Origin of the sequence: Bradyrhizobium sp. CCBAU 45389, from assembly GCF_028128625.1 — a bacterium.
GTDB classification, from domain to species: Bacteria; Pseudomonadota; Alphaproteobacteria; order Rhizobiales; family Xanthobacteraceae; genus Bradyrhizobium; species Bradyrhizobium liaoningense_B.
Genome location: NZ_LBIY01000098.1, coordinates 228194 through 453802, shown reverse-complemented (window position 1 = coordinate 453802; position 225609 = coordinate 228194). Strand labels below are relative to the sequence as shown.

Sequence of the window (225609 nt, the reverse complement as noted above, 5' to 3'; positions counted from 1 at the left end):
CGGCTTCGTTCCCGCCTATATCCGTCCGCTGTTCTGCCGCGGCGTCGGGCCGTTCCGCTGGGCCGCGCTGTCGGGCGATCCCGAGGACATCTTCAGGACCGACGCCAAGGTCAAGGAGCTGATGCCCGACGACAAGCATCTGCACAACTGGCTCGACATGGCCAAGGAGCGCATCAAGTTCCAGGGCCTGCCGGCGCGGATCTGCTGGGTCGGCCTCGGCGATCGTCATCGCCTCGGCCTTGCGTTCAACGAGATGGTGGCGCGCGGCGAATTGAAGGCGCCGATCGTGATAGGCCGCGATCATCTCGACAGCGGCTCGGTGGCCAGCCCCAACCGCGAGACCGAGGCGATGAAGGACGGGTCGGATGCGGTGTCCGACTGGCCGCTGCTCAACGCGCTGCTCAATTGCGCCAGCGGCGCGACCTGGGTCTCGCTGCACCATGGCGGCGGTGTCGGCATCGGCTATTCGCAGCACGCCGGCATGGTGATCGTTGCCGACGGCACGCCGGAAGCGGCGAGGCGCATCGAACGCGTGCTCTGGAACGATCCTGCCAGCGGCGTCATGCGTCATGCCGACGCGGGTTACGACATCGCGATCGACTGCGCCCGTGACAAGGGGCTCGATCTGCCGAGCCTTTCGAAGTAGCCGCGCCTCAGGCCACGACCTTGGCCGCGCCCGCAAGGCGCTGGGTTTCCTGGGCCAGGTACTCGCCGATCACATGGCCCGGCATGGGCTTTGCGAAATAATAGCCCTGGATGAAGTCGCATCCCAGCCGCCGCAGGGTGTCGAGCTGGGCGCGCGTCTCGACGCCCTCGACGACGCAGGCGATCTCCATGTCGTCGCACAGGCCCGTGAGCGACTTGATGATCTTGTGACTCACCGGATTGTCGTTGATGTCGGCGACGAAGCTGCGGTCGATCTTGATCTTGTCGAGCGGCAGACGGTGCACGTGGCTCAGCGAGGAGTAGCCGGTGCCGAAATCGTCCAGCGAAATGCCGCAGCCCATCGCCTTCAATGCCGCGATCGACTGCTGCGCGCGCACGAAATCGAAGGTGACGGCGGTCTCGGTGATCTCGAAATCGATCCGGTGCGGCGGCAGCCCGCTCTTCTCGACGATCGAGATCAGCGGCAGGATGCCCTCGGCCGCGCAGACGTCGTGAGCGGAGAGGTTAAACGACAGGCGGATGTGGTCGGGCCAGGTCTTGGCCGTCGCAAGCGCGCGAACCAGCAGCGCCTGCGTCAGTGGCCGGATCAGGCCGATGCGCTCGGCGGCCGGGATGAAGTCGGCCGGCGACACGAGGCCGAGGCGGGAGCTGTGCCAGCGCGCCAGAACCTCGAAGCCGGTGGTGTGCTCGCTCATGGCGTCCACGATCGGCTGGAACACCAGGTCCATCTCGGTGCTGAAATCCGCGGTGCGCAGCAGGTTCTCGATCACGCCGCGGCTGCGGATCTCGGCCTCGAGCTCGCTCGAGAAGATCACGGTGCGGCCGCGCAGATGGCGCTTGGCGTGATAGAGCGAATAGTCGGCGCATTCATAGAGCGCTTCGGCCGTCGTTGCCGATTGCGGGAACAGCGCAAAGCCGATCGAGCAGGACAGCCCCGTATGGGCGGTGTCGAGCTGGTAGGGAAGCTTCACCTGGTCGCCGATGCGCTGGCCGAGTCGGAGCAGATCCGCATCATCGGGGTCGCCGCACACGACGAGACCGAACTCGTCGCCGCCGAGCCGGGCGAATTCGACCCGCTGCGGACCAAAACCCTCGCAGACCTCGCGGATGCGCCGGCCGGCTTCGATCAGCACGCGGTCGCCGACCGAGTGACCGTAATTGTCGTTGATCGGCTTGAAGCCGTCGAGATCGATGATGCCGACCGCGACGCGAACGTTCCTGCGCTCGGCATCCGTGAAGGCGCTCGACAGCTCGGCGAAGAAGCGGCGGCGGTTCGGCAGCTCGGTGAGGGAATCGAGATTGGCGAGGCGGAAATTCTCGTCCGACAGAGCTTGCGTCGCCGCCTGTTGTGCGAGCAGCGATTTGCGGCTGGCGACGAGATCGGCGAAGTCGCGATAGTAGATGAACAGCACCGTCACCATTGCGCCGGAGACGAGCAGGTTGTTGACCGCAATCGCCTTCAGCGTCGGCTCGCCGGTGGCCCAGAAGAACAGCACATAGGGGACGTCGACGACCAGCGTCACGATCAGCGCCGCGGAGCGCAGATGCATCAGCGAGAAGATGCAGCCGATCACGGTCACCGCCATGTAGAAGGCGACCTGGCTCTTGGCGAATGGATCGCCGTAGGGGAAGAGCGCGAAGGACCAGGCGGTGAAGCCGGCACCGATCGGCAGCGTCATCCAGTTGGTTGCGCGCAGATTGCGCAGGATGTCGGCATCGCTGCGCACGAGGTGACGCTGGCGCAGCCACCAGAAGGTGCGCAGCGCCGCCAGCACGGTGAGCACGCTCGGCACGATCATCGTCAGCCAGTCCGGCGCCACGTTCACGTAGGTGTAGGCGACGGCGATCGTGTTGCTCATGAGGATGAAGTAGAGCAGCGGGATCTGCTTGGAGAAGGCGTCGAACTGCGCGCGCGTCAGGTCCGGGTTGTCGGCCGGCACGCGAAACAGCCGCGTCGCGGCGACGAAACGAGACTTCAAATTGGCGACAGGCATTGCAATACGCGCCCCGGATCCCTTCAAAAAACGGGGGCGATCTTGCACGGCAGGGGTAAAGGGCGCGTTAGACGGGTTCCATACGGAAAAGCTGGCGCAGGTTGCACGCGGCTGCATCAATTCCAGCCGCGTGCATTGGTGAGGCCGCATTAACGATATGAGGCGGGGACGCGAGCCCTATCACTGCGAAGTAGCGCCGCAGCTACACTCTGCTAACCATGTGCGCCGGCACAACGTGTTGGCGCACCTCTCCCTCGTCGGGGAGAGGCTGGCACCATCTGACGGGCGCTATTTCTTCTCCAGCGCCGCGGTCTGCTTGGCGAGTTGCTTGTCGAACTCCTGCGACAGGCCGGTCGCATAGGTGGCGAGCTCGCCCGGCTTGACGAACGGGTTCGGTGCACCGTCCTTCATCTCCGCGCGCTTGGCCTGCATGCCATAGACCTCCGGATGCGGCCCGAGCAGCACGTCGATCTTCATCGCCTTCACCTTGGCGTAGGTTGCGCGATAGTCGTCGACGATGCCGGGATAGGTTGGTTGGCCGATCAGGCGGTTCAGCGCCACCGTGCCGCTGCAGAAGAACAGTACCTCGCGGTCCTCCTTGCCGTCCTTGACGGTCATCTCCCAGCTCGTACAGCCGGGCGAATGGCCGGGCGTGGCATGCGCGGTCAGCGTGGTGTCGCCGAGCGTAACCTTGTCGCCTTCCTTGACGGTGCGGTCGACCTTCACGGCGGGGAAGGCGAGGTCCTCGTTCTTCTCGTCGCCCGGATAGTAGCCGCCTTCGAGCAGCGGCTTGTCGCGCTCGCCGGCGATGAGCTGTGCGCCGGTCTCTTTCTTGATCTCGGCGAAGCCGCCGGTGTGGTCGAGATGCGCGTGCGAGTTGAGGATGATCTTGATGTCGGCGACCTTGAAGCCGAGCTTGGCGATGTTGTCCTTGATCATGCCGGTCGACTGCGGCATCGCCGTATCCATCAGGATCAGGCCCTGCGAGGTCTTGATGACGTAGACGGCAATGCCGTCGGTGCCGACATAGTAGATGTTGCCGATGAGCTGGAACGGCTCGAACGGCGCCGTCCATTTCTTCATGGCTATTGCCAGGAAATCCTTGATGGTCTGCGCTTGCGCGCCAGTCGAGAACAGGGCCAGTGCACACAGCGCGGCCGCGAGCCTTCTCATAGTTTGCCTCCCACAGTGTTCTTGTCGTTTTGGTCGGGCGGGGACGTCGTGGCCCGGGCGTGCGCAAGTTACGTCGTGGCTGGCGTCGAGGGCAACGCCTTGTGTCCGCAAAAATTCGTGGGCCTTGCGGGAATATCGGCGGGTTTGGTGAAAGCGGAGCGGGAGCCTATCGCCCGATCGTCACGCCGGCGGTCGAGCGCATGGCGTCCTTAAGGCTCCTCGCGTTCATGTCGTCGAGGACCTCTCGCGTCAGCACGGTGGTCTGGCCGGGCGTGTTGAGGATGGTCTCGCCACGCGAGGACGAGAGCCGGTCAGCTTTGTAACGCGCTGCGGCATCGGCGGCGGGTGCCGTTGCCGGCACGTGGCGCGGTCGCTTGGTGGACGCTGCAAAAGCTGCTTGCGAGAAGCAGAGAGCGGCGATGACGATCAATCGCAACGATGTCGTGCGCATGCGATCTCCCGTGTCCGGGGCTTCAGCCTAGCATATGGCGAGCAGTCTTCGCAGAGAAAAGGATCAGGCGAGAGCGGCCCGGCGTTCCCGCATGGGTTCACGGCCCCGGTCCGGAACTCGCGGCTCGGCGAGGCGGGTGAAGCTGCGATGGCCCGCCTGCGCGGGCGCCTCGACGATGACGCCCTCGCACACGATCTGGCCGCCGAGCATCCTGAATTCCAGCTTGTCGTAGCGCGGCATGGTCTCGCCGGGCGCGGGCGGCAGCAGCTCGATGCTCCCCTGGATGTTCAGCGTGGCATCGCCGGTGCCGTGAAGCCGCGGATTCCACATTCTGATGCCGGTCTCGGCCCAGCGCTGTCGGATCAGGGCGGCGCGATCGGCCGGTTCCGCGGGCTTGGCGCGAACCTTCGGTGTGCTGCGGACCTCGGGGGCGGGAGGCGCAAGGACCGTCTCCGGCGCAATGTCCGTGACGACGTCGGAGGTGTCGACCGAACAGTCCTCGGAGCTGATTGCAGCGACGACGGGCGCCGGATCGTCCGCGGGGACTGGCTCGATCTCGACCGCGACGCTGGAGGACAGCGCGCTGTCGATGCGGCTGTTATCGACATCCTCCGCTGTGACTTCGCTGTCGGCAATGGCGACACAAGACTCGTCTGCGACGGAGGGCTCAACCTCCGCAGGGATGACAGAGGCGTGATCCTCGTTGACGACGAGATCGGGGGCGTCAACCGGCGCTATTGCGACCTCAATAGACGAGATTGGCTCCTCCGCAACGACTGGCTCGATGCCGGCCGGAAGCTCGGGAGATGGATCGCTGCTGATCGTAATGGGCTCGGCGTCGACAGATGTGACCGCGGCACTGGGCGCAACATCGGCCGACTCTTCCGCCGGCGGATTGTTGTCGATGATGAGCTCAGGAATATCGGTCGGTTCGGGCGCGACGTCGACCGGCGAGATTGCAGCCTCCGCCACGACGACCGGCTCGGCTTCTGTCGGCGTCTCCCCGGATGAAGCCTCGGTGACGCTCACATCAGCCGGCGCAGTCGACGAGCTCTCCGCGTCGACAGTGATTTCGGTCTCATCCGCGGCGACCGCGATGGCTGCGTCGCTGGGCAATGGGTCGGCGACGATGCTGACGTTCGGAGCCGGCGCGGTTTCTGCGACGTCGACCGGCGAGATTGCAGCCTCCGCCACGACGACCGGCTCGGCTTCTGTCGGCGTCTCCACGGATGAGGCCTCGGTGACGCTCACATCAGCCGGCGCAGCCGACGGGCCCTCCGCATCGACAGTGATTTCGGTCTCATCCGCGGCGACCGCGATGCCTGCGTCGCCGGGCAGTGGATCGACGCTGGTGCTGATGCTCGGAGCCGGCGCCGTTTCTGCGGCATCGACGATGAGGGCCGGCGAGCTGTCCGCGGTGATCTGAGCGGCGTCGATGCTGGCCTCATGCGGCGAAGGCCGAAGCCGGGTCAACGCCCAATTCACCGCAGGAATGCGGCGCAGCAACGATATCAGTCTCGAAAGCACTGGGAGTTGTCCAAGAGGTACTCTGCGTGAGGCAATCGCTGATTCGTCAGCAATGTGAAAAACTGCCCCGGCCGTCACACCGATGTCAATGTAGGTGGGACCAATTGCAGAACATGCGCGCGTCGCCGGTGAGCCTCTCGATTCGAATCCGCGGCGTGACGAGGCTGCATTGCCGAGACAACCTGTGCGTGGAGGGGGCGTTCCAAACTCGGGCGTGGCGCGTCGCAGCAATGTGAGTTGCGCCGAATGTCGGGGTTCCCCGTGGTGCTCTCTCAAGGTAGCTTGGAACTCCCGGGCATCTGCTGTAGGGACGAGATGAGAAGAATAGTCGCCATCGGAGCGCTTCTGCTCTGGTCCACCACCGCGTTCGCGCAGGATCGCACCATCACCGTGGCCTCGACGACGTCGACGGAGCAATCGGGATTGTTCGGCCATCTGCTGCCGCTGTTCTCGAAGGCCGAGGGCATCAACGTAAAGGTCGTTGCCGTCGGCACCGGCCAGGCGCTCGACATCGGGCGGCGAGGTGACGCCGATGTGGTGTTCGTCCATGACAGGCCCGCCGAAGACAAGTTCATGTCGGAAGGGCAGGGCGTGAAGCGCTTCGACGTGATGTACAACGACTTCGTCATCATCGGCCCGAAGAGCGATCCGGCGCAGATCGCCGGCAGCAAGGACGTCACCGATGCGCTGCGCAAGATCGCGGCGGCAAAGGCGGCGTTCATCTCGCGCGGCGACAAGTCCGGCACGCACGCGGCTGAGCTGAGATTGTGGAAGGAGGCGGGCGTCGACCTCAGTGCCGGCAAGGACAGCTGGTACCGCGAGATCGGTCAGGGCATGGGTCCCGCGCTGAACATGGCCTCGTCCTCGAACGCCTATCTGCTGTCGGATCGTGGCACCTGGCTGTCGTTTGGGAATCGCGGCGAGCTCACTGTTCTCACTGAGGGCGACAAGCGGCTCTTCAACCAGTATGGCGTCATGCTGGTCAATCCGGCCAAGCATCCGAACGTGAAGGCGCAGGATGGGCAGGCCTTCATCGACTGGCTGGTGTCCCCGAAGGGACAGCAGGCGATTGCCGGCTACAAAGTCGGCGGCGAGCAGCTATTTTTCCCCAACGCGGCCAACTAGCAAAAAGGCGACGGTCGACACCGCCACGCTGAGCGCGAGCAGGATCAGCCCGAGCCCCAGCGCCAGCGGCAGATCGCCCTTGCTGGTCTCCAGCGCGATCGCGGTCGTCATGGTCCGCGTGAAGCCGCGGATATTGCCGCCGACGATGATGATGGCGCCGACCTCGGCGATAGCGCGCCCGAAGGCGGCAAGAAAGGCCGTCAGCAGCGAGGTCCGTCCCAGCGCGAGCAGGAGCGCCATGCTGCGGAAGGCGGATAGCCCGTCGATGCGCGCCAGATCGCCATACTCCGCCCAGAGCAGGCTCGCCGGCCGGTGCACCAGCGCCACCACGATCGGCGTCGCGAGCAGCGTCTGCGCGATCACCATGGCGGTGGGCGTGAACAGCAGCCCCGCCGCCCCGAGCGGGCCGGACCGCGACAGCAAGAGATAGAGCGCGAGCCCGACCACGACCGGCGGGAGGCCGAGCAACGCATTGGTCAGCACGATGATGACTTGCCGTCCGCGGAAACGGGTGATCGCGAGCAAGGCGCCAAACGGTGCGCCGATCAGCAGCGCGACGAGGCTGGCGGTCAGGCTGACGCGGACCGACAATGCGACGATGCCGAGCAGCTCGGCGTCGGCATCGCCGATCAGCGCGAAGGCGGCGACGATGGATCGCGCGAAATCGTTCATTCGCGCTTGAACTTCGATGTTCGGACGCATGCCTCCGGGGCGTCGACGTCAAGGCGGCAAAGGCGCGTCACGGACTGGTCCCTGCAAATGCCATTGTGTTCAAGCGGCGGCCGCCGCATTCGCTGAATTAGAACAACTCGCGCAGCACCTCAATCAGCCGGCCACATTGCTCCTCCGTTCCGACCGTGATGCGCAGGAAGTCCTCGATGCGCGGCTTCTTGAAATGCCGGACCAGCACGCCGCGCTGGCGGAGTGCGGCCGCGAGATCGGCACCGCTCCGGCTGCGATGACGCGCGAACACGAAGTTCGCAAGCGAGGGCAATACCTCGAAGCCGAGTTGCCCGAGATCGCGCGTCAGCACGTCGCGGCTCTTGATGATACGAGCGCGGGCTTCGAGAAACCATGCCTCGTCCTCGATCGCGGCGACGGCGCCGGCGATGGCGAGGCAGTCCACGGGATAGGAGTTGAAGCTGTCCTTGACCCGCTCCAGCGCCTCGATCAGCGGCCGCTGGCCGATGGCAAAGCCGACCCTGAGGCCTGCGAGCGCGCGCGATTTCGAGAAGGTCTGGATGACGAGCAGATTGTCGTGGCGCGCGACCAGCGGCACGGCGCTCTCGGCGCCGAAATCGACATAGGCCTCGTCCACTACCACCAGCCGGTCCGGATCTTCCGCGAGCAGTGCGGCGATCGCCGCGCGCGGAAGGGCGATGCCGGTGGGCGCGTTGGGATTGCAGAGCAGGATGGCGCTCGACGGCCGCCTGTAGTCGGCGGTCTCGATCCTCATCGCGGCATCGAGCGGCACTTCCTCATGCGCAATCCCATAGAGGCCGCAATAGACCGGGTAGAAGCTGTAGGTGACATCAGGAAACAGAAGCGGCATATCGTGCTTCAGGAGCGCCTGGAAGGTGTGGGCCAGAACCTCGTCGGAGCCGTTGCCGACGAAGACCTGCTCGGGTGCAACATCGCAATAGGTCGCGATCGCCTCGCGCAGGCGCGTGGCGTGCGGGTCGGGATAGAGGCGCAGCCGCTCCGCCGCCGACGCGATCGCCGCCAGCACGCGCGGCGAGGGCGGATAGGGATTCTCGTTGGTGTTGAGCTTGACGATGCCATCCTGCTTCGGCTGCTCGCCCGGCACGTAGGGCGAAAGCGTGTGGACGACAGGACTCCAGAAGCGGCTCATGATCTCCAATCCGGGTTGACCGGGCACAGTAGGGTAAGCGGGGCCTTGACGGAAGGGCGCTTGCCTTCGGCATCCTCGGCAGATCCGCGCGAACCTCATGGCCGGCGACGTTCCCCCAGGCGCGGCCTTCATGCTAGCCTCATCGTGCAAACGCAAGACCTGAAAATAACAAAGAAGGCCGGCGTAGCCCAAGGCTGCGCAGAAGAGCCGCAAAGAGAGGAACACATGCCGGGTGCTGCCCTTGTCACCGCTCCCTCCATTCCAACCGCGCCCGCGACGCCGGCCGTTCTCGACCGCTTGCGGGCCATCGTGGGTGACAAGGGCTTGATTCTGGACGAGCACGACAAACGACCGTTCGTGACCGACTGGCGCGGCGAGCTCGCAGGGCAGGCTGCAGCGGTCGTGCGACCAGCCAGCACCGCGGAAGTCTCCGCCGTCGTCAGGCTCTGCCACGACAACGGCATTGCCATCGTGCCGCAAGGCGGCAACACCGGCCTGATGGGCGGCGCCACACCGTGGCCGGCGCACCGCGGCATCCTGCTCTCGCTCGGCCGCATGAACCACGTGCTGAATGTCGATCCCGTCGGCTACACCATGACCGTGGAGGCCGGCTGCGTCCTCCAGACGCTTCAGGACACGGCCGCGCGCCATGACCGCTTCTTTCCGCTCAGCCTCGGTGCGCAGGGCTCGTGCATGATCGGGGGGAACCTTTCCACCAATGCCGGCGGCGTGCAGGTGCTGCGCTACGGCAATGCGCGCAATCTGGTGCTCGGTCTCGAGGTCGTCCTGGCCAACGGCGATGTCTGGGACGGGCTGCGTGCGCTGAAGAAGGACAACACCGGTTACGACCTCAAGCAACTTTTCATTGGCGCTGAAGGCACGCTCGGCATCATCACCAAGGCGGTGCTGAAGCTCTGGCCCGCGCCGAAGGACGTCTGCACCGCATGGCTCGCGATCCGCGATCCCAGGGCGGCGATCGAGCTCCTGTCGGAGGCGCATGCGGCCTCCGACGACAATGTCGGCTCCTGCGAGCTGATGAGCCGCGCATGCATCGACATGGTGCTGCGGCATATTCCCGGCGCCCAGGATCCTCTCAAGGCCGAGACCGATTGGTATCTCCTGCTGGAATGGTCGTCGGCCCGCCCGCGGCAGGACGGCGGTGCTGGCATGTCGGACAGGATGGAGCAGTTCCTGGCCGATCAGCTCGAGGCGGGCCGCCTGCTCGATGCGGTGATCGCGCAAACCGAAACGCAGTCGCGCAACATGTGGCGCATCCGTGAGAGCGTGGCCGAGGCTTCGCGCGCCGAGGGGCCCGGTTTGAGCTACGACGTGTCGGTCGCAATCTCCCGGATTCCCGAATTCATCGACAAGGGCCTGAAGTCCGCGCTCGACATCCTGCCGACGATCCGCCCTTATCCGCTCGGCCACATCGGAGACGGCAATGTGCACTTCTCCTTCATGGGTCCGAAGGGCATGGATCGCGAGACGCTCGGCCAGTATTCCCCGGCGATCACACGGGCCGTCAACGACCTCATCACGTCCATGGGCGGCTCGATCTCGGCTGAACACGGCATCGGCATCGAGAAGCTCGACGAGCTGCAGCACTATCGTTCCAGGACCGAGCTCGACATCATGCGCACGATCAAGCGGGCGCTCGACCCCGACAACATCATGAATCCGGGCAAGGTGCTGCGTCTCGGGTGAGATGGGGGCCGGCGCCATAGCCGGCTGTCGTCCGGCGAACCCGGGCCAAACAGGCCGCAAAGGTCCCAAATCATGCCTTTTCGCCGCGGACGAACGACTTTATTCCCCCCATGGATGCTTTAAGGAAGGGGCAGGATCAGGTCGCAGGCGCGCCTTGGCGGTGCTAGACCCTGATGCAGGAACAATGGGGCCGGGCCTGTAGCCGGCTGGCCCGCTAGGATGAAGGATATGAGGCAATGATCCAGAGCGTGGGCATCATCGGGGCAGGGACAATGGGGAACGGCATCGCGCAGATCTGCGCGGCGGCCGGGCTCTCGGTCGTAATGGTCGATATTTCCGACGCGGCGGTGAACCGTGGCCTGTCGACCGTTGGCGGCAGCCTCGAGCGTCTGGTCAAGAAGGAGAAGATGTCGGCGGCCGACCGCGAAGCGACGCTCAAGCGCATCACCGGCACGACCGATCGGGCGAAGCTGTCGGATTGCGACCTCGTCATCGAGGCCGCCACCGAGAACGAGGAGCTCAAGGTCAAGATCCTGAAGGACCTCTGCGCGACGCTGTCGCCGCGCACGCTGGTTGCGACCAACACCTCGTCGATCTCGATCACCAAGCTCGCCGCCGCGACCGACCGTCCCGATCGCTTCATCGGCATGCACTTCTTCAACCCGGTGCCGGTGATGGCGCTGCTGGAGCTCATCCGCGGTCTGCAGACCTCCGACGACACCCACGCCAAGGCGCTCGATTTCGCCCAGCGCGTCGGCAAGGTGGCGATCACCGCCAAGAACAGCCCGGGCTTCGCCGTCAATCGCATCCTCTGCCCGATGATCAACGAGGCGATCTTCGCGCTCCAGGAGGGGATCGCGACCGCCGAGGAAATCGACGCCGGCATGAAGCTCGGTTGCAACCACCCGATCGGGCCGCTGGCGCTCGCCGATCTCGTCGGGCTCGACACCATGCTGTCGGTGATGGAGGTCTTTTACAAGGGCTTCAACGATCCTAAATATCGGCCAGCGCCGCTGCTGAAAGAAATGGTCGATGCCGGCCATCTCGGCCGCAAGACGGGGCAGGGTTTCTACAGCTACGGTACTTAATCACGGAGCCGGGTGCTAAGGATCCGCAGTGCCGTAGGGTGGGCAAAGCGAAGCGTGCCCACCATTGTCGCGATTTGAGAGAGATGGTGGGCACGGCGCAAGTGCGCCTTTGCCCACCCTACGATTCTGATCAAGGTGCGGGCGCCGGGCTCGAAACGCCCGCCGCTCGCTCCCGCAATTTGCGCTGCGACAAAGACGCCGCGCGCGATTGACCCGACAATGTCGGACGGGCGACCTCGCGGGAACAACGGAACGGATAGCAAAGGACATGTCGGATCGACTGAAGGCCGAGCGGGAAGCTGCGGCCGCGCGGCGGAACTTGCTGACCCAGGATGCGATCGAGCGCACCGGGATCACAGAGGAGATGATCGGGGAACTCGTCACTCGCTTCTACGGACGCGTGCGCGAGGACGCGCTGCTGGGGCCGGTGTTCGCGATCGTTCAGAATTGGGACGAACATCTCGCCAAGCTCAGGGATTTTTGGTCGTCGGTCGTGCTGATGAGCGGCCGCTATCATGGCTCGCCGATGCGGGCGCATTTGCCGCTGAGCCTGGTCGGCGATCATTTCGACCGCTGGCTCGATCTGTTCGAACAGACCGCACGCGAAGTGTGCCCGCCTCCGGCAGCCGCGCTCTTCATCGACAAGGCGCGTCGCATCGCCGACAGTTTTGAGATGGCGTCGGCAACTGTCGCGGGCCGCATCGCTTCGCCGCGTCACGTGCTCAGGTCTTGAAATACAAAATGCCTGCCTGAGAAACGTGCAGCCCGCATCGCGTCGTGGCGTTGCACCAATTCCAACAGCATCGGTCTGATCTGCAAAATCATCATGCTGTTCGCGCAACGCGATGTAGAATTCGCGAAAACACGCTTGTTCGCGTTCACTCTCATTCAATCAACGCGAGCAAAGCCATATTGATGCACTGCGGCGCCAAGTCTTCGCCTTGTTTTCGGCAGAGTTCCAGCGCCTGCTAGCGGGCATGGCTCGCGCATTGTTCAACACCACATCTTCACCCTCCGAGGGTGTTGCGGAACCTGAAGTTGACGCGGGCACGGAGCAGACGCGGCGAACGCTGCTGCTCGGTGCGCTCGCCACCAGCGCATGCCTCGGCTGTTCCACCCAAGCGCGCGCCGGCGAGGATGCTCCCGGCTCCGACGAACGGCCGCAGAAGGGCGACCTGCTCGTCTTCTCCGAAGGCGATCAGGAAGGAAAGCCCGTCACCTTGGCCGACCTCGCGGCCGGCGGGCCGCCGGTGCATGCCTGGCCGAAAGATCCCAAGACATCGGTGGTACGCAGCGCGTCCCGGCTCAACGAGATCCTGATCATCCGCCTCGATCCCGCAGAGCTCGACGAGAAGACCCGCGAGCGCGCCGTCGAAGGCATCCTCGCTTATTCGGCGATCTGCTCGCATGCCGGCTGTCCCGTCACCGCCTGGGTGAAGAGCGATGTCGGCGACAAGGAGGTGTTCAAGTGCATGTGCCACAACTCCGAATACGATCCTCGCGCGGGCGCGCAGGTCGTGTTCGGGCCGGCGCCGCGGCGGCTCGCAGCGCTGCCGCTCGCGCTCGCTGACGGCTCGCTCAGCGTCGCCGGCAACTTCGTCGGAAAGGTAGGTGGCGCGCAGCCGGGATGATGGACGGAGCGGGGTATGCCCGCGTCACGAGAGGCCGCATCCGCCGAGGGGCGGACGACGGGACGAACAAGAATTCAAATCAAGAATTCAAACGGATGAAAAAGGGGAACGTCCATGACCAGGAAGCAATGGTACCTGTCCGGCTTCGTCGCCTTCACCTGTCTTGCCGCGACAGCCGCAACTGCCGGCCCGATCGAGAATTATTCTCCGGTCACCGCGCAGCGGCTGGAAAATCCGGAACCCGGCAACTGGATGCTCTACCGGCGCACTTATGACGGGCAGGGCTACAGCCCGCTCGACCAGATCAACGCCTCGAACGTGAAGAATCTCACGCCGGTCTGGACCTTTGCCACCGGCGTCGTCGAGGGCCACGAGGCGCCGCCGATCGTCAACAACGGCGTGATGTTCGTGGCGACCCCGATGGGGCAGGTGATCGCACTGAACGCGAAGACCGGCGATGAATACTGGCGCTACAAGCGGCAGCTTCCCGACGATCTGTTCCAATTGCATCCGACCAGCCGCGGCGTCGGCCTGTGGGAGGACAAGCTCTATCTCGCCACCACCGACGATCACGTCGTCGCGCTCGACGCCAAGACCGGCAAGGTGGTGTGGGACACCAAGGTGCAGGACTACAAGAAGGGCCAGTATATGACCCTGATGCCGCTGATCGTCGACGGCAAGGTCATCGTCGGCGGCTCCGGCGGCGAATTCGGCGTGCGCGGCTATGTCGCCGCCTTCGACGCCAAGGAGGGCAAGGAGCTGTGGCGGACCTACACTATTCCCGGCGAAGGCGAGCCCGGTCACGACACCTGGCAGGGCGACGACTGGAAGAACGGTGGCGGCTCGGCCTGGATGACCGGCAATTACGACAAGGACACCAAGACGATCTATTGGGGCGTCGGCAATGCCGCGCCCTGGCCCGGCGAGACTCATCCCGGCGACAATCTCTACACCTCGTCGGTGCTCGCGCTCGATCCGAACAACGGCAAGATCAAGACCTATCACCAGTATCACCAGAACGATTCCTGGGACTGGGACGAGGTCGAGGCGCCGATGCTGATCGACCTGCAACGCGATGGCCGCAACATCAAGAGCCTGGTCCACCCGGGACGCGACGCGATCTTCTGGGTGCTCGAGCGCACGCCGACCAAGATCAACTACGTGGCCGGCTGGCCGTTCGTCTCCACCGACGTCTGGAAAGGCATCGATGCAGAAACCGGCAAGCCGATCGTCGATCCCGCGCACAAGCCCGTCATCGGCAAGCGCGTCGAGTTCTGCCCATCGCTGTGGGGCGGCAAGGATTGGCCGTCGGCGGCCTATAGCGAAAGGACCAAGCTGGTCTACGTGCCCGCCAACGAGAACTTCTGCGGCGGCTTCACCGGCGAGAAGGTTGCGCTCAAGCCGGGTGAGCTCTGGCTCGGTACCAAGCCCGAAGACATCGGGCTGAAGACAAAGCCCGGCGCGGATCATTTTGGCGAGCTGCAGGCCTGGGATCCCGTCACCGGCAAGAAGGTGTGGCAGCACAACTTCCCGAAGTCGCAGCTATTCGGATCGGTCACGGCAACCGCGGGCGATCTCATCTTCGCCGGCGGCACCAACGACCGCAACTTCCGTGCCTTCAACGCCAAGACCGGCGAGCTGTTGTGGGAGCAGAAAACCAACTCCGGCATCATGGGCATGCCGGTGTCCTATGAGATCGACGGCACCCAGTACATCGCGATCCAGTCGGGATGGGGCGTGGACGCGCAGCGCATCCAGGATGCGCTGGTGACCAACAACATCGGCATCGAGGCCAACGTGCCGCAGGGCGGCGTGGTCTGGGTGTTCGCGCTGAAGAAATAGCTCCGCGGGCGGATCGACGAAGGCGGAGCAACAGGGGGGTGGCGAATGCGGCGGACGGCAACGTCCGCCGCATTTTGTGTGTTGCTGTCCTTCCTTCTCCCCCTCCTGTGGGAGAAGGTGGCATAGGCGGCCTTCGGCCGCCGTTCTTAAGAGAACGCCGAAGCGAAGCTTCGGCTATGGGCGCCGAATGAGGGGTTCTCTCCACGCGCAAGATCATTCGTGAGGATGGAGACCCCTCACCCAAGCAAGTGCGCATCTCCCAGCGTCGCTGCCCTCTCCCACAACAAGGGGAGAGGGCACATCAATGCGCCGCGCGAGATAACTACTTCCCCTGCCGGTCCACCTTGTCCTTCTCCTTCTGGTTCATCTCCCGAACCTTGGGATCCGGATTGTGCTGCCCAGTGGTCTGGGTCGTCGATGCCGGCGGGGCGTTGGCGTTGGGAAGCGAGTTCTGGTCCGGCGCGGTGGGGCGCGTGGCCGTGGTCGGGGGCGTGGTGTTGCTCTGGGCGAATGCGCCCGCGGCCGTCAAAAGAAAGGCGCCCGACAGCGAGACTGCGAGCGCCTTGGAGATGTTGATCATCGATCTGCTCCTGTCAGATCGATGGAAACGGCGCGAGGCCGCCTCTGTTCCGTTCCCTTACGCCTCCAATTGCTTGCCGATCGGCAGGCTCCGGATGCGCTTTCCGGTCGCCGCGAAGATGGCGTTGATCAGCGCCGGCGCGAACGGCGGCACGCCGGGCTCGCCGACGCCGCTCGGCGGCGTGTCCGGGCCGGGCGGCACGATGTAGACGTTGGTCACGACAGGAGAGTCGTCCATCCTGACGACCTGGAAGTCGTCGAAGTTCTTCTGCTGCACCTTGCCGTCCCTAAACGTGATCTCGCCGTATTTGGCGATGCTCAGGCCCATGATCGCCGCGCCCTCGATCTGCGAGGCGATGCGCTCGGGGTTGACATAGGTGCCGCAGTCGATCGCGGTGTCGACGCGCGGTACTGTCAGCTTGCCTTTCTCATCGACGGCCACCTCGACGATGGTTGCGATGTAGCTGACGAAGCTGCGGTGCACGGCGATGCCGAGACCGTGGCCCTTCGGCACCTGGCGTCCCCATTCGCCCTTCTCTGCGACCAGCTCGACCACCTTGCGCAGGCGCGCGGTGTCGATCGGGTAGCTGTCGAAGGGCTCGCCGTAGTTCCAGAGGTCCTTCACCGCCGGCTTGACGATGCGTGGACTTCCGACCAGCGCGAGCAGCGTCTCCTTCTGGTCGCGGCCCGTGGCCTGCGCGATCTCGCCGACCATCGACTGCACCGCGAAGGCGCGCGGGATATTCGAGACCGAGCGGAACCAGCCGATGCGGGTGTGCGCCGCGGCTTCCGGATTCTCGCAAGAGATGTTGGCGATCTCGAACGGCATGTCGACGAGGCCCATGCCGATTTCGAAAGGCGCCTGGTGCACCGTGCCGGCCGCAAAGGTCGAGGCGATGCTGGGGGCCACGCTACGGTGGCGCCAGGCGATCACCTTGCCGCTCTTGTCGAGACCGGCCTCGATGCGCTCGACCGAGACGGTGTGCAGGAAGCCGTTGTGGATGTCGTCCTCGCGCGTCCACTGCACCTTCACCGGCGCACCGAGCTCCTTCGACAGCAGCGCGGCCTCGAGCGCAAAGTCGCATTTCGACTTCCGGCCGAACCCGCCGCCAAGCAGCGTCACGTTGACGGTGACGTTCGCTTCCGGAATGCCGAGCGTCTTGGCGACGTCCTCGCGCGTGCCGCCCGGGCTCTGCACCGGCGCCCAGATCTCGGCCCTGTCGCCCTTGACGTCGGCCACCGCCACCGGCGGCTCCATGCTGACATGGGCCAGATGCGGGATGTAGTACTCGCCGACGATGACCTTGTCGGCGCCCTTCAGGGCGGCGTCCGCATCGCCTTCCTGGCGCAGGACCAGACCGGGCTTGCGCGAGGCCTCCTCGAGCTCCTTGCGGTAGGCGGCCGATTCGTACTTGCCGTTGGGACCGTCGTCCCAGGTCAGCTTCAGCGCGTCGCGGCCCTTGATCGCCGCGCCGGTGTTGCGCGCGATCACGGCGACGCCGCCGAGTGGCTGGAATTTCGAGGGCCACGGCCAGCCTTGAACCTTCATCACCTTCTCGACGCCGGGAATTTTCAGCGCCTCGTCCGGCTCGAATTTGACCAGCTTGCCGCCGGTCACCGGCGGCCGCGCGATCACGGCGTACTTCATGCCGGGCAAACGCACGTCGGCGCCGTATTGCGCCTTTCCGGTGGTGATGTCGTGGAGATCGACGATGCCGACCTGGCCCTTGCCGAGATAGCGGAAGTTCTTCGGGTCCTTCAGCTTGAGGCCTTCGATGGCAGGCACGGATTCCTTGGCGGCGTCGGCAGCGAGCTCGCCGAAGCCGAGCTTGCGTCCGCTGGCGCTGTGGACGACCTCGTGATTGACGGCCTTGACCTCGGTCGCCGGAACGCCCCAGCGCTTGGCCGCGGCCTGCTCCAGCATGGTGCGGGCGGAAGCGCCGATCTGGCGCATCGGGATCAGATAGTGCCGCGTGCTGCGCGAGCCGTCGGTGTCCTGGTTGCCGAACTTGACCTCGTCGCCATGGGCCTGCTGCACCTTCACCTTCGACCAGTCGGCCTCCATTTCCTCCGCCACGATCAGCGGCAGGCTGGTGCGCACGCCGGTGCCCATTTCGGAGCGATGCCCGACGATGGTGACGATGCCGTCAGGCGCGACCGAAACGAACACGCGCGGATCGACCACGACGCCGTGCGGCATCTTTTCGGCACCTGTCTCATAGGCGAGCGCCTGGCGTGACATCACGGGCGCGGCAAGCACGAAGCCGCCGGTGACGCCGAGCCCCTTCAGGATGCTGCGGCGCGAGACTTTTTCCACCCTGATGTTCTTTTCGAAGCCGCGAAGCTTGCGGGGATTGTCGATGTAATTCATGTCACACTCCCGTCGAGGCGAGATGGACCGCGTTCTCGATGCGCTGGTAGCAGCCGCAGCGGCAGATGTTGCCGGCCATCGACTCGCGGATCTGGTCGTGCGACGGCTTTGGATTGTCCATCAGAAGCGCCGCGGCCTGCATGATCTGGCCGGCCTGGCAGAAGCCGCATTGGGGAACATTGACCTGGCGCCAGGCCTTTTGAACCGGGTGATCGCCGGTCGGGTGCAGCCCCTCGATCGTCGTGACCTCGCGTCCGGCGACGTCGTTCACCGACGTGATGCAGGCGCGCACGGCTTGCTTGTCGACGATGACGGTGCAGGCGCCGCACAGGGCCTGGCCGCAGCCGAACTTGGTGCCGGTCAACCCGGCCTCGTCGCGCAAGAACCAGAGTAGCGGGAGATCCGGGTCGCCGTCCCAGCTCTGTTCCTGGCCATTGATCTTCACCTTGATCATGATCGTCCCTCGCTCTTCATAAGCATGCCAAATTCAAACCGCCGACGTGGGTCGGCGGTGGTTTGTGCGACGTAGCACGACATCCCTCCATCATCCCGCGCGGGCAAATCCCGGAGGGAGGCAGGAACGCCGATGACGATGTCTGGATTTGCTCGATACCTCCCGTTTTGTTCTTCGTTGTTTTGAACTTCGTGCGGCATCGTGACGGCGTGAGCGTAGCAGAGATCGCGCCGACCCGGCGTTCACAGCCGAGTGTTCTCACCGGGAAAAGATTGCATCGGTGGTTTGTCAAAAGCAGGGCGCGAAATCACGCCGCATGCATCGCGCGACGCCTTGCAGCGAAAAAGGCTTCGTCCGCCAGGAAGACTGCGCGGACGAAGCAGGATGCCTCAGTCGAGGGAGGGAGAAACGCAGGGACCGCGGACCTCTAGTCGGAAGCGCGCGGCACTGCGCAGTCATTCAGAGACCAGGACTGAGGGAGCCGATGGTTCTCGCCAGTCCATCGAAGGCGAGGAGGCGGCTTCGCCGCAATGGTCCGGGAGCCAGGCCCGTCCGGTTCGCTGGGAGTGGAGGAGGGGAATCAGCGATCGGACGGGCGTGGCGAGAGCGTGGGCCGCCGGCTCAGGCGGCCCGTTCAAACCACCTTTCAGGCGGCCTTGGCTTTGGCCACGTGGGTCGCGATCGCGTCCATCAGCGCCGGCGACAGGCAGTCATAGGGCTCGAGCCCGATTTCCTTCAGCCGCGAACGGATGCCGGCCATCTGCTCCGGCTTGACGCCGGATTCGATCACCGAGGAGACGAAGGCGGCGAATTGCGGCGCCTGCGAGCCCTGCTCCTGGAACAGTTCGGGATGGATGAAGTCGAGACCGTAGAACGGATGGTTCTTGTTCTCGATGCGGCCGTACATGTGCGTGCCGCAGGCCTTGCAGGCATAGCGCTGGATCACCGCCGAGGGGTCGACGATCTGGAGCTTGTCGCCGTTCTCGAGCACGGTGACATTCTGGCGCGGCACCACGGCGACGACGGAGAACGTCGCGCCTTGCGGCTTCCAGCACTTGGTGCAGCCGCAGGCGTGGTTGTGGGCGACGTCGCCCTTGATGCCGACCTTGACCTGGTGGTCGCTGCATTTGCAGGCGAGGGTGCCGCCGGCAAAGCTGCCGCTACCCTGCTTGAGGCCGTTGTCGATCGATGGATGGAGTGCAACAGTCATGGGTCGATCCTCCTGGGTGTGATGTCTGTAGGCTAGAACACGACGACTGAACGGATGGATTTGCCCTCGTGCATGAGGTCAAAGCCCTTGTTGATCTCTTCGAGCTTGAGCACGTGGGTGATCATCGGATCGATCTGGATCTTTCCGTTCATGTACCAGTCGACGATCTTCGGCACGTCGGTGCGGCCGCGCGCACCGCCGAAGGCCGTGCCGCGCCAATTGCGCCCGGTGACGAGCTGGAACGGGCGGGTGGCGATCTCCTTGCCGGCTTCGGCGACGCCGATGATGATGGAGGTGCCCCAGCCGCGATGGCAGGCTTCCAGCGCCTGGCGCATCACGGTGGTGTTGCCGGTGCAGTCGAAGGTGTAGTCGGCGCCGCCGTCGGTGAGGCCGACCAGGTGCTGGACGATGTCGCCGGTGACCTTCTTCGGGTTGACGAAGTGGGTCATGCCGAACCGGCGGCCCCAATCCTCCTTGGAGTCGTTGATGTCGACGCCGATGATCTTGTCGGCGCCGGCCATCTTGGCGCCCTGGATGACATTGAGGCCAATGCCGCCGAGGCCGAACACGACGACGTTCGAGCCCGGCTCGACCTTGGCGGTGTTGACGACGGCGCCGACACCGGTGGTGACGCCGCAGCCGATGTAGCAGCTCTTGTCGAACGGCGCGTCCTCGCGAATCTTGGCGACCGCGATCTCCGGCAGCACGGTGAAGTTCGAGAAGGTCGAGCAGCCCATGTAATGGTAGATCGGCTTGCCCTTGTAGGAGAAGCGGCTGGTGCCGTCGGGCATCACGCCCTTGCCCTGCGTCGCGCGAATCGCGGTGCAGAGATTGGTTTTCTGGCTCAGGCAGCTTTTGCACTGCCGGCATTCCGGCGTGTAGAGCGGAATGACGTGGTCACCCGGCTTCACCGAGGTCACGCCGGGGCCGATCTCGCGGATGATCCCGGCGCCTTCATGGCCCAGGATCGACGGGAAGATTCCCTCGCTGTCGAAGCCGTCGAGCGTGTAGGCGTCGGTATGGCAGATGCCCGTTGCCTTGATCTCGACCAGGACCTCGCCGGCCTTGGGCCCTTCCAGGTCGACTTCGACGATCTCGAGCGGCTTCTTTGCTTCGAAAGCGACGGCGGCACGTGTCTTCATTGGTAGCTCCTCAAATTCTCGTCAGACGCCAGGAAGTAGTCTCGGCAGTCCTCGTAGCGTTCATTTCTTGCCCATGCAGGCGTCTTCGGCCTTGGTGTAGGCCTCTGTCTTCGCTTCCTTGTTGGCCGGGCGCTGCCGGCCCCAGGCTTCGGTGGAGCGCGCGCGCAGATAGACGTAGAGATCGTCCATGTAGCAGGCGACGTTCGGGTTGTCGCCGAAGGCCGGCATGACGTTTTCCTGCGCGGTCGAGATGTTCTTGCGGCCGGAGGCGACCACGCCGAGGAAGTCGCCGTAGCTCATGGTCTTGACGGAGTCCTTCAGCGACGGTGCGTAGGTGGATCCCATGCCGTCGGGGCCATGGCAGACGTGGCAGTCGGAGTGATAGCGGCGGTAGCCGGAATAGGTGAACCAGTCCACGGTGCCGTCGGCCGAAATCTTGTAGGTCGGGTTTCCTTCCTTATCGAGCCATTTCCCGTCGTCTTCTTTCTTCACGGCGGCCGGGTCGCCCGGACCGTCCGCGATCGCAATTCCTCCCGACCCAACGAAGATCATCGCAGCAATGACAGAGCAGATTTTACGCAAGAGATTTTTCCTCGGAAGGCGTTCGGTGGAGACGAACCGGCGCGTGGAGCGATCCACGCGCCGGAGCGATGCTGAGAGGCCTAGTTGGCCGGCAGCGAGAACACGGTCAGCGTACCGCCGAGCGCCGTGTAGTTGCTGAGGGCCGCGTAGCCGCCGACTGCGCCGAGACCGGCGGTCGGATCGGTCAGGCCTGCGGCCAGACCAATGCCGGCCCAGCCACCGACGCCGGAGAGCACTGCGACATACTGCTTGCCGCCGTTCTCATAGGTCGTGACGTTGCCGATGATGCCGGAGGGAGTCTTGAACTTGTAGAGCTCCTTGCCGGACTTGGCGTCGACCGCCTTCAGGTAGCCTTCGAGCGTGCCGTAGAACACCACGCCGCCGGCGGTTGCGAGCGCACCCGACCAGACCGAGAACTGCTCCTTGTTCGACCAGACGATCTTGCCGGTCTTGCCGTCCCAGGCGATGAAATTGCCCATATGGCTTTCACCCTGCGGCGGATACATCGAGAGCGTCGCACCCACATAGGGCTGGCCCGCGGTGTAGCTCACCTTGAACGGCTCGTAGTCCATGCAGACGTGGTTGGTCGGAACGTAGAACAGCTGCGTGTCCGGCGAGTAGGCTGCCGGCTGCTCGTCCTTGGTGCCGAGCGCGGCCGGGCAGATGCCCTTCACGTTGTGGTCTTCACCGGCCTTGTCGGTCGAAGCTGCGTCGAGCACCTTCGGACGGCCATAGGTCGGCGAGTTCTTGTCCATGTCGACGCCGGAGGTCCAGTTCACCTTCGGATCGTACTTTTCGGCGACCAGCAGCTCGCCGTTCTCGCGGTCCATGGTGTAGGCGAGACCGTTGCGGTCGAAATGGGTCAGGAGCTTGCGCGCCTGGCCGTTGATCTGCTGATCCGAGAGGATCATTTCGTTGACGCCGTCATAGTCCCATTCGTCGTGGGGCGTCATCTGATAGACCCACTTGGCCATGCCGGTGTCCGCGTCGCGCGCGAAAATGGTCATCGACCATTTGTTGTCGCCCGGACGCTGCTTCGGATTCCAGGTCGAGGGGTTGCCCGAGCCGTAATAGACGAGGTTCAGAGCGGGATCGTAGGACATCCAGCCCCAGGTGCAGCCGCCGCCGATCTTCCACTGATCGCCTTGCCAGGTCTTCAGCGAGGAGTCGGCCCCGACCGGCTTGCCGAGCGCCGTCGTCTTGGCCGGATCGAACTTGATCTGGTCATCCGGACCTTCGGAGAAGGCGCGCCAGACCTGCTTGCCGGACTTGAGGTCGTAGGCGGTGACGTGGCACTGCACGCCGAACTCGCCGCCGGAGATGCCGACCAGGACCTTGTCCTTGACGACGAGCGCCGCCGAGGTGCCGGTCTCACCCTTCGCAGGGTTGCCGTTGGTCGAGCTCCAGGCCACCTGGCCTGTCTTGGCATCGAGCGCGACGAGATTGGTGTCGGCCTGATGCAGGATGATCTTGCCGTCGCCATAGGCCAGGCCGCGATTCACCGTGTCGCAGCACATCACCGGGATGACGTTCGGGTCCTGCTTGGGCTCGTATTTCCAGATGATCTTGTTCTCGTTTGAAAGGTCAATAGCGTAGACCTTGTTCGGGAACGGCGTGTGTACGTACATGACGTTGCCGATGATCAGCGGGCCGCCTTCATGGCCACGCAGCACGCCGGTCGAGAAGGTCCAGGCGACCTGGAGCTTGCCCACGTTTTGTGCGTTGATCTGGTTCAGCTTGGAATAGCGGGTATTGGCGTAGTCGCCCGCCGGCATCACCCAGTCTTTCGGGTTCTGCGACATCTTGATCAGCTCATCATTGGCTGATGCGCTGCCGACGGCGAGAACCGCCGCGGAGCCAAGATAGGTCGCCAGTAGCACCTTGCGCATAGTCATTTCCTCCGTTGGTCTCGTTTATTGTTTCCGAAGCATTGCTCAATCACCGGGCTTCTCGTCCGGCGTCTGCTCGTGCAGGGCGGTCACGGGGACCAGAAACGATGCTGTGCTGTTTCCTCCTCCTGATGAGAGCCACGGGTCCACGTGCAGGAGCGGCCCGTTCTTGTTGTTCCTGCCGCAATCCCTAGCCACTTCGCCAACGGGAAACTTGCCCAAGAGAGAAGGCGGTTTGCTTGACAGCGCACGGAGGCGAAGATTTTGATTTTGCAGTAGCGAATTCAGCGGCTTCGGTAAGCCTTTTGAGCCGCCTTCTACGCTCAGGTTCCCCTTGACGGCGGTGCAACTAAGGCGGAGGATTAAGCTTCAAGAGTGGCAATGGAACGATGGCGCTCGTTGCAAAAGACCGCTCAAATTCGAGGTAAACGTCACGCAATCACGGCTGAGGGCTCCGGCAGCGCTGGTCGCGATTCGCGTCGAATCTCCGGATCAAACCAGTGGCTGGATTAATGTCCGACACAATTCACACGCTTTCGACGACCGGAATGACGCCGAAGCGGCAGATCCAGAGCTGGATCGACGGGCTGACGAGCCTGTGCGGGTATTTCGACGTCGATCCGCTGGAGGCGTCCTCGCTCGAAGGTCGCATCGACTACACCACGGTCTCGCGCCTGAAGCTCTGCCAGATCGAGGTCAGCCAGCATCGCATCGCGCATACGCTGGCGCGAGCCAAGGCCAATGAACACCCGTACATCAAGATTCACTTCCAGACCTACGGCGTGTCCTATTTCGAGCAGGAAGGCCGCCACATCGAGATCAACCCGGGCGATATCATCGCCTATGACGTCTCCTGCCCGCATTCGATCATCAGCCCCGCCTTCACGCGTCACGACGTGGTGATCGTGCCGAAGGCGCTACTGCGCGATCGCGGCTTCCCATCGCAGCGGATGCCTGCGTGCAAATTGTCGGCGAAGACGGGGACGGGGCGGATCGCCCACGATTTCGTCCATGCGACCTTCGACGAGGCGGCAAAACTGTCGGCGAACAGCGCGGTCGGCGTCGCCGATTCCCTGATCGACCTGTTGCTGTTGCCGCTCCGCGAAGCCGATACGATGTTCGACCGGGTCGGGCCCGAAGCGATGTATGTGCGCGCCCAGTTCTTCATCCGCGAGCACTTGCGCGATCCCGATCTGTGCATCGACCAGATCTCCGCCGAGCTCGGCTGCTCCAAGCGCTATCTGCATATGCTGTTCTCCGAGCGCGGCACCACGGTGAGCGACTACATCTGGCAGGCGCGCTTGCAGAACTGCCGCCAGGAGCTCGAGGCGCACGCCGGCAAGACCATCACCGACGTCGCGTTCTCCTGGGGCTTCTCCAGCTCGTCGCATTTCAGCCGCGTGTTCCGGAAATATTTCGGCGTGGTGCCGTCCTCGATCCACAAGGCGCAGCAGGGCGCCGCGAGCTCGGGCGAGCATTAGGCTTACGCCGGAGAAAACTTCCGGCGCGGTGGCCGACGCTTACGCCGTCGTCGCGATATAGGGAATGCCGGCCACGAGAGCGACGAGCAGCGCCGCATTGCCCAGCATCCCGCTCCAATGCAGCCGGCGCAACCGACGCGGCGCCTCGGCATCGCCGGCGTCCCGCGCGCTGAGCTGGTCGTCCATCCGTTGCATGAACCAGGGGCGTCCCCAGATCGCCAGGGCTGCGATGATGCCGACGCCCATCGCGGCGAGCAGGCGGCCGTCGAGGAGGAGAACCACCGTTCCGACGATGGCAGCAACGCGCATCACCAGGAAATGGGCATTGAACATTCCGCGCAGCAACTGGGCGACGGGCTGGATATCGAGCTTCACCAGCAGGAAGGCGGGCGATGCCAGTGTGAAATAGCCCATCGGAAAGAGCAGGATGACCATAACGGCGACGGCGACTGCATCCGGTGTCATGCGATCGGCCCCTTTTTGACCGCCCTTGCGAGGCTTCCGGCGGCGTACAATCATAGCGGGAAAATGCGTTCCCGACACTAGGCTTTGGTCGGAGGGCGGGCCGGGAAGGGAGCAACCGGCGCGCCAGGCGGAGACGGTGCCAGATTCAGGCCGGCTCGAGGCCGAGCGACTGTGCGCTCTCGATCCAGATCGGCAGCTCGCGCTGGTACAGCGCATTGCTTTCCTTGAATCCGATCGCGGGTTCGAGCACGAAGGTCGCGAGAACCTCCTTCACCTTTGGATCGCTGTTGGCGGCGACGCAGAGCTCGGCGAGGCGGTCGACCACCGGCTGCGGCGTCGCCTTCGGCACGGCCCAGCCCGAGAAGCCGCTCACGGTGAAGAACTTCGACGTCGCGCCCTGTTCGGGCAGGGTCTTCACATTCGGGATCGCGTCCACCTTCTTCGAATGCACCGCGAACACGGTGCCGCGGTCGCTTTGCAGGACCGACTGCGCGGCCGTGTAGCTGCCCATGGCGGCGTCGAGCGTGCCCTCCAGCATGCCCGTCCACATCGGCGCCTCGCCGCGATAGTGCACCGGCTCGATGTTGAGGCCATACTGCTTGTTGATCTCGTTGATCGTCATGTGCGGGGCCGAGCCCGCGCTGTAGGTGCCGAAATTCACCTTGCCGCTCTTGCGCGCAAAGGCGACGAAATCTTCCAGCGTCTTGACGCCCGTCTTGGGGTTCGCGACCAGCAGCAGGCCGGCGCCGGGAATGACGCTGACGAGCGTCAGGTCCTTGTCCATGTCGTAGCCCGGATTCTTCATCACCACCCGGTTCATGATGTAGGTGGTCGAGATCGAGCACAGGATGGTGTGGCCGTCGGGCTCCGCGCGGGCGACTTCGGCCGTGCCGATCGCGCCGGAGGCACCGGGCTTGTTCTCGACAACGACCGTCTTGCCGACCTGCTTGGAGATGAACTCGCCGTAGGCGCGCGCGAGCAGGTCGGTCTGTCCGCCGGCGGGGTAGCTGCAGATCATGCGGATCTGTCGCGACGGCCAAGCGCTTTGCGCCGAGGCGCTGCGCGAGACGAAAGGCATCGCGAGTGCGGCGGTCCCGGCGGCGACGAAGTGGCGGCGATCGAGTTTGGCGGACATGATTCTCTCCCCGTTTTTTGCCGAGGGTACTGCATCAGGCTGGCGCCGGCATGGGCGGTGGGCGAGACAGATTGGCGCATTCGGCCGGGCGGCGCAGTGCCCATTCCGGCGTCACCCGGACGATCGCACCTTTCGCGCGACTCGTAGCCAGACGATCTCGGTCAGGGCCACCGCAATCAGGCCGAACGTGCCGCCGATCAGCACGTTGATGATGCGCTCCTCGGCGATGCCGCTGGCGCCGCCGGCAAAGGAGGCGGCGAGCGCGATGAAGAAGCAGCGCAGGCCGAAGCCGACGATATAGCGGGAGAACGAGATCAGCGTCAGGGTGGCCGCGAGCACCGCGAGCGCGTAACCGACCCGGCTCTGTGGCAGCAGGATTCCGGTAAGGAAGCCGAGCGGTACGCCGACCAGCGCGCCGGTCGCGCGCTGCTTCAGCTTGCCGGTGGAGGCGGCGAGATCGCCGACCACGACGCTTGCGGCCGACCACATCACCCATTGTCCCTGCGCGAGGTCGAGCATCTCGACCAGCGCGGCTGATGCGAACACCGCCATGGCGGTTGCGAGCGCGGGCAGAAACCATTCAGCGGCAGGCAATCCGAACGATGCTGAAGCGGCGTCGCCACGTGGCCGCCGGTCGTAGATCTGGATGGCGCAGACCAGCGCCAGCGCGATCGGAGAGGAGGCGATGATCACGCCTGCATGCCGCAGCGCTTCGGACGGACTGACGCCCTCCCGCACCTCGCAGGCGAGATAGACGGCGGGGATGAACACCCAATTGCCGAGCGTGCGGAAGTGCTCGCCATAGCGCGTCACCGCGACCGCCAGGAAGCCGGCCAGCGCCGTCAGCATCGCGAACAGCGGCTTGATCGGAGCGGCGAGAACGAGCGCGGAAAAGGTGACGAGGATGGCAAGATAGTGCCACGCGATCACCTTGGGCGGCAGGTGCAGCCTGAGCGCGGGAATGAGCAGCGAGACCGCGACCAGGGCGAGATTGAGCAGTGCCGTCTCGCGCGCGATGAAATAGGCCGCCACCATCGGGCCGACGACGATCAACGCGCGCATCAGCTCGGCGGTTTTGATTTCGCGGGAGAGGACGTCGCGCAGGTTGGTGGCGGCAGGACTCACGACTTCACCAAATGGCCGAATAAATGCTGCATTATACGAACTGAGACGCTGCTAGCCACATCCTCCGTCATTCCGGGATGCGTGCGCCGCACGCAGGCCCGGAATCCATCGTGCCGCATGCGCTGTGGAGGAATGGATTCCGGGCTCGCCCCCGGAATGACGGAGCTTCACCGCTGAATGATCTTCATCCAGACATCGCCGAGGATCGCCGGCTCGCGCGGCGGCAGATAGGTCAGGCCGGCCTGCTTGCCGAGCTCTGCGGTCTTTCCTTCCGCGGCGAGCTCCGTCAGCGCCTTGTTCACCGCTTCGATCAGTGCGGGGTCGCTGGCGAGCCCGACATAGCCGCGATTGGCGCCGATCGGATAGTAGTAGCCGGACGCGCTGATCGCCGTATCAGGATGGGCGGCGCGGTAGGCGTCGAGGCGGGCAAGGTCGATCAGCGTTGCGTCATGGTCGCCGCGGTTGAGCGCGCCGAGGAGGTCGTCGCGACCGGGGACGAGATGCGTGATGCTGTCGATCAGGCGTCCCTTGTCGAAGGTCATCAGGATGGCATCGCCGAGCGAACCGCTCTCGATCACAAGGCGGAGGCCGGCAAGATCGCCGATGTCGGCGATCTTGCGCCCCTGCGCCTTCGGCCCGAGCACCACTGTCATGGGCGAATAGACGTAAGGCCGGCTTGGCGCGAGCACGCCGAGTGCGACGCGACGGCGCCGGTCGTCGCGCGTGGCCCCAGCGAAGTCCGGCAGGCGCGCCGTCTTCATGCCGGGCTTGACGAGGGAATCCGTCGTCAGCGCGTAGCCGCCGACCAGGGCGCAGCGCCCGTCGGAGAGCAGTGCATTGGCCTCCAGCTGCGGGCTCGAATCCTCGTCCAGCTTGCTTTCGAACCACTGGATCTTAAGCGGCCGCCCCATCCGTTCCGCGACTGCCTGCGCCAGCAGCACGTCGAAGCCGGCGTCGGACTTGCCCTTGTGATGCACCGAAAGCGGCGGCCGGTCCTCGTCGAGACAGATGCTCAAGGGATCGGTCGCGTGCGCGGGCGCCGCCAGCGCCGCAAGCAACGCGGCAAGACCGAGCACCTGCCGGCCCCTCATGGCTTCCTCCGGCTCGAGACGAAGGCCCAGAGATCGCCGATCTCGTCGTCGCTGAGGATATCGCCCCAGGGCGGCATCTTGTTGTTCTTGCCGTTCTTCACGGTGGTGACGAAGCGCGTCTTGTCGTCGGGAAAGACGCGCAGATCCGGCGTGATGGTGCCGGAGTTCATCATGTTGGGGCCGTGGCAGTGCGAGCATTTCGAAGCATAGGTCGACTTGCCGTGGTCGATCTGCGCCTGCAGGGGATTGCCGGTTGCGTCATCCGCGGCGCGAACGGTCGCCGCAAGCGCGGCCGTCAGCACCGCGACGGTGGCGATCGTCGCCACCGTCTTCTGAGCTACGTCTTTCAGCATCATGCCGTGGTTACTGCTTGACCGCAAAAACCCACAGCGAGCCGCCGGGCGGCACCTTGGCAAGTCGCTCGTCGCCGGAGAACAGCGAGTAGACGCCGCCGTAGCCAGACGTGACGGCGACATATTGCACGCCGTCCTGCTGCCAGGTCACCGGTTGTCCCTCGATGCCCGAGCCGGTCTGGAACTGCCAGAGCTTCTTGCCGGTGTCGGCGTCGAAGGCCTCGAATTCGCCGGTCAGCGCGCCCGTGAACACGACGCCGCCCGCGGTCGACAGCACGCCCGAGAAGCGCGGGATGTCGGCGGGGGCTTCCCACTTGGCCTTGCCGGTCATGGGATCGATCGCCTTCAGATGACCGCGCGGTCCGTCACCCCATTCCCAGAGGTCAGTGAGGTCCATGCCGAGATACCATTCACCCTGCTTGAAGGTGACGGGCTCGGTCTTGTACCTGCCGCCGAAGGCGAGGGTGTTGGCGTAGGCGAGGCCGGTCTGCGGGTTGAACGACATCGGCTCCCAGTTCTTGCCGCCGAGGATCGACGGATAGACCGTCACCTTCTTGCCCTCGCGCGCGTCCTTGCTGACGTCGGTCTCGATCGGACGGCCCGTCTTCATGTCGATGCCGGTCGCCCAGTTGACCTTCACGTAAGGGTTGGCCGCGAGCAGCTTTCCATTGGTGCGGTCGAGCACGTAGAAGAAGCCGTTGCGGTTGGCATCCATCAGCACCTTGGTCGGCTTGCCCTCGACATTCATGTCGGCGAGCACCATCTCGGCCACCGAGTCATAGTCGAACGGATTGTTCGGCGAGAACTGGTAGTGCCACTTGATCTTGCCGGTCTTGGGATCCATCGCCAGCACGGAGCAGGTGTAGAGATTGTCGCCGGGACGCACCGCCGAATTGAACGGGCCGGGATTGCCGATGCCCCAGTAGACCGTGTTCAGCTCGGGATCGTAGGACCCGGTGATCCAGGTCGAGCCACCGCCGAGCTTCCAGGTGTCGCCCTTCCAGGTGTCACCGCCTGGCTCATCCGGCGAGGGGATCGAATGGGTGCGCCACAGATGCTTGCCCGTCGCCGGATCCCAGCCGTCGATGAAGCCGCGGGTGCCGAACTCGGCGCCGGAGATGCCGGTGATGACGACACCGTCGGCGACCAGCGGGGCCACCGTCATCGAATAGCCTTCCTTGATGTCGGCCGCCTTCTGCCGCCACAGCTCCTTGCCGTCCTTGGCGTCGAGCGCGATGACGTTGGCATCGAGCGTGGTGCGGAACACCTTGCCGTCATAGAGCGCCGCGCCGCGGTTGATGATGCCGCAGCAGACGATGCGCGGCGTCTCGGCGGGGTACTCGACCTTGGATTTCCAGATCTGCTTGCCGGTCTTGGCATCGACCGCCATGGTCGCGTTGTGCGAGGTCACGTAGATTACGCCCTGGTACACCAGCGGCTGCGATTCCTCGCTGCGATCGTCGTTGAAGGAGTAGTTCCAGACCGGGACGAGGTTCTTGACGGTGTCCTTGTTGATCTGGTTCAGGGTCGAGAAGCGCTGCAGATTGTAGCCCATCCCGTAATTGAGAACGTTCGATGTATCGGTCGCGCCCTTGACCAGCTGCTCGGTGGTCTGTGCGTACGCACAAGTCGATGCAAGCATGACGAGGCTCGCGGCCATCGCAAAGCGTTTCATCCGTTCCTCCCAATATGCGCGCCTTTTGACGCTGCGACGGCAACACTCCGCCCGAATGCAAAACGCGTCAATACGAAAGTCGAATGCGCGCTGCCGATATGTTGGATGCCAGACGACGGTCACCTGACAGAAACCTGACAGCCGGCTCTCACTTGTGCGCAGGCGCTGAAAAAATTCCGCGGCATGGCGCAGTACCGGACAAAAGCGCGGGGGGCGCGGCAATCTGGTTCCTCGGATTGTGCGGCGCGCAGGTTGCAATTTCGCTTGAACCGGGGCTCGCCTTGCGGACTTATGTTGCTTTCATCCCGTTCGAATCGGGGCTCTTGGTCTGGGAGGTCATGATGCTATCGCGTCGCTCTGTTGCACTTGCGCTCACGCTTGCAGTTCTGTCCGGTCCGGCCTGGTCGGCATCCGCCGTCAAGATGTTCGATACCGACAATGACGGCACGCTCGACCTCGCCGAGGTGAAGAAGGCCGCGAGCGCGCTGTTCGCAAAACTCGATCCCGATCATGACGGCACGCTGGACGCGCGCGAGTTGCGCGGACGGCTGACGGCGAAGGAGCTCGCCGCCGCCGATCCCGATCGCGACGGGACTCTCACGCTCGACGAATATCTGTCCGTGGTGGAGCAGCGCTTCAATGCGGCCAATCCCGACAAGGACGGAACGCTGGATGCAAAGGAGCTCAACTCGCGCGCCGGCCGCGCGCTGCTGCGCTTGCTGCGTTGACGCTTGACTGGGAGCGAAGGCGATTTGCACGAGAGCGAAATTCGCAAGCAATATGCGACAGTTCGCTGTATCTGCGGATCGATTCCAGCTTGCGCTGTGCTTGATGCAGCCCTAGGTTTTGCCCCGCGCGATGTCGCGCTCAATACCTTGGGAGACCCCGAATGGCTTGGAAAGCTCCGAAGATCGTGGAAGTGCCGGTCGGCATGGAAATCAACATGTACGCCTGCGCTGCGCGCAAGTAAGACTGACGGACCTGCCGCGGCTTCGGTGGCGAATGCCATCGGAGCCGTGGTAGTGTTCGCTGGATGCGAACTGGACCCCACATATTTTGGACGGCGGTTGCGTGCATGGCCGCACTCGCGCCGGCATGCGCAGGCGCCGAAGAGGGGTTTGATACCGAGCACATCTTCGGCTTCATGATCGGCACCGACGTCGGCAACGTCGGCGAGCGGGAATTCCAGACCCAGACGACGGGCAGCTTCGGCAAGGGCGGTGGCACCTATCGCGCTCTCGCGCAGGAGGTCGAGATCGAGGTCGTGCCGCTGCCGAACTTCCGCATCGAGCTCGGCGGCACCGCCAGCTGGCACGACATCACCGGCGTTCCTGACATCGACGACCGCCGCCAGTTCAACTTCCAGGGCGCCTCGCTTGATTTGCGTTATCGCCTGCTCGACCGCGAGCGCGCGCCGTTTGGGTTCACGGTCGCCGCCGAGTTCCATGGCGATCGCATTGATGAGACCTCTGGCGCGAAGGGGCGGATGTACGGCACCGAATTCACGCTCGCCTTCGACCGTGAGCTCGTTCCGAACTTCGTCATCGGCGCGCTTAATTTGATCTATCAGCCGGAATGGGCGCGCTTCGAGGTGGCGGGGACGTCCGAGAAGAGTTCGACGGTCGGAGCGGCGTTTGCCGCCCTGGCGCGGGTGCGCCCGAATGTGCTTCTCGGCGGCGAGATGCGCTACTTCCGGCAATATGAGGGCATCGGCCTCGGCGAGTTCGCAGGCCAGGCCCTGTTCGTCGGCCCTACGGCGTATTTCCAGCTCTCCGAGCGCTCCCGGCTGACCCTGAGCTGGAGCATGCAGGCCTGGGGTCGTCTGGCCGGCTCAGGCGGCAATCTCGACCTCGTCAATTTCGAGCGGCATCAGGCGCGACTGGTGTTCGGGGTGAATTTTTAGCGTGCTTGTTTCGTCTCTTCCCACGTGCGGGGAGGGGCGACGGAGGTAGTTCCCCATCCTCACGTCCGATTGAAACTTCCCGCCCCCTGACACGTAACCTATCGTGCTAGTCTCGAGTGCCCCCGCGAGAGGATCCCGGAATGAACCCGATCGACCTTGTGGTGACTGTGTGTGCGGTGCTCTCGCCTGCGACCTGCGAAGAGCAGCATCTGGTGTTCAACTATTCGGGGTCGCCCCGCCAATGCGTGATGGCCGCACCGCCCTACATCGCGCAATGGGTCGGCGAGCATCCGAAATGGCAGGCGGTGCGCTGGCGCTGCGAATATCCGCACCCGAACGACAAGGCTTAAGCCGGGCGGGCTACTTCGTACAGTCCTTCAGATCCTTGTCGGCGATCGAGAACACCGCATCGGCCCTGATCTCGATGTCGCGGACGATGCACTGCCGCGCATTGGGATAGCTGACCTTGGCGTCGTAGCGGCCGGGCTCGACGCCGGTGATGCGCAGCCGCTCGTCGTGGTCGACCTCCTTGTCCTTGTCGTTGAGGCACTGGTTCGGGCCCCAGTCGGTCTTGCCGGCCGGCGAAAGCTGGAAGCCGGAGATCGTCTCCGTCGTGAGATTCCAGAGCCGGATGCCCTTGCCCTTGGTCTGCGCGGCGGCTTCGCCGGCAAGCGTCAACAACGCGATCAAAGCAAGAACCCCACGCATCAGCCAGTCCTCCCAAAGGCGCCGTCATTCCCTGATCAGGCGCTCGCGGTTCTTTGCCTTGTCGAAATTTTTGGCGCGGTCAAGGCCGTTCGGTGCGATCAGCTTCGTCGAGACGAGATCGGCGCCGTCGAAATCGGCGTCGATGACGATGGCGCCGGTCAGATCGGCTCCGCCGAGCTGGGCGTTTTTCAGTGATGCGCCGCTCAGGTCGGCGCCCCTGAGGACCGCGAACTCGAGGTCGACGCGCGACAAATCGGCGTTGCGCGCGTTCAGCCGTTCCAGATTGGCGGATCTCAGCACCGCGCGCATCAGCCCCATCGACTGGTTGCGCATGTCGGCGCCAAGATGCGCGTCCGCGATCGAGGCGCCGACCAGGCTCGCGCCGGTGAGGTCGGCAGCGATGCGCGCTCCCGACAGGTTCGCGCCGTCGAGACGCGCGCGGGCCATTTGCGAGGCGAACAGATTGGCGCCCTTCAGGCTCGCGCCGGTAAGATCCGCATCCAGCAGCCACGCCTGATCGAGGATCGCACGGTCAAGCCTGGCGTCTCGGAGTATTGTCTTGTTGAGCCGTGCGGCGCGGAGAACCGCGTTGGACAGGTCCAGCCCCGAGAGATCGAGGCCCGACAGGCGTTTGCCGGTGAAATCGGCAGGCTGCTTTGGGCTCGCTTTGGCCAGCACGGCCTCGACCTCCGGCCTCGTCATTTCGGCCGAGACCATCGCGGGAGAGGTGAGGTCGACGTCACGCATCATGTCCTGCGCATCCGCCGTCGACACGACGAGTGCAAGACCAAGCGTTGCAAGCCCAAGCGTTGCGAAGGCGACCGTCCGCGTCATCATCAGCTCCGCCGCCGGCCTAGTCTAGCACGTCGGCCAGGCGACCGGCTATGAGACATCTCGCGCAGTGCGGTCGCCGTGAATTCGTTGGGCGAGGCCGGCCTTGATCGCCGCAATCTCGGCTTCGCCACGTGTGTCGCGCGGGATGCCGATAGGCACCTCGGCCACGATCCGCGCCGGCCGCGGCGACAGGAAGAACAGCCGGTCGCCCAGGCGCACCGCATCGTCCAGGCTGTGTGTCACCAGAAGCGTCATCACTGGCCGGCTCGCCACCAGCGTCGCGATCTCGTCACGCAGACGGCCGGCGAGGGCGTCGTCGAGCGAGGCGAGGGGCTCGTCGAGCACCAGGAGATCGGGCTCCACCGCGAAGGCGCGCGCGAGTGCGACGCGGCGGGCCAGCCCCAGCGACAATTCGCCGGGGAAATGGCTGCGATGGGCTTCCAGCTCCAAAATCCTGAACAGCTCGGAGAGCTTCGCCTCGGTGACATCAGGCGCGGCCAGCCGCACATTCTGCTCGACCGAGCGCCACGGCAGCAGCCGCGGCTCCTGGAACACCATGCCGATCCGCGCCTCAGGCGGCCGCGCGATGCGGCCTGCAAAGTCGTGGTCCAATCCAAGGATGATGCGCAGCATCGTGCTCTTGCCGCAACCGGACGGGCCGATCAGCACGCCGACCTCGCCGGATTGAAGCGCGAACTTGACCGGCGCCAGCACCTCGTGCGTTCCGCCCGCGGCACTCCTGAAGGTCTTGCCTGTGATATCGACCTCAAGCCGCACGGGGCCGCCACCTGTTTGCGCGGGCTTCGAACGGCTGCACCAGCAAGGTTTCGATGACGAGCACGACAGCGGCGAAGGTCAGCGAATAGGCCAGCAGCCGCGGCGTGTCGAACAACTGGAAGGCGACGCCGATCTCGAAGCCGACGCCGTTCGGCCGTCCCAGCAGCTCGGCGACCAGCACGATCTTCCACACCAGCGACAATCCGGAGCGGGCGGAGGCCGCGATATAGGGCGCGAGCTGCGGCAGCACGACATGGCGGAACGCGCGCCAGCGCGGCATCGCGAACACGCTCGCCATTTCGTCGAGCGAACGGTCGAGCGCGCGCGTGCCCTCGCGCAAGGTGACGATGGCGGTCGGCAGCTTGTTGATGGCGATCGCCGCGATCGCGGCGGCTTCAGTGAGGCCGGCCCAGATATAGGCGAGCACGATCACGACCAGCGCCGGCAAATTGAGCAGCAGGATCAGCCAGGGATCGCCGAGCCGGTCGGCGAGCTTCACCCGGCCCATCAGGTAGCCGATGGCGCTGCCGAGCGACATTGCCAGGGTGAAGGCGAGCGCGACGCGGGCCAGCGTCGCCCCGAGATGCAGGAACAGCGCGCCGGTTGACGCTTCTGCGATCATCACCTGAAGCACGGCTGGGGGGGAGGGCAGCTTCGCGCCGCCGACGAGGAGCGCGGCAATCCACCAGATCGCGAGGAACAGGGCGAACGAGAGCAGACGCAGCACCTCAGTCTCCGGGGACTGCGTGATAGAAGGTGCCGGGGTCGAGCTCGGCTGCGGGGCCGACGAGGTCGCGTCCGCCGGTCTCGGCCAGCACGCGGTAGAGCACGCGCGCATCCTTCTCCTCGTCGTCGATGCTCCGGCGCGGAATGCCGTCGCGGTAGCGCTCGCGATAGGTCTTGAGCATGGCCGGATCGGTCGTGCCCGTGAGCGGCGCGACCTTGTCCCAGGCGGCATCGGATGTGACCAGCAGCTGCTTGGCCTTGCGGGTCATCGCGATGAAGCGGGCCACTGCGTCCTTATGGCTCGCGGCCCAGCTCTCGTCGAAGACGTAGCCGACTGCGGCCACCGCGCCCTTGGCGCCGAGCTTCGGCAAGATGTCCTCGATGCCGGCGAGGCGCCTGAAACCCTTGGCCTCGAGCTGCGCACAGAAATTCCAGAAGTTGAGGCTCGCATCCATCTCGCCGTCGAGCGCCTTGGCTGCGATCAAAGGCGGGGCACCGTACACGATGGTCGCTTCCGACTTCAGGTCGATGCCGTCCTGCTTCATCCGCGCCTGGAGCAGCAGCCAGCTCTTGTCGATGGCGCCGCCGGCGACCGCGAGCTTGCGGCCCTTGAGGTCGGCGAGCGTCTGAAGCGGCGAGGCTGCCGGCACCATCACCGCGCCGAGCGCGCTGGAATAGGGATAGAAGGTGAGCTTGGCGCCCAGCGCGCGCTCGCGCGACACCCACAGCCAGTCCGACAGGATGATGTCGGCGCTGCCTGCACGCATTGCGATCTTGCCGGCTTCGGTGCTCGCGAGCTCGGTGACCTCCAGCGACAGGTCAGCCTCCTTGTCGAGGCCGCCAGCTCGGATCGCGGCCAGCTCCCAGGAGAATGTTCCGGTCTTCTGCACCGCAAGGCGAATGGTATCCGCAGCACGGGCCGGTGCTGCCAGCGTCAGCGCCAGGGTCATTGCGAGCGCCGATATTCGTCCCAAAACTCTCATCACCTTGTGAGCCGCTTCCTCTGACAGAGTGCTTTTCAGGACAATACGCATAGCATAGCTTTGGTCGCAACCAGCGGGAGGACGCGCATGAAACTGGCCGGGCAGCTACGACCGATTGTCGCCGCATTGGCGGTATTGGCGGCGACCGCATGCGTGGCGCGGGCCGGAGAGGCCAATGACTATCCGACCTCGGCGCGCGCGGAATATGTCTATGGCTGCATGAAGGCCAATGGCGAGAGCCGGCAGTCCATCGAGCAATGTTCCTGCTCGATCGACGTGGTCGCCTCGATCGTGCCCTTTGAGCGCTATGTAACCGCAGAGACCGCGCTCAGCATGTCGCAGGTGCGCGGCAATCTCGGCGTGCAGTTTCGCACCTCGGAGCAGGCGAACTCGGCGGTGAATGATCTGCGCCGGGCGCAGGCGGAAGCCGAGGTGAGGTGTTTTTGATTTAGCGCTGTCATTCCGGGGCGATGCGAAGCATCGAACCCGGAATTTCGAGATTCTCAGGTGCGCAATTGCGCACCATAGTTCGGTCCTGCGGACCGCCCCGGAATGACGGCTTCGCTGTTACGTCCCCGGCTTCTCCACGTCCCATTCATTCCGGAACACGTGCCCGTCCGTATCCTTCGCTTCCGCGCGAAAACGCTTGGCGCCGTTGGAGACGTAGATGAAGCGCAGATTGGGATCTTCCGAGATCGAGATACCGCCTTCCATCGACAGCACCGGGCTGTCGTCCTGGGTCAGCTTCAGCTGGTTGATGAAGAAGGCGGGAATATAGAGCTGCGTGACCTGGTCCATCTGCAGCCCGGAATTGTTGGGGTGGCCGATCATGATCTGCGCCTCGCGGACGTGGCTCGCGGGACCGTCCTCACGAGCGAATTGCCGGTAGCGCATCTGGCCGAGCCGGTTCCTGGCTTCCTCGACGTTCTTTCCCGCCGGTGCGGAGCAGCCGCCGGAGGCCTTCACATAGACTTTCGAGACGTAGAGCTGGCCGTCGCTGAGCTCGGCGACGGCGTGGACGTCGGTGTAATTGTTGACGCGCACGCGGGTCGAGATTTCCGTGACATTGGCATCCGGGCCGAGCTCGAACTTCGCCGCCATCGGCGCCGGGTTGCGGTCGATCACCAAGGTGATCGAGCGGATGCGGCGGCTGTCGGCCGGCGACAGCTTGCTGCGCAGGGTCACCGGCACGATGGCCGCATCCTCGGCGCGATACGGCATCTCGATGCCGATGACGTTGCTGCCATCGTTCATCGGACGGTTGCTGAAGATGTCCTGCACCAGGCCCGGCCAGGGATCATAGGCCTCTTCAGCCTGCGCCGGCATCGCCAAGGCAATGCAGAGCAAGGCGGCGATCAGGGGCAGGCGGCGTGTGCATCCCGTCATGGTCATGGTCTCGCGCGCGCGAAGCAGAGTTGACTCCTAGCGTAGCGCGCCCGCTACTCCCATTCAATTTCCGAAAATGCTGCAGTTGCGTTGCGAGCGTTGTAGTCATCGAACAATTGCCAATGCGGCTGCTCGTCAGCGGCCGCCTTGTCCGCGGCGGTGCGGATCGTCTCGCCTTTCTTGTTCAGCGTGCGGACGTCAGACAGCAGCGTTGAAAGGTAACGCCGTTCATCGACCAGCGCGGCAGGCCATTCGCTCACAGGGCCGTGACCGGGAACGACGCGCAGTGCCGGGATGGTCTCCAACTCCTTCAGCGTGGCGAGCCAGCCGCGAATGCTGCCGTCCATCACCGGAATGTGGCGGAGAAAGACGAGATCGCCTGCGAACAGGGTTTTGCTGGTCTCGTCGAACACGGTCAGATCATTGTCGCTGTGCCCGGCCGGCCATGCCCGCAAGGTCAGGCGGCGCGAGCCGAGATCGAGCGTCAGTGTGTCCGTCACGAGCAGGGTGGGCGGCACGATCTTCACGGGATCGATCAGCTCGCCGCCCATGATGCGTCTGAAATTGTCCAGATAAAACGGCCCGCGCGCCGCCAGCGCCTGCGGCAGCTTGCCGTGGCCGACGAAGCTGGTTCCGTCCGCCGCGAAGGCGGCATTGCCGAAGACATGGTCGGGATGACCATGGGTATTGATGACGTAGCGGATCGGCTTGGTGGTGCGTGCCTTCACCGCCGCCAGCAGCGCCTCGCCCTCGCGAAAACTGCCGCCGGTGTCGATCACGGCCACGGCGTCATCGCCCACGATGAAGCCGACATTGGCGATATCGCCCTCGTTCTCGCGGCTCATCAGGGCGATGGTCCCGGAGTGTACGAAGATTCCCGGCGCGACTTCGCTCACAGGCAATTCGGCCGCCCCGGCGCGTGCTAGCGTCGCTGCTCCGAGGGACAAGGCTGCGATCACGAGAGCAATGCGAGACACTTTTCCGCCTCAGTTCAAAGGGTTTTCCGCATTGCACTGCAACAAAGCAACGCCAGCACAAAGCTTGGCCAAACATGGCGCGTCATGCGTTGCATGGATAACATTCAAACAAAACGAGGAGGAAGCGCGATGACGGAGGCCGGACGACATCGTCGCTGGTTGATCTTGCTGTGGAGCCTGGCTGCAACCTGCGCCCTGGGCGACGTCGCCATGGCGCAAACGAGCGAGACCGGAGATCTTTCGTTCGAGTTGGTCGATCCGAAAGTGCTGCGCGTCTGCGCCGACCCGCGCAATCTGCCGTTCTCCAACGAGAAGCGCGAAGGCTTCGAGAACAAGCTCGCCGAATTCCTGGCGGACAAGCTGCAGAAGAAGCTCGACTATGTCTTCTTCCCGCAGGCCACGGGCTTCGTGCGGATGACGCTGGGCGCGCATCGTTGCGACGTCATCATGGGCTTCCCGCAAGGCGACGACCTCGTGCAGGGCACCAATCCCTATTACCGCACGAGCTATGCGCTGGTCGCGAAAGCGGGCAGCGGGCTCGATGAGGTCGATACGCTCGAGGATCCGCGCTTGAAGGGCAAGCATGTCGGCATCGTCGCCGGCACTCCGCCCGCGACCAACATGGCGCTTGCAGGCCTGATGGGCGATGCAAAGCCCTATCCGCTGATGATCGATACGCGCTTCGACAATTCGGCGCAGGCGATGATCGACGACCTCGCCGCCGGCAAGATCGATGCCGGCGTGCTGTGGGGGCCGATGGCCGGCTACTACGCCAAGAAGGCCGGCGCTTCGCTCCACGTCACGCCGCTGGTGAAGGAAACCACCGGGCCGAAGCTGGTCTATCGTATCGGCATGGGCGTGCGGCCCGCCGATCAGAACTGGAAGCGGCAACTCAACAAGCTGATCCAGGAGAACCAGGGCGAGATCAACAAGATCCTGCTCGATTTCGGCGTGCCGCTGCTGGACGAGAGCGATAGGCCGCTCGGTGCGGAGACTGCCAAGAAGACGCCATGAGATGGCCGGTTGCCGCTGCGCTGGTTGCCGCCATGCTGGCGGCGCCGGCATTGGCGCAGCAGCAGGAGCCGTTCGAGCCCGAGGGATATCGCACCGACAATTACCGTGCGCCGGTGCCGGCGACGCTTGTCGGCGCGCGGGTGCTGACCACGGCCGACGCCGAGGCGATCTGGCGCGAGAAGAGCGGCGCGTTCATCGACGTGATGCCGCGTCCGCCGAAGCCGAAGAACTTGCCCGAAGGCACGGTGTGGCGTGATGCCCCGCGCAGAAACATTCCGGGCAGCCTGTGGCTCCCCGATACTGGCTACGGCCATTTGCCGTCGGCGATGGACGATTATCTCCAGCTCGGCCTCGCGCGTGCCTCGCGCGGCGACAAGGCCGCGCTGCTGGTGATCTATTGCCTCGCCGATTGCTGGATGTCCTGGAACGCGGCCAAGCGCGCATTGGCGTACGGCTACTCCAATATTGCCTGGTATCCCGACGGCACCGACGGCTGGGAGCGCGCGAAGCTTCCGACCGAAGAGGCGCAGCCCGAGCCGCGGCCGGAGCAGTAGCAACCTGCACCGCAGAACACAGCTGTACTCCCTCGCCCCGTTCTTACGGGGAGAGGTGAAAAACCCACCGCTACTGCTTCTGCAGCTTCGTCAGCGTCCCGGTGCCGTTGGTGTCGGTGGCGGAGTACGTCACCCTGTCGCCGGCATGGACCGCATCCAGCATTGCGGCGTCCTTGGTCTTGTACTCCTGAAGCGCGCCGGCGCCGCCGGCGCTGGCGCCGACCGTGCCTTTCTGCATCTGCTGGATCGAAATCGTGCCGTTGAGCCGATCGATCCGCGTGACCATTCCGGTCATGTCGTCAGCGAGAGCGCTGGATGCGAGCATGCTGAGGGCCGCAGCGCCCGCTAGGATGAATTTTTTTGTTCCCATCGAGGTCTCCCGACGTCTGGCGTTGACTTCGACAAGCCATCATAAATCGATTTGGTTCCGGCAGATTGCGCGGCAAAAGGTTAACGTTCCCGAGGCAATCGCGGGAACTTTTCGTGAGCCGTCAGCTTGGCTGACGCTATTCCATTTCCTGCTGGATGACGCGTCCGAGCGCGAACAGGCGCTGGTCGATCGAGGTCGGAACCTCGCAGACGAAGCGCACCACCTTGTGGCGGTCCTCGAAGATGCGCGTCTTCCAGATCAGCTCGTTGCTGAGCGCCTCGATCTTGGCGTCGTCGCGCGGCGTTGCGCCCTGAAGGGCCTGGAGCTGGAGCGTTTCCTCGCGGATCTTGTCGGCGGCGTCGCGCTGCTTGCGGCTGACGCGTTCGAGCCCGATCATGACCTGTGAGCGCTGGGCGTTGAGCGTGTCGAACAGGCCGGCGAACAATAGCTTGGCGTTCGCGGTCTTGTCGGCGGCGGAACCTGCAAGAAACTCCTTTACCGACTTTTCCGCCTCATCCAGCGGCGTCTTGCGGGCCGCCAGTTTCGAGACCAGCGCGCTGACCTTGGCGTCGTCCTTCCATTTGGTCTCGGCGTCACCGAGCGTAGGACCGGCCCAGACGGCGGCAAGCGAGATCTCCGGCACCTTTGCCTGTGTGCACGGCCAGTCCGGATAGCGCGGATCGGCCGCGCGCGCGGCCGTGCTCGCAGCAGCGAGCGCCAGAACAGCCGTCGCCAGAACCCGAACCTTCATCCTTCGCCTCCCGCGGGGCCCCGTCGCGCCAGCCCGCGCGAGGGATCATAGGCCAAAATCGCGCCGATCATGAAGACGATTGTGCAGGCTGCGACCACTGCCAGCGAGATCCAGTTGACCTGGCCGTACAGCGCGAAGCGGATCAGCTCGACCGCATGGGTGAACGGATTGGCCTCGCAGAGATAATAGAGATAGGGGCTGCCTTCCTGCACCCGCCAGAGCGGATAGAGCGCGGAGGAGGCGAAGAACATCGGGAAGATCACGAAGTTCATGACGCCGGCGAAGTTCTCCAGCTGCTTGATGCCCGACGAGATCAGCATGCCGAGCGAGCCCAGCATCAATCCGGACAGGATCAGCGCCGGCAGCACGGTGAGATAGCCCGACGGCGGCGGCGTGATGTCCCAGAACCAGGCGATCAGCAGGAATGCATAGACCTGGAGCAGCGACACCGCGGTGCCCGCGAGCAGCTTGCAGAACAGAAGGAAGCCGCGCGGCAGCGGGCTCACCAGCAGCGTGCGCATGTTGCCCATCTCGCGGTCGTAGACCATCGACAGCGAAGACTGCATGCCGTTGAACAGCTGGATCATCGCCATCAGCCCGGGCGCGATATAGACCTCGTAGAGGATGTAGGTCTCGTAAGGTGGGATGATGGAGATGCCGAGCACCTGGCGGAAGCCGGCGGCGAAGATGAACAGCCACACCAGGGGCCGCACCAGCGCCGAGACGAAGCGCTCGCGCTGATGCAGGAAGCGCAGGCCCTCGCGCCAGACGATGCCGGTGAGGCAGGTCATGTACTCCTGTAACGAGAATCCGCGCGGCGCATCGCGCGTGGTGATGCTGCTCATGTGCCGCCTCCCGGCATCACTTGCGCGCCGGTCAGGCGCATGAAGGCGGTGTTGACGTCCTGCGCGCTGGCCTCCGCGATGACGCGGCTCATCGGCCCCTGCGCCAGCACCTTGCCCTGGTGCAGCACCACGAGATCGTCGCCGGCCATGATCTCGTCGAACAGGTGCGTTGCCCAGAGCACGCCGATGCCTTGCTCGGTCACGAGCTGGCGGACATGGCTGATGATGTCGGCACGCGCCTTGACGTCGAGGCCGACGGTCGGCTCGTCGAGCAGCAAGAGGCGCGGCCGGTGCAGCAGCGCCCGTGCGATCTCCAGCCGCCGCATCTGTCCGCCGGAGAGGTCGCGCACCTTGCTGCCGGCGCGGTCAGCGAGCCCGATACGGCCGAGCAATTCGGCGCTGCGCGCTGAGGCCTCGCGGCGGCTGATGCCGTGGAGCGCGGCGTGATAGAGCAGGTTCTGCGTCAGCGACAGGTCGAGATCGAGCGTGCGCGGCTGGAACACGACCCCGAGCAACCGCAGCGCCTCACCGGGACTCTTGCTGACGTCATGGCCGAAAATGCCGACGCGGCCGGACTGGATGCCGAACAGGCGCGTGATGAGCGAGAACAGCGTGCTCTTGCCGGCGCCGTTCAGCCCAAGCAGCGCGGTGAAGCTCGCGGGCTGCACGTTGAAGGACACGTCCATCAGCGCGCGCCGCGGGCCGTAGGAATGGCTGACGCCGTCGATCGACAGCGCCGGCACCGCGACCGGATCAGGCTTCGGCGTCTCGCGTGGTTCGGCGATCGGGGCAGGGCTGGTCATGGCGCGATCGTGATGCCCCAGGGCAGCTCGCCCACCTGGATGGTCTTGATCACCTTTTGCGCGGCAACGTCGATCACCGAGACGTCGTTCGACACGCCGTTGGTGGTGAGCAGGTATTTTTCGTCAGGCGTGAATGCCATGTGCCAGACGCGCTGTCCCACCAGCAGATATTTCGTCACCTTGCGCGTGGCGACATCGACCACCGCAATGCGGTTGGCGGGGCCGAGCGCGACGAAGGCGGTCTTGTCGTCCCTGGTCATGCCGATGCCGACCGGCTGGATCGCTTCTTTCCGCAACCCCGGGATCTCGAAAGTGACCTTGCCGATCACCTCGTGTTTCTTTGGATCGATCACCGAGACCGTGCCGCCGATTTCCGAGGACACCCAGACTTCCGAAGAATCGTGCTTGAATTCGGCAAAGCGCGGCCGCGCATCGACCAGCACGTTGGCGACGATCTGGCGCGAGCTCGTGTCGATGAAATGCGCCATGTTGGTGGTTTCGGACGTGTTGATGAGCGTCTTGCCGTCGGGGCTGATGGTCATGCCCTCGGGCTCGACGCCGACCTGGATGTCGCCGAGGCGCGCGCGCTTCTCAAGGTCGATCACCGTAACCGTATTGTCGTTCTCGTTCGCGACATAGAGGATTTTTCCCGCGGCATCCTGGGCGAACAGCTCGGGGTCCGGCCCGGAGGGCAGGCTGTCGACCACGGCCTGCGTCTTCGCATCGATCACCTGGATGGTGTCGTCGTCGCCGACCGCGACCATCACGAACTTGCCGTCACGCGTGAACTCGATACCGCGCGGGCGCTGGCCGACCTTGATGGTCTTGGTCACCGTCCAGCTGTCGGTGTCGATCACCGAGACCGTGTTGCTTTTCTCGTTCGAGACATAGGCGATGAACGCATGCGCGGGTGCCGCCGCCAGTGCCAGTCCGAAGAGAAGCCCCACACGCCACATGCGCAACATCTGCGTCCTCATTTCAGCTTGCATTTGCTCTCCGGGCGATCGTAGCCGAGCGTGTCGAGCTCGGAGACCTGGTGCAGGAATCCTTCCTGCGGCGACACCGACACCACCATGCGGCCGTCGACCAGCAGGATCGGCTGGCGCAGCTGCAGGTTCCAGTCGCGCAAGGTGAGCCGCGTGCCCTTGAAGGCGGCGACCGAGAAATCCGGGCCCTTGATGAAGTCGGTGACTTTCTTGACGTCGCCGGAATTGGTGCGCGAGGTGGCTTCCCCGATCATGCGCACCGCGGTCCAGGCTTGCATGTCGAGCGCGGTCATGCGCCGCGAATTCAGCTTGATGAAGCGGTTCTGCATCTGGATCGCGCCCCACTGGTCCTGCGAAGCGTCCCAGCTGCGCGGCACGAGGCCGGCCGAGCCCGCGACGGGCCGCGGATCCCAGGTGCGATAGGGCAGGTAGGCACCGAACACCTCGCTCTCGTCGGCCGCGACCAGCACGTCATAGGCGGGTGCCTGTTGCGTGAACACCGGTATCTGCCGCTGGATCTGCGTCACGCCCGAGTCGGTGCGCCGTGCACCGCCCTTGTCTTCAAATGTGCGCTCCTGCACGATCTTGGCGCCGAACCGCGCCGCGGTGCGCCGGAGCGCATCGGCGAACAGCTTGTCCTCGTCGTGCGAGCCGACCACCAGCAGCCAGCGCGACCACTTCTTCCACACCAGATATTGGCCGAGCGCATCCGCCAGCATCGCGCGTGTCGGCGCAGTGTGGATGACATTGGCGCGGCAATCGGTCTCGCGCAGCCGCTCGTCGATCGCGCCGGCGTTGAACAGCAGCGTGCCGCGGTCGCGCAGGGCGTCGGCAACCTTCAAGAGCGCATCGGCCGGCAGATCGGCGATGATGAAGCCGTTTTTCTCGGCGAGCGCGGTTGCGGCCTGCACCGCGTCTTCGCCTTCCTTGATGCGGCGCTCTTCCAGCGTGAACCGCTGGCCCGTGAATTTCCCAGTGGTGTTGTTGTCCTCGATGGCGAGGCGGGCGCCGGCGACGCCGTCATTCTCGGCCGGTTGCTCGACCAGCGACAGCGTCGATCTGGTGCCGGCGACACCGAGATAGCCGACGCCGATCGTGACAGGGTCGGCCGCGAGCACGCTCGTCGCGGCAAGACACCAGCCGATCAGGCCGACCAACCATCGGATCATATTTCCTCCAGGCGTTCTCCCCGGCTTGACCGCCGGTGGAGAATTGTTTCTGCTTCAACCATGACCGATTTGTCAGGGCATGCAACCCCGCATTTCGTCGTCGCGGCGAGAGGAGGCGGAATCACGATCATGCGAGCGCTGATATGTTTCATCGCTTTGCTGTTGACGGGCTCGGCCGCGTTCGCCGACCCGCCGAAGCTCGCCGTGTTCGATTTCGAGCTGATCGACACCAGCCTGCCCGGCGAGTTCTACGGGTCCAAGCCGGAAGAAGCGCGGCTCCAGCGCATCAGCGAGCAGCTACGCAAGGAATTGGCAGACTCAGGCAAGTTCCAGGTGCTCGACATCGCGCCGGTCCGGGACGCCGCCCGCCACGCCAATTTGCAGGCCTGCGGCGGCTGCGACCTCAAGCTCGCCGGACAGCTGGGCGCCGAGCTCGAGATCACCGGCATGGTGCAGAAGGTCTCGAACCTGATCATCAATCTCAACGTCTATCTGCGCGACGTGAAGACCGGCAACATGATCGCCGCCGCCAGCGCCGACATGCGCGGCAACACGGATGAATCCTGGACGCGCACGATGAGCTATCTGATCCGCAACCGCCTGCTGGCGCCGAATTATGGGAAGCCGGAGTAGGGGACTCTTACCCTCCCCTGGTGGGGAGGGTAAGAAAGATCACGCCGTCAATCTCGCCGCATGCCAGTGCAGATGATCGCTCATGAACGTCGAGATGAAATAATAGCTGTGGTCGTACCCCGCCTGGCGCCGCAGCGTCAGCGGGATGTTGGCCTTGCTGCAGGCTGCATCCAGCAGCTCCGGCTTGAGCTGCTCCTTCAGGAAATTGTCGGCATCGCCATAGTCGACCAGGAAGCCGGAAAATTTCGCGCCGTCCTCGATCAGCGCCACGGTGTCGTGGTTGCGCCAGGCATCCTTGTTGGGCCCGAGATAGCCGGTCAGGGCCTTGATGCCCCAGGGCACCTGCGAGGGCGCGACGATCGGCGCGAACGCACTCGCGGCGCGAAAACGGTGCGGGTTGCGCAGCGCCACCGTCAGCGCGCCGTGGCCGCCCATGGAATGGCCCATCACCGACTGCCGCTTGGCATCGACGGGAAAATTTCCCGCGACCAGCTTCGGCAGCTCGTCGGTGACATAGCTCCACATGCGGTAGTTGCGTGCGAACGGCTCCTGCGTGGCGTCGACGTAGAAGCCGGCGCCGAGACCAAAATCGTAGGCGTTGTTGGCATCGCCGGGCACGTCGGGCCCGCGCGGCGAGGTGTCGGGCGCGACGAAGATCAGGCCGAGCTCGGCGCAGGCCTTGCGGAATTCGCCCTTCTCGGTGACGTTGGCATGTGTGCAGGTGAGGCCGGAGAGGTACCAGACCACGGGCAGCTTGGCGCCGTCGGCATGCGGCGGAACATAGACCGAGAACACCATGTCGGTTCCGGTCGCCTGGCTGGCATGGCGATAAACGCCCTGCACGCCGCCGTAGGATTTGTTGGTCGAGACAGTCTGAATCGTCATGCCCTAAGCTCCAGTGGCATCTAACCACATCAACATTGCAACGCTTGTGTGACCGAATTTGCTGCGGCTGCCTGCGTCAGGCGACGCCGCTGTCGATCGCCAGTCGGACCAGCTCGACCGAGGTCTTCACTCCGAGCTTCTGTCGCATGATCGAGGAGGTGTTGGCCACCGTCTTGTAGGACGACTGCACCAGCCAAGCGATCTCCGACAGGCTCTTGCCGGCGCTGAGCAGCCGCAAAATTTCCATCTCGCGCGCGTTCAGCTTCGACAGCGGGCTTTGCGCCAGCGCAGGTCCGGCAAAGGCGATGCTGCGCGCGATCGCGGTAGGCAGATAGGTGCCTCCACCGCCGACGGCGCGGATCGCCTCGACGAGGTCGTCGGGGTCGCCGGTCTTGGAGACGTAGCCCTTGGCGCCGCATTCGATCGCGCGCGCGGCGAAAGCCGGGTCGTCGTTCATGCTGAACATGATGATGCGGGCCTCCGGCGCACGCTCGAGGATGCGGCGCGCGAGCTCGAAGCCGGAGACGGTCGGCAGGTTGATGTCGATGATGCAGAGGTCGGGGCGCTCGACGATGAAGACGCACTCGCCGTCCTCGGCGTCGGCGGCCTCCAGAATCTCGATCTCGCCCTCGTCGGCCAGCACGGCACGGCAGCCCGAGGCGACAATGGGATGATCGTCGACGATCAGAATGCGCATAGGCGTTTCCCCGTAACAGCGCCGGCCTGTTGTCGCGCCGCATGATTCGAACAGGAACGCCGCTGCGTCTCATGTCGCCTCATGCAACCCGGCCGGGATTGCTGTACGCTTTCGATTAGATATCGGGCGCTTCGCCCCTGTCAACGTCATCGGACAGGCGCGGGCCAACCTTCGCGAGGCACGGGCGACATCAATGTGGCAAAATCTATCATTGCGCGCGCGGATCAACCTGTTGCTGGCGCTGCTGCTGGCGTTGGGCCTCGCCGTCAATATCGGCCGCCAGGTCGCTGAGGCCGGCCCGCGCGTGCAGGCCGAGGACCAGAGCGTGATCCGCCTCGCGCGCGAATTCATCGAGATGATCGTTGCCGATCTCAACGAGGCGCCCGATCCGGATGCGCGGCTGAACCAGATCGCCCGCGATCTCAGCCGCCTGCGCCATGTCAGCATCGCGCTTCTCGATTCCGGTGGGAACCCGCTGACGCCGCCGCGGCCAGATGCCGACGACGACACGCGCGCCCCGCCGGCCTGGTTCGTCAGCCTGGTTCATCCCGAGCAGACCGCCGTGAGCGTGCCGGTGTCGATCCATGGCAAGCCGGGCTCGCTCCGGATCACCTCGCATCCCGATGACGAGATCGCAGAGATCTGGGACGGCATCGTGACCCAGCTCGAGGTCGGCTCGGTGATCGCGCTCGTGCTGTTTTTCCTGATGATGAGTGTGGTCGGCCGGGCGCTGGTACCGCTGCAGTCGCTGACGGAGGTGATGGGGAAGCTCGAGGGCGGGCACTACGAGGCGCGCGTCGCGCCGGGCGGCGCGCCGGAGCTCGCCGCAATCTGCACCAGGCTCAATCATCTAGCGGCGACGCTTGGCGAGGCGGTCGAGGACAAGCGGCGCCTCGCCGAGCGCGCGGTGTCGCTGCAGGATGTCGAGCGCAAGGAGATCGCGCGCGAGCTTCACGACGAATTCGGGCCGTATCTGTTCTCGCTGCGCGCCCATGCCAGCGCGCTGGCAAAGCTCGCGGACGGCAAGGCGCCGAGCGCAGAGGCGGTGCGCAAGCACGGCAGCGCCCTCCTGGAGCAGATCAACGCGCTCCAGCAATTCACCCGCCGCGTGCTGGAGCGCCTCCGGCCCGTCGGCCTTGCCGAGCTCGGCCTCGGCCAGGCGCTGGAATCGCTGTCCCGGCTGTGGCGGGAGTCCCATCCCGAGGTCACCATCGAAACCAAGATCTCGCCACAGCTGGGGGCGACCGGGGAAACCGCCGACCTCACCATCTACCGCGTGGTGCAGGAGGCGCTCACCAACGTGTTTCGCCATGCCGGCGCCACCGCGGTCAATGTCGTCATCGAGCCTGCGGACCAGCCGACGCGCGACGGCCGCCTCTGCGCCCGGGTGCGAGTCAGCGACAATGGCCGCGGCATGGAGCCGGGCCAGAAGCTCGGCTTCGGCCTCGTCGGCATGCGCGAGCGGATCCTGGCGCTGGGCGGCACGCTCAATGTCGTGTCCGGCGACGGCGGCCTGACCGTCGAGGCGCTGGTGCCGACGGCGGCGGCCTGATGGTGCGACACGATCGGGAAAAATTCCCGATTTGGTCGGGAAAACGGGTGCGGATATTGCCCGACCTTTTGTGGCTGGCGCGTGAGTTCCTGCCGATTACACTCGTCTGCACCAAACGGCGAAAAGTCAGAACAGCCGGTGGTCACGGGTGGGTTGGGAAGGCAGGAATGGGCAAGCGTCTTAGGGGTAAGCGTCGTTTGTTGATGGCCTCGGTGTCGATGGGGCTGGTGTCGGGGCTGGTTTTTGCCAGCCCTGCCGGGGCCGCGCAGGAGGAGGAAACCAACGTCCAGAACCTGCCGCCGGTCGAGGTGACCGCGCCGCCCTCGGCGACAAGGCGCACAACGCCGACGCGGCCGGTGGCGCGAGCAGGGGCTTCGTCGTCGAACCGCCCCAAGACACGCATCTACGTCTACCCGACCTCGCCCGGTACTGGCCGAGGCCTCGACGTCGACAAGGTTCCTTCGGCGATCAACGCGGTCGACGCCAACCAGATCAGGCGGACCGGCTCGCTCAACGTCACCGATGCCCTGCAGCAGTACGTACCCGGCGTCAGCATCAATGAAGTGACCGGCAATCCCTTCCAGCCCGATATTCAGTTTCGCGGCTACGTCGCTTCACCTCTGGCGGGGACGCCTCAAGGTCTGGCCGTCTATCAGAACGGCGTACGCATCAACGAAGCCTTCTCCGATATCGTCAATTGGGATCTGATTCCGACGGCCGCGATCCGATCAGCCGTTGTGGTGACCAACAATCCGGCGTACGGCCTCAATGCGCTCGGCGGCGCCATCGACCTGCAGATGAAGAACGGTTTCAACTATCAGGGTGCCGAGATCGACATCATGGGCGGCTCGTTCGGCCGCATTCAGGGCTCTGCGCAATGGGGCAAGCAGGTCGACAGAAACTGGTCCGTCTATGGTGCGCTCGAAGGCATTCACGACAACGGCTTCCGCAATTTCTCATCATCGGACGTCCGGCGCTTCTACGGCGACGTCGGGTATCGCTTCGAAGGCAACGAGTTCCACATCAATGGCGGCATCGCCAACAATTCCTTGGCTGGACCCAGCACTGTTCCGGCCGAATTGCTCCAGCAATATTGGGGCGCGACCTATACAACGCCACAAACCATTTCCAACAAGGTCGGCTATCTCAACCTGACCGGCAAGGTGGAGGCGACGCCGACCTGGACCTTTGAGGGCACGGCGCATTTGCGAGGCTTCAAACAGAGTACCGTGGACGGAAACCCGACCGATGCGCAGCCTTGCGACGCTGATGCGACGCTCCTTTGCTTTGGCGAGGTCAATCCTTTGACTGGTATCCAAGCGCCGGCCAACGGCCTGAATGGCGTTCAGCTCGCCAATACCTTTGCGCCGGATGCCATCCTCGGCGAGATAGATCGCACCAGCACGAGATCGATCACGTTTGGCGTATCCGGGCAGGCGACCAATAGCGATCAGCTGTTCGGTCACGAGAACCGCCTCGTGATTGGCGCAAGCTATGATGTCAGCCGCACGCACTTCACCGGTAGCGCCGAATTGGGGACGATAGGCACGAACTATGTCGTCACCGGCAGCGGCATATTCCTGGGCCAGTCCGGCGACCCGACATCGATTGGCCCCGTATCGCTTCGCACCGTCAACCAATATCAGGGGCTCTATGCGCTCGACACGTTCAACGTGGACGATCGCTTCGCGATCACGGGAGGTGGGCGGTTCAATGCGGCCCACGTCTCCCTGATGGACCAACTCGGCACCGCGCTCAATGGCGATCATAACTATGATCGATTCAATCCCATCATCGGTGGCACCTACAAGATCACCTCTGAAGTGACCGCCTATGCGGGCTATTCCGAAGCCAACCGGGTGCCGACGCCACTCGAGCTCGGCTGCGCGGATCCGGCGAGGCCGTGCATCATCGGGCAGTTCCTGATCGCCGACCCGCCACTGCAGCAGGTCGTATCCAAGACGTTTGAAGCGGGCTTCCGCGGTACCAAGGAATTGAACATCGGCTCGCTTGGCTGGAAAATCGGTGCCTACCGTGCCACCAATTACGACGATATCCTAGCAACCCCAATTCCAGGCCTGACGGGCTTCGGCTTTTTCCAGAACGTCGGGCGGACACGCAGGCAGGGTATCGAAGCCGAGGTGAGCCTGAAGTCGAATGTGCTTCAGTTCCAGGCGAGCTACGCGTTCCTGGATGCACGCTTCCTCGACGCGCTGACGCTTGGCTCAGACAGCCCGTTCGCCGACGCCGACGGCAACATCCAGGTCCTGCCGGGTAATCACATTCCGCGCCTCCCTAGCCACCTTATCAAGGCCAGTATCGAATATGCAGTGACCGATGTCTGGAAGGTCGGAGGTGACGCGCTCTTTGTGTCGAGCCAGTATTTCGTCGGCGACGAGTCCAACCAGTTTCCGAAGCTGCCGTCCTACACCGTGTTTAATCTCCACACCTCCTACCAGGTCACCAAGAACCTCCAGCTTTACGGTCGCGTCAACAACATCTTTGACAACCGCTACTCCACCGTCGGCACCTTCTTCGACCGCGAAGCCTTGCCCAACTTCACCAATGGCGGCGCCGAGTTCACAGACCCGCGCTCGCTGAGTCCGGCCCGGCCGCGCGCGTTCTATGCGGGGATGCGGGTGACGTTTTAGGCGCGCCGAGATCCGGCTGCCTGCGCCCGGGCGGAGAGCGAGGCGGCTCAGGGCTTCGCACAGCCCTGCGCAGACAGCTTGCGTAAAATATCCCGCCTCCGGCATCATGGGCCCGGAGGCTCGCTTTGTCGTGTCATTGAAAAATCCGGACGCCGTCGCCGCGATCGTTGCGGCGCTCCGACACGTTTACGGTGACGAGGTCGCGCGCCTCATGCTCGTCGAGGGCATGAGCCTCGCCAACCTGATCGATGCGATGTTTTCCGCGCCCTTGACCCACCGCGAGGCGATCAGGGCCATCACCGACGGACTGGACGACTTCGTCATTTCGCCGGACCTCGGCCGCATGTGGCACCTCAGGTACATCTATGCCGACGAGCCCGGCTCTTTGCATGTCGTGGACATGGAGATCGCCACGCCCAGCGGTACGCTGGTGAGCAGGGACGTCTGGCTTCGCCTGTCGTCCTAGAGAGGCTGCTCACTTTCGCCGCGGCGATGCTTCCCGTAAGGGGACGTGAGCCCGGCCACGTTCTACTTCCGGCCGATTGACTAAATGTTCATGATTTGTTCTTATGCTGCACGTCCAGCCAAGGAGCGAGCCATGGACAACCGCATCAATGAAATCCGTAAGATCATCAGGGCATTACGTGTGAGCATGCGTGAGGCCGAGGCCATCATGCATGAGCAAATCAACCGGGACGAGGACTGCACTTTCGTGGCCGAGGAGGTCATGAAGATGCGTGCCGTGATGAGCGGGCTCGTCCAGGAGCGGACCGCTCTCGGGGACACCGATCCGATCGTCGTCGCCAGCCTCTTCGTTCCACGCCGGCGCCCGGCGCCGCCGCGCATTGGTGTCGAGAAGCGCCGCCTCGTTCCGCCAAGGGAGGTGGCGCGGGCATGAAGGGAGAGAGGCCGACCTACTTCTCCGACATGCGGGAGCCGCCGGAGTTCTTGAAGGCCCTCGAGCACGCGCGGCGCCTGTCCTGCCTCGAAGGCTGGTGCCGCATGCACATCGAGGCGATCCAGGTCGCGATCGATCAATACGCGGAAGCAGCTCTCGGCAATCGGGAGTTCTTCCTCAACAAGCCGCACAGCATCGGCGAGAGTCGCAGGAGCGGCGAGGTGCCGTGAGAATCGCGGATTCCGTTGGATTTTCGTTCTCTTGAAGATGAATTTGCCGCGCAATTGACAAGCCAGGAGCCGGAGCGGGTTTACCTCCGGCTCAGCCGTTCTCTCAAAAATTCGATGAAGCGTTGCGTCTTGGCTGGGAGCAATCTGGTCTCGGTGACGGCGTAGATGGTCATGGGCTGGCCCTGCCATTGCGGCATGATGCGGCGCAGCCGGCCGGCTGCAACTTCGTCGGCCACGATTTCCTGCGGCATGAACGCAATGCCCATGTCGAGCGTAGCGAGGCGGCGGAGCATGCCGATGCTGTTGAGATGAAAGCGGCCGTCGACATCGGCATCGACCGTTTGCGTTCCGCTCTGCAGCGTCCAGGTGCTCACTCTCGTCTGACAAAGGCATTGATGGCGCGCGAGGTCGGCCGGTTCGCGCGGCTCGCCGCTCAGTTCGAGATAGCGCGGCGAGGCGTAGAGATAGCCGTGCAGGCGCGCGAGCGGCCGCGCGATCATATGCGAGGCCTCGGATTCCCCGACGCGGATCGCCAGATCGTACGGCTCGGAAACGAGGTCGACACGTCGCGGCGTCAGGTCGAATTCGAAATCGATCCCGGGATACTGCTGCGCGAATTCGGTGATCAGCGGCGCGAGATAGGTGTTCGCGAAGTCCACCGGCAGTGAAACGCGCAGCAATCCGCTCGGCTGCGCCAGCATCTCGCCGAGCTGCTCGTGCGCGAGGCGCGCTTCGTCGACGATGCGCTTGCAGCGCTCGAAATAGAGCTGGCCGGCTTCGGTCAATTCGATCCGGCGCGTCGTCCGGTTCAGCAGGCGAAGCCCGATTTCCTTCTCCAAGAGGCTGATCCGTCGCGACAGGGTCGAGTTGGGCATGTCGAGGGTCGCGGCGGCGCCCCGAAAGCTTCTGGCCTTCGCGACCTCCACGAAGAGCGCCATGTCATTCAACAGCTCCATGGAATTATCCCATATATGGATCAATCTGTTCCATCATACGGCATTTATTCCATCAGGTGGAAGCTCCATCTTCCCTCTCAGCATCATCGAGAAGGAACTCGCCGTGAATTCGCTCTTCAGTCCCGTCCGCGTCGGCGGACTAGACCTTCCCAACCGCCTGGTCATGGCGCCCATGACGCGCTCTCGCGCCGACGCCGATGGCGTTCCCGGCAGCCTCGCGGCCGAATATTACGCGCAGCGCGCCGGTGTTGGCCTGATCGTCACCGAGGGCACCCAGCCGTCCGATGACGGGCAGGGCTACATGACGACGCCGGGCATCTACACGCCCGCGCGTGTCGTCGGTTGGCGCAAGGTGACCGACGCCGTGCACGCCAAGGGCGGACACATCTACATCCAGCTCATGCATGCCGGACGCATGTCGCATCCCGACAACACGCCGCACCACCGCCAGGGCGTGGCCCCGTCCGCGATCGTGCCCGGTACGCCGATGTTCACGCCGAAGGGCATGCAGGATATCCCGCAGCCACGAGCTCTCACGACCGACGAGGTGCGCCAGACCGTCGCCGACTTCCGCGATGCCGCGCGTCACGCCATGGCGGCGGGCGCTGATGGCGTCGAGATCCATGGCGCGAACGGGTATCTGGTCCAGCAGTTCATTGCGCCGAGCGCGAACACCCGCACCGACGCGTATGGCGGCTCGATCGAAAACCGTGCGCGTTTCGCCGTCGAGGTTGCGGCCGCCATCGCTGCGGAGATTGGCGCGGACAAGACGGCGATCCGCCTGTCGCCGGGCATCACGATGTGGGGCATCGACGAAGGCGCCGAGGGACCGGACCTCTATCGCCATCTGGTCGCCGAGCTCGACAAGCTCTCGCTCGCCTATCTTCACATCATGCATCAGGGCGACGATCACCTGCTCGCCGACCTCCGCCGACTGTGGCGCGGCAAGCTGATCGTGAACCGGCCGGGCCGTCCGCGCGATCGCATCGGTTCCGACGTCGCTGCGGGGCTGGCCGATCTGGAAGCGTACGGCCAGATGATCCTGGCGAATCCCGATTTTCTCGCGCGCCTGAAATCCGGTGCGCCGCTGAACGAGGCCGATCGGCGGACGTTCTTCGGCGGCGATGCCCGCGGGTACACCGACTATCCCGCATCGGATGTGGCTGCCGCCGTCTGAGGCCGGTTCCCACATTCATCGGCTCTGCGACGCGACAGCGGTGCAGAGCGCTCATATTCATCAATGCTTGCGGAAGGCACCTGAAGTGAAGCGCGTGGAATTGGACAAGAGCCTGAACGTGACCTTGCCGTCGCTCGAAAGCCTCCGGCTCACCGGTCTGAATGTCGCGGTGATCGGCGGCACCGGCGGGATCGGTCGGGCACTCAGCCAACAGCTTGCGGCCAGGGGAGCGAATGTCCTGGTCGTCGGTCAGACCTTCCGCGATCAGGAGGTGCCGCGCATCACGTTCATGAAGGCCGACCTCGGCTCGATGCGCGAGGCGAAGCGGATCGGCGCCGCGCTGCCCGCCGGAAACATCGACATTGTTGTCTTCACGACCGGCATCATGGCCGGCCCCAAACGCGAGGTGACATCGGAAGGCATCGAACGCGATCTTGCCGTCAGCTATCTGAGCCGCCTCGTCATCCTGAACGAGATCGCTCCGCGTCTCGGCAAGGATCGCGCCGGGACCGACATGAGGCCCCGGATCTTTGTCATGGGATTCCCGGGTACGGAGCAGAAAGCGAATGTCGACGATTTGAACTCGGAGCGGAGCTACAAACGCTTCGCGGCGCACTCGAACACCGTGGCCGGAAACGAGGTGCTTGCCCTCGATGCAGCCAGGCGCTTCCCCGGTATCGACGTGTTCGGTCTCAACCCGGGCTTCGTCAAGACCAACATCCGCGCCAATCTGCTCGGCCCGCGCGCGCTTTTCGCCGTCGTGGAATGGCTCGCCAGCTTCATGATGGTCGAACCGGACGTTTATGCCGAGCGCTTGATACCGCTCCTGGTGTCGCGCGATCTCGACGGCCGCAGCGGCGCGATGTTCGACAACAAGGCCAAGGCCATCCTGCCGAGCCCGTCGTCCACGGAGCCGTCCTATGCGGCCGCACTGATGGACGCTTCCGACAAACTGGTCAGTCGCGCGTTGGCGGGCCGGGCAGGTGAGGAAAAGAGGACATGATCATTCGGCGTCCAATTCCTGTCGCGTGATGGACCCGGCCCAGGCATGGCTCCGCCGTTGATCTAGATCAACGGCGTCGATCCCCTGATGATCACGTCTTACTGGGGGCGTGTGGCAACTCCCGCCGCCTATCGGTTCGCATGCGTCATGAGGAGGACATCATGCATCGCAGCAAGCATCGTTCGATCAAGTCCGCGACAGCTGCAGGCCTCGCCGCCAGCGCTCTGTTGGGACTGGCAGGCCTCACGCTCAGTCCGACGCCGGCCGAAGCGGTGGTCTATTGCCAGTACATCGATTATCCGCCGAGCTGCGTCGCCCGGGCCGGCGTCGTGCTCCGGCCGCGTCCCGTGGCCCGCGCTGCGGTGCGCGCCGGCACGGCGAGCGCAACCAATCTGAACGGCGGCGTCAATCGCGTCGGCGTGCGGCGGTAGAAAACCGCCCTCGAGCTAGCGAACCGGCGTCGCGGAATGCGCGCGCGTGTCGGCGTCACAGGCGTGCCATGTTTTCTTTACCGGTGGGAAACCATGTCAAAAGATCCGAAAACTTTAACGAAACTGCCGGGCTGTCTCCGCGTCATTTCGTCGGAGGGCCCATCTGATGACAGAGCGCCAGTTGAAAGAGCGGGAATTCCAGATCGCGCGTTACCGGCGTTTGGAGCGGGAAGTCACCGACCCGCTTGCCGCGTGCCTGCTTCACAGCATCATCGAGGAGCTTGAAGAGGAGCTGCGCAGGGACGTCCCGGATTGTCACGGGCCGCGTGATTAACGCTTCCTTAGCGCTGTTCATGCGGATTGTTGGTGTGGGACTACCAAGGGGAGACTGCTCCCATGCTGAAGGACGGCACCTACGCGGCTTGGTACAAGACGCCGATCGATCAGGGCACCGGGATTGTGCATGTCGCGGATGGCCAGATCTGGGGCCGCGACAGCCTGATGACCTATCACGGCTCCTGCAAGGTGGACGGAGATCGCTTCACCGCAACCGTGTCGACGAAGCGTCATACCGACGGACGTGCAACGGTCTTCGGTATCGAGGACGAGCTGACGCTGGACATCGAGGGCAGCTGCCCTGGCAAGATCGCGACCTACACGGCGACGGCACAACAAGTGCCGGGAATGGTTCTCCATGGTACGCTCATTCTGACGGAGCAGCAGCCGCCGGCGTCCGAGCAAACCGAGCGGGTGCCGGCGTTCGATCCCGGCAAGCTTCCAAAGCTGCCGAAGCGCCCGCGCTGACTGCAGCGTGCTCCATGTCTCCAAGACGAAGCTACGCCAGCAATCCGTCGAGATCGGAATAGATGACGTCGGCGGTGCGCTGATAGTGCTGCTGAAGCAGACGCACGGCCTGCTCGCTGTCCCTGGCGAGAACCGCCTGGAGGATATCGCTGTGCTCGGCACCGACCTTGCGCGCGGGATAGGCCTTTGCAATCGACATCATGCGATATCGATAGAGCCGGTCGGCGAGCTGCTCGCAGAAGCCGAGCAGGGGGCGTGAACCGCAAAGTCCGATCAGCGTCGCGTGGAAGGCGCGGTGCACCTTCTCCCAATCCGGATTGTCCTCGAATGTGTCGGGCTTGAGCGAGCGCGGCGTACGATCGAGCCGGTGATGTGCAACCAGCAGAGCCTCTTCCCAGGCCTGGGTGGCATTCTGCATGGACTCGCGTAGCGCCAAACCCTCGACCCAGCACCGCGTCTTGGTCAGCTCCTGGAGCTCTTCCTTGCTGACCTCCTTCACATAGAAGCCGCGCTGCTCCATGCCGACGACGAACTCTTCGGTGGTCAGGCGGTTGAGCGCCTCGCGCAGCGGGGTCTGTCCGACATTGTACTGCTCCATCAGGAAGCGCGACTGCAGCTTGCGTCCGGGCTCGAGCCGCGTTGTCAGGATGTCGGCCTTGAGGCGCGCGTAGATCGTGGTCGCCAGCGTTGCCGGCTGGTCCACCTTCTGGCTGGGCAGGTCAGTGCTCATGGGGCATCCATCAGAATCTCCAGCACTTATGTACATTAGCAGATCTAGGGCCAACTATTTATAAATTTTTGCTTTACGTGAGATTTTGTACATATTAATGAGGTGACGTTCGCCTTTCCTGACCAAGGAAACCCAATGTCCGACTTTCCGGTGACGGCCCTGCGCAGCGTCGAAATCACGACGCCGCAGCTTGCCGGCTCGGTCGAGTTCTACAGCAAGGTCTGGGGCCTCGACGTCGCGGCAGAAGCGGACGGCACGGTGTACCTTGCCGCGACGGGCAGCGACTTCCACGTCCTCGAACTCACGCCGGGCGAGGCGACATCGCTCCGCAAGATCAGCTTTCGCGCCCGCTCGCACGATGATCTGCACCGCCTGTTCGCGCGTGCGCGGCAAGCCGGCTGTGAGGTGATCAGTCCACCCGCACCGTCGCCTGCGCCGTCGGGCGGGACAAGTTTCGTGGTTCGCGAAGCGCAGGGATGCGTCATCGAGTTCGTTCATGGCGATCGCACCAGGCCGGCGCGCGTGATCGCCGATCGCCCCGAGCGGCTGGCGCACGTCAACATCAACAGCGCCGACATCGAAAAGCTCTCCGCATTCTATCAGGAGATCCTGGGATTCCGGCTGTCGGATCGGTCCAAGCTGATGGCGTTCCTGTGCTGCAACAGCGACCACCATGCGATCGTGCTTGCGGAGGCCCCTCGTAGCGGACTCAACCACGTGGCTTTCCTCATGCCTGATCTGGAGTCCGTCATGCGCGGCTCCGGCCGCATGGTGGACCATGGCTATCCGATCGGCTGGGGCGTTGGCCGTCACGGCCCGGGCGACAACGTATTCGCCTACTTCGTCGATCCGGCAGGTAGCGTGATCGAATACACCGCCGAGGTCCTGCAGATCGACGACAGCTACGTCGCGAAAGGTCCGAGCGATTGGGTCTGGCCTCCGGGACGAACCGATCAGTGGGGCATCGCCCCGCCGAAATCGGAGGCCTGTAAAGCGGCGCAGCTTGCCATTCCCTTCGCCGCGGCGCGCGCATGACGGATACGGCTGGTGCCACCGACTATGACGTGCTCGTCGTCGGCTTCGGGCCGACAGGCGCCGTTGCCGCAGGACAGCTCGGCCGTCTCGGTCATCGCACCCTGGTCATCGACCGGCTGACCGACGTGTATGACAAGCCGCGCGCGATCGCGCTCGATCATGAGATTTTCCGTCACTTCGACAATATGGGCCTCACTGAGGCGATCTCGCCCTATATCGAGCCTTTCACCGCATCGGAGCATTTTGGCGTCGACGGCCAGTTGATCCGCCGCATCGACATGGTCGCAAAACCCTATCCGCTCGGCTACACGCCGAGCATGGTGTTCAGCCAGCCCGCGGTCGAGGCCGGGCTGCGCCGCCACGCGACCGGCTTTTCCAACGTGCGGGCCGAGCTCGGCGTCGAGCTGCTCGATCTCGTGCAAACGCCCGATCGCGTCGAGGCGCGCCTGAAGAACAGCGATGGACGGCACCGTTCCGTGACGGCGCGCTACGTGCTCGGCTGCGATGGCGCATCGAGCACCGTGCGTCAGATCGCAGGTCTCGCGCTCGAGGATCTCATCTTCGATGAACCCTGGCTGGTGGTCGACGTGCGTGTGAACGAGAACGCGCTCGGCCGCCTGCCGCAATGTTCCGCGCAGTTCTGCAATCCGGCGCGTCCCGTGAGCTTCCTGATCGGGCCGAAGAACCATCGCCGCTGGGAGATCATGCTGCTGCCGGGCGAAGACGCGCGGCAGATGGAGCGGCCCGACAATGTCTGGAAGCTGCTCGCGCCCTGGCTCACGCCACATGACGGGGAATTGTGGCGGGCGGCCTCCTATCGCTTCCACGCCCTCGTTGCCGCCGATTGGCGCAACGGCAGGATCCTGATCGCCGGCGATGCCGCGCATCAGCAGCCTCCCTTCATCGGCCAGGGCATGTGCCAGGGCCTTCGCGATGCCACGAACCTCGTCTGGAAGCTGGATCGGGTGCTCAAGGGCGTCTCCTCCGACAGCCTGCTCGACAGCTACACAATTGAACGCAAGCAGCACGTCATCGAGCTGACCGGCAAGATCAAGGCGATCGGCCAGTCGATCTGCGAGCGCGATCCGGCGGCCGCCCGCCGGCGCGATGCGCAGATCCTGGCCGATGGCGGCGGCAAGCCGCTGCTCCTGACGCGGCAGGAAATCATTCCGCCGCTCCGCGCAGGATGTCTGTCACACCACGAGATGCCGGCGCGCGGCACGCTGTTTCCGCAACCGCGCATCGCGAGCGGCCGTACGACCCGCTTGCTGGACGAAGTGACCGGTGTCGGCTGGCGCGTGTTGATCGACGGCCGCAGCAATGATGCCGCTTCGATGCTCTCGCTCTGCACCGCGCGCCCGGACCTATCGCCAGCGGTAGTCGCGCCTGCCGGCGCAGGGCTGCCGAATGCGCTCGAAGAGACCGAGGGCGTACTCGCGAATTGGTTCGACCGTCACGCCGTCATCGCCGCGATCGTTCGGCCCGACCATTATGTCTTCGGAACCGCGCGCAATGCCACCGAGCTCGGCGAGCTCTTGGCCGAGATCGATTTGCGTCGTCGCGACATTCCGGCCGAGCAAGGCAAGATTCCCGATCTGAAAATGGAGAGAACCCCGTGAAACTAGCCACCGTAGCGATCGACGGCCGCACCACCTGGGGCATTGTCGAAGGCGAGACCTTCTTTGATGTCGGCGCTACGCTCAAAGCGCGCTATGCCGATCTCAAGGCTGCCATCGGCGCCGGCTTCGCCGGCGTTGCGGATGCAAAGTCCTCCGCCGCCGCCGTTCCGACCTCAAAAGTCATTTGGCTGCCGGTCATCCCGAACCCCGACAAGATCCTCTGCGTGGGCCTGAATTACGAGACCCACCGCAAGGAGACCGGCCGCGCCGAGGTCGAACATCCCACCATCTTCTCGCGCTATGCCAACAGCCAGACCGGACATCTGCAGCCGATCGTGCGGCCGCGCGTCTCGACCCACCTCGATTTCGAAGGCGAGCTCGCGGTCATCATCGGCAAGGCGGGCCGCTACATCTCCCGCGCGGACGCCATGAACCACGTCGTGGGCTATTCCTGCTACAATGACGGCAGCATCCGCGATTTCCAGCGTCATACGCATCAATTTACGCCGGGCAAGAATTTTCCGGATACCGGCGCATTCGGGCCCTGGATGATGACGCCGGACGAGCTCGGTCCGCTCAGTGAGCTCAAGCTCCAGACCCGCCTCAATGGACAGGTCATGCAGGAAGCGCTGATCAAGCAGATGATCTTCGATATCCCGCGCCAGATCGAATACTGCTCGACCTTCACCCGGCTCGAGCCCGGCGACGTCATCGTCAGCGGAACGCCGGGGGGCGTTGGTTCACGGCGCGAGCCGCCGCTCTGGATGAAGCCCGGCGATGTCGTCGAGATCGAGGTCGAACGCCTCGGCGTGCTCAGGAATGTCGTTGCAGACGAAGCCTGATCGAGCGGCCGCAGCCGGCGACGGCTGCGGCCTGCGAGCGACCAATAAAGGCCCGCAAAGCGGCATCTCCAGGGAGAAACACCATGTCCGGACTATCGCGTCGCCTGCTGCTCGCCGGCTTTGCGCTTTGCTGCTCTCTTCCGGCCTTCGCGCAGTCGTGGCCGCAGAGGCCGGTGACCGTCGTCGTGCCGCAGCCGGCGGGCAACAGCCCGGACGTGATGTGTCGCCTCATCACCGAAAAGCTCTCGCGGGCCTTCGGGCAGCAGTTCGTCGTCGAGAATCGTCCGGGTGCCGCAAACCTCGTCGGCACGCAGGCGGTCGCCAGGGCGGCTCCAGACGGCTACACGTTCCTGTTCGCCACATCGGCCGCGCTCGTCACCAATCCCTATACGTTCAAGAAGCTTCCCTACGATCCCGTGAAGGACTTCGTGCCCGTCGCGATGGTGGCCAAAAGCAACCACGTCCTTCTCGTCAATCCCGAGGTGAAGGCCAATACGCTGCCGGAATTGATCAAGCTCGAAAAATCGGCACCGGGTTCGCTAAGCCTCGCCGTCGACGGTGCGCGCAACCTCTCGGGCCTGATCGCTCAAGCCATCAACAAGAACGCCGGAACCAGCTTTGTCCTCATCCCCTACAACACGACCACGAATGCGGTGCAGGACGCCATCTCAGGCCGTATCCAGGTGACGATCCAGGCGGCATCCATCGCCGAGGCCTTCGTCAAGGCAGGGACGCTTCGACCGGTCGCCGCTGCCGGAGCCAGGCGGATCGAGTCCCTGCCGGACGTTCCCGCGATCGCGGAGACGCTGCAGAGCGTCGATCTCCAGGGCTGGTTCATGTTCATGGCGCCGGTCGGCACGCCCGCCGACATCGTCGAAAAACTGAGTGCCGAGATTGCACGCGCCCTGGAATCGTCCGAGGTGCGCGAGCGCGCGCCCACCCTCGGCTTCGATGTCCGTATTGGCGATGCGGTGACGCCTGCGGGTGCAAAGCGCTTCCTCGACGACCAGCTCGCCTCGTCCGGCAAGATTATCCAGGGGCTCGGCATCGAGCCTGAATAGAGCGCTGCGGTGCGGGGCGCTCTTCTGCATTTTTGCATCGTCAACTTCTGCCTCCACTGCTTCTCAAATTGCCCGCGACCGGTCATTGTGCGGCTGCAACAACTCCTCGGGAGCAGCATCACATGTCGGACAAGGTCTCGCGTCGCCAGTTTGCCGCGCTGGCGGGATTGTCCGCGGCAGCAATCGCAAATCCTCTGGACGGCGCCGACGCCAAACCCGCAGCAGCGGCGCCGCGTAGCGACACCGGCTTTCCGACGGGCTTCGTCTGGGGCACGGCGACCTCGTCCTACCAGGTCGAGGGCGCGGTCAACGAGGGCGGGCGAGGGGCCTCGATCTGGGACAAGTTCGTGCGCATTCCCGGCAAGATCGAGGACGGCTCGACCGGCGACCGCGCCAACGAGCACTACCATCGCTACAAGGAGGACATCGCGCTCATCAAGGAGCTCGGCTGCAAGGCCTATCGCTTCTCGATCGCCTGGCCGCGGGTGTTTCCGGATGGCGACGGCAAGCCGAACGCCAATGGGCTCGACTTCTACAATCGGCTCATCGACGAGCTGCTCAGGAACGGCATCGAGCCGTGGGCGACGCTCTATCATTGGGACCTGCCGCAATCGCTGCAGGACCGCTTCGGCGGCTGGCGCTCGACCGAGACCTGCAAGATCTTCGGCGACTATGCGGCCTATGTCGCCGAGCACCTGACGGACCGGGTCAAGAACGTGTTCACGCTGAACGAGAGCGGCCGCTTCGTGCAGTTCGGCTACGGCCTCGGCATCGACGCGCCCGGCGTGACGCTGCCGCAACGAGAGGTCAACCAGGTCAGGCACAACAGCGCGCTCGCACATGGGATCGCGGTGCAGGCGGTGCGGGCCCATGGCCGTCACGGCACGAGGGTCGGACCTGCCGAGAATATCGACGTCTGCGTTCCCGCGATCGATACGCCCGAGCATGTCCGCGCCGCCGAGATCGCGCTGCGCGAGATGAATGCCGGCTATCTCAACGTCATCATGACGGGTCAGTATACCGACGCCTTCCTGAAATATGCCGGCGCCGACGCGCCGAAATACACCGACGCCGAGCTGAAGATCATCTCCTCGCCGGTCGACTTCCTCGGCCTCAACATCTACGCGCCGCAGAACTATGTGGTGCCGTCGCAGGAGGGCGCGGGCTTCATGCCGCTGCCGATCCCGAAATCGTTCCCGCACATGAGCTCGGACTGGCTGCGCATCGCGCCCGAGACGATGTACTGGGTGCCGAAGCTCGCGGCGAAGATCTGGAAGACGGACGCGATCTACATCACCGAGAACGGCACATCCGGCGACGATGTGATCTCGCCCGACGGCAGGATCTACGACACCGACCGCATCATGTACCTGCGCAACTATCTCGCCCAGCTCCAGCGCGCCACCGCCGAAGGCGTGCCGGTGCGCGGCTATTTCCTCTGGAGCCTGATGGACAATTTTGAATGGGTGTTCGGCCTCAGCAAGCGCTTCGGCCTCTACCACGTCAACTTCGACACCCAGGTCCGCACCGCAAAGCTCAGCGCGAGTTTCTATCGCAACGTGATCGCGAAGAACGCGGCGGGGGTGTGATGTCTTCGCCTCTTCCCGCGTGCGGGGAGAGGCCGGATTTTACGCGGAGCGGAAAATCCGGGTGAGGGGGAGCCTCCGCGAGTCCGTCTGTTACCGTTTTTGCCGAGGCAGCCCCTCACCCCAACCCTCTCAGCGCGAGCAAAGCTCGTCGCGGGCCCCGTAAGAACGGGGAGAGGGAGTGCAGCAGCGTACATTGACTCATCTCTCCCCCTGATTCAAAACCGTCCTCAACACTCATAACAAGAGGACAACGCCCATGACCGACGCGCTGATCATCGATGCCTGCCGCACCCCGCGAGGCGTCGGCAAGGCCGGCAAGGGAGCACTGTCGGGCATTCATCCGCAGCAGCTCGGTGCAACCGTGCTGCGTGCGCTCGCCGACCGCACCGGCATCAATACCGCCGATGTCGACGACATCGTCTGGGGCTGCAGCGCGCAGGTCGCAACGCAAAGCGGCGATCTCGGCCGCATGTCGGCGCTCGATGCCGGCTATGACGTGCGCGCCAGCGCGGTGACGCTGGATCGCTTCTGTGGCTCCGGCATCACCAGCGTCAACATGGCGGCCTCCTCGATCATGGCGGGCGCCGAAGATCTCGTCATCGCCGGCGGCTGCGAGATGATGTCGATGGAGGGGCGGCGCGGCGGCGGTCCGATGATGATGGACAGCGGCAATCTGCGCCTGCGGGCAAAGCATCCGCAGTCGCATCAGGGCGTCTGCGCCGATGCGATCGCGACTCTCGAAGGCATCACGCGGCAGGACGTCGACGCGCTCGGGCTCGAAAGCCAGAGGCGCGCCGCGCATGCGATGGCGAACGGTCACTTCAAGAAGAGTCTCGTGCCGGTGCACCGCGAGGATGGCAGCCTCGCTCTGGACCACGAAGAATATCCGCGGCCGCAGACCACGATGGAGGGCCTCAGCAGCCTGAAGCCAGCGTTCCCCGCCGTAGCCGATTACGCGCTCGACGACAAGGGCACGACCTATCGCGGCCTGATCCTGCAGAAATATCCGGATCTGAAAATCGACTTCGTGCATCACGCCGGCAACTCGTCCGGCGTCGTCGACGGCGCCGCCGCGATCCTGCTGGCGTCGCCCGCCTATGCCAGGGCGCATGGCCTTAAAGCGCGCGCCCGCGTGGTGGCGATGGCGAATATGGGGGATTCGCCGACCCTGATGCTGAACGCGCCGGTGCCGGCGACGCGCAAGGTGCTGGCGAAGGCAGGCCTCTCCATCGACGACATCGATCTGTTCGAGATCAACGAGGCCTTTGCGGTGGTGGCGGAAAAATATATCCGCGACCTCAAGCTCGACCGCGCCAAGGTCAACGTCAATGGCGGCTCGATTGCGCTCGGCCATCCCATCGGCGCGACCGGCTCGATCCTGATCGGCACCGTGCTCGACGAACTCGAGCGGCGCGATTTGAAGCGCGGTCTCGTCACCATGTGCGCCGCCGGCGGCATGGCGCCCGCCATTATCATCGAGCGCGTCTAGCTGTCTTCTCTTCATCTCTCCCCGTGAAAACGGGGAGAGAGAGCGGTTGCAGTGCGATCCAACCCTTATTTTCTAGGGTGAAACGCACCCCTCCTCGCATAAAGAGGCCGGTCGTCGCTTGTCGAAAGCCGCGAATCAGCTTTAGCAAGGCTGCGTGCGGGCCTTTGAAACAAGGTAAAATCCGCTGCCCGAGGCTTCTTTCGCTCCGGAAGTAGCTAAAAAGCAGGGTTTTTTGCCACAGGGGGCCAAAAAAGCCCGTAAAATCGCGACAAAACTGTGCAGAAGGCTATAGGCCTTCGCCGCTTGGTCTAATATGCAACCGGCAACGAATCAGAGGAGACACGATGCCAGCCCAAATGTCCAAATCGCAGTTGATCGAAAAGATTGCGACCGCCACCGAGCTTTCCAAGCGCGACGTCAAGAGCGTCATGGAGACGCTGACCGACGTCGGCCACAAGGAGCTCAAGAAGAACGGCCTGTTCCTGGTGCCGGGCTTCGCCAAGTTCGTGGTCATCAAGAAGCCCGCGACCAAGGCGCGCAAGGGCACCAACCCGTTCACGGGTGAAGAGATGATGTTCAAGGCCAAGCCGGCCCGGAAGATCGTCCGCGCCCGCCCGGTCAAGGCCGCCAAGGACGCCGTGGCCTGATAAACGCAAAGGCCCCCTCGCAACGAGGGGGCCTTTTATTTGGGGCAGCCGCGGGGGCTTGAGACGGAGGGGCTCAACCCTTGCGGCGCTTCACCCGGACCGGGATCGGCTGAAGCCGCGGCCCGGGGCCTGCGAGCGCATCGCGAACCCGGTCGATGGCGCGATCGAGCAGCTGGCGCAGCCGCTGCGTCTTGCGCGATCTCTTGGCCTTCTCCAGCAGTTTCTTCATCGCATCACTCCGCCGCTTCGACCTTCGCACCGGCTTGGGCTTCCGCCGGCTCGAGCGCTGCGGCGATGGCCTCGTCGACGCGCTCAAGCCAGATGAATTCGAGGTTGTCCCGCGCGCTCTTCGGGATGTCGTCATAGTCCCGCTTGTTGCGCGCCGGCAGCATCACCCGCTTCAGCCCGGCAGCGGCCGCAGCCACCACCTTCTCCTTGATGCCGCCGACCGGCAGCACCAGGCCGCGCAGCGAGATCTCGCCGGTCATCGCGGTGTCGCTGCGCACCGTACGGTTGGTGAGCAGGGACGTCAGCGCCGTGAACATCGCCACACCCGCGCTCGGTCCGTCCTTCGGGGTTGCACCCGCGGGGACGTGAACGTGGATGTCGCTCTTCTCGAACACCGACTGATCGATGCCGAGCTGCGGCGCCTTGCTCTTCACCAGCGTCAGCGCCGCCTGCACGCTCTCGCGCATGACCTCGCCGAGCTGGCCGGTCAGGATCATGCCGCCGCGGCCGGGCACGCGCGAGGCCTCGATGAACAGGATGTCGCCGCCGACCGGTGTCCAGGCAAGGCCTGTGGCCACGCCCGGAATGCTGGTGCGCTGCGCGATCTCGCCCTCGAAGCGCGGCTGGCCGAGCACGGTGCCGATGTCCTTCGTCGTCACCACGACCTTCGCAGCGGTGCCTTCGGCGACCTGCACCGCGGCATGCCGGAACACTTTTCCGATCTCGCGCTCGAGGTTGCGCACGCCGGCTTCGCGGGTGTAGCCCTTGACGATCAGCTTCAAGGCCTCCGGCTCGATCTCGGCTTGCTCGGCCGAGAGGCCATTGGCCTCCAGCTGCCGTCGCACCAGATAGCGCCGCGCGATCTCCAGCTTCTCGTCCTCGGTGTAACCGGCGAGGCTGATCAGCTCCATGCGGTCCAGCAGCGGACCCGGAATCTGGTCCAGCATGTTGGCGGTCGCGATGAAGACGACGCGCGACAGATCGAAGGGCACGCCCAGGTAATTGTCCCGGAACGTCCCGTTCTGCTCGGGGTCGAGCACCTCCAGCATGGCAGCGGAGGGATCGCCCTGCACGCCACGGCCCATCTTGTCGATCTCGTCCAGCATCATGACGCAGTTGCGGCTGCCCGCCTTCTTGATGCCCTGGATGATGTTGCCGGGCAGCGCGCCGATATAGGTGCGCCGGTGACCGCGGATCTCGGCTTCGTCATGCACGCCGCCGAGACTGACGCGCACGAAGGGGCGATCCATCGCGCGTGCGATGGACTGGCCGAGCGAGGTCTTGCCGACGCCGGGCGGGCCGACGAAGCACAGGATCGGCGCCTTGCCCTGCGGGGCGAGCTTGCGCACCGCCAGATATTCGATGATCCGGCTCTTGATCTTCTCCAGGCCGAAATGATCGGCGTCCAGGATGCGCCGCGCCTCCTTGATGTCGATCGGCTTCTCCGCGGGCAGCGCCCAGGGCAGCTCGATCAGCCAGTCGAGATAGGTGCGGACCATGCCGGCTTCGCCGGCGGCCTCGGGCATGCGCTCGTAGCGGCGCAGCTCCTTCTTGGCGTGCGCCTCCGCTTCCGGCGGCATGTTGGCCTTGGCGATGGCGGCGGTCAGCTCGGTGACCTCGGCCGCCTTGCCGTCGCCTTCGCCGAGCTGACGCTGGATGGTTGCCATCTGCTCGCGCAGGATCGCCTCGCGCTGCCGCTCGTCGAACGTGGCGCGGGTTTTCTGGCCGATCTCGTTGCTGATGCGCAGCACCTCCAGCCGCTCGGCCAGGTGCTTCGACACCTTCTCGACGCGCAAGGCGAGGTCGATGGTCTCCAGCACCTCCTGCTTGTCCTGCGGCTTGATGTCCATGAACGACGTCGCCAGGTCCGCCAGCGCGCCGGGCGCGGTGGTGCCCTGGAACATCCCAACCAGCTCGGGCGGCGCTTGCGGCAGCAGCTCGATCGCCTCGATCGCCTGGCGCTGCAGGTTCAGCGCCCGCGCCTCGATCTCGGGCGAGCTCGTGGTCGGCTCGGGGATCTGCTGGATCCGCGCGGCCGGGAACGGCGCCCCCGGCAGGAAGTCGAGGATGCGCGCGCGCTGCACGCCTTGGCAGACGATGTGATGTGTGCCGTCGGGCGCGGTGATGTAGCGCACGATGTTGGCGATGGTGGCGACCCGGTAGAGATCGTCCGGCCCGGGCTCCTCGATCTCGGGGCTGCGCTGCAGGACGATGCCGACCGGCCGCTGCTCGCGCAGCGCCTGCTGCGCGGCGGCGATGGACTTCGCCCGGCCGATCGCGATCGGCGCGATGGCGCCGGGGAACAGCACCATCTCGCGCACGGGAATGATGATCAGCGCGTCCTCGGGGATCTTCACGTCCGAGCCGTTTTGGGAATTGGTCTGTGCGTTATTCATCTGTTCGGTGGCCATGATCGACCTCAGGATTTGGCGAGGCGCAGTGCGACGCAGCCGTCCATCACGAAGCGGCTGATGGCGTAGCGGCCGAGGGGCAATGCAATGCGGCGCTCAAAACGCCCCTGCGGCAGCTCGAGGCGGTGGATGCGGGCGTTGCGAAGCTCAGGCGGCAGCGTGCGCTGGCCGGAGATCACGAGCACGCCGTCATGGATGACCGTCTCGACATTGTCCGGATTGACGCCGGGAAGCGCGATCAGGATCAAAAGCTCATGCTCGGTCTCGAGCACGTCGATCGGCGGCTCCCAGCAGGCTTCCTGGCGGCCGAACTGGTGCCGCAGCCGTTCGGCGCGGGTCAGCGAGTCCAGGGCTTCGGACAGCATCCAGTCGAGGGGATTTTTGGGTTGCATGATGCGGACTCGGGGCTGGGAAAGCCTGCATATGGGGCTGGTTCCCGGGAAATCCAGTGCAGTGGCGCTGACGTGCCATGCGCCATCGTGCGATCCAACAAGCGAACGCCGCGGCTCGGCCGCGGCGTTCTGTCGTGCGGCGCAGCGCGGCATCAGGCAGCGGCGCGATACTCGTCTTCCGCTTCGAGGTTGATGACGGAGGTGGCAAGCTCCGTCAGCGAGCGATCGGTCGCCTCTTCCTCGTCCAGCGTCTCCTGGAGCAGCCTTGCTGCGTCCCGCATGCCGAGCTCCTCGGCCCAGGTGCGCAGCGTGCCGTAGCGGGAGATCTCGTAATGCTCGACCGATTGCGCCGCTGCGAGCAGGCCGGCGTCGAGGGCGGGGGCTCCCTTGAACTCCTTCATGATCTCGGCGCCCTCGTCCGCGATGCCGTTGATGGCCTCGCAGGGCTTGCCGCGTGCGGGCTTGCCCAGCATCTTGAAGATCTGGTCGAGACGCTTGACCTGACCCTGGGTCTCGCGCAGATGCTTGTTGAAGGCAGCGGTGAGGTCCTTCGACTGCGCGGCCTTGGCCATCTTGGGCAGGGTCTTGATGATCTTGTTCTCGGCGAAATAGATGTCCTTCAGCGTTGCCAGGAACAGGTCGCTGAGCATCTTCGGCGCCTGACGCGGCCGGCGCGCCGCGGTCTTCTTGCTCGTGCGTTTCTTCGCTCGTTTGGCCATTGGTCCTCCTCTCGAGATGACACGGGAAGGGATGCCCTTCCTCGATCCTCAGGCGATCAAGAGTCGGGATCGGCAAATGTTCCTCGCGAAGGCGGCCGCGAGCCGCTATGGCTTCCTGCCTGAGCTACGCCAGAGACGCTTTCCAATGCTCGACTTCGCCCTGTCCGCCTTCGTGACGCTGCTGCTGGTGGTCGATCCGGTCGGCCTTGCGCCGGCGTTCCTGGCCGCGACCTCCGGCATGCCCGACAAGGTCAAGCGGACGATCGCGCTGCGCGCGCCGCTGATCGCGGCCTCGATCCTGGTCGTGATCGCGCTGGTCGGAAACTGGCTGCTGCGCCAGCTCGGGATCGGCATCCCCGCCTTCCAGATCGCCGGCGGGCTGCTGCTGTTCGGCGTCTCCTACCAGATGATCTTCGGCGATCGTCCGCATCGCGAGGCCCGCGAGGCCGACAAGGCGACCTCGGAGCACGCGTCCGACGTCGCGGTGTTTCCCCTGGCCATCCCCATGATGGCCGGCCCCGGCGCGATCGCGACCACGCTGCTCCTGTCGGGCGACGCCGGCTACGGTGCGAGGCTTGTGATCATCATCGCGATCGTGCTCGCGGTTTGCCTGCTCTGCATGCTCTGCTTTCTCTCCGCGGGCCTGATCGCCCGCACCCTCGGGCGCACCGGAAACGCGGTGCTCTCGCGTGTGCTCGGCATGCTGCTCGCGGCCTATTCGGTGCAGTTCGTGATCAACGGCGTCGCGGCTGTCCGGGCGAGCCTGGCGTAGGCCCTGCGACAATCTGTTAATTCGTTGATTTTACGGTCTATTTCGAGAAAGAGCGCGCGCGCCGTCCGGATGGTGGGCGGACCGGTCGCTTTCGCTTGCACTGCCATGTTGCTTTGACGTACTTCCCCCTTCACCAGCGCCAGGAAATCGGGATGTCGATGACAGCGGACGAGCTCGCCAAGAGACAGGCCATCATCGACGCCTGTCGCCGCATGAACGCGCTCGGCATCAACCAGGGTACCTCAGGCAATATCAGTGTCCGGCATGCGGACGGGCTTCTGGTCACGCCGACCAGCGTGCCCTATGACGCCATGACGCCGGACCAGATCGTGTTCATGGCGATGGACGGCTCGCACGCGCGCCAGCAAAAGCCGTCCAGCGAGTGGCGTTTCCATCGCGACATCCTGAAGTCGCGGCCCGACGTCAACGCCGTCGTCCACGCCCATCCGACCTATTGCACCATCCTGGCGATCATGGGCATGGCGATCCCGCCCGTGCACTACATGATTGCTGCTGCCGGCGGCGACAGCATCCGCTGCGCGCCCTATGCCACCTTCGGAACGGAGGAACTGTCCGAACATGCGGTGCGGGCGCTGGAGGGACGGCTCGCCTGCCTGCTCGACCATCACGGCATGATCGCGATCGGCAAGACGCTGGACAAGGCGATGTGGCTCGCCGTCGAGGTCGAGACGCTGGCGCGGCAATATCACGGCTGTCTTCAGATCGGACAACCGCCGCTGCTTTCCAGTGACGAGATCGAACGGGTCCGCCAGCGCATGGCCGGCTACGGCCTGTCGGAAGGGTAGGGCGGGCAAAAGGTGTTCGTACGGATCAGGCATCTCGTCGATCGCAAGGGAACCAACCGCACCATGGTTCGGCTGCGCGCGCTGCTGCGCAGCAACGAGTTCTACCTGATCCCGCTGGCGCTCGTGATCGGTACGCTCGCCGGCGCCGTCGTGACGCTGATGGCCGAGATCGCGCAGATCGCCCATGTGGTGATCTACGGCATTCCCGTCGACGTTCGCCTCTCGGCCAATGCGCGCGTGAGCCCTTGGGCCGCGCTGCTCGCACCTGCGCTCGGCGGGTTGGCGCTCGGCATCATGGAATGGTCGCGGCGGCGGATGAAGATCTCCAACGCGGTCGACCCTATCGAGGCCAACGCGCTGCGCGGCGGCAATCTCTCGATGCGCGACAGCGTGGTGGTGTCGAGCCAGACGCTGATCTCCAACGGCTGCGGTGCGTCGGTCGGCCTCGAGGCCGGCTATACCCAGATCGGCTCCGGCATCGCCTCGCTGCTCGGCAAGTTCTTCAATCTGCGCCGCAACGATCTGCGCCTGATGGTCGGCTGCGGTGCGGCCGCCGCGATTGCAGCCGCGTTCGGTGCGCCGATCACCGGCGCCTTCTACGCCTGCGAACTGATCGTCGGCGTCTATTCGGTCGGCAGCGCCGCGCCGATCCTGGCGGCCTCGCTCGCCGGCGCGCTGACCGCGCAATGGCTCGGCGGCGCGCCGTATTCATTGGAGATACCCAAGGTCAGCGCCGTCGGCGTCGAGCAATATCTGGCGCTGATCGGGCTCGCCCTCATCACCAGCGGCGTCGGCATTGCCGTGATGCGTTCCTCGCCGATGTTCGAGCGTCTGTTCGCCTGGCTGCCGGTCTGGCTGCGTCCGGTGTTCGGCGGCCTCATCGTCGGCGGCTTTGCGATTGTCACGCCGCAGGTGCTGGCGGCCGGCCACGGCGCCATGGTGCTCGATCTGTTTCACGACATGACGATCGGCCTGATCGCGCTGATTATCGCCCTGAAGGTGACCGCGTGCCTGATCTCGCTGGCCTCGGGCTTCCGCGGCGGCCTGTTCTTCGCCTCGCTGTTCGTCGGCAGCCTGATCGGAAAATTCTTCGCCGAGCTGCTGGAACTGATCAGTCCGAACTTCGTGATCGATCCGCTGGTGGCGATGCTGACGGGCATGGCGACGCTCGGCGTCGCCATCGTCGGTGGGCCCCTGACGATGTCGTTCCTCGTGCTCGAGATGACCCGCAATGTCGACGTCACCGCCGTGGTGCTGGCCGGCTGCATCGTCACCTCGATCTGCGTGCGCTTCATGTTCGGCCACTCCTTCTCGACCTGGCGCCTGCATCTGCGCGGCGAGACCATCCGCAGCGCCAACGACGTCGGCTGGCTGCGCAACCTCACCGTCGAGCGGCTGATGCGCTCCGACGTCGGCAAGGTGCCGTCGACGACGACGATCGCGGCTGTGCGCCGCGAATTCGCGCTGGGGTCGCGGCCCGGTATCGTCATCGTCAACAACGCGGACGAATATGTCGGCCTCGTCCTGCTGCCCGACCTGTACTCCAGCGATCTCGACACCATCGCCGACGACATCCAGGTGATCGAGCTCGCCCGCCTGATCGACATCGTGCTGATTCCGGAAATGAACGTGAAATCCGCGATGGCGGTGTTCGACGAAGCGGAAGCGGAGATGCTGGCGGTGGTCGATTCCACCGACAGCCGCAAGGTGGTCGGCTTCCTCACCGAGACCTTCGCCCGCCGCCGCTATGTCGAGGAGATCGACAAGGCGACGCGCGGCGTGCTGGGGGCGTTGTCGTAAAGCGTTGAGGCGGGACGGCGGGCTGCGTGCGCCGCCGTCCGCGCCTTCTATCGACCTGGTTGGGACGGGGACGCGACGAGGCAGGCCACGATCCGGCGGACCAGCGGCAGCACCACGAGCAGCGTCGGGAAGGCGACGAGCCATGACAGCCCCCAGGCGCCGGGCCAGGTGGCCAGGAACGCCGGCGTTGCGCCGAGGCTCCGCAGCGTCGAAATGACCGACACCACGGCTGTCATGAGGATGGACAGCACGAATGGCATCACGATCGGCGCACAGCGCGCCGGCAGTTTGCGAATCGCAATCATCTGATTTCTCTTGAAGAATAGGACGCGTCAGTCACGTTGAACCCCAAAATTGGCATCGATCCCGACGGCGTCGGTTGATGCGTTGGTTCACGTGAACGCTTACGGCGACCGAAAAACGGCGCGGCTGTTCATTATCCGCTCAGGTTGAGTGGCGCAAGCTGGATCGGATCGTTCGGTTTACAATCGTTCAAAGCGTGGCAGATCGCCGCGATCATGAAACCAATTCAGCGGTTTGGGCGTTACGGACGGTTTGCATGGATGTGTTTGGGCGAAAACAGAGGAAGGTCAAAATGAGCAGACTCGTGATTTCCGCAGCCGGCCGCAACACCGTCCTGGCCGCGTGCGCTGGCCTGGCGCTGCTCGCAACCTCGGTATCGCCCTCGGCTGCGGCAGCCCCTCGGCCGGCACAGGCGGCGTCCGCAAACGCAGGTCAGGCCTCCTCCGACGTCACTGATTTCAGCGCAGCCCGTCGTCGCCACTACTACCGGCGTGGACCGAACGCCGCAGGTCTCGCCTTCATGGGCGCAGCGGCGGGCATCATCGGCGGAGTGATCGCCGAGCAGCGGCGCCGCGACTATTATGAGAACCGCTATTATTACGGCCCGCGTCCTTACTACGGCGGCCAGGGCTACTACGGCGGCAGTCCCTATTATTACGATCCGGGCTACTGATACCGGTCGTATCGAGCGGCCGTAGTTCGTCGGTCAGATCCACTTCCGGATTTTGCAGAAGGGCGGTGCTTTGCGCCGCCTTTTTTGTTGCTTCCTTGCTCTTGTAGTTCCATCCGGGCTACGGGACCGAATTGTGTCGCCCGGCTGTCAATCCCGGTCGGCGAAAATATTCCGCTTTATCGAAATTCGGATTTGTCGTATGTGTGGCCCATCCCGGCTCATCCTTGAGGGGCGATCATGAGGTCGTCATTGTCGCGAGCCGGGCTTGCGGTGGACGCGGCAGCGTCGGGCGCGAGAGCTCGAGGGCAGGGCGGATTGCTCTCCGTGAGCCCCAAGGCTTCGTGCGGACGAACGGCACTGTCAGGTTCGTCTCGTCGTCAAGTTTCCGGCTCCGTCGACAGGGCTGGGAAAACTGCGGCGAAATGGCGGACCGTGCGTACGGCAAAACCGTGTGGTCCTGGCCGTCGTTGCTACGGTCAAGCCTTAGCGGAGGCGGTGATCGCGTCAACCGGCGCGGCGCCGGCGAATTTCGCTGGGGTGAGGGAGGCCAGAACGAACTCGGCTCCCGGGAGAGCACGGCATAAGCCGTCTGACCATCGCGCAGGGAAGGCCGTGTGTTGGGCTTGACCTGTATGCTGCTGTGCGGTTCTTTTGCGCTACATTTTTGCGCAGCGGACCGCGGGTGTCAGCCGGCACCCGGCCTTCCCTGCGCCCTCTTGGACAAGAGGGTGGAAAGATGAAGCAAAGCTCGGGCGAAATCAGCCGCGAGGATGCGGAGGCGTGTCTCTTGTTCGAGAGTTCAACGCGCCATGAACCGTCACCCTGAGGTGCGCGCTCTGCTGCGCGTAGCGCTGCAGAGCAAGCCTCGAAGGGCGACGGCCCGGCTGCATCTCGGCCGTGCATCCTTCGAGGCTCCCGATGGGGCGCTCCGCGCCCCATCACTCGCACCTCAGGATGACGGTCCAGCAATGACGATGTCGAAGCCGTTGTGCTCTACGCTTCGCGTATCACCGTCCCGCCGGTGCCGACATCGCGCCATTGGAATAGCGCGACCAGTCGGGCGCGGTCGGCTGCGACGGCCAGAGTGCGGCATTGGAGTCGCGTACCGATTGAGTGATGGGAGCGGGTTGCGCTTTGCGAGCGTGGTGGCGGTCGCTTGCGGCGGCGGTCTGGACGGTGACGGCGGCAATCAGCATGGCGCCGAGAAAAGCGAAGGACTTTTGCATCGTTGTTTCTCCCGTGACGACGCTCCGGCTGTGAGAGATGTTGTCGTCGTCGCGGCTGACATGGCGATGTGGTTTGCCGAATATCAGCGGCGCCGCCATCACGTTGGAGCGAGCAAATTTTTTGGTCCCGGCTAAATATTCGGCAACCGGTCCACGGCGCCGATGGACTTGCCCGCCGCAATCCGGTTCAATGGGGTGAATTGGCTTTCCAGGCGACAACGATGTCGAAATATCTGCTGGTCCTTCTCCTGATCGCCGCGCCGGCGGCCGCGCAGGTCAAACCTACGCCGAAGAGTTCGGCGGCGCATCCGGATCCCTGCGCGCCGATCGGGCGGACCGCGGACGGCAAGCTGGTCTATTCCATGAAATGCGAGAACCTGCCGGCACCGCCTCCGCCACCGCCTCAGGCGGAACTGAAGGAGGCGCCGCCCGCGGCAGCCGCCGAGCCGGAGCCGGAGGTGCGGCGGAGCGGCATTTTCGGCTGGTCCTACGACCGCAGGTGATGCGGCTTCGCCCTTGCGCGAAGCCCGATGGAGTGCTTTTTGCTGAAAGTTCCCCGCGGGGCGCATCGCCCCCGATCCAGAGAGATGAGATGAGCAAACTCGTTATCCGCGCAGGCGACTACACCTTCGATGCCCGCTTCGAGGAGCAGGCAGCACCCAAGACCGTTGCCGCGTTCCGCAAGGCCATGCCGTTCGAAAGCCACATCATCCATGTGCGCTGGAGCGGCGAGGCGGTCTGGATGCCGCTCGGCGACCTCGATTTCGGCGTCGGCTACGAGAACCACACCAGCTATCCCGCGCCGGGCCAGATCATCCTCTATCCCGGCGGCATCAGCGAGACCGAGATCCTGATGGCCTATGGCGGCGTGAGCTTCGCCAGCAAGATGGGCCAGCTCGCCGGCAACCACTTCATCACCGTGACCTCGGGGCTGGAGAACCTGGCGACGCTGGGCAAGAGCGTGCTGTGGAAGGGCGCGCTGCCGATCCGCTTCGAGGAAGTCTGAGTGACTGACGCCCGCTACCCGCGCGATCTCCGCGGTTACGGCCGCAACCCGCCGCATCCGCAATGGCCTGATAACGCGCGGGTCGCGGTGCAGTTCGTCGTCAATTTCGAGGAAGGCGGCGAGAACAACATCCTGCACGGCGACCGCGCCTCGGAAGCGTTCCTGTCCGACGTGCTCGGCGCACAGCCCTGGCCGGGCCAGCGCCACGCCAACATCGAATCCATGTTCGAATATGGCTCGCGCGCCGGCTTCTGGCGGCTGTGGCGGATGTTCAATGAACGGAAGTGGCCGACCACCGTGTTCGGCGTCGCCACTGCGCTCAAGCGCAATCCGGAAATCGTAGCTGCCATGAAGGAGGCGGGCTGGGACATCGCCAGCCACAGCCTGAAATGGATCGAGCACAAGGACATGACCGAGGCGCAGGAGCGCGCCGAGATCGCCGAGTCCATTCGCGTCCATACCGAGGCGACCGGCGCACGGCCGCTCGGCTGGTACACCGGGCGCTCCTCGATCAACACCAATCGGCTGCTGATGGAGGAGGGCGGCTTCCTCTATCTCTGCGACTCCTATGCCGACGATCTGCCCTATTGGGTCAAGGGTGCGAAGGGCAAGCAGCTCATCATTCCCTATACGCTAGATGCCAACGACATGCGGTTCATCAACCCGCAGGGCTTTGCCGAAGGCGAGCAGTTCTACACCTACCTGAAGGACGCCTTCGACGTGCTCTATGCGGAAGGGCAGACCGCGCCGAAGATGATGTCGGTCGGCCTGCATTGCCGTCTCGCCGGTCGGCCCGGCCGTGCTGCGGGGCTGATCCGCTTCCTGGATTACATCGGCAAGCACGAGCGCGTCTGGGTGCCGACCCGGCTGCAGATCGCGCAGCATTGGCACGACAAGCATGCGCATCTCGCGGCCGATGCGTTCGAGATCGGATGAAGGTGTGATGTCGCAGATTTCGCTCGCCGATCTCAATGCTGCAAGCAAGGCAGATTTCGTCGCCGCCCTCGCCAACGTCGTCGAATACTCGCCGTGGATCGCCGAGAAAATCGCGGCGCAGCGACCGTTCACCGGCATCAATCAATTGCACGCCGCGCTGATGGCGGCGATCCAGGCTGCCGAGCCCGACGTGCAGCTCGCGCTGATCCGCGCGCATCCGGATCTCGCCAACAAGACCCAGCGCGCGGCGGGCCTCACGGCGGAATCGACCGACGAGCAGAACAGCGCCGGCCTCGACCGGCTGTCGGATGCCGAATACGCCGCGTTCGAGCGCGTCAACAACGCGTACCGCGAGAAGTTCGGCTTCCCCTATATCGTCTGCGTGCGGCGTCACACCAAGGATTCCGTGCTGCGCGATTTCGAGACGCGGCTCCTCAACATCGCCAAGACCGAGACGCGTCGCGCGATCGAGGAGATTGGCCGTATCTCGGCGCTGCGGCTCGATCAGCTCGTCGTCGCCGACGACAGGCTGAAGGTGCACGGGCGCCTCTCCACGCATGTGCTGGACAACCACGCCGGCAAGCCCGCGCCCGGCATCCCGGTGGAGCTCGTCGAGCTCTCCGCGCTAGGCGAAAACCGCATCATCGCGCGGACCGTCACGAACGCAGATGGCCGTACCGATCAGCCGCTGATCGGCGGCCGCCCACTGCCGATCGGTCGCTACGAGCTTCGCTTCAGCGTCGCCAAATATTACGCCGAGCGCAACGTGCCGCTGTCGGACCCGCCGTTCCTCGACGAGATCCCGCTGCGCTTCGCCGTCAGCGAGCCGGAAAATCACTACCACGTGCCGCTGCTGGTGACGCCCTGGAGCTACGCGACCTATCGCGGCAGCTAGCTGCCGAACTTCTCGTGTAGCGCCGGAAACAACCGGTCCGGCTTGAAGGGCGGCGCGGTGAAGCGGATGCCGGTGGCGTCCGCGATCGCATTGCCGAGTGCCGCAGCGACCGGATTGTACGGACTCTCGCTCATCGACTTGGCGCCAAGCGGGCCGATCGTATCCGACGTCTCCGCGAACAACACCTCTGTGCGCGGAACGTCGGCGAAGGAGGGCAGGTGGTAGTCGCGGAACTTCGGATTGGTGACGCGGCCGCCTTCGTCGATCACCATCTCCTCGTAGAGCGCAGCACCGAGCGCTTGCGCCACGCCGCCCTCGACCTGGCCGCGGCACTGCATGGGATTGGCGACGATTCCGGCATCCGCGGCCTGCACGCTCCTGAGAATCCTGAGCTCGCCGGTCCCCTTGTTCACCGCGACGCGAAAGCCCTGCACGTTGAAGCCGACCGAGCGCGGCGTGCCGCCCGAATTGCCGCTGCCTGTGAGCGGCTGGCCGCGTTCGCGCGCAAGCTTGGCCAATTCAACAAAGGACATCCGGCGCACGCCGCTGACGACTGTCTCGCCCTCGAGCGTGCAACCACCGACATCGCAAAGCCAGGCGGCCGCGGCCGCAGCCTTTAGTTCGGTCGCAAGCTGCGTGGCGGCGGCCTGCGTCGCCTTGCCGGCGACGAAGGTGCCGGCGCTGCCATAGGCGCCGGTGTCGTGGCCGCCATGGGCGGTGTCGGACTGGCGCAGGAAAATCCTGTCGACGGTGGTCGCCAGAATGGTCGCCGCGATCTGGCGGTGGACGGTGCTGGTGCCGTTGCCGAACTCGGCGGTGCCGACGGTGAGGTCGAAGCCGCCGTCGTCGTTGAGCGCGATCGTCGCATCCGCGATGTGGCCGGCGGGCGGCACGGTGTCGATCATGGTCAGCGCGACGCCGTCGCCGATCAGCCATTCCGGCGAGAGCTCCGGCTGCGGGCCATCCGCCTGCATCGCGCGCTCGACGAGGTCGATGCATTGGTCGAGCCCATAGGAGCCATAGAGCACGTCGTGAAATTCGGACGGCGGCGGCGACAGCATGGGATCGCCCAACCGGACGATGTTGCGCCGGCGCATCTCGTAGGGGCTGATGCCGAGCTGCTTCGCCAGCTCGTCGATCGCGGCCTCGATCGCGATCAGCGTCTGCGGCAGGCCATAGCCGCGAAATGCGCCCGCCGGCACCGTGTTGGTGTAGACGGCGTAGCCGTCCACCCGCTTGTTCGGGCAATTGTAGACTGCGATGGATTCGGACAGCGAGTGGAACATGACCGGACCGGCGTGATTGCCGTAAGCGCCGGTGTTGGAGAGCACGTCGAGCTGGAGCGCGGTGAGCTTGCCATCGGCATCGGCGCCGGCCTTGATGTGGACCCGCATCGGATGTCGCGTCGAGGTCGCGATGAACTGCTCCTCGCGGGTGAGCTCCAGCTTCACCGCCCGCCCGGTCCTGAGCGCGGCGAGCGCAAGGATGTCCTCGACGAACATCTCCTGCTTGCCTCCAAACCCGCCGCCGACGCGTTCGCAGAACACGCGGACCTTGTCCATCGGAAGCTCGAAGATGTCGGACAGCGCGCGCCGGGTCAGGAACGGCACCTGTGTCGAGGTACGGACATTGAGAATGCCGGCGTCGTCGAGCCAGGCGAGACCGCCATGGGTCTCCAGCGCGGCATGCTGCACGCGATGGCTGTGGAAGGTGGCCTCAAAGGTGACGGCGGATGTCGCGAGCGCCGCCGCGACATCGCCGTACTCGCCGTGTGTCTCGGCCGCCAGATTGCGCTGGGCGTCGGCGATGCGGTCCGCCGTGGTGCGGTCGGGATGAATGATCGGCGCACCCGGCGCCATCGCCTGCTCCGGATCGATCAGCGCCGGCAGGATCTCGTACTCGACCTTGAGCCGGCGGCAAGCTTCCTCGGCCGCGCCCTCGCTCTCGGCCACGACCGCGGCGACTCTCTGTCCGATGAAGCGCACGACGTCGTCGAGGACGCGGGTGTCCTCGGGGTCCATCCAGTCCTTCTCGTGTCGCGCGGTCGAGATCAGGACGGACGGTGCGTCCTCATGCGTCAGCACCGCGTGCACACCGGGAACGCTCAGGGCCGCAGACTTGTCGATCGCGACGATTCTCGCGTGCGCGTGAGGCGAGCGCAGCAGCTTGATATGCAGCAGGCCATCGATCTGCGTGTCGAACGTGTAGCGCGCTTTGCCGCGCACGACATCCGGACCTGCGGGAGCCGGCAGGCTGCGGCCGAAGGCGGCGCCGGCCTCGACACTCTCCTCGACATTGGACTTGCCGAGCAGTGCGTCCTCGATCGCGCGATAGCCGGTGCAGCGGCAGATATTGCCCTTCAGCGCCGCGCCGAGGTCGGTGCGCTGGGCCTGGTTCAGCGAGGCACAGGTCAGGATCATGCCGGCGGTGCAGAAGCCGCACTGGAAGCCTTGCGCATCGAGGAAAGCCTGCTGCATCGGATGCGCGCCATGGTCGCCGCCGAGACCCTCGATCGTGGTGACGGTGCGCCCCTCGGCGCGGAACGCCGGGATCAGGCAGCTATGCACCGGCTCGCCGTCGAGCAGCACGGTGCAGGCGCCGCAATCGCCGGCGTCGCAGCCCTTTTTCACGCCGAAATGGCCGAGCTCGCGCAGGAACGTGCGCAGGCACTGACCGGCGCGCGGCTCCTGCGCGAACCTCGTTCCATTGACCTCGAAGCTCATGATGTTGCCCCCAGGAGCTCGCCGCGGATCTCCTCGGCGAGCCGCAACGTCATGTGCTTGCGCCAGAGCGGCTTGCCGTGGATGTCGGTGTGGTAGAGGTCATCGGTGATCTGCTGCATGATCGAATCGCGCAGCGCGTTCGCATCGGGCGGCGTGGGGAACGACAATCGGATCGGTCGCACCGTCGATGCGGTGACCGTTAGCGCCAGCGTGCCATCGCCATCGAGGCTGCCGATGAGGAGCACCGCCGAGCGGCCGACCGGCGCCAGCGAGATCTGGCGAAACGCCGTGCGGCGCCTCAAGGCCGCGATCGGGATGTCGATCTGCCTGAGCAGGTCGCCCGGCGTCAGGCGATTGCGCTGGTTGCCGGTGACGAAATCGATGACCGGAATCTTCTGCTCGCCGCCGCCGGCCTTCCAGATGGTGCAGACGCCGTCGAGCGCGGAGGTGAGGGAAATCATCGGTCCAGCCGGCAACGACATGCAGAGATTGCCGCCGACGGTCGCCGTCTTCCAGATCTTGAACGATGCAAGGAAGGCGCGGCAGCACTGGTTGATCAGCGGCGCAGCGAGCCAGTCGGGCGGACAGGTGAGCCCATCGATCTGCGCGACGGTGCAGGTGGCGGCGATGGAGAGGTGGCTATCCGTGATCGTCAGCGCAGGCCATTTCAGATCGGTGAGATCAATGAGCCGCGTGAGGTGCGCTTGCGGCTCCGAGAACAGCCAGGTGCCGCCTGCGAGCCAAGCATCACCTGGCGTCCAAACGGGCAGCTGCGCGCGCGTTTGCGGATGGGCGACCGCTGTGATGGTATTCAAATCCATGGCTGCGCCAAGAGCTTCCGCCGGTGAATCGTGCGATAGAGTCTTGCAAGACCGGAGCCAAGTCGCAACAAGCAAAGTCATGGCATGAACGTGTTCGGACTGGCGTCCGGCTTGCAGGACTGGCGTCCGCAGATGTGGGGAGAAGCAGGCTCATGAGCGATGCAAAGCCAATCTGGATCAGGGATCCGCTGGCCATCCTCGCCGACGGCGCCGAGCGCGGGATCGTGGTCAGGGATGGCCGGATCGTCGAGCTCGTGCCGGCCGGCGGCACGCCTGCAACCGCTGACGTCGCGGTGTTCGATGCGGGCGAGCACGTCGTCCTGCCCGGCCTCATCAACACGCATCATCACTTCTACCAGACGCTGACGCGCGCGCTGCCTGCGGCAATGGACCGCGAGCTGTTTCCCTGGCTCCAGGCGCTCTATCCGGTGTGGGCGACGCTGACGCCGGAGCGGCTGGAACTCGGCGTCACCGTGGCGATGTCCGAGCTGCTGCTGTCGGGCTGCACCACCACGACCGATCATCACTATGTCTTCCCGGCGGGGCTCGAGGAGTCCGTCGATATCGAGGTCGGCGTCGCAAAGCGGCTCGGCATGCGCGTGCTGCTCACGCGCGGCTCGATGAACCTGTCGCAGCGTGACGGTGGGCTGCCGCCCGACAGCGTCGTGCAGGACGAGGACACGATCCTCGCCGACAGCGCGCGCGTGGTAAGCAAGTATCACCAGCGCGGCGCGGATGCGATGGTGCAGATCGCGCTGGCGCCGTGCTCGCCGTTCTCGGTGACGACGTCGTTGATGCGCGCCACCGCCGATCTCGCCGACGAGCTCGACGTGCGCCTGCACACCCATCTCGCCGAGACCGAGGACGAGAACAGATTCTGTCAAGAGATGTATGGCTGCCGTCCGCTCGACTATCTCGAGCAATGCGGCTGGCTCAATGCGCGGACCTGGCTCGCCCACGGAATCTTCTTCAATCCGGACGAGATGAGGCGGCTCGGCAAGGCCGGGACGACCGTCAGCCACTGTGCCTGCAGCAACCAGCTGCTGGCGTCCGGCTGCTGCCCGGTGTGCGAGATGGAGGAGGCCGGCGTCGGCATCGGTATCGGGGTCGACGGCTCGGCCTCGAACGACGGATCGAACCTGATGCAGGAGGTGCGTGCGGCCTTCCTGCTGCAGCGGGCGCGCTACGGGGTGACGAAAGTCAGCCACAAGGATGCGCTGCGCTGGGCGACCAGGGGCTCGGCAGCCTGCGTCGGCCGTCCCGAGCTCGGCGAGATCGCGGTCGGCAAGGCGGCGGACCTGGCGCTGTTCAAGCTCGACGAGCTGCGCTTCTCCGGCCATGGCGATCCCCTGGCCGCGCTGGTGCTGTGCGGGGCGCATCGGGCCGACCGGGTCATGGTGGCGGGGCAATGGGCGGTGATCGACGGCGCGATCCCGGGCCTGGATGTCGCTGACCTCATCCGCCGCCACAGTTCGGCGGCGCGGGCCATGCAGGCGGGATAATCGGACCGAAAATTGAAAGAGGGGGCGACCACAAGTGCCGGGTGCTTCTGGCCACCCCCTCCGAACCTCCTCCGGGAGGAGCAGGTGATTTAGGCAATGCAAGAAGCGTGCTACTTGCCCGGCAGCTTGTCGTCGATGCCCTTCACATAGAAATTCATGCCGAGGATCTGGCCGTCAGCGAGATTGGCGCCGCCCTTGCACTCGACCTCCTTGCCGTCCTGCCCAATGACCGGGCACTTGAACGGATGCAGCTTGCCTGCGGTGATCGCGGCCTGGGCATCCTCGGCCATCTTCTTCACGTCGTCGGGCATGTTCGTATAGGGCGCCATCGCGAACATGTGGCTGTCGAGGCCGCCCCAAGTGTCCTCGGACTTCCAGGTTCCGGCGAGCTCGGCCTTGACGCGCTCGATGTAGTAGGGGCCCCAGGTGTCGAGGATCGAGGTCAGCTGGGTCTTGGGCCCGAACTTGATCATCTCGGAATCCTGGCCGAAGGCGAGCTTGCCGCGCTCGCTGGCGATCTGCATGGCGGCCGGCGAATCCGTGTGCTGCATGATCACGTCGGCGCCCTGGTCGATCAGCGCCTTGGCGGCGTCGGCTTCCTTGCCCGGGTCGAACCAAGTGTTGGCCCAGATGATCTTGACCTTGATGTTCGGGTTGATGGTCTGCGCCGCCAGGATCGTCGCGTTGATGCCGGAGACGACCTCCGGAATCGGGAACGAGCCGATATAGCCGAGCACCCCGGACTTCGACATCTTGGCCGCGATCAGGCCCTGGATGTAGCGGCCCTGGTACCACTTGGCCGAATAGGTCGACATGTTCTTGTCGCGCTTGTAGCCGGTGGCGTGCTCGAAATGCACGTTCGGATACTTCTTGGCGACCTTCAGCGTCGGGTCCATGTAGCCGAACGACGTCGTGAAGATCAGCTTGTTGCCGGCGCGGACGAGCTGCTCGATGGCGCGCTCGGCGTCGGGGCCTTCGGGCACGTTCTCGAGATAGGTGGTCTCGATCTTGTCGCCCAATTCCTTCACCAGCGCCTGGCGGCCGACGTCATGCTGGTAGGTCCAGCCGAGGTCTCCGATCGGGCCCAGGTAAATGAAGCCGACCTTCAGCTTGTCGGCGGCGGAGGCTGCGCTGATGCTCCCGGCAAGCAAAAGGCCGGAAGCCAGCGCAAGAAGTGATTTCCTCATCATCAATCTCCAAACATCAGGGGAAAGCCACGATCCGCAACGTGCGCGCCCCATCGCACACGCCGCGGAAATGAAACTCAGCGGTCAGGCACGAACACGGTGCCGAGCGCGGCCGGCGCGGTCGAGCCGCCGGTGCGCGCGCGGGAGAGCAGGACCAGCACGATGACGGTCGCGAGGTAAGGCAGCGCCGACATGAATTGCGAGGGAATGCCGACGCCCCAGCCCTGCGCGTGCAGTTGCAGGATCGTCACCGCACCGAACAGATAGGCGCCGACCACGAGCCGGCCCGGCCGCCAGGACGCGAACACCACCAGCGCCAGCGCGATCCAGCCGCGGCCGGCAGTCATGCCGGGAATGAAGAACGGCGTATAGGCGAGCGGCAGATAAGCGCCGGCAAGGCCAGCGCAGGCGCCGCCGAACATCACGGCGAAGGTGCGGATGCGCAGCACGGGATAGCCGAGCGCATGCGCGGAGACGTGATTGTCGCCGCAGGCGCGCAGGATCAATCCCGCTCGCGTGCGGTACAGAAACCACCAGACGCCGATGATCAGCGCGACGGAGAAATAGACGAAGCCGTCCTCGCCGAACAGCACGCGGCCGATCAGCGGAATATCGGTGAGGCCGGGGATATAGAGATGCACGGCCGGCGTTATGCGCTCGCCGACGAAGCCGGCGCCGATCAAACCCGACAGCCCGATGCCGAGAATGGTCAGCGCGAGCCCCGTCGCGACCTGGTTGACCGCGAGCCCGAGCGCCATCAGTGCGAAGACCAGCGACATCAGCGTGCCCGCGACGATGCCGAACAGTGCGCCGATGAAGATCGATCCGGTCAGCCAGGCGCCGGCAAAACCACAGGCTGCGCCGACGATCATCATGCCTTCGACGCCGAGATTGAGCACGCCGGAGCGCTCGGTCACGAGCTCGCCGGTCGCGGCGATCAAGAGCGGCGTCGACGCGGCGAGCACCGCGAGGATGATGGCTTCAACCAGCTCCACGGGTCACCTGTCGGTTCGGGAACGCCAGCTTGAAGCGGTAGAGAATGAGGGAGTCGCAGGCGAGCACGTAGAACAGCAGAATGCCCTGAAACACCTTGGTCACATCCAACGGGATCTTCATCGCGATCTGCGCCTGCTCGCCGCCGATAAAGGTCAGTGCGAGAAAAAGGCCTGCAATTAATATTCCAAGCGGGTTCAGCCGGCCGAGAAACGCGACGATGATCGCGGTGAAGCCGTAGCCCGGCGAGATGCCGGGCTGGAGATGCCCGACGGGACCGGCGACCTCGATGATGCCGGCAAGGCCCGCCAGCGCGCCGGAAACCGCGAAGGTCAGGATGATCAGCTGGTTGGCATTGAAGCCGCCGAACCGTGCTGCGCGTGGGGCGGCGCCGACCACGCGGATCTCGAAACCCTTGATGGTGCGCCCGAGCAGGATCGCGGCCGCCGCGACGACGAGCAGCGCGATGATCGAGCCGAGATGCAGCCGCCCGCCTTCGATCAGCAGCGGAACGGTTGCGACCGGATCGAACTCCGCGGTGGTCGGGAAATTGAAGCCGTGCGGATCGCGCCAGGGGCCGCGCACGAGATAGTCGAGAAAGAGATCGGCGACATAGACCAGCATCAGGCTGGTCAGGATCTCGCTGGCGCCAAACTTCACCTTGCAGATCGCCGGGATCAGCGCGTACAGCGCGCCGGCGGCGGCCGCGAGCACGAGCATGGCCGGCAGCACCCAGGCGCCGGCATCGGTGCCCTGCGTCTTCACCGCGATCCAGCTTCCGGCGACCGCGCCGATCAGGAATTGCCCCTCGGCGCCGATGTTCCAGGCATTGGCGAGATAACAGAGTGACAGGCCGATCGCGATCATCACCAGCGGCGTCGCCTTCACAGCGATCTCCTGCAGCGAATAGCCGTCGGTGAGAGGCGCGACGAAATAGGCATGCAGCGCGAGCAGCGGATTCTTGCCGAGGATCGCGAACAGGATGGTCATGGTGACGATCGTCAGGCCGATCGCGATCAGCGGCGAGACCAGCGCGATCGTGCCAGAGCGCTCGGCGCGCTTCTCAAGCACCAACTGCATGCGCGGCCTCCTTCGGCTCCAGGCTGCTACCGCCCATGAGAAGGCCGAGCTTTTCGCGGGTCGCTTCACTCGTTGCGAGCGGGGCCGAGAGCCGGCCGTGGAACATCACAGCGATGCGGTCGGCGATCTCGGCGAGCTCGTCGAGATCCTGGCTGGTCACCAGCACGGCGGCGCCCGCGGTGGCGAGATCGAGCAGCGCCTGGCGGATCACCGCGGCAGCGCCGGCATCGACGCCCCACGTCGGCTGGCTCACCACCAGCACCGCCGGATTGCGCAGGATCTCGCGTCCCACGATGAATTTTTGCAGATTGCCGCCGGACAGGCTCGCGGCCTCGGGATCGCGCTTGGCCTTGCGTACATCAAAGGTTTCGGTCGCGCGGTCGACGGTCTTCAGCGTCGCCGCGGTGTCGATGAAGCCGTGATGGACCATGCCGCTCGCTGCGTGCCCGGTGAGCAGAGCGTTCTCCGAGAGCTTCATGCGCGGCGCGGTACCGTGGCCGAGCCGCTCCTCAGGCACGAAAGCCGCGCCCAGCTTGCGCCGCTGCGTGATCGAGAGATGGCCGGCAGCGATGCCTTCGATCACCACGGTGCCGGGATCCTTGGACAGCCGCTCGCCGGAGAGCGCGGCAAAGAGCTCGTCCTGGCCGTTGCCGGCGACGCCGGCGATGCCGAGGATCTCGCCGCCCTTCAGCTCGAACGAGATGTGCTCGAGCCGCACGCCGTGCGCTTCGCCCGGCGCAAGCGAGAGATCGTTGACGACGAGGCGCGGCACCGTGGTCTTCCGGCCGGCGGGGGCCCTCACTTCCTTGATCTCGCCGCCGACCATCATGCGGGCGAGCGAAGCTGCGGTCTCCAGCCTGGGATTGCAGGTCTCGACCTTCTTGCCGCCACGCAGGATCGTCGCAGTGTCGCAGAGGCGCTTCACCTCTTCCAGCTTGTGGCTGATATAGAGGATGGCGCGGCCTTCGGCCTTGAGGCGCTCCAGCACGATGAAGAGCTGGTCGGCCTCCTGCGGCGTCAGCACCGCGGTGGGCTCGTCCAGGATCAGGAATTTCGGGTCCTGCATCAGGGCGCGGACGATCTCGATGCGCTGGCGCTCGCCGACCGACAATTGCCAGACCTCGCGCCTGGGATCGAGCGGCAGACCGTAAGTCTTCGACACCTGCTCCAGCCGCGCCGACATGTCCTTGAAGGATTCTCGTCCATCGAGGCCGAGCGCGACGTTCTCGGCGACGGTGAGATTGTCGAACAGTGAGAAGTGCTGGAACACCATGCCGATGCCGCGGCTGCGCGCTTCGGACGGGCCTGACAGCACGATTCGCTCGCCCTGCCAGCGGATCTCGCCGGCGCTGGGCTGGATCAGCCCGTAGATCGCCTTGACCAGCGTCGACTTGCCGGCGCCGTTCTCGCCGAGCAGGGCGTGGATCTCCTTGGGCCAGATGTCGATGTCGATGGAATCGTTGGCGAGGAAATCGCCATAGCGCTTGGTGAGCCCGATCGTCGTCAGCAACGGGGACTCGCCGGAATGCAGGCCGTTAGGCGTCGGATCTAACATTCGCTGATGCGCTTGCATGGGGTGAAGTGCCTCAATAGTGGGCTAGTTTGAACCGCCGCGTAAGGTGTGAAAAAGCGTCATCCCTTGCTCAACGCTTCGGCAGGCGCGTGGTGTCGGCGAGTCGTGGCTCTCGCCAGGCGCGGATGGCGCTCGCGCGCTCCAGGGTCGTCCTTGCGGGTACCGCTCGGGCGCGGCGCCTGTTGTAAATTTGTGACGGTTCAAACCAAATCGGAACCCACTGTGCAGCCTCGACCTGAAGCTGAGCAAAATCGCGCCAAGACGCGTATGCAATGTCGGATCGCGGCATCATGCGCCCTCGGCAATCCTGGCTGCCTCGTTCGTTCGACGCGAAATGCGAACAAAATCAAACGGGAATGTCTGGCAATGGCCAGCCTCTCATCGCCGCGTGACAAGGCGCACGCCCCGCAAATGCACTCAAAATCTCGAAGGGAGACGTCGCCTGCTGCCAAAACAAGCGGCATGCCTTGAAAAAAGTTGAGGCTTCTCACTCCGGGAGATCGGCGCAAGTGTCGCACCCAAGGGACGTTCATTTTTACGTGTCCAAACTTGGGGGTATTCAGGATGTCGTTTCGTTTCAAGGCAGTTGCAGCCGCTGCGCTGTCACTTGCTACGCTTGCCACAAGTGGCCTGGCTCAGGCGGCGGACTTGCCGGTCAAGGCCGCCAAGAAGGCGCCTGACCTCCCGTTCTTCCTGGTGATCGACAACCGCGTGTCGTTCTCCTACATGCCCAAGGGCACCGATCCCGGCATGTGGAGCGTCCGTCCCGACGGCAGCATCAACGGCACCACCGCCAAGCAGGTCTACTCCTTCACCCACTTCGACCTCTGGGCCTACGGCACCAACTTCTTCACCATCTCGATGTTCAAGTCGGGGAAGAACGACCCTGCCAATCCCTGCACCGCGCCGGGCGTGACCATCACCGGCGGCGCCGCCGACTGCGCCGGCGCAACCGAGATCTACGGCCTGTTCCGTTCGACCTTCGGCTGGAACGAACTGTTCAACACCAAGGCCTTCACCATGGGGCCGCTGCATAACATCTCGTTCGAAGTCGGTATGGACGCCAACACCGAGAACAACTTCCTCGCGCCGGCCAAGCGCGACGTCGTTGCCGGTCTCCAGTTCGCCTTCGACCTTCCCTACAAGGGCTATTTCAACGTCGCGCCCTTGATGTACTACGAGTTCCTGAACCACAACGCCTTCACCCAGTGCGGCCTGTTCGGACCGGGGGTGGCGGGCGTGACCTGTAACTCGGACGGCAATGTCAGCTATCGTCCGACCTGGGCCGTCGAAATCAACTACTACATGGATCTCGGCTTCCTGCCGCCGAGCATGCAGTACTTCTCGATCAGCGGCCGCGCCGGCTGGTATGGCCCGAAGGGCGACTCCAACGGCCTGCCTGCGCTCTCGGGCGTCGGCCGTTTCTCCACCGCTTCGAAGACGGAGCTGAACAGCGAGCCGATCCGCCTGACCTTCGATGCCTCGAAGGCGGTCTGGGGTGACAAGTACTCGCACTTCGTCGATCTCTGGGTCGCCTACCGCTACTGGCAGAACAAGTTCGGCCTCGACCACAACGCCATGCCCGGCGTCTGCACCGTCGCCGCGACCGGCCAGAGCACCAACAGCTGCACCGAGTCGACGGTCTATGGTGGCGTCACTGTGAAGTTCTGATCGGTTGACGATCTCCAGGTTCGGATGGCGCCGCGCAGGTATGCGCGGCGTCATTCCGTTTTCGTAGGGTGGGTTAGCCGAAGGTGTAACCCACCAACTTCGTTTGGCGGCGCGGAAGCGCGTGGTGGGTTACGCCAGCGGATGCGCTTCGCGCATCCGCCAACTAACCCACCCTACGGATCGGAGTTTGGGGCGGCCTATTTCGTCCACACGCCGGCGTGCAGCGATTCGGCTTCGTCTTCGAGCAGCGGCCCGACGACCTCCGTCGGTCGCTGGCCGCTGGCAAACACCTCACGGCAGGGCAGGTCCAGCGTCGGGTTCTCCGGATGGTTGCCGGTGACGCCGCGCAGGCGCTCCTCACTGAGGCCATAGACGACGCGGCCGATGCCGGCCCAATAAATTGCGCCGGCGCACATCGCGCACGGCTCGGCCGAGGAATAGAGCGTGGCCCTCGCCAGCACCTCGCGGCTGAACGTGCGGCAGGCCTGGGTGGCCGCGAGGCGCTCGGCATGGGCGGTGCCGTCGCGGTCCGGCATGTAGCCGTTCTCGCTCTCGATCAGCACTTTGCCGTCCGCATCGACGACGATGCAGCCGAAGGGGTGGTTGCCATGGGTGAGCGAGCGCCGGGCAATTGCGAAGGACAAACGCAAGAACTGCTTGTCGCGTTCGGTTGCCTCGCTCATCGCTCCTCCGCGGTCAGTGCCCCGCCATGTGCCGGCCGACCACGGTGAGATCGGCTTCGCTGGTCCGTGCTTCATACACGAATTCGCCGTGGAACATCACCACCAGACGGTCCGACAGTTCGAGCAATTCGTCGAGGTCCTCGCTGACGAGCAGCACCGCGGCGCCGCGATTGCGGGCCGCCATGATCTCGGCGTGGATCTGCGCCACCGCCGCGAAGTCGAGGCCGAAGCAGGGATTGGCCGCGATCAGCACCTCGACGTCGCCCGCAAGCTCGCGGGCGAGCACGGCGCGCTGCACGTTGCCGCCTGACAGCGACGAGATCGGCGTGTCCGGCGTGCGGGTTTTGATCTTGTATTGCCCGATCTTCTTCCTGGCGTCGTCGCGGAAGGCGCCGCGATTGAGCCACCAGCCGCCGCTTGCGAGGGGCGTGCGGTCGAATTCGCGGAAGGCGATGTTGTCGGCGACGCTCATGCCGCCGACGCAGGCGTTCTTCAGCGGCTCCTCGGGCAGCAGCGACATCCTGTGGCGCCGCATCTCCTCGCGGCTGGCGTGATAGGGATCGCCGGCGACGCGGATATCGCCGCTCTCGGCCTCGCGCTGGCCGGCCAAGACTTCGACGAGCTGGCGCTGGCCGTTGCCGGAGACGCCGGCGATGCCGACGATCTCGCCGGCGCGCACCGTCAGGGAAACGTCGTGCACGGCAACGGCGCCGGCGTCGTCGAGGGCGCGGAGCTTCTGCAGTTCGAGCCTCGGCTGACCGGCTTCGCCGGTGCGCGGCGGCTGCACGGTCAGCTCCTCGGCGCCGATCATGGTGCGGGCCATCGCGTCGGGCGTCAGCTCGGTGACCTTGCCGGCTCCGGCGAGCTTGCCGCGGCGCAGGATCGTGACCTCGTCGGCGAAGGCCATGACTTCGCGAAACTTGTGCGTGATCATCAGGATGGTCAGCTCGCCCCTGACGACCATGTCGCGGAGCATGCCGAGCACCTCGTCCGCTTCCGCCGGCGTCAGCACCGAGGTCGGCTCGTCCAGGATCAGGAAGCGACGCTTCAGATAGAGCTGCTTGAGGATCTCGCACTTTTGGCGCTCGCCGGCGGAGATGTCGGAGACCTTTGCGCCGAGCGGCACCTTGAAAGGCATCCGGGCAAGGAACGTCTCCAGCTCCTTCATCTCCTTTGGCCAGTTCACCACGGCCGGCACGTCGTCGCGCGCCAGCACGAGGTTTTCGGCAACCGTCATGGCCGGCACCAGCGTAAAGTGCTGGTACACCATGCCGAGGCCGAGCGCGTGAGCGTCCTTCGGGTTGGCGATGGCCTGCTCGCGACCTCCGACGAGGATGTCGCCTTCGGTCGCGTGATAATAGCCCATGATGCATTTGACGAGGGTCGACTTGCCGGCGCCGTTCTCGCCGAGCAGCGCATGGAACGAGCCCGGCCGTACCTTCAGCTCGACATTGTCGAGCGCCAGGAAGTCGCCGAAGCGCATGGTCATGGCGATGGCATCGACGCCGAAGGCGCCCGCCGGCGGAGGCGTTTCGCCGATGATCACGAAATGGCTCCGATGAAGGCGTCGGAGGTCGAGACCGCGCCGAACACGCCGCCCTGCATCTTGATCATCTTCAGCGCGTGGTCGTGGTTGCTCTTGTCGGTGGCGCCGCAGCAATCATGTAGCAGCACGCATTCGAAGCCGCGGTCGTTGGCCTCGCGCATGGTGGTGTGGACGCAGACGTCGGTGGTGATGCCGGTCAGCACGATGTTCTCGATGCCACGTACGCGCAGGATCAGTTCCAGGTCGGTGGCGCAGAACGAACCCTTGCCGGGCTTGTCGATGATCGGCTCGCCCGGCAGCGGCGCCAGTTCCTCGATGATGTCCCAACCGGGCTCGCCGCGTACCAGGATGCGGCCGCAGGGGCCGGGATCGCCGATGCCGGCGCCGATTTGGCGCGAGCGCCAGCGCTTGTTGGCGGGCAGGTCGGAGAGATCGGGGCGGTGGCCCTCGCGGGTATGGATGATGTGAAAGCCTTGGGCACGCATCGCGGCGAGCAGCCTCTTGATCGGCTCGATCGGCGCCCGCGTCAGGGAGAGGTCGTAGCCCATCTTGTCGACATAGCCGCCGACGCCGCAGAAATCGGTCTGCATGTCGATGATGATCAGCGCCGTATTCTCGGGGCGGAGATCACCATTGTAGGGCCAGGCATAGGGCTCGGACTTGATGTAGCGCTCGGGCATGGACGACCTCGTGCGTGTTACCGTGTGATCGAGAGTTCGGCGGGCGCGCCGGTCAGCGTTCGCTTCGGCGAGCAGGTGATGATCATGATCGCCAGCGTCAGGATGTAGGGCGCAGCGTTGAAGAGGTGATAGCCGGAGGTGACGCCGACCGATTGCAGCGCAGGCCCCAGCGCCGCGGCGCCGCCGAAGGCGAGCGAGGCCCACAGGCAGAGCAGGGGATCCCAGCGCGCGAAGATCACGAGCGCCACGGCGGTGATGCCCTGGCCCGAGGAAAGGCCCTCGTTCCAGCTGCCGGGATAGAACAGCGACAGGAACGAGCCGCCGATGCCGGCGAGGAAGCCGCCGACCATGGTGGCGCGCAGGCGGATCAGCAGCACGGAATGGCCCATCGCGCGCGCGGCGTCCGAGCTCTCGCCGGCGGTGCGGATGAGAAGGCCCCAGCGCGTGGTGCGGAAGGCCCAATAAAGGATCGGCGCCAGCGCGACTCCGATCAGGAACAGCACGTTGATGCGCAGCGCGGCGCGCACCTGAGGGATGTCGCTCCACCAGCCGAAATCGATCGCGGGCAGTCGCGGCGCGGTGGGTTCGATCAATGGCTTGCCGAGATAGAAGGCAAGGCCGGTGCCGAACAGCATCAAGGCGATACCGACGGCAACGTCGTTGACGCGCGGCAGCGAGCAGATGCCGGCATGCAGCGCGCCCAGCAGCGCACCGGTGATGCCGGCGGCAAGCACGCCGAGCCACGGGGAGCCGGTGACATAAGAGATGCCATAGGCGCTCATCGCGCCCATCACCAGCGTGCCTTCGAGGCCGAGATTGATGCGGCCTGCGCGCTCGGTAATGCATTCGCCCAGGCTTACGAACAGGAACGGGGTGGAGACGCGAATGGCGCCGCCGAGCACGGCGAGCGGGACGGTCCAGAGGCCGATCGATCCGTCTGCCATCTCAGGATTTTCCCTTCAGGAATCCGATGCGGCCGTAGAGCGCATCGCTGGCGAGCACGAAGACGAAGATGATGCCCTGAAGCACCAGCACGGACGCATCGGGTAGTCCCAGTCGGCGCTGCAGCAGGCCGCCGCTGGCGCTGATGCCGCCGAGCAGGATCGCGACGGGAATGATGGCGAGCGGATTTTGCCGCGCGAGAAAGGCGACGAGGATGCCGGTGAAGCCGTAGCCGGCCGCGAGATTGGCGTTGGTGCGGCCCTGCACGGCGGCGACCTCGACCATGCCGGCAAGACCCGCTGCGCCGCCGGCGAGGAAGCAGACGGTCAGGATCAGCTTGCTGACGCCGAGGCCGACGATCTTCGCAGCACGGATGTTGCCGCCGGCCACCCGCGCGGCGAAGCCGAACACGGTGTGATAGATCAGAATGTAAGAGGCGATCGCGGCGATCAGGCCGAAGACGAGGCCCCAATGCACGTCGGTGCCCGGAATGGAGCCGATCATGTTGGCGGCGCCGATCTCACGCGTCGAAGGCTTGTTGAGGCTGGCGGGGTCGCGCATCAACCCTTCGACGAGATGATTGAGGATCGCCAGCGCGATGTAGACCAGCAGCAGGCTCGAGATGGTCTCGTTGACGCCGCGATACTGCCGCAGGGCGCCTGACAGCATGATCCACAGGCCGCCGCCGATCACGCCGGCGCAGACCATGGCGACCTGCACGACGAACGGCGGCAGGCCCTGAAGCGCCAGCGCGGCGCTGGTCGCCGACAGTGCGCCGATCAGCAGCGCGCCTTCGCCGCCGATGATGACCATGCCGAGCTGCGCCGGCAGCGCCGTGCAGAGTGCGGTAAGGATCAGGGGCGCTGCGCGCGTCAGCGTGTTCTGCCAGGAGAACCAGGTGCCGAACGCGCCGTAATACATGTAGAAATAGAGATCGAGCGGGTTTTTGCCGAACATCGCGACGAAGATGCCGAATACCGCGAGCGCGCCGACGAGCGCCGCGCCCGGGATCAGGACATATTCGATCGTGCCGCCGTAACGCTGGAGGAAGCCGGAATCGGCGGCCGGGGCAACTGTCCCGGCCGCTTCCGTGGAATCCGCCGTTTCCGCGGTCACGAAGTGGCTCCGATCACGCCCTCGACCAGATAGTCCATCTTCTCCAGTTCAGGATCCTTCTGGCCTCGGTCGGTACCGGCGGGGATCACCGTCTTGCCCTTGTTGTCGACGAGGCCGCCCTTGAAGATGGCGTAGCCTTCTGCCGACAGGAATTTTGCCTTGGCCTCGTCGGCCGCCTTGCGCGCTTCGGCCGAGACCGCTTCGCCATAGGGCGAGACCTTCACGATCTCTTCCTTCAGGCCGCCGCGGTAGAAATTCGGGATGCCTTCGCCGGCGGCGATCATCTTGACGAACTTCGGATAGAGCGCTTCCCAGTTCCACTCGGCGCCGGTGAGATAGGCCTTGGGTGCCAGCGCCGACTGGTTGGTGTGATAGCCGCAGACGAAGGCTCCGCGCCGCGCGGCGTTCTCGACCATGGTCTTGGGGCCATCGACGTGACAGGTGAGCACGTCCACGCCCTGATCGATCAGGCTGTTGGTGGCTTCGGCCTCCTTGACCGGCATCGACCAGTCGCCGGTGAAGATCACCTGCGTGGTGGCCTTTGGATTGACGGACTTGGCGCCGAGCGTGAAGGCGTTGATGTTGCGCAGCACCTGCGGGATCGGCTTGGCCGCAACGAAGCCGAGCTTGCTGCTCTTCGACGTCAGGCCGGCAACGATGCCCGAGATGTACTGGGCTTCGTCGATGTAGCCGAAATAGCTGCCGGCGTTCTTGGGATCCTTGTCGCTCCAGAGGCCGCCGCAGTGCTCGAAGCGCAGCTTCGGGTACTTGTTGGCCATCTTGATCATGTGCGGATTGTAGTAGCCGAACGAGGTCGGGAAGAGCAGGGTGGCGCCGTCGAGATTGATCATGGACTCGATCGTCTTCTCGACCGCGTCGGTCTCCGGCACCTTCTCCTCCTCGACCACCTTGAGGCCTGGAATCTTCTTCAGCGCCGCCGCGCCCTGCGCGTGGGCCTGGTTGTAGCCATAGTCGTCGCGCGAGCCGACATAGATGAAGCCGATGGTGGTCTCGGCCGCGAAGGCCGGGCGGAGGCCCGCTGCCGCGCCGAGGGTGAGGGCCGCGCCGCCCTGCAACAAATGACGTCGTGAAATCCTGCCAGAATCCATTGCTCGCTCCCCTTGGCGGATGCCCCGCCTTGATCTCGCGGCTGCGCCAGCCTGGCGGAGCCGGGATCAAGTGTCGCAAGCTTCGTGCCAGAGATTATGAAGAGTGCAACATCAACTAAGTATCTGTAATATAATGGATATAATAATTATCGAGAACTTGGCGAGGAAAGTGGCAGATTAATTTATGGGCAATATTCCGTCATTGTATGCAGTGGAGTTAAGCAGTCTTAACCGGCTCCAGATGTGCATGACCAGCTTCGGACGGTCGGCCGACAAGGCGCATTCATGCTAACCACGCGCTGACTGGACGGTGCCGGAGGATTTTCGCTGGCACCGAACTTGTATCGATTGTCGTCAGGACCGCCGGGTCCTCAGAAGATGGAAAGCTCGCCGAGATGGGCGCTGGTACCGTTCACGAAGCATCACTCGGCAAGGAGATCGTTCGCCGCATCAACGAGCTCGGCGCGATCTCGGAAGAGCCCGAAAAACTCACCCGCATCTTCCTCAGCAAGGAGCTGCGCAAGGCCGCGGACCTCATCTTGAGCTGGATGCGCGAGGCCGGCATGAGCGCGCATCTCGATGCGATCGGCAATGTCTGCGGCCGGTATGAAGGCGAGCGGCCGGGGGCACCCTGCCTGATGCTCGGCTCGCATTACGACACCGTGCGCGATGCCGGCAAATGGGACGGGCCGCTGGGCGTGATCACCGCGATCTCCTGCGTCGCCGATCTCAACCGCCGCGGCAAGCGCCTGCCGTTTGCGATCGAGGTCATCGGCTTCGCCGACGAGGAGGGAGTGCGCTTCGCCTCGACCCTGCTCGGCAGCCGTGCGGTGGCGGGCACCTTCGACGAGAGCGTGTTGAACACGCGTGACCGTGACGGCGTGTCGATGCGCGATGCGCTCGTGAAATTTGGCCTTGATCCCGATCACATCGGTGCGGCCGCGCGGGCCCGGCGCGAGCTGCTCGCCTATCTCGAACTGCACATCGAGCAGGGCCCGGTGCTGGAGGCTCAGAACTTGCCCGTCGGCGTGGTCACCGCGATTGCAGGCGCGACGCGGCTTGCCGCGCGGCTGACCGGCATGGCCGGTCACGCCGGCACCGTGCCGATGGCGCTCCGGCGCGACGCACTCACTGGCGCGGCCGAATGCATCGGCGCGATCGAGCAGTTCTGCCGAACCGACGAGGCCGGCCTCGTCGGCACCGTTGGCTACATCCAGGCGAGGCCCGGCGCGACCAACGTCATTCCGGGCGAAGTGTCGTTCACCATCGACATGCGCGCGCCGACCGACATGCACCGCAAGCGCGCGGTTGCCGACGTCGTTCGTCAGATCGAGGCGATCGCAAAGCGCAGGCAATTGACGCTCCAGCTCGATGTCACCCATGAGAATCGCACCGCGCCCTGCGCACCCGGGCTGAAGCAGCAGATCGCGCAGGCGATCGCTGCGGAAGGTCTCTCCGTGTTCGAGCTGCCGAGCGGGGCCGGGCACGACGGCATGGCCATGATCGATATCGCCGACGTCGGCATGATCTTCGTCCGCTGCCGCGGCGGTATCAGCCATCACCCGGACGAGCATGTCGAGCTTGCCGATGCCGACGCCGGCGCGCGGGTGCTGCTCAGGGTAATCGAGAATTTCAGGCCGCGGGAGGACCGCGCCGGCGCGAACTGACTGCCGGGGGGCGGACGTCATCGGGGTGAGACACGAATCGGTCATGCTTGGAATGGTGACCGGCCATCGCCGGGATCATGAGACACCAGGGGCATATGAGCGGCGACATTTCCTTGCCATCACACCACGGAAATCGGTTTTACCAGGGCATGGCCGCGACCTTCGTCGCCAACGCCCTTCAGGCGGTCAATTTTCTCGGTGATCGATTTCTGAGGAAGTCGCATCACTCGTTGTCGGCCATCGAGGACCTCTACCGGCACTCGATGGACAGCGCCTTTTCGGTGACCGAGGCCTTCCTCGTCACCGGCGCACCGCACGCATCTGCCTATTACCCCCGCGACTTCGCCTGGTTCTACCCCGATGTCCTCGACCCCGAGACCATCATGGATGCACAGGACGCGGTTCGACGGGCTCGTTTGCTCGAGAAGAGCGTTCGCCTGTTGCTGGAGGCGGTTCGCGCCGACGTCGTCACGACGACCATCGTGCCGGCGGGACGCGGCCGGTATCTCGGCGTGAATTATTTCTCGCGGCCCTCGGACACGCTGCTCGGTATTATCGCCGGCCTCCGACAGATGCTCTCTGCCGAGGAGAGGACGTCGTCCTATCTGGCGATGTCGCAATGCGCGCATGCCGGCCGTTTGTTGCTGAGCGAGTATGGCGGGGACCTCAAGCGTGCGATCGTGAAGCTCGCGAGCGAGCTGGAGTCATTCGACGCTGACGGCACCAGATATTTGCTGTGCGACGCCAGCGGGCCTCGCTCCGCAGCAACGGATACCCGTGCCGAGCGCCGGCGTTTCGTCACCAATGCCTGTGTCTACACGACCTTCGTGTGGGGCGTGCAGCTTGGGATCGTCGACGAGAACGAGCTGAAACGGCTGCTCGGGCGCAACCTCGCGCAGTACAAGAGAGATCTGCTTCGCCTGTTCGGGAAGGACGGCTATATCAGGCATTCCCTGGATGGTCCCGCGTGCTCGCCGGCGTCCTCGGTGGCGCTGGATTTCGTCAGCGTGCATCGCGGCTTCTGGGATATGAGCGAGACGAGCGAACGCGCGTTGTTCGCGGCTACGACGGATCTGATCATCGCCGAACCACGGTTTCGCATCCCCAGCACGTTCCACTTCCTGGTGTCGGCGGATAATCCGCGCAACAAGATGATCCACAAGATCGCAGCGCCAGCCTATCAGGGGCGTTCGTCCTGGCCGACGTTCAACGTCGAGTTTGCGGATCGCATGCTGGACTTTGATGAGGCCTCAGGCAGCGATACCTACCGGGCCTGCGCGCAAGGGATATTGAAGGACATTCGCACCGCGACCGAGGTCCACGGCGGCTATCAGGAGCTGATCTCGGAGCAGGGGCTGAAATATCGCACCTGGGCCTACAAGGGCGCGGTGGCCCACTCCTGGTTTCCGCGCTTCCTGTCGGTCTGGAGGAGGGCGTACGGAACGCCGCTCCTCCAGTGGAATGACTGATCCGCGGGTTATCCCGCCGTCACGTCCACGAGTTCGCCGCCTTCGAGCACCTTGGCCGCCTTGGCGCGGTCGAGATCGCCTTCCCATGCGGCGACCACGACGGTCGCGACGCAGTTGCCGACGAGGTTGCCGAGCGCGCGGGCCATGCCGATGAACCAGTCGACCGAGAGAACCAGCACGAGGCCGATTGCAGGGATGCTCGGCACCGCGTTCAAGGTCGCGGCCAGGATCACGATGGCCGAGCCGGGCACGCCGTGCGCGCCCTTCGATGTGATGAGCGAGACACCGAGCACCAGCAGGAGATCCCCGAACGATAGCGGCGTGTTGGTGGCCTGCGCGATGAAGACGACGGCAAGGGTCAGGTAGATCGAGAAGGCGTCGAGATTGAAGGAATAGCCGGTCGGGATGACGAGGCCGACCACGGAATCCTTCACGCCCATACGCTCCAGCTTCTTCATGATCTGGGGCAGCACGGCGTCCGAGGACGCCGTTGCGAGCACGATCGTCAGTTCCTCGCGCAGGTAGGCGAGGAATTTGAGGATGTTGATGCCCGCGAGCGCCATGACGCCGCCGAGCACGCCCAGCACGAAGATGCCGACCGAGACGTAGAACAGCATCACCAGCGATACGAGCTGCTTCAAGGAGCCGACGCCGTATTTGCCGACGGTGTAGGCGACCGCGCCGAGCACGCCAAGCGGCGCGACTCGGACGATCAGCCCCATGACACGGAACAGCACCGTGGAAGCCGCATCGATGATGGAGGTGACGAGCACACCCTTCTCGCCGCCGACGAGCGCGAGGCCGACGCCGAACAGCACCGCGAAGAACAGCACCTGGAGCACGTCGTTGCGCGACAGCGCATCGAAGGAGGTGGTCGGGATCACGTTCATCAGGAAGGCGCCGATGCCGCCGCCGGACAGCTTGTGGGCGTTGTCGGCATAGGTGTTGAGCGCCTTGGCATCGAGCGTCGACGGATCGATGTTCATGCCGTGGCCGGGGCCGAAGAGATAGGCGAGCAGCAGGCCGACCACGAGCGCCACGGTCGTCATGACCTCGAAATAGACCAGCGCCTTGACGCCGACGCGGCCGACCTTCTTGAGGTCGCCGGCACCGGCAATGCCGTGGACGACGACGCAGAACACGATCGGCGCCACGATCATCGAGATCAGCTTCAGGAAGGCGTCGCTGAGGATCTTGAGCGCGATCGCGAAGTCCGGGACGGCCATTCCCAGGATGACGCCAAGCACCAGCGCAGCCAGGACCTGGACGAACAGCGAGGTGTAAAGCGGCTTGGGCTCGACGGCGGGTGCCGCGGCAATTGTCGACATGAGAACTCCCCTTTGGGCGCGTCTTGGACGTCAAAAAGGGAGCAACAACCGTGCCAGAATGTCGCGGTTACTCCTTGGAAACCGGGAATTTGCCCTTCAGGCGGCCTAAACCGGCGCGCCAGCGGGCCGTAAGGAAGCCGGTTTGCGAGTCTGCCCGGTAGGCTCAGTCGAATGCCGACGCAGGATCAGCGGCAGCAGTCCGCCGACCCGCAACGTCTCGCATTCCAGATTGGTTTCGACCGCGGCGACCGCCGTGAAGCGGTCGATCTCGGTGCCCTCCCGCAGGATCCGAACGTCGATCGCGGCGCGCGGCGCGAGAGCTTCGGCGGAGGCGTCGATCTCGATCCTGTCGTCCGCTTTGAGCCCGAGCGATTGCGGCCGACGATCCGCGGGCAGGCGCAGCGGCAGGATGCCCATGCCGATCAGATTGGAACGATGAATGCGCTCGAAGCTGAGCGCCAGTACCGCGCGCGCGCCGAGCAGGGCGACGCCCTTCGCTGCCCAATCGCGCGAGGAGCCCATGCCGTAGCGTTCACCGGCCACGATGACGACCGGACGTCCCTCCTGTGCATAGCGGTCGGCCGCGAGACGTAGCGGCAGGCGTTCGCCGGAGCTTGCGAGAATCGTCTGTCCCGGCGGCAGGCCGGGATCAAGCAGGTTGCGCACACTCTTGTTGGTGAAGAGCCCGCGCAGCATCACCTCCCAGTTGCCGCGGCGCGAGGCGAAGACGTTGAGGTCTTGCGGATCCTCGCCACGCGCGACGAGATAACGGGCCGCCTCGCTGTTCGCTCCGATCGCGCCCGCCGGGGAGATGTGGTCTGTCGTGATGTCGTCGCCGAGCACAAGCAGCGGCGTTGCCGCATAATGTCCGAGGCGCGTGCCCTGGCCGAAATCAGCGAAGGGTGGGCGGCGAATGTAGGTGGAGGCCTCATCCCAAGGGAACAGCGCCGTGCCGGGGGCCTCGAAGGCGGCCCAGTCGGCGCTCGCTTCGGCCGCATCATAGGCGCGGCTGCAATCGCTTGTTTCGCGGGCGCGGGCAAGTGCAGCATCGATCTCAGGGCCGGTCGGCCAGAGATCGGCAAGGCGCACGTCCGCGCCGGCATCATCACGCGCGATCGGGTCTTGCATGATGTTGCGGTTGACGTCGCCGGCGAGCGCAAAGGCGATGACGAGCGGGGGCGATGCGAGAAAGGCGAGCTCGATCTGCGAATGCACCCGGCCCGGAAAGTTGCGGTTTCCCGACAGCGCGGCCACTGGCCTTACTTGCTTCGCGGCGACCGGGCCTGCCATGGCCGGCGCCAGCGGTCCCGAATTGCCGATGCAGGTCGTGCAGCCATAGCCGACGATGCCAAAGCCCAACGCTTCGAGATCGTCGAGCAGACCGGCGCGCTTCAGATAGCGCTCAGCCGTCGGCGAGCCCGGCGCGAGCGAGGTCTTGACCCAGCAAGGCGGCTTGAGCCCGTGCTGGCGCGCTTTGCGGGCAAGGAGGCCGGCGGCAATCAAGAGGCGTGTGTCGGACGTGTTGGTGCAGCTCGTGATCGCGGCGATCGCGACCGCGCCGTCGGGCGGTGGGCTCGCGCGATCCGTGTCTGCGGTTGCAGCGGGGCGCTCCAGGCCGAGTGTCTCGGCCGTCCTGCCGGCCGCAATGCGATCCTGCGGGCGGCGCGGGCCGGCGAGACTCACCTCGACCTCATCGAGGTCGATGGTGATCGTCTCGGTGTAGCGGGGCTCGGCGGCCGGGTCGAACCAGAGCTGTTGGCGGCGCGCATAGGCTTCGACCAGGGCGAGCTGCTCGCGCGACCGGCCGGTCTGCCCGAGATAGTCGAGCGTCCGGGCGTCGATGGGGAAGTAGCCGGAATTGCCGCCGAACTCCGGCGTCATATTGGCGACGACGGCACGGTCGCCGGCCGAGAGCGCGGAGACTCCGGGGCCGAAGAACTCGACGAAGCGGTCCGCGAGATCGATCCGGCGCAAGCGTTCGGTGACGGTCAGTGCGAGATCGGTTGCCAGCACGCCCTCGCGCAAGCGTCCCGTCAGTCGGACGCCGACCACGTCGGGGACCCGCATCGTCACGGGCATGCCGAACATCACGCTTTCGGCCTCGAGCCCGCCGACGCCCCAGGCGAGCACACCGATGCCGTTGATCATGGGCGTGTGGCTGTCGGTGCCGATCAGCGTGTCGGGCACGGCCCAGAGCTGGCTGTCGCGGGGCATGATCGTCACGACGCTCGCGAGGCGCTCGAGGTTCAGCGTGTGCATGATGCCGGTGCCCGGCGGATGCACGCGCACGCCGTCGAGCGCCTGGCTCGCCCATTTCATGAAGCGATAGCGCTCGCCGTTGCGCTTGAGCTCGTGCGCCATGTTCATTGCCATCGCATCCGGGCGGGCGAACACGTCGACGCCGAGCGAGTGATCGGTCGAGACGTCGACGGGAAGGACCGGATTGAGGCGGTTGGGATCGCCGCCTGCTTCCGCGAGCGAAGCGCGCAGGCCCGCGATATCGACCAGTGCCGGGCCGCAGGTGGTGTCGTGCATGAGAACGCGTGAGGGCTGGAACGCGATCTCGCGGTCGCTGCGCCCGTCGGCGAGCCAGCCGAGAATGGCAGCGACCGATGCATCCTGTTCTTGGCCGCCGTTACGCAACACGTTCTCGAGCAGGATCCGCAGGATCATGGGCAGGCGAAGCAGGTTCTCGCCTGCCACGGCCGTGATATCGGCGATGCGGTAGGTCTGCGATCCACTGAGAAGCATTGCGAAGGCGGTCATCGTTCCATCCTGGCTGCGAGATCAGGCGTGCTGTTCGGCCGGTTGCCTTTGGGTCTCGTCCGCGTTCTCCATCCGCGCGAACCAGGTCATCAGGAACGACACGAACAGCAAGCCGCTGAGGAACAGGAGCCCGCCATAGGTGCTGCCGGTCCAGTCCTTGATGGCGCCGATGGCGTAGGGGCCGACGAAACCGCCGAGATTGCCGATCGAATTGATCGCCGCGATAGACACCGCCGCCGTCGAGCGCGTCAGGAACAGGCCGGGCAACGACCAAAATGGTGACTTGAAGGCGTAGATGCCGGCGAGCGACAGCGAGATTAGCGTCATGGCGATCGCGGGCTGAACCACGAGCCCCGTGAGCGCGAGCGCGGCTGCGCCCCAGAGCAGCGGGATCGCCGAATGCTTCTGCCGCTCGCCGGTGCGATCGGAGTTGCGCGACCACAGCACCATGACCACGGTCGCAAAGGCGTAGGGCAGCATGGCAATGAGCCCGACCTCGAAATTCGTCAGCGTGGACGACAGGCTCTTGATGATCTGCGGCATCCACAATCCGATGCCGAGATTGCCGACCTGGTAGATGAAGTAAATCACCGACAGGAACAGCACTTTCGGGTTGGTGATGGCGGCGATGATTCCGAGATGTTGCACATTGCGCCGGCCGGCCTGGTCCTTGCGCAGCTCGTCAACAAGCCAGTCGCGCTCCTGCGGCGTCAGCCACTTCGCCTGCTCGGGACGATCGGTCATGATGAAATAGTTGAGGATGCCGGCGATGATGGCGGGACCGCCTTCGAGCAGCAGCATCCAGCGCCAGCCGCTGAGGCCCAGGCCTCCGACATGGTCCATGATCCAGGTGCTGAGGGGCGCGCCGATCAGGTAGGAGACTGGAATGGCGGCGGTGAACAGGGCCACCGTCGTGGCCTGCTCCTTGGCGCGGAACCAGTAGGTCAGATAGATGATGATGCCGGGGAAGAAGCCTGCTTCAGCGACGCCGAGCAGGAAGCGCAGGATGTAGAGCTGCATCGGGCTCTGCACGAAAGCGGTTGCGGTGGCGACGATGCCCCAGCTGATCAGGATGCGGGATATCCAGATGCGCGCGCCGTATTTGTTGAGCGCGACGTTGCTTGGCACCTCGAACAGGAAATAGCCGATGAAGAAGATGCCGGCGGCAAAGCCGAAGGCTTCGCTCGTCAGTGCAAGCTCCTTGTTCATCTGGAGCGCTGCATAGCCGATATTGGCGCGGTCGAGATAGGAGATGACGTAGAGCCCAAAGCAATAGGGCACGATGCGCCAAAGCACTTTGCGCATGGTGGATTGCTCGATGGTCGCTGTGGTGGCGGTCATTGGCGCGTTCCCTGGCTGCGTTTCTGGGGCTTGTCGGGCAACGCCAACCTTCCCCGCAGGCGGGCGCCTTGCAGGGCACTAATGCATTTTATAATATAAAATGCAATAGCGTCTGGATCAGACCTTCCGGATCAGACCTTGGGGACCTTGATCAGGCCGGCGCCCTCGATGTGGACGCGGAGGAAATCGGACGCCTCCTGTCGCAGCCCTTTTTCCAGCAAAGTCAGGATGTTGATGTGCTCGCGGCACTGGATCGGAAGACGGCTGCGGTCCACCGTGATGCGGTACTCCACCAGCCGGCGCAGCCGGTTCACCCGCTTGACCGCGTCGAGGAAGAACGGATTGCGCGCGCAGCCGACCAGCATCTCGTGGAACTCGGCGTTGGCGGCGAAGATCTCCGAGCGCGATGCACGCTTATAGGCGCCATCGAGCAGCCATTGCTGCTGCTCCCGTGCGGCCGCGAAGGCCCCGCGATCGATCTCGAAGCTCGGCAGCAGCAATGCCTGTGGCTCGAGCGCGACGCGCAGTTGATAGCCTTGCTGGTAGCTCTCGCGTGAGGTGAGGAGAGGGCCGAATGCCCAGCCATTGCCGGGCAGGCGTTCGATCCAGCCTTCATCGGCGATTTTCGTGAGAATCTTCAGCAGGCGGGTGCGCGAGAGGCCGTAGCGGCGCATCAGCTCGTTCTCGCTGACCTTGTCCGGAAGCTTTCCCGCAAGGCGATCCTCTGCGATCGCGAAATACCATTCGTCCTCGCGCTCAGGCTCGGTATCCTCCACATCGGGCAGATCGGGAAGCTCGCCGGCACCCTTGACCAGGAAGAAGCCGCGGTTGGGCTCGGATCGCACGACCTTCATGTCTTCGAGGATCTGGAGCGCCGCGTTGATCGGCGCGCGCGACACCCGCAGCGCGTCCGCGAGCGTCTGGCTCGGCAGATGCTGTTCGGCCTGCAAGCCGTTGGTGCGGATGTAATCGAGAATCCGCGCGGTCATCTGGGTCGCGAGATTGGGGCGGGGCATTGGCGACTCGGGCTGGTCCTGATTGACGAGATGTCGCCTAACCGCTGGCGAGGCACAAGCGGCCGCGGAGGTCCTCCTTGCGCCTTCGGAATAATTGTGTTTTAAAAAATAAAAAGCAATACGGGGAGGGCCATGACGCCTGGACATTCTGTTGTACGCGACGCCTCGTCTGTCGGCCCCGATGGGGCGACCCTGTCGCGGCGCGTGTTCACCCAACTCATTGCCGTCGGCGCCGTGACCTCTGCATTGACCGCTGCACATGCGCAAACACTGGGAGCCCACAAGGAGGACACCATGCTCGAAGGCTCTCGCTCATTCGTCTATGTCGGCGCGCGCACCACGAAGGAGCGCAATGCCCGCGGCGACGGGCTCAACGTCTATGCGATGGACAATGCGACCGGAGCCTGGCGCCACGTCCAATTGCTCGGTGATCTCGTCAATCCTTCGTTCCTCGCCTTCGACAGGACACGTCGGTTTCTCTACACGGTCCATGGCGATCTCAGCGACATCACCGCGATGGCAATCGACCCTGTGAGCGGCAAGCTCAGCGTGATCAACCGCCAGAGTACGGAGGGGAAGAACCCCGTCCATCTCGCAGTTGACCCGGGCAACCGGTTCGTCGTGGTCGCCAATCACATTACCTCCACCCTCGCGCTATTGCCGCGCGGGGACGACGGCTCGCTCGGTGCCGTCATCGATCTCGTCAAGCTGGAGGGCAAGATCGGGCCCCACCGGGTCGAGCAGCCCTTCGCCAAGCCGCATCAGGTCGAGTTCGATCCATCGGGCGCATTCATCGTCGTGCCGGATAAGGGGCTGGATCTGGTTTTCACCTATCGGATCGACGCCGGCAACGGAAAGCTCGTGCAGGCGACCAAACCGGTGCAGGCGCGCGAGGGCGCCGGACCGCGCCACGTCTCGTTTCATCCGGGCGGGCGCCTCGCTTATGTCATCAACGAATTGGACTCGACCGTTACGGCTTACCACTTCGACCCGGCGACCGGCGCGCTTGCCCCGTTCCAGATCGTCTCTGCGGTTCCGGATGCCTTCACGGGCAATAGCCGCGCCGCCGAGATCGCCGTGTCAGCGGACGGACGCTTCGTCTATGCCTCGAATCGCGGCGACGACAGCATCGCGACCTTTGCCGTCGATGCCGCGAGCGGACGATTGAGGCCCGTTGACTGGACCGCGAGTGGCGGCAAGACGCCGCGCTTCTTCGCGCTGGATGCTTCAGGCAGATTCCTGTTTGCTTCGAATGAAGACAGCGACACGGCCGTTCTCTTCAGCCGCAACTCCGACACCGGCCGCCTCGTTCGGACGGATCAGACCGTGAAAGTCGGAAGCCCCGTTTGTATCGTCTTCAGGCCGGCTGCCTAGGACGCGCGCGGTCCGTTGGGACCGGAGTCATTCCGCCGCCTTCGCCGTCTTGCCGAACATCCGCGTCGGGGCGAGGAAGCCGCAGGAGGTGCCGTCGGTCACCTTGACCTGGTCTTCCCATGGCAGGCGGAAGGTGCCGGCGACCATGTCCTGCATGAAGGTGTAGGGGCAGTCCATCGCGCCGCCCTTCACCGCGACATAGCCGCGGTGCCAGAGCTGGTAGATGTTGTTCTCGACGCCCCAGTTGATGCGGGCCTCGCGCACGAGGTCCGGCCGGACCTCGGCGGTGATGATCTCGTCGGCGCGGCCGGTGGTGCCGTGCGCCAGCACGGTGCCGTCGAAATTGACGATCATGCCTTCGCCCATGGAATCGAACGAGCCGTCCGAGCCGCACATGCACACATTCGCTGTGACCATCAGGTTCTGGAACGAATTGGCCTGGTTGGTGAAGCGCCAGGCGTCTCTGATCGGTGCGGTGTAGCCGGCGGTGCGGATCATGATCTCGGCGCCCTTGTAGGCGCATTCCCGCGCCATCTCCGGGAACATGCCGTCATGGCAGATGATGAGCGCGATTCTGGCGCCCTTCGGCCCTTCGATCACCGGGATGCCGATATCGCCGGGCTCCCATGGCTCGACCGGAATCCAGGGATGAAGTTTGCGGTAGTAGAGCTTGATCTCGCCGTGGTCGTCGATGACCAGGCCCGAGTTGTAGGGATTGCCGTGCGGGTTGAACTCCATGATGGAGAAGCAGCCCCAGATCTTGTTGTCGACACAGGCCTTCTTGAAGGCCGCGACCTCCGGTCCGTCGAGCCGGCACATGATCTCGGGATTGGTGTCCATCGAGAGACCGTGCAGCGAGTATTCGGGGAAAACCACCAGATCCATGGTGGAGAGATTGCGGCGCGCCTTGCCGACCATCCAGACGATACGCTCGGTCTGTTTGGCCAGATCGGCCTTGGTCACGACGTTCGGCAGCTGCAATTGAACCAGTCCGATGACCACGCCGTTGGGAGATTTGTTCAACCCGCCAAGCCCGTTCATGATCAGCTCCCTTGCCGTCCGCGCGGCGCCGTTGCGCGCAGTTCTCGGCTGAGCAAATCCGATTTTGGCGGCGCGCAAAAGTCCATTTTTCAGGCGGCGGGCGATCGATGTGCTCGCGTGGGGCGCCGGCCCCCACGCGCAGGCCGACGCCCATTGTTGCGGCGCGGCCTGCCTCAACTCTCGGCTTGACCCTCCAATTTGCCTGATGTCAGACTTATGACATGAGTACAGCAAAGCGACATATTGCCAGCCTTCGCGACGAATATGCCGAGATGACGCGGCAGCGTATCGTCGCCGCCTTTGTCGAGACGCTGGAGGACGAGGCGGCCGACGACGTTTCCATGGCCGCGGTGGCCAAGCGCGCGAAGGTGGCCGAGCGAACCATCTATCGCCACTTCAAGACCCGCGCGGAGCTGTTCGCGGCGGCCGGCGAGTGGATCGAGGACAACGTCTTCAGCTATATTCCCTTCACCTCGCCCGACGAACTGCCGGATATTTTTCGCAAGCTGTGCAAGCGGTTCGACCGTCATCCGCATCTGGCGCGTGCCATTGCGATGACGCGGGCGGGCCGGAGGGTGCGCGCCGGCTTCCGGCGGCACCTGATCGACCACCATCGCAAGGCGATGGCGCCGCTGGTGCGGCATCTTCCCGCCAAGGAAGTCCGCCAGGCCGAGGCACTCGCGTCTTATCTCAACAACGTGCTGGCCTGGAATGCGATGCGCGAAGACTTCGGCATGTCCAGCGCCGAGATCGCCGACGCGATCGAATGGGCGCTCACGACGCTTTTGAAGGATGTCCGTCAGCGCGATGCAGCTGCGGCGCGCGCCGGCAAGGCCGTAAAATCGCCGCGCAAGCGCACCGCGGCGCGCGAAAGCACCGGCGTAGAGTGAGGCAGGCCATGAATGCGATACCCGACGATCTCCTGATCAACGCGCCCGACGAGGTTCGCATCCGCCAGGATCTGGTGCTGACGGCGCTCGGCCGCCGCCCGGCCGATCGCGCCTTGCGGGTCGGCAAATTGCTCGATGTGCACAGCCGCACCTGGACCGAGGATCAGGAGATCGTTTTCAAGGGTCGGCGTATCGCTTGGGTCGGGCCTGCGGGCGGCTACCCCGGCGAGGTGCGCGAGCGCGTGCATCGGCCGGATCTTGCGGCCGTGCCCGGCTTCGGCGAGGTGCATAAGCATATCGAGAGCTCGCATCTGACGCCGGAATGGGAGGCGGCGCTGGTGCTGCCGCACGGCAATACCTGGACCTGCGAGGCGAGCCACGAATTCTCCAACGTCAACGGCGCGCGCAATCTCGAATTCTGGTTCGAGGCACGCCGCCGCGGCTCGCCGCTCAAGATATTTCCGCAGCCGGGTTCGGCCGTGCCGCCGACAGCCTATGAGTGGGGCGGCGGCTGGTATGGCCACGACGAGCAGGCGCGCTTCATGGGCGAGAGCCTGATGGTCACCGGGCTCGACGAAGTCATGGACTGGCCGGCGGTGTGGAATCCCGACAATCCCTCCTACAAGCGGCTCTGGGGCATGATCGAGGCGACGTTTGCGGCGCGCGGCGTCGTTGAAGGTCATGCCTCCGGCTTGCGCGATCTGCCCTCCATCAACGCCTTTGCTGCGGCCGGGCTTGCCTCCGACCACGAAGTGCAGACTCCGGAGGAAACCTGGGACAAGCTCACCCGCGGCCTGTTCGTCGAGCTGCGCGTCTACGCTATGGACGAGATCGTCAAATGGCTGCTCGCGAAGGGCCTTCAGGACTGGTCGCAGATCGCGTTCACCACGGACGACCGCAGCGCCAGCCACACGCTCGAGCTCGGCGCCAGCGATCACAATGCGCGGGTCGCGATCGAGGCCGGCCTTGCGCCCGAGATCGCAATCCAATGCCTCACCATCAATCCGGCGCGGCACATGCGTCTTACGCCGTTCGTCGGCAGCCTGGCGCCGGGGCGTTTCGGCGACGTCGTGTTGCTCTCGGATGTGTCCAAGCTCACGATCGCCGAGGTGTGGGCCGATGGCGCGCAGGTTTCCGACGGCAAGCGCTATCTCGGCAGGGTGCCTGAAATCCAGTGGCCGGAGTGGGCCACGAAGACCGTCAACATCAAGCGCACGATCAAGCCTCAGGATTTCGAACTGCGGGCCGAGCCCGGCCGCAGCACGATGAAAGCAGCCGTGATCCGTCCGTTCCATTGGCATCCCGAGTTCTACACGCTCGAGCTGCCGGTGCGCGACGGCGCCGTGCAGCGCGACGAGAGCGAGGCGATCACCAAATTTGCCATCGTCGATCGCTTCTCCGGCGACGGGCGCGTGGCCAAGATGTTTTGGCGCGGCTGCGGACCGCGTACCCCGGAGACGGCAGTTGCCTGTTCGGTGGCGCACGACAAGCACAATATCTGGGTGGTCGGCTCGTCCGACGCGGCGATGGCAAAGGCAGTCAACGCGCTGATCGAGCTTCAGGGCGGATGGGCGCTCGTGCGCGAAGGTGAGCTCGTTGCCACCGTACGCTTCGAGGTCGGTGGACTGATGAGCTGTCGTTCCGCGCAAGCGCTCGATGCCGACATGCAGGCACTCTATGCGGAAGGCAGCAAGGTCGACTGGATGTACGAGCCGACGTTCCGTCCGCGCTGGTATCCAGGATTCCCGGAGCGGCTCATGTTTGCGACGCTGACCTGTGCGCCCTGGAGCTGGGTGCTGGTGGCGCCGTGCGAGCAGGCGCCGCTCGGCTTCATCAACGTGCAGACCGGCGAAGCGCATCCGGTGGTCTGGTAGGGGGAGACTGCGATGAACGAGATGACGAAGCCGCAAGCCGCTCCCGCCGAGCCGGCACCGCGTGCAGCCTCGGGGCTGCTCGATCGCACCTTTGGCCTCACCGAACGAGGCACGAGCATTGGCCGCGAGGTGATGGCCGGAGCAACGACGTTCGCAGCCATGGCCTATATCATCGCCGTCAACCCGGCGATCATGTCCAACGCCGGGATGGATCGCGCCGATCTCGTCAGCGCCACAGCGCTCGCCGCGATCTTCGGCTCTGTCATGATGGGGCTGTGGGCCAACCTGCCGCTCGCGGTTGCGCCCGCGATGGGATCGAACGTCATCTTCACCTATGTCATCGTCAAGCAGATGGGCATGCCCTGGCAGGGCGCGCTCGCGATGGTCGCTTTCACCGGCGTTCTGTTCCTGATCCTCAGCCTGTCGAAGCTGCGCGAGAAAGTCGCCAAGGACGTGCCGGAAGCGCTGAAGATCGGCATCCAGGCGGCGGTCGGCACGCTGATCGTCTTCATTGCACTACGGGGCGCTGGCTTCGTCGTCCAGAACCCGTCGACCTACATTGCCATGGGATCCTTGCGCAGCCCGCCGGTGCTGCTGACGCTGTTCGGCCTCCTGCTCACGCCGGTACTGGTGGCGCGCCGGGTGCCGGCAGCGCTGATCCTTTCGATCGCAGTGCTGACCCTGATCGGCTTCTTCGTTCCGGGTGCCAACGGCAAGATGGTGACGTCGGTGCCATCAGCCATCATGGCGTGGCCGCGCTGGCCGACCAGCACTTTCATGGCGCTCGACATCGGCTATCTCTTCAGCCACTTCGTCGTGGCGCTGCCGCTGCTGTTCTATTTCCTGTGCGCCGAATTCTTTTCGACACTGGGCACGCTGATCGGCGTGACGGGGGCCGCCAATCTGCGCAAGCCCGACGGCTCGATCCCGAACGCCACCGCCGCATTTGCGACCGATGCGACGGCTTCGGTGGTGGGACCGCTGCTCGGGACGTCCGTTGTCACGGCCTATATCGAATCCATCACCGGCGTGCAGGCCGGCGGCCGCACCGGCCTGACCTCGCTGACGGTCGCGGGGTTCTTTTTCCTCGCGCTGTTCTTCTGGCCGATCTTCGTCATCATCCCGCCGCAAGCGACCGCGCCCGCGCTGGTGCTCGTGGGCGTGCTGATGATGCAGGGGCTCGCCCGCATCGACATGACCGATCTCGTCAATGCGGTTCCGATCGTGCTGACGCTACTCGTCACCGTGCTGACCAACAACCTTATCAACGGAATGGCCTTGGGCACGCTGAGCTACATCGCCCTGGAAGTGGCCGTCGGCCGGCGGGCGCAGATTACGGCGATGGTGTGGGGACTTGGAGTCGTGTTCGTTGCTTACGCGATAGTGATCGCACAGATCTTTTGACGTGTGCGTCAGGCCGCGAGGTCCAGCAGCCTGCAAGATCCGCGCACTAGCGCCTTGCGCCCGGCTGGTGTCATTGCAGGCACGCCGTCCTTGACCACGACAAGGCCGAGCTCGACCAGTCTTCCGACGACATAGGCCTTCGCGAGGCGACCGTTCGACACCGGGTTGCGAAGCGCCTTCAGTGCTTCCCACTGGTCGGATGAAAGATCGAAGTCGAAATCGTTGCTCATGTTGCCTCGGGCGATAGTCCGGTTCGCGTGCCCCTGTTAGCGGCGCCGCATGAAGACCGTGCGACGACAATGAGTCGGGAATTCGGTCAGCTGTTTAGAACGCCTCTTCACAAATTGCGGCACTTCGTTGCGGCCACAGGAGTTAAGATCGTTTGCGCACGAATATCGTCCAGACGATCACTAATTGATGATCCGCATTTGATGTTGCGCTGCGAATTGTCGCGGTGCACGGGAAGCATCGCTGTCCCATTCTGCGTCGCGATATGCACAGAAATCATGAGGCGAGGGGTTCAGGACTCTGTTACGTTGATTCTCCGGGAATGGCTTCACACGGCAGGAGTGGAGTGCATGAACAGGCTGGTGGAAATTCGCAGTCAGGAATCCCTGTGCCGGGAGCGCGCTGCGCTGGACTCGGAGCGTCGGATGTTTTGGCTTGCGCAGGCCCAGGAGTGGGAGCAGCGCGCGCTCGACGAAATTGCGCATCACTTTCGCGAGTGCAACCTCGTTCCGGCCGAGTTGACCGCCGCCTGACGCCAGAGAGGGCGTGGCCGCCTACTGATAGGTCGCCACGATGTCGGACACCGCGCGCTCGAGCTGTTGTGCGGTGGCGCATTGGCGCACGACGCTGCAAAAGGTCGCGTAGCGCGGCATCTCGGAATCGCCAAAGCCCCAGGCGAGCCGCCCCTCGGGATTGAGCCAGACCAGCCGCTTTGAGCGCTCGGAGATGCGGCGCAGGATGTCGGCGCGCGGGTCGAGGTTGTTGCTGCGGGCATCGCCGAGCACGATCACCGTGGTCTGCGGTGTCAGCGTGCTCATGAAGTCCTTCTCGAAATCGACCAGCGAAGAGCCGTAGTCGGACGAGCCGAAGCCGACCTTGGACATGATCTCGGCCATCGCCTCTTCCGGTGACTTCGATTCCAGAATTTCGCTGACCTCGATGAGATGCGAGGAGAAGGCGAAGGAGCGGACGTCGTCGACGACCTCGTGCAGGGAGTGGATCAGCAGCAGGAAGAAATCGGACACCTGTGCAACCGAGCCCGAGACATCGCAGAGCGCCACGATCTTCGGCCGGTCGCGGTGCTTGCGCTTCCACGCCGTGAGGAAGGGCACGCCGCCCCAGGCCGCGTTGCGGCGCAGCGTGCGGCGGACGTCGAGATGGCCGCGGCGCTGGCGTTTGCGCGGCTTGGAATAGCGCTCGCGCAGCCGGCGCGCGATCTGGCGGATCAGCGCGCGCATTTCGGCGACCTGGCGCCGCTCGATACGGGCAAGCGGCGCGTTGCGCAGGATCTCGTTGCGGAGGTTTTCGGCCTCCTCGCGGGCATAGAGCGCAAGCCCCTGCGAGACCGTGTCGCGCACCGCCTCGCGCAAGGCGTCCAGCGCGGCGCGAAGGCGCTCGGCCAGTGACGGGTTGTTTGCGGTCAGCTGGTCGAGATCGTCGCGCAGCCGCTGGAGGCCCATGGCGTCGAGGATGCGGCTGGAGAAGATGCCGCGCTGGGTCGAGTAGCGGATGTCGGACAGGGAGGCGGCGCCGGCCGCGCTGGCAATCGCGGCTGCGATGGCATTACGATCCTGCGACAGCAGCATCTGCGCCAGCGGCCCGAGTTCCTGCTGCGGCGAACCGCTACCGGCATCACTGGGTACGCCGGAAGAGGGCGCTTGATCTGCGTCCTGTGCGGTGTCCTGGTCGGCGCCCTCGGGCTGCTCCTGTCGCGGTTCCGGCTGGCTGAAGAACAGATCGAAGCAGTCGCCGAGCGCGAGCTTCTCGTCCTGCGACTTGGCAAGCGTCAGCAGCAGCGCGTCGCGCAGGATGGTCCGGTCGGAAAAGCCGACCTGCGACACCGCGCGCATCGCATCGATGCTTTCGGCAGGCGAGACGTGTACGCCGACGCCGCGGGCCGCCCGAAAGAAACGATGGAGGTTCTCGCGCATCGGCGTCAACCGAAGACGTTGGACCGGGCCGCCTTGGCAATGAAGGTCGTCACCTGCGGCGCTGCCGCCTCGATGTCGGCTTCGTATTTGAGGAGCACATTAAGGGTGTCCTTGACGGTATCGGTGTCGAGCTCGGTCGCCTGCAGCAGCACCAGCACGCGAGCCCAGTCGATGGTCTCGCTGACGGAGGGCAGCTTCTTCAGATCGAGCGAGCGGATTTCGTGGATGAAGCCGACCATCTGCCGGCGCAGCGTCTGCGAGATGCCGGGCACGCGGCTTTCGACGATGCGCTCCTCCAGCCGTTGCTCGGGGAAGCCGATATGCAGATGCAGGCAGCGCCGCTTCAGGGCATCGCCCAGGTCGCGCTCGCTGTTGGAGGTGAGGATCACCGTCGGCGGGGTGATCGCCGAGACGGTGCCGAGCTCGGGGATCGTGACCTGGAAGTCGGACAGGATTTCCAGCAGCAGCGACTCGAATTCAGCGTCCGACTTGTCGATCTCGTCGATCAGCAGGACGCAGCCGCCCGGCTGCTCCAGCGCCTGGAGCAGCGGCCGCGGTTCGACGAACTCCTTGGAGAAGAACACGTCGCCGAAATCATGCAACTGGTCGAGCGCGGCGTGCAGCGTCTGCGCGCCGCCGAGCACTTCGCCGAGCTTGTCCTTGAGGATCTGCGTGTAGAGAAGCTGCTTGGCGTACTTCCATTCATAGAGCGCCTTGGCTTCGTCGAGACCTTCATAGCATTGCAGACGGATCATCTTCATGCCGCGCCAGGCCGCGATCGCCTTGGCGAGTTCGGTCTTGCCGACGCCCGCCGGGCCCTCGACCAGGATCGGCTTCTCGATCTGTTGCGACAAATAGACGGCGGTCGCGATCTGCCGGCTCGCGATATAGCCCTGCGCGGCGAGGCCGCTCTCCACTGCCTCGATCGATGTCGAGGCCTTCTGTTCTGCCACGAAATGGCGCTCCCAAGGATCCTGCTTTGAGGCTTGTTCTGCCTGCGTTCCCGGCAAAGAACAAGCCTCGTTTGGGAGACATCAGATCCGCGTGAACGGCGTTTTTTCCGTTCAGCGCAAATAGTTGAGCGGTTCTTCGGTCGCGCTCAGTGGCGCAGCAGCTCCGGCTTGCGGATGGTCTGCCGGACCTCGGCGCCGCAATCGGCGCATTCGTAGACGAAGTCGATCTTGGCAAGGCTCCAGTGCGGCTCGACCTCGCGCACATACATTGGCAGGAACCCCATGCACGTCGGGCAATTTACAGGCGCGATTTCGATATCCTGATGATGCTGTACATAAGCTGGCATCTCGGCTCTCCTTCGCAGGCGACCACCAATCCCCGCGCAAAGGCTACTGCCGGTTGCCCCGGAGCCGTCATCAACTCTTTCGAACAGAGGCGGAACGGCGGGCGTTTGTCGTTTGCTGTGACATTCTTGTTACGCATCTGTACTGTAACGGGCGGACCAAATGCCTATTTCTCCGGCCGATCCGCTTTTCACGGACCTCACTGCAACGATAAGGGAGCAACGCCCATGACGCACGCCATTCGTTTTCACAAGACAGGCGGACCGGAAGTCCTGGTCTGGGAAGAGGTCAGTGTCGGCAAGCCCGGACCAGGCGAGGCGCGCATTCGCCACACGGCCGTCGGCCTCAACTTCGTCGACATCTACAACCGTTCAGGTCTCTATCCCGCGCAATTGCCGAGCGGGCTCGGCAGCGAGGCCGCCGGCGTTGTCGAGGAGGTCGGTCCAGGTGTCACCGATCTGAAGCCGGGCGATCGCGTCGCTTATGGCGCTTCGCCGCTCGGTGCCTATTCCGAGGCGCGGCTGATTCCCGCCGACCGTCTCTTGAAGCTGCCCGATGGCGTCGATGACAAGACCGCGGCGGCGATGATGCTGAAGGGACTGACGACGCAGTACTTGATCCGGCAGACCTACCGGGTGAAGGCCGGTGACACCATCCTGCTCCATGCCGCGGCCGGCGGTGTCGGCCTGATCCTCAGCCAGTGGGCCAAGCATCTCGGCGCGACCGTGATCGGCACGGTCAGCAACGACGAGAAGGCGAAGCTCGCCAGGGCGCATGGCTGCGACCATGTGATCATCTACACCCGCGAGGATTTCGTGAAGCGGGTCGACGAGATCACCGGCGGCAAGAAGGTGCCGGTGGTGTACGATTCCGTCGGCAAGGACACCTTCCTGAAATCGCTGGATTGCCTCGCGCCGCTCGGCGTTGCCGCGCTGTTCGGTCAGTCCTCCGGGGCGGTCGAGCCACTCAATCTCGGCCTGCTCGCGCAGAAGGGCTCGCTCTACGTCACCCGGCCGACGCTGTTCACCTACGCTGCCAAGCGCGAGAACCTGGTGGCGATGGCGGGCGAGTTGTTCGACGTCGTCAAGTCCGGTGCGGTGAAGATCGAGGTTCACCAAACCTATCCGCTGAAGGACGCAGCCAAGGCGCATGCCGATCTCGCCGCGCGCAAGACGACGGGATCGACCGTTCTGCTGGTGTAACATTCGTCCGGACGCAGATGCAGGCGGCCGCGGCCTGCATCACGTCCGTTCGTGCTTGCGCAGGTCACGGACGTGATCGAGGCGGATCGCCTGGAGATCGACGTCCTCGGGCTCGATCCGTGGGAGGGCTGCCTCGGCCAGGATGGCCTCGGTGACGTCTTCGACCGAGCTGTCCACGATCTCGTGGATGAACGAGACGTTCCGATACTCACCCGAGGCGAGGCGGGAGATGACCTCGCGCCTGGTGATCTCGGGATCGACGACCGCCTCGCGGCCGCGCCGCCCGTAGTCGATCATCACGACGAAATACTGCATGAAATGATCCTGCCGCGCCCATGGTCGGGGGCGCGGCAGAGTATTTCTGAAAAACGGAACTAAGTCAAGCTTGATTTCCAAAAATCGGAAATCCTCGGGCGCCTACTTACCCTTCTTGCGGGGACGCGCCGACTTGGCACGCAGCCGCTCGAGTTGCCCCTTGGGCATGGACAGGCAGATCTCACCGACCCAGTCGAGCTTGACGCCGACGATCGGCTTGGCGTTGAAGCTGGTGAGATTGACGACGGAGGGGGATTTGCCCCGCTCGATGGTCTTCAGATAGCGTTCGCCGGTCTTGAGCCGGACCACCGCCTCTTCACCGTAAAAGCTCGACAGCGGATGGCGCTGGTCCTTGTAGACCACGATCACGTCGCCGCTTTCGTATTTGGGCAGCATCGAATCGCCGACGATCTCGAAGGCGACGGTCTCTTCCATGATCGGGAAGGGCAGCGTGATGTCACCGAGACCTTCCGGCGGAACCTGCTCATAGTCAGGTTCGATCACAGCGCCGGCCCCGACGCGGCCCATGATCGGCGCGAGATTGAGCTCGAGATATTCCATGATCGGAATGATTTCCGACGCCTTCACCAGGCGCTCGCCGCCAAGGATCTCCGACACTGCGCCGGGTCGCACGCCCATGGCAGCTGCCAGGCCGCCCTTGCTCTTGCCCGTCTTCTCCAGGCCCCGCTCGATCATTGCAACGTCCAACATGGTGATTCCCTCGATTGCCCATCGTGCCCTCTCTTGTAATCCGAAATTCGGAATTGATGCAATTATGAATATCAGAATTTCAGCTTGACACTCGCTTCGGAATACCGGAATGTGTGTCCCGCCTCCGGATCGTGCGGTCGGAGGAGGCGCATCACAGGACAGCATCATGGAACCGGGCCATTGGCCGTCGGAGCACTCCGACGCGCTTCGCGACTATTTTCTCAAGGGAATGTCTTATGCGGAGATCGGAAGGCAGATTAACGCAAGATTTGGAACGGCTTACACGCGTAACGCGGTGGTCGGTCGCGCCAAGCGGCTCGGGCTTGTCGTACCGGAATGGATGACGAGCCCGTCGATCGCGCCGGTTTTGCCGGGCGAGGCCGGTCTGCTTTCGCCGCGCCGGTCGGCATTGCCGAACCTGAATCTGCCGCCGAAGTCGGCAATGAAGCCCGCTGCGCCGGTCAAGCTGCGCTGCGTCGGCGTCCAGCCGCGCCTGATCGAGCTGGTCGAACTCGAGGCGGCCGACTGCCGCTATCCCTACGGCGGCGACAAGGACGGGGAGGAAATCACCTTCTGCGGCCATCCGCGTCAGCCGGGCTCCAGCTATTGCGCACCGCATGCGCGCCTGACGCGCCGTTCCGGGCCTGCGTCCGCCCGCATTGCAGCTCCTGTCGTGCTGAGGCTGGTCTCCCCGGCCTGAAGCTTCGCCGTCCGTTCAATGGTCAGTCTCGCAAGGAGCATCCGAGTGGCACATGCCCGACGTAACAAATCCTACAAATTGGCGCAGATCTACGACCGGCGGTCGCGGGAGGTGCCGTTCAATGCCGAGGTCGCGGAGGTGGAGGTCGACAATCCGCTCGCGCTCGATTCCGGCGAGAAGATCCTGGCCATCCGGTCGGTTCGCAGCGATCCGCTCGGCCGGCTGCACGCGCACCACCAGATCGACGAGGCGCAATACCGCGGTGGGCGCGCCTTTCAAAACGATTGGGAGCGGGCTGAGCGAGGCCCTCAAGCGGTGGATACGACCCGTGAATATGTCGATGGGACCGGCACGCGCGAGCCTGTCACCGAGAGCCAGCGACAGGCGGTGCTGCGGTTGAACCGGGTCGAGCGCGAACTCGGCACCGACGGCGCCGCGCTGGTGCACGACGTGCTGGTGCTGGGTCTGACCATGGATCAGGTCGGGGAGCGTCGTGCCGTCCGTACGCAGCGCTGGAACGATTATTTCGCGCGGCGGTTTCGCGAATGCCTGGATCGCCTGGCGCTGGTCTACGGCTTTGCGACGGAGACGGGGCGTGCGGAGCGGCGCAGATGACTGCGGCGCGCCGGCGGTTCGACCGCTGACGCGCCGTTGCGCTCGTTAAGGATGGGGAACAATCTGGTAGGGCGTGGTGTAGGGCTCGACACGCAGTGAGGCGTTGGCCAGAAGCCCGATTTTGGCAGTCGGCGCCTGCTGCAATTCACCGTTCGGGCCGCGATGCACGTTGTATTGCCAGACGGTGAGGTCGCCCTTCTGTGCCAGCGCATGCGCAACGGCGCTCGCATCGGTGCCGCCGAGCGCCTGCAGCTCCTCGGTCGACAATCCGACGACGATTTCGTCCTTGATGGTGATGATCTTGAACAGGTTCATCCTGGTCTCCTGCGCCCATGCGCCTTGTATCGAGAGGGTGAGAAGCGCGACCGCGGCGCCCTTGATGAGATCGCAGCGAGAAAGCATGCCGTCGTCCTTGTGCTGAGGCGCGCCCGAATCGATCAGTTCATCAGCCATGGCGCCCGTGATCTGCGTGGCCGTTTCGCAAACGCTTGGTCGCTCGATCTTGAACAACGGTTCACGGGCGGAGACATCATCGGAAGCGATGAACCTTGAAGCGAAAAGGCGAGTCCAAGCCGAAGACTCGAGGGGATACTTGGATGAAATTCGCCGGAACTGTTTGCCTTCTCGTCTCTGTCGGCGCCGCGGACACTGCTGCGGCCGCAGATCCCTTCTACATCGGCACCTGGACACTCACGGCCGCCGTGGTCGCGCCGTGGGCCGATTCGCAGCGCAAGCCCGACGGCACCGAGCGGGAGCGGCTGATGGGCAAGGCAGTCGTCCTGAAGCCGAAAGAGATCTCGGGGCCGCGCCCCTTTGCCTGCGCCAGGCCGCAGTACAAGGTGGCCGATTATGGCCCCGACATGATCTTCCAGGGCGCATTCGACGAGATGCAACGTGTCGACAAGAAGGCCGATCCGAAGACGCTTGCCGCCTCGCTCGGCTTTGCCGGCGCGTCAATCAAGACCCTGGAAACCGGCTGTGAGATCGACGTTCATTTCGTCGATGATACAACCGCCGAGGTGGGACTCAACAATTACGTGTATACGCTGAAGAAGCGCTAGGCATCTCCATCAATGCCCATTCACACCTGAAACAAGGCGAAATGCAGTGCGGGTTGACAGCAATCGGTGCTGCGTGCGTGATTTAATGCAGCTTCTTGACGCAGGTGGGTGACGACGGCTCATATTCCTGTTATCCGGAATTGCGGTGGAGCGATGCAGGCGAAGCATCGCCAAGCCGGTGGTCGGGCTTGCCGGATGGGTTGTTCCTTGGCATAATTGCAACCTCTTCGGTTGAGCCCCGGATGTGTCGTTGAGGGTGCTAACCTGCCGGGCCCTCCGGCCGAGAGTTCGTGCTCGCCATGGCGTCCGGTTGTGGTGTTCGGCTCTCGCGTGGACCCCGATGTCAGGAAGGCCGATGCTTGTCATAGGTGCGAGATGAAGAACCTCAACTTCGCGGCTGAACTGCACCTCAAGCTCGGGGCGCCTGCGACCGGAACTGTCGAAAGCCTGCGCCTGCTCCGCGCTTTTCTGAAGCTCGCGCCTCGACAGCGTTTCGAGGTGATCAAGCTCGTTGAAGACCTCGCCACCGAAGAAGCCCTTCCCGAGCACCCCCTGTCCTGAGCCGGACCGCGCGTTTCGCGCCTTTTTCCCTCCCTTTCCGCCCAAGCCCGCCTCCCGCGGGGTTTTGCCCCGGCGTTCGCTGCTGGAAGGCGGTCGGGCAAGTGTGGTATTCAGTCAGGAAAAAGGGAGGAGTGCGACCATGATCGAACCGAAGCTCGAAGTTCCGGCCGAACTGCGCGACCTGGCCGAAAAGACAATTGACCAGGCAGAAAAAGCATTCGGAATGTTTTTCGAAGCCGCCACGAAATCCATGACGACCGTTCCGGGAGCCGGGACGGAGGTGTCGAAGCAGGCGCTCGCTTTCACCGAGCAGAACATGAAGTCGGCATTCGAGCATGCACGCAAGCTCGTGCATGCCACCGACCTTCAGGAAGCGATGCGGATCCAGTCCGATTTCCTGCGCAGCCAGTTCACCAGCGCGGGAGATCACATGCGCCAGATGACCGGCAGTCTCATGCAGTCGGGCAAGGGCAAATCGTGATTCCTGGCCTGTGTGCCAGCTGCCTACAAATTGATCTTGCGCGGCATGAAGATCCGCATTTCGATGCTGGCGCAGGTCCATGATGGGCCACCGAATGATGTCTCATTCGCCGTCCATCATCCTTTCTGCTGATCCCTGTCGGTCCTCCGGCAGGGATTTGCATTTGTGGCAGGTTTCGCGATCGGCCGCCTCTAAGGACGCAGTGATCCGATATAGGCCGCGATGTCGCCGGCTTCGCTCCGGCTCAAGGGAAAGTTCGGCATCTTCGGATGCGGGTCGAGCAGGAAGAAGGCGAGCTTCTCCGAACTGAAATCCGGCCGCCGCGCAATGGATGCAAAGGAGGGGACATCGGCGCTGGCTGCCGTCTGGCCATTGGCCACGACGTGGCAGCTTGCGCACCAGCGCTTGGCGAGGTCGGCACCGTGACCGGCATCGGCGGCCAGAGCAGAGGACGTGCCTGCGCCCGAGGTCACTACGAGCAGCAGGCAAATTCGTCTCAAATGCTGGTGCATGGGGCAACCTTGATGCGTTCGCCTGCGGCCATGCTCATCCACAGCACGATCCCGGAAATTGCGAGAGATCGATGCGGGCGATGATCGACCGCAGCAGCCTGCGGGTCGCACGATAGAGGTGCCGCACGAACGACGGCGTTCTCGTCGCGGGCAGGCCGAGGCCTTTCGTATCAAGACTTCCAGTATAGTGCGACACGTGCCTCTCCGGCGCTACATGGCCTTTCTAGCCTGTCGGCCCGGAGCTGCCTTGATCTGCCGCAAAGGTGCTTCCGGCTAATAGTCGCCGGGGTTCATGATCATCGGGCTTCCTGTATCGGCCGGGGCGAGCGCGCTGCTGGCGCTGTCGCGCAGGAATCGATCGAGCGTCGCCTGGATCTTCTCCTTGACCGCGTCGGGACCGCGGTCGCTCATTTCGTTATGCTGCGCACCGGTGTGGACGATGTCGATGCCGCGTGCCTTGGCCTCTTCCGCGGTCGGCAGCACGCCCGAGTCGGCGAGGAAATGCGGATCCTTCGAGCGGAACGACAGGATCTTCATGTTGTCGCTGAGGACGAAAGGCACCCGCAGATTATCGAGCGTGATGACTCTCGACACCAGCTCCGGGTGCTGATGGGCGACATACATCGAGACATCGCCGCCGTTGGAATGTCCAACGAGGGTGATGTGGTCGTAGTCCGCGTTCTCCTGCCGCCGCTTCAGCTCGCCCAGCGTGAAGAGGATATTCGCCTCGCAGCGGATGTAGACTTCACGTCGGCCGACATATTGCTGGCCGACATGGGTCATCAGCGGCGGGTCGCTCGGCAGGTCCTGCTGGATGCTGGCAACGAGATAGCCACGCGCCGCGAGCACGTTGGCGAGGAAGGAATACTCGGTGGCCTTGACGGTGTTGCCGTTGCTGATGATGGCAAGCGGCAGCTTCCAGAGACCGAGATTGGCCTTGGTCTCGTAATCACGTCGCACCGCGATCTCGACCGAGATCGGCCGCTGGCGCGAGGCGTCGAACAGGGTCAAAGTCTCGTGGCGGATCGCGAACCGGCTGACGATGAAATATTCGCCGATCCCGAGCACGCAAAAAAACGCCAGGATCGCAAGCACCCTCTTCATGATTCCGTCCCAATCACTTTCGGCTGAAAAATGGTCATTGGAAGCCCCCCGATCGAGCGATCGTGAGCAGGTTAAGGGATTAAATTTAGGCAAGTCTGTGTGCAAGACCGCAAAACGGCCGCATGCCGGGTCCGCTACGCGAAGGAAATGAGCTACAGGCAGCCGCCCCGGCCGTGCTCGGGGCAGAGCCGAAACGCGCTCGACAGCGTGAGGAGGAAGCGCGGGCTGCGGCGTTCATTGTCCGGCGCCCGGTAGCTCAAGGGGACGGCCACGCCGAGATCCGCCTGCAGGTCGTCCCACAGGAAGAAGCGCACGCCGGCTCCGGCCGACGTCAGCGACAGGCCATCGGTCAGCCTGTAACCGTCGTTCCAGACTGCGCCGGCGTCGCCGAAGGCGTAGAGCTGATAGCCGCTCCAGTAGCGGAAATTGAGCTTCTGGTCGAACCGCAGCTCGAGCGAGCCGGCAAGACCGTTATCGCCGCTGATCTCGGCTGCGCCATAGCCCCGGCCGAAGGCCGCGCCGCCCAGGTAGAATTGCTGCGAGGTGAATAGCGGCCGCGATGCCGTCTGGCTCGCTGCGGAGAGCTTGAGCGACCAGGCGTCGTTGAGCGCCTGGTAGCGCGTGAACCAGAGGTTCAGCACCGAGAAGTTCGACGAGGCGCCGTCGCGCGATAGCAAATCGTCGTCGAAATGTGAGGCGCCGAAGACGTCGAGGCCCTGGCGGTAGGTCAGCGTCGCGAAGTTGGTGCCGCCGAAGCGATCCTGGAGCCGGTAGTCGGCGGTCAGGCTCGCGGTCCTGATGTGGTCGTTGTACCAGGGGCCATACAGGTCGTGCTCCGACACGTTGCTGAAGGTCCCGGCCACAGTCAGCGTCAGCGCGGAGGATTGCGACATGAAGGGGACCGTGCTCGCCCGCACCTCGAAAGCCTCGGTCGTGGTGATGTCGCTGTCGAGGCGGCGGGCGTCGCCCGGCCGGACCGCGCTGTAGAGGACGGACGCACCGAGCCGCACGCCGTCGACGCCGACGGGCGCGTCATAGGACAGCCGGGCAAAGCCGAGCTCGCGCGGGTCGTTGGCAATGGTCGACAGGTTGACCGCCAGCGTATCGCCGGGCGTGAGGTAGGAGTTGAACGCGCCCGTCGCGTAGGTCTGCCACGGGCCGACCGAGGACGAGCCGAGATTGTCCAGACCGAACGACGTGAAGACGTGCCACGTCTTCAAGTAAACGATGAGGCGGAAACGGCCGGTCGTACCGCCGATCTCCTCCAGCGCGGTGTCGGCGATCCGGACGCCGGGCCTGCCGTTGATGAGGAAGAGCTGGCGTTCGAGCGTTGCCAGCCGCGACGGCTGCTCGGCCAGAACCGGCCCGAGCATCGGCCGCACGCCGAACTGCTCGGCGCCGTCGCCTTTCAGCTCGGCCTGCACGATGGCGCCTTCGATCACCTGGATCCGGACGCGGCCATCGGCAATGTCCTGCGGCGGCACGATGGCCCGGCTCAGATGGAAACCGTCGGCGCGGTAGAGGTCGCTGATCGCGCCGGCGATCGCGGCGAGATCCGCCTGTGAGACCTTCTTGCCGAGATAGGGTTGATAGAGCGCGGTGATACGATCGCGAGGGACGGCTTGAGCACCGGTGACGTTAATGCCGCGCAGCACGAATTGAGGCTTGGTGTCGCCGCCGGTGTTGGGCTGGCCGACGGTCGGAAGCTTGACCGGGGGATGGTTCAGCGTTTCCCGCTCGGTTTGGTTTTCAAAGTATTTCTCGGGCTGGCGCGGATCAAAGCCTGGCTGGTTCGCCTGTTGTGCGAATGTCTGCGGGATTCCCGCAAAAATCGGTACCAACAGCGCCAATGCGGTAACGAGATGCCGCTTCTCAACGCGCGCAACAAACTTGTCTCCGTAGTTTGACGGAGCGATGGCCGCGGCGCGGTAAGGGATCGTTAGCTGCATGATTTTTCATAGGTTTTTATGGTCAACGATTGGTTAATGCGCCCGCTTCACCATCGGGTTCCCGCTAATCCTCTCTTGAGTGATTTCGGATACGCCTCAGGTCCGGACGTAACGCGGACTGAGGATCGTCATGCGCGGCAGAATTGGAATGCGGTGTGCCTTCGTGGCGGCGCTGACCCTGGGAACGGTTTCCGGCGCGTTCGCGGCGGACGATGGCGTCTGGTCGGTGAGCAAGGCCAGCGGCGAGGTCTGGGTCGCGACCGATGGCGCCCAACAGGTCTCGCTGAACCAGGAAGAGACCCTCAAGCCCGGCAATACCATTCGCACCGGACGCAACGGCCGGGTGCTGCTCGTCCGCGGTGAGGAGACGATCCTGATCTCCCCCAATTCGGTGGTCGGCCTGCCGGCCGAGAAGAAGGACGGGCTTTCGACCACCATCATCCAGCAGGCGGGCTCGATCCTGCTCGAGGTCGAGAAGCGCAACGTCAAGCATTTCGAGGTCGAGACGCCCTATCTCGCAGCCGTGGTCAAGGGAACGCAGTTCAGCGTCACGGTGGGCGCGGGCAGCACCAAGGTCGGCGTGCTGCGCGGCCAGGTCGAGGTCTCCGATTTCAAGACCGGCCAGATCGCCCAGGTCATGCCGGGACAAGCGGCCGCCGCCTTCGAGCACGGCAAGCCTGGCCTCAGCCTGAGCGGCACCGGCACCTTCAGTCCGATCGAGCAGGGCAAACCACGTGCCTCGACGATCGAGCGTGTCCCCGTGCCGAAGTCCGGCCTGTCCGCGCCGCGCAATGCAGCAAACGGCCATGCTATCCATGCGCTTGGTCCGATCGATAGGGGCAACAAGGTCGCCGGTGCGCTGAAGCAAGCTCAGCAGGTGGGCGGAGCTCATGCGCCCAAGGCCGGCGTCGTGCGCATCTCGAGCTCGCTCGGCGAGGTCAAGCTGAATGTCCACAAGGTGACGAATGGCCTCGCTCACGGAGCCGTGGCAACGGGACGCGTGCGCAACGCGAATGCCAGCACAGGTATCGGCGCAGCTACGGTGTGGAGCGATAGCTCGACGACCACCACCACCACAGCCTCCAACAGCTCCACCGTGACGGCGGTCGCCGCGAGCAGCAGCGCATCAACGGCTAGCGCCGCATCGACGTCGTCGAGTGCGACGACGACCGTTGCGACCACCGCCGGGTCGAGCAGCAATGTGTCCACCGGAACTTCCGGGACGGGAAGCAGCGGGACGGGTGCGACCGGCAACGGAAGCGGCGGCACCGGTAACAATGGTAACAGCGGCAATAATGGCAACAACGGCCATCACTACGGTTGGTACTGGGGCAGAGGCCACCATTAGGACCATGCAGTTGGCATAGGGGGAGCACTCGGCGGCAAGCACCGCCGGTGCAGGGGAGCAAAGTGAAACGCTATCGGCCGCATATTCTTGTCGCGATCGCGCTTGCGGTCGTGCTGTCCACGGGATGGCATGCTTCGCTTCGCAATGCGCTCACCGATCTGAGGTTCGCCTGGCAGTCGCGTGCGGCAAGCGGCAATGTCGTCGTCGTCGCCATCGACGCGCCCTCGATCGAGCAGATCGGAGTGTGGCCCTGGCCGCGCCGGCTCCACGCCGAACTATTGCACAGGCTCGAAGCGGCCGGTGCGCAGGACGTCGCCTTCGACGTCGATTTCAGCACGCCGTCGGATCCGGTCTCCGACGAGGCCTTCGTCAAGGCACTTCGGGACGTCGGCGGCTCCACGATCCTGCCGTCCTTCAGGCAACCGACGCCGAATGGTGGTGCGATTCACGTCAATCGGCCGCTGAAGCCGTTCAGCAACCAGTCATGGCCAGCCCTCGTCAATGTCGGGGTCGAAGCCGATGGACTTGTTCGTCGTTATCCCTTCAGTGAGAAACTCGGCGATGCCACGATCCCGTCCATGGCCGTCGTGCTCGCCGGACAGGACGCCAGCCGGCGGCCGCCTTTCCTGATCGACTTCAGCATCCGGGCGGCGTCCATACAGCGCGTCTCCTATGTCGACGTGCTGCGCGGCGACACTTCGACTCTCGACAAGCTCAGGGACAAGAAGATCATCGTCGGCGCCACGGCGCTCGAACTCGGCGACCGGTTCAGCGTTCCGAATGGCGGCATCGTTTCGGGGCCCGTTCTTCAGGCATTGGCGGCAGAATCGATCCTGCAAAATCGGACGCTGCGCTGGACCTCTGACATCGGCATGATCCTGGGCCTCGGTGCAATCTGCCTGATGATGATGTATTCGTGGCGCCGCTCCGCACCGGGCGTTCGCGTCGCGATCCTCGTCGCGGCCGGCGCGGCGGTCGAACTGATCGCGGTTTTCATGCAGACAAGATGGCCCCTGGTCATCGACACGTCGCTGTTCCACATCGCGATCGTCGCCTACCTGACCGCGATTGCGCTCGACGAGATCGATTTCCGCAGCTTGTTGGGACGCATCGCCGAAAGCCGCTTTCATCGCATCGCGATGTCGCTCGGCGACGGTCTCGTCTGCACCGATGCGGACCACCGGATCACGGTCTGGAATCCCGGCGCGAGCGCGATCTTCGGCTACATGCCTGCCGAGATCATCGGTCGTCCCTTCGAAACACTCTGTGCCGCGCCGGCGGACGGCGCCGCGAGACCGTCCATGGGCGACGCCGCCCGCCAGGCGCTGCTGGTCCCCGGCGGGGCCGTCGTCGTCGAGTTCGAAGGCCGGCGCAAGAATGGTGAGACCTTCCCGGTCGAGGCGAGCTTCTCCGGCTGGCAGGGAGCGGACGGCTTCCAGTATGGCGCGATCCTGCGCGACATCTCGGTCCGCAAGCGCGAGGCCGAACGTGTCAGGTATCTGGCCGAGCATGACGCGCTGACGGGGCTTGCCAATCGTAACATGCTGCACGCTGGCCTCACCGGTCTGATCACCGCGGCGGAGCGGCGGTCTTCCGACGTCGCGTTGCTCGTGCTTGGGCTCGATGGCTTCCAGCAGATCAACGACATGCTCGGACATTCGGCCGGCGACCTCGTGCTGCGGGCCGTTGCCGAGCGTCTCCGCAACGAAGTCGATGGCAAGGCGATCGTCGCCCGTCTGAGCGGTGACGAATTCGCCATCGCGCTCGACTGTGCGGAAGCCGGCGAGCCGATTGCAGAATTCGCCGAGCGGATCGCGCGCGCGTTCGAAGCGCCGCTCGTCACGGGCACGCGTCAGCATCGCGTTCGGATCAGCATCGGCGTTGCCGTCTATCCCGACGGTGGACACACCGCGGACGACCTCCTGGGCAACGGCCATCTGGCGCTGAGCCGCGCGAAGGCGACGCGGCGCGGCAGCCACGTGATCTTCGAGGGCGCAATCAGGCAGGAACTGGAGAACCGGCTGACGCTGGAGAGCGAATTGGCACTTGCCGCGGATCGCGGCGAGTTCGAGCTGTTCTATCAGCCCCAGGTCCGGCTGGTTGACGGCAGCCTGCTCGGAGCCGAAGCGCTCATCCGTTGGCGGCATCCCGTACGCGGTTACGTTTCGCCCGGCGAGTTCATGCCGGTGGTCAATACCTCGGCGCTATCAGAGCGGATCGCGAACTGGGTCATGGAAACCGCCTGTCGGCAGGCGCGTACGTGGGAATTGTCGGGCAACAGCGTGCGTGTTGCCATCAACCTCTCGCCCTCTCAGCTCGAGGCCGGCGATCTCGCGCATTCGGTTGCGGAACTGCTCGAGGCGACGGGGCTCACGCCCTCGCTGCTCGAGCTCGAGGTCACCGAAGATATCCTGCTGCATGACGAAGGCCGCGTGCTCGACATGTTCAAGCGGATCCAGCAGCTCGGAGTCCGCGTGCTGTTCGACGATTTCGGCACCGGTTACGCGAGCCTGAGCTATCTGAAGAAGTTTCCGCTCGACGGGCTCAAGATCGACCGTTCATTCGTGCTCGATCTGCTTGCTGACTCCGACGATGCCGCGATCGTCGGCTCGACCATCGGCCTCAGCAAGCAGCTCGGGCTCACGGTCGTGGCCGAAGGCATCGAAAATCGGGCTACAGCCGATTTCCTCGTTAGCATGGGGTGCGAGGAAGGGCAGGGGTATTTCTTCGGCCGCCCGATGCCTGTTGAGGCATTCGAGAAGCAATTCCAGCGCGGGTACGAAGCCGTCAGCGCCGCCTGAACGGGCTCTTTTCGATTTTAACGCCGGCGCGCGACGGCAATGCCAAACAGGAAAGCGACGAACAGGCTGGCCAACGGTGCCTCGCGCGTGATGGCCGCAACCGTCGCGAGGGGCCGGCCGGGCTTTCGAGCTTCGTCGATTGTGGCGGTGAGGCGATCGACCGCGGCGTGCAGGCCGCCTGCGACCTCGCCGATCGTGCGGGATACGTCGGTCGCGGCATCGATAGCGCGCTCGGCCACGCCGGGCTGGGGATCGGGATGCGGTATCTCCGTGCTCAAGCTTGCGACCTCCAAAACCCGACGAAGCGATGGAGGCCGGCACCTTTGGCTATCCTCGCGAGCGCTCGTTTTGAACAGCGGGTCTGACGACCTTTGGCTATCCGCGACAGGCGCCGTAACTGACGGCGGGCACCGGCCTTGGAAGGGCAATTCGGCGCGCGGGGTTTTGTTCCGGCCGGGAGGCGGACGATCCCCCGTGAAACGACGGGTACGAATCTCTGTTAGGCTGACGGCAGCCTTGCTGATCACAGGAGATCGCCGTGACCGATCGGACCATGACGGATCGAGCCCGGCACATCGCCTTGCTCGGTGCTCCCATCGACATGGGAGCTTCGCAGCGTGGCACCCTGATGGGCCCCGCTGCGCTGCGCACCGCGGGCCTTGCGACAGTGCTCGAGAGCCTGGATCTTGAGGTCGTCGATTACGGCGATCTCTCCGTGGCGGAGGTCGGCGACCTCGCTGACAGGCCGCCTGAAAAAGCCAATCACTACCGCGAAATCCAGCGCTGGACGCGCGTGCTGAGCCGCAGAGGCTATGAGATCGCGAAAACCGGTGCGCTGCCGATCTTCCTCGGTGGCGATCACACGCTGTCGATGGGCTCCGTCAATGCCATGGCACGCCACTGGCAGGAGCGCGGACGCGAGCTTTTCGTGCTCTGGCTCGACGCGCATGCCGACTACAATACGCCGGAGACGACGATCACGGCGAACATGCACGGCATGTCGGCGGCGTTCCTGTGCGGTGAGCCGGGTCTCGACGGCCTGCTCGGCGATGACCCCCGTGCGTCAATCGACCCCGATAGACTTGACCTGTTCGGCGCGCGTTCGATCGACAAGCTCGAAAAGGAGCTGATGCGCTCGCGCCGGATCAGGGTTGTCGACATGCGCCAGATCGACGAATTCGGTGTCGCCGTGCTGATCCGGCGTGTCATCGAGCGCGTCAAGGCGTGCAACGGCGTGCTGCATGTCAGCTTCGACGTCGACTTCCTCGACCCCTGCGTGGCGCCGGGCGTCGGGACCACAGTGCCGGGCGGGGCGACCTATCGTGAGGCACATCTGATTATGGAGCTCCTGCACGATTCCGGCGTGGTTGGATCGGTCGACATCGTCGAGCTCAATCCTTTCCTCGACGAACGTGGCCGGACCGCGCGCACCGCGGTCGAACTGATCGGCAGCCTGTTCGGCCAGCAGATCACCGATCGACCGACTCCAAGCAACGCGATCGCTCCGGGGGAGTGAATCGGTGCTAGCGATGTTTGTGCGCTGCAAGGAAAGGAACTGCTCTCGCAGCCGGCCGATTTAGATCAGCCCTGATCGAAATCGCCTGCTTTTGAAACGGCTGCGAATTGCAAATGCCGCCGTCGGATTGTTTCATGCAGGCTCAGAGCCAGCCGAGGGGCCGCAATGAGCAGCACGACAGATATCGACGATGATTCCGTGGGAACCACACGCCGTCGCTTCCTGACTGCCGGCACCGCAGCGGTGGGAGGCGCGGTTCTCGGCACGGGCGCTTCCGCTGCCGTAGAGGCGGACAACCTTCCGCCCAACGTTCCTGAATGGATGAAGGTGCCGGGCGAGCCGACCGGAGGCCAGCCCTATGGCACGCCATCACCGTTCGAGAAGGGCGTCGTCAGGAACATCTCGAAAACTCTCAAGCAATACATCTCCGCGTCGAGCCGAACGCCCTTGCAGGAGCTCGACGGCATCATCACGCCGAACGGGCTGTTCTACGAGCGACATCATGGCGGTGTTCCGGCCATCGATCCCGCGCAGCACCGGCTGATGCTGCATGGGCTGGTCGAACGCCCCTTGGTCTTCACGATGGACGATCTCCGGCGCTTCCCGTCGGAGTCGCGTATCCACTTCCTCGAATGCTCCGGCAACCCCGGTTACGCCAAGCCCTATGGCAAGACGGCATCTGACCTCGTCGGTCTTGTGAGTTGTGCCGAATGGACCGGCGTGAGCCTGAAGTTGGTGCTTCAGGAAGCGGGGCTGAAGCCCGAAGCCAAATGGGTGGTCGCGGAAGGGGCCGACGCGGCCGCGCTGACGCGAAGCATTCCGATCGCGAAATGTCTCGAGGATGCGATGCTGGTCTACAGCCAGAACGGCGAGCGGCTCCGTCCGCAGCAAGGCTATCCACTGCGTCTGCTCCTGCCGGGTTTCGAAGGCAACATGAGCGTGAAATGGCTGCGCCGCCTGCACGTGACCGCGGAGCCGGTTTATTCGCGCGAGGAAACTTCGAAATATACCGACCTCCTGCCCGACGGCACGGCGCGAGAATTCTCCTTCTACATGGAAGCCAAGTCGATCATCACCCGTCCCTCCGGCGGTCAGCGTCTGAGCGCACCTGGCTTTCATGAGATCACGGGTATCGCCTGGAGCGGGCATGGCAAGATCGCGCGGGTCGAGGTGTCCGTCGACGATGGGAAGAGCTGGCAGGACGCCCGCTTGCAGGAGCCGGTGCTGACGCGCGCCCTGACGCGCTTCCGCCTGCCGTGGCGATGGGACAGCAAGCCCGCCGTGATTCAGAGCCGCGCCATTGATGAGACCGGCTACGTGCAGCCGACATTGGCCGAGTTGCTTGCCGTGCGCGGAGAAAACTATTTCTACCACAACAACGCGATCTGGCCTTGGCGCATCGCGGCCGATGGCGAGGTGACCAATGCGCTGGCGTGAGACCTATGGGATCGGCATCGCAATTGGCCTGTATGCCTTCTCGAATGGAGCGCTGGCGCAGAGCCCGTACGGCATCGGGCGACCGGCGACAGCCGCTGAGATTGCGGGCTGGAATATCGATATCGGACGCGACGGCAGCAATCTGCCGGAGGGAAACGGCTCGGTCAGCCATGGGCGCGAGGTGTTCGCCCAGCAATGCGCTTCGTGTCACGGGGAGAGAGGTGAGGGTGGTTTGGGCGACCGGCTCGCCGGCGGACAAGGCACGATCGGAACGCCCAAACCGATCCGCACCGTCGGCAGCTACTGGCCCTACGCGCCGACATTGTTCGACTACATCCGTCGCGCCATGCCGCAGAACGCGCCGCAGTCGCTGAGCGATGAGGACGTCTATGCGGTGTCCGCCTTTATCCTGAACCTGAACGGGCTGGTGGGAGCGGATGCGATTCTCGACGCGAAATCCTTGGCCGCCGTGAAAATGCCAAACCGCGACAGTTTCGTCGGCGATGCTCGCCCGGATGTGAAACGATGAACGGATCAAGTTCCGAGGGTTGGCGCGGAACTTGCTTAAGTCAAGCGGGGAACTCCGAGGGGCGCAATTGAATTAACCTGCGATAGGAAAATAGCGGATCCCTCAATGACGACTGATCGTTTCGCGAACTCCATCTCCACGGCGCTCCGTCATCCCGGCGTGATTGCGCTGATCGTGGCTGGCTTGACGATTGCCGCCATGCTGATCGTCGACCACGGACCGTGGAGTCGCGCCAAGACCCAGCCGGCCCATGTCGCGATGTATGCGACGACAGGGGAAGCTGCGCGCGCCGCAGGCGCTGCAGTGCTTCCGACCGAACCAAAGTCGCCGATCGAGCCCGCGCGGCCGGGGCCGAAGACATCCCCGACCGTCAATCCGGTGACGCCGTAATCCGCGTCAGCTCTTGCGACCGTAGTTGAGAAGGCCGCCGCTCGTTCTCGGCGGGTGCGCGCGCAATGCTTCCTCGTTCGGCTCAGTGCCCCAGCCGGGCCGGTCCGGGATAACCAGATGGCCATTCTGGATCTCGGGCTCGTGCGTGAAGAGCTCGCGGTCCCAGGACAGACGATCGATGTCGATCTCCATGATGCGCAGGTTCGGTACGGCGGCGCAGAAATGCGCGTTCATCATCGAGCAGAGATGGCCGTAGAAATTGTGCGGGGCGACGTTGACCTCGAACGCCTCGGCCGCGGCCGCAATCTTCATCGATTGCCAGACGCCGTTCCAAGGCGTGTCGATGATCGCGACGTCCATCGCCTGCTGATGGAAATAGGGCAGGAATTCCCGCAAGCCCAGCAGCGTCTCGCAGGACGAGATCGGATGCGGGCTTTGCCTGCGGATGTAGCCGAGCGCCTCCGGATTGAAACTGTCAATCTCGATCCAGAACATGTCGAGGTCCGCGATGGTGCGAAGTATCTTCAGGTAGCCCTCGGTCTTGGCGTTGAAGTTGCAGTCGAGCAGGATGTCGACGTCAGGGCCCGCGCCCTCGCGGATCGCTTCGAGATGCATGCGCAGGTCGCGCAGGATTTTCCTGTCGACATTGATCTCCGGCGCAAAGGGCGAGCCGAAGCCCGGCCGCCAGCCGGTCGGCTTGCCGTCGTCGTAGGAGAAAATGTTGGTCTTGAGCGCGGTGAACCTCTTCTCGCGCACCTCGTGCCCCATCGCCTTGACGCCGTCGAGGCTTTCGATCGGCGGCTTGTACCAGGAGGGATGATTGATCCGCCACGTCGCGCAATGCGACCAGTACACCCGGACACTGTCGCGGATCTTGCCGCCGAGCAGTTCGTAGCAGGGCACGCCGAGACATTTCGCTTTGGCGTCGAGCAGCGCGTTCTCGATCGCTCCGAGTGCCTGCGCCACCACGCCGCCGGCGGCGGGGCGGGTGGCTGCGAACAGCTCGGCGTAAATGCGCTCGTGCTGGAAGACGTTCTGCCCGATGACGCGGGCGGACAGGCGCTGGATCGCGGCGCCGACCCCGGGCGAGCCAAAGCCTTCGTCGAACTCGCTCCAGCCGACCACGCCGTCTTCGGTGGTGAGCTTGACGAAGTGGTAGTTTCTCCAGCCGGCATCACAGGCGAGGATTTCGAGGCTTGTTGCTTTTGATGATTTGGTCATGTTGCTCCCTGTTGCCCGGTCGGGACTTTGTTTTTGTCGTGGCGTGGTCGAAAGAGCCGCGCTCTGGTTGCAACTGTTAGGCCAAGAGCGGACCGGTGTGAAGCCCGCTGCAGCGCGCCGGGAGGCGCCTTGCGCCGACCTCGGCGAGGAGCCTGTAGACGACGGCGCTGTCGCAAGATTGTCAGCCGATCACTGAGGAGCCGAGCAGCGCGAGGACGGCCAGCGCCATCAGCGCGGTGCCGAGCCAGCCCAGCGCGATCAACCACGACCGCGCCCTGAAACGGCCCATGATCGTGCGGCTCGAGACGATGAGCATCATCATCGCCATGATCGGCACCGCGACGATGCCGTTGAGCACGGCGCTCCAGACCAGCATGTGCATGGAATCGATGCCAGTGAATCCCAGCCCGAAGCCGATCGCGGTCGCGGTCGCGATGATGGTGTAGAAGCCGACGGCCTCGTCGGGTTTCGCCTCGAGCGTAGCGTGCCAGCGGAAAATCTCTGCGACGCCGTAAGCAGCCGAGCCCGCCAGCACCGGGATCGCGAGCAGGCCCGTGCCGATGATGCCGAGCGCGAACAGGGCAAAGGTGAAATCGCCGGCGAGCGGCCGCAGCGCCTCGGCGGCGTCGGTCGCCGAATTGACGTTGGTGACGCCGTTGGCGTGCAGCACCGACGCCGTGGTGAGGATGATGAAGAAGGCGATGCCGTTGGAGAGCAGCATCCCTGCAATGGTATCGGCCCTGATGCGCGCGAGCTCCGGACTGCCGCCGTGCTTCAGTTCGCGAAGCGGCCTGTCGCGCGTGCCCTGGTTCATCTCCTCGACTTCCTGCGAGGCCTGCCAGAAGAACAGATAGGGGCTGATGGTGGTCCCGAGCACGGCCACCACCATCATGAAATAGCCGGCACTGACATTCGCCTCCGGCCATACCGCGGCGAGCAGCGCCGTGCTCCACGGGATCTTCACGGTGAAGGCGGTCGCGACATAGGCGAACAGCGCCAAAGTGAGAAACTTCAGCACCGGTGAATAGCGGCGATAGGGCACGAACACCTGGAGCAGGGTCGAGCCGGCCGCGAAGATCAGGGCGTGCTCGTGGTTGAGGCCGCCGATGACGAGGGAGAGCGCCTCGGCCATCGCGGCGATGTCGGCGGCGATGTTGAAGGTGTTCGCGGCGACGAGCATGAAGACGAGCGCCAGCACCGCCCAGCGCGGCGCGACCCGCATCACGTTGGCGGCCAGCCCCTGTCCGGTGACCCGGCCGATCTGCGCGCTGACGAGCTGAATGGCGATCATGAACGGCGTGGTCAGAAACACCGTCCAGAGCAGCCCATAGCCGAATTGCGCGCCGGCCTGCGAATAGGTGGCGATGCCAGAGGGATCGTCGTCGGCCGCCCCGGTGATGAGACCCGGCCCCAGCCTTTTCAGGAATGTCGACGTGGATTTCGGCGGGGCGAGGGCGCTGTCGCTCATGAAGGGTCTCGGGCCTTTCCGGCGTACCGTTTGCGAAAGGGGAAGTCCGGAAAAAACCCGGCGGGGGAACAATGGTTCCTGGGCAGGAAAAAGCAGCACCGGTGGTGTAATTCTGATTAATCGAAGTTCGGTTTGACCCGTCGGGCAAAACAGCTGTATAAGTAGATCATCGCAAGAGCAGTCGATGCGATGCGGCGCCGCCCGCTGCTCTTTGCCAATTCCTCCTCAGTGAAGTTCGTGTAACCGCTTGATTGCGCCCGCGCTCAGGACGATGGCGACAAATGCAGATAGCGCCCGTCGAACTGCGCCAGCTCCTGGAGCTTGTGCTCGTTGAGAATGTGTACGGTGCCGCGCTGGAGCTCCAGAACCCCGTTGATACGGAGATCGCGCAGGATGCGGTTGGTGTGAACACTGGTCACGCCCATAGCCTCGCCGAGCTGCTCCTGCGTCAGCGGTATGGCGAAGGTGTTGTCGATGACGCGGCCGACCAGGCGAAGCCGCTCGCGTAGCTCGATGATCAGATGCGCCAGGCGGTTGTAGGTCGAGCGCTGGCCGACATTGACGAGCCACTCCCGGGAGATGGCGGCGTCCACCAGCGTGTCGCGCCAGAACATCTCGCCGACGCCAGGCCGCTCCCTGATGAGCTCCTTCAGCGCCCTGTGACCGATGAAGGCGAGGGTGCAGTCGGACAGCGCGACGAGGTCGTGGTCCACAGTCGCATAGTGCAGGTTCTGGAGGTTCGGCAGGTCGCCGGGAATGTGGATCGACAGGATCTGGCGCCTGCCGTCTGGAATCGTCTTGGAGCGGACGCAGAAGCCGTCGACGATCAGGCAGCACTCGCTCGGCTCCTCGCCGTCGCGCAGCACGGTCTGGTTCTCGCGGAAATCGCGCAAGGAGACCGGCAGCGCTGCCAGGAAAAGCAGTTTCTTGTCATCGGCGCCCGTCGTTGTTTTCAGGCGCTCGAACAACGATGCCCAAATCCTGTCGCTTGTCACGTCAACCCATCCCCACGCGACAGAGCGCGTCGGGGGCAGAGAGCACGAACCCGGCCTTGATGTTGATAACAAAGGTTAAATTGGGCCGCCGCCACTTCGCAACACTGTGGACGATGCGTTTCCAAAATGGGTGATCATAACAAATGTTAAGTCATGGGCCGTGCCGCCGGTAACAACGCCGAATATTCGACAGGCTGCGCGCCCGGAAATAGGAACCAAACGGCGATGGAGCCGTTGCGCTGCCGTTTCATGGTCGTGGCCAAAGCGTGTCACGCCGCTTGCCGTCCTTCCGCAAGGCCAGAGACAGGGACCATCCATGTTTCGGGCGCGGATGTTGGACGTGAAAAGGGGACTCGCTTGGCAGCCGATCTGATTTTCAAAGTCGCCATCATCGCCTTGTTCGCGTTCTCGGCGGTGCTCGCCTCGATGCTGTGGCTGAGCGTGTGAAGCGAGCGCGGACCGCGCTAACGCTTGTATGATCGGTGCGCTTGGGAACGGCAGCTCCGTTGCCGCGTTTTCCCGCGGCAAGGAGGATCAGCGCATGGACAACCTGACGAAGCGCGCGCAGCCGGACCGCAGCAAGATCAACATGCACGAGGCCTTCGAGGTCAAGTACTGGACCCACGCGCTGGGCGTGTCGAAGGAGCAGCTGCAAAGGGCCGTCGACAAGGTCGGCAATTCCGCCGCCGCCGTGCGCAAGGAGCTGGCGGTGACCAGCGCGCGCGACGACGAGGCGCGGTCCTCTACTTGATGCTGACGAACATGCCCCAGGCGGCGGCCAGCGCCGCGCCGGTGAAGACGACCACCGGGTTGTCGCAGAACGTGCCGCCATAACGGCACACGTTCGCGCCGAACTGGCCGAGCTCGTGATGGCCCGCGGAGTAGAACAGACCCGACAGCACCAGCAATGCGGCGGCGACGTAGTACATCGACGGTCTCTCCGAAGCTCTTCGATCCTCGCCCTCGTGGGCGGCATGTCTCAGCTTGGCGCGAACAGATTTCATTCCGCCAAATCCGATTTGCCGGATTTGATTAAAGTTTGCGCCGTCGGGCAAAACAGCGGCAGGATACATACGCGACTGCCTGGAGATTATTTCGCTTCCTAGCGCTGCATCAATGAGAGCAGTCGTTGCCGGTCTTGCTGGCGCTGTCGCTGGTTCGCTCGCATGATTTCAAGCTCGGCCTCGGCGTCACTCGGATCTTGATGTTGCCGTTTCAGGTCAACGATCATCGCCTCCTGCTGGGCCAGCCGCCGCTCCCCTTCAATCACCTCACGTTCCAGCTGCCTCAGCTGGTCCAGGATGGCATCGTTGAACATCGTCAAGCGCCGCGGTCGCACAGTTAGAAACGGCCCCAGCACAACCCTAAATGCCGGGGCCGTCGGAGGTTGCCCGGCCAAATGCACCAGGCGGATCAAGCTTAAAATAGTCCCGGACTCTTTTTATGTTCACTTTTGAACAGAGGCCTTACCTATTTTTCCCGACTTGATTCATATAAGCTAATGCAGCCGAACAATCGGTCGCCTCCATTTGTCGCTGATCAAGCAGGCGATTGGAGTGAGATCCTTGACTGACAGTGAGCCGTCGCAGAGCAGATTTTTCATTCGGATGGGTGGCAAAGGTTGGATGGTTTACGATCGAGACCGTAGGGGACCGGCGTTGATCGGAACCGATATGGCCGCAAATCTAACGAAGGAACAAGCCGAGCGATTGCATAGAATACTGATATCGCCAGGCGCACGGAATCTTAAAATCTAGCCTGCTTGAATTTCGGAGAAAACGCCCAGCTTGGATCAAACATCTCCAGGGGGCGCGGATCAGCCATAGTCTGCTGGCCCATGGCCGACGACGAAACAGTCCTGAAACAATCCCGAAACCCGATTGTCCTGAACGCCTTTTCCGCTCGTCTCGACCAACCAAGCGAAAAGGAGATCATCATGATCCAGGTCGGTTCGAAGGAAGAAGTCGCGTTTCTGCTGATGCTGTTCGGCACCCACACCCAGCCGGTCAAGCGGCCGAAGCCGCAGTCGCGGCAAGGCTGAGGACGAACCCATGCCCGGCTTGGCCGAATGCCAGAGCCTCCTGCGTCTTCTGATCGCAAGGGGCGATCCGAAGGCGATCCCGCAAGCCAAGGGCGCCATCGACCAGTATCTGAACACGGCGCCGGTCAGCGCCCGCGGGCGCGGCCTGCGCGTGCTGCAGCGCGATGCGCTCGACCTGCATGTTGCTGCGGTCGGCGTGCAGCGCTCGTTTGCCGAAACGGTGGATGCCTACATCGAGCGGAAGCTTGCGGAGGAGTGAGGTGGGCGGTTGTCGGGGCCCGCGTCTTCGGGCGAGGCTTTTGTGGACTGCGCCGCCTTCAGCAGGCCGATCCTGCGGCCGAGCTGCCAGACCTCGACATCGCCCCGGCGCGTGAAGCGCCGCGCGAACAGAAGCGCGGACGCATCGGACCGCGCCTCGAAGGCTTCGGCGGACTGAAACACCCCGTTCTCCCCGACGAGATAGGCGCGGTATTGCTGCATCATGTCGGCGCCCTCAGGCCGGGCGAGCGAAGCCAGGCTTCGATCTGCATCGCAGTCTCGTCCTGCCGCGCCCTGCGCAGCAGTATCTCGCGCTCGCGCCCGGCCGGCAGCGCGCGTGCCTCGTCGCGAAGGCGTGCCGCTTCCTCGGCAAGCCGCTGGTCGAGTGTCCTGGTCTGCTTGTAACGCCGCCGCGTCAGCATGGCGCTGCTCCCTCGGTTGGAGTGGGCGGGAGCGCAATTGGCGTTCTCATCACCGGTCGTTGCCACGGGCCTTGCGGTGATGGTTAACCCTACGCTTCTGGCGCAGGGGGGACACAACATTTGATATGCTGCGAGGCACTTATTTCGCGCAAATATTGTGCTTTTTGAGCGACTTACTCACTTGGCGCGAGGCGCGCTTCCAAAGTTCACTTTTGAACCAAAGCGACTCCGGGTAGTTTGCAGGACATCACCGGCCGAGGCTCGTCCGTGGGCGCCGGTGGCTGAGAGACCGAGCGTGCTCCCGCCTGACAAGCAAGGGAGATGACGATGAAGGTCTATCGGCCGTTACCGGCGGATCATGAGCAGCTCGGACAGATGCGCCAGCTTGCGCGTGAATGGCTTGGCCTCTTGACGCAGCCGCCGCCCGACACGTTTCTCGGTCGTACGACCAGCGAGCCATTCCTGGCGGAGCCTGGCGATCCCCGGGAGGACGATCGCTGACCGTCAGCGCAATGGCGATGACCGGCAGAGGCCGGATTGCAGCAGACGGGCTTGCCTCGCATGGCTGCAGATGGCCTGGGCGGCTGAAGCATTGCGCATCAGCGCGAGTCGAAGCTGCCTTGCCTCCTTCAGCGCAGCAGGAGAGGATCCGGTGTTGTGCCTTGCACAAGAAGCGAACATTGCATGCTGCCGATAGTTCCTGATCGGAGCCCGCGGGCGCGATACGCGTTCGGAGTGGCGCCGTTAGTCCCCCTTGCTGCGGCATAGCTCTTCACGTGGAGAGCTTTGCGTCTCACGGCGATGCGGACTCTCGCGGAGCCTGCAAGCACGGGACACAATTTGACATTGTTCCCTTTTTGTTCTATTGGACGAGAACTCAACCTGTAAGCGAGCTGTGATCGGGCCACATCACGCCGCAAAGCTTCCGTGAGGCGACCGATGAGTAAGTCTTTTCTTGCCCTGGTCTTGCTGGAAACACCTGCGACGCCAGACATGGTTGCGCTTGCTGAAGCTCTTCGAGCGCGACATCCCGAGCTGCCGATGGAGGCGGACGGAGGCGGCGAGGGGAGCACGCGCCAGGGCTCGCCGCTGCTACGCTGTGGCAACGAATTCGTTGCGGTGATGTCGATGCCGGCGCCCATTCCAGACGATTCAAGTCTGTGGTCGCGTGCTGCCACGACATGGCCGGAGGGCAAGGCAGTTGCGGCACGGCACCGAGGCCATCTGATCGTCTCGGTGCTCGGCCAAAACCAGCAACCATTGTCCGCTGCGCGTCTGACGACGGCTGTCATCGGCGCGTTGATTGCGACCATGCCGCAATGTTGCGGCGTGGTCTGGAATGGCAAGGTCGCGCGTTCTGCCGATCTATGGCTGGACATGTCCATCCAATCGTTCGCGCCTTTCCCCGACTATCCGTCCGCGCTGTGGGTCGACATACTGCCGTTCCGATCAGCGGCCGGCATCGGCGCAGTGACGATGGGGCTGTCGGCATTTGCCGAGCGTGAAATTCAGTTCGAGACCGACAAGCTGACACTTGCAACCTTGATGTCCAAGGTGGATGGGCTTGCCGTCTATCTGGTTGAAAACGGGCGTGTGGTCAAAGACGGCGATACGTTCGGCCGCGACGAACGCGAGCGCTTCGCGGTCAGATACAAGAACTCCGATCAGTTCGGGGGCCTGCCCGTGTTCTTCTGCAGCGACGGTTCGGTGCAATAGGCGGGATGATAGAGGGCGTCGCGTTCAGATAGGTCGTCTGACGCGTCGGGTAGAACACCGGCAGTGGGCATCGTCATCACGATGCTCTAGAGTGCATTAGACCTGTTGTGTAAACGAGAGAAGACGGATGGTTCGTTCCCTTCCAGAGAAGCGCCAGAGCAAAGCAAAAGTCCGAAGGTTCTATGTCGTAGGTCTGGACTTCAGGTTTCAAACGGCGCCGGGATGGGAGATGGAGAATCTCGTTGCTCTCGCCGGCGAGCGCAAGGTACTCATTCCGCCACCGGGGCGGGGCTTCGTGGCCTTCCCTGAACCACCGCGACTTGTCATCGACAAATCTCTTGGCCGGGCTCCCACGGACTGGGAGCTCTTTCACGACTACCGGCTCGTGTCCGACCGGATGAAGAGCCTTCTTGAGGTGTTGGATTTGGAGGGAGTTCGTTTTGTCAGATGCGAAACATGGTATCGCGACGGTCGCCCGGCGCCAACGTATTGGCTCTGCGACATCGTCAGAGTTCTCGATGCCGTCGACGAAGCGAACTCCGTTCTCGAGATCGAGTATCCCACGCCCGATCGAAAGGTTTACAACCTGAATAGAAGAAGTTGCCTTCTCTTCAAGGAGGACGCTGTTGGAACGGCTCATATCTTCAGGCTGCTCTTCTATCCCATGACCGTCTGCGACCAGGTCTTCAAGGATGCATGCAAAGAAGCGGGCATGAGGGGCATCGGATTCACCGATGCGACGAAGTATTGAGCTGATGCGCAGCTGCTGCCGATCTTGAAATCCTGTCGCATGGAAGTCCGCCGATTGGGCGGGAAAAGCCTCGCTCTCTTTCCGCGAGCTCATCGCGCGGAATGCTGTCGGGGCTGCTCGTTGACACGTCGGGCAAAACACTGGCAGAGTGGTATGATCTAGAAAAAGGTAGGCTCGCGACGATGTCGCGGGCCTTTTTTGTTGCCTGTTCTTCGCAGCCGGCGGGCGTCTCTTGGCGGCTCATGCGAATACCTCGCTTCGGGCAATTGCGTGGCGCGAGCTGTCATGAATCTCGAAGGCCCTATTAGTCGCTAGCTGCCGCTTCGCTCGACAGCAAAGACAAGCGATCAAAACTCACAGTTCATTTTCCTTCACTTGCATGCGGGCACCCAACGTCTTGGGGCCGCGCCGATCGATGCCTTGGCGCAACGCAAGAGGCTAGCATGATCCAGATTCATCACATCTTGCCGCAGAGCCTTGCTGGCCACTTCGCACTCAAGGTCTTGGGTAATCGTTTCAACCTCAATGGCATCAAGAATTTGATGGCTTTGCCATCAGATCAGCAAGCAGCTCGAGAGCTAGGATCAAGCCCTCACACGGGAGGTCATCTCGCGAGCTATAACAAGATATTTTGCAAGTTTCTCGGTGTACTCCAGTCGCATCCATCCTTCGCCGCTGCTCAGGAAGGCGATACCGCTGCTGTTGATCAACTGGATGCCGAGATGAGCAGCTTTCTGGCCGCTGCCAAGCATGCGCTGGCGAGGGGGCATTTGCTTACCAATACACCTTCGGGAATGACGAGCGAGGACGCGAACAAGCGTATTGAAGATTGGTACGCAAACTGGAAAGCGTATGCTGAAGAGCATCGAGACAGCATTCAGCAATGCAGGACACCGTCGATCAACTTCATGCCGCTGGCGAATGGCAAGGCGCTTTGCACGGCCCCATCCTCCTTCCGGACGGCACTCGCAGTCTCGCGGACAAGATAGCGATACTAGCGCGATATCCCAAAGGCTCACCTATTTCACAGCACTTCACAGCTGTTGGACCTGTTCCCGATCCGCCTGGCCTCGTGCCGCCCTTTGTCGATACGCGGCTTCCCCCTTTTATTCCGCCTTCGCCTGGAGATTTGAATCGACCGGAAGGATTCACGCCGAACCCGCTACCGAACTATGGATCACCTGGCTTCCCAGCGGCCAATCCGCAAGGCTTTGGACAATTGCCGCCCACTACGGCCGCCCCGACGGACCCGCTGGTCCTCCGATCCGACCCGCACGCCGGAACGCCGCTTCCATTCTACGAGAATTCGTTGGCCGGCGGGACATCTCTGGCGGATGATGCTCTTCTTCCTTGGTTGGCAGGAGCGGCTGCGGTCGGTGCAGCGGCTCCCTTCATTCCCGCTTGGCTGCTTGGCATTGGAGGCATCTTAACGCTTACGCGCGCCGCCAGCGCACAGGTTAGCTCACACGGTCCGACGCTGGGCTCCGCCACTTCCGGCGGAGGAGTGTTCTCGACAGGAGCGCCTGCGCACAACACCAACGGTGGTGGGCCTAACGTCGACAACACGGGCAATCGCAGCGGCTCTTCGGCTTCATCGGCGTTCGCGCCGCAGCAGTTAGGCGGAGCTTCCTCGCTTGATTCGGACGCCACCGCCAGCACCTTTGCAGGTCGCTTCGGCGAGTGGGCTACCACGCCAGCCGGCACCATGCCTACGAAAGATCTGCCAGAAACTACGCCCACGCCTGCCGCAGGATCAGTCGCGCCAGACGATGTCCGGCGTCTCACCCGTGTGAATGAGGCGAACTCGGCCAGCGTGTTCACGTCCGGGAGTGCGCCGGTCCCCTATCTCCCGCCGACGGAATTCAACGATCGGTTTGGCAACTGGACCGCGTCGACCGTGGACGGCCGGCCAACGCAGACGAGCAGGCCGATAGGTGTATTCGCGGATGAGCCCAGCCATCTTATTCCGCCACCGATCTTCGGAGTGGATAGTCCAGGCAATCCGCACAATGAAGCTGAGGAGTGGTTCTCGCGCTGGATACGGCCGATGCTTGGGCGAGAGTGAAGAAAGTTCATTGAGCTCTTCGCATGCCGCTCAAGGCCGATCGTTTGACACGTCGGGCAAAACACTGGCAGAATGGCATCATCGAAGAATTCGGATCAAGCCTGCGGGATGCCGCGGGCTTGTTTGTTTCGATGGCGAGTGAGCCGTTCGTCCGCTTACGCCGCGGCCGGTCCAAGCCAGGTCGTCAACGCCTCCGCAAGTCCACGCCGGCTCTCGTCTCCGACCCAGGCCACGTGCCCATCGGGCCGCACCAGCACGGCTTTTGGCGCGACGACTTGCCCGATCGCCGGAAGCTCCCACGCGCCGTCGTAACCGGCGCGGACGAGACTGACGCGATCCGCCCAGGGCACCATGTCGGGGTCCGGCGCCTCGCCGAAGCTCAGCAGCAGCGCCCGCGCGCTGTGCATCAGTGTGAACAATCTCCGCGGCCGGCCATCGATCATCACATCGAGATCGGGCATGCGGTGTCCGAGCAGCGCATGGCCATCGCCGAGATCGTAGCGGATGTCGAGCCCGCTCATCATGGCGCCGAAACGCCTGCGCGGCTCGTCCATGCCGAGCAGTTCGGACACGGCCTCGCGCGCGGCGATGAGGCCGTCGTCGGCGCGGCGGAGCAGGGCGATCTGTGCCCGGGTGTTGCGCAGCACGCGCGCGGCGACGGGATGGCGTTCCGCATGGTAGGTGTCGAGCAGGTTTTGGGGCGAGATGCCCTTGACCACCTGCGCCAGCTTCCAGCCGAGATTGACTGCGTCCTGCAGGCCGGTGTTGAGGCCTTGCCCGCCGACGGAGTGATGGATATGCGCGGCATCGCCGGCGAGCAGCACGCGTCCCCTCCGATAGGAGGCGGCCTGCCGCGCCGCATCGGTGAAGCGGGAGATCCAGGCGGGATTTTGCACGCCGAAATCGGTGCCGTACACGGCAAGGAGCGCGTCGCTGAGATCGCGCAAGCCGGGCTCGCCGCTGCGCGCGAGCGTCGCTTCCGTCACGACGACCAGCACGCGCCCGCTCTCCGCCTTGCTGAGGCCGTGAAAGCCCAGCGCGTCGTGACGCAGGCCCCATGCGGGCTCTTGCGCCATCTCGACCTCGGCCATGAGGTTGCTCAGCGTTGGATCGGAGCCGGCGAAGTCGATGCCGGCCGTCTTGCGCACCAGGCTGCGGCCACCGTCGCAGCCGACCAGATAATTTGCGCGCAACGTGCCGCCGCCCGATAGCGCGATGTCGATGCCGGTCTCGTCCTGCGCGAAGCCCGTCACCTCGCGATTCCGATAGACCGGCACCGCGAGCTCCGCGACCCAATCGGCCAAGATGCGTTCGATGTGGCTCTGCCGCAGCGCGAGCCCGTAAGCGTGGCGGGTCGGGAGATCGCTGATGTCGAGCCTGGTCCATGCGAAGCCGGCGAGCTGGACGATCTGCCCTTCGCGCAGGAAGCGGTCCGCGACGCCGCGCTGATCGAGGATCTCGATGCTGCGCGCGTGCAGTCCGCCGGCGCGCGTGCCGACGATGTCCTGGCTCGCACGCCGCTCGACCACGGCGACGTCGACCTGCGCTAGCGCGAGTTCTGCGGCCAGCATCAACCCGGTCGGGCCGCCGCCGGCGACGACGACCGCATGGCCGGTGTCTGCCGCGTTCGGCCGGGAGCGGGATGTCGGAAGCAGTACAGGCATGTCGTGACCCCTCGACTTGGTGTTCGGGTCGAGGCTTCTACGCGATCAACGGGGGCTTGAAGCAAGCCCCTTGCGCACCACATATTGAGCTGGGCGGAGAGGATTCCGCTTCAGCACTCGCCGCGTTGACACGTCGGGCAAAACACCGGCATGATGGCATCATCGAAACGAGTTTGGTTCGGCCCGCGCGGAGTAATCTGCAGCGGGCATATTCTTGTCCGCTTCGTGCGACGGTAATCGCGCGCAACACAGGGTTTGACACGTCGGGCAAAACACCGGCAGAATGACATCATCGAGACGAGTTTGGTTCACCCGCGCGGAGACATCCGCCGCGGGTTTTTTCGTCTCGATGTCGAGATCGGACGGCGGCGGCGCATTGCGGCCACGCACTCGCTTGATACGCGCTTAGGGAGCGCCGATTGGCGCGCCGTCGTCCGAACCATTGCTGGCCGTGCACGCGCGAACGTGCCGGCTCGCGGCGCCGGGCTCGTTGCTCGCGCCGCTGCGGTCTCCGGGACCGGAGATAGGGTTCGCGCCCGAAACGATCGCGCCTCATTGCGCGATCTGCCGCGCATTTCTTTTCGTGGAGAGATGATGACCGCCTATCTGATATCGCTGGCCCTCGCAGGCCTCGTTGCAATCGCGCTGTGGGAGATGTTGTCGTGAGCGAGGAGATCGAATATGAGCCCGAGCGTGCACCGGTCCGTTTGCCCGCGCGGGGCAAGACGTCCAGGGCGCGCACCCTGACCGAAATTCGCTCGCTTGCACGCAGCCACACCAGAACGGCCGTCAGGGTGCTCGTCGGCGTCATGCGCAGCGAGGATGCAACACCGGCCGCCCGCGTCTCGGCCGCCAATGCGATCCTCGATCGCGGCTGGGGCAAGGCGGCCCAGCCGGTGGAGAACGGTGAAGACGGGGTGCTGGAATTGATTCACCGGATCGAGCGGATCATCGTGCACCCGGGGAGTTCGAACAGCGGTGACGCCGTCACGACGCTTGAAGCAGCGGAGATCCCGATCTGCAATCTTGCCTCGATTGATCGTTGACCCGTCGGGCAAAACACTGGCAGAATGGCATCATCGACAGAAGTTGGTGTTGCCCGCGCGGACGCAGTCCGGCGCGGGTTTTTCGTCTTGATGCCCCCGGCTAATTCCTGGCCGGCTTACCGGCCCGGCGCTTAGGCGCTGCACGTGGTCGCTGCAAGAACGGCGCCTTTCATCGAGGATGGTTGGCTCTGCCGCTTTTGCGCGCGAATTTCTTGACAGGAACGATACAAAACCTGGCCTTCGCCTTCCGGAGGTGGCGTCTTTGCTGGTTTCAATCAAGCTCCGCAACGATCCGACACCCCAGACACCGAAGACTGGTCGGCGATGTGGCGCAGGCGCACCGGCCTGCCGTAAGGCGAGCGAGCGCATCCATTGTCCATCCTGAAAATTCCGACGGCCAAGATCTTCGAGCCGTTGCTGCAACCCGCCCGCTACAAGGGCGTCTATGGGGGACGCGGCTCGGGCAAATCGCATTTCTTCGGCGAGCTTCTTGTCGAGACCTGCCAGGCCGAGCGTGGCACGCTCGCGGTCTGCATTCGCGAGGCGCAGCGGACGCTGGCGCAATCGTCGAAGCGTTTGATCGAAGGCAAGATTGCGAGCCTCGGGCTCGGTCACGGTTTCAAGCTGTTCAGCGACAAGATCGGGACGCCCGGAGACGGACTAATCATCTTTCGGGGGCTGCAGGACCACACGGCCGACTCGATTAAGCTCCTTGTTTGGGACAAGGTTCTCGGCCTCGGCACCACGGATGCCCTGGCGGGATTTGCGGCGATCACTGCCAATCTCGTGGTCTCCTTCTACTTTGCCAAGCGCGGGTTTGAGAATGTCGCAAGGATCATCAAGCGGTGAGGATGCCAGAGGACGAGATCAGGGCCATCGTTGCCGAAACGCTGGCTGAGCAGCACAGGCTCCAGCAGGACAGCATCGACGCGATCGTATTGAAGGCGGTGGCGTCGGTGATGGCCTCGTTTGGAATCGAAGATGATGACCGAAAGGAAGTCAGAGCGGACTTCCAGCATCTGCGGCGCTGGCGAAAGAGCGTGGAGCAGGCGCAGAGCTATACATTCAAGGCGGTGATCACGGTCATTGCGACCGGCCTTGTGGGCGCTGCCTGGCTCGGCGTCAAAGTCATGTTGGGCAAATGAACCGCGGTGGCGACCAAGTCGCCGTCGCTCGACCCGGAATTGTTTCCGTCAATGAACCATCCCATGTACAGAATTGGTGTCGTCGATGCGGACGACGAGGAGGTCGTCGAGACCCTCGACGATCTGCACCGCCTGACGTTCTTCGATGGCGCCGCAATGCCGCAATTCGAGTTGGGTACATGGTGGCTTGCTTATCACAATGATGATCCGGTGGCCTTCGCCGGCGTCGTGGCGTCGACGTATGCACGAAACAGCGGCTACTTCTGCCGGGTCGGAGTCCTGCCGCGGCATTGGGGACGCGGTCTTCAACTCAGGCTGATGCGGGCGATCGAGGCGAGGGGACGGCGCGTCGGGTGGGATAATATCGTGTCGGATACAACGGACAATCCAGTCTCCGCCAATAATTTCATCCAGGCTGGCTATCGGCTCTACGTGCCTGAGGTGCCCTGGGCCTGGTCGCATACGCTGTACTGGCGAAAACGCTTGCGCTGAGGGGCGGGGGTTTCCCGTGATGCGGAACGTGGCCTTCGGTGGGTAGAACGACTTGCAACGAAGCCCGGCGAAGCCTTGTATGCCCGATGTGTCGAGAGGCCCGGCAGCTTGACGGCTGCCGGGCCCTTTTTGCGTTTTCAGGTATGTAGCTGAAGCACTTGCGAAGTCGGCTGCGTCGGGCTTTAAGTTTGCCCTTGCAGGAAATTCGGCGACCACAAGCCGATGTAAGGGAGCGCCACCGATGTCCACCAAGCCTCAATTGCCGGAACGTTCGTCGCGGGTCACGGAAGGGCCAGCGGCGCTCGATGGTCTGCTGGTCGTCGATTTTACGCGCGTGGTTGCCGGCCCGGCCTGCACGCAGACGCTGGCCGATTTCGGTGCTCGCGTCATCAAGATCGAGAACCCGGATGGCGGTGACGACACACGCGCATATGAGCACGCCGAAATCGGCGGTGAGAGCGCTGCTTATCTCAGCCTCAACCGCAACAAGCGCGGCATCGCGCTGGACCTCGGCGTGTCCGAAGCCCGCGGGATCGCACTGGATCTGATCCGTAAGGCCGACGTGGTCGTCGAGAATTTTTCGAGCGGGGTCATGAAGAAATTCGGCCTCGACTATGACGCGGTCGCGCCGCTCAACCCTCGGCTGGTCTATTGCTCGATCTCGGCCTATGGGCGTTCCGGACCGTTCGCCTCGCGTCCCGGCTTCGATCCCATCACCCAGGCGGAAAGCGGCTTCATGTCGCTCAACGGATTTGCCGACGGTCCTCCCGTTCGCACCGGTCCGCCCATCGTGGATATTGCGACGGGGATGACGGCCTGTAACGCCATCCTTCTCGCCCTGCTGGCACGGGATCGGCTTGGTCGCGGCCAGCGTGTCGAAGTCGCCTTGTTCGACATTGCAATGGCGATGACTGGCTTTTACGGCATGGCCTATCTGATCAATGGCCAAAATCCCGGCCGGTTTGGGAATTCACCGAGTGGGTCTCCCACCGTCGGCGTCTATGAAGCTTCCGATGGGCCGCTCTATATGGCCTGCGCCAACGACCGGCTCTATCGCCGCCTGGTCGTCGAGGTGCTGAACCGGCCTGATCTCATCACCGATCCGCAATTCGCAACGCGCAAAGCGCGTTCCGAGAACAAGGAGCTTTTGCGAGCGGCAATCGCGGAAGTCTTTGCCAGCGACACCCTGGAGAACTGGATGGCGAAGATGAAGCTGGCCAATATCCCGGTCGGCTATCTCCGCACCGTCGAAGAGGGCTTTAACGCACCTGAGGCCCGCGACCGCCATCGTTTGAGCCGAATTCGGCATCCTACGGCGAATTGGGTCCCCAACATCGAGACCCCGATTAACATGAGTCTAACCGGTGCGATTGATCCCGTGGCTGCGCCTCTATTGGGCGAGCATACTTTGGACGTCCTGCGTGACACGCTTGGTTATGACCAGCGCCAGATCGCAGAATTCGTCCAAAGGGGAGTCTTCGGATCAGGTAAGCCCTCGGTTTGAGCCCCGAGCGGTTGACCTTGTGGGGCGGCTTCCAGATCGCTGCTTCACGATGCCGGTTCGCCATGTCGCCTCCTGCCCGACGGCCAGGTTCTGGGCGATTGGCTTGATTTGGCAATATTCCCGCCGCATAAATGTGGGAAAGCGAGGGATGCGGAATGGCGCCTGGTCAAGAGCCGAGTGTGGGCCAGCCTGAGGAGCCGGGATCCGGCGGACGCGCCTATGCGGCAATGATCGCGAAGGCTCGGGCGCTCTTGCCCCGACTGCGAGAGCGATCTGCCCGAACCGAAGAGCTGCGACACCTCCCGGCCGAGACCGAACGGGATCTGCACGGCGCCGGCCTGTTCCGGATGCTTCAGCCCAAGCGCTTTGGCGGTGCTGAGCTCGATTATGTCGCTCTGATTGACTGCGCCGATCTGCTGGGACAGGCCGACGCGTCGGTGGCCTGGAATCTCGCCAACCTGGCGAGCCATCACTGGATGCTCGGCATGTTCGAGCAAAGGGCACAGGATCTGGTCTGGGGCCGTGATCCGGATACCCTGATCGCCTCCTCGTTCATCTTTTCAGCCGGACGCGCCACGAGGGTCAAGGGCGGATACCAGTTGCACGGAAGCTGGCCATTTTCTTCCGGCGTCGCGTCGTGCGAATGGAATATGCTTGCAAGCGTGGTCTCCTCCGAAGATGAGGCAGATGGCATCGAGTATCGGATATTTCTGCTTCCGAAGGGCGACTATAGGGTCCTCGACACCTGGAATGTCGCCGGGCTGCGAGGCACGGGTTCTTGCGATGTGGAAGTCCGGGACGCCTTCGTGGCCGACGATATGACTGTCGCGGTTGGCGAACTTACCGGCGGCCGGCCACCGGGAAGCAAGGTCAATCTCAATCCGCTGTATACGTTACCTGTGTTCTCGCTGTTTCCTTACGTCTTGTCCGGCGTCGCGCTGGGGAATGCCCAGGCATGCCTGAACGACTATATCGAGGTCGCCCGTCATCGCATTTCCACCTACAACCGTGCCAAGCTGAGCGACTTTCAGAGCACGCAGATCAAGATCGCGGAGGCTTCCGCCAAGATCGACGCTGCGCGCCTGATCATGCGTTCGGCTTGCATCGATGCCATGGAGAACGCAAGGCGTGGTCATGTTCCCGATATGCCAATCAAAACTCGGTATCGACGTGACGGGGCCTTTTCAGTGAACTTGTGTACGGATGCGGTCTCCATGCTGTTTGCGGCGAGCGGAGCGCGCGGCTTGTTCACGACAGGGGTTTTGCAACGGCAATTCCGCGATGCACACGCGATCAACTCACATCTCGCCTTCAATTTTGATGCGGCTGGAACCAACTATGGACGCGTGGCGCTGGGCCTGCCGTCCGAGAATCTCACGCTGTGAGGCCGGCCGATGAATGATCTGCCGAAGCAGCCGGCCGCTCCCGACCCAGCCAACGAACTTGCGAGCGACAGCTCGCCGATCGATCCCCGTGATTTTCGAAATGCGCTCGGCACATACGGAACGGGCGTAACGATCATCACCGCCACGGCGGCGGACGGAAAACCTTATGGCATCACCTGCAATTCGTTCGCATCGGTCTCCCTGAATCCTCCTCTAGTCCTCTGGAGCCTTGGGGTCTACTCCTCTAGCCTGCCGGTGTTTCAGAACGCCAGCCACTTCGTCGTGCATGTCCTCGGCACGTCGCAGCAGGCGCTTGCGAACAAATTTGCGAGGGCGTCCGAGGACAAGTTCGCTGGTGTCGACTGGACGCCGGGTCTCGGTGATGCCCCGGTGCTCGCCGAAAGCGTCGCCAGTTTTCAATGCCGCTCCGTCAACCGCTATTATGGCGGCGATCACGTGATTTTTCTCGGAGCAGTCGAGGCTTATGCCTACAATGCCGGGGAAGCTCTGCTGTTCGCGCGGGGAACATATGGCCGGTTCTTGCCCGACGATGAACGCAAGAAGTCGTCATAACGCGCTTCTGGATGAATTCGATAGCTCATGCTCTGCCGCTGAAAGCTTGTAGATCTCCAGTGCGTCCGCATCCGCGCCGCGCGCGGCTTTGGCCAACCTGAAAAGTTGACCCGCAAGCGATGCCATCGGCACCGGGGTCGACGTCGTCTGCGCGACGGCGGCGACCGTATCGAGGTCCTTGAGCATCGTGGCGATGTGACCGAGTGGCGGCGAGTGAATGCCCTGGACCATCCGTGGCACGAAAAGCTGAAGCGGAATCGAATCCGCAAAGCCGCCGGCGAGCGCTTCGGGCAACCGGTTGGCATCAATCCCAGCGTTCACGGCAAGGCGAGTTGCTTCAGCGAGGACGGCCATCGCACATCCGACGATTACTTGATTGCACAGCTTTGTCGTCTGACCTGCGCCGGTAGGTCCCATATGGGTGAACCTACGTGCCATCGCGAGGACATAGGGGCGCACCCTCTCGATGTCGGCGGCCTCTCCGCCGGCCATGATCGCAAGCGTGCCTTCCTCGGCGCCCTTGGTGCCGCCGGACACTGGTGCATCGATCCAGCCTGCGCCGCTGGTATCCCTCAATCGACTCGCGAGGTCGCGCGCAGCGTCGGGATGGATCGACGAGAAGTCGACGACGAGCTTGTCTGCGCCGTCCGCGGCCGAAAGACCTTCAGCTCCGAATATCACCTCCTCAACCGCTGCGGCGTCCGTCACGCACATGAAGACGATGTCGGCGTCCCTCATAAGGTCGCGGGGGGTCATTGCGCGCCGTGCACCAGCTTCGACGAGCGGAGCGACCTTGCCCTCCGAACGGTTCCAGACGGTGACCTGATAGCCGGCCTTGAGCAGGCGGCGGGTCATGGGTGTTCCCATCAGTCCGAGGCCGACATAGCCAAGCCGCTCGGCGCGCTGCGGGTTTGTCTCGCTCGTATCAGCCATAGGTTGCCTCCTCCTGTCGCAGCGCAATGGCGCACGACCGCCGCCCTACCATACATTGCGCGCTCTCCGGCGAAACCGGCCGGCTTGCATGGCTTGCCTGATTGTTTGAACCATGAAACATTTGGGCCGGTCGGGTTGGGTGGCGCCGATCGGCGCCGGAGCAACGGAGTGGGCGCGATGCGAACGGTTTCGAGGTTGATGCTGGCAATGGGGGCGGTGGCGGTCGTGATTGCGGTCGCAGGTCCCTCACGGGCGCAGCAGACGATCCGCGTCGGTTGGACGATCCCGGCCGAGGAGTCCAAGTACTGGATGATGCGTCGCCCGGCTGAATTCCCCAATATCGGCAAGACCTACAACATTGAATGGACCCAGTTTCAGGGCACCGCGCCCATGACTCAGGCATTGGCGGCGGGCGCTTTGGATTGCGCAACCCAGGCGCCGCTGTCGCTCTCCAACGGCGTTGTTGGCGGCAATCTCAAGGCCTATATCGTCGCGCAACATGTCTTCGAGAAGCCCGGCGGCTTTTCGGTCTATTGGGCAGTGATGGATGACTCGCCGATCAAGACCATCGCCGACCTCAAGGGCAAGACCGTTGGCATTTCCGTGATCGGCGGCGGCACGCAGGGACCATTCAACCTGCTGCTGAAGCAGAATGGTGTCGATCCGGCCAAGGATATCAAGCTGGTCGAAGTGGGCTTCGCTGTCTCGGAAGACGCGTTGCGCCAGGGCCGCGTCGACGCGGTCAACATGAACCAGCCGTTTGCCGCGCGCGCGGAAGCAAAGGGTGGCACCCGCAAGCTGTTCTCGCTGTCGCAGGCCATGCCGAACATCGTGCACATTCTTGAAGCCTGCCGTGCCGATTTCGTCGACAAGAACCCGGAACTGGTCAAAGCCTATGTCCGTGACATCACGTCGGGCATGAAGAAGGCTCTGGCGAACCGCGAAGAGACCTTGAAGGTCGTGTCCGAGGTGCTGAAGGCTCCCGTTCCGGTGCTCGAGACCTACCTGCTCAAGGAGAACGACTTCGGCCGTGACCCCGGAGCTGCGCCGAACTTCCCCGCCATTCAGAAGATGCTCGACATCTACGCAGAGACGGGAATGCTACCGAAGCTCGACGTTGCGCAGTTCAAGCATCCGACGATCGTCGCTCCGCTGCAATAGGCGGTAGAACGAGATATCCGAACAGTCAGATCGCAGCATCCCGGTCAGCCGGGATGTTGCATGAAGAAGATGCACGCATGAAGAAGTTGCGATCACGGGTGACGACGGACGGGCTTGACCGGGCCCCGCACCGCGCTTTCATGCGGGCGATGGGCCTTGACGACGCCGCGATCGCCAAGCCTATGGTTGGCGTCGTCAGCATGAAGGGCGAGCAAACGCCCTGCAACATGACCCATGATTTCCAGGTGGCCGCGGCCAAGACGGGAATCGAGGAGGCCGGCGGGACGCCGCGCGAATTCTCGACCGTGTCGGTCTCCGATGGCATCAGCATGAATCACGAGGGAATGAAGTTTTCCCTGTTTTCGCGCGAGCTGATTGCCGACTCGATCGAAGCGGTCGTCCATGGCCTCGCCTACGATGCGCTGATCGGATACGGTGGATGCGACAAGACGCTGCCCGGCGTGATGATGGGCATGGTTCGTTGCAACGTGCCGTCCATTTTCATCTACGGCGGCAGTTCGCTGCCTGGGCGCGTGGACGGGCGGACGCTGACGGTGCTCGATTCCTATGAGGCCGTCGGCAGTTTCATGACGGGCGAGATCGACGGAGCCACGCTCGAACGGATTGAGCGCGCATGCCTTCCGACCATCGGCGCGTGCGCCGGCCAGTTCACGGCGAACACCATGGGGATGGTGTCGGAGGCAATGGGCCTGACCATTCCAAACGTTTCGATGGTGCCCGGTGTCTATGCTGAACGCGCGCAGATATCGCGCCGCGCCGGGCGACTGATCATGGAAATGCTGGAACGAGGCGGGCCGCTCCCGCGCGACATCGTGACGCGGAAATCCCTTGAGAATGGCGCGGCCATCGTGGCCGCGACAGGTGGGTCGACCAACGCCGCGCTGCATTTGCCCGCGATTGCGAACGAGGCAGGCATCGCATTCACGATCGACGATGTCGGTGAGGTCTTCGTCCGAACACCGCTGATCGGAAATCTGCGCCCAGGGGGGAAGTACACGGCGAAGGACGTCTATGACATCGGCGGCGCGGCCGTGGTCATTCGCGAGCTGATCCAGAGCGGCCACATTGATGGCAGTTGCATCACCATCACGGGCCGCACGCTCGCCGAAGAATACGGCACGGCTAACGCGCCCGATGGGGAGATCGTTTACGCGGCGCGCGCGCCGATCATGCCGGATGGCGGAGTGGCAGTACTGAAGGGCAATCTTTGTCCAGACGGAGCGGTCATCAAGGTCGCCGGTCTCAAGAGCCTTGTCTTTGAGGGTATCGCACGCGTTTTCGAAGACGAGGAGGGCTGTGTCGCGGCTGTGCGTGACCGCAGCTACAAGGCCGGCGAGGTCCTTGTTATCCGTAATGAGGGGCCGGTCGGCGGCCCCGGCATGCGCGAGATGCTCGGCGTCACCGCGCTGATCTACGGGCAGGGCATGGGCGAGAAGGTGGCCCTGATCACCGATGGCCGGTTCTCCGGTGCCACCCGCGGCATGTGCATCGGCTATGTCTCGCCAGAAGCGTTCGTGGGCGGTCCGCTGGCGCTCGTTCGCGACGGCGACAAGATCCGGATTGATGCGGCTGGCCGCCGCATGGATGTGTTGATCGACGAGCAGGAGCTCGCCGCGCGGCGACGCGACTGGAAGCCGCGACCGCCTCGGCATCGAGCCGGCGCACTGGCGAAATATGCGCGTTTGGTTGGCCAAGCGCCGGGCGGAGCGGTCACGCACGAGGGCCCGGCGGAATGGCCCTGGTTCGAGTGACGAGCCGCGGGGGTGCCGAAGGTAATCGTCCGTCTGGCAGACTTCTTGCTAAGCTCGTGCCGCAGGTGGACGACTTTCAGCAGTCGATTGCGTGATGTTCGCGGATGCGTGAAGTGAGAGTAGGATGAAGGTAGTGCCTTCGAGATCGAGCGAATGGGTGGGACCGGTGACGTCACAAAAGCCGGCTTCTGCGATCATAGAGATCGATCGCGTCTCGCAGGTTTTTCAGACCTCGGCGCGCAAGGACCATTTGGCACTTTCGGACATCTCGCTGACGATCGACGAAGGGGCCTTCGTCTCCATTCTCGGGCCGTCCGGCTGCGGCAAGTCGACACTGCTCTACATCGTCGGGGGCTTTGTCACCCCAACCAGCGGCGCGGCGAAGATTAAGGGGCAGGCGATCACGGGACCCGGCCCTGATCGCGGACCCGTTTTCCAGGAGTTCGCGCTGTTTCCCTGGAAGACGGTGTTGGGCAATGTGATGTACGGGCCGCGCCAGCAGGGTGTGCGGACGAGCGAGGCCGAGGCGCAGAGCCGATCGCTGATCGAGATGGTCGGCCTCAAGGGCTATGAGAATTTCTATCCCAAGGAGCTCTCGGGCGGCATGAAGCAGCGCGTGGCGCTCGCCCGGACGCTTGCCTACCATCCCGAAGTCCTGTTGATGGACGAACCGTTTGGAGCGCTCGACGCTCATACCAGGACGCGCTTGCAGAACGATCTCCTGAACATCTGGGAGCGTGATCGCAAGACGGTGTTGTTCGTCACCCACTCGGTCGACGAAGCTGTCTTTCTCTCGGACAAGGTGGTGATGATGTCGAGATCGCCCGGGCGCATCCGGCAAGTCATCGACATCGATCTGCCGCGGCCACGTCGCCGTAACGAATTGCTCCTCGATCCGCGTTACCAGAAATACGTCGTGGACATCGAACGCATGTTCGACGAAAGCGACGAGGGCGGGGCACCCTCATGATGTCGCCGGCTGCCGTGCTCAAGCGTGCCGCCCCGGTGCTTGCCTGCGTCGGGTTATTGGCCATATGGCAGGCCGCTGCGCTGGTGCTGAAGAACGACAGCTTTCCAACGGCGATCGAGGCGATCCGCGCGATCCCGGATATCCTTGGCGACAAGGAATCCCTCGTCAATATCCTGGCCTCGCTTCGTCGCATGGCGTTGGGGTTCGGTGTAGCCGTGCTTTTTTCGATTCCACTTGGCCTGTTGATGGGGCGCAGCCGGGCCGTCGCAGCCTTCTTCAATCCGCTTTTAATGGTGATCTATCCGGTCCCGAAGGCAGCGTTGATGCCCATCATCATGTTGTGGCTGGGCGTCGGCGATATCACAAAGACGCTGGTGATCTTCCTCGGCGTCAGCCTGCCCGTGATCTATCACAGCTTCGAGGGCGCCAAGGCGGTGGAAGAGAAGATGCTGTGGTCGGGCGCCGCGATGGGACTCTCACCCCTGCAACGCCTGGTCCGGATCGTGCTGCCTGCCGCGCTGCCGGAAATCCTGACCGGATGCCGCACGGGATTGGTGCTGGCGCTGATCACCATGATCACCAGCGAGATGATCGCCCGCCAGTCCGGCGCAGGCAACATCCTGTTCAATGCGCTCGACATGGGGCAATACGACACAGTCTTTGCGATGATCATCATCGTGGGAGCAATGGGCATCTGCCTCGATGCGATCTTCGAGCGGATTCGCGCCAGGCTGGTGCGCTGGTCCGAGCCTCAGTTCGACATGCCGCTGAGCTTCTCATGATGTCGCGCCTCGTCTCAGCAAACCTCCTCCTTGGCCTCGCGCCGATCGCGTTGGTGATCGCCGTTTGGCAGGGCCTCGTCTCGTTCGGCTTTGCACCCGCGACCTTGCTGCCGCCCCCGGGCTACGTCTTTGGCCGCCTCCTGCAGCAGTTCGTGACATGGACGTTTCAGCAGGAGGTCGCGGCGACCCTGATCCGGCTGTTTGCCGGCTTTGCGATCGCGGTCGTGCTCGGCGTCGGCTTCGGCATTGCGGCGGCCGCTAGTCCCACAATCAACGCTGTCGTTCGGCCGATCGTGCGCGTGCTGGCGCCGTTGCCCAAGGTCGCGCTCTATCCGGCGCTGTTGCTGCTGCTCGGGTTCGGTCACGGATCGAAGATCACGTTGGTCGCAGCAGACGCACTTTTTCCCATCTTGCTGTCTACCTATTACGGCGCATCGACGGTTGAGCAGAAGCTGATCTGGTCGGCTATGGCGGCGGGAACGCCGCGCTACGAGATCCTGTTCAAGGTGGTATTACCGGCGGCGATGCCCTCAATCCTGACCGGCTGCCGGATCGGCCTTGTCATTTCCTGCATCGTGGTGTTTCTGGCCGAGATGATCACGTCGACGGACGGGCTGGGCCATGCTCTCGTCACGGCAGCCCGGACGTTCCAGGCCGTCGACATGTTCGTGCCGTTGATCACGATCTCGCTGCTGGGGTTGATCCTGAACGCCCTGTTGGGCGCCGTGCGATCGTACCTCTTGCGGGGCTTCCCCGAAGCGTGATCTGACTGACCAAGAAACCACGATACCGGGAGTGAACCATGCTGGCCGATCGCATCGAGGCAAAGTGGATCGACGCATTCTGCGAGATTTTTGAGCGATGCGCCGTCAAGGCCGGGGATACCGCGGCGATCCTCTCGGAAACCCAATCGCGCGCGTTGAATGTTCATCTGGCAGAGCTCGCGCTGCTGCGCATGGGCGCACGACCGTTCCACGTGGTGATGCCGACGCCGCGCAACCGGAACATCGTTCCGGTTCGCTCGACCGGGGCGAGCGAGGCGATCCAAAAGCTTGGACCGGTCATCACCGCACTTCAACAGGCCGGCTTTGTGGTGGATTGCACCATCGAGGGCTTGATGCACGCGGTGGAAACGCCTGAAATCCTGAAAGCTGGCGCACGAATTCTGGTGATCTCCAATGAGCATCCCGAGGCGCTGGAACGGATGGTGCCGGATCCGGCATTGGAGAAGCGCGTCCGCGCCGCAGCCAAGATGCTACGAGGAACCAAGCGCATGCGGGTGACCTCGAAGGCTGGCACGGCGCTCGACGTCGATATGGTTGGTGCTTCAACCGTCGGCGTGTGGGGCTGGACCGATAAGCCCGGCACGCTGGCGCATTGGCCCGGCGGTATCGTCGTCAGCTTTCCCAAGAGCGGAACGATCAACGGCACGCTGGTGATGGCACCCGGTGACATCAATCTGACCTTCAAGCGTTACTTGGCCTCGCCGGTGAAGATGACGTTGAAGGACGATTATGTCGTCGAACTGGAAGGCGAGGGTACAGATGCCGCTATGATGCGCGCCTATCTCGCCGCCTGGGGCGACCGCGAGGCCTACGCCGTGTCGCATGTCGGCTTCGGCATGAATCCGGGCGCGCGTTACGAGGCGCTGTCCATGTACGATCAGCGCGACACCAATGGCACGGAGATCCGCGCCGTCTCCGGCAATTTCCTCTTCTCGACCGGAGCGAACGAGTTCGCCGGCCGCTACACGGCAGGGCATTTCGATCTACCGATGATGGGGACGACCATCGAGCTCGATGGCGTCGCGGTGGTCCGGGAGGGCGTCCTGCAGGATGTCTTCGGCTAGCCGCGGTCGATCACGGGCGGGCGAGCCAGGTCGAAGTGCCGAAGCAGGTCCACCATGGCCTGCAGCCGCTTGACGCGATAGGCATCGACGTCCATGTCTGAATAATCGAGAAAGCCGGCCCCCGTGCGGAGACCGATCCGGCCTTCGTGCATGTTCTTCGAAATCACCTCGGGCGCGCGATAGCGGTCGCTGCCGAGCGCGCCCTCGAGATAGCGGCTGGCGTAGTACAAAATGTCGCCGCCGCCCCAGTCGATGAATTCGAGCAGCCCGAGCACGGCGTAGCGGAAGCCGAAGCCGTAGCGGATCGCCTTGTCGATCTCCTCGGCGCTGGCGACGCCTTCCTCCACCATGCGTGCGGCCTCGTTCATTGCCAACGCCTGGATGCGCGGGACGATGAAGCCGGGCGTCGCCGCGCAGACCACTGGCACCTTGCCAATGCCTTCGAGCAGCGCCTTGACCTCGTCGACGATGGCGGGATCGGTGGCTTTGCCCGGCGAAACCTCGACCAGCGGAATCAGATAGGCCGGGTTGAGCCAGTGCACATTGAGAAAGCGACGAGGGTTCACGATCGCGTCGGAGAGGTCGTCGACGAGAATGGTTGATGTCGTCGATGCGATGATCGTGTCCGGCTTGACTTGCCTTGAGGCTGTCCCCAGCACCTCTCGCTTGAGTTCAACGACTTCTGGAACACCTTCGAAGACCATTCCGGCTTCGGTCAATGCTGCGCCGCTCTGGCTGGCCGGGACCACCGACACACGAGCGATGAGGGGATCGACATCTGCCTCGGTAAGCAGCCCCAAGCTTGATAGGCTGGAAAAAGTCTTCCTGACTTCCCCGAGCGCGTCCGCCTCCAGCTTGTCGAAATCCTGCGGTGAGCGAGCCTTGACGTCGACCATCGTGACCGTATGCCCGGCATAGGCGAACGCGACGGCTATGCCGCGCCCCATGCGGCCGGCCCCGAGACAGGTGATGTTGGCGCGACGGGTCATCGATCAGAATCCATTGCGAAGAAGTGTCTGCAATTCGGCCTTGCTGAGGTTGCCAAGGCCAAGCGTATCGAGCGTTCGGCCGCCTTGTGCGAAGTCCTCGCCGCAGATCGCGCCACCGATCGCCAGGAAAGCGTTGGCCAGCGGCGTGGCCACGCCCGCCAGGCCGGCGACGGAGACCAGCAGCGCTAGCCCAAGCCGCAGATCCTCACGCATGTAGCGATGCTCGGTCAGCACGATGCGTTCGCGCCAATCGCCGGAATCGGTCAGGCGGTCATGCGAGCCGCGGCCGTACATCCAGATCTCGCCTTCTTTCGCGTAGTGATGGGCGAGCGGGAAATGCGGCGCGTCGTAGCCGAGCGCCTCGCGTACCGCGATCCGCTCCGCGTCGAGTGCGTCGGTCACCCGGCGGATCGCGGCTTGTGTTCCTTCCTTGTGGATGTCCCATCGCTCGAAATGCTCGATCGGGCCGGCGTTCATCACGATCAGTGGTGGATGGATGATCGGGCCCGCATTCATCAGCGCGCCGGATAGCGCGTCGCCGCACGGCTCGATTGCACCAGGGAAGGCCCGTCCGATCACCTCGAGCGCATGCGGCGCCTGGTCCAGCGGGAACACCCCGACCGGCAGCCGCTTTGCGCGGATGGTGATCGCGACTTCGAACGGCCCATGCTTGCGGGTGAGCCAGGGCAGCGTGCCGGTCTCGGCAAAGCTCACCTGAGCGTGGTTGCCGACATCCCGTGCGGCCTGTGCGAAGATCATCGAGCCGAATGTCGCCGGCGGCAGGAATACGACCTGACCGTCCCGCAGATGCGGTGCGAGGAGCTGGGCAATGTCCAGCTGAGCGAAAGCCGGGGCAGGGCACAGGATCAGTTCGGCGCCGCTTGCCGCCTCGGCAATATCGGTCGTAACCAGCGCCAGCTTGACGTCGTGCCGGCCGTGATGATCCTTCACCACGATGCGCGAGCCAGCGTCACGATGTGCCGCCACCTGGTCTGCGTCGCGGCGCCAGAGCCGGACCTCGTGCCCAGACAGGGCAAAATCGCCTGCGGCCGCGAAAGAGCCGTTTCCCCCACCCAGGACCGCAATCTTCAAGATGCTTCTCCTTGCGCGCGCGAGCGCGCATCAAGCTGTTTCAGCAGGAAATGCTGGACCTTGCCCAGCGCCGTACGTGGCAGGTCGGTGACGAAGACGATGTCACGCGGCACCTTATAACGCGCGAGCTGCGTCTGAAGATGCACTCTCAGTTCGTCCGCTTCGAGCCGGCAGCCTGACCGCCGGATGACATAGGCGATCGGCACCTCGTCCCAGCGCGGGTCGGGCCGGCCGATCACGGCGCATTCGCTGACATCGGGGTGTTCGAGCAGCACACGTTCGACCTCGGCCGGATAGACGTTCTCGCCGCCGGATATGATCATGTTCTTCTTGCGGTCGCGGACCCAGAAATAGCCGTCGGTGTCGCACAGGCCGATATCGCCGGTGCGATACCAGCCGTCGTGCAGCGCATCGCGTGTGGCATCCGCATTGCCCCAATATTCGAAAAACACATTCGGGCCGCGCACCGCGATTTCCCCCGGCGTGCCGGCCGGCACTTCAGCGCCGGCTTGGTCGATCACCTTCGCCTCGCAGTACAGGCCGGCAAGTCCCGTCGATCCCGCACGCGAAAGGTCGCCGCCAAGCCGCGTGTAGACTGCGATGGGGCAGGTTTCCGTCGAGCCGTACACCTGAAGCACCGGGACGCCGCGCGCGACGAAGCGCTCGATCAGGTGGGGCGGCACGATGGTCGAACCGGTGGCGACGGCCTTGAGTGATGAGAGATCGGTCGCGGCCCATGCTGGATGCTCGCTCACAGCTTGGATGATCGCGGGTACCATGACCGTCAGGGTTGGACGTTCCTGTTCAATGGCAGCTAGTGCCGTGTCGGGCGTGAAGCGCGCATGTATCGTGACCGTCGCGCCGAGCTGAAGTGCCGGCGTGGTCTGGATGTTGAGACCGCCGACGTGGAAGAACGGCAGCACCGTCAGCACATGATCGTCGGAGGTCATGTTGTGCATGTGCTGGCTCATCACGCCGTTCCAGAACAACGCTTCCTGGCGCAGCACGGCGCCTTTCGGCCGGCCGGTCGTTCCCGACGTGTAGACGATCAGGAGCGGGCAGGAGAGGTCGGTGTGCGGGTTGCGGCCGTTGCCTTGGCCACGGGTCAGCAGGCTTTCGAATGTCGTGCCGCGAGGCGGCGTGAAATCGAAGCCGATGACGGCGGTGCCCGGCGCAGTCTGCGCAAGCTCCGGGAGAACTCCCTCGAAGGCCTGCTCGAGCACCAGCACCTTGGCGCCGGCATCGGTGAGAATGAAGAGCTGCTCGGCGACCGCCAGCCGCCAGTTCAATGGCACCAGCATAGCGCCGAGCCGCGCACAGGCATAAAGCAGAACCAGATAGTCCGGCCGGTTCAGGCTGAGGATCGCAACGCGATCGCCGCGACCGACGCCGAGCTCCTGCTTCAAGGCCGTGGCCGTTCGCTCGATGCGTGCGGCGAATGCCGCGTAGCTCAGCCGTTCGCCTTCGAAGGCAATCGCTGACTTGTCTGGCGCGAACGCCGCGTTGCGGTCGATCAGACTACAGAGGTCCACCGTCAGTCGTCCGTCTCGCCGGCTTCGTACAGCGCCTCGCGCCCGATCCGGTCGAGACAGAGCTCGGCCGTCCAGGGCAGCATCAAGGAGCCGCACCGGCTATCGCGGTAGATGCGCTCCAGCGGCAACGACCGGAGCATGGCCTGGCCGCCGCAGGTGCGGATCGCAAGCGCCGCGAGCTCATTGGCACCTTCCATCACCGAATATTGTGCGGCGTAGGCGCGCAGAACCTGCTCCTTGCTCGGACTGGCGCGGGCTTCGGTGACCGCCTGGAACCAGATCGACTTGATCTGCTCGAGCTTGATCTGCATCTGCGCGACCGCGATCTGCTTGGTCGGATACATCCGTCGCTTGACCGGCGGCATCCCGGGCACTTCGCCACGCAGATAGCGCACCGTGAAGTCATAGGCTGCCTGCGCGAGGCCCATATAGGTCGGCGACAGCGTCAGGAACATGTGCGGCCAGCGCATCGCAGCCTGAAAGTAGACCCCGCGCGGCATCAGCGCCGAATCCTCCGGGACGAACACATCCTTGAACAGCAGTGTCCGCGAGACCGTTCCACGCATGCCGAGCGGATCCCAATCGCCGACAACGGAGACGCCATCCGATTTCGCGGGGATCGCGAGGTAAAGGGTGTTGCGGCGCGAGGCCTTCTCGCCTTCCTCGATCTCGGTGCACAGCACGCCGTAATAGTCGGCGTGGCCGGAGAGCGACGCAAAGATCTTCTTGCCGTTGACGATCCAGCCACCCTCCACCGGCCTTGCTTCCGTGCCGAAGGCAACGCCGCCCGCAGCCGCCGCGCCGCCCTCGGAGAAGGGCTGTGAATAGATCGCGCCATCCTCGACGATGCGCTTGTAATGGACTGCGCGTCGCCGCTCGTGCTCGGCGCGGGTTTCGGTATCCATGTCGAGATCGTCGGCGAGTGGCCCCGACCACAGGGTCGAGCACACATGCATGTTCCAGGTCAGCGCCGTCGCGCCGCAATACCGGCCGATCTCGGCGGCCGCGAGTGCATAAGTCTGGTAGTTCGCGCCAAGCCCGCCATGCTTTTTGGGGACGGCGATGCCGAGCAGACCGGTCCGGTGCAGATCGCGATAATTCTCCGTCGGAAAGATCGCCTCGCGATCGTAGGTCGCCGCGCGGCCGGCGAACACGCTCTGGCCGATTTCACGGGCGCGCGTGATGATGCCGGCTTGCTCGTCACTCAGGCGGAATGCGACAGGGTCGAAGATCGGCGCATCCAGCGTGACCTTGTCGCTCGCGCCGATAGTCTTGCTGACTTGCATGGTCATTGCCTAGTCACCTTACGATTTGGTCGCGACGGAATGCAGGAATCGGCCGAGTGCCTCATCGAAAGCGTCGGGCCGCTCAAGGTTGGCTAGGTGGCCGACGCCGGCGAGTTCGATATATTCGGCAGAAGGGATGTAGGTCGCCGTCTTCGCCATCATTGGCGCTGGCGCATTGTTGTCCTTGGAGCCGGACAGCAGCAGCGTCGGCACGGAAATGTCCTTGAGCGTGCTGCGCTGATCAAAGCCGATCAGGGCCAGCATCATGGCGCGATAGCTTGCCTCCGGCACGCTCGCCATGCACTCGCGCGCAAGCTCAATTCCGCCGGGATCCGGATCATCGCCGATAAGCTCTTTCACAAGCGAGGGCGCCAGCGACCTCATCGTCTCGCCGCGGTCGAGCGGCCCGAGCCGTGCGGCGATGAACGATTTCTGCCAGTCGCCGTCGGCCTTGCCGAAAGCCGGGCTGGTCTGCGCCAGGACGACTGCACGCGCCAGTTTCGGCGCTTGCACCAGCCATTTCTGGACGATCATGCCGCCGATGGAATGGCCGACCAGAATAGGCTTGGTCGCACCAAGCTGCTCGATGAACTGCTGGAGCGCATCCGCCAGGGCAGCGATACTGACGCTGGCGAGCGGTTCGGACCCGCCATAACCCGGCATGTCCCATGCTATCGCGCGAAAGTGGCTGCCGAATGTGGCAAGCTGGTGCCGCCAGGCGCGCGCCGCGCCGCCGATGCCGTGCAGAAAGATCAGGGGTATCGCATCGGAAGCGCCCGCAGCTTCATAGGCGAAGCGTCCGTCCTTTGTTATCATTGGCGCAGGCTGCGACACGCGACATCCTTTTGCTTGGCCCCGTGATGCTAACAGGCCTGTGGGGGATGGAAAGAGATAATTTTATACTTAAAGCAATTCCCGGGCCGGTCTCTGATGCGCAGCTGGCGCGGTGCCGGTCGGCGCTTTCGTTGCAAAAATTTGAAGTTTAAAATATATCCGAACGAGCGATCAGAATATCCCGAGGAGTCAGCGCATGTCCGCATTGCCACAATCGCCACACGCGCTGGTGACCGGTGGCGGCCGCGGCATCGGCCGTGCGATCGCAGCCGCTCTCGTCGGGGCCGGCGCAACCGTCACGGTGCTCGGCCGGAACGCCGCAACTCTCGAAGAGGCGATCAAAGCGGGAGCCGCGCATTTTTCAGCCGTCGCTGACGTCTCGGACGAGGTGGCGCTGAACGCTGCCGTCGCGGAAGCGGCTGCGCGCCAGCCGATCGATATCCTGGTCGCCAACGCGGGCAGCGCCGAATCCGCACCGTTCGTGAAATCGGACAGCGCCCTTTTCTCGCGCATGATGGACGTCAACTTCATGGGCGTGGTCCATGCTATCCGCGCAGTGGTGCCGGAGATGAAGGATCGGCCCTATGGACGCATCGTGGCAGTTGCCTCGACGGCCGGACTCAAGGGGTATGCTTATGTCAGCGCGTACACTGCGGCCAAGCACGCCGTGGTCGGTCTCGTGCGATCGCTCGCCCTCGAAATGGCCGGCAGCAATGTGACGGTGAATGCCGTGTGTCCGGGGTTCACCGACACGGATCTCGTCGCCGGCAGCATCGAAAATATCATGAAGAAGACGGGCCGGAGTCGGGAGCAGGCGATTGCGGACCTCGCCAAGCACAATCCGCAAGGGCGGCTGATCACACCGCAGGAGGTGGCGGACGCCGTGCTCTGGTTGTGCGGCGAGGGCGCCGGTGCGATCACCGGGCAGGCGATCGCGGTTGCCGGTGGTGAGATCTAGCGTGACGTGGGTTCAGAACAGGACGGCCAAGGAGATCATATGAGCAGACCAGCCAATCCCGTGACCGTACCGCTCGCGGATTACTCGCCGCAGCACTTCCTGCTGGCCGTTGTCGACGGTGTTGCCACGGTGACACTCAACCGTCCCGAGCGGAAGAATCCGCTGACGTTCGAGAGCTATCGGGAACTGACGGATTTTTTCCGCGCCTGCGCCTTCGACGACGCGGTTAAGTCCATCATTGTGACTGGCGCCGGCGGCAATTTCTCGTCCGGCGGTGATGTGTTCGAGATCATCGGCCCGCTGGTGAAGATGGACACCAAAGGGCTGACGGCCTTCACGCGGATGACCGGTGATCTCGTCAAGGCGATGCGAGCCTGTCCGCAGCCGATCGTGGCTGCGGTCGAAGGCATCTGCGCCGGTGCCGGCGCGATCATCGCCATGGCCTCCGATATGAGGCTTGCGGCCAGCGGTGCCAAGGTCGCATTCCTGTTCAACAAGGTTGGCCTTGCCGGCTGCGACATGGGGGCCTGTGCCATCCTGCCGCGGATCATCGGGCAGTCCCGCGCCTCCGAGTTGCTCTATACGGGCCGGTTCATGACCGCGGAGGAGGGCGAGCGCTGGGGCTTCTTCAGCCGCATCGTCACGCCGGAGCAGGTGCTGCCGCAGGCGCAAATCCTGGCCAAGCAGGTCGCGGAAGGGCCGACCTTCGCCAACACCATGACCAAGCGGATGCTGGCGATGGAATGGGCGATGTCGGTGGAGGAGGCGATCGAGGCGGAAGCCGTTGCCCAAGCGCTGTGCATGACCACGGCGGACTTCGAGCGGGCTTTCGAGGCCTTCGCCAACAAGGTCAAGCCGGTCTTCAGGGGCGACTGAGCCGCCAGCTATTATCCGCAGCCAAGCCAGCGACGGGGACTTGCGTGAAATTATTTTAGGCTTAAAATAGTTTTCATGGCCGGGTGAATTGGCGAGGCTCCCATGAAAGTCGCGATCATCGGTGGCGGACCTGCGGGTCTCTACGCTGCGATCCTGCTGAAGAAGCAGCGGCCAAGCGCCGACATCACGGTGTATGAGCGCAATCGGCCCGACGACACCTTCGGTTTTGGCGTGGTGTTCTCGGATGCGACGCTCGACAATTTCGAGAAGCACGATCTTCCGAGCTATCGCCGCATCACCCAGGAGTTCGCCTATTGGGACGATATCGCCGTGCATTTCCGCGGCACCGTCCATCGGGTCGGCGGCAACGGCTTTTGCGGTTGCTCACGGCAGAAGCTGCTGCTGATCCTCCAGGAGCGCGCGCGCGAGCTTGGCGTCGTGCTGCTGTTCGAGGTGGACATCGACGATGAAGCCCGTTTCGCCGATGCCGATCTCGTCGTGCTCGCCGATGGCATCAACAGCCGCTTCCGCGAGAAATACGTCGAGCATTTCCAGCCGGAGGTCGATGTCCGCGCCAACAAGTTCGCCTGGATGGGCTCGACCAGGCCGCTTGATGCCTTCACCTTCATCTTCCAGGAGACCGAGTGGGGGCCGTTCATCGCCCACGCCTATCAGTACGAGGCTGGGCACTCGACCTGGATCTTTGAGACCGATCCGCAGACCTTCGAGCGGGCGGGGCTGACCGGGCTGAACGAGCAAGAGTCCGCCGCGCGGATGGCAGACATCTTCGGCTGGTTCCTCGACGGCCATAAGCTGCTCACGAACCGCTCGATGTGGCGCAATTTCCCGATGATCCGCAGCAAGCGCTGGGTCAAGGACAACATGGTCCTGCTCGGCGACGCCAAGGCGAGTGCGCATTTCTCGATCGGCTCGGGCACCAAGCTCGCAATGGAGGACGCGATTGCGCTCGCCGAGGCGATGCAGAACGCTCCCAGTATCAAGGCGGCGCTGGAAGTTTACGAGCATGGCCGCCGTGAGGAGGTCGAAAAGACGCAGCACGCCGCCGACGTCTCGCTGGTCTGGTTCGAGCACGTCGATCGCTTCTGGGATTTCGACCCCGTGCAGTTCGCCTTTGGCGTGATGACGCGCTCGAAGGCGATCACCTACGACAATCTCAAACTTCGTGCGCCCGATTTTGTAGCCGAGGTCGAAAAATCCTTCGCAAAGCAGGTTCGCAGCAGCGGCTTTGACGTCGATACCAGCAAGCCGACGGTGCCGCTGTTCCAGCCGTTCCGCTTGCGCGAGATGGAGATCGCCAATCGCGCCGTGATGTCGCCGATGTGCATGTATTCGGCGAAGGAGGGCGTGCCGACAGATTTCCACCTCGTGCATTACGGCTCGCGCGCGATCGGCGGCGCCGGGTTGATCTTCACCGAGATGACATGTGTCAGTCGCGATGCCCGGATCACGCCCGGCTGCGCCGGCTTGTGGAACGACGAGCAGGAGACGGCGTGGCGCCGGATCGTGGATTTTGTTCACGGTAATTCGGCTGCAAAGATCTGCCTGCAACTCGGGCATGCCGGCCGTAAAGGTGCGACCAGGCTGATGTGGGACGGAATGGACCGTCCGCTGGCGGAGGGCGGCTGGGACGTGGTCTCGGCATCGCCGCTACCTTATTTCCCGGATAGCCAGGTCCCGCGCGAGCTTGATCGCGCCGGCATGAACGCGGTGAGGGACTCTTTCGTTGCAGCGGCCGAGCGCGGCGAACGCTGCGGCTTCGACATGTTGGAGCTGCATAGCGCGCACGGATATCTGCTCGCGAGCTTCATCTCGCCGCTGACGAACTCCCGGACGGACGAGTACGGCGGCTCGCTCGAAAATCGCCTCCGTTTCCCGCTCGAGATCTTCGAGGCATTGCGCGCGGTGTGGCCGTCGCACAAGCCGATGTCGGTGCGCATTTCCGCGACCGACTGGGCTGATGGCGGCATCATTGGTGACGACGCGGTAGCCATCGCCCGCGCGTTCGCTGAGGCCGGTGTCGATCTCGTCGACGTCTCGACCGGGCAGACCGTGCGCGATGCGCAGCCGGTCTATGGGCGCATGTTCCAGACGCCGTTCTCGGACCAGGTCCGCAACGAGGCGCGCGTCGCCACCATGTGCGTCGGCAACATCACGACGGCAGATCAAGCCAACACCATCCTGGCGGCCGGCCGGGCGGATCTCGTCGCGCTCGGGCGCCCGCATCTGGTCGATCCTTTCTTCACCATGAAGGCGGCGGCCTGGTACGGCGCGGACGACGCCTTCTGCCCGCCGCAATACCTTCCCGGAAAGGATCAGATTTTCCGGAACAGCGTGCGTGACCGGCAGGATCTCGAGGAGCTTAGAATTAAGGCTAAGCCCAAGACCCGGGCCGAGCTGAAGGCGGAGGCGACAAAGCCGCTTGCGGCGGAGTGACCGCCCATGCGACGTTAACCCCATTGCCTGGCGTATTTCGAGTGGAGTAAGGGCGATGAAGGCGATTATCGTCGGTGGCGGTATCGGTGGGCTCACCACGGCATTGATGTTCCGCTCGCGCGGCATTGATTGCGAGGTCTTCGAACAGGCCGAGACCATCCGCGAGCTCGGTGTCGGCATCAACACGCTGCCGCATGCGATGCGCGAGCTCGCAGGCCTCGGTCTGCTGCAGAAGCTCGACGACGTCGCGATCCGCACCGACCAGCTCTACTATCTCAACCGCCACGGCCAGGAGGTGTGGCGCGAAGCCCGCGGCATCGACGCAGGCCACGACGTGCCGCAATTCTCGATCCATCGCGGTCGCCTTCAGGGCGTCATCCATCGTGCCGTCGAGGAGCGGCTCGGCGAGGACGCGATCCACACCGGATGTCGGCTCGGCGCCTTCACGCAGGACGAGGGTGGCGTCACCGCCTATTTCTTCGATCGCGCCGGCGCGCACATCCATACTGCGCGTGGCGATATCCTGATCGGCGCCGACGGCATCCATTCACGCGTCCGAGAGACATTGTTCCCGAACGAGGGGCCGCCGTGCTGGAACGGCCTGATGCTGTGGCGCGGTGCGCGCGATTGGCCGCTGTTCCTCACCGGCAAGTCGATGATCGTGGCCGGCGGCCTCAACGCCAAGGTGGTGATCTATCCGATCGCGGAGGGATCGAGCCCCGCAAGCCGATTGACCAATTGGGCGGTGCTGGTGAAGGTCGGCGAGGGCAATGCGCCGCCGCCGCGCAAGGAGGACTGGTCACGGCCGGGCCGGCGCGAGGAGCTGATGCCGCATGTGGCGCGCTTCTCGGTGCCCTATATCGACGTCAAGAGCCTGATCTCGGCCACGCCCGAATTCTACGAGTACCCGACCTGCGACCGCGATCCCTTGCCATACTGGTCGTCCGGACGCGTCACGCTGCTCGGCGACGCCGCACATCCCATGTACCCGGTCGGCTCCAACGGCGCCTCGCAGGCGATCCTCGATGCGCGCTGCCTCGCGGATGCGCTCGTGCGCGCCGAGCATCCGCGCCAAGCCCTGGTCGAATACGAGAAGAAGCGCCTGCCGATGACCGCGGATATCGTCCGCTCAAACCGCCGCGGCGGCCCCGAGGGCGTCATCGATGCCGTCGAGCAGCTCGCGCCCGACGGCTTCGACAATGTCGACAACGTGCTCAGCTATTCCCAGCGCGAGGCGATCGTGCGCGGCTACGCCACCAAGGCAGGCTTCGCCGCAGTGCCAGGACTTGCGGCAGTGCGCGCCTGACGCGTGCTGCTACCCGGCGCCGGGTGGCGGCGGCAGGAAGTGGATGTTGAACTCGGCGGCCATCGCGACCACGTCCTCCGGCTTCTGCTCCTTCATGTTGTGAAGGCCCCAGAACAGGTCGAACAGCTTGCGGCTGGGCGAGACCCAGAACAGCACCTTTGCGGTCTGCTCCGATTTGTTGAAGATGCCGTGCGGCACGCCCATGCCGAGACGGATCAGGTCGCCGGCGGTCGCCTGCGCCTCCGAATTGCCGAGCACGAAGTCGAGCTTGCCCTCCAGCATGTAGAGATACTCATCCTGGTCGGGATGAATGTGCGGCGGCACGAACGTGCCCGGCGGCAGCGTCGCGTGCCAGGAGAAGCTGTTCTCGGCGTAGCTCTTGGGCACATAGGTCTGGCCGAGGATGTTCCAGGAGATGCCCTGGATCCCTTCGTTGGCCCGCGTGATGCCGGTGATTTCGCTCTTCATTGCAGTCCTCCCGTAACGCGACGCGCGGCCTCAGTTGGCCGCCTTGCAATCTTTGGCATAGCGGTCGCCGTAATTCTCAAAGACCTTCTGGACGATCTCGGTCTGGAACTTGCCGTCCGGACGCTTGGCGACCTTGGTCAGGTAGAAATCCTGGATCGGATAGCCGTTGGCGTTGAACTTGAAAGCGCCGCGCAGTGAGGTGAAATCCGCCTTCTTCAGCGCGGCTCCGACGGCCTCCTTGTTCGAGAGGTCGCCCTTCACGTTCCTGATGGCGCTGTCGATCAGCATCGCGGCGTCATAGGCCTGGAAGGCGTAGGTGCCGGGCACGATGTTATAGGCGGCCTCATAGGCCGCGACGAACTTCTTGTTCTGGGGATTGTCGAGATTGGGTGCCCAGTTCGCGCCGCCGAACATACCCACCGCGGCGTCCTGCTGTGCTGGCAGCGTCGACTCGTCGACCGTGAACGCCGAGAGCACCGGAATGGTGTCGGCGAGGCCCGCCTGGCGGAACTGCTTGACGAGGTTGACGCCGAGGCCGCCCGGCATGAACGTGAACAGCGCATCGGGCTTCTGCGAGGAGATCTTGGACAGCTCCGGCTGGAAGTCCAGCGTGTTCAGCGGCATGTAGGATTCTTCGACGATCTCGCCCTTGTAGTCGAGCTTGAAGCCGGCGACCGAGTCCTTGCCGGCCTGATAGTTCGGTACCATCAGGTACATGCGCTTGTAGCCGCGATCCTGCGCGACCTTGCCGAGGATCTCGTGCACCTGGTCATTCTGATACGACGTCACATAGAAGTATGGGTTGCAGTCCTTGCCGGCAAAGGTCGACGGCCCGGCATTGGGGCTGATCAGGAAGGTCTTCGATTCCGTGACGGGCCGGTGGATGGCCTGGAGGATGTTGGAAAAGATCGGGCCGACCACGAAATCGACCTTGTCGCGCTCGAGCAGGCCCTTGACCTTGGTCACCGCCGCGTCCGGCTTGAGCTCGTCGTCGACCACCACGACCTCGACATCGCGGCCGCCCATCTTGCTGCCGAGGTCCTTCACCGCGAGTGCAAAGCCGTCGCGAACCTGCTGGCCAAGCGCGGCGGCGGGCCCCGACAGGGTCACGATCACACCGAGCTTGATCTTCTCCTGGGCGAGGGCGGGGCTCATTGCGGTGCCGAGCAGCAAGGCGGCTGCGGTCAAGGTCAATTGCATTTTCATTTCTTGTCCCTCGTGACATCAGGGCCTGCGCAGCAAGCCGCGTACTCCAATCCAAGCTTATGCCGATGATGGCTGCCGCGGCAAGCAAGGCTCAAGACGTCGCCATCCCGCGGCACAGCGAGCATGCAAGCGGCGCGCCAATTATTTGAAGCCTAAAGAAATCGACGTGCGGTCGATTGCTGCAGCTTTGGACTTGCGGCCGGCCTCAATTTATTTGAAGCTCAAAACGTTGGGGAATCCGTGCCGGCGCCAATGCCTGCCGTCAATGACTGCATCAGATGCTTGATTCCGAGACCAAGGCCGTCGAGACGCCGGAGGACCATGCCGAAGAGCTTCGGCTATGGCTGCGCTTGCTGACCTGCACCACCCTGATCGAGGGCGAGGTCCGCGGCCGGCTGCGGCAGCGCTTCGACGTCACGCTGCCTCGGTTCGACCTGATGGCGCAGCTCGACAAGGCGCCCGACGGCATGACGCTGTCCGACGTCTCCAAGCGCATGATGGTCTCCAACGGCAACGTCACCGGTCTCGTCGAACGTCTGGTGGAATCGGGCCATCTCGACCGCCGTACCTCGGAGACCGACCGCCGCGTCCAGGTGATCCGCCTGACAAAGCTCGGCCGCGCCGAGTTTCGCAGGATGGCCGCGGAACACGAGACCTGGATCGCCGATCTCTTCGCCGACCTGACGCCGAAGGACGTGCGCGAGCTGATGCGCCTCCTCGCCAAGACCAAGGCGTCGGCGCAGAAATCGGCCGCGCGCCGCCGGCCTTAAGGCCACCGTCGGCCGGTCTGCCAATCCACTTTGCCGCAGCAAAATGCACGGGATGCCCAAAATCCGCTATTGCGCCAAATTGTTTTAAGCCTAAAATGTTTCCCAGATAGTGCTGCCGGGTGCTTTCCATGCGCAAAGGAGCGTGCGATGGCCAACGCCGCCAAGGTTCAAGCGTCGGGCTCGTATGACGGCAACGCCGCGACGGCCCATGTCGATACATTCGCGCGGCAGCATCTGCCGCCGCGCGAGCTCTGGCCCGAATTCATCTTCACGCGGCCGGAGCTGCACTATCCACCGCGGTTGAACTGCGTCAGCTATTTTGTCGATCGCTGGGTGGAGCAGGGCCACGGCGATGCGCCTTGCGTCATCAGTCCCGCCGTGAGCTATACCTATCGCGAGCTGCAGGCGCTCGTGAACCGCATCGCCAATGTGCTGGTCGGCAAGCTCGGTCTCGTCACCGGCGGGCGCGTGCTGCTGCGTTCGGCCAACAATCCGATGATGGTCGCAACCTATCTCGCCGTGATCAAGGCCGGCGGAATTTGCGTGGCGACGATGCCGCTGCTGCGCGCCAAGGAGCTGTCCTATCCGATCCAGAAGGCGGAAATCACGCTGGCGCTCTGCGACGGAAAGCTCGCCGACGAGATGGAGAAGGCGAAGCAAGCTGCGCCTGGTCTCAAGCGGGTCGTCTATTGGGGCAACGGCGCGCCCGACTCGCTCGAGGCGCTGATCGCCGATGCCAGCCCCGAGTTCACGGCCGTCGATACCGCGTCCGACGACATCTGCCTGATCGCCTTCACGTCGGGCACGACCGGCGATCCCAAGGGTACCATGCACTTCCATCGCGACATGCTGGCCGTCTGCGATGGATACGCGCGCAACATCCTGCGCGCCGACCAGAACGATCGCTTCGTCGGCTCGGCGCCGCTCGCCTTCACCTTCGGCTTCGGCGGCGTGTTGTTTCCGATGCATATCGGCGCTTCCTTCGTGGTGCTGGAGAAGACGACGCCGGACGACATCCTGACGGCGATCGAGCAGTACAAGACAACGGTCTGCTTCACCGCGCCGACCGCGTACCGGGCGATGATCGGCAAGCTCGCGGGCCGCGACATTTCCTCGCTTCGTAAGTGCGTCTCGGCCGGTGAGACACTGCCAAAGCCGACATTCGACGCCTGGCTCAAGGCCACAGGCATCAAGCTGATGGACGGTATCGGCTCGACCGAGCTGCTGCACATCTTCATCAGCGCGACCGAGGACGAGATCCGCCCGGGCGCCACGGGCAAGCCGGTGCCGGGCTATGAGGCGAAGATCGTCGACGATGCAGGCAACGACGTGCCGCCTGGGACGATGGGGCGACTCGCGGTGCGCGGGCCGACCGGCTGCCGCTACCTCGCCGATGAGCGGCAGCGCAAATATGTCCAGAACGGCTGGAACATCACCGGCGACACCTATCTGATGGATAGCGACGGCTATTTCTGGTACCAGTCACGCTCCGACGACATGATCGTGTCGGCGGGCTATAATATCGCAGGCACCGACGTCGAGGCGGCGCTGCTGACGCACCCTTCTGTTGTCGAGTGCGGCGTGGTTGGTGCGCCGGACGAGGCACGTGGGATGATCGTGAAGGCCTATGTCATCGCCGCACCCGGCGTGACGCCGGACGCTCAGCTCGCAGCCGAATTGCAGGAGCATGTCAAACGCGAGATCGCGCCGTACAAATATCCGCGCGCCATCGAGTTCGTGACGCAACTCCCGAAGACCGAAACCGGTAAGTTGAAACGTTTTGCCCTGCGGCAACTCGCGCAGGCCGCGGCGACGTCCTCGGGCGTCGCGGCAGAATGAGAGAAGGATAGAGAATTGTCCGTGACGACGCCGAAAGGCCCGCAGCTTGCGGTGCTGCCGACCGCCGACGAGAATGGTGCACGTTTGGCGGCGCAGATCCTCCAGCCGTCCGGTTGGCCGGTGCCGAAAGGCTATGCCAACGGCATGGCTGCCGAAGGGCGGATCGTCGTCACCGGTGGCGTGATCGGCTGGGATGCCGACGAACGGCTCGCCGACGGATTCGTCGCGCAGGTCCACCAGACCCTGAGCAACATCGCCGCAATCCTGAACGAGGCCGGCGCACGCCCCGAACACCTCGTGCGCCTGACCTGGTATGTCGTCGATATGGACGAGTACCTGGCGAACCTGAAGGAACTCGGCAAGGTCTACCGCAGCGTCTTCGGTGCGCATTATCCGGCGATGGCGCTGGTCCAGGTCGTGCGGCTGGTCGAGAAGGCGGCTCGCGTCGAGATCGAGGCGACTGCCGTCATTCCCCGCTGAGACGCGCCAACTCCTCAGTTCGCCCTGGCAGCTTGTCTTGTCAGCTCGCTTTGGCGAGATCGTCGTCTTCAGGCGAGTTCAGATAGACGCCGGACATCGTGTCGACCCAGCACAGATGGTCGTGCACCTTCTTCACGCCTTCGACATTCTCCGCCGCGACGACCGCGGCCTGCCGCGCGCGTTCCTCGGTGATGACGCCGCTGAGATGGACGATGCCGTCGCGGACGATGACGTTGAGCCCGAACGGACACCAGTCGTTCTTTTCCATGGTGTCGATGATGCGGCTGCGAATGTGATCGTCGTCGGCCGTCGGGTCCGGCACTTCGCGGGCCAGCCCTGCGACTGCCTGCAGCAGATTGGCGCGGGACACGATCCCGACGACCATGTTGCCGCGCACCACCGGCAGGCGCTTCACGTTGTTCCGCTCCATGAGATCGACGATCTCGGCAAGTGCCGTATCTTCGGTGATGGTCACGGGCGAGGGGGTCATCACCTCGGAAACCTTTCGGCCGTGTTCCTGGACGAAGTCACTGGCCGATGTTCCCGGACCCAGGATGAACCGCAACCAGCGACCCCGCTTGCGCCCGGTGCCGATTTCGCTGCGGCGGATGAAATCGCCTTCCGAGACGACGCCGACCAGCCGGCCGGCCTCGTCGACCACCGTCAGGCCGCTGACATGCCGCTTCAGCATGATGTTCGCCGCCTCCACGATGCTGGTGTTGGGGGTGACCGAGATGACCGACCGGGTCATGATCTGATGGGCGCGCATGGAAAAACTCCGCTGGCATGTCGAATTTCACTGCGCAAAACCTAGCCCGACCGTCGGGCTGCGGTTTGACCCAGGTCAAGCGGACAAAGCCGTTTTGTCCTGATTGAGCAATCGTGATCCCTGCCGGGATTTGATGCAGCTCAACGCGCGGCGGAAGCGTCGCAATATCCTGCTGCAAGCGTAGAACGGAAGCCGCAGGAACAATCAGTTATGAGCGTCGTGAAGATCTTTCCACGGGCCGAAGCGCCGCTGCAAGCTCCTTCCGTCGAGCCGGTTGCCGAGATCTCTGTCGCGATTCCCGAAAGGGTCGCAGGGACGCCGGCTGCCTGCGATTGCCCGCCCGCGTCAGATTCGTATCCACTCGACCGCGCGTTTCATGCCATGCTGGCGCGGTTCACGGGCGGGATTTCGCCCGTCGCCTTGTCGCTCGCCTGGCTCGATTGGGCCGCGCATCTTGCGGCGGCGCCACAGCACCAGATCGAGCTTTCCCGCAACATTCTTCGCGATACCGGCCGCTTCCTGCAAGCTGCCGCGCACGCGGCGTCGCAAGAGCCGTGGTCCGTCATTCGGCCGCAGGGGCGGGATCGCCGCTTCAAAGATCGACAATGGGAAGCCGCGCCGTTCAATCTGCTCGCGCAGGGGTTCCTGCTCACGGAGCGCTGGTGGCACGATGCCACGACCGGCATACGCGGCGTGTCCCAGGCAAATGAAGCCATCGTCGAGTTCTCGATGCGCCAGATGCTCGACATGCTGGCGCCCTCGAACTTCGCGGCCACCAATCCGCAGGTTCTGGAAAAGGCGTTCCAGAGCGGCGGAGAGAATTTTGTGTTCGGCTGGCAAAACTGGTGCAGCGACCTGATGCGTCTGCTCTCCGTCTCGAAGCCGGCTGGCGACGATCAATTTGTCGTCGGCAAAACGGTGGCCGCCTCGCCCGGCAAGGTCGTCTACCGCAACGCCCTGATCGAGCTGATCCAGTACCATCCGACGACCGCGCAGGTGCGGCCGGAGCCGATCCTGATCGTGCCGGCCTGGATCATGAAGTACTACATCCTCGATCTGTCGCCACAGAATTCCCTGGTCAAATATCTGACCGGTCAAGGTTTCACCGTCTTCGCGATCTCCTGGCGCAATCCGGATGAGAACGACCGGGATGTGGCCTTCGACGACTATCGCAAGCTGGGCGTGATGGCCGCATTGGACATGATCAGTCAGATCGTGCCCGGCCGGAAGGTTCACGCGCTCGGCTACTGTCTGGGAGGCACTTTGCTGTCGATTGCCGCTGCGGCCATGGGACGCGGCGGCGATAGCCGTCTCGGCACCATCACGTTCCTCGCCGCGCAGACCGATTTCAGGGAGGCCGGCGAATTGACGCTCTTCATCAACGAGAGCCAGGTTGCCTTCCTCGAAGACATGATGTGGCAGCGCGGCTATCTCGACACGACACAGATGGCCGGAGCGTTCCAGCTGCTGCGCTCCAACGAGCTGATCTGGTCGCGGCTGTCGCGTGACTATCTGATGGGCGACGGCTCGCCGCCGAGCGACCTGATGGCGTGGAACGCCGACGCCACGCGGCTGCCCTATCGCATGCACTCGGAGTATCTGCGCAAGCTGTTCCTGCACAACGATCTGGCCGAAGGTCGCTATCGCGTCGAATGCAAGAGCGTCTCGCTGTCCGACATTCACACGCCGATGTTCGTGGTCGGCACGCTCGCCGACCATGTCGCGCCTTGGCGATCGGTCTACAAGATCCATTACCAGGTCGACGCCGACGTGACGTTCGTGTTGACCAGCGGCGGTCATAACGCCGGCATCGTCGCGCCTCCTGACGAGGCCTGGCACAGCTACCAGGTCAAGACCAAGGCCGCGGATGCGCCTTATGTCGGTCCGGAGGAGTGGGTGAAGCTGGCGCCGCATGTCGAGGGCTCGTGGTGGCCGGAATGGGCGCAATGGCTGGCGGCGCGCTCAGGCGCGCCTTGCGACCCACCGTCGATCGGGGGCGGAGACATTGACGGACTGCCCGACGCGCCGGGCGACTACGTTCACACCTAATCGTCAGGCGTGGAATTCGGCGCAAGATCTGACGAGCGGAACGGCTTGGCCTTGTCCAGTTTCCGGTACGCTTTCGAGGCACTCCGCAACAGCTTCTTTTCCCGTTTGCGGTCGAGGAAGCGAATGCCGGCCTCGGGGCCGGCGCCGTTCAACGAGGCGGCCAGCGCCTGACCGCGCGCATCGTCGTTCAATTGTCCCAGGGATTTTTGCGCCTTCTTCAGTTGCTTGAGGATCGACTTCTGCTTCGTCAAGGATTCGTCGGCGAACAGGTCCGCGAGCGACTCGACCGAATAGGTCATCCGCTTGTTGAGAAGCCGAAGCTTGTGACGCCTCTCGACGTCGAGCTTGCGCAGCTTCCGGGCCTTCCTGAGCAGCGTCTCTTCCCATTCGGTCAGGCGGGCCGTCGCGTGGTCGGCCAGCGGGCACCGGCGCAACCTGACCGCCTCCTTGCTGCGCCGGGTCGACCAGGGGCCGCTCTCGATCCAGGTCGAGGTCTGCTCGACCAGGCGCCGAAAGCGCGCGGACTGCAGGGCGCGCGCGAGCAAGCGGTGGCTCTCGGCGCGTTTCTCGTCCCAGTGCTGGAGCTCGGCAATCACGTCAAGCTCGCCACCGCTCTCGGCGATCACCCGGTCGATCGCTACGTCGAGGTCGCGCACCATGCCTAGCTGGCTATTCAGCCATTTCAGCTCGGCCCAGACGTTTGGCCGCAGGCCGTCGTCGACCATGGGCGAGAAGAAGCGGATGGCGGTGCGCAGATGCGTCAGCGCGATCCGGATCTGATGCAGTGCCTCCGGGTCGCCAAGGCATGTGCCGTCGTGCTGAGCTAGCACGGCATCGAGATGGCGGCGGGCGATGATGCGGAATGCGGTGTCGCAGGCCATGCCGGGGCTGAGGCGGCCGGGCAGGACATTTCGTCGCGTCGTCGGCTTGGCGGGCGCCGTCGAGCTCTTGGTGGGTCGCGACATCCTTGCCCGCGTCAATCAGATTGCCTTGCTTGCCTTGCGATCGCGTCCCGGCAGCTCTGGAGCGTCTGCTCCCGTGTGCCGGATGCATCGATGGTCGCCCACCCGATGTGACCGATATTATAGTGCTCTTGCTGCGCGGCAACCTCCTGCGTGGCATCGGAGGCATCGCCATGGCGGCCGCCGATGCGGGCCTGACGGGTCGCAAGGTCGGCGACGAGGAATAGTCCGCTCAACGGCACATTGCGTTCGCTGGCCAGAGCGGCCAGTTCGTCCCGTTCAGACTCGCGTGCAAAGACCGCATCGATGATGACGGAATGGCCTTGCGCCAGCGCCCGTCCGGCACGCTGCGCCAGCAGCTCGTAGACGCGCGCGGTGACCTCAGGCCGGTACGTGGACGGCGGCAGTCGGTCGGTGTGTCCCACCTGAAACAGCTGCTTGCGGATGACGTCGCTGCGCAGCACGACGGCTCCCGGCTGCGGCGCGACGTAGGGCGCCAGGGCGCGGGCAAGGACGGATTTGCCGGTGCCTGATAGTCCGCCGACTGCTATCAGGCGCGGGGCGGGGGGAGCGATCAGAGCCCGGGCGAGATCGAAATAACGACGTGCTTCGCCGAGAATTCCGCTCAGGTCGGCATCGGGCCGCGTCAGCCGCGCCAATGCCACCTGCGCACGAATTGCCGCGCGAATGGACATGAACAGGGGCAGGGCGGACAGCGCATCGAGAGTTTCGACGGGCGACGTGGTCAGATACTGGTTCAGCACGATGTTGGCTGCCGCGGCCTGGTCATGGCTTAGCAGGTCCATCAGGGCGAATGCGAGATCGTAGAGCACGTCGACGGTTGCCATCTGCGCATCGAACTCGATGGCATCGAACAGGACGGGCTGTTCGCCGATCAAGACGATGTTCGCAAGATGCAGGTCGCCATGGCAACGGCGCACGAAGCCCTGCCGGCCGCGCTCCTCGAGCAACGGCTGCAGGCGCAGGAACATCGCGTGCGAGGCCTCGCCGAGCTGCTCGATCTTCTCGGCTTCGAGATGGTTGCCCTTCCGCAGGCCATTGCTGTTTGCATCGATGAGGCCCGGGATGGAGGCAACCCATGCCTTGCCGTTGGCGCTGGGCGCCGCCGCATGCGAAGCCGCGATGGCGTCGGCGGTTGCCGAGGCGAGGCTCGCATCGAGCGGACCGGCCTTCGCCAGATGATCCAGCGTCCGGCTTTCATCGAAGCGGGACATGTCGACCGCATACTCGACCGGCCGGCCACTGCCGTCGACCTTCAGCGATCCGTCCGCCTCCTCGGTGATCGCCACGACGCGATGATAGATCTGCGGCGCCAGTGGCCGGTTGATCCTGATCTCCTCCTCGCAGGCCGCCTTGCGTTTCTCGAGCGTCGAATAGTCGAGGAATGGAAACCGGACGGCTCGCTTGATCTTCAGCGCCCGCGGTCCGTCGAGAAAGACCGAAGCGGCATGGGTATCGATCCGCGTCACGTCGGGATGGGTGCAGAGCGCCGCGAAGATCCGTTCCTGGGCAGCCGTTTCGTCTGTCATCGAAGCTGGTGTTCCAAGATGCGCTCAGGGCTTGAGCACGGCGGCGCCGAGAACTTGTCCATTCCGCAGCTTGTCCAGGACCTCATTGGCCTGATCGAGTGGGAACGCGGTCGTTTCGGTGCGCACGCCGGCTTGCGGGGCGATGCTCAGAAAATCGAGACCGTCCTGTCGGGTGAGATTGGCAACAGAGATCAATTGCCGTTCCTGCCAGAGTAGATCATATGGGAAGCTCGGAATGTCGCTCATATGGATGCCGGCGCAAACGACGCGGCCGCCTTTGCGAACGGCGCGCAAAGCGGCCGGCACGAGTTCGCCGGCAGGCGCGTAGATGATGGCGGCGTCGAGCGGCGCGTCCGGCACCTCGTCCGAAGCGCCGGCCCAGACGGCGCCGAGCCGGCGGGCGAGGTCCTGTGCGGCCACATCTCCGCGCCGCGTAAACGCATGGACCGATCGCCCCTGCCAGACGGCGACTTGCGCGACGATGTGGCCGGCGGCACCGAAGCCGTAGATGCCGAGCCGCTCGGCCTTGCCGGCCAGGACAAGCGAACGCCAGCCGATCAGGCCAGCACACAGCAGAGGGGCGAGAGCTACGTCGTCGCCGGCCTCGTCGAGCGGAAAGGCGTAGCGCGCGTCGGCGATCACGTGCGTTGCATAGCCGCCGTCCCTTGTATAGCCGGTGAAGAGCGGGCGGTCGCAGAGGTTTTCCATTCCCTCCCGGCAAAACTGGCAATTTCCGCAGGTGAAGGCGAGCCAGGGAATGCCGACCCGGTCGCCCAGCGCATGCGTTGTGACATTGGGGCCGATGAGATCGACGCGGCCGACGATTTCATGGCCGGGCACGATGGGATAGCGGATGTCGGGCAGTTCGGCATCGACGACATGAAGATCGGTCCGGCAGACGCCGCAAGCGCTGACCCTGACCCGGATCTGGCCTTCGCCCGGGATTGGATCGGGGCGCTCCTCCATCCGGAGCCGCGTTCGCGGGGCCGCCAACACCATCGCACGCATCAGTCTCTCCGGGGCAGACCGCTCCGATCGAACTATCCATAGAATGGCAGCGCGCGGCCAGTCCTTGACTTCCGTCAATGCCCGTCCTTGCCGGTCGGGCAGTTCCCGAGGCTTGACGAGGATCAAGCATCCTGACGAAAGCCGGCCTATTCTGGCAGCTAAGGAGAATTCCGATGCCCATCAAGGACGTCTTTCTGCCGCTTGTCGGCCAGCCGCGTGGACCGGCCCTTGCAGTGATCGAGAAATGCGTTTCTGTCGCCGCCGATCTCGGTGCCAGGATCACCGCGCTTGCGCTCGAGGAAGATCTCTTCGTGCGACCGAAAGTGCTGCTGCCCGACGATTTCGAGGCCGCCGAGGCGAGGGGGACGCCTGCAGCCGGCGATGTGCAACGTCTGCTGGACGCCTTCACCGGTGCGGCATCCCGCGCCAACGTTCGGGCCCAAAGCCGGTCGGGCAAGGTGCCGGCGGATCAGATCGCGCCGATCCTGGCCGAACATGCGCGTTTCAGCGATCTCATCCTGGTCCCCGTGAAGCCGCATGACAGCCGAACGGAGCATATCATCGAGACGCTCCTGTTCGAATCCGGGCGACCGCTGTTGCTGTGCCCGGAACAGCATGTGGAGGTACTGCGACCGGAATTCGAGAACGTCATGATTGCCTGGGATCACTCCGCGCGTGCGGCACGCGCAGTTGGCGACGCGATGCCTGTCCTTCAGGCTGCGGCCTCGGTCCGCGTGGTAACTGTGGCAGACGACAAGACGGACGAGATCGTGCAATCCGGAACCTCGCTCGTCGAGCATTTGAGGGAACACGGTGTCTACGCCTCGTTCGAAACGGCGAAGGGCGGCGGCAGCTCGGTCGGCAAGGTGCTCGGAAGCTGGGCGAATTCCAACGCCATCGATGCGATCGTGATGGGGGCCTACCATCATTCACGCCTGAACGAGATCGTTTGGGGCGGTGTGACAAAGACCGTCATTGGCCAGCCACCGTGCTGGGTTATGATCTCGCACTAGGCTCGCCGTCAGCTTTCCAGCCTGATCACCATCGGAACCGCCCCCGACCGGGCGCATTTGCTTTCATGTCAACCTATCGCCTGAAGAATCTGCTGTCGCCGCGTTCAGTCGCGCTTGTCGGTGCGAGCTCCCGCCCGGTCTCCGTGGGACGCGCCGTTCTGGAGAACATTCGCAAGTCTGAGTTCACGGGACAGTTCGGCCTGGTGAATCCGCGCCACGCGGAGATCGCCGGCGTTGCCTCGGTCAAGAGCCTGGACAGGCTGGAGTTCGTGCCCGAATTGGTGGTCATTACCGCGCCGGCGCGAGAGGTTCCCGGCATCATCGACCAGGCCGGGCGGCGCGGCTCGGCAGGCGCGTTGATCGTCTCGGCCGGATTGGGCCATGGGCCGGGATCGCTGCAGGAGGCCGCGATCGCCGCAGCCCGCAAATACGGCATGCGGCTGATCGGGCCGAACTGCCTCGGCATCATGATGCCCGGCGTGAGCCTCAATGCCAGCTTTGCCGCGCACATGCCGGGAGCGGGAAATCTCGCGCTGATTTCACAATCCGGCGCGATCGCCGCCGGCATGGTGGATTGGGCCGCGCAGCGCGGCGTCGGCTTCTCCGGCATCGTCTCGATCGGTGATCAGATCGACGTCGACATTGCCGACCTGCTCGACTATTTCGCATTGGATCACAAGACCCGCGCGATCCTGCTCTATATCGAGTCCATCAAGGACGCGCGCAAGTTCATGTCGGCGGCGCGTGCTGCGGCGCGCGTCAAGCCGGTCGTCGTGGTGAAGTCCGGCCGCATGGCGCAGGGGGCAAAGGCGGCCGCGACCCATACGGGCGCGCTCGCGGGCGCCGACGCCGTCTATGATGCGGCGTTCCGCCGTGCAGGTGTCCTGCGGGTTTCCGATCTGCGCGAGCTGTTCGACTGCGCCGAGACGCTCGGTCGCGTCGAATCGCCGAGCGGAAAGCGGCTGGCCATCCTCACCAATGGCGGCGGCATCGGCGTCCTCGCGATCGATCGTCTGGTCGAGCTTGGCGGCATCCCTGCGACCATCTCGGCCGATGGACGCAGAAAACTCGACGACGTGCTGCCGCCGACCTGGTCCGGTGCAAATCCCGTGGATATCGTCGGTGACGCCGATGCCTCGCGCTACGCCGCGGCGCTGGAGGTTCTGCTCGCCGATCCCGACAATGATGCCGTCCTCGTCCTCAATGTGCAAACCGCGATCGCTTCGGCCGCCGACATCGCCACGACCGTGACGGAGCTCGTCGGCAAATATCGCAAGCAGCACGGCCGATGGTCGAAGCCCGTGTTGGCCGCCTGGGTTGGAGCCGACCAGCAGATTGTTCGGGCGCTGTCCGACGCCGGTATGCCGAATTATCCGACCGAGGACGATGCCGTGCGCGGTTTCATGCATCTGGTCCGGCATCGTGAAGTGGTCGAGGAGCTGAGCCAGGTTCCCCCCGCGATGCCCGACACGTTCGTACCCGACGCCCGGGCTGCCAGGCAGATCGTCGCCGCAGCCATCGCCGACGGCCGCAAATGGCTCGAGCCTGTCGAGATCAAGCACCTGCTCGAAGCCTACGACATCGCGATGGTGCCGACCTATGCCGCCGGCGATGTCGAGCAGGCCGTGGTCTGCGCGAACGAGATTTTTGCACAAGGCGGGACCGTCGTGCTGAAGATCATGTCGCGCGACATCGTGCACAAATCCGATGTCGGCGGCGTCGTGCTCAATCTGACGACGGCGGAGGCGGTGCGCGCAGCCGCTACCGATATTCTTGCCCGGGCCAGGAAGCTGCGGCCCGAGGCCCGCATCGGCGGCGTCATCGTCCAGGCGATGGTCGTCAAGGCGAAGGCGCGCGAGCTGATCCTCGGTCTTGCCGACGATCCCACCTTCGGCACTGTCGTGGTGTTCGGCCGGGGCGGAACGGCGGTGGAGATCATCAATGACAAGGCTCTCGCGCTGCCGCCGCTCGATCTGCAGCTCGCCCGCGACTTGATCGATCGCACGCGGGTCTCGCGGCTGCTGCGCGCCTATCGGGACGTGCCTGCCGTCAAGCAGGACGCCGTCGCCATGGTGCTGGTCAAGCTGGCGCAGATGGCGGCCGATATTCCGGAGATTCGCGAGTTCGACATCAACCCGCTGCTTGCGGATGAGACCGGCGTGACGGCGGTCGACGCCCGTGTCGTGGTGGGGCCGTCGCAGCGGAAATTTGCAGGCTCTGGCCCCGCCAACTTCGCCGTTCGCGCCTATCCGTCGCAGTGGGAGCGTCGCCTCAAGCTCAAGGACGGCTGGCGGATCTTCGTGCGGCCGTTGCGTCCCGAGGACGAGCCGACCATCCACGAGTTCCTGCGTCACGTGACGCCTCATGACCTTCGCCTGCGCTTCTTCGCGCCGATGAAGGAGTTCACCCACGAATTCATCGCGCGGTTGACCCAGCTCGACTATGCGCGCGCGATGGCGTTCATTGCGTTCGACGAGGCGACCGGCGAGATGGTCGGCGTCGTCCGGCTCCATTCGGATTCGATCTACGAGAGCGGCGAATATGCGATCCTGCTGCGATCCGATCTCAAGGGCAGGGGGCTCGGATGGGCCCTGATGCAGCTGATCATCACCTACGCGAGGTCGGAAGGGCTGAAGGCGATCTCGGGCGATGTGCTTCAGGAGAACACCGTGATGCTCGAGATGTGCCGGCAACTCGGTTTCGAGGTCAAGCCGGATCCGACCGAGCCTGATATCTGCGACGTCCGGCTCAAGCTCTGAGCGCCTCTGCTAGGAGGGCGCTTCAGCCGAATTTGCAGCGGCGGATGTCTTGCCAGATGTCTTCGCAGTGGTTCGCAAAGACTTGACGATAATCGCGATCAGGGGCACCAGCACCGGCACAATCGTGCTCAGCGGATGATGCACAGCGCCCGACACCTGAGCCTGAAGCGCGCGTGCCTCGAGCTGAAGGGCCTCGATGGAGGCGCCATGGATCTCATTGGCGAGCTCGATGTCGCGGCCGGACGGAGCGCGGCCCGCAATGACGAAGAGGACCGCCGCAATGGCAAAATTGACGGCGCCGAGAATGGCGGCCGCGGCGATGGCGCTCCAGATCTGGACCAGCGCGAAATAGGCCGACAGCTCCAGCATCAGGAGCCCGAACGCCGCGATCAGCGCCGCAAAGGCGCGCAGGCCGAGGCCCGTCAGGAGGTGGCGCAGCCTGATGTCCGCGATGATCCTGTCGGTGCGCCATAAGAGGCGCAGATGTTTGACGACATTCTCGCTATTCACCTAGTGTCTCCTCAGCATGAAGCCGACGACCACGCCGAGCGCGAAGGCCGAGGCGAGCGATGTGATCGGGCGCTCCGTAATGAGGCCTTGAAGCTGCTCCTGCTCGTCGCTGACGGTCTCGCCGAGTTCGGCAAGCGCGGCCTTGATCTGATCGGCCAGAGCCTCGGCACGCTCCTTCGAACTGTCGAACATCTCCTCGCCGGCCGTGCTCAAGAGGCGCGTGACGTCCACCTTCAAAGTCCGCAGTTCTTCGCTCATCCTGTCGCTGTCGAACATGGATTTGATGTCTCCATTGAATGGAACGAACCTAGGGCCCGTCGGCACGACTGCGCTTGACCTGCGTCAAGACGTCGGCAGGTTCTGCTCTTGAGACAAGTCAAACCGGCCGCCACACGCTGGCCTAGAAGTGGCGGCTGAATGGGGATCAGTTGTCCCGATGAGGTGGAAGCGTGAACACCGAACCGCTGTTGCTGGCAACGCCCTCTGGCGATGGGCTGAAATTGCGCCCGGAAGGGCCGTGGACCGCGGCGAATGTGGCCACGCTCGAAACTCTGTCCCGGTCGGTCGGAGCCGAGGTCGATCGGTCGAGAGTTGTGACCCTGGACATGTCGGGCATCAGCGCGCTGGACACGCTCGGCGCTTGGGTCCTGGAAAAGCTGTCGCGCCGGGCCGCCTCATCGGGCAGGCCGGCGGAATTCGTCGGTGTCGCCGACCATTTCAGCGGCCTCATGGAGGAGGTGCGCCAGGTCAACCGCCATCCGTCGGCGCCGACCTCCGCGGCCAATCCGGTTCTGCTCAGGTTGAACGATCTCGGCAAGGCCACGGTCGGTGCACGCGAAGACGTCACGATCTTCCTTCAAATGCTCGGCGCCTTGTTCATGGCCGTCGCGGGGGTGCTGCGCCGGCCGCGTACGCTGCGGCTGACGTCGCTGGTCTACCAGCTCTACCGCATCGGGTGGCAGGCGATCCCCATTGTCGTTCTGATCACGTTCCTGATCGGCGCCATCATCGCCCAGCAGGGATTCTTTCATTTCCGCAGGTTCGGCGCGGAGTCCTACACCGTCGACATGGTCGGCATCCTGGTGCTGCGCGAGCTCGGCGTTCTGATCGTTGCCATCATGGTCGCGGGACGTTCGGGCAGCGCCTACACCGCCGAGCTCGGCTCGATGAAGATGCGCGAGGAGATCGATGCTCTCTCGACCATGGGGCTCGATCCCGTCGACGTTCTGATCCTGCCCCGCGTTGCGGCGCTGGTCATCGCGCTGCCGATCCTGGCCTTCATCGGATCGATTGCCGCGCTCTATGGCGGCGGCCTTGTCGCGCAGTTCTATGGCGACATGGGGCCGGCGATCTACATCGCACGGCTGCATGAGGCCATTTCCGTCACCCATTTCGAAGTGGGCATCCTGAAAGCGCCGTTCATGGCGCTGGTGATCGGGATCGTCGCCTGCAGCGAGGGCTTGCGCGTCAAGGGCAGCGCCGAGTCGCTCGGGCGGCAGACGACGACGTCGGTGGTGAAGTCGATCTTCCTGGTGATCGTGCTTGACGGCCTGTTCGCGATCTTCTTCGCCTCGATCGGAATGTGACGATGGGCGAACAACAGGAAGAGCTCGCGATCAGGGTTCGCGACCTCGTGGTCGGCTTCGGCCGCCAGACCGTGCTCGACGATCTGTCGCTCGACGTCCGCCGCGGCGAGATCCTCGGGCTGGTGGGTGCGTCCGGCGGCGGCAAGTCGGTGCTGATGCGGACCATCATCGGCTTGATCCCGCGCCGGAGCGGCACCATCGAGGTCATGGGGCAGCCGATCGGCGGCCGCACGCAAGGCGCGGCCACGGCCTGGGGCATCCTGTTCCAGCAGGGCGCGCTGTTCTCCTCGCTGACCGTCCGCCAGAACGTCCAGTTTCCGCTGCGCGAAAATCTCGTCCTGTCGCAGGAGCTGATGGACGAGATCGCGATCGCCAAGCTCGAGATGGTCGGATTGCGGGCGCAGGATGCCGACAAATATCCGTCGGAACTGTCGGGCGGCATGACCAAGCGCGTGGCGCTGGCGCGCGCGCTCGCGCTCGATCCGCCAATCCTGTTCCTGGATGAGCCAACATCCGGCCTCGATCCGATCGCCGCCGGCGATTTCGACGCGCTGATCAGGACCCTGCAAAGGACCCTCGGGCTGACCGTGTTCATGGTCACCCATGATCTTGCCAGCCTCACCACGGTCTGCGACCGCGTCGCCGCGCTCGCCGACGGCAAGATCGTCGCAATCGGGCCGATGCGCGAACTGCTGCAATCCGAGCATCCCTGGGTGCGCGCCTATTTCCACGGCAAGCGCTCGCAGATGCTGCAACACGAGATGAGATGAGACATGGAAACCCGCGCTCCCTACGTGCTGATCGGCAGCTTCGTGCTGGCCGCGATTGTCGCGGTGTTCGGCTTCGTCTATTGGCTCAACAACACCGGCGGCATCGGGCCGCGGACGAACTATCACGTGCAATTCCAGGGACCGGTGCCGGGCCTGCTGGTCGGTGCCGGCGTGCTGTTCAACGGCATCCGCGTCGGTGAGGTGACCCAGCTCGGGCTAGCGCCGGACAACCCGCGCTTCGTCAACGCGACGATCTCGGTAGCTTCAGCGACACCCGTGCGCGCCGACACCAGGGTCGGGCTCGATTTCCAGGGCTTGACCGGCGTGCCGGTGGTGACGCTCGAGGGCGGCATGATCGTCGCCAGGTCCGGCGAGCCGCTGACCTTGATCGCCGAGGCCGGTGCAGGTCAGAGCATGACGCAGGCCGCGCGCGACGCGCTGCGGCGGGTCGACACCGTGCTGGAGGATAATTCCGGTCCGCTGAAGGACACCATCGCCAATCTCAAGACATTCTCCGACGGGCTCGCGCGCAACACCGGCAAGATCGACGGCATCCTGGCAGGCCTCGAGAAGATGACCGGTGGCGGGACGCCCGCGCAGAAGATCACCTACGATCTGCGCGCGCCGCAGAACCTTGGCCCCGCCGGCAAGACTTTCTCCGCGTCGCTGGCCATTCCCGAGCCTACCGCGGTCGCGATGCTCCAGACCCAGCGCATGCTGTTCTCTCCCGTGGGTGACAACCCGGGCTTTGCCGATTTCCTGTGGGCCGACAGCATCCCGAAGCTGGTCCAGGCGCGGCTGATCGACAGCTTTGAAAATTACGACATTGCCCATGCGCCCTTGCGCACCACCGACCTTGGCCAAGCGGACTACCAGCTTCTGATCGATATCAGGCGCTTCCGGATCGCCACGGAGGGCGAGATAAGGGTCGAGATCGCCCTGTCGGCGCGGATCGTTGACAAGAACGGCAAGGCGGTCGCGTCCCGCATCATTGAGGCCAGCGAGAAGCTCGACAAGGTCGAGCCGGCGGCCGCCGTCGCGGCGTTCGACACGGCTTTCGCCCGCATCGCCAAGGAACTGATCGGCTGGACGGTGCAGGCGGTGTGAAGCTCGTTATTCCAGCGTCTTCAGGTAGGACAGCAGATCGTGGATCTGGTCCGGACTGAGCTCGAAGGCGGGCATGTCGGCGTGACCGGTGTAGATGCCTTCCGCCAGCGCCTCGCCAAGGGTCTCGATCGGATAGCGCCGGTGCAGGAAACGTAGCGGGGGCGCGATCTTGAGCGGGCTCTCCGAGACGCGGTCGATCGCGTGGCAGCGCGCGCAATTGGTCCGTGCAAAGGCCTTGCCGCGTTGTTCGGCGGTGGGGGCCGCCAGTGCAGGCGTGATCAGAAGCAGGCCAACCAGGCCCTGGCGGAGTGCGCGCTGAAACATGGAAGGCGGGGTCCCCTCGAACTCTCGGCACAGAATAAAGGGGGGGGAGGGAGGCCAAAATTGATCTGGGTCAACCGCGTTTGTGGCAGCGCAGTAAAATGCAGTCGCGCGTGGCGGACTCGGCCTGGGGCGGAGCTGGGCCGACGCTTGGAGCGGTGGATGAAGCCTTCCGTGGTCACGATTGAGCCGAACGGACATTTCTGCAGCGATTGTGCCGTACGTGGATCGGCCGTCTGTTCGTCGCTGGACGCGGCAGAGCTCAAGGAATTCGAGCATCTCGGACGCCGCGTCCATTTCTCCTCGGGCGAGACCGTGTTCTCCGAGGAGGACATCACGACCTCGTTCTACAACGTCCTTGAGGGCGTCATGCGGCTGTACAAGCTGCTGCCCGACGGCCGGCGACAGATCGTGGGTTTCGCGTTGCCCGGCGATTTCCTAGGGATGAATCTTTCCGGCCGTCACAATTTTTCGGCCGATGCAATCGGTGCGGTGACCGTCTGCCAGTTCGCAAAAGCGCCCTTTGGCCGTTTCATCGAGGATCGTCCGCAGCTGCTCAGGCGAATCAACGAGCTGGCTATTCGCGAGTTGAGCCAGGCACGCGACCATATGGTTCTGCTCGGCCGCCGCTCGGCGGACGAGAAGGTCGCGGCTTTCCTGCTCGGCTGGCGGGAACGGCTGCTGGCGCTCAAGGGGCCGTCCGACACCGTTCCGCTTCCGATGAGCCGCCAGGACATCGCCGACTATCTCGGCCTGACCATCGAAACCGTCAGCCGCACCTTCACCAAGCTCGAACGCCACGGTGCGATCGAGATCATTCACGGCGGAATCAGCCTGCTCGACCCGGCACGAGTCGAGGCTCTCGCCGCAGCCTGACGGGCTTTCCACAAGGCTCTCGTTTTTTTGATCCCGATCAATGACGCTCGGCACCCGCCGCAAATAATGCCCTCAAACAATCCGGGAGGAGCATGATGCCTGCTGACGCGTTGCTGATGACCATTGTCGTCGTGGCGATCTTCGTCACTTTTGCCGCAGCTCTGGCGTGGGCGGACCGGCAAACCAGCGCAGGCCGGATTGACCCTGATTCCAAGCGCTGAAGCTCCTGATCGTAGGTCCCATTTGATATATTAGCGGTCGATTCTAGCCCGGCCGGCTTTGGGACGTTCGGCAGCGCCTCAACGCAATTGCGACTTGCGGTGTCTGCAACTCTGCATCGACCCGACTGCACTGACGCATCCTTCGGATGCCGACGACCGGCCGGGTCGAGGCAATTTCGCCGCATTTGGCTAAAACCGCGGGCATGCTTTCCGGTTGAAAAGCCGGGCAACACTGACTACGCAGGAACTCCAGTGCCTCGCAGTCTTAGGAGCCCAGCGGCGTGCCTCAGGACAAGACCGGCGACCCCCGGCAATCAGCGGGCAACAAACTATCGGTCCTGCGCAAGCACCCGATCTTCGCGGATCTGGAGCCGGAGGCGCTCGATCAGCTTTGCCGCTACGCCAAGCACACCACCGTGAAGCGCGGCGCAACGATCGCCGCCAAGGGTGATCCCGGCAACAACCTGTTCGCGGTGATCACCGGAACGGTGAAGATATCGTCCTCATCGCCCGACGGGCGGAATGCGATTCTCAACCTGATCGGCCCCGGCGAGATCTTTGGCGAGATCGCGGTTCTCGACGGTGCGCCGCGATCGGCGGATGCGACCGCCAACACCAATTGCGAGCTCTACATCATCGACCGCCGCGACTTCCTGCCGTTCGTGAAGAGTCAGCCGGCGCTGGCGATGAAGTTCATCGAACTGCTCTGCGCGCGCCTGCGCTGGACCAGCCAGCAGGTCGAGCAGGTGATCCTGCAAAATCTGCCCGGGCGGCTGGCAAGCGCGCTGCTCGGCCTCACCGAGGAGCGCAAGCTCGACTCAGGCAGCGGCACGCTCGCCATCACCCAGCAGGAGATCAGCGAGATGGTGGGCATGACGCGCGAGAGCATCAACAAGCAATTGCGCGCCTGGGCTGGTCGCGGTTGGGTTCGTCTCGAGCATGGTGCCATCGTGGTGCTCGACATCGATGCGTTGCGCGAACTCGCCGAGAGCGGCCTCGACGGCGAGTGATGCGTCGCGTCTAGTTGTCGATGATGGCGACCGCGCGGGTCCAGCCCGCGGAGGCGCGTTCGATCTTCACCGGGAAGCATGAGACCGTGAATCCGGTCGAGGGCAGCTGATCGAGATTGTGCAGCTTCTCGAGATGGCAATAGCCGATGTGCCGTCCCGCCTTGTGACCTTCCCAGATCAGGCCCGCGTCTTTCGTTTCGGCATATTTCTTTGCGGTGTAGATGAACGGCGCGTCCCAGCTCCAGCCATCGGTGCCGGTCAGTCGCACGCCGCGCTCGAGCAGATACATGGTGGCCTCATAGCCCATGCCGCAACCCGAGTTGACGTAATCGGCCTGGCCGAATTTGGCGCCGGCGCTGGTGTTGACGACGACGATCTCGAGCGGCGATAGCGCGTGCCCGATGCGCTTGAGCTCCGCCTCGACGTCGCCGGCAGTCACGACATAGCCGTCAGGCAGATGCCGGAAGTCGAGCTTCACGCCGGGCTGAAAGCACCACTCCAGCGGCACCTCGTCGATGGTCCATGACCGCTCGCCGCGGTTCATGGTCGGGTGAAAGTGCCAGGGCGCGTCGAGATGCGTGCCGTTATGCGTCGACAGCGAGACCTGCTCCACGGCCCAGCCCTGGCCGTCCGGCAGGTCTTCCGCCTTGAGGCCGTCGAAGAACTGCAGCATGCGCGGCAGGCCCTGCTGGTGGTCGATGTACTGGATCGTCGGGTGATTGCCGGGCGGATCGGATGTCACGTCGTTTCGCAGTGGCACGGAAATATCGATCAGCTTCCGCGGCATGGGCATTTCCTCGAGGCAGTCCGGTGTTCGGGACATCTTGAGAGGGCGCCATTGGAGGCGTCAAGTCACGTGCCAGCGACGTCGAGCCAGCCCGCCATACTCACCATAGTGCGAATTGCGCCAGAAATCGATCGATGCAACTCTTGCATTGATCGATGCTGGATTTGGCTTGGACAGAGAATGCCGCCCGCCCTAGGGACGACATTGGCGCTTGACTTCACGCCTGAAGTGGAGCGACCCAAGACGGCCTGCAGCCTGCCCGACAACGACATAATCACCTCAGGAGGAAGCCTAGATGAAGACACTCACCGGTATCATCGCAGCCGCCGTGCTGGCGGTCTCAGCGCCCCTGGCCACCGCCCGCGATTTCCGCTCCGCCGACATCCATCCCGCCGACTATCCGACCGTCGAGGCGGTCAAGTTCATGGGCAAGCAGCTCGCGGCGGCGAGCGGCGGCAAGCTTGGCGTGAAGGTGTTTCCGAACGGCGCCCTGGGCTCGGAAAAGGACACCATCGAGCAGCTCAAGATCGGCGCGCTCGACATGATGCGGATCAACGCATCGCCGCTGAACAACTTCGTGCCCGAAACCATCGCCCTGTGCCTGCCCTTCGTCTTCCGCGACACGCAGCACATGCGCACCGTCCTTGACGGGCCGATCGGCGACGAGATCCTGGCGGCGATGGAGCCCGCGGGCCTGGTCGGCCTTGCCTATTACGACAGCGGCGCCCGGTCCATCTACACCGTCAAGGCCCCGGTCAAGTCGCTTGCCGACCTCAAGGGCCTGAAGATCCGCGTCCAGCAATCCGACCTCTGGGTCGGCATGATCCAGAGCCTCGGTGCCAACCCGACGCCGATGCCCTATGGCGAGGTCTACACCGCGCTCAAGACCGGCCTCGTGGACGCCGCCGAGAACAACTGGCCCTCCTACGAGTCCTCACGCCATTTCGAGGCGGCCAAGTTCTACAACGTCACCGAGCACTCGCTTGCGCCCGAAGTTCTCGTGATGTCCAAAAAGGTCTGGGACACGCTGAGCAAGGAGGACCAGGCGATGGTCCGCAAGGCGGCCAAGGAGTCGGTGCCAGTCATGCGCAAGCTCTGGGACGAGCGCGAGCAGGCCTCCCGCAAGACCGTCGAGGCGGCCGGCGTTCAGGTCGTCACGATCGCCAACAAGCAGGAGTTCGTCGACGCGATGAAGCCGGTGTACCAGAAGTTCGCCGGCGACGAGAAGCTGCAGGGCCTCGTCAAGCGTATCCAGGACACGAAGTAAGAGCACGGCGGATCGGGTCCGGCGTCGCCGCAAGGTGGCACCGGACCCTCGCGAGGGAGGCGCGCGATGACAGACCCACACGTCGCAGATCACGAGCAGGAGGAAGTCGGACGTCCGTCCACCGGCCTGTTGTCACGGATCAATGCCCCCATCGCGCGCCTGGGCATGTATCTGTCGGTGACCGGTCTGCTCGTCATCGTCACCATCGTGTTCTACCAGGTGTTCGGACGCTACGTGCTCAATTCCAGCCCGACCTGGACCGAGAACCTTGCGCTGGTCCTGATCCTCTACGTCACGCTGATCGGTGCCGCCGTCGGCGTGCGCGATGCCGGACACATCGGCATGGACAGTCTGCTGGTCATGCTTCCGGATCATGTGCGCGAGAAGATCGAGATCGTGATCCACGTCCTGGTGGCGATTTTCGGCGTCGCGATGGTTTACAACGGCTGGATCCTCGGCGCGTCGGTCGGGACCGTGCATATCCCCAATCTCGGCCTGCCTGAGGTGATCCGCTACGTGCCGCTGATCGCTTCCGGCGTCATGATCGTCTCCTTTTCAATCGAGCACATCATTGCTCTCCTGCGCGGCGAAGAGGTCGTCCCCTCATGGAACTGATCATCCTCGGCGCCACCTTCTTCGGCTTCCTGATCCTCGGCGTTCCCGTCGCCTTCGCGATCGGCCTCTCCGCGATCTGCACCATCCTCTACGAAGGCCTGCCGGTCGCCGTCATCTTCCAGCAGATGATGTCGGGGATGAACATCTTCTCCTTCCTGGCCATCCCGTTCTTCGTCTTCAGCGGCGAGCTGATGCTGCACGGCGGCGTCGCCGACAAGATCGTGAAGCTCGCCAAGAATCTCGTCGGGCACATCCGCGGCGGCCTCGGCATGTCGAACGTGGTCGCCTGCACCTTGTTCGGCGGCGTCTCCGGCTCGCCCGTGGCCGATGTGTCGGCGATGGGCGCGGTGATGATCCCGATGATGAAGAAGGAAGGGTTCGACACCGACTACGCCGTCAACGTCACCACCCATGCCTCGCTGGTCGGAGCCTTGATGCCGACCAGCCACAACATGATCATCTATGCGCTGGCCGCCGGCGGCAAGGTCTCGATCGGCGCGCTGATCGCCGCCGGCCTCCTGCCGGCGCTGGTGCTGATGGTGTGTATGCTGGTCGCTGCCTACGCGGTCGCGGTGAAGCGCGGTTATCCCGCAGGCAAGTTCCCGGGCTGGGCCGAAGTGTTCCGTTCGCTCGCCGCCGCGTTGCCCGGCCTGCTGATCGTCGGCATCATCCTTGCCGGCATCCTGTCCGGCGTCTTCACGGCCACCGAATCCGCAGCCGTTGCGGTCACCTACACGATCCTGCTGACCTTCTTCATCTACCGCACCATGACCTTGCGGAACTTCCTGCGGGCCGCGGCCAAGGCAGTGAAGACGACGGGCGTGGTGCTGCTGCTGATCGGCGTCTCCACCATGTTCCAGTACCTGATGGGTCTCTACGAGGTGGCCGACTTCGCCGGCGACCTCATGAGCAAGGTCTCGACGCAGCCCTGGATGATCTTCCTGCTCATCAACGTCATCCTGTTCGTGCTCGGCACGTTCATGGACATGGCGGCGACCATCCTGATCTGCACCCCGATCTTCCTGCCGATCGCGATGAAGGCGGGCATGGATCCCGTGCAGTTCGGCATGCTGATGCTGATCAACTGCGCGCTCGGGCTGAACACCCCGCCGGTCGGAACGACGCAGTTCGTCGGCTGCGCCATCGGCGGCATCTCGGTGGGCGCGGTGATGCGCACCATCCTGCCGTTCTATGCCGCGCTGATTGCAGCGCTGATGTTCGTCACCTACGTTCCCGCCTTCTCGCTGTGGCTGCCGCGCCTCTTGATGGGATACAAGGGATAGCTGCCGTGCGTGCGCCGGCACTTGGCCGGCGCGCTCGCCTTGCGTAGTTTGCGTCACAACAACAGGGAGAATCTGTCCGTGACCGACTATCGCAAGCTCTTCGATCTCACCGGCAAGACGGCCGTGGTGCTCGGCGCCGCCTCAGGGATCGGCAAATCGTCGGCCGAGGCGCTTGCCGGGCTCGGCGCCCGCGTCGTCTGCGCGGATCGTGCGCTTGATGCGGCGGAGGCGACCGCCGCCGGCATCCGCGACAAGGGAGGTTGGGCCGAAGCAGCTAGCTGTGACGCTGCAATTGCCGCGGACGTCAATGCGCTCGCCAAAATCGTGATGCAGAAATTTCCGCGGCTCGACATCGCCGTGACGACGCCCGGGCTCAACATCCGCAAGACCATCCTCGATTACACCGAGGAGGATCTCGACCGCGTCCTCAACCTCAACGTCAAGGGCACGGTCTGGTTCTTCCAGGCCTTCGGCCGCATCATGGTCGAACAAAAGGGCGGCAGCATCATCGCCTGCTCCTCGGTGCGCGCTGTCACCATCGAGCCCGGCCTTGGCATCTACGGATCGACCAAGGCGGCGATTGGCCTTCTGGTGAAGGGCTTTGCCTCCGAGGTCGGCCATGCCGGCGTGCGCGTCAATGCCATTGCTCCGAGCATCGCCGAGACCGCGCTGACCGGCCCGTTCAAGCAGCGCCCCGACATCTACAATCTCTATGCCGGCCACACCGTGTTCAACCGCTGGAGCAGCGCCGACGAGGTCGCGACCGCTGTCGCTTATCTCGCCTCGGACGCCGCGAGCTATGTCAGCGGCAGCACGCTTTTCGTCGACGGCGGCTGGACCGCGGTCGACGGGCCGCCGACCGGCCTCACCCAATTGCACAAATAGGACGGCTGTCTAGCTGGCGAAGCCCACGCGCTGGCGCAGTTCCTTCCGGTCTGCGCCAGTCAGCAACGCAATCAGCGCGGCGGCCTCGTTCGAATGTGCGGCTCGCGCGGTGACGCCCGCCGTGTACATCGTCACGAGCTCGCAGCCCGGCGGCAACGCCCCCGACAGCGCGATGCCGTCGGTGGCGATGATCTCGGTCGCCTGCGTGCAGCCGATCGGTCGCGTGGCGGTGGAGGCCGCAAGCTCCCGCATCGCAGCCGCGCCGTTTGGAAATATCTTGAGGCGCGAGGCGACCTCGTAGGCGATGCCGAGCTGATCCAGCACTTTTGCGAAATGTTGTCCCGCCGTGGACGCCTTGATATCGGGGACGTAGATAGCGTCCGCGGAACGCAGCACCTCGCGCAAATCGGCTTCGGTCTTCGCCGTCACCCTGGGATCACGGTTGCGGACCGCCAGCGCGGTCTCGACCCGTCCGACATCCGCGATCGAGGAGGGAACGACGAGTTTCTCCCCGGCAAGCTTCGCAAGCAGGGCCTGCGTCAGGATCACGAGATCGGCCGGCGCTCCCGCGCGCAGCTTGTCGGCTATGATGCCGACCGCGCCGAATTCGCCGTCAATGCCGAAGCCGGTCTGCGCCTTGAAGGCTTCAGTGAGGCCGCGCACCAGGCCCTGCGCCGCGCCGCCGCTCAAAATATTCACTGTCGTCACGATGCAAGCTCCATGGCTGCGATGATCCTGTGGCGCGTGATCGGCAGGTCGCGCACGCGCACGCCGAGGCAATCGAACACGGCGTTCGCGATTGCCGCCGTCACCGGGCCGTGCGCGGCTTCGCCGGCGCCGACCGGCTCGATCTCCGGCCGCTGGATGATCTCGACATCAACCGCCGGCACCTCGCTGAACGTCAGGATCGGATAGTCCGTCCACGAGGTCGAGGTGATACGCGACCGGTCGAAGCGAACGCGCTCTTTCAGCACCCAGCTCGTCGCCTGGATGGCGCCGCCCTCGATCTGGTTGATGACGCCGTCCGGGTTGATGGCCTCGCCGACATCGACGGCAAGCGTCAGCCGTTTGACGCGGATGTCGTCGGCGCCTTCGATCTCCGCAATCGCGGCGCAATAGGCGCCCGTGTTCTTGTAGCGGGCAAAGCCGACGCCGTGGCCGATGCCGGCCTGCTTCTGCGGTTTCCATTGCGCGCGTCGGGCTGCTGCGGAGACGACGTCGCGCGCCCGCTCGTCGCGGAGATGGCGCAGGCGGAATGCGATCGGGTCCTCGCCGCGCAGCGCGGCGATCTCGTCGAGCAGGGACTCGATGGCGAACACATTGCCTTGTCCGCCCAGCGTCCGCAGCGCCGAGGTGCGCACCGGCATCGTCAGCAGCCGATGGCTCGTGATCGTCCAGGCCGTGAAGTCGTAGAGCGGAACGGAGTTACGATCGCCGCCACCGCCATTGGCGGCAGGCGGATTGGTCGAGATCATGCGCGGGTAGGGGTTCGCGATCTCGGTTGCTGCGAGCAGCGCGGGCTGCGCCGCGCGCCCCGGCCTTGCGGCGTGGCCGTTGCTCCAGATCGCATGGCGCCAGCCGACGATCTCGTTGTCCGCATCGAGGTCGGCCTCGATCTCGATGGCCATGGCCGCGCCAAACGGCGCGTGGCTCATCTCGTCGTGGCGCGACCACTGGACCCGGACCGGTCGACCGCCGGCGGCTTTCGCCAGCAGCACGGCATCGAGTGCGACGTCGTCGGCCGCGTTGTGCCCGTAGCAGCCGGCGCCCTCCATGTGCTCGACGACGATGTTGTCGGCCGGCAGCTTGAGCACGATCGCGAGATCGGCGCGCAGCAGATAGACGCCCTGGCTGTGCGTCCAGACGTGGACACGATCGCCGTCCCATTGGGCCATCGCGCAGGAGGGCGCGATCGAGGCATGGGCGATGTAGGGGCGGGTGTATTGCCGGCGAAGAGTCTGGGCGGGCTCGCGCGGCGACGAGGCCGGCCTGGCGTCGATGATGGTTGTCTCGACCGGCTGGCCTTTCAGGAAGCCCGCGAGATCATCTTGATCGGGCAGCGGCTCGCCGGCCGACCAGGTCGCGCCCTTGCGCAGGGCCTTGAGTGCGACTTCCGCCGCTGCCTCCCCGTCAGCGACGACGCCGGCAAAGCCGCCGTCGCGGGCGATCGCGACGAGGCCGGGGACGGCGCGTGCGGCTGTTTCGTCGAGCGCAATCAGCCTGGCGCCCGAGATGTCCGGCCGCAGCACGCGTCCGTGCAGCAAGCCGGGCAATGCGTGGTCATGAATGAAACGCGGCTGAGCGAACACCTTGTCAGGCATGTCTACGCGCTGGATGGAATGTCCGGCGATGGCGCGCTTGGTCGCAAGCTTCGCTGTCACGCCTAGTGTGGCGTCGTGGTCGAGCGAAACATCGCCGGCCAGCTCCCAATAGCTGGTCCTGACATTGCCGGGACCCGAGATCGTGCCGTCATCGACACCGAGCAACGCCTCATCGACGCCCAGACGCTCCGATGCCGCCATCAGGAAACGCTGGCGCACTTCGGCACAGACCTGGCGCAGCGCGCGGCCGGATTGCTGGATCGACAGGCTGCCCGAGGTGACACCTTCGTTCGGGCTGGCTGCCGTCGAGGCGCGGATCATCTCGACCTTGGAGATATCGACGTCGAGCTCGTCCGCTGCGATCTGCGCCAGCGCCGTGACGATGCCCTGACCGATCTCGACCTTGCCCGGCGAGATCGCCACACGGCCGTCACCGGTGAATTTCACCCAGGACGACAGCCTTGGATTGGCTGCGAGACTCATCGGCAGTTTCGGGGCAGGAGAGGTCATGAGGCGGCCATCTCCGAGGCCGCGCGCAACACCGCGCGCACCATGCGATTCTGCGATCCGCACCGGCAGAGGTTGCGATCGAGCGCCTCTCTGACCTCAGCCTCCGTCGGCGACGGATTGTGTTTCAGCAGCGCCGCTGCGCTGATCAGGATTCCCGAGACGCAATAGCCGCACTGCATCGCCTGTTCGGCGATGAAGGCGCGTTGCAGCGGATGCGGCTGCTCCACCGTCCCGAGGCCCTCCAGCGTGACGACATCCTTGTCCGCGACCGACCACATCGGCATGTCGCATGAGGTCATCGCGCGGTCACCGACCATGACATGGCAGGCGCCGCACTCACCGGCTCCGCAGCCGAAATGCGCTCCGGTGATGCCGAGCCGGCCGCGCAGCACGTCGAGCAGCATCTGATCCGGATCGGCGTCCACGGCGATCGCTGCGCCGTTGAGCCGGAATTGAAGGGAGGGCATGAGCAGCGCGGCCTCAGGACTTGTCGAACTTCTTGACGACATCGGCCCATTTCTCGATGTCGCCGCGCAGGAATTTTTCGAATTCCTGCGGTGTCATGGACATGGGTACGGCACCCTGCTCGGTCCAGAGTTTTACGATGTCTGGCCTCTTCACCATTGCGTTGACGGCGGCGTTGAGCTTGTCGATGATGGGCTTGGGTGTGCCCGCGGGCGCCATCAGGCCGAGCCAGATTGTCGCCTCATAGCCGCGAACGCCAGCTTCGGTCGCGGTCGGCACGTTCGGCAGCACCGCGGAGCGCTGCTTGCCTGTGGTGGCGAGCGGACGAACCTGGTTCTCGGCGATGTTCGGCGCCATTGCCGGCACCGCGTCGATCATCATCTGCACTTGTCCGCCGATCACGCCGCTGCGGGCTTCGCCGCTGTTGCGGTAGGGGACATGGACGATGTCGATGCCGGCCATCGCTTTGAACAACTCGCCGGCCATGTGATACGGTGTGCCCTGACCGGAGGAGGCGTAGTTCAGCTTTCCGGGCTGCGATTTGGCGAGCGCGATGAACTCGGCAAGCGTCTTCACCGGGACTTGCGGGTTCACCACGATGACGAGATCGGAATAGTTGACCGGCGCGATCGGCGCGAGGTCGCGCATCAATTCATATTTGCGCTTGTCCGGTGTCAGCAGCGATTCATTCGCGGTCTGGGTGTTAGACATCATCAGCAGCGTGTACCCGTCGGCCGGCGACTTCGCAGCCTCCACCGTGCCGATGACGCCGCCCGCGCCGGTGCGGTTCTCGACGACGAAGGGCTGGCCAAAGCTCTCCTGGAAGGCGTTGCCGATCAGCCGGGCCGCCACATCGGCCGGCCCGCCCGCCCCGAAGGGGACGACGATCCGGACCGCCCGCGTGGGATAATCCTGTGCCGATGAGGGGGTTGCAGCGAATGCGCCGAGCAGGCCGGCGGCCAGCGCCAGCATGAAGCTTCGGGCTGTCATGCCCACCTCCCTGATGTCGTTCTTGTTGGCCGGCACTCTAGCGGCAGGCAATGCGGACTGTCGACGCCTCAGAAAGTCGATCGTGTCAGGGAATATCGGGCGGTTTTCGGTGTGGCTGCGGGCCATTTCGCGTTTGCGGCAGGAACCGGCTGCACACGCGGATTGAGCAAATCGCATGGGCATTGCCGGTAAAATGCGCTCGGCTGGCTGGTATTTTGGTGTTACGAACTGAGACATGAACCAGCACGCCAAGATCGAAATCCGTCATTCGACCTGCCCGCACGATTGTCCCTCGGCCTGTGCCCTCGATGTCGAGGTGGTCGAGGGTCGCAGCATCGGCCGCGTCCGCGGTTCGAAAAAACAGACCTACACGGCCGGCGTCGTCTGCGCCAAGGTCGCCCGCTACGCCGAGCGCATCCATCACCCTGAGCGGGTGACCTTCCCGATGCGCCGCATTGGGCCGAAGGGCTCCGGTCAGTTCGCGCGGATCTCGTGGGACGAGGCGCTGGACGAGATCGCGGAGCGCTTCAACCAGGCGGAGCGCGAGTTCGGCGCGGAATCGATCTGGCCCTATTACTATGCCGGGACGATGGGCCTCGTGATGCGCGACGGGCTCAACCGTCTGACGCATGTGAAAAAGTATTCGCGCTTCTATCAGACCATCTGCGCCAATGTCGGGCGCATCGGCTTTGCGATCGGCATCGGCAAGATCGCGGGCGTCGATCCGCGCGAGATGGCGCTGTCCGACCTCGTCGTGATCTGGGGCACCAATCCCGTCAACACCCAGGTCAACGTGATGACGCATGCCTCGCGTGCCCGCAAGGAGCGCGGCGCGAAGATCGCTGCGGTCGACATCTACGACAACGAGACCATGAAGCAGGCTGACATCAAGATCATCCTGCGGCCGGGCACTGACGGCGCGTTTGCCTGCGGCGTCATGCATGTCCTGTTCCGCGACGGCTATGCCGACCGCGCCTACATGGACAAGTACACGGATTGCCCCGCCGAGCTCGAGGCACACCTGAAGACCCGCACACCGGAATGGGCTTCGTCCATCTGCGGCGTGCCGGTGGTGGAGATCGAGGCCTTTGCCAAGGCAGTCGGCGAGACCAAGCGGACGTTCTTTCGCTATGGCTACGGTTTTACGCGCAGCCGCAACGGCGCCGTGCAGATGCATGCGGCGAATTGCATTCCGGCGGTGACCGGCGCCTGGCAGTATGAAGGCGGCGGCGCATTCTTCAACAATTACGCGCTGTGGCACTTCAACGAATCCATCATCGAAGCCCATGACGCGGTCGACCATAGCGTCCGCGCGCTCGACCAGTCCAAGATCGGCCGCATCCTCACCGGCGATGCCGAGGCCCAGCTCGGCAAGGGGCCGGTCAAGGCGATGCTGATCCAGAACACCAATCCGATGACGGTGGCGCCGGAGCAGGCGCTGGTCCGGCAGGGCTTTGCGCGCGAGGATCTGTTCGTGGCGGTGCACGAGCAGTTCATGACCGAGACGGCACTGATGGCCGATATCGTGCTGCCGGCGACCATGTTCATGGAGCACGACGATCTCTATTACGGCGGCGGGCACCAGCACATCTCGGTCGGGCCGAAGCTGATCGACCCGCCCGGCGAATGCCGCTCCAATCATGAGGTGTTGCAGGCGCTGGCGCCGCGGCTTGGCGCGAAACATCAGGGCTTCGAGATGACGCCGCGCGAACTGATCGACGCGACGCTGAAGCTGAGCAACCACGGCGATATCGGCGGCCTCGAAGCGGATCTCTGGCGCGACCTGCAGCCGGACTTCCGCACCTCGCATTTCCTCGACGGCTTTGCCCATGCCGACAAGAAATTCCACTTCAGGGCGGATTGGGCGCACCCGCCGTTCGGCGTGACGATGGGCGATTTCGACAAGATGCCGGGGTTGCCGGACCATTGGGCCGTGATTGAGCATGCCGACCAGGCCCATCCGTTCCGGCTCGCCACCAGTCCCTCGCGGAGCTTCCTCAACACCACCTTCAACGAGACGCCGTCCTCGCAGGCGCGCGAGGGCAAAGCGAGCGTGATGATCCATCCGCTGGATGCCGCGCCCCTCGATATCGCCGACGGTGACGCCGTGACGCTCGGCAACAGCCGCGGCGAGACCACGCTGGTCGCAACGCTGTTCGAGGGCGTGCGACGCGGCGTCTTGATCGCGGAGTCCGTTCACCCCAACAAGAACCACATCGGCGGCCGCGGCATCAACATGCTGACGGGCGCGGACACGATCGCGCCGATCGGTGGGGCCGCATTCCACGACAACAAGGTCTGGATCAGGAAAGCGGTCGCCTGAGTGCGCCCGGCGATCGCCACGCAATTTGTGTCGAGGCGCTAAAGCGGCGCCGCGCCGCAGTTTGCGCTTGCACCTCTCGCCCGAGCTGCCGCAAATGGCGGCAAACGGGAGCAAGGAAGCGAGCGTGCCATGACCGACACCACAGCCGTCATCACCGAAAAGCGCGGGCAGGCGTTCTGGATCACCATCAACCGGCCGGAGAAGCGCAACGCGCTGAACGGCGACGTGATCGCCGGCATCACCAAGGGCTATCGCGATGCGCATGAGGACAAGGACGTCCGCGTCATCGTGCTGACGGGTGCGGGCGACAAGGCGTTCTGCGCGGGCGCGGACCTGCAGAATTCCGGCGCGGCGTTCGCGATGGATCATTCCAAACCCAACGTCGACTATGCCGATCTGCTGCGCCTGTCGCAGAACGCGACCAAGCCGGCGATTGCGCGGGTGGGCGGCGTCTGCATGGCCGGCGGCATGGGCCTGCTCTGCATGACCGACATGGCGGTTGCCGCCGATCACGTCATCTTCGGCCTGCCCGAGGTGAAGGTCGGTGTGTTCCCGATGCAGGTGCTGAGCCTGCTGCAGAGGATCGCGCCGCTGCGGCTCGTCAACGAATGGGCGCTGACGGGCGAGCCGTTCGATGCGAAGGCTGCGCAAGCTGCAGGCCTCCTCAACTACGTCGTGCCCACCGCCGAGCTCGACACCAAGGTCGATTGGCTGATCGGCCGTATCGTCGACAAATCCCCCACCGCGATCCGCCGCGGCAAATACGCCATGCGCGCCATCGCCGCGATGTCGTTCGACGAGAGCATCGCCTACACCGAAAGCCAGATCGCGCTGCTGGCGATGACCGAGGATGCCAAGGAAGGGCTGAAGGCTTTCAGCGAGAAGCGCAAGCCGGTCTGGACGGGAAGGTAGAGGGGAAGTTCGTAGGGTGGGTTAGCCCCGCAGATGCGCACAGCGCATCTGCTCGGCGTAACCCACCACTGTCTGTGTCCGCCGAGGCAGAAGCGGTGGGTTACGCCCTGCCGGCCGCGCTTTGCGCGCCCGCAGCGCTAACCCACCCTACAACATCTTACCCCGCGTTGGCCTTCAGGCCCGCCGCCTGGATGCCCGCAACGGCGCAGGCCTCGTCATTGTCGGAGGTGTCGCCGGAGACGCCGACGGCACCGAGCAGGGTCGTGCCGTCCATGATCAGCACGCCGCCGGGGACCGGCACCAGCGCGCCCTTGGCGATGGTGTTCACGGCATCGATGAAATAGGCCTGCTCCTGCGCGCGCTGGTACAGGGCGCGTGAACCCATGCCCATCGCGAGGGCGCCATAGGCCTTGCCGTGGGCGATCTCGGCGCGCATCAGGCTGGTGCCGTCTTGCGCCGCGGCGATCTTGAGCACGCCGCGAGCGTCGAGGATGGTGACGACCAGCGGCTTCAGCTTCAGCTCGCCAGCCTTCGCGAAAGCGGCGTCGAGGATCTTGCGGGCGGTGTCGAGCGTGAGGTCAGCCATGGCTGGGTTCCTTTGCAGCGGTTGAAGTGGAATTGGTCTTGGCGCGATCGAGGCTCATGGCCAGCACGCGCGCGACGTGAAGCGCCTCGCGCTGCGTGCCGTCGTGGATCTGATGGCGGCAGGAGGTGCCGTCGGCGACGACCAGCGTAGCCTCGTCCGCGCGCCGCACGGCGGGCAGCAGCGACAGCTCGGCCATCTCGATCGAGGCATCGTAGGTGTCTGCGCCATAGCCGAAGGCGCCGGCCATGCCGCAGCAGCTCGACTCGATGGTCTCGACCTTGAGGCCGGGGACGAGGCGCAGCACCTGCTCGACCGGCTTGAAGGCGCCGAAGGATTTTTGATGGCAATGGCCGTGCACCATGGCCTTCTCAGCGACGTTGCCGAGCGGCAGTTGCAATCGTCCGGCTTCGGCCTCGCTTACCAGAAATTCCTCGAAGGTCAGCGCATGGGCGCCGACGGCGTTGGCGTCGTTGTCCTTGCGCAGCGAGGAAAGCTCGTCGCGCAGCGTCAGGAGGCAGCTCGGCTCGAGGCCGACGATCGGCACGCCGCGCGCGGCGAAGGGCGCGAAGGCGGAGACTAGCCGATCCAGCTCGGCCTTAGCTTCGTCGACGAGACCAGCCGACAGGAAGGTTCGGCCGCAGCACAGAGGCCGGCTGCCGCTCACAGGCTTCGGTAGGTGCACGCGATAGCCGCCGGCCGCGAGCACGCGTAGCGCTGCGTCGAGATTCTCGCGCTCATAGATGCGGTTGAAGGTATCAGTGAACAGCACGACCTCGCGGCCGCCCTCCGGCCCGACGCTTTCGGCCGGCGGCACGAACACGTCGCTGCGGAAGGCGGGCAGCGCCCGGCGCGCGCTGACGCCGGCAAAGCGCTCGAACAGTTTTCGCAACAACGGGCTGCTGTTGCGCAAATTCGCGAGCGGCGCGAAGCGCGCAGCCAGCCCAGCGTAGCGCGGGAGGTAGCCGACCAGGCGGTCGCGCAGGGTCAGGCCGTGAGTGGCTGCGCGCGCGGCCAGCACCTCGATCTTCATCTTGGCCATGTCGACGCCGGTCGGGCATTCGTGGCGGCAGGCCTTGCAGGAGACGCAGAGTTTCAGCGTCTCCATCATTTCGTCCGACGACAAAGCATCCGGGCCGAGCTGGCCGGAGATCGCGAGGCGCAAGGTGTTCGCACGGCCTCGCGTGACATCCTTCTCGTTGCGCGTCGCGCGATAGGACGGACACATCACGCCGCCCTCGAGCTTGCGGCAGGCGCCGTTGTTGTTGCACATCTCGACGGCGCCCTGGAACCCGCCGCCGGCGCCGGGATAAGCCGACCAGTCGAGCTTCGTCTTCAGCTCGCCAACGCGATAGTCCGGCTTGAAGCGGAACAGCGAGCGGTCGTCCATCTTCGGCGCGTCGACGATCTTGCCGGGATTGAGCGTGCCATCGGGATCGAAGCGCTGCTTGACCTCCCTGAAATCGGCGACCAGACGCTCGCCGAACATGGTCTTGTGGAATTCGGAGCGCACCAGGCCATCGCCATGCTCGCCGGAATGCGACCCCTTGTATTCGCGCACCAGCGCAAAGGCCTCCTCGGCGATGGCCCGCATCGCCTTGACGTCTTTCTCCAGCTTGAGATTCAGCACCGGGCGCACATGCAGGCAGCCCTCGGAGGCATGCGCGTACATCGTGCCGCTGGTGCCGTGCTTGGCAAACACCTCGTTCAGCCGCGCGGTGTAATCGGCCAGATGCGGCAGCGGCACGGCGCAGTCCTCGACGAAGGAGACCGGCTTGCCCTCCTGCTTCATCGACATCATGACGTTGAGGCCGGCGGCGCGGAAATCGGCGATGCCGCTCTGGAGCGCCGGCTCGGTTATCTCGACCACGCCGCCCCATTTGCGCGTGTCGTTATTCCAGCCAAAGCCGAGATCGCTCATCAGCTCGGTGAGCTGCCTGAGGCGCACGAGATTGTCGGCTTGATCTTCTTCGGCGAACTCGACCACCAGCACGGCGTCCGGATCGCCCTTGATCGCGGCGGAGATGATCGGCCGGAACATCGCGATGTCGCGGCCGAGCGCGATCATGGTGCGGTCGACCAGCTCGACCGCGATCGGCTTGAGCTTGACCAGGTGCTGGGCCGCGTCCATCGCCTCGTAGAAGCTGCCGAAATGGCAGACGCCGAGCGCTTTGTTGCGGATGACGGGCCAGAGCTTCAGCTCGACCTTGGTGGTGAAGGCGAGGGTGCCCTCGGAGCCGACCAGCAGATGCGCCATGTTGTTCGGCGCGTTGCGCGGTACCAGCGCATCGAGATTGTAGCCGCCGACGCGGCGCTGCACTTTTGGAAAGCGCGCGGCGATCTCGTCGGCCTCGCGGGTGCCGAGATCGAGCATGTCGCGGAACAGGGCGCGGGTGCTGTCGCTGGCCTCGACGTCGGAGAGGTCGCGCGACACCTCGCCAAACCGGCTCAGCGTGCCGTCGGCGAGCGATGCCTCCATCGAGAGCGTGTTGTCGCGCATGGTGCCGTAGCGAAGCGAGCGGCCGCCGCAGGAATTGTTGCCGGCCATGCCGCCGATGGTGGCGCGGGACGCCGTGGAGACGTCGACCGGAAACCACAGGCCGTGCTTTTTGAGCTGGCGGTTGAGATCGTCGAGCACGATGCCGGGCTCGACCACGCAGGTCCGGCCCTCGACGTCGAGCGACAGGATGCGGTTGAGATGCTTGGAGAGATCCACCACCAGCCCGTCATTGACGGTCTGGCCGCATTGCGAGGTGCCGCCGCCGCGCGGGGTGACCTTCAGCCCCTCGTCGCGGGCGATCGCCAAGGCCCGAAGCGCCTCGTCCATGGTCTTCGGGACCGCCACGCCAGCCGGCATGATCTGGTAAAACGAGGCGTCGGTGGCGTAGCGGCCGCGGCTGAAGGGGTCGAACAGGACGTCGCCGGTCAATTCCGACCGCAGGCGCCGTTCGAGCGTGGAGGCGTTTGTCATCCCTGATCCCGGACTGCCTCAGCGAGGCTCAGCCTTGCTGAGTTATTCATTATGGTTCCCGATGAATTATATTATGAATGCAAAATGAGCAAGCCAGCCGCCCTCAGGCCGAGGCCGGCGCGTCCTCTTGTGGCTCGGTCAGATGCTCGATCGCGGCCGTCCGCTTATTGCGCAGGTGCTGGAACAGGATGTCGCTGAGCTCGCTGCCGGCACGGCGGCGCAGCGCATCGAGGATGGCCTCATGCTCGCGCATCGCCTCCGCCCAGCGCTGCCGCTTGCGGGCGAAATTGGCGGAGTAACGGACGCGGCGAATGCGGCCGGCAAAATTGGCGTAGGCGGTCTTCAGCGTCTCGTTGCGTGCGGCTGTGACGATGCTCTCGTGAATGCGCTGGTTGGTCTGGAAATAGCCGTGCATGTCGCGGTGCAGGTAGTGGCCGTACATCTCGTATTGCAGCTGCTCGATCGCGGTGATTTCCGCATCTGTAATGGCCTCGCAGGCCAGGCGTCCGGCCAGGCTTTCCAGCCCCGCCATCACGTCGAAGAGCTCCTCAAGGTCGCGCTGGCTGAGCTGGCGCACGCGAGCGCCGCGGTTGGGCAGTAGCTCGATCAGGCCCTCGGCGGCGAGCACTTTCAGGGCCTCGCGCAGCGGCGTGCGGGAGATGCCGAGCATCTCGCAGAGCTGCCGCTCAGGAACGCGGGCTCCTTCCGGAATGTTGCCTTCGACCACGTAGTCGCGCAGCCGCAGCAGGATCTCACCATGAAGCGAGGCCTCCTGGCGGTCGCCGCCATTGCCGGCGGGCGGGGTGATCGGAACCCCGGTGTCGGGAATCGTGGATTTCATTTGCAGCACAGTAGTTTGCCCGTTGGATCGCGTCGACGTCCACAATCGAATACCAAATTTCGATTGAAAGGACAAAAAATGAATGCAAAATAGCCAGCAGAGCCGGCCAGGATCCGCCGACAGGGAGGTTTTCATGCATCAGGGACGCCATTTCCTTCAGATTCCGGGCCCGAGCCCGGTCCCCGAGCGCGTCCTGCGCGCCATGGACATGCCCGTGATCGACCACCGCAGCGCGGAGTTCGGCGAACTCGGCCGCACCGTGCTCGAAGGCAGCCAGAAGATTTTCCAGACCAAGGGTCCGGTGGTGATCTTCCCCTCGTCGGGGACGGGCGCCTGGGAGGCCGCGATCGTCAACACGCTGTCGCCGGGCGACAAGGTGCTGATGGTCGAGACCGGCCATTTCGCGACGCTGTGGCGGCAGATGGCCGGCCGCTTTGGCATCGAGGTCGACTTCGTGCCCGGCGACTGGCGCCGCGGCGCCGATCCGGCGGTGATCGAGGCGAAGCTCACCGAGGACAAGGCGCGCACGATCAAGGCCGTCATGGTCGTGCATAACGAGACCTCGACCGGCGCGACCAGCCGCATCGCCGAGATCCGCGCCGCGATCGACCGCGCGTCGCATCCCGCGCTGCTGATGGTCGACACCATCTCCTCGCTCGGCTCGGTCGACTATCGTCACGACGAGTGGAAGGTCGACGTCAGCGTCAGCTGCTCGCAGAAGGGTTTCATGCTGCCGCCCGGCCTCGGCTTCAACGCGATCTCGGAGAAGGCGCTGGCGGCGTCCAAGAGCAACAAGATGCCGCGCTCCTATTTCGACTGGGAGGAGATGCTCAAGCCCAATACGAAGGGCTTCTTCCCCTACACGCCGGCGACCAACCTGCTCTACGGCTTGCGCGAGGCGATCGCGATGCTGCTCGAGGAGGGACTTCCCAACGTGTTCGCAAGGCACCAGCGGCTTGCTGCGGCAACCCGCGCCGCCGTCAATCATTGGGGCCTCGAAGTGCTCTGCCAGGAGCCTTCAGAGTTCTCGCCGGTGCTGACGGCCGTGCTGATGCCGCCGGGGCATGATGCCGATCAGTTCCGGAAAGTCGTCCTCGACAATTACAACATGTCGCTCGGCTCGGGCCTGTCGAAGGTCGCCGGAAAAGTCTTCCGCATCGGCCATCTCGGCGAATGCAATGCGCTGACGCTGCTCGGCGCGCTCACCGGCGTCGAGATGGGCCTGTCGGTGGCCGGCGTGCCGCATCGCTCCGGCGGCGTCAACGTCGCGATGAAGCTGCTGGAGCAGCGTCCGCAAGGCAACGCCTCGCCGCATCTGAAAGTGGTCGGCACTTAAGTCGCGCGGGACAGGCGGGCAGCAATCATAACAACAGCGATACGGGAGGGGTGAGATGGGGGTTCGGTTCAAGGCCACGCATGTCGTGCTGGCGATGCTCTGCGCGATGTATTTCATCACCTATGTCGACCGGGTGAACATCGGCACGGCCGCGAGCGAGATCCAGAAGGAGCTGGGCCTGTCCAACACGCAGCTCGGCCTCGTGTTCTCCGCCTTCGCCTATCCTTATCTCTTGTTCCAGGTCATCGGAGGCTGGGTCGGCGATCATTTCGGGCCGCGCAAGACGCTGTTCTGGTGCGGCATGATCTGGGCGGTCGCCACCATCATGACCGGCTTCGTCAACGGTCTCGCTGCGCTCTTCGTCGCGCGGTTTGCGCTCGGTTTTGGCGAGGGCGCGACGTTCCCGACCGCAACGCGCGCGATGCAATACTGGACGCCCGCCAACCGCCGCGGTTTTGCGCAGGGCCTGACCCATTCCTTCGCCCGGCTCGGCAATGCCGTGACGCCGCCGGTGGTGGCGCTGTTGATCCTGTGGCTGACCTGGCGCGGCGCCTTCGTCGTGCTCGGCTTCGTCAGCCTGATCTGGGGCGTGATCTGGGTCTGGTACTTCCGCAACGAGCCGAAGGAGCACGCCTCCATCACCGAGGCCGAGCTCGCCGCACTGCCGCCGCGCCCGACCGGCGAGCGGCCGCGCGTGCCGTGGAGTGCGCTGCTCGGGCGGATGTGGCCGGTGACGCTGACCTATTTCTGCTACGGCTGGTGCCTGTGGCTGTACCTGAATTGGCTGCCACTGTTCTTCAAGAACAACTACAATCTCGACATCAAGAACTCGGCGCTGTTCGCCTCCGGCGTGTTCTTTGCCGGCGTGGTGGGCGACAGCGTCGGCGGCGTGCTCTCGGACAGGATCCTCGACCGCACCGGCAATGTCCGCCTGGCGCGGCTCAGCGTCACCGTTGCGGGATTTACGGGGGCGCTGCTCTCGCTGCTGCCGATCCTGTTCGTCCACGACATCACCGTGGTGGCGCTGTGCCTGTCGGCGGGCTTCTTCTGTGCCGAGCTGGTGATCGGCCCGATGTGGTCGATCCCGATGGACATTGCCCCGAAATATTCCGGTACCGCGTCGGGAATCATGAATACCGGCTCGGCCTTCGCCGCCATCGTCTCCCCGCTGGTCGCGGGCTTCGTGATCGACGCGACCGGCAACTGGTACCTGCCGTTCCTGATGTCGATGGGCCTTTTGCTGCTCGGCGGCTTTTCCGCCTTCCTAATGCACCCGGAGCGCCCGTTCGCGGAGGTCGAGGGCAGGGGAACGGCCGGAAAGATGGTGGCCGCGGAATAGGGGTGGCGGAGGCCCGCCGCTCAGGCATGGGAAACGTCTTTAGGAGAGGGGACAAGCCGGTCAAATGGTGCTATTCGGCGGCCATCAAAATCAAGGCTAGACCGGGAAGGACGCCTATGACCGTGCATACTGGAAGGCATTTCTTACAGATTCCAGGACCGACCAACGTGCCCGACCGCGTGCTGCGGGCGATGGACATGCCGACTCTGGACCATCGCGGTCCGGAGTTCGCCGAGCTCGGTTTCGCGGTCCTCGCCTCAATGCAGCGCGTATTCCGCACCAAGCAGCCCGTGATCATCTTCCCCTCGTCCGGCACCGGCGCCTGGGAAGCGGCGATGGTCAATGTGTTCTCGCCCGGCGACAAGGTTTTGATGTGCGAGACCGGCCAGTTCGCCGTGCTGTGGCGCGGCATCGCCGACAAGTTCAAGCTCGACGTCGACTTCATCCCGAGCGACTGGCGCCATGGCGCCGACCTCGCCGAGATCGAGACGCGCCTTGCCGCCGACAAGCAGCACAGCATCAAGGCGGTCTGCGTCGTCCACAACGAGACCTCGACCGGCTGCGTCACGCCGCCCGCGGAGGTGCGCAAGATCCTCGATCGCACGAAACATCCGGCGCTGCTGATGGTCGACACCATCTCCGGTCTCGGCTCGATGGAATATGAGCACGATGCCTGGGGCATCGACGTCTCGGTTGCGGGCTCCCAGAAGGGCCTGATGCTGCCGCCCGGCCTCGGCTTCAACGCCGTGTCGGAAAAGGCGCTTGCCGTTGCCAAGGCCAATCCGGGCATGCGCTCCTATTGGGACTGGCAGGAGGTCATCAGCTTCAACAAGCTCGGCACCTTCCCCTATACGCCGGCGACCAATCTGCTCTACGGCCTGCGTGAAGCCGTGAAGATGCTGGAAGAGGAGGGGCTGGAGAACGTCTGGTCCCGCCACAAGCGCCACAGCGCGGCGACGCGCGCGGCGGCCAAGGTCTGGGGCCTGGAGACGCAGTGCATCGATCCTGCCGCGCATTCGCCGGCGCTGACCGGCGTGCGCGTGCCTGATGGCTTTGATGCCGACGCCTTCCGCAAGGTGGTGCTGGAAAACTTCGACATGTCACTCGGCACCGGCCTGAACAAGGTCAAGGGCAAGGTGTTCCGCATCGGCCATATCGGCCATTTCAACGATCTGATGCTGATGGGTACGCTCGCCGGCGTCGAGATGGGCCTGGATCTTGCAAAGATCCCGCACCGGAGCGGTGGCGTGCTGGCGGCCATGGACGTCCTGAAGGGACGCGACGTGGTGCCGATGACCAAGGCTCAGGTGGCCTGAACTAACTTGGAAAGTGAGCGCGCGATGAACGCACCGACGACGACTAGCGAAGACCTGCTCTACTCCGTCACGGACGGCATCGCGCGGATCACCTTCAACCGCCCCCAGGCGCGCAACGCCATGACTTTCGCCATGTATGACCGCATGGCGGAGATCTGCCAGGAGATCAACGCCGACCGTTCGATCAAGGCGCTGATCCTGACCGGCGCGGGCGACAAGGCCTTCGCCTCCGGCACCGACATTTCCCAGTTCCGCGCGTTCAAGACCGCGCAGGACGCGCTCGATTACGAGGCGCGGATCGACCGCGTGCTCGGCACGCTGGAGCAGTGCCGCGTGCCCGTGATCGCGGCGATCGCCGGCGCCTGCACCGGCGGCGGCGCGGGCATCGCGGCCTGCTGCGATATCCGCATCGGCACCGAGACGACGCGGATGGGCTTTCCGATCGCGCGCACGCTCGGCAACTGCCTGTCGATGTCGAACATCAGCCGCGTCGTCGCGCTGGTCGGTCCTGCCCGTACCAAGGATATGATCTTCAAGGCGCGTCTGGTCGAGGCGCCGGAAGCCCTCGCGCTCGGCCTGCTCAACGAGATCGTGCCCGACGTCGAGTCGCTGCAGCGCCGCGCCGACGAGACCGCCAAGCTCGTCGCCAGCCACGCGCCGCTCACGTTAGAGGCCACCAAGGAAGCGGTGCGCCGCATCCGCCGCACGCTGTCGCGCGAGGAAGGCGAGGACCTGATCCTCAAGGCCTATATGAGCGAGGATTTCCGCGAGGGCATGGACGCCTTCCTCAACAAGCGCGCGCCTGTCTGGAAGGGCAAGTAGCGCTTCGGAGGCGTTCCGCTTGGTCATCCGAAAGTCATATGCGGCAGAATGTCCGCCGGCTTGAACTCACAACCTTTAGTCCGCACAATGCATCGATAAATTTCCCGGCATCACAAAGCCAATAATAAACAGGGGACGAAACTCGTGCGTATTCCAGTGAAAGCCGTCGGGGCAGCGACGGCCTTGTTGCTCAGCACGCCCGCCTTTGCCGGCTGGGAGCCGACCAAACCCGTCGAGATTGTGGTAGCCGCCGGTGCGGGCGGTGCTTCCGATCAGATGGCCCGGATGATGCAGGCCGCGATCCAGAAGAATAATCTGATGAAGCAGCCCATGGTGGTCTCGCTCAAGGGCGGCGCGTCGGGTGCGGAAGCGCTGATGTACATGAAGTCCAGCGAGGGCGATCCGAACAAGGTGCTGATCGCCTATTCGCTGATCTACATGCTGCCGCTGTCGGCGAAGATTCCGTTCAACTGGCGCGAATTGACCCCGGTCTCGGTGATCGCGCTCGACCAGTTCGTGCTGTGGGACAACAGCGCCGGCCCCAAGACGGTGAAGGAATTCATCGACGCAGCGAAGGCGGCGAGCTCGCCGTTCAAGATGGGCGGCACCGGCTCCAAGCGCGAGGACCACGTGCTCACCGTGTTCCTGGAGCAGAAGACCGGGGCGAAGTTCTCCTATCTGCCCTACAAGTCCGGCGGCGAGGCCGCGACCCAGCTCGTCGGCAACCACACCGAAGCCAACGTCAACAACCCCAGTGAAAATCTCGAGGTCTGGCGCGCCGGCCAGGTGCGTCCGCTCTGCGTGTTCGACAAGGAGCGCATCTCCTACACCAGCAAGGTGACGGACACCCAATCCTGGGCCGACATCCCGACCTGCAAGGAGCAGGGCGTCGACGTGCAGTATCTGATGCTGCGCGCGATGTTCCTGCCCGGCAAGGTCACAGCTGAGCAGCAGGCGTTCTATGTCGATCTGTTCCACAAGGTGACGCAGACCGCCGAGTACAAGGACTACATGGAGAAGCAGGCGCTGAAGCCGATCTTCCTCACCGGCAAGGACATGGTGCAATTCCTCGAGGAGGACGATGCCGTCAACAAGGCGCTGATGACGGAAGCCGGATTCGTCGCGAAGTAGCTTTCTCTTTTCCCCCTCTCCCCGTTCTTACGGGGAGAGGGTTGGGGTGAGGGGCTCTCTCCGCGAGTCCGACTCTCACCGTCCCTGCGGAGACTCCCCCTCACCCCAACCCTCTCCCCGCACGCGGGGAGAGGGGGAATTGAACGCACTCCGTCCCTAACAGAGCATGTCCCAAACCGAACTTGAAATCGTCGTCGACGATCCGACCGCCCCCGAAGACGACTCGCCCTCCGTCGTCTCCTCCGGCACGATCGAGATCGTCGTCTGTCTCCTTCTTCTCGCGCTCGCCGTCACGCTCGGCTACGACAATTGGCGCACCGGTGCGTCCTGGGATGCGACCGGGCCCGAGCCCGGCTATTTCCCGTTCTATCTCTCCGTCATCCTCGGGGGCGGCAGCCTCTACGGCCTGATCGTTGCGCTGCTGGCGCGGCGTGCGGTGTCCGTGACGTTTGTCACCCGCGCGCAGGCGCGCCGCGTGATGGCGGTGTTCGTGCCGACGCTGCTGTTCTGCCTCGTGACGCAGTTCCTCGGCCTCTATGTCGCGAGCTTCCTTTTGATCGCAGGTTTCATGCGCCTCGTCGGCAAGATCGCGCTGTGGAAGTCGCTGCTCACCGCTTTCGTGTTCACGGCGATCATGTTCGTCACCTTCGACGTCGCCTTCGACGTCATCATGCCGAAAGGGCCGCTCGAAGCGGCCCTCGGGCGCTAGGACGGATCGCGATGGAAGCTCTCGGTCTCCTGCTTCACGGCTTCGCCGTCCTGCTGACGTGGAAGACGCTCGTGCTGATGTTGGTCGGGCTTGTGCTCGGCATCTTCGTCGGCGTGCTGCCGGGGCTCGGCGGGCCCAACGGCGTCGCCATCCTGCTGCCGCTCACCTTCACGATGGACCCGACCTCGGCGATCGTGATGCTGTCCTGCATCTATTGGGGCGCATTGTTCGGCGGCGCGATCACCTCGATCCTGTTCAACATCCCGGGCGAAGCCTGGTCGGTCGCAACCACCTTCGACGGCTATCCGATGGCCCAGCAGGGCAGGGCGGCGGAGGCGCTGACCGCGGCGTTCACGTCCTCCTTCGTCGGCTCGCTTGTCGCGGTGCTCCTGATCACCTTCCTCGCGCCGATGATCTCGTCCTTTGCGCTGAAATTCGGCCCGCCCGAGTTCTTCGCGGTCTATCTCTTGACCTTCTGCTCCTTCGTCGGCCTCGGTCGCGAAGCGAAGCACAAGACGGTCATCTCGATGTCGCTGGGGCTGCTGCTCGCCGGCGTCGGCATGGACACGGTGTCGGGCAATCTGCGCATGACCTTCGGCTCGGCCGACCTGCTTCGCGGCATCAACTTCCTGGTCGCCGTCATCGGCCTGTTCGGCATCAGCGAGATCCTGCTGACGATGGAGGAGCGTCTCGCGCTACGCGGACATGCGGCAAGCATCTCGCTGCGCGTCGTGCTCGGGGTCTGGAAGGATCTGCCGAAATACTGGGTGACGCTGCTGCGCTCCTCCTTCATCGGCTGCTGGCTCGGCATCACCCCGGGCGGTGCGATCGCGGCCTCCTTCATGGGCTACAACCTGGCCAAGCGCTTCGCCAAGGATCCCGAGAGCTTCGGCAAGGGCCGCATCGAGGGTGTGTTCGCGCCTGAGACGGCGGCGCATGCCTCCGGCACCTCGGCACTGCTGCCGATGCTGGCGCTCGGCATTCCCGGCTCGGGCACTGCCGCGATCCTGCTTGGCGGCCTCATGGTATGGGGGCTCAATCCGGGCCCGCTGCTGTTCGTCGAGCACAAGGACTTCGTCTGGGGCCTGATCGCCTCGATGTATCTCGGCAATGTCGTCGGCCTCGTGCTGGTGTTGACGACGGTGCCGGTCTTCGCCTCGATCCTGCGCGTGCCGTTCGCGGCGGTGGCGCCGATGATCGTGGTGTCCTGCGCGATCGGCGCCTATGCGATCCAAAACGCGATGTTCGACATCTGGCTGATGCTGGGCTTCGGAATCGTCGGTTACGTCTTCAAGAAGATCGGCATTCCGCTGGCGCCGTTCACGCTGGCCCTCGTGCTCGGCAACCGCGCCGAGGATGCCTTCCGCCTGTCGATGATCGGCTCCGGCGGAAACCTCAAGGTGTTCTGGTCGAACGGCCTGGTCGGCTCCATCACGACGCTGGCGATCGTGCTGCTGTTTTGGCCGGTGATCGACGGCCTGATGGCTCGCGTCGGATGGATGCAGCGCACGAAAATTGCGGAGCGATAGGAGGCTAAAATTTTAGTTAAATGAAGCTAAAATTTAGTTAAATCAGTTATTTATGTTGCTGATGTCGCCGTAGTCCTACTGCCGCGCCAATGATTTGTTTCCAAATGTTGCCGCCGCGCGACAGCCTCGGTTCCGCTCAAAGGTTATGGTTCCAGCCAGATTTTGAGATTTGTCGGAGGGGGATGTTATGAAGCGATTTGTGATCGGGTTGGCGGCAATGTCGCTGTTCGCGACGGGGGCCATCGCGGCCGATCTGGCCGCAAGACCCTACGTAAAGGCTCCACCCGTGGTTGACCCAGGCTGGGGCTGGACGGGCTTCTATGCCGGCTTGAACGCTGGATATAGCTGGGGCAGGGCCAATACGACCATTGCGCCGATCGCGCTTCCGTTCCCGGCCGTGCAATTCGGTTCGTCCCATCAAAACGTGGACGGTTGGCTGGCCGGCGGTCAGATCGGCTACAACTGGCAAGTCGATCCCAAGTGGGTCGTCGGACTTGAGGGAGACATCCAGGCGACCGGTGAGCGCTCGTCGCGGACCGTGACGACGACGAGCACGCGCTACGGTTCGAACATCATCGGCCTCCCGATCGGCAACGACTTCAATTCCATTGCGTCGTTGACCGCAAATCTCTCCTACGACCTGCAGTGGTTTGCAACGTTCCGAGGGCGCGTCGGCGTCTTGTCGGATCCGCAAACCCTTTGGTATGCAACCGGCGGTCTCGCGGTCGGCGAGTTCAAATACTCGTCGGCCACCGCGCTTGGAATCCAGGTATTCGGACCAGGCCTCGGCGGCGTGACCCCCGTCGGCGCGTTCAATTTCCCGATCGGTGCTGGGGTCAGCAGCAGCGATACCCGGGTTGGCTGGACGGTGGGCGCCGGTGTTGAACGCAAGTTCACCCGGAACTGGTCGGCCAAGCTCGAATACCTCTACATGGATTTCGGCTCCAAGACCTACTTTGTCGGGACCGCCAATCAGGCCGACGTCAGCTTCCACGATCACGTGCTGCGTGCCGGCTTCAACTATGCGTTCAATCCGACGCCGGTCGTCGCGAAATACTGAGCGGCACAGAGCCGCCATGCATCAATGCCCGGCGTCTTGCCGGGCATTGTCGTTTGGACCCTAGACCACCTTGGCCTCTCGAAGTTCGGCGATCTCGTCCGCACTGAGGCCGAATTCCTTCAGCACCTCGTCGGTCTGCTCGCCGAATTCCGGCGGTCGCGCCACCATCCTGCTCGGCGTACGCGACAGCGTCACGGGCTGGCCGACCAGGCGGATATCGCGGCCCTCGTCGTTTGGCACGTCCTGAGCGATGCCGAGATGCTTGACCTGTGCGTCCTCGAACATCTGGTCGATGGCGTAGATCGGCCCGCAGGGCACGCCGGCCTCGTTGAACTCGCGGACCCAGGTCTCGGTCGACTTCGTCACGGTGCGCTTCTCGATCTCGGCGTTGAGTGCGTCGCGGTTTTTCGAGCGGGCAGGGGCGGTTGCATAATCGGGATGGCTGTAGAGCTCCGGCGCGCCGATCGCCTGCGCACAGCGCTCCCAGATCCGTCCGCCGGTCGTGGCGATGTTGATGTAGCCGTCCGAGGTCTTGAACACGCCGGTCGGGATGCTGGTCGGGTGGTTGTTGCCCGCCTGCTTGGCGACCTCCTTCTCCATCAGCCAGCGCGCGGCCTGGAAGTCGAGCATGAAGATCTGGGCCTGCAGCAGCGAGGTCTGCACCCACTGACCCTTGCCCGAGACCTCGCGCTCGAGCAGCGCGGTGAGGATGCCCATGGCGCAGAACAAGCCCGCGGTGAGGTCGGCGACGGGAATGCCGACCCGCATCGGGCCTTCGCCCGGCGCGCCGGTGATCGACATCAGCCCGCCCATGCCTTGCGCGATCTGATCGAAGCCCGGCCGCTTGTGATAGGGGCCGTCCTGGCCGAAGCCGGAGATGCTGCCATAGACGATGCGCGGATTGATCGCGGCGAGGCTCTCATAATCGATGCCGAGCTTCTTCTTCACGTCGGGACGGAAATTCTCGACCACGACGTCGGCCTTGGCGGCGAGGCGCTTGAACACGGCGAGCCCGCGCTCGTCCTTCAGGTTCAGCGTCATCGCCCGCTTGTTGCGATGCAAATTCTGGAAGTCGGAACCCCGGCGCGGCCCGCCCGGCTGCTCGCCGCCGGCATCCTCGGTCAGTGCGTCAATCTTGATGACGTTGGCGCCCCAGTCTGCGAGCTGACGCACGCAGGTGGGCCCGGAGCGGACGCGTGTGAGATCGAGCACGGTGAAGCGCGACAGGGCTTCCGAGGCATGCGGAAAAGGCATCTTGAAAGGCTCCGGGACAGATTGCGGAGCCACCATAGTGCCGAAACATCGGGCGGCAAGTCTGCCGCGACGCGGATGCCGCCTGTCGAAATGCAGGCCTGATCGCGCTGCGCAAGGGATCAGCGCGACAGCCGCTTCAACTCGGTGCGCGCCTGCTCGGCCAGCGGGTCATCGCCATGGCGCGCGATGAAGAGCTCGAACGTCTCCCGCGTTCCCGCCCGACGGGCGGCTTCGAATTCTTCCGCCACCGCGGCGGAAGGATCGCGGGCCATTGGCATGGAGGGGGCGTGTCCCCCCTTGGTGTTCCCCTTGCTGCTTTCGTCCGCATTGGCTTTCGAGGCCATGACAGGTTGTTCTCCGATGGGCAGACGGTCCGGCCCGGCGAGCATAGCCAAGGCTCCGATCAGACCGACCGAAAGTGGGCTCAGTTTCATAGTTTCCTTTACGGAACACGCCAGGCGCGGTACTGAATGCGTCGCCGCTCCGTATCATTACGGGAGTTGATGGCTAACACGGCGTTACGGACCGACTGATGGCCCGACGCCAAAATTAAACCAAACGTATAACTCTCTAGCTAGAATCATGCCCCTGCGCAGCGAATCGCGCGATGCATTGCTTCGGAGAGTTCATTGGCTACCTCGGTTTCAGTCAGTGCCACCAACAACGCCGAGATCGACGGCCTGCTGTCGGGCTATAAATGGACCGGCACGATCAGCTACAGCTTTCCGGATTCGCCTAGCGACTACTCCAATCCTTACTACGGCGGCAGCAGCGAACCGACCTCGTCGGGTTTCGCCTCGGCGCCCTCTCAGATGCAGGCGGCGATCAACTACGCGATCGGGCTGATCCTCGGCTACACCAACGCCACGATCCAGTACAACGGGACTGGAAGCGCCGACATCATGATCGCGCAGTCCTCGTCGGCCAATCCGACCTCCTACGCCTATTACCCCGGCAATTATTCAGCGGGGGGCGATATATGGTTCGGCAACCAGTACAACTACTCGCTGGCCAAGCTCGGCAACTACTATTTCACGACGGCGCTGCACGAGCTCGGCCACGCCCTCGGCCTGAAGCACAGCCAGGAGGCCGGTGGCCCCGCCAACGTCGCGGTGCCGAGCGCGCATGACGACAGCGAATACACCGTCATGAGCTATCGCAGCTATGTCGGTGCGTCGACGACCAGCGGCTACACCAATGAGTCCTATGGATATCCGCAGACCTACATGGCCAACGATATCCTCGCGCTGCAGACGATGTACGGCGCGAACTACACGACCCAGAGCGGCAGCACGGTCTACACCTGGAATCCGACGACGGGGCAGGAGTTCATCAACGGCGTCGGGCAGCTCGCGCCGGGCGGCGGCGCCGGCGGCTCGGCCAACCGCATCTATGAAACGGTCTGGGACGGCGGCGGCGTCGATACCTACGACCTGTCGAACTACACGACCAACCTGAGCATCAACCTCAATCCCGGCGCCTCGTCGCTGTTCTCTTCGACGCAGCTCGCCAATCTCGGCAACGGCCATTACGCCTCGGGCAACGTCTACAACGCCTACCTCTACAACAACGACGCGCGCTCCTACATCGACAACGCCATCGGCGGGTCCGGCAACGACACCATCGTCGGCAACGTCATCGCCAACACGCTGAACGGCAGCTCCGGCAACGACACGATTACCGGCGGCGGCGGCAACGACACCATCGTCGGCGGAGCCGGCACGGACACGGTGGTGTATTCGGGCGGCCAGACCAGCTACGCGATCACCTACAACGCGACCACCCAGACATTCACCCTGGTCGACCAGCGCAGCGGGTCGCCCGACGGTAGCGATACCGTCACCGGGGTCGAATATTTCCAGTTTGCCGGCATCACGGTCGCCAGCTCCACGCTGGTGACCACGGTGATCGAGTCGTTCGGATCGACCAGCTTGGTCCAGTCTGGCGGCAACTATTACCTGAACAGCATCTCCACCGGCACCGGGCCTGTGCTGAAATATTCGGGGAATGCCGTGAACACGGCCAATTACACGACGTGGTCGGTCATCGGCGCCGAGCAGGTGTCGGGTGGTGGCTACGACGTCGTCTGGAAGAATTCAGCGGATGGGCATTACTCCGTCTGGAGCACGGACAGCAGCGGCAATTTCGCGACGACGCTCGCCGCCGCCCCCGAAGTGCTGGGCACCGACGCGTCCCTGCAGGCGCTGGAGCCGACGCTCCATCAGGATCTCAACGGCGATGGCACGATTGGCGTTGTCAGCGGTGTGACGATCGAGGCGTTCGGATCGACCAGCTTGGTGCTGAGGGGTGGCAACTACTACCTGGACAGCATCGCGACCAGCACCGGGCCAGCGCTGAAATATGCAGGAAATGCCGTGAACACGGCTAATTACACCACCTGGTCGGTCATCGGCGCCGAGCAGGTGTCTGGCGGTGGCTACGACGTCGTCTGGAAGAATTCGGCGAATGGACATTACTCTGTGTGGAGCACGGACAGCACCGGCAACTTCGTGACGACGCTCGCCGCCGCTCCCGAAGTGCTGGGCACCGACGCGTCTCTGCAGGCGCTTGAGCCGACGCTCCAGCAGGATCTCAACGGCGACGGCACGATTGGCGTTCCCGTTGTCTCGGTTGCCAGCGGCGTCACGATCGAAGCGCTCGGATCAACCGGCCTGATCTTGTTTGGCGGCAATTACTACCTGACCGACATTTCGACCAGTGCCGGGCCGACGCTAAAGTATGCAGGCAATGTCGTGAACACGGCCAATTACACCACATGGTCGGTCATCGGCGCCGAGCAGGTGTCTGGCGGTGGCTACGACGTCGTCTGGAAGAATTCGGCGAACGGGCATTACTCCGTCTGGAGCACCGACAGCAGCGGCAATTTCGTGACGACGCTTGCCGCCGCCCCTGAAGTGCTAGGCACCGACGCGTCTCTGCAGGCGCTCGAGCCGACGCTCCACCAGGATCTCAACGGCGATGGCACGATTGGCGTCCCAGTCGCCAGCCCCGTCACGATCGAGGCGCTCGGATCGACCAGCCTGGTGCTGTCCGGTGGCAACTACTACCTGACCGACATTTCGACCGGCACCGGACCTACGCTGAAATATGCTGGCAATGTCGTGAACACGGCCAATTACACCACGTGGTCGGTCATCGGCGCCGAGCAGGTGTCTGGCGGTGGCTACGACGTCGTCTGGAAGAATTCGGCGAACGGGCATTACTCCGTCTGGAGCACCGACAGCAGCGGCAATTTCGTGACGACGCTTGCCGCCGCCCCTGAAGTGCTAGGCACCGACGCGTCTCTGCAGGCGCTCGAGCCGACGCTCCACCAGGATCTCAACGGCGATGGCACGACCGGTGTTCCCGTTGTCTCGGTCGCCAGCGGCGCCACGATCGAAGCGCTCGGATCAACCAGCCTGGTCTTGTTTGGCGGCAATTACTACCTGACCGACATTTCGACCAGCGCCGGGCCTACGTTGAAGTATGCAGGCAATGTCGTGAACACGGCCAATTACACCACGTGGTCGGTCATCGGCGCCGAGCAGGTGTCGGGCGGTGGCTACGACGTCGTCTGGAAGAATTCGGCGAATGGACATTACTCCGTCTGGAGCACGGACAGCAGCGGCAACTTCGTGACGACGCTTGCCGCGGCCCCTGAAGTGCTGGGGACGGATGCGTCGCTCAAGGCGCTGGAGCCGACACTCCATCAGGATCTCAATGGCGATGGCGCCGTTGGCGCTGCGCCGCTCGCGACAGCGACCCCCAATGACAGCTTCGCATTCAACTTCACCCAGGGCGGAGCTTCGTCGACCGTCACGTCCGAGCTCCCCGATCCTATGCCGGCGCCAGCCGAACCGCACACCACGTCAGAGCCGTCGGTTCAATTGGCGGGGAGTCACGACGCAGCTGCGATCGACGTTCTGATCGACGTACTTCACAGCCTGCACGGTTCTGGTTGGCTGCTGGGCTGACAGCGTGATCTCGTCGTGAGCTCCGGGCGCACTGCGCCCGGAGCATTTTTTGCACCCGGCTGCCACTATGGATTTCAGGACGTCCGCGAACTAGTCTGGGTGCGCAGCAAGGAGAGCGGGCGGGATGGAGATCCTCGATAGTCAAGACCAGGAGCTTTGCCGACGGGCGCCGCGGGATTCGCGACGGACAGGAGGGGGGAGCGCCGCCATTCTGGCGTTGCTCGCGACACTCGCGCTCGCCGCGCCGGCCCAGGCCCAGTCGCTTCGCCAGGGCGTCTCCGCGTTCCAGCGCCAGAACTATGCGGCGGCCTCCCGCATCTTCATTCCGCTGGCCGAGCGCGGCAACGCGGCGGCGCAGACCTATCTCGGCTTCCTGTTCGAGACCGGGCGCGGCGTGCCGCAGAATTATACGGAAGCTGCGATGTGGTACCGCCGCGCGGCGGAGCAGGGCGACAGCCGCGCCCAATATTCGCTCGGCCTGCTCTACGACCGCGGCTTCGGCGTGCCGCAGGACATCGTCGAGGCCTCCAAATGGCTCTATCTGTCGACGGCCGCAGCGCCTGCGCCGGCGCGCGAGGCGCGGGCCCGGATCCGCGATGCCGTCACCACCAAGATGACGCGTGGCGAGATCGCCGAGGCCCGCCTGCGGGCGCTGGAATGGGCGCCGAGCCGCGAGCACTGACGGCCGTCCCGCGCCGGGCTCGCCCCGGCCGTCCGCGCCCCGAAACGAAGTCCCCGGACAAAAAACTGCGAAAACAACCCCATGCACAGTAGACGGCGACCGCCGCTGCGGCGCCTCCCGTGTGCGCCGGAATGATGTTTCCTCCCGGGATTATCGTGCCCTAGCCGGGCCAGCCGCCAAGCCAGTTCGCGTACCAGGTCTCGCCCAGCCAACCGAGCCAGATCGCCGGCGCCAGGAACAATCCGAACGGCAGAAAGGCGGTTGCGCGCAGCGGCTTCTTTTGCAGCGCAGCATTGGCGGCATAGGCGGCGATCGCGAGCAGTGCCGCAAGCTCGATCACCGCGGCCACGGTCACAAGATCGAGCCAGGCGCCGCACACCGCGGCGAGCTTGACGTCGCCAAGCCCAAGCCCGTCGCGGCCGCGCCAGCGCCGGTAGAGCGCCATCAGCAGCAGCAGCGGCAGCGCCACGGCTGCGGCACGGGCGAGCGGCCAGAGCAGGGCCTCCAAGCCGATATCGGGCACGGACGCCCCGGCGCGGAGCAAGGCGAGCGCGAAAGCCGTGCCTGTCAGCTCGTTCGGAATGAGGTAATGGCGGGCATCGTATGCGGCGATCGCCAGCATCAGGGCAGCCAGGAACGCGCCGTACAGGCCTTCCGCCCCCGGAGCGGTGACGAGGCTCGCGAACGTCCCCAGCTGCAGGGCAATGCCGAGCGCGAGCGGAGGGACGGTGCCGTCGTTCATAGCCTGATGCGTCACGATTGTTGTTGTCTGGGCATGATCTTTACGGAAAACCGCTGCGCACTTTGCGCCAACGCGGCCCTTTGGGTCCGGATCATGCTCTAGCGCACCGCCCTGGGCGGGCTCACGGTGACTACGGGATTGCTGGTCCCGACGATACGGCCGTTCATCTTGCTGCGCATCTCCTCGGCGATGACGTGGGCATCGACGCCGTCCTTGATCACGGTCGGGCGGATGAACAGGATCAACTCGGTGCGGTTGCGCGCGGTGGTCTGATGCGAGAAGGCATCGCCCATGCCGGGAATGGAATCGAGGATCGGCAGGCCCTGGCGCTGCCTGTTCTCGGTCTCGCTGATCAGGCCGGCGAGCAGCACGGTCTGCCCGCTCGTCACTGCGATCGAGCTCTTGACCCGGCGCTGCGAGATCGTGGGCGTCAAGGAGTTGGCACTGCCGGCGGCCACGCTCGAGATCTCCTGCTCGATGTCGAGCACGACGTTGCCGTTGGCGTTGGCGCGCGGCAGCACGCGCAGGATGATGCCGGTGTTCTTGTAGTCGATGGTGTTGACCACGGTGTTGTTGGCGGTCAGCACGGTCGCGGTGCCCGTCGAGAACGGCACCTGGTCGCCGACCTGCAAGGTCGCGGCCTGGTTGTCCAGCACCACCAGCGACGGGTTCGACAGCACCTTGACGTTGGTGATGCCGTGCAATGCGTCGAGCACGACGCGCGGCGAGTTCTCGGCGCCGATCAGGAAGTTGAAGCCCGGCAGCGCGCGGCCGAGCAGGGCGCCGGCGGCGGCATTGACCGGGTTGCTCGCCGGCTCGGTGTTGCTGCCGATCGCGGCGCTGTTGCTGATGCCCGAAATGGTGTTGGAGATCGAGCCCTGCTTGCTGGCGAGGAAGAATTGCACGCCATAGTTCAGCTGGTCGTTGAGCGTCACCTCGGCGATCGTCGCCTCGATGGCGATCTGGCGCTGCGGCCGGTCGATTTGCCGGATGGTCTGCTCGACGATGCGCTGCGACTCCTGATTGGCGTAGACGAGCACGGCGTTGTTGGTGACGTCGGCGGTGATCCGCACGTTCTGGAGAATGCCGTTGAGGCCGGGCTTGGCCCCGCCGCCCGAGAGTCCGCCGAGACCATTGTCCTGCGCCGGCGTTGCGGCGGCGGCCGGAGCGGGACGG

218 protein-coding genes and 2 pseudogenes (2 of these 220 only partly in view) are annotated in these 225609 nt (G+C 64.3%); 115 read left to right on the top strand and 105 right to left on the bottom strand.

The features are described from left to right. Positions 1–646 carry the final stretch of a urocanate hydratase gene (gene hutU, locus XH79_RS38180; RefSeq protein ID WP_212337975.1) on the top strand. 1025 nt of this gene lie to the left of the window's left edge, so only the last 646 of its 1671 coding nucleotides appear in the window; the start codon falls outside the window, past its left edge; it ends in the stop codon at positions 644–646. Positions 647–653: 7 nt separating this feature from the next. Here the strand turns inward: hutU and XH79_RS38175 are convergent, their stop codons facing one another. The 4 genes from XH79_RS38175 to XH79_RS38160 all read right to left on the bottom strand — a co-directional run bounded on the left by XH79_RS38175 (position 654) and on the right by XH79_RS38160 (position 5889). Continuing rightward, the gene (locus XH79_RS38175) at positions 654–2660 is read right to left on the bottom strand and encodes a putative bifunctional diguanylate cyclase/phosphodiesterase (RefSeq protein ID WP_271585023.1); all 2007 of its coding nucleotides are present in this window, start codon (positions 2658–2660) and stop codon (positions 654–656) included. A 288-nt stretch (positions 2661–2948) separates the two neighbouring features. Then, the gene (gene blaBJP, locus XH79_RS38170) at positions 2949–3833 is read right to left on the bottom strand and encodes a BJP family subclass B3 metallo-beta-lactamase (protein WP_271585022.1); all 885 of its coding nucleotides are present in this window, start codon (positions 3831–3833) and stop codon (positions 2949–2951) included. Between the two features lie 166 nt (positions 3834–3999). Then, positions 4000–4284: a TonB-dependent receptor plug domain-containing protein gene (locus XH79_RS38165; protein ID WP_271585021.1), complete on the bottom strand. Its 285-nt coding sequence runs from the start codon at positions 4282–4284 to the stop codon at positions 4000–4002. A gap of 63 nt (positions 4285–4347) precedes the next feature. Continuing rightward, positions 4348–5889 carry a hypothetical protein gene (locus XH79_RS38160; RefSeq protein ID WP_271585020.1) on the bottom strand — a complete coding sequence of 514 codons (1542 nt, stop codon included), beginning with the start codon at positions 5887–5889 and terminating at the stop codon, positions 4348–4350. A gap of 237 nt (positions 5890–6126) precedes the next feature. Between XH79_RS38160 and XH79_RS38155 the strand changes: the two genes are divergently transcribed. Further along, the gene (locus XH79_RS38155; protein ID WP_271585019.1) at positions 6127–6936 is read left to right on the top strand and encodes an extracellular solute-binding protein; all 810 of its coding nucleotides are present in this window, start codon (positions 6127–6129) and stop codon (positions 6934–6936) included. On the opposite strand, the gene XH79_RS38150 is transcribed toward XH79_RS38155, so the two are convergent. Both XH79_RS38150 and hisC read right to left on the bottom strand, forming a co-directional pair. Further along, positions 6910–7608: an ABC transporter permease gene (locus XH79_RS38150; RefSeq protein WP_212337982.1), complete on the bottom strand. Its 699-nt coding sequence runs from the start codon at positions 7606–7608 to the stop codon at positions 6910–6912. The genes XH79_RS38155 and XH79_RS38150 overlap by 27 nt on opposite strands. 127 nt (positions 7609–7735) lie before the next feature. Then, the gene (gene hisC, locus XH79_RS38145) at positions 7736–8788 is read right to left on the bottom strand and encodes a histidinol-phosphate transaminase (protein ID WP_271585018.1); all 1053 of its coding nucleotides are present in this window, start codon (positions 8786–8788) and stop codon (positions 7736–7738) included. A gap of 225 nt (positions 8789–9013) precedes the next feature. Here hisC and XH79_RS38140 point away from each other — a divergent pair, with 225 nt between their 5' ends. The 5 genes from XH79_RS38140 (at position 9014) to XH79_RS38120 (ending at position 15053) form a co-directional block, all read left to right on the top strand. Further along, the gene (locus XH79_RS38140; RefSeq protein ID WP_271585017.1) at positions 9014–10492 is read left to right on the top strand and encodes an FAD-binding oxidoreductase; all 1479 of its coding nucleotides are present in this window, start codon (positions 9014–9016) and stop codon (positions 10490–10492) included. A 236-nt stretch (positions 10493–10728) separates the two neighbouring features. Continuing rightward, the gene (locus XH79_RS38135; RefSeq protein ID WP_271585016.1) at positions 10729–11580 is read left to right on the top strand and encodes a 3-hydroxybutyryl-CoA dehydrogenase; all 852 of its coding nucleotides are present in this window, start codon (positions 10729–10731) and stop codon (positions 11578–11580) included. A 268-nt stretch (positions 11581–11848) separates the two neighbouring features. Beyond that, positions 11849–12313, top strand: coding sequence for a group III truncated hemoglobin (locus XH79_RS38130; protein ID WP_212337990.1), 465 nt, complete (start codon positions 11849–11851; stop codon positions 12311–12313). A 244-nt stretch (positions 12314–12557) separates the two neighbouring features. Next, complete coding sequence (locus tag XH79_RS38125; RefSeq protein ID WP_271585015.1) at positions 12558–13211, top strand: QcrA and Rieske domain-containing protein; 654 nt, start codon at positions 12558–12560, stop codon at positions 13209–13211. A 114-nt stretch (positions 13212–13325) separates the two neighbouring features. After that, the gene (locus tag XH79_RS38120) at positions 13326–15053 is read left to right on the top strand and encodes a methanol/ethanol family PQQ-dependent dehydrogenase (RefSeq protein ID WP_212337994.1); all 1728 of its coding nucleotides are present in this window, start codon (positions 13326–13328) and stop codon (positions 15051–15053) included. A gap of 322 nt (positions 15054–15375) precedes the next feature. Here XH79_RS38120 and XH79_RS38115 read toward each other — a convergent pair whose 3' ends face one another. The 7 genes from XH79_RS38115 to xoxF5 form a co-directional block, all read right to left on the bottom strand. Then, positions 15376–15633: a hypothetical protein gene (locus XH79_RS38115; RefSeq protein ID WP_212337996.1), complete on the bottom strand. Its 258-nt coding sequence runs from the start codon at positions 15631–15633 to the stop codon at positions 15376–15378. A gap of 57 nt (positions 15634–15690) precedes the next feature. Then, on the bottom strand, positions 15691–18003 hold the full coding sequence (locus XH79_RS38110) for a xanthine dehydrogenase family protein molybdopterin-binding subunit (protein ID WP_271585014.1): 2313 nt from the start codon (positions 18001–18003) through the stop codon (positions 15691–15693). A 1-nt stretch (position 18004) separates the two neighbouring features. Next, entirely contained in the window at positions 18005–18457 is a 453-nt protein-coding gene (locus tag XH79_RS38105) for a (2Fe-2S)-binding protein (protein ID WP_211405832.1), read from the bottom strand. Between the two features lie 646 nt (positions 18458–19103). Next, on the bottom strand, positions 19104–19667 hold the full coding sequence (gene gfa, locus XH79_RS38100; RefSeq protein ID WP_212337999.1) for an S-(hydroxymethyl)glutathione synthase: 564 nt from the start codon (positions 19665–19667) through the stop codon (positions 19104–19106). A 32-nt stretch (positions 19668–19699) separates the two neighbouring features. Next, positions 19700–20809: an S-(hydroxymethyl)glutathione dehydrogenase/class III alcohol dehydrogenase gene (locus XH79_RS38095; RefSeq protein ID WP_212338000.1), complete on the bottom strand. Its 1110-nt coding sequence runs from the start codon at positions 20807–20809 to the stop codon at positions 19700–19702. A gap of 60 nt (positions 20810–20869) precedes the next feature. After that, positions 20870–21361 carry a c-type cytochrome, methanol metabolism-related gene (locus XH79_RS38090; protein WP_212338269.1) on the bottom strand — a complete coding sequence of 164 codons (492 nt, stop codon included), beginning with the start codon at positions 21359–21361 and terminating at the stop codon, positions 20870–20872. Positions 21362–21471: 110 nt separating this feature from the next. After that, positions 21472–23280 carry a lanthanide-dependent methanol dehydrogenase XoxF5 gene (xoxF5, locus tag XH79_RS38085; RefSeq protein ID WP_271585013.1) on the bottom strand — a complete coding sequence of 603 codons (1809 nt, stop codon included), beginning with the start codon at positions 23278–23280 and terminating at the stop codon, positions 21472–21474. A 512-nt stretch (positions 23281–23792) separates the two neighbouring features. On the opposite strand from xoxF5, the gene XH79_RS38080 reads away from it, so the two are divergent. Then, on the top strand, positions 23793–24761 hold the full coding sequence (locus XH79_RS38080) for a helix-turn-helix domain-containing protein (protein WP_212338004.1): 969 nt from the start codon (positions 23793–23795) through the stop codon (positions 24759–24761). 39 nt (positions 24762–24800) lie between these two features. Here XH79_RS38080 and XH79_RS38075 read toward each other — a convergent pair whose 3' ends face one another. The 6 genes from XH79_RS38075 to XH79_RS38050 form a co-directional block, all read right to left on the bottom strand. Beyond that, complete coding sequence (locus XH79_RS38075) at positions 24801–25226, bottom strand: hypothetical protein (protein WP_212338005.1); 426 nt, start codon at positions 25224–25226, stop codon at positions 24801–24803. 145 nt (positions 25227–25371) lie between these two features. After that, entirely contained in the window at positions 25372–26361 is a 990-nt protein-coding gene (locus tag XH79_RS38070) for a Bug family tripartite tricarboxylate transporter substrate binding protein (RefSeq protein ID WP_271585012.1), read from the bottom strand. Between the two features lie 111 nt (positions 26362–26472). Then, entirely contained in the window at positions 26473–27486 is a 1014-nt protein-coding gene (locus tag XH79_RS38065) for an FUSC family protein (protein ID WP_212338007.1), read from the bottom strand. A 167-nt stretch (positions 27487–27653) separates the two neighbouring features. Next, on the bottom strand, positions 27654–28577 hold the full coding sequence (locus XH79_RS38060) for a substrate-binding periplasmic protein (protein ID WP_271585011.1): 924 nt from the start codon (positions 28575–28577) through the stop codon (positions 27654–27656). Next, entirely contained in the window at positions 28574–28930 is a 357-nt protein-coding gene (locus tag XH79_RS38055; protein WP_271585186.1) for a c-type cytochrome, read from the bottom strand. Before XH79_RS38055 ends, XH79_RS38060 begins: the two co-directional genes overlap by 4 nt. A gap of 10 nt (positions 28931–28940) precedes the next feature. Further along, entirely contained in the window at positions 28941–30605 is a 1665-nt protein-coding gene (locus XH79_RS38050) for a methanol/ethanol family PQQ-dependent dehydrogenase (RefSeq protein WP_212338012.1), read from the bottom strand. A gap of 341 nt (positions 30606–30946) precedes the next feature. On the opposite strand from XH79_RS38050, the gene XH79_RS38045 reads away from it, so the two are divergent. The 4 genes and pseudogenes from XH79_RS38045 to XH79_RS38030 all read left to right on the top strand — a co-directional run bounded on the left by XH79_RS38045 (position 30947) and on the right by XH79_RS38030 (position 32858). Further along, positions 30947–31333: an EF-hand domain-containing protein gene (locus XH79_RS38045; protein ID WP_183242356.1), complete on the top strand. Its 387-nt coding sequence runs from the start codon at positions 30947–30949 to the stop codon at positions 31331–31333. A 161-nt stretch (positions 31334–31494) separates the two neighbouring features. Then, positions 31495–31575, top strand: a complete 81-nt coding sequence (gene pqqA / locus XH79_RS38040) for a pyrroloquinoline quinone precursor peptide PqqA (protein ID WP_012029362.1) — start codon at positions 31495–31497, stop codon at positions 31573–31575. Positions 31576–31600: 25 nt separating this feature from the next. Continuing rightward, positions 31601–32508: pseudogene (locus tag XH79_RS38035) on the top strand (hypothetical protein). Between the two features lie 140 nt (positions 32509–32648). After that, positions 32649–32858: a hypothetical protein gene (locus XH79_RS38030; protein WP_018642677.1), complete on the top strand. Its 210-nt coding sequence runs from the start codon at positions 32649–32651 to the stop codon at positions 32856–32858. A gap of 10 nt (positions 32859–32868) precedes the next feature. Here XH79_RS38030 and XH79_RS38025 read toward each other — a convergent pair whose 3' ends face one another. From XH79_RS38025 to XH79_RS38005, 5 genes are read right to left on the bottom strand one after another with little or no spacing between them, the layout of a single operon-like run. Further along, positions 32869–33216, bottom strand: a complete 348-nt coding sequence (locus XH79_RS38025) for a hypothetical protein (protein WP_183242202.1) — start codon at positions 33214–33216, stop codon at positions 32869–32871. A gap of 24 nt (positions 33217–33240) precedes the next feature. Continuing rightward, positions 33241–34050 (bottom strand): pentapeptide repeat-containing protein, encoded by an 810-nt coding sequence (locus XH79_RS38020; RefSeq protein WP_271585185.1) that lies wholly within the window; start codon positions 34048–34050, stop codon positions 33241–33243. 48 nt (positions 34051–34098) lie between these two features. Continuing rightward, complete coding sequence (locus XH79_RS38015) at positions 34099–34827, bottom strand: ABC transporter ATP-binding protein (protein WP_212338018.1); 729 nt, start codon at positions 34825–34827, stop codon at positions 34099–34101. After that, positions 34817–35554: an ABC transporter permease gene (locus tag XH79_RS38010; RefSeq protein ID WP_212338019.1), complete on the bottom strand. Its 738-nt coding sequence runs from the start codon at positions 35552–35554 to the stop codon at positions 34817–34819. Before XH79_RS38010 ends, XH79_RS38015 begins: the two co-directional genes overlap by 11 nt. A gap of 1 nt (position 35555) precedes the next feature. Continuing rightward, positions 35556–36536, bottom strand: a complete 981-nt coding sequence (locus XH79_RS38005) for an ABC transporter substrate-binding protein (RefSeq protein ID WP_442870021.1) — start codon at positions 36534–36536, stop codon at positions 35556–35558. 87 nt (positions 36537–36623) lie between these two features. On the opposite strand from XH79_RS38005, the gene XH79_RS38000 reads away from it, so the two are divergent. Beyond that, on the top strand, positions 36624–36983 hold the full coding sequence (locus XH79_RS38000; RefSeq protein ID WP_212338020.1) for a hypothetical protein: 360 nt from the start codon (positions 36624–36626) through the stop codon (positions 36981–36983). 120 nt (positions 36984–37103) lie between these two features. On the opposite strand, the gene XH79_RS37995 is transcribed toward XH79_RS38000, so the two are convergent. Both XH79_RS37995 and XH79_RS37990 read right to left on the bottom strand, forming a co-directional pair. Next, on the bottom strand, positions 37104–37922 hold the full coding sequence (locus tag XH79_RS37995; protein ID WP_271585008.1) for a quinoprotein dehydrogenase-associated SoxYZ-like carrier: 819 nt from the start codon (positions 37920–37922) through the stop codon (positions 37104–37106). 53 nt (positions 37923–37975) lie between these two features. Beyond that, positions 37976–38899 carry a quinoprotein relay system zinc metallohydrolase 2 gene (locus XH79_RS37990; RefSeq protein WP_271585007.1) on the bottom strand — a complete coding sequence of 308 codons (924 nt, stop codon included), beginning with the start codon at positions 38897–38899 and terminating at the stop codon, positions 37976–37978. Positions 38900–39028: 129 nt separating this feature from the next. On the opposite strand from XH79_RS37990, the gene XH79_RS37985 reads away from it, so the two are divergent. Both XH79_RS37985 and XH79_RS37980 read left to right on the top strand, forming a co-directional pair. Continuing rightward, a complete protein-coding gene (locus tag XH79_RS37985) occupies positions 39029–39913 on the top strand; it encodes a substrate-binding domain-containing protein (RefSeq protein ID WP_212338023.1) in 885 nt (294 codons plus the stop codon). After that, complete coding sequence (locus XH79_RS37980; protein ID WP_271585006.1) at positions 39910–40467, top strand: PQQ-dependent catabolism-associated CXXCW motif protein; 558 nt, start codon at positions 39910–39912, stop codon at positions 40465–40467. Before XH79_RS37985 ends, XH79_RS37980 begins: the two co-directional genes overlap by 4 nt. A gap of 70 nt (positions 40468–40537) precedes the next feature. Here the strand turns inward: XH79_RS37980 and XH79_RS37975 are convergent, their stop codons facing one another. From XH79_RS37975 to XH79_RS37950, 6 genes are all read right to left on the bottom strand, one after another. Then, entirely contained in the window at positions 40538–40837 is a 300-nt protein-coding gene (locus XH79_RS37975; RefSeq protein WP_212338027.1) for a copper-binding protein, read from the bottom strand. A 136-nt stretch (positions 40838–40973) separates the two neighbouring features. Next, complete coding sequence (locus XH79_RS37970; protein ID WP_271585005.1) at positions 40974–41588, bottom strand: hypothetical protein; 615 nt, start codon at positions 41586–41588, stop codon at positions 40974–40976. After that, positions 41585–42433 carry an ABC transporter permease gene (locus XH79_RS37965; protein ID WP_271585004.1) on the bottom strand — a complete coding sequence of 283 codons (849 nt, stop codon included), beginning with the start codon at positions 42431–42433 and terminating at the stop codon, positions 41585–41587. The genes XH79_RS37970 and XH79_RS37965 overlap by 4 nt, the downstream gene beginning before the upstream one ends. Continuing rightward, a complete protein-coding gene (locus XH79_RS37960; protein WP_271585003.1) occupies positions 42430–43236 on the bottom strand; it encodes an ABC transporter ATP-binding protein in 807 nt (268 codons plus the stop codon). Before XH79_RS37960 ends, XH79_RS37965 begins: the two co-directional genes overlap by 4 nt. Then, positions 43233–44201 carry a YVTN family beta-propeller repeat protein gene (locus XH79_RS37955; RefSeq protein WP_212338274.1) on the bottom strand — a complete coding sequence of 323 codons (969 nt, stop codon included), beginning with the start codon at positions 44199–44201 and terminating at the stop codon, positions 43233–43235. Before XH79_RS37955 ends, XH79_RS37960 begins: the two co-directional genes overlap by 4 nt. 8 nt (positions 44202–44209) lie before the next feature. Next, positions 44210–45391 carry an ABC transporter substrate-binding protein gene (locus XH79_RS37950; protein WP_271585002.1) on the bottom strand — a complete coding sequence of 394 codons (1182 nt, stop codon included), beginning with the start codon at positions 45389–45391 and terminating at the stop codon, positions 44210–44212. Positions 45392–45451: 60 nt separating this feature from the next. Here XH79_RS37950 and XH79_RS37945 point away from each other — a divergent pair, with 60 nt between their 5' ends. Beyond that, entirely contained in the window at positions 45452–46024 is a 573-nt protein-coding gene (locus XH79_RS37945) for a DUF3280 domain-containing protein (RefSeq protein ID WP_271585001.1), read from the top strand. 39 nt (positions 46025–46063) lie between these two features. On the opposite strand, the gene fghA is transcribed toward XH79_RS37945, so the two are convergent. Both fghA and XH79_RS37935 read right to left on the bottom strand, forming a co-directional pair. Beyond that, positions 46064–46909, bottom strand: a complete 846-nt coding sequence (gene fghA, locus XH79_RS37940; protein ID WP_271585000.1) for an S-formylglutathione hydrolase — start codon at positions 46907–46909, stop codon at positions 46064–46066. 76 nt (positions 46910–46985) lie between these two features. Beyond that, the gene (locus tag XH79_RS37935) at positions 46986–47606 is read right to left on the bottom strand and encodes a response regulator (protein ID WP_008562541.1); all 621 of its coding nucleotides are present in this window, start codon (positions 47604–47606) and stop codon (positions 46986–46988) included. A gap of 193 nt (positions 47607–47799) precedes the next feature. On the opposite strand from XH79_RS37935, the gene XH79_RS37930 reads away from it, so the two are divergent. The 5 genes from XH79_RS37930 (at position 47800) to XH79_RS37910 (ending at position 52937) form a co-directional block, all read left to right on the top strand. Further along, positions 47800–49158, top strand: a complete 1359-nt coding sequence (locus tag XH79_RS37930) for a histidine kinase (RefSeq protein ID WP_212338038.1) — start codon at positions 47800–47802, stop codon at positions 49156–49158. 167 nt (positions 49159–49325) lie between these two features. Then, the gene (locus tag XH79_RS37925; RefSeq protein WP_271584999.1) at positions 49326–51809 is read left to right on the top strand and encodes a TonB-dependent receptor; all 2484 of its coding nucleotides are present in this window, start codon (positions 49326–49328) and stop codon (positions 51807–51809) included. A gap of 106 nt (positions 51810–51915) precedes the next feature. Then, positions 51916–52275, top strand: coding sequence for a hypothetical protein (locus XH79_RS37920; RefSeq protein ID WP_212338042.1), 360 nt, complete (start codon positions 51916–51918; stop codon positions 52273–52275). A gap of 132 nt (positions 52276–52407) precedes the next feature. After that, positions 52408–52707, top strand: coding sequence for a hypothetical protein (locus XH79_RS37915; protein ID WP_271584998.1), 300 nt, complete (start codon positions 52408–52410; stop codon positions 52705–52707). Beyond that, entirely contained in the window at positions 52704–52937 is a 234-nt protein-coding gene (locus tag XH79_RS37910) for a hypothetical protein (RefSeq protein ID WP_271584997.1), read from the top strand. The genes XH79_RS37915 and XH79_RS37910 overlap by 4 nt, the downstream gene beginning before the upstream one ends. Positions 52938–53017: 80 nt before the next feature. Here XH79_RS37910 and XH79_RS37905 read toward each other — a convergent pair whose 3' ends face one another. Further along, the gene (locus tag XH79_RS37905; RefSeq protein WP_271584996.1) at positions 53018–53893 is read right to left on the bottom strand and encodes a LysR family transcriptional regulator; all 876 of its coding nucleotides are present in this window, start codon (positions 53891–53893) and stop codon (positions 53018–53020) included. Positions 53894–53996: 103 nt separating this feature from the next. Between XH79_RS37905 and XH79_RS37900 the strand changes: the two genes are divergently transcribed. The 5 genes from XH79_RS37900 (at position 53997) to XH79_RS37880 (ending at position 57308) form a co-directional block, all read left to right on the top strand. Further along, entirely contained in the window at positions 53997–55070 is a 1074-nt protein-coding gene (locus tag XH79_RS37900; protein WP_271584995.1) for an alkene reductase, read from the top strand. Further along, positions 55051–56073 carry an SDR family NAD(P)-dependent oxidoreductase gene (locus XH79_RS37895; protein ID WP_271584994.1) on the top strand — a complete coding sequence of 341 codons (1023 nt, stop codon included), beginning with the start codon at positions 55051–55053 and terminating at the stop codon, positions 56071–56073. Before XH79_RS37900 ends, XH79_RS37895 begins: the two co-directional genes overlap by 20 nt. 161 nt (positions 56074–56234) lie before the next feature. Next, positions 56235–56504, top strand: a complete 270-nt coding sequence (locus tag XH79_RS37890; RefSeq protein ID WP_271584993.1) for a hypothetical protein — start codon at positions 56235–56237, stop codon at positions 56502–56504. 166 nt (positions 56505–56670) lie between these two features. Beyond that, positions 56671–56838, top strand: coding sequence for a hypothetical protein (locus tag XH79_RS37885; protein WP_212338060.1), 168 nt, complete (start codon positions 56671–56673; stop codon positions 56836–56838). 62 nt (positions 56839–56900) lie between these two features. Then, positions 56901–57308, top strand: a complete 408-nt coding sequence (locus XH79_RS37880) for a hypothetical protein (protein WP_212338062.1) — start codon at positions 56901–56903, stop codon at positions 57306–57308. Between the two features lie 31 nt (positions 57309–57339). On the opposite strand, the gene XH79_RS37875 is transcribed toward XH79_RS37880, so the two are convergent. Beyond that, a complete protein-coding gene (locus XH79_RS37875) occupies positions 57340–58038 on the bottom strand; it encodes a GntR family transcriptional regulator (RefSeq protein WP_271584992.1) in 699 nt (232 codons plus the stop codon). A 135-nt stretch (positions 58039–58173) separates the two neighbouring features. Between XH79_RS37875 and XH79_RS37870 the strand changes: the two genes are divergently transcribed. The 7 genes from XH79_RS37870 (at position 58174) to XH79_RS37840 (ending at position 66320) form a co-directional block, all read left to right on the top strand. Next, positions 58174–59073, top strand: a complete 900-nt coding sequence (locus XH79_RS37870) for a VOC family protein (RefSeq protein ID WP_271584991.1) — start codon at positions 58174–58176, stop codon at positions 59071–59073. Beyond that, positions 59070–60692, top strand: a complete 1623-nt coding sequence (locus XH79_RS37865; protein ID WP_271584990.1) for a bifunctional 3-(3-hydroxy-phenyl)propionate/3-hydroxycinnamic acid hydroxylase — start codon at positions 59070–59072, stop codon at positions 60690–60692. Before XH79_RS37870 ends, XH79_RS37865 begins: the two co-directional genes overlap by 4 nt. Beyond that, complete coding sequence (locus XH79_RS37860; RefSeq protein WP_212338068.1) at positions 60689–61534, top strand: fumarylacetoacetate hydrolase family protein; 846 nt, start codon at positions 60689–60691, stop codon at positions 61532–61534. The genes XH79_RS37865 and XH79_RS37860 overlap by 4 nt, the downstream gene beginning before the upstream one ends. Positions 61535–61617: 83 nt before the next feature. Next, complete coding sequence (locus XH79_RS37855; RefSeq protein ID WP_271584989.1) at positions 61618–62595, top strand: Bug family tripartite tricarboxylate transporter substrate binding protein; 978 nt, start codon at positions 61618–61620, stop codon at positions 62593–62595. 122 nt (positions 62596–62717) lie between these two features. Continuing rightward, the gene (locus XH79_RS37850; protein ID WP_271584988.1) at positions 62718–64184 is read left to right on the top strand and encodes a GH1 family beta-glucosidase; all 1467 of its coding nucleotides are present in this window, start codon (positions 62718–62720) and stop codon (positions 64182–64184) included. Positions 64185–64440: 256 nt separating this feature from the next. Then, positions 64441–65673, top strand: a complete 1233-nt coding sequence (locus tag XH79_RS37845; protein ID WP_271584987.1) for an acetyl-CoA C-acetyltransferase — start codon at positions 64441–64443, stop codon at positions 65671–65673. Between the two features lie 344 nt (positions 65674–66017). Beyond that, entirely contained in the window at positions 66018–66320 is a 303-nt protein-coding gene (locus tag XH79_RS37840; protein WP_008139488.1) for an HU family DNA-binding protein, read from the top strand. A 73-nt stretch (positions 66321–66393) separates the two neighbouring features. Here the strand turns inward: XH79_RS37840 and XH79_RS37835 are convergent, their stop codons facing one another. From XH79_RS37835 to XH79_RS37820, 4 genes are all read right to left on the bottom strand, one after another. Next, positions 66394–66549 (bottom strand): hypothetical protein, encoded by a 156-nt coding sequence (locus XH79_RS37835; RefSeq protein WP_212338074.1) that lies wholly within the window; start codon positions 66547–66549, stop codon positions 66394–66396. Between the two features lie 4 nt (positions 66550–66553). Then, on the bottom strand, positions 66554–68959 hold the full coding sequence (gene lon / locus XH79_RS37830) for an endopeptidase La (protein ID WP_271584986.1): 2406 nt from the start codon (positions 68957–68959) through the stop codon (positions 66554–66556). 8 nt (positions 68960–68967) lie between these two features. After that, entirely contained in the window at positions 68968–69351 is a 384-nt protein-coding gene (locus XH79_RS37825; RefSeq protein WP_271584985.1) for an Hsp20/alpha crystallin family protein, read from the bottom strand. A gap of 152 nt (positions 69352–69503) precedes the next feature. Next, entirely contained in the window at positions 69504–70070 is a 567-nt protein-coding gene (locus XH79_RS37820) for a YciE/YciF ferroxidase family protein (RefSeq protein ID WP_271584984.1), read from the bottom strand. 145 nt (positions 70071–70215) lie between these two features. On the opposite strand from XH79_RS37820, the gene XH79_RS37815 reads away from it, so the two are divergent. From XH79_RS37815 to XH79_RS37805, 3 genes are all read left to right on the top strand, one after another. Next, on the top strand, positions 70216–70842 hold the full coding sequence (locus XH79_RS37815; protein WP_271585184.1) for a MarC family protein: 627 nt from the start codon (positions 70216–70218) through the stop codon (positions 70840–70842). A 152-nt stretch (positions 70843–70994) separates the two neighbouring features. Next, positions 70995–71648, top strand: a complete 654-nt coding sequence (locus XH79_RS37810) for an L-fuculose-phosphate aldolase (RefSeq protein ID WP_271584983.1) — start codon at positions 70995–70997, stop codon at positions 71646–71648. A gap of 12 nt (positions 71649–71660) precedes the next feature. After that, positions 71661–73448 carry a chloride channel protein gene (locus XH79_RS37805; RefSeq protein WP_212338082.1) on the top strand — a complete coding sequence of 596 codons (1788 nt, stop codon included), beginning with the start codon at positions 71661–71663 and terminating at the stop codon, positions 73446–73448. 47 nt (positions 73449–73495) lie between these two features. On the opposite strand, the gene XH79_RS37800 is transcribed toward XH79_RS37805, so the two are convergent. After that, positions 73496–73753: a DUF2798 domain-containing protein gene (locus XH79_RS37800; RefSeq protein WP_271584982.1), complete on the bottom strand. Its 258-nt coding sequence runs from the start codon at positions 73751–73753 to the stop codon at positions 73496–73498. 290 nt (positions 73754–74043) lie between these two features. Between XH79_RS37800 and XH79_RS37795 the strand changes: the two genes are divergently transcribed. Beyond that, positions 74044–74424 (top strand): hypothetical protein, encoded by a 381-nt coding sequence (locus XH79_RS37795; protein ID WP_271584981.1) that lies wholly within the window; start codon positions 74044–74046, stop codon positions 74422–74424. A 1007-nt stretch (positions 74425–75431) separates the two neighbouring features. Here the strand turns inward: XH79_RS37795 and XH79_RS37790 are convergent. Then, the gene (locus XH79_RS37790) at positions 75432–75869 is read right to left on the bottom strand and encodes a hypothetical protein (RefSeq protein WP_271584980.1); all 438 of its coding nucleotides are present in this window, start codon (positions 75867–75869) and stop codon (positions 75432–75434) included. Positions 75870–75871: 2 nt separating this feature from the next. On the opposite strand from XH79_RS37790, the gene XH79_RS37785 reads away from it, so the two are divergent. From XH79_RS37785 to uraD, 4 genes are all read left to right on the top strand, one after another. Continuing rightward, a complete protein-coding gene (locus tag XH79_RS37785) occupies positions 75872–76153 on the top strand; it encodes a hypothetical protein (RefSeq protein ID WP_271584979.1) in 282 nt (93 codons plus the stop codon). Positions 76154–76242: 89 nt separating this feature from the next. Then, a complete protein-coding gene (locus tag XH79_RS37780) occupies positions 76243–76656 on the top strand; it encodes a DUF3830 family protein (protein WP_008134648.1) in 414 nt (137 codons plus the stop codon). Continuing rightward, positions 76657–77592 (top strand): allantoinase PuuE, encoded by a 936-nt coding sequence (gene puuE, locus XH79_RS37775; RefSeq protein WP_271584978.1) that lies wholly within the window; start codon positions 76657–76659, stop codon positions 77590–77592. A 7-nt stretch (positions 77593–77599) separates the two neighbouring features. Beyond that, positions 77600–78487, top strand: a complete 888-nt coding sequence (uraD, locus tag XH79_RS37770; protein ID WP_212342478.1) for a 2-oxo-4-hydroxy-4-carboxy-5-ureidoimidazoline decarboxylase — start codon at positions 77600–77602, stop codon at positions 78485–78487. Here uraD and XH79_RS37765 read toward each other — a convergent pair. Beyond that, a complete protein-coding gene (locus XH79_RS37765; RefSeq protein ID WP_271584977.1) occupies positions 78484–81210 on the bottom strand; it encodes a molybdopterin-dependent oxidoreductase in 2727 nt (908 codons plus the stop codon). The genes uraD and XH79_RS37765 overlap by 4 nt on opposite strands. Beyond that, on the bottom strand, positions 81207–82031 hold the full coding sequence (locus XH79_RS37760; protein ID WP_271584976.1) for an FAD binding domain-containing protein: 825 nt from the start codon (positions 82029–82031) through the stop codon (positions 81207–81209). The genes XH79_RS37765 and XH79_RS37760 overlap by 4 nt, the downstream gene beginning before the upstream one ends. 152 nt (positions 82032–82183) lie before the next feature. Here XH79_RS37760 and XH79_RS37755 point away from each other — a divergent pair, with 152 nt between their 5' ends. Next, positions 82184–83533 carry an 8-oxoguanine deaminase gene (locus tag XH79_RS37755; RefSeq protein ID WP_271584975.1) on the top strand — a complete coding sequence of 450 codons (1350 nt, stop codon included), beginning with the start codon at positions 82184–82186 and terminating at the stop codon, positions 83531–83533. A gap of 110 nt (positions 83534–83643) precedes the next feature. Here XH79_RS37755 and XH79_RS37750 read toward each other — a convergent pair whose 3' ends face one another. From XH79_RS37750 to XH79_RS37735, 4 genes are all read right to left on the bottom strand, one after another. Beyond that, complete coding sequence (locus XH79_RS37750) at positions 83644–84720, bottom strand: BMP family ABC transporter substrate-binding protein (RefSeq protein WP_271584974.1); 1077 nt, start codon at positions 84718–84720, stop codon at positions 83644–83646. A 77-nt stretch (positions 84721–84797) separates the two neighbouring features. After that, a complete protein-coding gene (locus XH79_RS37745; RefSeq protein ID WP_271584973.1) occupies positions 84798–85715 on the bottom strand; it encodes an ABC transporter permease in 918 nt (305 codons plus the stop codon). After that, positions 85702–86793, bottom strand: a complete 1092-nt coding sequence (locus tag XH79_RS37740) for an ABC transporter permease (RefSeq protein ID WP_271584972.1) — start codon at positions 86791–86793, stop codon at positions 85702–85704. Before XH79_RS37740 ends, XH79_RS37745 begins: the two co-directional genes overlap by 14 nt. Continuing rightward, a complete protein-coding gene (locus tag XH79_RS37735) occupies positions 86777–88348 on the bottom strand; it encodes an ABC transporter ATP-binding protein (protein WP_271584971.1) in 1572 nt (523 codons plus the stop codon). Before XH79_RS37735 ends, XH79_RS37740 begins: the two co-directional genes overlap by 17 nt. Positions 88349–88930: 582 nt before the next feature. Between XH79_RS37735 and XH79_RS37730 the strand changes: the two genes are divergently transcribed. Beyond that, a complete protein-coding gene (locus XH79_RS37730) occupies positions 88931–90037 on the top strand; it encodes a hypothetical protein (protein WP_212342492.1) in 1107 nt (368 codons plus the stop codon). Positions 90038–90234: 197 nt separating this feature from the next. On the opposite strand, the gene XH79_RS37725 is transcribed toward XH79_RS37730, so the two are convergent. The 6 genes from XH79_RS37725 to XH79_RS37700 are packed head-to-tail and all read right to left on the bottom strand — an operon-like array spanning position 90235 to position 96113. Beyond that, the gene (locus tag XH79_RS37725) at positions 90235–90720 is read right to left on the bottom strand and encodes a nucleoside deaminase (protein WP_212342493.1); all 486 of its coding nucleotides are present in this window, start codon (positions 90718–90720) and stop codon (positions 90235–90237) included. A gap of 13 nt (positions 90721–90733) precedes the next feature. Continuing rightward, positions 90734–92266 (bottom strand): ABC transporter ATP-binding protein, encoded by a 1533-nt coding sequence (locus XH79_RS37720; RefSeq protein WP_271584970.1) that lies wholly within the window; start codon positions 92264–92266, stop codon positions 90734–90736. Further along, the gene (gene biuH, locus XH79_RS37715) at positions 92263–92946 is read right to left on the bottom strand and encodes a biuret amidohydrolase (RefSeq protein ID WP_212342495.1); all 684 of its coding nucleotides are present in this window, start codon (positions 92944–92946) and stop codon (positions 92263–92265) included. The genes XH79_RS37720 and biuH overlap by 4 nt, the downstream gene beginning before the upstream one ends. A gap of 17 nt (positions 92947–92963) precedes the next feature. Next, positions 92964–93890 carry an ABC transporter permease gene (locus tag XH79_RS37710; protein ID WP_271584969.1) on the bottom strand — a complete coding sequence of 309 codons (927 nt, stop codon included), beginning with the start codon at positions 93888–93890 and terminating at the stop codon, positions 92964–92966. Position 93891: 1 nt separating this feature from the next. After that, positions 93892–95004 carry an ABC transporter permease gene (locus tag XH79_RS37705; protein ID WP_271584968.1) on the bottom strand — a complete coding sequence of 371 codons (1113 nt, stop codon included), beginning with the start codon at positions 95002–95004 and terminating at the stop codon, positions 93892–93894. Next, the gene (locus tag XH79_RS37700) at positions 95001–96113 is read right to left on the bottom strand and encodes a BMP family ABC transporter substrate-binding protein (protein ID WP_271584967.1); all 1113 of its coding nucleotides are present in this window, start codon (positions 96111–96113) and stop codon (positions 95001–95003) included. Before XH79_RS37700 ends, XH79_RS37705 begins: the two co-directional genes overlap by 4 nt. A gap of 395 nt (positions 96114–96508) precedes the next feature. Between XH79_RS37700 and XH79_RS37695 the strand changes: the two genes are divergently transcribed. Continuing rightward, positions 96509–97780: an allantoate amidohydrolase gene (locus XH79_RS37695; protein WP_212342500.1), complete on the top strand. Its 1272-nt coding sequence runs from the start codon at positions 96509–96511 to the stop codon at positions 97778–97780. A gap of 95 nt (positions 97781–97875) precedes the next feature. Continuing rightward, on the top strand, positions 97876–99249 hold the full coding sequence (locus XH79_RS37690) for a hypothetical protein (protein ID WP_212342501.1): 1374 nt from the start codon (positions 97876–97878) through the stop codon (positions 99247–99249). 8 nt (positions 99250–99257) lie between these two features. Here the strand turns inward: XH79_RS37690 and XH79_RS37685 are convergent, their stop codons facing one another. The 4 genes from XH79_RS37685 to XH79_RS37670 all read right to left on the bottom strand — a co-directional run bounded on the left by XH79_RS37685 (position 99258) and on the right by XH79_RS37670 (position 105700). Next, entirely contained in the window at positions 99258–100577 is a 1320-nt protein-coding gene (locus XH79_RS37685; protein WP_212342502.1) for a dicarboxylate/amino acid:cation symporter, read from the bottom strand. Positions 100578–100682: 105 nt separating this feature from the next. Further along, positions 100683–103343: an aconitate hydratase AcnA gene (gene acnA / locus XH79_RS37680; protein ID WP_271584966.1), complete on the bottom strand. Its 2661-nt coding sequence runs from the start codon at positions 103341–103343 to the stop codon at positions 100683–100685. Between the two features lie 21 nt (positions 103344–103364). Next, positions 103365–104684: an MFS transporter gene (locus tag XH79_RS37675; RefSeq protein ID WP_212342504.1), complete on the bottom strand. Its 1320-nt coding sequence runs from the start codon at positions 104682–104684 to the stop codon at positions 103365–103367. Between the two features lie 131 nt (positions 104685–104815). After that, the gene (locus tag XH79_RS37670; protein WP_271584965.1) at positions 104816–105700 is read right to left on the bottom strand and encodes a GntR family transcriptional regulator; all 885 of its coding nucleotides are present in this window, start codon (positions 105698–105700) and stop codon (positions 104816–104818) included. Between the two features lie 294 nt (positions 105701–105994). On the opposite strand from XH79_RS37670, the gene XH79_RS37665 reads away from it, so the two are divergent. After that, positions 105995–107074 (top strand): lactonase family protein, encoded by a 1080-nt coding sequence (locus XH79_RS37665; RefSeq protein ID WP_271584964.1) that lies wholly within the window; start codon positions 105995–105997, stop codon positions 107072–107074. A gap of 27 nt (positions 107075–107101) precedes the next feature. On the opposite strand, the gene XH79_RS37660 is transcribed toward XH79_RS37665, so the two are convergent. Continuing rightward, positions 107102–108115, bottom strand: coding sequence for a formamidase (locus XH79_RS37660; RefSeq protein WP_271584963.1), 1014 nt, complete (start codon positions 108113–108115; stop codon positions 107102–107104). A 221-nt stretch (positions 108116–108336) separates the two neighbouring features. Between XH79_RS37660 and XH79_RS37655 the strand changes: the two genes are divergently transcribed. The 3 genes from XH79_RS37655 to XH79_RS37645 are packed head-to-tail and all read left to right on the top strand — an operon-like array spanning position 108337 to position 112283. Then, the gene (locus XH79_RS37655) at positions 108337–109005 is read left to right on the top strand and encodes a TetR/AcrR family transcriptional regulator (protein ID WP_271584962.1); all 669 of its coding nucleotides are present in this window, start codon (positions 108337–108339) and stop codon (positions 109003–109005) included. Positions 109006–109013: 8 nt separating this feature from the next. Further along, the gene (locus XH79_RS37650) at positions 109014–110879 is read left to right on the top strand and encodes an adenine deaminase (RefSeq protein ID WP_271584961.1); all 1866 of its coding nucleotides are present in this window, start codon (positions 109014–109016) and stop codon (positions 110877–110879) included. Between the two features lie 12 nt (positions 110880–110891). Continuing rightward, positions 110892–112283 carry an NCS2 family permease gene (locus tag XH79_RS37645; protein ID WP_271584960.1) on the top strand — a complete coding sequence of 464 codons (1392 nt, stop codon included), beginning with the start codon at positions 110892–110894 and terminating at the stop codon, positions 112281–112283. A gap of 8 nt (positions 112284–112291) precedes the next feature. On the opposite strand, the gene XH79_RS37640 is transcribed toward XH79_RS37645, so the two are convergent. After that, positions 112292–112513 (bottom strand): hypothetical protein, encoded by a 222-nt coding sequence (locus tag XH79_RS37640; protein ID WP_212342510.1) that lies wholly within the window; start codon positions 112511–112513, stop codon positions 112292–112294. A gap of 348 nt (positions 112514–112861) precedes the next feature. On the opposite strand from XH79_RS37640, the gene XH79_RS37635 reads away from it, so the two are divergent. Next, positions 112862–113044 carry a hypothetical protein gene (locus tag XH79_RS37635; RefSeq protein WP_212342511.1) on the top strand — a complete coding sequence of 61 codons (183 nt, stop codon included), beginning with the start codon at positions 112862–112864 and terminating at the stop codon, positions 113042–113044. A gap of 21 nt (positions 113045–113065) precedes the next feature. On the opposite strand, the gene XH79_RS37630 is transcribed toward XH79_RS37635, so the two are convergent. From XH79_RS37630 to XH79_RS37620, 3 genes are all read right to left on the bottom strand, one after another. Next, entirely contained in the window at positions 113066–114442 is a 1377-nt protein-coding gene (locus tag XH79_RS37630) for a vWA domain-containing protein (protein WP_271584959.1), read from the bottom strand. A 5-nt stretch (positions 114443–114447) separates the two neighbouring features. Continuing rightward, positions 114448–115395: an AAA family ATPase gene (locus XH79_RS37625; protein ID WP_271584958.1), complete on the bottom strand. Its 948-nt coding sequence runs from the start codon at positions 115393–115395 to the stop codon at positions 114448–114450. A 146-nt stretch (positions 115396–115541) separates the two neighbouring features. After that, positions 115542–115742: a hypothetical protein gene (locus XH79_RS37620; RefSeq protein WP_018319162.1), complete on the bottom strand. Its 201-nt coding sequence runs from the start codon at positions 115740–115742 to the stop codon at positions 115542–115544. Between the two features lie 225 nt (positions 115743–115967). Here XH79_RS37620 and XH79_RS37615 point away from each other — a divergent pair, with 225 nt between their 5' ends. Next, entirely contained in the window at positions 115968–116942 is a 975-nt protein-coding gene (locus XH79_RS37615) for a quinone oxidoreductase family protein (RefSeq protein WP_271584957.1), read from the top strand. Between the two features lie 39 nt (positions 116943–116981). On the opposite strand, the gene XH79_RS37610 is transcribed toward XH79_RS37615, so the two are convergent. Then, the gene (locus XH79_RS37610; protein WP_271584956.1) at positions 116982–117257 is read right to left on the bottom strand and encodes a hypothetical protein; all 276 of its coding nucleotides are present in this window, start codon (positions 117255–117257) and stop codon (positions 116982–116984) included. Positions 117258–117359: 102 nt separating this feature from the next. Further along, positions 117360–117968, bottom strand: a complete 609-nt coding sequence (locus XH79_RS37605; RefSeq protein ID WP_035705094.1) for a S24 family peptidase — start codon at positions 117966–117968, stop codon at positions 117360–117362. A 166-nt stretch (positions 117969–118134) separates the two neighbouring features. Between XH79_RS37605 and XH79_RS37600 the strand changes: the two genes are divergently transcribed. Then, on the top strand, positions 118135–118668 hold the full coding sequence (locus XH79_RS37600) for a GcrA family cell cycle regulator (RefSeq protein WP_271584955.1): 534 nt from the start codon (positions 118135–118137) through the stop codon (positions 118666–118668). A gap of 45 nt (positions 118669–118713) precedes the next feature. Continuing rightward, positions 118714–119283: a hypothetical protein gene (locus XH79_RS37595; RefSeq protein ID WP_212342518.1), complete on the top strand. Its 570-nt coding sequence runs from the start codon at positions 118714–118716 to the stop codon at positions 119281–119283. 45 nt (positions 119284–119328) lie between these two features. Here the strand turns inward: XH79_RS37595 and XH79_RS37590 are convergent, their stop codons facing one another. Then, positions 119329–119685, bottom strand: coding sequence for a hypothetical protein (locus XH79_RS37590; RefSeq protein ID WP_212343287.1), 357 nt, complete (start codon positions 119683–119685; stop codon positions 119329–119331). Between the two features lie 194 nt (positions 119686–119879). Between XH79_RS37590 and XH79_RS37585 the strand changes: the two genes are divergently transcribed. The 3 genes from XH79_RS37585 (at position 119880) to XH79_RS37575 (ending at position 121386) form a co-directional block, all read left to right on the top strand. Further along, positions 119880–120344: a hypothetical protein gene (locus XH79_RS37585; protein WP_212342519.1), complete on the top strand. Its 465-nt coding sequence runs from the start codon at positions 119880–119882 to the stop codon at positions 120342–120344. A gap of 375 nt (positions 120345–120719) precedes the next feature. After that, on the top strand, positions 120720–120905 hold the full coding sequence (locus XH79_RS37580; RefSeq protein WP_018644785.1) for a hypothetical protein: 186 nt from the start codon (positions 120720–120722) through the stop codon (positions 120903–120905). 139 nt (positions 120906–121044) lie between these two features. Beyond that, positions 121045–121386 carry a phasin gene (locus XH79_RS37575; RefSeq protein WP_183239727.1) on the top strand — a complete coding sequence of 114 codons (342 nt, stop codon included), beginning with the start codon at positions 121045–121047 and terminating at the stop codon, positions 121384–121386. Positions 121387–121577: 191 nt separating this feature from the next. On the opposite strand, the gene XH79_RS37570 is transcribed toward XH79_RS37575, so the two are convergent. From XH79_RS37570 to XH79_RS37560, 3 genes are all read right to left on the bottom strand, one after another. Further along, positions 121578–121898: a c-type cytochrome gene (locus XH79_RS37570; RefSeq protein ID WP_212342520.1), complete on the bottom strand. Its 321-nt coding sequence runs from the start codon at positions 121896–121898 to the stop codon at positions 121578–121580. Between the two features lie 273 nt (positions 121899–122171). Continuing rightward, complete coding sequence (locus XH79_RS37565; protein ID WP_212342521.1) at positions 122172–123002, bottom strand: alpha/beta fold hydrolase; 831 nt, start codon at positions 123000–123002, stop codon at positions 122172–122174. A 152-nt stretch (positions 123003–123154) separates the two neighbouring features. After that, positions 123155–124951, bottom strand: coding sequence for a ShlB/FhaC/HecB family hemolysin secretion/activation protein (locus XH79_RS37560; RefSeq protein ID WP_271584954.1), 1797 nt, complete (start codon positions 124949–124951; stop codon positions 123155–123157). Positions 124952–125081: 130 nt separating this feature from the next. Here XH79_RS37560 and XH79_RS37555 point away from each other — a divergent pair, with 130 nt between their 5' ends. Both XH79_RS37555 and XH79_RS37550 read left to right on the top strand, forming a co-directional pair. Beyond that, positions 125082–126299, top strand: a complete 1218-nt coding sequence (locus XH79_RS37555; RefSeq protein ID WP_271584953.1) for a FecR family protein — start codon at positions 125082–125084, stop codon at positions 126297–126299. Positions 126300–126361: 62 nt separating this feature from the next. Next, a complete protein-coding gene (locus XH79_RS37550; protein ID WP_271584952.1) occupies positions 126362–129100 on the top strand; it encodes an EAL domain-containing protein in 2739 nt (912 codons plus the stop codon). Positions 129101–129117: 17 nt separating this feature from the next. Here the strand turns inward: XH79_RS37550 and XH79_RS37545 are convergent, their stop codons facing one another. Beyond that, complete coding sequence (locus XH79_RS37545) at positions 129118–129378, bottom strand: hypothetical protein (protein WP_212342529.1); 261 nt, start codon at positions 129376–129378, stop codon at positions 129118–129120. A 260-nt stretch (positions 129379–129638) separates the two neighbouring features. Here XH79_RS37545 and rocF point away from each other — a divergent pair, with 260 nt between their 5' ends. The 4 genes from rocF (at position 129639) to XH79_RS37525 (ending at position 132972) form a co-directional block, all read left to right on the top strand. Further along, a complete protein-coding gene (gene rocF, locus XH79_RS37540; protein WP_271584951.1) occupies positions 129639–130616 on the top strand; it encodes an arginase in 978 nt (325 codons plus the stop codon). Positions 130617–130781: 165 nt separating this feature from the next. Further along, positions 130782–132053: a sulfite dehydrogenase gene (gene soxC, locus XH79_RS37535; protein ID WP_271584950.1), complete on the top strand. Its 1272-nt coding sequence runs from the start codon at positions 130782–130784 to the stop codon at positions 132051–132053. After that, a complete protein-coding gene (locus XH79_RS37530; RefSeq protein WP_271584949.1) occupies positions 132040–132582 on the top strand; it encodes a c-type cytochrome in 543 nt (180 codons plus the stop codon). Before soxC ends, XH79_RS37530 begins: the two co-directional genes overlap by 14 nt. Before the next feature lie 105 nt (positions 132583–132687). Continuing rightward, positions 132688–132972 carry a hypothetical protein gene (locus tag XH79_RS37525; RefSeq protein WP_130364392.1) on the top strand — a complete coding sequence of 95 codons (285 nt, stop codon included), beginning with the start codon at positions 132688–132690 and terminating at the stop codon, positions 132970–132972. A gap of 6 nt (positions 132973–132978) precedes the next feature. On the opposite strand, the gene XH79_RS37520 is transcribed toward XH79_RS37525, so the two are convergent. From XH79_RS37520 to XH79_RS37510, 3 genes are all read right to left on the bottom strand, one after another. Next, entirely contained in the window at positions 132979–134193 is a 1215-nt protein-coding gene (locus XH79_RS37520; protein WP_271584948.1) for a mandelate racemase/muconate lactonizing enzyme family protein, read from the bottom strand. A gap of 181 nt (positions 134194–134374) precedes the next feature. Further along, a complete protein-coding gene (locus XH79_RS37515) occupies positions 134375–135661 on the bottom strand; it encodes an NRAMP family divalent metal transporter (protein WP_271584947.1) in 1287 nt (428 codons plus the stop codon). A 263-nt stretch (positions 135662–135924) separates the two neighbouring features. After that, positions 135925–136629: a Crp/Fnr family transcriptional regulator gene (locus XH79_RS37510; RefSeq protein WP_271584946.1), complete on the bottom strand. Its 705-nt coding sequence runs from the start codon at positions 136627–136629 to the stop codon at positions 135925–135927. Positions 136630–137197: 568 nt separating this feature from the next. Here XH79_RS37510 and XH79_RS37505 point away from each other — a divergent pair. Further along, entirely contained in the window at positions 137198–137407 is a 210-nt protein-coding gene (locus XH79_RS37505; RefSeq protein ID WP_212342535.1) for a DUF3606 domain-containing protein, read from the top strand. Here XH79_RS37505 and XH79_RS37500 read toward each other — a convergent pair. Beyond that, positions 137400–137585: a hypothetical protein gene (locus XH79_RS37500; RefSeq protein ID WP_271585183.1), complete on the bottom strand. Its 186-nt coding sequence runs from the start codon at positions 137583–137585 to the stop codon at positions 137400–137402. The two genes, XH79_RS37505 and XH79_RS37500, sit on opposite strands and share 8 nt — an antisense overlap. A 173-nt stretch (positions 137586–137758) precedes the next feature. After that, positions 137759–137974 carry a hypothetical protein gene (locus tag XH79_RS37495; RefSeq protein WP_212342536.1) on the bottom strand — a complete coding sequence of 72 codons (216 nt, stop codon included), beginning with the start codon at positions 137972–137974 and terminating at the stop codon, positions 137759–137761. A gap of 519 nt (positions 137975–138493) precedes the next feature. On the opposite strand from XH79_RS37495, the gene XH79_RS37490 reads away from it, so the two are divergent. Continuing rightward, positions 138494–138697 (top strand): hypothetical protein, encoded by a 204-nt coding sequence (locus XH79_RS37490; RefSeq protein WP_271584945.1) that lies wholly within the window; start codon positions 138494–138496, stop codon positions 138695–138697. A 10-nt stretch (positions 138698–138707) separates the two neighbouring features. After that, complete coding sequence (locus XH79_RS37485) at positions 138708–138956, top strand: hypothetical protein (protein WP_018644764.1); 249 nt, start codon at positions 138708–138710, stop codon at positions 138954–138956. Here the strand turns inward: XH79_RS37485 and XH79_RS37480 are convergent. Beyond that, the gene (locus XH79_RS37480; RefSeq protein WP_271584944.1) at positions 138926–139180 is read right to left on the bottom strand and encodes a hypothetical protein; all 255 of its coding nucleotides are present in this window, start codon (positions 139178–139180) and stop codon (positions 138926–138928) included. The genes XH79_RS37485 and XH79_RS37480 overlap by 31 nt on opposite strands. Continuing rightward, positions 139177–139377 carry a hypothetical protein gene (locus XH79_RS37475; RefSeq protein ID WP_212342539.1) on the bottom strand — a complete coding sequence of 67 codons (201 nt, stop codon included), beginning with the start codon at positions 139375–139377 and terminating at the stop codon, positions 139177–139179. Before XH79_RS37475 ends, XH79_RS37480 begins: the two co-directional genes overlap by 4 nt. A gap of 327 nt (positions 139378–139704) precedes the next feature. On the opposite strand from XH79_RS37475, the gene XH79_RS37470 reads away from it, so the two are divergent. From XH79_RS37470 to XH79_RS37455, 4 genes and pseudogenes are all read left to right on the top strand, one after another. Beyond that, entirely contained in the window at positions 139705–139878 is a 174-nt protein-coding gene (locus XH79_RS37470; protein ID WP_271584943.1) for a hypothetical protein, read from the top strand. Between the two features lie 438 nt (positions 139879–140316). Next, entirely contained in the window at positions 140317–141093 is a 777-nt protein-coding gene (locus tag XH79_RS37465) for a DUF4261 domain-containing protein (RefSeq protein WP_212342541.1), read from the top strand. 127 nt (positions 141094–141220) lie between these two features. Next, positions 141221–141844, top strand: a complete 624-nt coding sequence (locus tag XH79_RS37460; protein ID WP_212342543.1) for an imm11 family protein — start codon at positions 141221–141223, stop codon at positions 141842–141844. 434 nt (positions 141845–142278) lie between these two features. After that, positions 142279–142833: pseudogene (locus tag XH79_RS37455) on the top strand (hypothetical protein); the annotation flags it as partial. 1231 nt (positions 142834–144064) lie between these two features. Here the strand turns inward: XH79_RS37455 and XH79_RS37450 are convergent. After that, positions 144065–145573: an FAD-dependent monooxygenase gene (locus tag XH79_RS37450; RefSeq protein WP_271584942.1), complete on the bottom strand. Its 1509-nt coding sequence runs from the start codon at positions 145571–145573 to the stop codon at positions 144065–144067. A gap of 255 nt (positions 145574–145828) precedes the next feature. On the opposite strand from XH79_RS37450, the gene XH79_RS37445 reads away from it, so the two are divergent. The 8 genes from XH79_RS37445 (at position 145829) to XH79_RS37410 (ending at position 151718) form a co-directional block, all read left to right on the top strand. Continuing rightward, positions 145829–146239, top strand: a complete 411-nt coding sequence (locus XH79_RS37445) for a hypothetical protein (protein WP_271584941.1) — start codon at positions 145829–145831, stop codon at positions 146237–146239. Positions 146240–146280: 41 nt separating this feature from the next. Further along, a complete protein-coding gene (locus XH79_RS37440; protein ID WP_245003814.1) occupies positions 146281–146619 on the top strand; it encodes a hypothetical protein in 339 nt (112 codons plus the stop codon). 372 nt (positions 146620–146991) lie between these two features. After that, positions 146992–147468, top strand: a complete 477-nt coding sequence (locus tag XH79_RS37435) for a phage terminase large subunit (protein WP_271584940.1) — start codon at positions 146992–146994, stop codon at positions 147466–147468. A gap of 2 nt (positions 147469–147470) precedes the next feature. Beyond that, positions 147471–147764 (top strand): hypothetical protein, encoded by a 294-nt coding sequence (locus XH79_RS37430; RefSeq protein WP_245003779.1) that lies wholly within the window; start codon positions 147471–147473, stop codon positions 147762–147764. Positions 147765–147827: 63 nt separating this feature from the next. Next, positions 147828–148256 (top strand): GNAT family N-acetyltransferase, encoded by a 429-nt coding sequence (locus tag XH79_RS37425; RefSeq protein ID WP_271585182.1) that lies wholly within the window; start codon positions 147828–147830, stop codon positions 148254–148256. 241 nt (positions 148257–148497) lie between these two features. After that, on the top strand, positions 148498–149760 hold the full coding sequence (locus XH79_RS37420; RefSeq protein WP_271584939.1) for a CaiB/BaiF CoA transferase family protein: 1263 nt from the start codon (positions 148498–148500) through the stop codon (positions 149758–149760). A 155-nt stretch (positions 149761–149915) separates the two neighbouring features. Next, on the top strand, positions 149916–151145 hold the full coding sequence (locus XH79_RS37415; RefSeq protein ID WP_271584938.1) for an acyl-CoA dehydrogenase family protein: 1230 nt from the start codon (positions 149916–149918) through the stop codon (positions 151143–151145). Between the two features lie 9 nt (positions 151146–151154). Further along, the gene (locus XH79_RS37410) at positions 151155–151718 is read left to right on the top strand and encodes a flavin reductase family protein (protein ID WP_271584937.1); all 564 of its coding nucleotides are present in this window, start codon (positions 151155–151157) and stop codon (positions 151716–151718) included. Here XH79_RS37410 and XH79_RS37405 read toward each other — a convergent pair. Continuing rightward, positions 151713–152651 (bottom strand): NAD(P)-dependent oxidoreductase, encoded by a 939-nt coding sequence (locus XH79_RS37405; RefSeq protein ID WP_271584936.1) that lies wholly within the window; start codon positions 152649–152651, stop codon positions 151713–151715. The genes XH79_RS37410 and XH79_RS37405 overlap by 6 nt on opposite strands. A 177-nt stretch (positions 152652–152828) precedes the next feature. Here XH79_RS37405 and XH79_RS37400 point away from each other — a divergent pair, with 177 nt between their 5' ends. The 6 genes from XH79_RS37400 to XH79_RS37375 all read left to right on the top strand — a co-directional run bounded on the left by XH79_RS37400 (position 152829) and on the right by XH79_RS37375 (position 159185). Next, positions 152829–153812, top strand: a complete 984-nt coding sequence (locus tag XH79_RS37400; RefSeq protein ID WP_271585181.1) for an ABC transporter substrate-binding protein — start codon at positions 152829–152831, stop codon at positions 153810–153812. Between the two features lie 77 nt (positions 153813–153889). Then, the gene (ilvD, locus tag XH79_RS37395) at positions 153890–155584 is read left to right on the top strand and encodes a dihydroxy-acid dehydratase (protein WP_212342557.1); all 1695 of its coding nucleotides are present in this window, start codon (positions 153890–153892) and stop codon (positions 155582–155584) included. 124 nt (positions 155585–155708) lie between these two features. Next, positions 155709–156554 carry an ABC transporter ATP-binding protein gene (locus tag XH79_RS37390; protein ID WP_212342559.1) on the top strand — a complete coding sequence of 282 codons (846 nt, stop codon included), beginning with the start codon at positions 155709–155711 and terminating at the stop codon, positions 156552–156554. After that, complete coding sequence (locus XH79_RS37385; RefSeq protein ID WP_271584935.1) at positions 156551–157336, top strand: ABC transporter permease; 786 nt, start codon at positions 156551–156553, stop codon at positions 157334–157336. Before XH79_RS37390 ends, XH79_RS37385 begins: the two co-directional genes overlap by 4 nt. Further along, positions 157333–158100 (top strand): ABC transporter permease, encoded by a 768-nt coding sequence (locus XH79_RS37380; protein ID WP_271584934.1) that lies wholly within the window; start codon positions 157333–157335, stop codon positions 158098–158100. Before XH79_RS37385 ends, XH79_RS37380 begins: the two co-directional genes overlap by 4 nt. A gap of 38 nt (positions 158101–158138) precedes the next feature. Continuing rightward, positions 158139–159185 (top strand): peptidase M29, encoded by a 1047-nt coding sequence (locus XH79_RS37375; RefSeq protein WP_271584933.1) that lies wholly within the window; start codon positions 158139–158141, stop codon positions 159183–159185. Here the strand turns inward: XH79_RS37375 and XH79_RS37370 are convergent. The 5 genes from XH79_RS37370 to XH79_RS37350 are packed head-to-tail and all read right to left on the bottom strand — an operon-like array spanning position 159182 to position 164900. Further along, complete coding sequence (locus tag XH79_RS37370) at positions 159182–160174, bottom strand: 3-hydroxybutyryl-CoA dehydrogenase (RefSeq protein ID WP_271584932.1); 993 nt, start codon at positions 160172–160174, stop codon at positions 159182–159184. The two genes, XH79_RS37375 and XH79_RS37370, sit on opposite strands and share 4 nt — an antisense overlap. Before the next feature lie 3 nt (positions 160175–160177). Next, positions 160178–161266 (bottom strand): NAD/NADP-dependent octopine/nopaline dehydrogenase family protein, encoded by a 1089-nt coding sequence (locus XH79_RS37365; RefSeq protein ID WP_271584931.1) that lies wholly within the window; start codon positions 161264–161266, stop codon positions 160178–160180. After that, positions 161263–162798 (bottom strand): class I adenylate-forming enzyme family protein, encoded by a 1536-nt coding sequence (locus tag XH79_RS37360; RefSeq protein ID WP_271584930.1) that lies wholly within the window; start codon positions 162796–162798, stop codon positions 161263–161265. Before XH79_RS37360 ends, XH79_RS37365 begins: the two co-directional genes overlap by 4 nt. A 2-nt stretch (positions 162799–162800) precedes the next feature. After that, positions 162801–164090, bottom strand: a complete 1290-nt coding sequence (locus XH79_RS37355) for an acyl-CoA dehydrogenase family protein (protein ID WP_271584929.1) — start codon at positions 164088–164090, stop codon at positions 162801–162803. A gap of 12 nt (positions 164091–164102) precedes the next feature. After that, entirely contained in the window at positions 164103–164900 is a 798-nt protein-coding gene (locus XH79_RS37350) for an alpha/beta fold hydrolase (protein ID WP_271584928.1), read from the bottom strand. Between the two features lie 214 nt (positions 164901–165114). On the opposite strand from XH79_RS37350, the gene XH79_RS37345 reads away from it, so the two are divergent. The 4 genes from XH79_RS37345 to XH79_RS37330 all read left to right on the top strand — a co-directional run bounded on the left by XH79_RS37345 (position 165115) and on the right by XH79_RS37330 (position 170512). Next, on the top strand, positions 165115–165876 hold the full coding sequence (locus XH79_RS37345; protein WP_271584927.1) for an SDR family NAD(P)-dependent oxidoreductase: 762 nt from the start codon (positions 165115–165117) through the stop codon (positions 165874–165876). A gap of 39 nt (positions 165877–165915) precedes the next feature. Beyond that, complete coding sequence (locus XH79_RS37340; protein WP_212342578.1) at positions 165916–166752, top strand: enoyl-CoA hydratase family protein; 837 nt, start codon at positions 165916–165918, stop codon at positions 166750–166752. Between the two features lie 102 nt (positions 166753–166854). Beyond that, positions 166855–169206, top strand: a complete 2352-nt coding sequence (locus XH79_RS37335) for a bifunctional salicylyl-CoA 5-hydroxylase/oxidoreductase (protein ID WP_271584926.1) — start codon at positions 166855–166857, stop codon at positions 169204–169206. Positions 169207–169261: 55 nt separating this feature from the next. Continuing rightward, positions 169262–170512, top strand: coding sequence for a flavin-dependent oxidoreductase (locus XH79_RS37330; RefSeq protein ID WP_271584925.1), 1251 nt, complete (start codon positions 169262–169264; stop codon positions 170510–170512). Between the two features lie 9 nt (positions 170513–170521). Here the strand turns inward: XH79_RS37330 and XH79_RS37325 are convergent, their stop codons facing one another. Next, positions 170522–170980 (bottom strand): cupin domain-containing protein, encoded by a 459-nt coding sequence (locus XH79_RS37325; RefSeq protein ID WP_130364354.1) that lies wholly within the window; start codon positions 170978–170980, stop codon positions 170522–170524. Between the two features lie 30 nt (positions 170981–171010). Further along, the gene (locus XH79_RS37320; RefSeq protein WP_271584924.1) at positions 171011–172186 is read right to left on the bottom strand and encodes an ABC transporter substrate-binding protein; all 1176 of its coding nucleotides are present in this window, start codon (positions 172184–172186) and stop codon (positions 171011–171013) included. Positions 172187–172464: 278 nt separating this feature from the next. Between XH79_RS37320 and XH79_RS37315 the strand changes: the two genes are divergently transcribed. The 3 genes from XH79_RS37315 to XH79_RS37305 all read left to right on the top strand — a co-directional run bounded on the left by XH79_RS37315 (position 172465) and on the right by XH79_RS37305 (position 175275). Continuing rightward, positions 172465–172956, top strand: a complete 492-nt coding sequence (locus tag XH79_RS37315; protein WP_035971233.1) for a MarR family winged helix-turn-helix transcriptional regulator — start codon at positions 172465–172467, stop codon at positions 172954–172956. A gap of 147 nt (positions 172957–173103) precedes the next feature. Further along, entirely contained in the window at positions 173104–174795 is a 1692-nt protein-coding gene (locus XH79_RS37310) for a benzoate-CoA ligase family protein (protein ID WP_271584923.1), read from the top strand. A gap of 21 nt (positions 174796–174816) precedes the next feature. Continuing rightward, a complete protein-coding gene (locus XH79_RS37305; RefSeq protein WP_433996650.1) occupies positions 174817–175275 on the top strand; it encodes a RidA family protein in 459 nt (152 codons plus the stop codon). Positions 175276–175315: 40 nt separating this feature from the next. On the opposite strand, the gene XH79_RS37300 is transcribed toward XH79_RS37305, so the two are convergent. Then, on the bottom strand, positions 175316–176044 hold the full coding sequence (locus tag XH79_RS37300) for a CBS domain-containing protein (protein WP_271584922.1): 729 nt from the start codon (positions 176042–176044) through the stop codon (positions 175316–175318). A 210-nt stretch (positions 176045–176254) separates the two neighbouring features. Between XH79_RS37300 and XH79_RS37295 the strand changes: the two genes are divergently transcribed. Then, positions 176255–178093: a PHA/PHB synthase family protein gene (locus tag XH79_RS37295; protein WP_271584921.1), complete on the top strand. Its 1839-nt coding sequence runs from the start codon at positions 176255–176257 to the stop codon at positions 178091–178093. Here the strand turns inward: XH79_RS37295 and XH79_RS37290 are convergent. Genes XH79_RS37290 through XH79_RS37280 form a run of 3 tightly spaced genes read right to left on the bottom strand, consistent with a single transcriptional unit; the run spans position 178090 to position 181613 of the window. Then, positions 178090–179058: a CHAD domain-containing protein gene (locus XH79_RS37290; RefSeq protein WP_271584920.1), complete on the bottom strand. Its 969-nt coding sequence runs from the start codon at positions 179056–179058 to the stop codon at positions 178090–178092. The two genes, XH79_RS37295 and XH79_RS37290, sit on opposite strands and share 4 nt — an antisense overlap. A gap of 11 nt (positions 179059–179069) precedes the next feature. Further along, positions 179070–180605 carry a bifunctional aminoglycoside phosphotransferase/ATP-binding protein gene (locus XH79_RS37285; protein ID WP_271584919.1) on the bottom strand — a complete coding sequence of 512 codons (1536 nt, stop codon included), beginning with the start codon at positions 180603–180605 and terminating at the stop codon, positions 179070–179072. Between the two features lie 24 nt (positions 180606–180629). Beyond that, complete coding sequence (locus XH79_RS37280) at positions 180630–181613, bottom strand: zinc-dependent alcohol dehydrogenase family protein (protein WP_271584918.1); 984 nt, start codon at positions 181611–181613, stop codon at positions 180630–180632. Positions 181614–181786: 173 nt separating this feature from the next. On the opposite strand from XH79_RS37280, the gene XH79_RS37275 reads away from it, so the two are divergent. Both XH79_RS37275 and XH79_RS37270 read left to right on the top strand, forming a co-directional pair. Further along, positions 181787–182626 carry a universal stress protein gene (locus tag XH79_RS37275; protein WP_212342599.1) on the top strand — a complete coding sequence of 280 codons (840 nt, stop codon included), beginning with the start codon at positions 181787–181789 and terminating at the stop codon, positions 182624–182626. 65 nt (positions 182627–182691) lie between these two features. Next, positions 182692–185385 (top strand): bifunctional acetate--CoA ligase family protein/GNAT family N-acetyltransferase, encoded by a 2694-nt coding sequence (locus XH79_RS37270; RefSeq protein ID WP_271584917.1) that lies wholly within the window; start codon positions 182692–182694, stop codon positions 185383–185385. A 9-nt stretch (positions 185386–185394) separates the two neighbouring features. Here the strand turns inward: XH79_RS37270 and XH79_RS37265 are convergent, their stop codons facing one another. Both XH79_RS37265 and XH79_RS37260 read right to left on the bottom strand, forming a co-directional pair. Then, positions 185395–185895 carry a phage holin family protein gene (locus XH79_RS37265; protein ID WP_212342601.1) on the bottom strand — a complete coding sequence of 167 codons (501 nt, stop codon included), beginning with the start codon at positions 185893–185895 and terminating at the stop codon, positions 185395–185397. After that, positions 185896–186171, bottom strand: a complete 276-nt coding sequence (locus tag XH79_RS37260; RefSeq protein WP_212342602.1) for a hypothetical protein — start codon at positions 186169–186171, stop codon at positions 185896–185898. Positions 186172–186344: 173 nt separating this feature from the next. On the opposite strand from XH79_RS37260, the gene XH79_RS37255 reads away from it, so the two are divergent. Genes XH79_RS37255 through XH79_RS37245 form a run of 3 tightly spaced genes read left to right on the top strand, consistent with a single transcriptional unit; the run spans position 186345 to position 189358 of the window. Further along, positions 186345–187481, top strand: coding sequence for an ABC transporter permease (locus XH79_RS37255; protein WP_271584916.1), 1137 nt, complete (start codon positions 186345–186347; stop codon positions 187479–187481). Between the two features lie 2 nt (positions 187482–187483). After that, complete coding sequence (locus tag XH79_RS37250) at positions 187484–188251, top strand: ABC transporter ATP-binding protein (protein WP_212342604.1); 768 nt, start codon at positions 187484–187486, stop codon at positions 188249–188251. A 3-nt stretch (positions 188252–188254) separates the two neighbouring features. Beyond that, positions 188255–189358, top strand: a complete 1104-nt coding sequence (locus XH79_RS37245) for an ABC-type transport auxiliary lipoprotein family protein (protein WP_212342606.1) — start codon at positions 188255–188257, stop codon at positions 189356–189358. A gap of 6 nt (positions 189359–189364) precedes the next feature. On the opposite strand, the gene XH79_RS37240 is transcribed toward XH79_RS37245, so the two are convergent. Beyond that, a complete protein-coding gene (locus XH79_RS37240) occupies positions 189365–189682 on the bottom strand; it encodes a c-type cytochrome (RefSeq protein WP_212342608.1) in 318 nt (105 codons plus the stop codon). A 159-nt stretch (positions 189683–189841) separates the two neighbouring features. Here XH79_RS37240 and XH79_RS37235 point away from each other — a divergent pair, with 159 nt between their 5' ends. From XH79_RS37235 to XH79_RS37225, 3 genes are all read left to right on the top strand, one after another. After that, positions 189842–190555 carry a Crp/Fnr family transcriptional regulator gene (locus XH79_RS37235; RefSeq protein WP_212343291.1) on the top strand — a complete coding sequence of 238 codons (714 nt, stop codon included), beginning with the start codon at positions 189842–189844 and terminating at the stop codon, positions 190553–190555. A 92-nt stretch (positions 190556–190647) separates the two neighbouring features. Continuing rightward, the gene (locus XH79_RS37230; RefSeq protein ID WP_271585193.1) at positions 190648–190776 is read left to right on the top strand and encodes a hypothetical protein; all 129 of its coding nucleotides are present in this window, start codon (positions 190648–190650) and stop codon (positions 190774–190776) included. 281 nt (positions 190777–191057) lie between these two features. Further along, the gene (locus XH79_RS37225) at positions 191058–191786 is read left to right on the top strand and encodes a Crp/Fnr family transcriptional regulator (protein ID WP_212342610.1); all 729 of its coding nucleotides are present in this window, start codon (positions 191058–191060) and stop codon (positions 191784–191786) included. A 10-nt stretch (positions 191787–191796) separates the two neighbouring features. On the opposite strand, the gene XH79_RS37220 is transcribed toward XH79_RS37225, so the two are convergent. Then, complete coding sequence (locus tag XH79_RS37220) at positions 191797–192573, bottom strand: cyclase family protein (RefSeq protein ID WP_271584915.1); 777 nt, start codon at positions 192571–192573, stop codon at positions 191797–191799. Positions 192574–192868: 295 nt separating this feature from the next. On the opposite strand from XH79_RS37220, the gene XH79_RS37215 reads away from it, so the two are divergent. The 4 genes from XH79_RS37215 to XH79_RS37200 all read left to right on the top strand — a co-directional run bounded on the left by XH79_RS37215 (position 192869) and on the right by XH79_RS37200 (position 196623). Continuing rightward, a complete protein-coding gene (locus tag XH79_RS37215; RefSeq protein ID WP_271584914.1) occupies positions 192869–193840 on the top strand; it encodes a TRAP transporter substrate-binding protein in 972 nt (323 codons plus the stop codon). Positions 193841–193906: 66 nt separating this feature from the next. Further along, positions 193907–194455, top strand: coding sequence for a TRAP transporter small permease (locus tag XH79_RS37210; protein ID WP_212342614.1), 549 nt, complete (start codon positions 193907–193909; stop codon positions 194453–194455). Next, complete coding sequence (locus tag XH79_RS37205) at positions 194446–195738, top strand: TRAP transporter large permease (protein WP_212342615.1); 1293 nt, start codon at positions 194446–194448, stop codon at positions 195736–195738. Before XH79_RS37210 ends, XH79_RS37205 begins: the two co-directional genes overlap by 10 nt. Before the next feature lie 78 nt (positions 195739–195816). Further along, complete coding sequence (locus tag XH79_RS37200; RefSeq protein WP_212342616.1) at positions 195817–196623, top strand: SDR family NAD(P)-dependent oxidoreductase; 807 nt, start codon at positions 195817–195819, stop codon at positions 196621–196623. 9 nt (positions 196624–196632) lie between these two features. Here the strand turns inward: XH79_RS37200 and XH79_RS37195 are convergent, their stop codons facing one another. The 4 genes from XH79_RS37195 to XH79_RS37180 are packed head-to-tail and all read right to left on the bottom strand — an operon-like array spanning position 196633 to position 200909. Next, positions 196633–197331, bottom strand: a complete 699-nt coding sequence (locus tag XH79_RS37195) for a molybdate ABC transporter substrate-binding protein (protein WP_271584913.1) — start codon at positions 197329–197331, stop codon at positions 196633–196635. Further along, positions 197328–199454, bottom strand: a complete 2127-nt coding sequence (locus XH79_RS37190; protein ID WP_271584912.1) for a xanthine dehydrogenase family protein molybdopterin-binding subunit — start codon at positions 199452–199454, stop codon at positions 197328–197330. The genes XH79_RS37195 and XH79_RS37190 overlap by 4 nt, the downstream gene beginning before the upstream one ends. Next, positions 199451–199921 carry a (2Fe-2S)-binding protein gene (locus XH79_RS37185; protein WP_271584911.1) on the bottom strand — a complete coding sequence of 157 codons (471 nt, stop codon included), beginning with the start codon at positions 199919–199921 and terminating at the stop codon, positions 199451–199453. The genes XH79_RS37190 and XH79_RS37185 overlap by 4 nt, the downstream gene beginning before the upstream one ends. Positions 199922–199934: 13 nt before the next feature. Beyond that, entirely contained in the window at positions 199935–200909 is a 975-nt protein-coding gene (locus tag XH79_RS37180) for a Bug family tripartite tricarboxylate transporter substrate binding protein (protein ID WP_271584910.1), read from the bottom strand. 235 nt (positions 200910–201144) lie between these two features. Here XH79_RS37180 and XH79_RS37175 point away from each other — a divergent pair, with 235 nt between their 5' ends. Both XH79_RS37175 and XH79_RS37170 read left to right on the top strand, forming a co-directional pair. Beyond that, positions 201145–203232 carry a molybdopterin-dependent oxidoreductase gene (locus XH79_RS37175; RefSeq protein ID WP_271584909.1) on the top strand — a complete coding sequence of 696 codons (2088 nt, stop codon included), beginning with the start codon at positions 201145–201147 and terminating at the stop codon, positions 203230–203232. 129 nt (positions 203233–203361) lie between these two features. Continuing rightward, a complete protein-coding gene (locus XH79_RS37170) occupies positions 203362–204144 on the top strand; it encodes an enoyl-CoA hydratase/isomerase family protein (protein WP_271584908.1) in 783 nt (260 codons plus the stop codon). 157 nt (positions 204145–204301) lie between these two features. Here the strand turns inward: XH79_RS37170 and XH79_RS37165 are convergent, their stop codons facing one another. The 3 genes from XH79_RS37165 to XH79_RS37155 form a co-directional block, all read right to left on the bottom strand. Beyond that, positions 204302–204730: a GlcG/HbpS family heme-binding protein gene (locus XH79_RS37165; RefSeq protein ID WP_271584907.1), complete on the bottom strand. Its 429-nt coding sequence runs from the start codon at positions 204728–204730 to the stop codon at positions 204302–204304. Beyond that, positions 204723–207698, bottom strand: a complete 2976-nt coding sequence (locus XH79_RS37160) for an FAD-binding and (Fe-S)-binding domain-containing protein (RefSeq protein ID WP_271584906.1) — start codon at positions 207696–207698, stop codon at positions 204723–204725. Before XH79_RS37160 ends, XH79_RS37165 begins: the two co-directional genes overlap by 8 nt. A 103-nt stretch (positions 207699–207801) precedes the next feature. Continuing rightward, on the bottom strand, positions 207802–208539 hold the full coding sequence (locus XH79_RS37155) for a GntR family transcriptional regulator (RefSeq protein ID WP_271585180.1): 738 nt from the start codon (positions 208537–208539) through the stop codon (positions 207802–207804). 133 nt (positions 208540–208672) lie between these two features. On the opposite strand from XH79_RS37155, the gene XH79_RS37150 reads away from it, so the two are divergent. From XH79_RS37150 to XH79_RS37115, 8 genes are all read left to right on the top strand, one after another. Further along, entirely contained in the window at positions 208673–209875 is a 1203-nt protein-coding gene (locus tag XH79_RS37150) for a pyridoxal-phosphate-dependent aminotransferase family protein (protein ID WP_442870011.1), read from the top strand. Positions 209876–209930: 55 nt separating this feature from the next. After that, positions 209931–211214 carry an MFS transporter gene (locus XH79_RS37145; protein ID WP_271584904.1) on the top strand — a complete coding sequence of 428 codons (1284 nt, stop codon included), beginning with the start codon at positions 209931–209933 and terminating at the stop codon, positions 211212–211214. A 116-nt stretch (positions 211215–211330) separates the two neighbouring features. Beyond that, complete coding sequence (locus XH79_RS37140) at positions 211331–212530, top strand: pyridoxal-phosphate-dependent aminotransferase family protein (RefSeq protein ID WP_271584903.1); 1200 nt, start codon at positions 211331–211333, stop codon at positions 212528–212530. A gap of 24 nt (positions 212531–212554) precedes the next feature. After that, positions 212555–213352 (top strand): enoyl-CoA hydratase/isomerase family protein, encoded by a 798-nt coding sequence (locus XH79_RS37135; RefSeq protein WP_271584902.1) that lies wholly within the window; start codon positions 212555–212557, stop codon positions 213350–213352. A 150-nt stretch (positions 213353–213502) separates the two neighbouring features. Beyond that, complete coding sequence (locus XH79_RS37130) at positions 213503–214483, top strand: Bug family tripartite tricarboxylate transporter substrate binding protein (RefSeq protein ID WP_442870020.1); 981 nt, start codon at positions 213503–213505, stop codon at positions 214481–214483. A gap of 166 nt (positions 214484–214649) precedes the next feature. Beyond that, positions 214650–215192, top strand: coding sequence for a tripartite tricarboxylate transporter TctB family protein (locus XH79_RS37125; RefSeq protein ID WP_271584900.1), 543 nt, complete (start codon positions 214650–214652; stop codon positions 215190–215192). 11 nt (positions 215193–215203) lie between these two features. Then, positions 215204–216721, top strand: a complete 1518-nt coding sequence (locus tag XH79_RS37120; protein ID WP_271584899.1) for a tripartite tricarboxylate transporter permease — start codon at positions 215204–215206, stop codon at positions 216719–216721. A gap of 187 nt (positions 216722–216908) precedes the next feature. After that, positions 216909–217781 (top strand): outer membrane protein, encoded by an 873-nt coding sequence (locus XH79_RS37115; RefSeq protein ID WP_271584898.1) that lies wholly within the window; start codon positions 216909–216911, stop codon positions 217779–217781. Between the two features lie 60 nt (positions 217782–217841). Here the strand turns inward: XH79_RS37115 and XH79_RS37110 are convergent, their stop codons facing one another. Together XH79_RS37110 and XH79_RS37105 are read right to left on the bottom strand one after the other, a co-directional pair. Then, positions 217842–219035, bottom strand: a complete 1194-nt coding sequence (locus XH79_RS37110) for a CaiB/BaiF CoA transferase family protein (protein WP_271584897.1) — start codon at positions 219033–219035, stop codon at positions 217842–217844. A 119-nt stretch (positions 219036–219154) separates the two neighbouring features. After that, positions 219155–219379, bottom strand: coding sequence for a hypothetical protein (locus tag XH79_RS37105; protein ID WP_442870010.1), 225 nt, complete (start codon positions 219377–219379; stop codon positions 219155–219157). A gap of 285 nt (positions 219380–219664) precedes the next feature. On the opposite strand from XH79_RS37105, the gene XH79_RS37100 reads away from it, so the two are divergent. After that, a complete protein-coding gene (locus XH79_RS37100; protein WP_333938930.1) occupies positions 219665–223009 on the top strand; it encodes a M10 family metallopeptidase C-terminal domain-containing protein in 3345 nt (1114 codons plus the stop codon). A 217-nt stretch (positions 223010–223226) separates the two neighbouring features. Beyond that, positions 223227–223691, top strand: a complete 465-nt coding sequence (locus tag XH79_RS37090) for a tetratricopeptide repeat protein (RefSeq protein WP_271584895.1) — start codon at positions 223227–223229, stop codon at positions 223689–223691. 160 nt (positions 223692–223851) lie between these two features. On the opposite strand, the gene XH79_RS37085 is transcribed toward XH79_RS37090, so the two are convergent. Then, positions 223852–224448: a prepilin peptidase gene (locus XH79_RS37085; RefSeq protein ID WP_271584894.1), complete on the bottom strand. Its 597-nt coding sequence runs from the start codon at positions 224446–224448 to the stop codon at positions 223852–223854. Positions 224449–224531: 83 nt separating this feature from the next. Then, positions 224532–225609 carry the 3' end of a type II secretion system secretin GspD gene (gene gspD, locus XH79_RS37080; protein ID WP_271584893.1) on the bottom strand. 1211 nt of this gene lie beyond the right edge of the window, so 1078 of the gene's 2289 nt are visible here — the last part of the coding sequence; the start codon falls outside the window, past its right edge — the gene reads right to left on this strand; it ends in the stop codon at positions 224532–224534.

What these genes read in the sequence shown, in the direction of transcription:
- XH79_RS38175 (WP_271585023.1), bottom strand. Translation starts at nt 2,660, where the DNA reads ATGCCTGTCGCCAATTTGAAGTCTCGTTTCGTCGCCGCGACGCGGCTG.
- blaBJP (WP_271585022.1), bottom strand. Translation starts at nt 3,833, where the DNA reads ATGAGAAGGCTCGCGGCCGCGCTGTGTGCACTGGCCCTGTTCTCGACT.
- XH79_RS38165 (WP_271585021.1), bottom strand. Translation starts at nt 4,284, where the DNA reads ATGCGCACGACATCGTTGCGATTGATCGTCATCGCCGCTCTCTGCTTC.
- XH79_RS38155 (WP_271585019.1), top strand. Translation starts at nt 6,127, where the DNA reads ATGAGAAGAATAGTCGCCATCGGAGCGCTTCTGCTCTGGTCCACCACC.
- XH79_RS38150 (WP_212337982.1), bottom strand. Translation starts at nt 7,608, where the DNA reads ATGAACGATTTCGCGCGATCCATCGTCGCCGCCTTCGCGCTGATCGGC.
- hisC (WP_271585018.1), bottom strand. Translation starts at nt 8,788, where the DNA reads ATGAGCCGCTTCTGGAGTCCTGTCGTCCACACGCTTTCGCCCTACGTG.
- XH79_RS38140 (WP_271585017.1), top strand. Translation starts at nt 9,014, where the DNA reads ATGCCGGGTGCTGCCCTTGTCACCGCTCCCTCCATTCCAACCGCGCCC.
- XH79_RS38135 (WP_271585016.1), top strand. Translation starts at nt 10,729, where the DNA reads ATGATCCAGAGCGTGGGCATCATCGGGGCAGGGACAATGGGGAACGGC.
- XH79_RS38130 (WP_212337990.1), top strand. Translation starts at nt 11,849, where the DNA reads ATGTCGGATCGACTGAAGGCCGAGCGGGAAGCTGCGGCCGCGCGGCGG.
- XH79_RS38125 (WP_271585015.1), top strand. Translation starts at nt 12,558, where the DNA reads ATGGCTCGCGCATTGTTCAACACCACATCTTCACCCTCCGAGGGTGTT.
- XH79_RS38120 (WP_212337994.1), top strand. Translation starts at nt 13,326, where the DNA reads ATGACCAGGAAGCAATGGTACCTGTCCGGCTTCGTCGCCTTCACCTGT.
- XH79_RS38115 (WP_212337996.1), bottom strand. Translation starts at nt 15,633, where the DNA reads ATGATCAACATCTCCAAGGCGCTCGCAGTCTCGCTGTCGGGCGCCTTT.
- XH79_RS38110 (WP_271585014.1), bottom strand. Translation starts at nt 18,003, where the DNA reads ATGAATTACATCGACAATCCCCGCAAGCTTCGCGGCTTCGAAAAGAAC.
- XH79_RS38105 (WP_211405832.1), bottom strand. Translation starts at nt 18,457, where the DNA reads ATGATCAAGGTGAAGATCAATGGCCAGGAACAGAGCTGGGACGGCGAC.
- gfa (WP_212337999.1), bottom strand. Translation starts at nt 19,667, where the DNA reads ATGACTGTTGCACTCCATCCATCGATCGACAACGGCCTCAAGCAGGGT.
- XH79_RS38095 (WP_212338000.1), bottom strand. Translation starts at nt 20,809, where the DNA reads ATGAAGACACGTGCCGCCGTCGCTTTCGAAGCAAAGAAGCCGCTCGAG.
- XH79_RS38090 (WP_212338269.1), bottom strand. Translation starts at nt 21,361, where the DNA reads ATGATCTTCGTTGGGTCGGGAGGAATTGCGATCGCGGACGGTCCGGGC.
- xoxF5 (WP_271585013.1), bottom strand. Translation starts at nt 23,280, where the DNA reads ATGCGCAAGGTGCTACTGGCGACCTATCTTGGCTCCGCGGCGGTTCTC.
- XH79_RS38080 (WP_212338004.1), top strand. Translation starts at nt 23,793, where the DNA reads ATGTCCGACACAATTCACACGCTTTCGACGACCGGAATGACGCCGAAG.
- XH79_RS38075 (WP_212338005.1), bottom strand. Translation starts at nt 25,226, where the DNA reads ATGACACCGGATGCAGTCGCCGTCGCCGTTATGGTCATCCTGCTCTTT.
- XH79_RS38070 (WP_271585012.1), bottom strand. Translation starts at nt 26,361, where the DNA reads ATGTCCGCCAAACTCGATCGCCGCCACTTCGTCGCCGCCGGGACCGCC.
- XH79_RS38060 (WP_271585011.1), bottom strand. Translation starts at nt 28,577, where the DNA reads ATGAGGGGCCGGCAGGTGCTCGGTCTTGCCGCGTTGCTTGCGGCGCTG.
- XH79_RS38055 (WP_271585186.1), bottom strand. Translation starts at nt 28,930, where the DNA reads ATGCTGAAAGACGTAGCTCAGAAGACGGTGGCGACGATCGCCACCGTC.
- XH79_RS38050 (WP_212338012.1), bottom strand. Translation starts at nt 30,605, where the DNA reads ATGAAACGCTTTGCGATGGCCGCGAGCCTCGTCATGCTTGCATCGACT.
- XH79_RS38045 (WP_183242356.1), top strand. Translation starts at nt 30,947, where the DNA reads ATGCTATCGCGTCGCTCTGTTGCACTTGCGCTCACGCTTGCAGTTCTG.
- pqqA (WP_012029362.1), top strand. Translation starts at nt 31,495, where the DNA reads ATGGCTTGGAAAGCTCCGAAGATCGTGGAAGTGCCGGTCGGCATGGAA.
- XH79_RS38030 (WP_018642677.1), top strand. Translation starts at nt 32,649, where the DNA reads ATGAACCCGATCGACCTTGTGGTGACTGTGTGTGCGGTGCTCTCGCCT.
- XH79_RS38025 (WP_183242202.1), bottom strand. Translation starts at nt 33,216, where the DNA reads ATGCGTGGGGTTCTTGCTTTGATCGCGTTGTTGACGCTTGCCGGCGAA.
- XH79_RS38020 (WP_271585185.1), bottom strand. Translation starts at nt 34,050, where the DNA reads ATGACGCGGACGGTCGCCTTCGCAACGCTTGGGCTTGCAACGCTTGGT.
- XH79_RS38005 (WP_442870021.1), bottom strand. Translation starts at nt 36,536, where the DNA reads ATGAGAGTTTTGGGACGAATATCGGCGCTCGCAATGACCCTGGCGCTG.
- XH79_RS38000 (WP_212338020.1), top strand. Translation starts at nt 36,624, where the DNA reads ATGAAACTGGCCGGGCAGCTACGACCGATTGTCGCCGCATTGGCGGTA.
- XH79_RS37995 (WP_271585008.1), bottom strand. Translation starts at nt 37,922, where the DNA reads ATGACGGGATGCACACGCCGCCTGCCCCTGATCGCCGCCTTGCTCTGC.
- XH79_RS37985 (WP_212338023.1), top strand. Translation starts at nt 39,029, where the DNA reads ATGACGGAGGCCGGACGACATCGTCGCTGGTTGATCTTGCTGTGGAGC.
- XH79_RS37980 (WP_271585006.1), top strand. Translation starts at nt 39,910, where the DNA reads ATGAGATGGCCGGTTGCCGCTGCGCTGGTTGCCGCCATGCTGGCGGCG.
- XH79_RS37975 (WP_212338027.1), bottom strand. Translation starts at nt 40,837, where the DNA reads ATGGGAACAAAAAAATTCATCCTAGCGGGCGCTGCGGCCCTCAGCATG.
- XH79_RS37970 (WP_271585005.1), bottom strand. Translation starts at nt 41,588, where the DNA reads ATGAAGGTTCGGGTTCTGGCGACGGCTGTTCTGGCGCTCGCTGCTGCG.
- XH79_RS37965 (WP_271585004.1), bottom strand. Translation starts at nt 42,433, where the DNA reads ATGAGCAGCATCACCACGCGCGATGCGCCGCGCGGATTCTCGTTACAG.
- XH79_RS37960 (WP_271585003.1), bottom strand. Translation starts at nt 43,236, where the DNA reads ATGACCAGCCCTGCCCCGATCGCCGAACCACGCGAGACGCCGAAGCCT.
- XH79_RS37955 (WP_212338274.1), bottom strand. Translation starts at nt 44,201, where the DNA reads ATGTTGCGCATGTGGCGTGTGGGGCTTCTCTTCGGACTGGCACTGGCG.
- XH79_RS37950 (WP_271585002.1), bottom strand. Translation starts at nt 45,391, where the DNA reads ATGATCCGATGGTTGGTCGGCCTGATCGGCTGGTGTCTTGCCGCGACG.
- XH79_RS37945 (WP_271585001.1), top strand. Translation starts at nt 45,452, where the DNA reads ATGACCGATTTGTCAGGGCATGCAACCCCGCATTTCGTCGTCGCGGCG.
- fghA (WP_271585000.1), bottom strand. Translation starts at nt 46,909, where the DNA reads ATGACGATTCAGACTGTCTCGACCAACAAATCCTACGGCGGCGTGCAG.
- XH79_RS37935 (WP_008562541.1), bottom strand. Translation starts at nt 47,606, where the DNA reads ATGCGCATTCTGATCGTCGACGATCATCCCATTGTCGCCTCGGGCTGC.
- XH79_RS37930 (WP_212338038.1), top strand. Translation starts at nt 47,800, where the DNA reads ATGTGGCAAAATCTATCATTGCGCGCGCGGATCAACCTGTTGCTGGCG.
- XH79_RS37925 (WP_271584999.1), top strand. Translation starts at nt 49,326, where the DNA reads ATGGGCAAGCGTCTTAGGGGTAAGCGTCGTTTGTTGATGGCCTCGGTG.
- XH79_RS37920 (WP_212338042.1), top strand. Translation starts at nt 51,916, where the DNA reads ATGGGCCCGGAGGCTCGCTTTGTCGTGTCATTGAAAAATCCGGACGCC.
- XH79_RS37915 (WP_271584998.1), top strand. Translation starts at nt 52,408, where the DNA reads ATGGACAACCGCATCAATGAAATCCGTAAGATCATCAGGGCATTACGT.
- XH79_RS37910 (WP_271584997.1), top strand. Translation starts at nt 52,704, where the DNA reads ATGAAGGGAGAGAGGCCGACCTACTTCTCCGACATGCGGGAGCCGCCG.
- XH79_RS37905 (WP_271584996.1), bottom strand. Translation starts at nt 53,893, where the DNA reads ATGGAGCTGTTGAATGACATGGCGCTCTTCGTGGAGGTCGCGAAGGCC.
- XH79_RS37895 (WP_271584994.1), top strand. Translation starts at nt 55,051, where the DNA reads ATGTGGCTGCCGCCGTCTGAGGCCGGTTCCCACATTCATCGGCTCTGC.
- XH79_RS37890 (WP_271584993.1), top strand. Translation starts at nt 56,235, where the DNA reads ATGCATCGCAGCAAGCATCGTTCGATCAAGTCCGCGACAGCTGCAGGC.
- XH79_RS37885 (WP_212338060.1), top strand. Translation starts at nt 56,671, where the DNA reads ATGACAGAGCGCCAGTTGAAAGAGCGGGAATTCCAGATCGCGCGTTAC.
- XH79_RS37880 (WP_212338062.1), top strand. Translation starts at nt 56,901, where the DNA reads ATGCTGAAGGACGGCACCTACGCGGCTTGGTACAAGACGCCGATCGAT.
- XH79_RS37875 (WP_271584992.1), bottom strand. Translation starts at nt 58,038, where the DNA reads ATGAGCACTGACCTGCCCAGCCAGAAGGTGGACCAGCCGGCAACGCTG.
- XH79_RS37870 (WP_271584991.1), top strand. Translation starts at nt 58,174, where the DNA reads ATGTCCGACTTTCCGGTGACGGCCCTGCGCAGCGTCGAAATCACGACG.
- XH79_RS37865 (WP_271584990.1), top strand. Translation starts at nt 59,070, where the DNA reads ATGACGGATACGGCTGGTGCCACCGACTATGACGTGCTCGTCGTCGGC.
- XH79_RS37855 (WP_271584989.1), top strand. Translation starts at nt 61,618, where the DNA reads ATGTCCGGACTATCGCGTCGCCTGCTGCTCGCCGGCTTTGCGCTTTGC.
- XH79_RS37850 (WP_271584988.1), top strand. Translation starts at nt 62,718, where the DNA reads ATGTCGGACAAGGTCTCGCGTCGCCAGTTTGCCGCGCTGGCGGGATTG.
- XH79_RS37845 (WP_271584987.1), top strand. Translation starts at nt 64,441, where the DNA reads ATGACCGACGCGCTGATCATCGATGCCTGCCGCACCCCGCGAGGCGTC.
- XH79_RS37840 (WP_008139488.1), top strand. Translation starts at nt 66,018, where the DNA reads ATGCCAGCCCAAATGTCCAAATCGCAGTTGATCGAAAAGATTGCGACC.
- XH79_RS37835 (WP_212338074.1), bottom strand. Translation starts at nt 66,549, where the DNA reads ATGAAGAAACTGCTGGAGAAGGCCAAGAGATCGCGCAAGACGCAGCGG.
- lon (WP_271584986.1), bottom strand. Translation starts at nt 68,959, where the DNA reads ATGGCCACCGAACAGATGAATAACGCACAGACCAATTCCCAAAACGGC.
- XH79_RS37825 (WP_271584985.1), bottom strand. Translation starts at nt 69,351, where the DNA reads ATGCAACCCAAAAATCCCCTCGACTGGATGCTGTCCGAAGCCCTGGAC.
- XH79_RS37820 (WP_271584984.1), bottom strand. Translation starts at nt 70,070, where the DNA reads ATGGCCAAACGAGCGAAGAAACGCACGAGCAAGAAGACCGCGGCGCGC.
- XH79_RS37815 (WP_271585184.1), top strand. Translation starts at nt 70,216, where the DNA reads ATGCTCGACTTCGCCCTGTCCGCCTTCGTGACGCTGCTGCTGGTGGTC.
- XH79_RS37810 (WP_271584983.1), top strand. Translation starts at nt 70,995, where the DNA reads ATGTCGATGACAGCGGACGAGCTCGCCAAGAGACAGGCCATCATCGAC.
- XH79_RS37800 (WP_271584982.1), bottom strand. Translation starts at nt 73,753, where the DNA reads ATGATTGCGATTCGCAAACTGCCGGCGCGCTGTGCGCCGATCGTGATG.
- XH79_RS37795 (WP_271584981.1), top strand. Translation starts at nt 74,044, where the DNA reads ATGAGCAGACTCGTGATTTCCGCAGCCGGCCGCAACACCGTCCTGGCC.
- XH79_RS37785 (WP_271584979.1), top strand. Translation starts at nt 75,872, where the DNA reads ATGTCGAAATATCTGCTGGTCCTTCTCCTGATCGCCGCGCCGGCGGCC.
- XH79_RS37780 (WP_008134648.1), top strand. Translation starts at nt 76,243, where the DNA reads ATGAGCAAACTCGTTATCCGCGCAGGCGACTACACCTTCGATGCCCGC.
- uraD (WP_212342478.1), top strand. Translation starts at nt 77,600, where the DNA reads ATGTCGCAGATTTCGCTCGCCGATCTCAATGCTGCAAGCAAGGCAGAT.
- XH79_RS37765 (WP_271584977.1), bottom strand. Translation starts at nt 81,210, where the DNA reads ATGAGCTTCGAGGTCAATGGAACGAGGTTCGCGCAGGAGCCGCGCGCC.
- XH79_RS37760 (WP_271584976.1), bottom strand. Translation starts at nt 82,031, where the DNA reads ATGGATTTGAATACCATCACAGCGGTCGCCCATCCGCAAACGCGCGCG.
- XH79_RS37755 (WP_271584975.1), top strand. Translation starts at nt 82,184, where the DNA reads ATGAGCGATGCAAAGCCAATCTGGATCAGGGATCCGCTGGCCATCCTC.
- XH79_RS37750 (WP_271584974.1), bottom strand. Translation starts at nt 84,720, where the DNA reads ATGAGGAAATCACTTCTTGCGCTGGCTTCCGGCCTTTTGCTTGCCGGG.
- XH79_RS37740 (WP_271584972.1), bottom strand. Translation starts at nt 86,793, where the DNA reads ATGCAGTTGGTGCTTGAGAAGCGCGCCGAGCGCTCTGGCACGATCGCG.
- XH79_RS37735 (WP_271584971.1), bottom strand. Translation starts at nt 88,348, where the DNA reads ATGTTAGATCCGACGCCTAACGGCCTGCATTCCGGCGAGTCCCCGTTG.
- XH79_RS37730 (WP_212342492.1), top strand. Translation starts at nt 88,931, where the DNA reads ATGTCGTTTCGTTTCAAGGCAGTTGCAGCCGCTGCGCTGTCACTTGCT.
- XH79_RS37725 (WP_212342493.1), bottom strand. Translation starts at nt 90,720, where the DNA reads ATGAGCGAGGCAACCGAACGCGACAAGCAGTTCTTGCGTTTGTCCTTC.
- biuH (WP_212342495.1), bottom strand. Translation starts at nt 92,946, where the DNA reads ATGCCCGAGCGCTACATCAAGTCCGAGCCCTATGCCTGGCCCTACAAT.
- XH79_RS37710 (WP_271584969.1), bottom strand. Translation starts at nt 93,890, where the DNA reads ATGGCAGACGGATCGATCGGCCTCTGGACCGTCCCGCTCGCCGTGCTC.
- XH79_RS37700 (WP_271584967.1), bottom strand. Translation starts at nt 96,113, where the DNA reads ATGGATTCTGGCAGGATTTCACGACGTCATTTGTTGCAGGGCGGCGCG.
- XH79_RS37695 (WP_212342500.1), top strand. Translation starts at nt 96,509, where the DNA reads ATGGGCGCTGGTACCGTTCACGAAGCATCACTCGGCAAGGAGATCGTT.
- XH79_RS37690 (WP_212342501.1), top strand. Translation starts at nt 97,876, where the DNA reads ATGAGCGGCGACATTTCCTTGCCATCACACCACGGAAATCGGTTTTAC.
- XH79_RS37685 (WP_212342502.1), bottom strand. Translation starts at nt 100,577, where the DNA reads ATGTCGACAATTGCCGCGGCACCCGCCGTCGAGCCCAAGCCGCTTTAC.
- acnA (WP_271584966.1), bottom strand. Translation starts at nt 103,343, where the DNA reads ATGACCGCCTTCGCAATGCTTCTCAGTGGATCGCAGACCTACCGCATC.
- XH79_RS37675 (WP_212342504.1), bottom strand. Translation starts at nt 104,684, where the DNA reads ATGACCGCCACCACAGCGACCATCGAGCAATCCACCATGCGCAAAGTG.
- XH79_RS37670 (WP_271584965.1), bottom strand. Translation starts at nt 105,700, where the DNA reads ATGCCCCGCCCCAATCTCGCGACCCAGATGACCGCGCGGATTCTCGAT.
- XH79_RS37665 (WP_271584964.1), top strand. Translation starts at nt 105,995, where the DNA reads ATGCTCGAAGGCTCTCGCTCATTCGTCTATGTCGGCGCGCGCACCACG.
- XH79_RS37660 (WP_271584963.1), bottom strand. Translation starts at nt 108,115, where the DNA reads ATGAACGGGCTTGGCGGGTTGAACAAATCTCCCAACGGCGTGGTCATC.
- XH79_RS37655 (WP_271584962.1), top strand. Translation starts at nt 108,337, where the DNA reads ATGAGTACAGCAAAGCGACATATTGCCAGCCTTCGCGACGAATATGCC.
- XH79_RS37650 (WP_271584961.1), top strand. Translation starts at nt 109,014, where the DNA reads ATGAATGCGATACCCGACGATCTCCTGATCAACGCGCCCGACGAGGTT.
- XH79_RS37645 (WP_271584960.1), top strand. Translation starts at nt 110,892, where the DNA reads ATGAACGAGATGACGAAGCCGCAAGCCGCTCCCGCCGAGCCGGCACCG.
- XH79_RS37640 (WP_212342510.1), bottom strand. Translation starts at nt 112,513, where the DNA reads ATGAGCAACGATTTCGACTTCGATCTTTCATCCGACCAGTGGGAAGCA.
- XH79_RS37635 (WP_212342511.1), top strand. Translation starts at nt 112,862, where the DNA reads ATGAACAGGCTGGTGGAAATTCGCAGTCAGGAATCCCTGTGCCGGGAG.
- XH79_RS37630 (WP_271584959.1), bottom strand. Translation starts at nt 114,442, where the DNA reads ATGCGCGAGAACCTCCATCGTTTCTTTCGGGCGGCCCGCGGCGTCGGC.
- XH79_RS37620 (WP_018319162.1), bottom strand. Translation starts at nt 115,742, where the DNA reads ATGCCAGCTTATGTACAGCATCATCAGGATATCGAAATCGCGCCTGTA.
- XH79_RS37615 (WP_271584957.1), top strand. Translation starts at nt 115,968, where the DNA reads ATGACGCACGCCATTCGTTTTCACAAGACAGGCGGACCGGAAGTCCTG.
- XH79_RS37610 (WP_271584956.1), bottom strand. Translation starts at nt 117,257, where the DNA reads ATGCAGTATTTCGTCGTGATGATCGACTACGGGCGGCGCGGCCGCGAG.
- XH79_RS37605 (WP_035705094.1), bottom strand. Translation starts at nt 117,968, where the DNA reads ATGTTGGACGTTGCAATGATCGAGCGGGGCCTGGAGAAGACGGGCAAG.
- XH79_RS37600 (WP_271584955.1), top strand. Translation starts at nt 118,135, where the DNA reads ATGGAACCGGGCCATTGGCCGTCGGAGCACTCCGACGCGCTTCGCGAC.
- XH79_RS37590 (WP_212343287.1), bottom strand. Translation starts at nt 119,685, where the DNA reads ATGCTTTCTCGCTGCGATCTCATCAAGGGCGCCGCGGTCGCGCTTCTC.
- XH79_RS37585 (WP_212342519.1), top strand. Translation starts at nt 119,880, where the DNA reads ATGAAATTCGCCGGAACTGTTTGCCTTCTCGTCTCTGTCGGCGCCGCG.
- XH79_RS37580 (WP_018644785.1), top strand. Translation starts at nt 120,720, where the DNA reads ATGAAGAACCTCAACTTCGCGGCTGAACTGCACCTCAAGCTCGGGGCG.
- XH79_RS37575 (WP_183239727.1), top strand. Translation starts at nt 121,045, where the DNA reads ATGATCGAACCGAAGCTCGAAGTTCCGGCCGAACTGCGCGACCTGGCC.
- XH79_RS37570 (WP_212342520.1), bottom strand. Translation starts at nt 121,898, where the DNA reads ATGCACCAGCATTTGAGACGAATTTGCCTGCTGCTCGTAGTGACCTCG.
- XH79_RS37565 (WP_212342521.1), bottom strand. Translation starts at nt 123,002, where the DNA reads ATGAAGAGGGTGCTTGCGATCCTGGCGTTTTTTTGCGTGCTCGGGATC.
- XH79_RS37560 (WP_271584954.1), bottom strand. Translation starts at nt 124,951, where the DNA reads ATGCAGCTAACGATCCCTTACCGCGCCGCGGCCATCGCTCCGTCAAAC.
- XH79_RS37555 (WP_271584953.1), top strand. Translation starts at nt 125,082, where the DNA reads ATGCGCGGCAGAATTGGAATGCGGTGTGCCTTCGTGGCGGCGCTGACC.
- soxC (WP_271584950.1), top strand. Translation starts at nt 130,782, where the DNA reads ATGAGCAGCACGACAGATATCGACGATGATTCCGTGGGAACCACACGC.
- XH79_RS37530 (WP_271584949.1), top strand. Translation starts at nt 132,040, where the DNA reads ATGCGCTGGCGTGAGACCTATGGGATCGGCATCGCAATTGGCCTGTAT.
- XH79_RS37525 (WP_130364392.1), top strand. Translation starts at nt 132,688, where the DNA reads ATGACGACTGATCGTTTCGCGAACTCCATCTCCACGGCGCTCCGTCAT.
- XH79_RS37520 (WP_271584948.1), bottom strand. Translation starts at nt 134,193, where the DNA reads ATGACCAAATCATCAAAAGCAACAAGCCTCGAAATCCTCGCCTGTGAT.
- XH79_RS37515 (WP_271584947.1), bottom strand. Translation starts at nt 135,661, where the DNA reads ATGAGCGACAGCGCCCTCGCCCCGCCGAAATCCACGTCGACATTCCTG.
- XH79_RS37505 (WP_212342535.1), top strand. Translation starts at nt 137,198, where the DNA reads ATGGACAACCTGACGAAGCGCGCGCAGCCGGACCGCAGCAAGATCAAC.
- XH79_RS37500 (WP_271585183.1), bottom strand. Translation starts at nt 137,585, where the DNA reads ATGTACTACGTCGCCGCCGCATTGCTGGTGCTGTCGGGTCTGTTCTAC.
- XH79_RS37495 (WP_212342536.1), bottom strand. Translation starts at nt 137,974, where the DNA reads ATGTTCAACGATGCCATCCTGGACCAGCTGAGGCAGCTGGAACGTGAG.
- XH79_RS37490 (WP_271584945.1), top strand. Translation starts at nt 138,494, where the DNA reads ATGGCCGACGACGAAACAGTCCTGAAACAATCCCGAAACCCGATTGTC.
- XH79_RS37485 (WP_018644764.1), top strand. Translation starts at nt 138,708, where the DNA reads ATGCCCGGCTTGGCCGAATGCCAGAGCCTCCTGCGTCTTCTGATCGCA.
- XH79_RS37480 (WP_271584944.1), bottom strand. Translation starts at nt 139,180, where the DNA reads ATGATGCAGCAATACCGCGCCTATCTCGTCGGGGAGAACGGGGTGTTT.
- XH79_RS37475 (WP_212342539.1), bottom strand. Translation starts at nt 139,377, where the DNA reads ATGCTGACGCGGCGGCGTTACAAGCAGACCAGGACACTCGACCAGCGG.
- XH79_RS37470 (WP_271584943.1), top strand. Translation starts at nt 139,705, where the DNA reads ATGAAGGTCTATCGGCCGTTACCGGCGGATCATGAGCAGCTCGGACAG.
- XH79_RS37465 (WP_212342541.1), top strand. Translation starts at nt 140,317, where the DNA reads ATGAGTAAGTCTTTTCTTGCCCTGGTCTTGCTGGAAACACCTGCGACG.
- XH79_RS37460 (WP_212342543.1), top strand. Translation starts at nt 141,221, where the DNA reads ATGGTTCGTTCCCTTCCAGAGAAGCGCCAGAGCAAAGCAAAAGTCCGA.
- XH79_RS37450 (WP_271584942.1), bottom strand. Translation starts at nt 145,573, where the DNA reads ATGCCTGTACTGCTTCCGACATCCCGCTCCCGGCCGAACGCGGCAGAC.
- XH79_RS37430 (WP_245003779.1), top strand. Translation starts at nt 147,471, where the DNA reads ATGCCAGAGGACGAGATCAGGGCCATCGTTGCCGAAACGCTGGCTGAG.
- XH79_RS37425 (WP_271585182.1), top strand. Translation starts at nt 147,828, where the DNA reads ATGTACAGAATTGGTGTCGTCGATGCGGACGACGAGGAGGTCGTCGAG.
- XH79_RS37420 (WP_271584939.1), top strand. Translation starts at nt 148,498, where the DNA reads ATGTCCACCAAGCCTCAATTGCCGGAACGTTCGTCGCGGGTCACGGAA.
- XH79_RS37415 (WP_271584938.1), top strand. Translation starts at nt 149,916, where the DNA reads ATGGCGCCTGGTCAAGAGCCGAGTGTGGGCCAGCCTGAGGAGCCGGGA.
- XH79_RS37410 (WP_271584937.1), top strand. Translation starts at nt 151,155, where the DNA reads ATGAATGATCTGCCGAAGCAGCCGGCCGCTCCCGACCCAGCCAACGAA.
- XH79_RS37405 (WP_271584936.1), bottom strand. Translation starts at nt 152,651, where the DNA reads ATGGCTGATACGAGCGAGACAAACCCGCAGCGCGCCGAGCGGCTTGGC.
- XH79_RS37400 (WP_271585181.1), top strand. Translation starts at nt 152,829, where the DNA reads ATGCGAACGGTTTCGAGGTTGATGCTGGCAATGGGGGCGGTGGCGGTC.
- ilvD (WP_212342557.1), top strand. Translation starts at nt 153,890, where the DNA reads ATGAAGAAGTTGCGATCACGGGTGACGACGGACGGGCTTGACCGGGCC.
- XH79_RS37390 (WP_212342559.1), top strand. Translation starts at nt 155,709, where the DNA reads ATGAAGGTAGTGCCTTCGAGATCGAGCGAATGGGTGGGACCGGTGACG.
- XH79_RS37385 (WP_271584935.1), top strand. Translation starts at nt 156,551, where the DNA reads ATGATGTCGCCGGCTGCCGTGCTCAAGCGTGCCGCCCCGGTGCTTGCC.
- XH79_RS37380 (WP_271584934.1), top strand. Translation starts at nt 157,333, where the DNA reads ATGATGTCGCGCCTCGTCTCAGCAAACCTCCTCCTTGGCCTCGCGCCG.
- XH79_RS37375 (WP_271584933.1), top strand. Translation starts at nt 158,139, where the DNA reads ATGCTGGCCGATCGCATCGAGGCAAAGTGGATCGACGCATTCTGCGAG.
- XH79_RS37370 (WP_271584932.1), bottom strand. Translation starts at nt 160,174, where the DNA reads ATGACCCGTCGCGCCAACATCACCTGTCTCGGGGCCGGCCGCATGGGG.
- XH79_RS37355 (WP_271584929.1), bottom strand. Translation starts at nt 164,090, where the DNA reads ATGACCATGCAAGTCAGCAAGACTATCGGCGCGAGCGACAAGGTCACG.
- XH79_RS37350 (WP_271584928.1), bottom strand. Translation starts at nt 164,900, where the DNA reads ATGATAACAAAGGACGGACGCTTCGCCTATGAAGCTGCGGGCGCTTCC.
- XH79_RS37345 (WP_271584927.1), top strand. Translation starts at nt 165,115, where the DNA reads ATGTCCGCATTGCCACAATCGCCACACGCGCTGGTGACCGGTGGCGGC.
- XH79_RS37340 (WP_212342578.1), top strand. Translation starts at nt 165,916, where the DNA reads ATGAGCAGACCAGCCAATCCCGTGACCGTACCGCTCGCGGATTACTCG.
- XH79_RS37335 (WP_271584926.1), top strand. Translation starts at nt 166,855, where the DNA reads ATGAAAGTCGCGATCATCGGTGGCGGACCTGCGGGTCTCTACGCTGCG.
- XH79_RS37330 (WP_271584925.1), top strand. Translation starts at nt 169,262, where the DNA reads ATGAAGGCGATTATCGTCGGTGGCGGTATCGGTGGGCTCACCACGGCA.
- XH79_RS37325 (WP_130364354.1), bottom strand. Translation starts at nt 170,980, where the DNA reads ATGAAGAGCGAAATCACCGGCATCACGCGGGCCAACGAAGGGATCCAG.
- XH79_RS37320 (WP_271584924.1), bottom strand. Translation starts at nt 172,186, where the DNA reads ATGAAAATGCAATTGACCTTGACCGCAGCCGCCTTGCTGCTCGGCACC.
- XH79_RS37315 (WP_035971233.1), top strand. Translation starts at nt 172,465, where the DNA reads ATGCTTGATTCCGAGACCAAGGCCGTCGAGACGCCGGAGGACCATGCC.
- XH79_RS37310 (WP_271584923.1), top strand. Translation starts at nt 173,104, where the DNA reads ATGGCCAACGCCGCCAAGGTTCAAGCGTCGGGCTCGTATGACGGCAAC.
- XH79_RS37300 (WP_271584922.1), bottom strand. Translation starts at nt 176,044, where the DNA reads ATGCGCGCCCATCAGATCATGACCCGGTCGGTCATCTCGGTCACCCCC.
- XH79_RS37295 (WP_271584921.1), top strand. Translation starts at nt 176,255, where the DNA reads ATGAGCGTCGTGAAGATCTTTCCACGGGCCGAAGCGCCGCTGCAAGCT.
- XH79_RS37290 (WP_271584920.1), bottom strand. Translation starts at nt 179,058, where the DNA reads ATGTCGCGACCCACCAAGAGCTCGACGGCGCCCGCCAAGCCGACGACG.
- XH79_RS37285 (WP_271584919.1), bottom strand. Translation starts at nt 180,605, where the DNA reads ATGACAGACGAAACGGCTGCCCAGGAACGGATCTTCGCGGCGCTCTGC.
- XH79_RS37280 (WP_271584918.1), bottom strand. Translation starts at nt 181,613, where the DNA reads ATGCGTGCGATGGTGTTGGCGGCCCCGCGAACGCGGCTCCGGATGGAG.
- XH79_RS37275 (WP_212342599.1), top strand. Translation starts at nt 181,787, where the DNA reads ATGCCCATCAAGGACGTCTTTCTGCCGCTTGTCGGCCAGCCGCGTGGA.
- XH79_RS37270 (WP_271584917.1), top strand. Translation starts at nt 182,692, where the DNA reads ATGTCAACCTATCGCCTGAAGAATCTGCTGTCGCCGCGTTCAGTCGCG.
- XH79_RS37260 (WP_212342602.1), bottom strand. Translation starts at nt 186,171, where the DNA reads ATGTTCGACAGCGACAGGATGAGCGAAGAACTGCGGACTTTGAAGGTG.
- XH79_RS37250 (WP_212342604.1), top strand. Translation starts at nt 187,484, where the DNA reads ATGGGCGAACAACAGGAAGAGCTCGCGATCAGGGTTCGCGACCTCGTG.
- XH79_RS37245 (WP_212342606.1), top strand. Translation starts at nt 188,255, where the DNA reads ATGGAAACCCGCGCTCCCTACGTGCTGATCGGCAGCTTCGTGCTGGCC.
- XH79_RS37240 (WP_212342608.1), bottom strand. Translation starts at nt 189,682, where the DNA reads ATGTTTCAGCGCGCACTCCGCCAGGGCCTGGTTGGCCTGCTTCTGATC.
- XH79_RS37235 (WP_212343291.1), top strand. Translation starts at nt 189,842, where the DNA reads ATGAAGCCTTCCGTGGTCACGATTGAGCCGAACGGACATTTCTGCAGC.
- XH79_RS37230 (WP_271585193.1), top strand. Translation starts at nt 190,648, where the DNA reads ATGATGCCTGCTGACGCGTTGCTGATGACCATTGTCGTCGTGGCGATC.
- XH79_RS37220 (WP_271584915.1), bottom strand. Translation starts at nt 192,573, where the DNA reads ATGCCGCGGAAGCTGATCGATATTTCCGTGCCACTGCGAAACGACGTG.
- XH79_RS37215 (WP_271584914.1), top strand. Translation starts at nt 192,869, where the DNA reads ATGAAGACACTCACCGGTATCATCGCAGCCGCCGTGCTGGCGGTCTCA.
- XH79_RS37210 (WP_212342614.1), top strand. Translation starts at nt 193,907, where the DNA reads ATGACAGACCCACACGTCGCAGATCACGAGCAGGAGGAAGTCGGACGT.
- XH79_RS37205 (WP_212342615.1), top strand. Translation starts at nt 194,446, where the DNA reads ATGGAACTGATCATCCTCGGCGCCACCTTCTTCGGCTTCCTGATCCTC.
- XH79_RS37190 (WP_271584912.1), bottom strand. Translation starts at nt 199,454, where the DNA reads ATGACCTCTCCTGCCCCGAAACTGCCGATGAGTCTCGCAGCCAATCCA.
- XH79_RS37185 (WP_271584911.1), bottom strand. Translation starts at nt 199,921, where the DNA reads ATGCCCTCCCTTCAATTCCGGCTCAACGGCGCAGCGATCGCCGTGGAC.
- XH79_RS37180 (WP_271584910.1), bottom strand. Translation starts at nt 200,909, where the DNA reads ATGACAGCCCGAAGCTTCATGCTGGCGCTGGCCGCCGGCCTGCTCGGC.
- XH79_RS37175 (WP_271584909.1), top strand. Translation starts at nt 201,145, where the DNA reads ATGAACCAGCACGCCAAGATCGAAATCCGTCATTCGACCTGCCCGCAC.
- XH79_RS37170 (WP_271584908.1), top strand. Translation starts at nt 203,362, where the DNA reads ATGACCGACACCACAGCCGTCATCACCGAAAAGCGCGGGCAGGCGTTC.
- XH79_RS37165 (WP_271584907.1), bottom strand. Translation starts at nt 204,730, where the DNA reads ATGGCTGACCTCACGCTCGACACCGCCCGCAAGATCCTCGACGCCGCT.
- XH79_RS37160 (WP_271584906.1), bottom strand. Translation starts at nt 207,698, where the DNA reads ATGACAAACGCCTCCACGCTCGAACGGCGCCTGCGGTCGGAATTGACC.
- XH79_RS37155 (WP_271585180.1), bottom strand. Translation starts at nt 208,539, where the DNA reads ATGAAATCCACGATTCCCGACACCGGGGTTCCGATCACCCCGCCCGCC.
- XH79_RS37150 (WP_442870011.1), top strand. Translation starts at nt 208,673, where the DNA reads ATGCATCAGGGACGCCATTTCCTTCAGATTCCGGGCCCGAGCCCGGTC.
- XH79_RS37145 (WP_271584904.1), top strand. Translation starts at nt 209,931, where the DNA reads ATGGGGGTTCGGTTCAAGGCCACGCATGTCGTGCTGGCGATGCTCTGC.
- XH79_RS37140 (WP_271584903.1), top strand. Translation starts at nt 211,331, where the DNA reads ATGACCGTGCATACTGGAAGGCATTTCTTACAGATTCCAGGACCGACC.
- XH79_RS37135 (WP_271584902.1), top strand. Translation starts at nt 212,555, where the DNA reads ATGAACGCACCGACGACGACTAGCGAAGACCTGCTCTACTCCGTCACG.
- XH79_RS37125 (WP_271584900.1), top strand. Translation starts at nt 214,650, where the DNA reads ATGTCCCAAACCGAACTTGAAATCGTCGTCGACGATCCGACCGCCCCC.
- XH79_RS37120 (WP_271584899.1), top strand. Translation starts at nt 215,204, where the DNA reads ATGGAAGCTCTCGGTCTCCTGCTTCACGGCTTCGCCGTCCTGCTGACG.
- XH79_RS37115 (WP_271584898.1), top strand. Translation starts at nt 216,909, where the DNA reads ATGAAGCGATTTGTGATCGGGTTGGCGGCAATGTCGCTGTTCGCGACG.
- XH79_RS37110 (WP_271584897.1), bottom strand. Translation starts at nt 219,035, where the DNA reads ATGCCTTTTCCGCATGCCTCGGAAGCCCTGTCGCGCTTCACCGTGCTC.
- XH79_RS37105 (WP_442870010.1), bottom strand. Translation starts at nt 219,379, where the DNA reads ATGGCCTCGAAAGCCAATGCGGACGAAAGCAGCAAGGGGAACACCAAG.